The organism is bacterium SCSIO 12844, from assembly GCA_024397935.1.
In the GTDB taxonomy this organism is placed as follows: domain Bacteria; phylum Pseudomonadota; class Gammaproteobacteria; order Francisellales; family Francisellaceae; genus M0027.
In genome coordinates, this window is record CP073743.1 from 1,439,389 (window position 1) to 1,670,074 (window position 230,686).

206 protein-coding genes, 2 tRNA genes and 1 pseudogene (2 of these 209 running past the window's edge) are annotated in these 230,686 nt (G+C 31.0%); 138 read left to right on the top strand and 71 right to left on the bottom strand.

Going from position 1 to position 230,686, the window contains the following annotated elements:
* The 16 genes from KFE69_06820 to KFE69_06895 form a co-directional block, all read left to right on the top strand.
* A protein-coding gene (locus KFE69_06820) for a baseplate J/gp47 family protein (GenBank protein ID UTW43795.1) crosses the window boundary here: on the top strand, positions 1-26 show its 3' portion. Its footprint begins 823 nt before the window's first position; the window shows 26 of its 849 coding nt (coding positions 824-849); its start codon lies off the left edge, out of view; its stop codon occupies positions 24-26.
* Positions 19-549, top strand: coding sequence for a phage tail protein I (locus tag KFE69_06825; GenBank protein ID UTW43796.1), 531 nt, complete (start codon positions 19-21; stop codon positions 547-549). Before KFE69_06820 ends, KFE69_06825 begins: the two co-directional genes overlap by 8 nt.
* 5 nt (positions 550-554) lie before the next feature.
* Entirely contained in the window at positions 555-1,031 is a 477-nt protein-coding gene (locus tag KFE69_06830) for a phage tail protein (GenBank protein UTW43797.1), read from the top strand.
* Between the two features lie 34 nt (positions 1,032-1,065).
* Positions 1,066-1,206 (top strand): hypothetical protein, encoded by a 141-nt coding sequence (locus tag KFE69_06835; GenBank protein UTW43798.1) that lies wholly within the window; start codon positions 1,066-1,068, stop codon positions 1,204-1,206.
* A 99-nt stretch (positions 1,207-1,305) separates the two neighbouring features.
* On the top strand, positions 1,306-1,761 hold the full coding sequence (locus KFE69_06840; GenBank protein ID UTW43799.1) for a hypothetical protein: 456 nt from the start codon (positions 1,306-1,308) through the stop codon (positions 1,759-1,761).
* A gap of 21 nt (positions 1,762-1,782) precedes the next feature.
* The gene (locus KFE69_06845; protein UTW43800.1) at positions 1,783-2,169 is read left to right on the top strand and encodes a hypothetical protein; all 387 of its coding nucleotides are present in this window, start codon (positions 1,783-1,785) and stop codon (positions 2,167-2,169) included.
* Positions 2,170-2,173: 4 nt separating this feature from the next.
* Entirely contained in the window at positions 2,174-2,476 is a 303-nt protein-coding gene (locus KFE69_06850; GenBank protein ID UTW43801.1) for a hypothetical protein, read from the top strand.
* 243 nt (positions 2,477-2,719) lie between these two features.
* A complete protein-coding gene (locus tag KFE69_06855) occupies positions 2,720-3,865 on the top strand; it encodes a phage tail sheath subtilisin-like domain-containing protein (protein UTW43802.1) in 1,146 nt (381 codons plus the stop codon).
* A 12-nt stretch (positions 3,866-3,877) separates the two neighbouring features.
* Positions 3,878-4,378 carry a phage major tail tube protein gene (locus KFE69_06860; protein ID UTW43803.1) on the top strand — a complete coding sequence of 167 codons (501 nt, stop codon included), beginning with the start codon at positions 3,878-3,880 and terminating at the stop codon, positions 4,376-4,378.
* 15 nt (positions 4,379-4,393) lie between these two features.
* Positions 4,394-4,651, top strand: a complete 258-nt coding sequence (locus tag KFE69_06865) for a phage tail assembly protein (protein UTW43804.1) — start codon at positions 4,394-4,396, stop codon at positions 4,649-4,651.
* 130 nt (positions 4,652-4,781) lie between these two features.
* On the top strand, positions 4,782-6,065 hold the full coding sequence (locus KFE69_06870; protein ID UTW43805.1) for a hypothetical protein: 1,284 nt from the start codon (positions 4,782-4,784) through the stop codon (positions 6,063-6,065).
* 3 nt (positions 6,066-6,068) lie between these two features.
* Positions 6,069-6,437: a phage tail protein gene (locus tag KFE69_06875; protein ID UTW43806.1), complete on the top strand. Its 369-nt coding sequence runs from the start codon at positions 6,069-6,071 to the stop codon at positions 6,435-6,437.
* Positions 6,438-6,451: 14 nt separating this feature from the next.
* Positions 6,452-6,649, top strand: coding sequence for a tail protein X (locus tag KFE69_06880; protein ID UTW43807.1), 198 nt, complete (start codon positions 6,452-6,454; stop codon positions 6,647-6,649).
* A 2-nt stretch (positions 6,650-6,651) separates the two neighbouring features.
* Positions 6,652-7,626 (top strand): hypothetical protein, encoded by a 975-nt coding sequence (locus KFE69_06885; GenBank protein UTW43808.1) that lies wholly within the window; start codon positions 6,652-6,654, stop codon positions 7,624-7,626.
* 59 nt (positions 7,627-7,685) lie between these two features.
* Positions 7,686-10,286 carry a hypothetical protein gene (locus KFE69_06890; GenBank protein ID UTW43809.1) on the top strand — a complete coding sequence of 867 codons (2,601 nt, stop codon included), beginning with the start codon at positions 7,686-7,688 and terminating at the stop codon, positions 10,284-10,286.
* Positions 10,287-10,311: 25 nt separating this feature from the next.
* A complete protein-coding gene (locus KFE69_06895) occupies positions 10,312-10,878 on the top strand; it encodes a hypothetical protein (protein UTW43810.1) in 567 nt (188 codons plus the stop codon).
* Between the two features lie 35 nt (positions 10,879-10,913).
* Here KFE69_06895 and glpD read toward each other — a convergent pair whose 3' ends face one another.
* Together glpD and KFE69_06905 are read right to left on the bottom strand one after the other, a co-directional pair.
* Complete coding sequence (glpD, locus tag KFE69_06900; protein UTW43811.1) at positions 10,914-12,434, bottom strand: glycerol-3-phosphate dehydrogenase; 1,521 nt, start codon at positions 12,432-12,434, stop codon at positions 10,914-10,916.
* Positions 12,435-12,583: 149 nt separating this feature from the next.
* Positions 12,584-13,159, bottom strand: coding sequence for a hypothetical protein (locus KFE69_06905; protein UTW43812.1), 576 nt, complete (start codon positions 13,157-13,159; stop codon positions 12,584-12,586).
* 327 nt (positions 13,160-13,486) lie between these two features.
* Between KFE69_06905 and elbB the strand changes: the two genes are divergently transcribed.
* The 5 genes from elbB (at position 13,487) to KFE69_06930 (ending at position 20,158) form a co-directional block, all read left to right on the top strand.
* Positions 13,487-14,158 carry an isoprenoid biosynthesis glyoxalase ElbB gene (gene elbB / locus KFE69_06910; protein UTW43813.1) on the top strand — a complete coding sequence of 224 codons (672 nt, stop codon included), beginning with the start codon at positions 13,487-13,489 and terminating at the stop codon, positions 14,156-14,158.
* Between the two features lie 61 nt (positions 14,159-14,219).
* On the top strand, positions 14,220-15,608 hold the full coding sequence (rlmD, locus tag KFE69_06915; protein UTW43814.1) for a 23S rRNA (uracil(1939)-C(5))-methyltransferase RlmD: 1,389 nt from the start codon (positions 14,220-14,222) through the stop codon (positions 15,606-15,608).
* Positions 15,609-15,632: 24 nt separating this feature from the next.
* On the top strand, positions 15,633-16,646 hold the full coding sequence (locus KFE69_06920) for an alanine dehydrogenase (protein UTW43815.1): 1,014 nt from the start codon (positions 15,633-15,635) through the stop codon (positions 16,644-16,646).
* 143 nt (positions 16,647-16,789) lie between these two features.
* On the top strand, positions 16,790-18,049 hold the full coding sequence (locus KFE69_06925; GenBank protein UTW43816.1) for a sodium:proton antiporter: 1,260 nt from the start codon (positions 16,790-16,792) through the stop codon (positions 18,047-18,049).
* Between the two features lie 123 nt (positions 18,050-18,172).
* On the top strand, positions 18,173-20,158 hold the full coding sequence (locus KFE69_06930) for a DNA topoisomerase III (protein ID UTW43817.1): 1,986 nt from the start codon (positions 18,173-18,175) through the stop codon (positions 20,156-20,158).
* Here KFE69_06930 and KFE69_06935 read toward each other — a convergent pair.
* Entirely contained in the window at positions 20,153-20,539 is a 387-nt protein-coding gene (locus tag KFE69_06935; protein ID UTW44030.1) for a membrane lipoprotein, read from the bottom strand. The two genes, KFE69_06930 and KFE69_06935, sit on opposite strands and share 6 nt — an antisense overlap.
* 227 nt (positions 20,540-20,766) lie before the next feature.
* Between KFE69_06935 and KFE69_06940 the strand changes: the two genes are divergently transcribed.
* Entirely contained in the window at positions 20,767-21,390 is a 624-nt protein-coding gene (locus KFE69_06940) for a hypothetical protein (GenBank protein UTW43818.1), read from the top strand.
* Here the strand turns inward: KFE69_06940 and KFE69_06945 are convergent.
* Positions 21,385-22,185: a kinase/pyrophosphorylase gene (locus KFE69_06945; GenBank protein ID UTW43819.1), complete on the bottom strand. Its 801-nt coding sequence runs from the start codon at positions 22,183-22,185 to the stop codon at positions 21,385-21,387. The two genes, KFE69_06940 and KFE69_06945, sit on opposite strands and share 6 nt — an antisense overlap.
* 95 nt (positions 22,186-22,280) lie before the next feature.
* Here KFE69_06945 and ppsA point away from each other — a divergent pair, with 95 nt between their 5' ends.
* Together ppsA and KFE69_06955 are read left to right on the top strand one after the other, a co-directional pair.
* Complete coding sequence (ppsA, locus tag KFE69_06950; protein ID UTW43820.1) at positions 22,281-24,692, top strand: phosphoenolpyruvate synthase; 2,412 nt, start codon at positions 22,281-22,283, stop codon at positions 24,690-24,692.
* Between the two features lie 89 nt (positions 24,693-24,781).
* Entirely contained in the window at positions 24,782-25,384 is a 603-nt protein-coding gene (locus KFE69_06955; protein ID UTW43821.1) for a hypothetical protein, read from the top strand.
* On the opposite strand, the gene KFE69_06960 is transcribed toward KFE69_06955, so the two are convergent.
* The 4 genes from KFE69_06960 to KFE69_06975 all read right to left on the bottom strand — a co-directional run bounded on the left by KFE69_06960 (position 25,381) and on the right by KFE69_06975 (position 29,347).
* Positions 25,381-26,733, bottom strand: coding sequence for a hypothetical protein (locus tag KFE69_06960; protein ID UTW43822.1), 1,353 nt, complete (start codon positions 26,731-26,733; stop codon positions 25,381-25,383). The genes KFE69_06955 and KFE69_06960 overlap by 4 nt on opposite strands.
* A 120-nt stretch (positions 26,734-26,853) precedes the next feature.
* On the bottom strand, positions 26,854-27,489 hold the full coding sequence (locus KFE69_06965) for an RloB domain-containing protein (GenBank protein UTW43823.1): 636 nt from the start codon (positions 27,487-27,489) through the stop codon (positions 26,854-26,856).
* A gap of 3 nt (positions 27,490-27,492) precedes the next feature.
* On the bottom strand, positions 27,493-28,776 hold the full coding sequence (locus tag KFE69_06970; GenBank protein ID UTW43824.1) for an ATP-binding protein: 1,284 nt from the start codon (positions 28,774-28,776) through the stop codon (positions 27,493-27,495).
* A gap of 106 nt (positions 28,777-28,882) precedes the next feature.
* Positions 28,883-29,347 (bottom strand): Lrp/AsnC family transcriptional regulator, encoded by a 465-nt coding sequence (locus KFE69_06975; protein ID UTW43825.1) that lies wholly within the window; start codon positions 29,345-29,347, stop codon positions 28,883-28,885.
* Between the two features lie 170 nt (positions 29,348-29,517).
* Between KFE69_06975 and KFE69_06980 the strand changes: the two genes are divergently transcribed.
* The 4 genes from KFE69_06980 to leuB are packed head-to-tail and all read left to right on the top strand — an operon-like array spanning position 29,518 to position 34,268.
* Entirely contained in the window at positions 29,518-31,122 is a 1,605-nt protein-coding gene (locus KFE69_06980; protein ID UTW43826.1) for a 2-isopropylmalate synthase, read from the top strand.
* A 16-nt stretch (positions 31,123-31,138) separates the two neighbouring features.
* Positions 31,139-32,557 carry a 3-isopropylmalate dehydratase large subunit gene (leuC, locus tag KFE69_06985; GenBank protein UTW43827.1) on the top strand — a complete coding sequence of 473 codons (1,419 nt, stop codon included), beginning with the start codon at positions 31,139-31,141 and terminating at the stop codon, positions 32,555-32,557.
* Positions 32,554-33,129: a 3-isopropylmalate dehydratase small subunit gene (gene leuD, locus KFE69_06990; GenBank protein UTW43828.1), complete on the top strand. Its 576-nt coding sequence runs from the start codon at positions 32,554-32,556 to the stop codon at positions 33,127-33,129. Before leuC ends, leuD begins: the two co-directional genes overlap by 4 nt.
* On the top strand, positions 33,129-34,268 hold the full coding sequence (gene leuB / locus KFE69_06995) for a 3-isopropylmalate dehydrogenase (protein ID UTW43829.1): 1,140 nt from the start codon (positions 33,129-33,131) through the stop codon (positions 34,266-34,268). Before leuD ends, leuB begins: the two co-directional genes overlap by 1 nt.
* A 49-nt stretch (positions 34,269-34,317) precedes the next feature.
* On the opposite strand, the gene KFE69_07000 is transcribed toward leuB, so the two are convergent.
* The 5 genes from KFE69_07000 to KFE69_07020 form a co-directional block, all read right to left on the bottom strand.
* Entirely contained in the window at positions 34,318-34,860 is a 543-nt protein-coding gene (locus KFE69_07000; protein ID UTW43830.1) for a hypothetical protein, read from the bottom strand.
* A gap of 88 nt (positions 34,861-34,948) precedes the next feature.
* Positions 34,949-36,178 carry an MFS transporter gene (locus KFE69_07005; protein UTW43831.1) on the bottom strand — a complete coding sequence of 410 codons (1,230 nt, stop codon included), beginning with the start codon at positions 36,176-36,178 and terminating at the stop codon, positions 34,949-34,951.
* 118 nt (positions 36,179-36,296) lie between these two features.
* Positions 36,297-36,722: a hypothetical protein gene (locus KFE69_07010; protein ID UTW43832.1), complete on the bottom strand. Its 426-nt coding sequence runs from the start codon at positions 36,720-36,722 to the stop codon at positions 36,297-36,299.
* 115 nt (positions 36,723-36,837) lie between these two features.
* On the bottom strand, positions 36,838-37,653 hold the full coding sequence (locus tag KFE69_07015) for a tRNA threonylcarbamoyladenosine dehydratase (protein UTW43833.1): 816 nt from the start codon (positions 37,651-37,653) through the stop codon (positions 36,838-36,840).
* Entirely contained in the window at positions 37,592-38,341 is a 750-nt protein-coding gene (locus tag KFE69_07020; protein ID UTW43834.1) for a TatD family hydrolase, read from the bottom strand. The genes KFE69_07015 and KFE69_07020 overlap by 62 nt, the downstream gene beginning before the upstream one ends.
* 266 nt (positions 38,342-38,607) lie before the next feature.
* On the opposite strand from KFE69_07020, the gene KFE69_07025 reads away from it, so the two are divergent.
* A complete protein-coding gene (locus tag KFE69_07025; GenBank protein ID UTW43835.1) occupies positions 38,608-39,681 on the top strand; it encodes an ankyrin repeat domain-containing protein in 1,074 nt (357 codons plus the stop codon).
* A 247-nt stretch (positions 39,682-39,928) separates the two neighbouring features.
* Here the strand turns inward: KFE69_07025 and KFE69_07030 are convergent, their stop codons facing one another.
* The gene (locus tag KFE69_07030; GenBank protein UTW43836.1) at positions 39,929-41,143 is read right to left on the bottom strand and encodes a DNA polymerase IV; all 1,215 of its coding nucleotides are present in this window, start codon (positions 41,141-41,143) and stop codon (positions 39,929-39,931) included.
* A gap of 217 nt (positions 41,144-41,360) precedes the next feature.
* Here KFE69_07030 and KFE69_07035 point away from each other — a divergent pair, with 217 nt between their 5' ends.
* Entirely contained in the window at positions 41,361-41,780 is a 420-nt protein-coding gene (locus KFE69_07035) for a hypothetical protein (protein UTW43837.1), read from the top strand.
* A 25-nt stretch (positions 41,781-41,805) separates the two neighbouring features.
* On the opposite strand, the gene KFE69_07040 is transcribed toward KFE69_07035, so the two are convergent.
* Entirely contained in the window at positions 41,806-43,608 is a 1,803-nt protein-coding gene (locus KFE69_07040) for a hypothetical protein (protein UTW43838.1), read from the bottom strand.
* Between the two features lie 307 nt (positions 43,609-43,915).
* Here KFE69_07040 and KFE69_07045 point away from each other — a divergent pair, with 307 nt between their 5' ends.
* From KFE69_07045 to KFE69_07060, 4 genes are all read left to right on the top strand, one after another.
* Positions 43,916-44,911 (top strand): hypothetical protein, encoded by a 996-nt coding sequence (locus KFE69_07045; GenBank protein ID UTW43839.1) that lies wholly within the window; start codon positions 43,916-43,918, stop codon positions 44,909-44,911.
* A 295-nt stretch (positions 44,912-45,206) separates the two neighbouring features.
* Positions 45,207-45,806 carry a hypothetical protein gene (locus KFE69_07050; GenBank protein ID UTW43840.1) on the top strand — a complete coding sequence of 200 codons (600 nt, stop codon included), beginning with the start codon at positions 45,207-45,209 and terminating at the stop codon, positions 45,804-45,806.
* Positions 45,807-45,830: 24 nt separating this feature from the next.
* A complete protein-coding gene (locus KFE69_07055) occupies positions 45,831-46,409 on the top strand; it encodes a hypothetical protein (GenBank protein UTW43841.1) in 579 nt (192 codons plus the stop codon).
* 730 nt (positions 46,410-47,139) lie between these two features.
* Entirely contained in the window at positions 47,140-52,083 is a 4,944-nt protein-coding gene (locus tag KFE69_07060) for a hypothetical protein (protein UTW43842.1), read from the top strand.
* 227 nt (positions 52,084-52,310) lie between these two features.
* Here KFE69_07060 and KFE69_07065 read toward each other — a convergent pair whose 3' ends face one another.
* Both KFE69_07065 and KFE69_07070 read right to left on the bottom strand, forming a co-directional pair.
* Complete coding sequence (locus tag KFE69_07065) at positions 52,311-53,138, bottom strand: alpha/beta hydrolase (GenBank protein UTW43843.1); 828 nt, start codon at positions 53,136-53,138, stop codon at positions 52,311-52,313.
* A gap of 309 nt (positions 53,139-53,447) precedes the next feature.
* Positions 53,448-53,523: transfer RNA gene (locus tag KFE69_07070), tRNA-Thr, on the bottom strand.
* Between the two features lie 188 nt (positions 53,524-53,711).
* On the opposite strand from KFE69_07070, the gene KFE69_07075 reads away from it, so the two are divergent.
* Complete coding sequence (locus KFE69_07075; GenBank protein UTW43844.1) at positions 53,712-54,551, top strand: glycoside hydrolase family 18 protein; 840 nt, start codon at positions 53,712-53,714, stop codon at positions 54,549-54,551.
* Between the two features lie 18 nt (positions 54,552-54,569).
* Here KFE69_07075 and KFE69_07080 read toward each other — a convergent pair whose 3' ends face one another.
* Entirely contained in the window at positions 54,570-55,118 is a 549-nt protein-coding gene (locus KFE69_07080; GenBank protein UTW43845.1) for a PadR family transcriptional regulator, read from the bottom strand.
* A gap of 168 nt (positions 55,119-55,286) precedes the next feature.
* On the opposite strand from KFE69_07080, the gene KFE69_07085 reads away from it, so the two are divergent.
* Together KFE69_07085 and KFE69_07090 are read left to right on the top strand one after the other, a co-directional pair.
* Entirely contained in the window at positions 55,287-56,468 is a 1,182-nt protein-coding gene (locus tag KFE69_07085; GenBank protein ID UTW43846.1) for a multidrug effflux MFS transporter, read from the top strand.
* Between the two features lie 39 nt (positions 56,469-56,507).
* Positions 56,508-57,014 carry a hypothetical protein gene (locus KFE69_07090; protein UTW43847.1) on the top strand — a complete coding sequence of 169 codons (507 nt, stop codon included), beginning with the start codon at positions 56,508-56,510 and terminating at the stop codon, positions 57,012-57,014.
* On the opposite strand, the gene KFE69_07095 is transcribed toward KFE69_07090, so the two are convergent.
* Positions 57,015-57,548 (bottom strand): histidine phosphatase family protein, encoded by a 534-nt coding sequence (locus KFE69_07095; protein ID UTW43848.1) that lies wholly within the window; start codon positions 57,546-57,548, stop codon positions 57,015-57,017.
* Positions 57,549-57,677: 129 nt separating this feature from the next.
* Here KFE69_07095 and KFE69_07100 point away from each other — a divergent pair, with 129 nt between their 5' ends.
* Positions 57,678-58,820, top strand: coding sequence for a GGDEF domain-containing protein (locus tag KFE69_07100; protein ID UTW43849.1), 1,143 nt, complete (start codon positions 57,678-57,680; stop codon positions 58,818-58,820).
* Positions 58,821-58,832: 12 nt separating this feature from the next.
* Here the strand turns inward: KFE69_07100 and KFE69_07105 are convergent, their stop codons facing one another.
* The 4 genes from KFE69_07105 to KFE69_07120 form a co-directional block, all read right to left on the bottom strand.
* Complete coding sequence (locus KFE69_07105) at positions 58,833-59,891, bottom strand: EamA family transporter (protein UTW43850.1); 1,059 nt, start codon at positions 59,889-59,891, stop codon at positions 58,833-58,835.
* Positions 59,892-60,003: 112 nt separating this feature from the next.
* Positions 60,004-60,474, bottom strand: coding sequence for a hypothetical protein (locus KFE69_07110; GenBank protein UTW43851.1), 471 nt, complete (start codon positions 60,472-60,474; stop codon positions 60,004-60,006).
* 236 nt (positions 60,475-60,710) lie between these two features.
* A complete protein-coding gene (locus tag KFE69_07115; GenBank protein UTW43852.1) occupies positions 60,711-61,178 on the bottom strand; it encodes a hypothetical protein in 468 nt (155 codons plus the stop codon).
* Between the two features lie 216 nt (positions 61,179-61,394).
* A complete protein-coding gene (locus KFE69_07120) occupies positions 61,395-62,159 on the bottom strand; it encodes a hypothetical protein (GenBank protein ID UTW43853.1) in 765 nt (254 codons plus the stop codon).
* Positions 62,160-62,573: 414 nt separating this feature from the next.
* Here KFE69_07120 and KFE69_07125 point away from each other — a divergent pair, with 414 nt between their 5' ends.
* From KFE69_07125 to KFE69_07140, 4 genes are all read left to right on the top strand, one after another.
* On the top strand, positions 62,574-63,926 hold the full coding sequence (locus tag KFE69_07125; protein UTW43854.1) for a sodium:alanine symporter family protein: 1,353 nt from the start codon (positions 62,574-62,576) through the stop codon (positions 63,924-63,926).
* A gap of 144 nt (positions 63,927-64,070) precedes the next feature.
* The gene (locus tag KFE69_07130) at positions 64,071-64,274 is read left to right on the top strand and encodes a hypothetical protein (GenBank protein UTW43855.1); all 204 of its coding nucleotides are present in this window, start codon (positions 64,071-64,073) and stop codon (positions 64,272-64,274) included.
* Between the two features lie 70 nt (positions 64,275-64,344).
* Positions 64,345-65,649, top strand: a complete 1,305-nt coding sequence (locus KFE69_07135) for a transposase (protein ID UTW43856.1) — start codon at positions 64,345-64,347, stop codon at positions 65,647-65,649.
* 221 nt (positions 65,650-65,870) lie between these two features.
* Positions 65,871-67,064 (top strand): ankyrin repeat domain-containing protein, encoded by a 1,194-nt coding sequence (locus KFE69_07140; GenBank protein UTW43857.1) that lies wholly within the window; start codon positions 65,871-65,873, stop codon positions 67,062-67,064.
* Here KFE69_07140 and KFE69_07145 read toward each other — a convergent pair.
* From KFE69_07145 to KFE69_07155, 3 genes are all read right to left on the bottom strand, one after another.
* Positions 67,061-67,990 carry a lipoate--protein ligase gene (locus KFE69_07145; GenBank protein ID UTW43858.1) on the bottom strand — a complete coding sequence of 310 codons (930 nt, stop codon included), beginning with the start codon at positions 67,988-67,990 and terminating at the stop codon, positions 67,061-67,063. The genes KFE69_07140 and KFE69_07145 overlap by 4 nt on opposite strands.
* Positions 67,991-69,283, bottom strand: coding sequence for a D-alanyl-D-alanine carboxypeptidase (locus KFE69_07150; protein ID UTW43859.1), 1,293 nt, complete (start codon positions 69,281-69,283; stop codon positions 67,991-67,993).
* A 77-nt stretch (positions 69,284-69,360) separates the two neighbouring features.
* Positions 69,361-71,157 (bottom strand): penicillin-binding protein 2, encoded by a 1,797-nt coding sequence (locus KFE69_07155; GenBank protein ID UTW43860.1) that lies wholly within the window; start codon positions 71,155-71,157, stop codon positions 69,361-69,363.
* 256 nt (positions 71,158-71,413) lie between these two features.
* Between KFE69_07155 and rpsO the strand changes: the two genes are divergently transcribed.
* From rpsO to erpA, 3 genes are all read left to right on the top strand, one after another.
* Positions 71,414-71,680, top strand: a complete 267-nt coding sequence (gene rpsO / locus KFE69_07160) for a 30S ribosomal protein S15 (protein ID UTW43861.1) — start codon at positions 71,414-71,416, stop codon at positions 71,678-71,680.
* A gap of 125 nt (positions 71,681-71,805) precedes the next feature.
* Positions 71,806-73,890, top strand: a complete 2,085-nt coding sequence (gene pnp / locus KFE69_07165; protein UTW43862.1) for a polyribonucleotide nucleotidyltransferase — start codon at positions 71,806-71,808, stop codon at positions 73,888-73,890.
* 43 nt (positions 73,891-73,933) lie between these two features.
* The gene (gene erpA, locus KFE69_07170) at positions 73,934-74,284 is read left to right on the top strand and encodes an iron-sulfur cluster insertion protein ErpA (protein ID UTW43863.1); all 351 of its coding nucleotides are present in this window, start codon (positions 73,934-73,936) and stop codon (positions 74,282-74,284) included.
* A gap of 70 nt (positions 74,285-74,354) precedes the next feature.
* Here erpA and KFE69_07175 read toward each other — a convergent pair whose 3' ends face one another.
* Together KFE69_07175 and KFE69_07180 are read right to left on the bottom strand one after the other, a co-directional pair.
* Positions 74,355-75,260, bottom strand: coding sequence for a hypothetical protein (locus KFE69_07175; protein ID UTW43864.1), 906 nt, complete (start codon positions 75,258-75,260; stop codon positions 74,355-74,357).
* Positions 75,261-75,459: 199 nt separating this feature from the next.
* Entirely contained in the window at positions 75,460-76,356 is an 897-nt protein-coding gene (locus tag KFE69_07180) for a phospholipase A (protein UTW43865.1), read from the bottom strand.
* 226 nt (positions 76,357-76,582) lie between these two features.
* Between KFE69_07180 and KFE69_07185 the strand changes: the two genes are divergently transcribed.
* A complete protein-coding gene (locus tag KFE69_07185) occupies positions 76,583-77,101 on the top strand; it encodes a hypothetical protein (protein UTW43866.1) in 519 nt (172 codons plus the stop codon).
* A 57-nt stretch (positions 77,102-77,158) separates the two neighbouring features.
* Here the strand turns inward: KFE69_07185 and lpdA are convergent, their stop codons facing one another.
* From lpdA to aceE, 3 genes are read right to left on the bottom strand one after another with little or no spacing between them, the layout of a single operon-like run.
* Complete coding sequence (lpdA, locus tag KFE69_07190; protein ID UTW43867.1) at positions 77,159-78,574, bottom strand: dihydrolipoyl dehydrogenase; 1,416 nt, start codon at positions 78,572-78,574, stop codon at positions 77,159-77,161.
* A gap of 49 nt (positions 78,575-78,623) precedes the next feature.
* Positions 78,624-80,216 (bottom strand): dihydrolipoyllysine-residue acetyltransferase, encoded by a 1,593-nt coding sequence (aceF, locus tag KFE69_07195; protein UTW43868.1) that lies wholly within the window; start codon positions 80,214-80,216, stop codon positions 78,624-78,626.
* A 21-nt stretch (positions 80,217-80,237) separates the two neighbouring features.
* Positions 80,238-82,913, bottom strand: coding sequence for a pyruvate dehydrogenase (acetyl-transferring), homodimeric type (gene aceE / locus KFE69_07200; GenBank protein ID UTW43869.1), 2,676 nt, complete (start codon positions 82,911-82,913; stop codon positions 80,238-80,240).
* 740 nt (positions 82,914-83,653) lie between these two features.
* Here aceE and KFE69_07205 point away from each other — a divergent pair.
* Complete coding sequence (locus tag KFE69_07205) at positions 83,654-87,175, top strand: Rne/Rng family ribonuclease (GenBank protein UTW43870.1); 3,522 nt, start codon at positions 83,654-83,656, stop codon at positions 87,173-87,175.
* Between the two features lie 31 nt (positions 87,176-87,206).
* Here KFE69_07205 and hxpB read toward each other — a convergent pair whose 3' ends face one another.
* Positions 87,207-87,857 carry a hexitol phosphatase HxpB gene (gene hxpB / locus KFE69_07210; protein ID UTW43871.1) on the bottom strand — a complete coding sequence of 217 codons (651 nt, stop codon included), beginning with the start codon at positions 87,855-87,857 and terminating at the stop codon, positions 87,207-87,209.
* A 173-nt stretch (positions 87,858-88,030) separates the two neighbouring features.
* Here hxpB and KFE69_07215 point away from each other — a divergent pair, with 173 nt between their 5' ends.
* Positions 88,031-88,981, top strand: coding sequence for a hypothetical protein (locus tag KFE69_07215; GenBank protein ID UTW43872.1), 951 nt, complete (start codon positions 88,031-88,033; stop codon positions 88,979-88,981).
* Here KFE69_07215 and KFE69_07220 read toward each other — a convergent pair.
* Positions 88,943-90,421 (bottom strand): catalase, encoded by a 1,479-nt coding sequence (locus KFE69_07220; GenBank protein UTW43873.1) that lies wholly within the window; start codon positions 90,419-90,421, stop codon positions 88,943-88,945. The genes KFE69_07215 and KFE69_07220 overlap by 39 nt on opposite strands.
* A 159-nt stretch (positions 90,422-90,580) precedes the next feature.
* Between KFE69_07220 and KFE69_07225 the strand changes: the two genes are divergently transcribed.
* The 9 genes and pseudogenes from KFE69_07225 to KFE69_07265 all read left to right on the top strand — a co-directional run bounded on the left by KFE69_07225 (position 90,581) and on the right by KFE69_07265 (position 96,085).
* Positions 90,581-90,668 (top strand) — tRNA-Ser (locus KFE69_07225).
* Between the two features lie 68 nt (positions 90,669-90,736).
* The gene (locus KFE69_07230) at positions 90,737-90,889 is read left to right on the top strand and encodes a hypothetical protein (GenBank protein ID UTW43874.1); all 153 of its coding nucleotides are present in this window, start codon (positions 90,737-90,739) and stop codon (positions 90,887-90,889) included.
* A gap of 107 nt (positions 90,890-90,996) precedes the next feature.
* Positions 90,997-92,094, top strand: coding sequence for an IS4 family transposase (locus tag KFE69_07235; protein UTW43875.1), 1,098 nt, complete (start codon positions 90,997-90,999; stop codon positions 92,092-92,094).
* A 414-nt stretch (positions 92,095-92,508) separates the two neighbouring features.
* Positions 92,509-93,006 carry an ankyrin repeat domain-containing protein gene (locus KFE69_07240; protein UTW43876.1) on the top strand — a complete coding sequence of 166 codons (498 nt, stop codon included), beginning with the start codon at positions 92,509-92,511 and terminating at the stop codon, positions 93,004-93,006.
* Positions 93,007-93,151: 145 nt separating this feature from the next.
* A pseudogene (locus KFE69_07245) lies at positions 93,152-93,902 on the top strand (IS5 family transposase).
* Between the two features lie 46 nt (positions 93,903-93,948).
* Positions 93,949-94,710 (top strand): hypothetical protein, encoded by a 762-nt coding sequence (locus KFE69_07250; protein ID UTW43877.1) that lies wholly within the window; start codon positions 93,949-93,951, stop codon positions 94,708-94,710.
* A gap of 90 nt (positions 94,711-94,800) precedes the next feature.
* Complete coding sequence (locus tag KFE69_07255; protein ID UTW43878.1) at positions 94,801-95,010, top strand: hypothetical protein; 210 nt, start codon at positions 94,801-94,803, stop codon at positions 95,008-95,010.
* The gene (locus KFE69_07260; GenBank protein ID UTW43879.1) at positions 94,983-95,465 is read left to right on the top strand and encodes a hypothetical protein; all 483 of its coding nucleotides are present in this window, start codon (positions 94,983-94,985) and stop codon (positions 95,463-95,465) included. The genes KFE69_07255 and KFE69_07260 overlap by 28 nt, the downstream gene beginning before the upstream one ends.
* A gap of 89 nt (positions 95,466-95,554) precedes the next feature.
* Complete coding sequence (locus KFE69_07265; GenBank protein ID UTW43880.1) at positions 95,555-96,085, top strand: phage baseplate assembly protein V; 531 nt, start codon at positions 95,555-95,557, stop codon at positions 96,083-96,085.
* Positions 96,086-96,123: 38 nt separating this feature from the next.
* Here the strand turns inward: KFE69_07265 and KFE69_07270 are convergent, their stop codons facing one another.
* Positions 96,124-97,518 (bottom strand): hypothetical protein, encoded by a 1,395-nt coding sequence (locus KFE69_07270; protein UTW43881.1) that lies wholly within the window; start codon positions 97,516-97,518, stop codon positions 96,124-96,126.
* Between the two features lie 222 nt (positions 97,519-97,740).
* Between KFE69_07270 and KFE69_07275 the strand changes: the two genes are divergently transcribed.
* The 7 genes from KFE69_07275 to KFE69_07305 all read left to right on the top strand — a co-directional run bounded on the left by KFE69_07275 (position 97,741) and on the right by KFE69_07305 (position 101,278).
* On the top strand, positions 97,741-98,076 hold the full coding sequence (locus KFE69_07275; GenBank protein UTW43882.1) for a GPW/gp25 family protein: 336 nt from the start codon (positions 97,741-97,743) through the stop codon (positions 98,074-98,076).
* The gene (locus KFE69_07280) at positions 98,073-98,258 is read left to right on the top strand and encodes a hypothetical protein (GenBank protein ID UTW43883.1); all 186 of its coding nucleotides are present in this window, start codon (positions 98,073-98,075) and stop codon (positions 98,256-98,258) included. The genes KFE69_07275 and KFE69_07280 overlap by 4 nt, the downstream gene beginning before the upstream one ends.
* A 675-nt stretch (positions 98,259-98,933) precedes the next feature.
* On the top strand, positions 98,934-99,368 hold the full coding sequence (locus KFE69_07285) for a hypothetical protein (GenBank protein ID UTW43884.1): 435 nt from the start codon (positions 98,934-98,936) through the stop codon (positions 99,366-99,368).
* Positions 99,369-99,505: 137 nt separating this feature from the next.
* Positions 99,506-99,664 (top strand): hypothetical protein, encoded by a 159-nt coding sequence (locus tag KFE69_07290; GenBank protein ID UTW43885.1) that lies wholly within the window; start codon positions 99,506-99,508, stop codon positions 99,662-99,664.
* A 33-nt stretch (positions 99,665-99,697) separates the two neighbouring features.
* Positions 99,698-100,114 (top strand): hypothetical protein, encoded by a 417-nt coding sequence (locus KFE69_07295; GenBank protein ID UTW43886.1) that lies wholly within the window; start codon positions 99,698-99,700, stop codon positions 100,112-100,114.
* Complete coding sequence (locus KFE69_07300; protein ID UTW44031.1) at positions 100,069-100,371, top strand: phage tail sheath family protein; 303 nt, start codon at positions 100,069-100,071, stop codon at positions 100,369-100,371. Before KFE69_07295 ends, KFE69_07300 begins: the two co-directional genes overlap by 46 nt.
* Positions 100,372-100,507: 136 nt before the next feature.
* On the top strand, positions 100,508-101,278 hold the full coding sequence (locus KFE69_07305; protein ID UTW43887.1) for a hypothetical protein: 771 nt from the start codon (positions 100,508-100,510) through the stop codon (positions 101,276-101,278).
* A gap of 26 nt (positions 101,279-101,304) precedes the next feature.
* On the opposite strand, the gene KFE69_07310 is transcribed toward KFE69_07305, so the two are convergent.
* Positions 101,305-101,526: a hypothetical protein gene (locus KFE69_07310; protein ID UTW43888.1), complete on the bottom strand. Its 222-nt coding sequence runs from the start codon at positions 101,524-101,526 to the stop codon at positions 101,305-101,307.
* 356 nt (positions 101,527-101,882) lie between these two features.
* Here KFE69_07310 and KFE69_07315 point away from each other — a divergent pair, with 356 nt between their 5' ends.
* Together KFE69_07315 and KFE69_07320 are read left to right on the top strand one after the other, a co-directional pair.
* On the top strand, positions 101,883-102,647 hold the full coding sequence (locus KFE69_07315) for a hypothetical protein (protein ID UTW43889.1): 765 nt from the start codon (positions 101,883-101,885) through the stop codon (positions 102,645-102,647).
* A gap of 372 nt (positions 102,648-103,019) precedes the next feature.
* Complete coding sequence (locus KFE69_07320) at positions 103,020-104,393, top strand: phosphodiester glycosidase family protein (protein ID UTW43890.1); 1,374 nt, start codon at positions 103,020-103,022, stop codon at positions 104,391-104,393.
* A 14-nt stretch (positions 104,394-104,407) separates the two neighbouring features.
* Here the strand turns inward: KFE69_07320 and KFE69_07325 are convergent, their stop codons facing one another.
* Positions 104,408-105,052 carry a hypothetical protein gene (locus tag KFE69_07325; GenBank protein ID UTW43891.1) on the bottom strand — a complete coding sequence of 215 codons (645 nt, stop codon included), beginning with the start codon at positions 105,050-105,052 and terminating at the stop codon, positions 104,408-104,410.
* 519 nt (positions 105,053-105,571) lie between these two features.
* Here KFE69_07325 and KFE69_07330 point away from each other — a divergent pair.
* Complete coding sequence (locus KFE69_07330; protein ID UTW43892.1) at positions 105,572-106,576, top strand: hypothetical protein; 1,005 nt, start codon at positions 105,572-105,574, stop codon at positions 106,574-106,576.
* A 240-nt stretch (positions 106,577-106,816) separates the two neighbouring features.
* Positions 106,817-107,266 carry a hypothetical protein gene (locus KFE69_07335; GenBank protein ID UTW43893.1) on the top strand — a complete coding sequence of 150 codons (450 nt, stop codon included), beginning with the start codon at positions 106,817-106,819 and terminating at the stop codon, positions 107,264-107,266.
* Positions 107,267-107,835: 569 nt separating this feature from the next.
* Here the strand turns inward: KFE69_07335 and KFE69_07340 are convergent.
* A complete protein-coding gene (locus tag KFE69_07340) occupies positions 107,836-108,624 on the bottom strand; it encodes a hypothetical protein (protein ID UTW43894.1) in 789 nt (262 codons plus the stop codon).
* Positions 108,625-108,878: 254 nt separating this feature from the next.
* Here KFE69_07340 and zwf point away from each other — a divergent pair, with 254 nt between their 5' ends.
* The 4 genes from zwf to KFE69_07360 all read left to right on the top strand — a co-directional run bounded on the left by zwf (position 108,879) and on the right by KFE69_07360 (position 115,390).
* A complete protein-coding gene (gene zwf / locus KFE69_07345; protein ID UTW43895.1) occupies positions 108,879-110,405 on the top strand; it encodes a glucose-6-phosphate dehydrogenase in 1,527 nt (508 codons plus the stop codon).
* 27 nt (positions 110,406-110,432) lie between these two features.
* Positions 110,433-111,170, top strand: coding sequence for a 6-phosphogluconolactonase (pgl, locus tag KFE69_07350; GenBank protein ID UTW43896.1), 738 nt, complete (start codon positions 110,433-110,435; stop codon positions 111,168-111,170).
* A 122-nt stretch (positions 111,171-111,292) separates the two neighbouring features.
* On the top strand, positions 111,293-114,340 hold the full coding sequence (locus KFE69_07355) for an efflux RND transporter permease subunit (GenBank protein ID UTW43897.1): 3,048 nt from the start codon (positions 111,293-111,295) through the stop codon (positions 114,338-114,340).
* A 3-nt stretch (positions 114,341-114,343) separates the two neighbouring features.
* Positions 114,344-115,390: an efflux RND transporter periplasmic adaptor subunit gene (locus tag KFE69_07360; protein UTW43898.1), complete on the top strand. Its 1,047-nt coding sequence runs from the start codon at positions 114,344-114,346 to the stop codon at positions 115,388-115,390.
* A gap of 35 nt (positions 115,391-115,425) precedes the next feature.
* Here KFE69_07360 and KFE69_07365 read toward each other — a convergent pair whose 3' ends face one another.
* Complete coding sequence (locus KFE69_07365; GenBank protein UTW44032.1) at positions 115,426-116,034, bottom strand: hypothetical protein; 609 nt, start codon at positions 116,032-116,034, stop codon at positions 115,426-115,428.
* A 265-nt stretch (positions 116,035-116,299) separates the two neighbouring features.
* Between KFE69_07365 and KFE69_07370 the strand changes: the two genes are divergently transcribed.
* Positions 116,300-116,608 (top strand): helix-turn-helix transcriptional regulator, encoded by a 309-nt coding sequence (locus KFE69_07370; protein UTW43899.1) that lies wholly within the window; start codon positions 116,300-116,302, stop codon positions 116,606-116,608.
* Positions 116,608-117,345, top strand: a complete 738-nt coding sequence (arsH, locus tag KFE69_07375) for an arsenical resistance protein ArsH (GenBank protein ID UTW43900.1) — start codon at positions 116,608-116,610, stop codon at positions 117,343-117,345. Before KFE69_07370 ends, arsH begins: the two co-directional genes overlap by 1 nt.
* A 1-nt stretch (position 117,346) precedes the next feature.
* Here arsH and mutY read toward each other — a convergent pair whose 3' ends face one another.
* Positions 117,347-118,369, bottom strand: a complete 1,023-nt coding sequence (gene mutY, locus KFE69_07380) for an A/G-specific adenine glycosylase (GenBank protein UTW43901.1) — start codon at positions 118,367-118,369, stop codon at positions 117,347-117,349.
* 8 nt (positions 118,370-118,377) lie between these two features.
* Positions 118,378-119,241 (bottom strand): bifunctional methylenetetrahydrofolate dehydrogenase/methenyltetrahydrofolate cyclohydrolase FolD, encoded by an 864-nt coding sequence (folD, locus tag KFE69_07385; GenBank protein UTW43902.1) that lies wholly within the window; start codon positions 119,239-119,241, stop codon positions 118,378-118,380.
* A 150-nt stretch (positions 119,242-119,391) separates the two neighbouring features.
* Between folD and KFE69_07390 the strand changes: the two genes are divergently transcribed.
* The 4 genes from KFE69_07390 to tsaE all read left to right on the top strand — a co-directional run bounded on the left by KFE69_07390 (position 119,392) and on the right by tsaE (position 123,312).
* The gene (locus KFE69_07390) at positions 119,392-120,654 is read left to right on the top strand and encodes an MFS transporter (GenBank protein UTW43903.1); all 1,263 of its coding nucleotides are present in this window, start codon (positions 119,392-119,394) and stop codon (positions 120,652-120,654) included.
* Positions 120,655-120,795: 141 nt separating this feature from the next.
* Positions 120,796-121,686 carry an acetyl-CoA carboxylase carboxyltransferase subunit beta gene (locus KFE69_07395; GenBank protein ID UTW43904.1) on the top strand — a complete coding sequence of 297 codons (891 nt, stop codon included), beginning with the start codon at positions 120,796-120,798 and terminating at the stop codon, positions 121,684-121,686.
* A complete protein-coding gene (locus KFE69_07400; protein ID UTW43905.1) occupies positions 121,664-122,908 on the top strand; it encodes a hypothetical protein in 1,245 nt (414 codons plus the stop codon). The genes KFE69_07395 and KFE69_07400 overlap by 23 nt, the downstream gene beginning before the upstream one ends.
* Positions 122,905-123,312 (top strand): tRNA (adenosine(37)-N6)-threonylcarbamoyltransferase complex ATPase subunit type 1 TsaE, encoded by a 408-nt coding sequence (tsaE, locus tag KFE69_07405; GenBank protein ID UTW43906.1) that lies wholly within the window; start codon positions 122,905-122,907, stop codon positions 123,310-123,312. Before KFE69_07400 ends, tsaE begins: the two co-directional genes overlap by 4 nt.
* Positions 123,313-123,317: 5 nt before the next feature.
* On the opposite strand, the gene KFE69_07410 is transcribed toward tsaE, so the two are convergent.
* The 3 genes from KFE69_07410 to KFE69_07420 form a co-directional block, all read right to left on the bottom strand.
* Positions 123,318-124,181: a sigma-70 family RNA polymerase sigma factor gene (locus tag KFE69_07410; protein ID UTW43907.1), complete on the bottom strand. Its 864-nt coding sequence runs from the start codon at positions 124,179-124,181 to the stop codon at positions 123,318-123,320.
* Positions 124,182-124,257: 76 nt separating this feature from the next.
* Positions 124,258-126,300, bottom strand: a complete 2,043-nt coding sequence (locus tag KFE69_07415; protein UTW43908.1) for a UvrD-helicase domain-containing protein — start codon at positions 126,298-126,300, stop codon at positions 124,258-124,260.
* Positions 126,301-126,336: 36 nt separating this feature from the next.
* Complete coding sequence (locus KFE69_07420; protein UTW43909.1) at positions 126,337-127,185, bottom strand: folate-binding protein YgfZ; 849 nt, start codon at positions 127,183-127,185, stop codon at positions 126,337-126,339.
* A 191-nt stretch (positions 127,186-127,376) separates the two neighbouring features.
* Between KFE69_07420 and gyrA the strand changes: the two genes are divergently transcribed.
* The 9 genes from gyrA (at position 127,377) to KFE69_07465 (ending at position 141,154) form a co-directional block, all read left to right on the top strand.
* Entirely contained in the window at positions 127,377-130,025 is a 2,649-nt protein-coding gene (gene gyrA / locus KFE69_07425) for a DNA gyrase subunit A (protein ID UTW43910.1), read from the top strand.
* Positions 130,022-131,215 (top strand): 1-deoxy-D-xylulose-5-phosphate reductoisomerase, encoded by a 1,194-nt coding sequence (dxr, locus tag KFE69_07430; protein UTW43911.1) that lies wholly within the window; start codon positions 130,022-130,024, stop codon positions 131,213-131,215. Before gyrA ends, dxr begins: the two co-directional genes overlap by 4 nt.
* Positions 131,216-131,283: 68 nt before the next feature.
* A complete protein-coding gene (gene bamA / locus KFE69_07435; GenBank protein UTW43912.1) occupies positions 131,284-133,677 on the top strand; it encodes an outer membrane protein assembly factor BamA in 2,394 nt (797 codons plus the stop codon).
* Between the two features lie 33 nt (positions 133,678-133,710).
* The gene (locus KFE69_07440; protein ID UTW43913.1) at positions 133,711-134,229 is read left to right on the top strand and encodes a hypothetical protein; all 519 of its coding nucleotides are present in this window, start codon (positions 133,711-133,713) and stop codon (positions 134,227-134,229) included.
* A complete protein-coding gene (locus tag KFE69_07445) occupies positions 134,214-134,846 on the top strand; it encodes an AAA family ATPase (protein ID UTW43914.1) in 633 nt (210 codons plus the stop codon). The genes KFE69_07440 and KFE69_07445 overlap by 16 nt, the downstream gene beginning before the upstream one ends.
* A 92-nt stretch (positions 134,847-134,938) precedes the next feature.
* The gene (locus tag KFE69_07450; protein ID UTW43915.1) at positions 134,939-136,708 is read left to right on the top strand and encodes a TIGR03546 family protein; all 1,770 of its coding nucleotides are present in this window, start codon (positions 134,939-134,941) and stop codon (positions 136,706-136,708) included.
* A gap of 112 nt (positions 136,709-136,820) precedes the next feature.
* Positions 136,821-138,251, top strand: a complete 1,431-nt coding sequence (locus KFE69_07455; GenBank protein UTW43916.1) for an alanine dehydrogenase — start codon at positions 136,821-136,823, stop codon at positions 138,249-138,251.
* A 159-nt stretch (positions 138,252-138,410) separates the two neighbouring features.
* A complete protein-coding gene (locus tag KFE69_07460) occupies positions 138,411-140,543 on the top strand; it encodes a hypothetical protein (protein ID UTW43917.1) in 2,133 nt (710 codons plus the stop codon).
* 128 nt (positions 140,544-140,671) lie between these two features.
* Positions 140,672-141,154, top strand: a complete 483-nt coding sequence (locus KFE69_07465; GenBank protein ID UTW43918.1) for a ProQ/FinO family protein — start codon at positions 140,672-140,674, stop codon at positions 141,152-141,154.
* Positions 141,155-141,771: 617 nt separating this feature from the next.
* Here KFE69_07465 and KFE69_07470 read toward each other — a convergent pair.
* Complete coding sequence (locus tag KFE69_07470) at positions 141,772-143,838, bottom strand: hypothetical protein (protein UTW43919.1); 2,067 nt, start codon at positions 143,836-143,838, stop codon at positions 141,772-141,774.
* A gap of 145 nt (positions 143,839-143,983) precedes the next feature.
* On the opposite strand from KFE69_07470, the gene KFE69_07475 reads away from it, so the two are divergent.
* From KFE69_07475 to KFE69_07490, 4 genes are all read left to right on the top strand, one after another.
* Positions 143,984-144,667 (top strand): hypothetical protein, encoded by a 684-nt coding sequence (locus KFE69_07475; protein ID UTW43920.1) that lies wholly within the window; start codon positions 143,984-143,986, stop codon positions 144,665-144,667.
* Positions 144,668-144,773: 106 nt separating this feature from the next.
* Complete coding sequence (locus KFE69_07480) at positions 144,774-145,847, top strand: hypothetical protein (GenBank protein UTW43921.1); 1,074 nt, start codon at positions 144,774-144,776, stop codon at positions 145,845-145,847.
* A gap of 30 nt (positions 145,848-145,877) precedes the next feature.
* A complete protein-coding gene (locus KFE69_07485) occupies positions 145,878-146,618 on the top strand; it encodes a hypothetical protein (protein ID UTW43922.1) in 741 nt (246 codons plus the stop codon).
* Between the two features lie 104 nt (positions 146,619-146,722).
* Positions 146,723-148,066: a hypothetical protein gene (locus KFE69_07490; protein ID UTW43923.1), complete on the top strand. Its 1,344-nt coding sequence runs from the start codon at positions 146,723-146,725 to the stop codon at positions 148,064-148,066.
* Positions 148,067-148,139: 73 nt separating this feature from the next.
* On the opposite strand, the gene KFE69_07495 is transcribed toward KFE69_07490, so the two are convergent.
* Complete coding sequence (locus tag KFE69_07495; GenBank protein UTW43924.1) at positions 148,140-148,946, bottom strand: response regulator transcription factor; 807 nt, start codon at positions 148,944-148,946, stop codon at positions 148,140-148,142.
* 357 nt (positions 148,947-149,303) lie between these two features.
* Between KFE69_07495 and KFE69_07500 the strand changes: the two genes are divergently transcribed.
* The 10 genes from KFE69_07500 (at position 149,304) to KFE69_07545 (ending at position 156,863) form a co-directional block, all read left to right on the top strand.
* Complete coding sequence (locus KFE69_07500; protein ID UTW43925.1) at positions 149,304-149,588, top strand: hypothetical protein; 285 nt, start codon at positions 149,304-149,306, stop codon at positions 149,586-149,588.
* Between the two features lie 269 nt (positions 149,589-149,857).
* Complete coding sequence (locus tag KFE69_07505) at positions 149,858-150,412, top strand: hypothetical protein (GenBank protein UTW43926.1); 555 nt, start codon at positions 149,858-149,860, stop codon at positions 150,410-150,412.
* Positions 150,413-150,483: 71 nt separating this feature from the next.
* Positions 150,484-150,711 carry a hypothetical protein gene (locus KFE69_07510; protein ID UTW43927.1) on the top strand — a complete coding sequence of 76 codons (228 nt, stop codon included), beginning with the start codon at positions 150,484-150,486 and terminating at the stop codon, positions 150,709-150,711.
* Between the two features lie 178 nt (positions 150,712-150,889).
* The gene (locus KFE69_07515) at positions 150,890-151,201 is read left to right on the top strand and encodes a hypothetical protein (GenBank protein UTW43928.1); all 312 of its coding nucleotides are present in this window, start codon (positions 150,890-150,892) and stop codon (positions 151,199-151,201) included.
* 172 nt (positions 151,202-151,373) lie between these two features.
* Positions 151,374-153,023 carry a hypothetical protein gene (locus tag KFE69_07520; protein ID UTW43929.1) on the top strand — a complete coding sequence of 550 codons (1,650 nt, stop codon included), beginning with the start codon at positions 151,374-151,376 and terminating at the stop codon, positions 153,021-153,023.
* A gap of 582 nt (positions 153,024-153,605) precedes the next feature.
* Entirely contained in the window at positions 153,606-154,766 is a 1,161-nt protein-coding gene (locus tag KFE69_07525) for a hypothetical protein (GenBank protein UTW41365.1), read from the top strand.
* Positions 154,767-154,815: 49 nt separating this feature from the next.
* Positions 154,816-155,103 carry a hypothetical protein gene (locus KFE69_07530; protein ID UTW41366.1) on the top strand — a complete coding sequence of 96 codons (288 nt, stop codon included), beginning with the start codon at positions 154,816-154,818 and terminating at the stop codon, positions 155,101-155,103.
* A 23-nt stretch (positions 155,104-155,126) separates the two neighbouring features.
* Positions 155,127-155,762 (top strand): hypothetical protein, encoded by a 636-nt coding sequence (locus KFE69_07535; GenBank protein UTW41367.1) that lies wholly within the window; start codon positions 155,127-155,129, stop codon positions 155,760-155,762.
* A 155-nt stretch (positions 155,763-155,917) separates the two neighbouring features.
* Positions 155,918-156,397 (top strand): GNAT family N-acetyltransferase, encoded by a 480-nt coding sequence (locus tag KFE69_07540; protein ID UTW41368.1) that lies wholly within the window; start codon positions 155,918-155,920, stop codon positions 156,395-156,397.
* 214 nt (positions 156,398-156,611) lie between these two features.
* Positions 156,612-156,863 carry a hypothetical protein gene (locus KFE69_07545; GenBank protein UTW41369.1) on the top strand — a complete coding sequence of 84 codons (252 nt, stop codon included), beginning with the start codon at positions 156,612-156,614 and terminating at the stop codon, positions 156,861-156,863.
* A gap of 17 nt (positions 156,864-156,880) precedes the next feature.
* On the opposite strand, the gene KFE69_07550 is transcribed toward KFE69_07545, so the two are convergent.
* Both KFE69_07550 and xerC read right to left on the bottom strand, forming a co-directional pair.
* Positions 156,881-157,657, bottom strand: a complete 777-nt coding sequence (locus KFE69_07550; GenBank protein ID UTW41370.1) for a class I SAM-dependent methyltransferase — start codon at positions 157,655-157,657, stop codon at positions 156,881-156,883.
* Between the two features lie 13 nt (positions 157,658-157,670).
* On the bottom strand, positions 157,671-158,558 hold the full coding sequence (gene xerC / locus KFE69_07555; GenBank protein ID UTW41371.1) for a tyrosine recombinase XerC: 888 nt from the start codon (positions 158,556-158,558) through the stop codon (positions 157,671-157,673).
* A 153-nt stretch (positions 158,559-158,711) separates the two neighbouring features.
* Here xerC and KFE69_07560 point away from each other — a divergent pair, with 153 nt between their 5' ends.
* Genes KFE69_07560 through gcvPB form a run of 6 tightly spaced genes read left to right on the top strand, consistent with a single transcriptional unit; the run spans position 158,712 to position 165,492 of the window.
* A complete protein-coding gene (locus tag KFE69_07560; protein UTW41372.1) occupies positions 158,712-159,380 on the top strand; it encodes a thiamine diphosphokinase in 669 nt (222 codons plus the stop codon).
* Positions 159,381-161,024, top strand: a complete 1,644-nt coding sequence (gene pgi / locus KFE69_07565; protein ID UTW41373.1) for a glucose-6-phosphate isomerase — start codon at positions 159,381-159,383, stop codon at positions 161,022-161,024.
* A 53-nt stretch (positions 161,025-161,077) separates the two neighbouring features.
* Positions 161,078-162,178, top strand: a complete 1,101-nt coding sequence (gene gcvT / locus KFE69_07570) for a glycine cleavage system aminomethyltransferase GcvT (GenBank protein UTW44033.1) — start codon at positions 161,078-161,080, stop codon at positions 162,176-162,178.
* 48 nt (positions 162,179-162,226) lie between these two features.
* The gene (gene gcvH, locus KFE69_07575; protein UTW41374.1) at positions 162,227-162,613 is read left to right on the top strand and encodes a glycine cleavage system protein GcvH; all 387 of its coding nucleotides are present in this window, start codon (positions 162,227-162,229) and stop codon (positions 162,611-162,613) included.
* A gap of 39 nt (positions 162,614-162,652) precedes the next feature.
* Positions 162,653-164,047 (top strand): aminomethyl-transferring glycine dehydrogenase subunit GcvPA, encoded by a 1,395-nt coding sequence (gene gcvPA / locus KFE69_07580; GenBank protein UTW41375.1) that lies wholly within the window; start codon positions 162,653-162,655, stop codon positions 164,045-164,047.
* Positions 164,041-165,492 (top strand): aminomethyl-transferring glycine dehydrogenase subunit GcvPB, encoded by a 1,452-nt coding sequence (gene gcvPB, locus KFE69_07585; GenBank protein UTW41376.1) that lies wholly within the window; start codon positions 164,041-164,043, stop codon positions 165,490-165,492. The genes gcvPA and gcvPB overlap by 7 nt, the downstream gene beginning before the upstream one ends.
* Positions 165,493-165,673: 181 nt before the next feature.
* On the opposite strand, the gene KFE69_07590 is transcribed toward gcvPB, so the two are convergent.
* Positions 165,674-166,414: a hypothetical protein gene (locus KFE69_07590; GenBank protein UTW41377.1), complete on the bottom strand. Its 741-nt coding sequence runs from the start codon at positions 166,412-166,414 to the stop codon at positions 165,674-165,676.
* 294 nt (positions 166,415-166,708) lie between these two features.
* Between KFE69_07590 and KFE69_07595 the strand changes: the two genes are divergently transcribed.
* The gene (locus KFE69_07595) at positions 166,709-167,575 is read left to right on the top strand and encodes a hypothetical protein (protein ID UTW41378.1); all 867 of its coding nucleotides are present in this window, start codon (positions 166,709-166,711) and stop codon (positions 167,573-167,575) included.
* Positions 167,576-167,651: 76 nt separating this feature from the next.
* On the opposite strand, the gene KFE69_07600 is transcribed toward KFE69_07595, so the two are convergent.
* Both KFE69_07600 and KFE69_07605 read right to left on the bottom strand, forming a co-directional pair.
* Positions 167,652-167,930, bottom strand: coding sequence for an HU family DNA-binding protein (locus KFE69_07600; GenBank protein ID UTW41379.1), 279 nt, complete (start codon positions 167,928-167,930; stop codon positions 167,652-167,654).
* Positions 167,931-167,986: 56 nt separating this feature from the next.
* Positions 167,987-169,165, bottom strand: a complete 1,179-nt coding sequence (locus tag KFE69_07605; protein UTW41380.1) for an MFS transporter — start codon at positions 169,163-169,165, stop codon at positions 167,987-167,989.
* Positions 169,166-169,278: 113 nt separating this feature from the next.
* On the opposite strand from KFE69_07605, the gene KFE69_07610 reads away from it, so the two are divergent.
* The 6 genes from KFE69_07610 to ilvD all read left to right on the top strand — a co-directional run bounded on the left by KFE69_07610 (position 169,279) and on the right by ilvD (position 177,091).
* Positions 169,279-170,163, top strand: coding sequence for a LysR family transcriptional regulator (locus tag KFE69_07610; GenBank protein ID UTW41381.1), 885 nt, complete (start codon positions 169,279-169,281; stop codon positions 170,161-170,163).
* A gap of 311 nt (positions 170,164-170,474) precedes the next feature.
* The gene (gene ilvB / locus KFE69_07615) at positions 170,475-172,172 is read left to right on the top strand and encodes a biosynthetic-type acetolactate synthase large subunit (protein ID UTW41382.1); all 1,698 of its coding nucleotides are present in this window, start codon (positions 170,475-170,477) and stop codon (positions 172,170-172,172) included.
* A 1-nt stretch (position 172,173) separates the two neighbouring features.
* The gene (locus tag KFE69_07620; GenBank protein UTW41383.1) at positions 172,174-172,476 is read left to right on the top strand and encodes an acetolactate synthase small subunit; all 303 of its coding nucleotides are present in this window, start codon (positions 172,174-172,176) and stop codon (positions 172,474-172,476) included.
* 45 nt (positions 172,477-172,521) lie between these two features.
* Positions 172,522-173,568, top strand: a complete 1,047-nt coding sequence (gene ilvC, locus KFE69_07625; GenBank protein ID UTW41384.1) for a ketol-acid reductoisomerase — start codon at positions 172,522-172,524, stop codon at positions 173,566-173,568.
* A gap of 36 nt (positions 173,569-173,604) precedes the next feature.
* Positions 173,605-175,398 carry a threonine synthase gene (gene thrC, locus KFE69_07630; GenBank protein UTW41385.1) on the top strand — a complete coding sequence of 598 codons (1,794 nt, stop codon included), beginning with the start codon at positions 173,605-173,607 and terminating at the stop codon, positions 175,396-175,398.
* A gap of 16 nt (positions 175,399-175,414) precedes the next feature.
* Complete coding sequence (gene ilvD / locus KFE69_07635) at positions 175,415-177,091, top strand: dihydroxy-acid dehydratase (GenBank protein UTW41386.1); 1,677 nt, start codon at positions 175,415-175,417, stop codon at positions 177,089-177,091.
* Between the two features lie 21 nt (positions 177,092-177,112).
* On the opposite strand, the gene KFE69_07640 is transcribed toward ilvD, so the two are convergent.
* The 5 genes from KFE69_07640 to KFE69_07660 form a co-directional block, all read right to left on the bottom strand.
* A complete protein-coding gene (locus tag KFE69_07640) occupies positions 177,113-177,844 on the bottom strand; it encodes a hypothetical protein (GenBank protein ID UTW41387.1) in 732 nt (243 codons plus the stop codon).
* 133 nt (positions 177,845-177,977) lie between these two features.
* Positions 177,978-179,873 carry an acetate--CoA ligase gene (acs, locus tag KFE69_07645; GenBank protein UTW41388.1) on the bottom strand — a complete coding sequence of 632 codons (1,896 nt, stop codon included), beginning with the start codon at positions 179,871-179,873 and terminating at the stop codon, positions 177,978-177,980.
* 150 nt (positions 179,874-180,023) lie between these two features.
* Complete coding sequence (locus KFE69_07650; protein ID UTW41389.1) at positions 180,024-180,866, bottom strand: hypothetical protein; 843 nt, start codon at positions 180,864-180,866, stop codon at positions 180,024-180,026.
* 85 nt (positions 180,867-180,951) lie between these two features.
* Complete coding sequence (locus KFE69_07655) at positions 180,952-181,701, bottom strand: hypothetical protein (protein ID UTW41390.1); 750 nt, start codon at positions 181,699-181,701, stop codon at positions 180,952-180,954.
* A 145-nt stretch (positions 181,702-181,846) separates the two neighbouring features.
* On the bottom strand, positions 181,847-182,503 hold the full coding sequence (locus tag KFE69_07660) for a GNAT family N-acetyltransferase (protein UTW41391.1): 657 nt from the start codon (positions 182,501-182,503) through the stop codon (positions 181,847-181,849).
* Positions 182,504-182,746: 243 nt separating this feature from the next.
* Between KFE69_07660 and KFE69_07665 the strand changes: the two genes are divergently transcribed.
* The 4 genes from KFE69_07665 (at position 182,747) to KFE69_07680 (ending at position 189,029) form a co-directional block, all read left to right on the top strand.
* Positions 182,747-183,319, top strand: a complete 573-nt coding sequence (locus KFE69_07665; GenBank protein UTW44034.1) for an ATP-dependent Clp protease proteolytic subunit — start codon at positions 182,747-182,749, stop codon at positions 183,317-183,319.
* Between the two features lie 47 nt (positions 183,320-183,366).
* On the top strand, positions 183,367-186,084 hold the full coding sequence (gene polA / locus KFE69_07670) for a DNA polymerase I (GenBank protein ID UTW41392.1): 2,718 nt from the start codon (positions 183,367-183,369) through the stop codon (positions 186,082-186,084).
* A gap of 42 nt (positions 186,085-186,126) precedes the next feature.
* Positions 186,127-186,843: a DUF2147 domain-containing protein gene (locus KFE69_07675; GenBank protein ID UTW41393.1), complete on the top strand. Its 717-nt coding sequence runs from the start codon at positions 186,127-186,129 to the stop codon at positions 186,841-186,843.
* Between the two features lie 143 nt (positions 186,844-186,986).
* Positions 186,987-189,029, top strand: a complete 2,043-nt coding sequence (locus KFE69_07680) for an oligopeptide transporter, OPT family (protein UTW41394.1) — start codon at positions 186,987-186,989, stop codon at positions 189,027-189,029.
* Here KFE69_07680 and KFE69_07685 read toward each other — a convergent pair whose 3' ends face one another.
* Positions 189,030-190,361, bottom strand: a complete 1,332-nt coding sequence (locus KFE69_07685) for a hypothetical protein (GenBank protein UTW41395.1) — start codon at positions 190,359-190,361, stop codon at positions 189,030-189,032. It lies immediately after the preceding gene.
* A gap of 192 nt (positions 190,362-190,553) precedes the next feature.
* Here KFE69_07685 and KFE69_07690 point away from each other — a divergent pair, with 192 nt between their 5' ends.
* Together KFE69_07690 and KFE69_07695 are read left to right on the top strand one after the other, a co-directional pair.
* Entirely contained in the window at positions 190,554-191,552 is a 999-nt protein-coding gene (locus tag KFE69_07690; protein ID UTW41396.1) for a hypothetical protein, read from the top strand.
* A complete protein-coding gene (locus KFE69_07695) occupies positions 191,553-192,959 on the top strand; it encodes a deoxyribodipyrimidine photo-lyase (GenBank protein ID UTW41397.1) in 1,407 nt (468 codons plus the stop codon).
* On the opposite strand, the gene KFE69_07700 is transcribed toward KFE69_07695, so the two are convergent.
* From KFE69_07700 to KFE69_07730, 7 genes are all read right to left on the bottom strand, one after another.
* Entirely contained in the window at positions 192,951-194,204 is a 1,254-nt protein-coding gene (locus KFE69_07700; protein UTW41398.1) for an MFS transporter, read from the bottom strand. The genes KFE69_07695 and KFE69_07700 overlap by 9 nt on opposite strands.
* Before the next feature lie 110 nt (positions 194,205-194,314).
* Positions 194,315-195,496, bottom strand: a complete 1,182-nt coding sequence (locus KFE69_07705) for a hypothetical protein (GenBank protein UTW41399.1) — start codon at positions 195,494-195,496, stop codon at positions 194,315-194,317.
* Between the two features lie 310 nt (positions 195,497-195,806).
* Complete coding sequence (locus KFE69_07710) at positions 195,807-197,189, bottom strand: hypothetical protein (GenBank protein ID UTW41400.1); 1,383 nt, start codon at positions 197,187-197,189, stop codon at positions 195,807-195,809.
* A 249-nt stretch (positions 197,190-197,438) separates the two neighbouring features.
* Positions 197,439-198,743 (bottom strand): transposase, encoded by a 1,305-nt coding sequence (locus KFE69_07715; GenBank protein ID UTW41401.1) that lies wholly within the window; start codon positions 198,741-198,743, stop codon positions 197,439-197,441.
* Between the two features lie 157 nt (positions 198,744-198,900).
* Positions 198,901-199,572 (bottom strand): phospholipase D family protein, encoded by a 672-nt coding sequence (locus KFE69_07720; protein UTW41402.1) that lies wholly within the window; start codon positions 199,570-199,572, stop codon positions 198,901-198,903.
* Positions 199,573-199,638: 66 nt separating this feature from the next.
* Positions 199,639-200,034 carry a GtrA family protein gene (locus KFE69_07725; GenBank protein ID UTW41403.1) on the bottom strand — a complete coding sequence of 132 codons (396 nt, stop codon included), beginning with the start codon at positions 200,032-200,034 and terminating at the stop codon, positions 199,639-199,641.
* On the bottom strand, positions 200,027-201,016 hold the full coding sequence (locus tag KFE69_07730; GenBank protein UTW41404.1) for a glycosyltransferase family 2 protein: 990 nt from the start codon (positions 201,014-201,016) through the stop codon (positions 200,027-200,029). Before KFE69_07730 ends, KFE69_07725 begins: the two co-directional genes overlap by 8 nt.
* A gap of 125 nt (positions 201,017-201,141) precedes the next feature.
* Between KFE69_07730 and trmL the strand changes: the two genes are divergently transcribed.
* The 3 genes from trmL to KFE69_07745 all read left to right on the top strand — a co-directional run bounded on the left by trmL (position 201,142) and on the right by KFE69_07745 (position 203,233).
* Complete coding sequence (gene trmL / locus KFE69_07735; protein ID UTW41405.1) at positions 201,142-201,606, top strand: tRNA (uridine(34)/cytosine(34)/5-carboxymethylaminomethyluridine(34)-2'-O)-methyltransferase TrmL; 465 nt, start codon at positions 201,142-201,144, stop codon at positions 201,604-201,606.
* 40 nt (positions 201,607-201,646) lie between these two features.
* The gene (locus tag KFE69_07740) at positions 201,647-202,738 is read left to right on the top strand and encodes a GrpB family protein (protein ID UTW41406.1); all 1,092 of its coding nucleotides are present in this window, start codon (positions 201,647-201,649) and stop codon (positions 202,736-202,738) included.
* A 78-nt stretch (positions 202,739-202,816) separates the two neighbouring features.
* On the top strand, positions 202,817-203,233 hold the full coding sequence (locus KFE69_07745) for a YchJ family protein (protein UTW41407.1): 417 nt from the start codon (positions 202,817-202,819) through the stop codon (positions 203,231-203,233).
* Positions 203,234-203,250: 17 nt separating this feature from the next.
* Here the strand turns inward: KFE69_07745 and KFE69_07750 are convergent, their stop codons facing one another.
* The gene (locus KFE69_07750) at positions 203,251-204,483 is read right to left on the bottom strand and encodes an MATE family efflux transporter (GenBank protein UTW41408.1); all 1,233 of its coding nucleotides are present in this window, start codon (positions 204,481-204,483) and stop codon (positions 203,251-203,253) included.
* Between the two features lie 179 nt (positions 204,484-204,662).
* Positions 204,663-205,676: an AraC family transcriptional regulator ligand-binding domain-containing protein gene (locus tag KFE69_07755; GenBank protein UTW41409.1), complete on the bottom strand. Its 1,014-nt coding sequence runs from the start codon at positions 205,674-205,676 to the stop codon at positions 204,663-204,665.
* A gap of 138 nt (positions 205,677-205,814) precedes the next feature.
* Here KFE69_07755 and KFE69_07760 point away from each other — a divergent pair, with 138 nt between their 5' ends.
* From KFE69_07760 to KFE69_07780, 5 genes are all read left to right on the top strand, one after another.
* The gene (locus KFE69_07760; GenBank protein UTW41410.1) at positions 205,815-208,013 is read left to right on the top strand and encodes a fatty acid desaturase; all 2,199 of its coding nucleotides are present in this window, start codon (positions 205,815-205,817) and stop codon (positions 208,011-208,013) included.
* 247 nt (positions 208,014-208,260) lie between these two features.
* A complete protein-coding gene (locus KFE69_07765) occupies positions 208,261-209,763 on the top strand; it encodes a hypothetical protein (protein ID UTW41411.1) in 1,503 nt (500 codons plus the stop codon).
* 25 nt (positions 209,764-209,788) lie between these two features.
* Positions 209,789-210,370, top strand: coding sequence for a hypothetical protein (locus KFE69_07770; protein ID UTW41412.1), 582 nt, complete (start codon positions 209,789-209,791; stop codon positions 210,368-210,370).
* A 172-nt stretch (positions 210,371-210,542) separates the two neighbouring features.
* Entirely contained in the window at positions 210,543-212,321 is a 1,779-nt protein-coding gene (locus KFE69_07775) for a hypothetical protein (GenBank protein ID UTW41413.1), read from the top strand.
* 179 nt (positions 212,322-212,500) lie between these two features.
* Entirely contained in the window at positions 212,501-212,710 is a 210-nt protein-coding gene (locus KFE69_07780) for a hypothetical protein (protein UTW41414.1), read from the top strand.
* 90 nt (positions 212,711-212,800) lie between these two features.
* Here the strand turns inward: KFE69_07780 and KFE69_07785 are convergent, their stop codons facing one another.
* Positions 212,801-214,048 (bottom strand): extracellular solute-binding protein, encoded by a 1,248-nt coding sequence (locus tag KFE69_07785; GenBank protein UTW41415.1) that lies wholly within the window; start codon positions 214,046-214,048, stop codon positions 212,801-212,803.
* Between the two features lie 117 nt (positions 214,049-214,165).
* Here KFE69_07785 and rnhB point away from each other — a divergent pair, with 117 nt between their 5' ends.
* From rnhB to KFE69_07805, 4 genes are all read left to right on the top strand, one after another.
* A complete protein-coding gene (gene rnhB / locus KFE69_07790; protein ID UTW41416.1) occupies positions 214,166-214,750 on the top strand; it encodes a ribonuclease HII in 585 nt (194 codons plus the stop codon).
* A 61-nt stretch (positions 214,751-214,811) separates the two neighbouring features.
* Positions 214,812-216,311 carry an acyl--CoA ligase gene (locus KFE69_07795; GenBank protein ID UTW41417.1) on the top strand — a complete coding sequence of 500 codons (1,500 nt, stop codon included), beginning with the start codon at positions 214,812-214,814 and terminating at the stop codon, positions 216,309-216,311.
* Between the two features lie 7 nt (positions 216,312-216,318).
* The gene (gene pabB / locus KFE69_07800; protein UTW41418.1) at positions 216,319-218,133 is read left to right on the top strand and encodes an aminodeoxychorismate synthase component I; all 1,815 of its coding nucleotides are present in this window, start codon (positions 216,319-216,321) and stop codon (positions 218,131-218,133) included.
* A gap of 258 nt (positions 218,134-218,391) precedes the next feature.
* Positions 218,392-219,849: a hypothetical protein gene (locus tag KFE69_07805; protein ID UTW41419.1), complete on the top strand. Its 1,458-nt coding sequence runs from the start codon at positions 218,392-218,394 to the stop codon at positions 219,847-219,849.
* Positions 219,850-219,869: 20 nt separating this feature from the next.
* On the opposite strand, the gene KFE69_07810 is transcribed toward KFE69_07805, so the two are convergent.
* Positions 219,870-220,754 (bottom strand): LysR family transcriptional regulator, encoded by an 885-nt coding sequence (locus KFE69_07810; protein UTW41420.1) that lies wholly within the window; start codon positions 220,752-220,754, stop codon positions 219,870-219,872.
* A 105-nt stretch (positions 220,755-220,859) separates the two neighbouring features.
* On the opposite strand from KFE69_07810, the gene KFE69_07815 reads away from it, so the two are divergent.
* Positions 220,860-222,062 (top strand): multidrug effflux MFS transporter, encoded by a 1,203-nt coding sequence (locus KFE69_07815; protein UTW41421.1) that lies wholly within the window; start codon positions 220,860-220,862, stop codon positions 222,060-222,062.
* Between the two features lie 348 nt (positions 222,063-222,410).
* Here KFE69_07815 and KFE69_07820 read toward each other — a convergent pair whose 3' ends face one another.
* Complete coding sequence (locus tag KFE69_07820; protein UTW41422.1) at positions 222,411-222,743, bottom strand: hypothetical protein; 333 nt, start codon at positions 222,741-222,743, stop codon at positions 222,411-222,413.
* Between the two features lie 321 nt (positions 222,744-223,064).
* On the opposite strand from KFE69_07820, the gene KFE69_07825 reads away from it, so the two are divergent.
* The 5 genes from KFE69_07825 to KFE69_07845 all read left to right on the top strand — a co-directional run bounded on the left by KFE69_07825 (position 223,065) and on the right by KFE69_07845 (position 229,103).
* Entirely contained in the window at positions 223,065-224,099 is a 1,035-nt protein-coding gene (locus KFE69_07825; GenBank protein UTW41423.1) for a hypothetical protein, read from the top strand.
* An 86-nt stretch (positions 224,100-224,185) separates the two neighbouring features.
* Positions 224,186-224,551, top strand: a complete 366-nt coding sequence (locus KFE69_07830; protein ID UTW41424.1) for a dihydroneopterin aldolase — start codon at positions 224,186-224,188, stop codon at positions 224,549-224,551.
* Positions 224,552-224,554: 3 nt separating this feature from the next.
* Positions 224,555-225,898 carry a dihydropteroate synthase gene (gene folP, locus KFE69_07835; GenBank protein ID UTW41425.1) on the top strand — a complete coding sequence of 448 codons (1,344 nt, stop codon included), beginning with the start codon at positions 224,555-224,557 and terminating at the stop codon, positions 225,896-225,898.
* Between the two features lie 31 nt (positions 225,899-225,929).
* Positions 225,930-226,958, top strand: a complete 1,029-nt coding sequence (locus KFE69_07840) for an AI-2E family transporter (GenBank protein ID UTW41426.1) — start codon at positions 225,930-225,932, stop codon at positions 226,956-226,958.
* 915 nt (positions 226,959-227,873) lie between these two features.
* The gene (locus KFE69_07845) at positions 227,874-229,103 is read left to right on the top strand and encodes a site-specific integrase (protein UTW44035.1); all 1,230 of its coding nucleotides are present in this window, start codon (positions 227,874-227,876) and stop codon (positions 229,101-229,103) included.
* An 18-nt stretch (positions 229,104-229,121) separates the two neighbouring features.
* Here the strand turns inward: KFE69_07845 and KFE69_07850 are convergent, their stop codons facing one another.
* The 3 genes from KFE69_07850 to KFE69_07860 form a co-directional block, all read right to left on the bottom strand.
* Positions 229,122-229,268 carry a hypothetical protein gene (locus tag KFE69_07850; GenBank protein UTW41427.1) on the bottom strand — a complete coding sequence of 49 codons (147 nt, stop codon included), beginning with the start codon at positions 229,266-229,268 and terminating at the stop codon, positions 229,122-229,124.
* Positions 229,252-229,515, bottom strand: a complete 264-nt coding sequence (locus KFE69_07855) for a hypothetical protein (GenBank protein UTW41428.1) — start codon at positions 229,513-229,515, stop codon at positions 229,252-229,254. Before KFE69_07855 ends, KFE69_07850 begins: the two co-directional genes overlap by 17 nt.
* Before the next feature lie 159 nt (positions 229,516-229,674).
* Positions 229,675-230,686 carry the 3' portion of a hypothetical protein gene (locus tag KFE69_07860; protein ID UTW41429.1) on the bottom strand. The gene runs 944 nt beyond the window's last position, so 1,012 of the gene's 1,956 nt are visible here — the last part of the coding sequence; its start codon lies beyond the right edge, outside the window — the gene reads right to left on this strand; it ends in the stop codon at positions 229,675-229,677.

Here is a 230,686-nt window from a genome sequence, read left to right on the forward strand (position 1 = left end):
TTAAAATTGAGGTAAGTGATGAATAGTTTAATGATACTACCACCGAATGCAACTAAATTAGAACAATCAATAGTTGCAGCATTTTTAAATCAGTTAGCACAAAAAGAGATCTTTATCCGTAGTCTATTTAATCCGGATGAAGCTTTAGATGTATTTCTAGTTTATTTAGCACAATTATTATCAGTAGATTTTGAATTATATCATCAAGTTTTAGAGCCAAAGAAATGTCTGATGATTAAACAATCAATTGAAATACATCGCCAAAAAGGCACATTTGGTGCACTCAAAAATGCATTAGACACTTTAGGCTATCCAATAAGTATTAATGAGTGGTATGAATCTGATGATCTAAAAGCACATACTTTTAGCTTAACGATTGATTTAACTAATCATGATCATGTCAATTTAGAAGTGGTTAATCATATGGTGAAAAAACATAAAAATATACAAAGTAGTTATTGTTTAAAGCTAAATAATAATTTGAATTTAGCCATTTTTATTTTTGCATCTTTTAGTATTGAACATACTTTTTTACTTCAAGGAGATTAAAGATTATGTATGAAATTAAACTAACTGAATCAGGTAGAGAAAAATTAGCATTAAGTTCAATTGATAAAAATACACTACAGTTAGCTAATTTTACAGTGAGTAATCAAAGTGATGATTATGCTTTATCTTCTGTCATTTTTGAACAGCCTATTAATCAAGTTGATGTTCGTGGTGATGAAATTTTAGTTAGTTGTGTAATTCCTGAGACAGTTGAAGATGTTTGGCTTAAGTTTATTGCCATATTTGATGATAAGAATGAAGTTATAGCTTGTGGTAATTTACCGGAATTTTATAAGCCTAAGTTTGAAGTGTCACCTTCAATTTGTAACTATTTAGTTAAATTTAAGTATGCTAATGCAGATCAATTGACGATTGATTTTGATTCACAAGCTTATGTATCTAAAAAAGATTATTACCAATTATCAGCATCGGTTATTCAATTAATGAGTCATCATATAGCGCATATTTGGCCTAAAAAGTAGTGTTCTTTAAAGTTAAATTATAAGGAGGTATATCATGTCAACAGTCAATGATGTCATTATAGCGGCATCAACATTAACAGAAACTGTCGCAAGTCAATGTAAAGTAATTGATGATAAATTAGCTCAATTAGATCAATTTCAAGCAGAAATACTACAAAGAGAGAAAGCCGCTTGATCTCCTTATTGGCGATTATCTCGTAATCAAATTGGAACAATAACAGATGGTATTTTAGATTATTTTTCAATCATTCATGATTGTGATATTACATTTGAAGTGATTAAAACAATCAAAACAAATGTTATTTGGCAAGATCGAGATTCACAAGAGCAAGAAATTTTAAAGGCAATGAATAAAGAAAATATTCAACATACGCTACCTGAATTCAATATCATTAAAATGACTTGGAAAAAAATTTTTGTAGAGGATAAAGGGCGTTTATTTTTTCAAATGATTAAATATCATACCTGGGTAACAAATGCTTGCTATGCAAAACTAGTTAGTGGGCATTTAAGTGGTAGTTATTTTGAAAATATTAGTGATCAATGGGGGTTATGTGGCACAAGTAAATTATTAAATCATACGTCATATACCACACCACATCCATATGCACAAAGTGAAACAGGTGAGGTTCATTTTTGTTTATTAGGTACTGTTGCTGGACGTTTTCCATTAGATAGAAATAATCCTAAATGGGGGTATTTACCCTATATACAAGTGCTAGAAGATTAGTTAAAAAAGGAGTAAGTTAACATGAAGTTTACAGATGATGAGCTAATTAAATCTAAATTAACAAAAAGAGAAGAATTACGATATACAATACATCAATCAGTCGGTGATACAGAAAGCTTATTTAGTACTGACTCTGATTTACTACAGTTGGTTGTTTTATTAATTTTAGAGATGTATACACAACTAAAAGATCATGAAATAGTTAAGCAATTATTATTAAATATTGAGCCTACGACTTTTAATCTGCTAGTTATTTTATATGAAAAGCTTCAAAACCAACAAAATATTTTTCCGATTGAAATTAAGCAGAAATACAAATTAGATCAAAAAATTATAGATGATATTATTCAACGTTATGCTTCAACAGCATCACATCTTGAGTGTTATTATCAAAAAACACAAAGCTAAATCAATGTTTAAATCAATTATTGTAATGGTGGCATCTTTTGTTTTTCTATCTTTATTTATTATAGGTTTTGCCATTGTATGGTATCAACTTGATTTGGCAAATACACAGATTAAAGAGATGGAAAAAAGTTGGCGAGACTCAGTCAATAGTGCCATGTTGGCAATGAAGTATAGGCAAAGTTTAAATGAACAATTTATTGAAGATGAAAAAGAGATTAGTCAATCTATTGATCATTGTCTTAATCAGTCTGTACCTGATGATATTAAACGCTTGCTCGCTATTTACGAGCAAACCAACAATTATTAAAAAAGATTATATACCACCATCATTAATGGCAATGAATGAATTATATTGTGAAGTTGAAAATTATCGTGATTTGGTGCTTTGTTTAAGGAGACTAAAAGATAACTTAAGTCAATGTAATTTTGATAAAAAACTCATTGGTCAATTAGTGTTTTCAGCATAAATATTAAAATTTTTGTTTTTTTAGCCAAAAACAAAACTTTATATAAAGTATAGTCATATTAATTATTCAAAGGAGGTAGTTCTATGTCAGATAGTTTTTTTCATGGTGTTGAAATAATTGAAACAGACGATGGTATTCGACCTATTCAAACTGTGCGAAGTTCTGTTATTGGTCTTATTGGAGTAGCAGATGATGCAGATGAAACGGTATTTCCACTTAATGAGCCTGTATTAATTACAAATCGTAAAGATACAGCAAAACTAGGAAAATCTGGAAGTTTAGTTGATGCAGTTAATTTAATCTATGATCAAATCGGTGCAGTTGTTGTTATTGTACGGGTTGAAAAAAGTGATAATCAACAAGAGCAAATGGCAAATATGATTGGCGGTGTTGATGAGAATGAAAAAAGGACTGGCATTAACGTATTGATGGATTCTGAAAGTAAGCTAGGTGTTAAGCCAAAATTACTAATTGCACCTGGTTTTAGTTCCGAAGTTGCAGTAGTAGAAGCATTAAAGTCAATAGCACAGCGCTTAAAAGCAATTGTGATTGCTGAGAGTCCATCAACAACTGATAGTGATGCAATTGAATATATTCAAAACTTTGATCATTCAAGAATTTATGTTGTTGATCCAAGTATCTGTATTTTAAAAAATGGTATAAAAACAGTTGTACCTTGTAGTAGTTTAATTGCTGGATTAATTGCTAAAGTTGATCATCAATATGGCTGGCACCTTAGTCCTTCAAACCATGTATTAAATGGAGTTGTTGGCGCACAACGAGCAATTGAATATAGCTATTATGAACAATCAAAAGCCAATCTTTTAAATGAAAACCGTATTAATGTCATTATTCGTCAAAATGGTTGGCGTTTATGGGGAAATCGAACAACATCTTCTGATCCAAAATGGCAATTTTTATGTATTAGGCGTACAGCTGATATGATTAATGAGTCCTTATTATATGCTCACCAATGGGCAGTTGATCGTGGAATTACAAAAACTTTTATTGATGATGTGACAATGAGTGTTAATGACTATCTACGCACTTTAATAGCACAAGGAAGAATCATTGGCGGTAAATGTTGGGTGGATGAAACAGTTAATAGCAACAATGAGATATTAAATGGACATATTATATTTGATTTTGATTTTACACCGGTTTATCCAGCTGAACGTATTACATTTCGCTCGCGTCTAACAGATGATTATTTAGAAGAAATATTTTAATGGAGGTGATAGATGATAGGAGATCGTATTTTATTAAATTTTGGTGTTTATCTTGATGGTTATGGTTATTTAGGGGAGGCATCAGAAGTACAACTGCCCAAAATAACATTAAAAACAGCAGAACTTTCAGCAGCTGGAATTTCAGGCATCATTGAAGTTGATTTAGGTAAAGTTGAAAAAATGGAATCAAGTTTTAAATTAAAAGGAGTCCATATAAAACCAATTAATGCATTAGGTTTAGGTAATTCAATACCTTTAATCTTAAGAGCAGCAATTAAAAATGCTGATGGCACAATTAAGCAAATCATTATTGAAATGCGCGGTTTAATCAAAGAAATTGATCATGGTACTTTTAATAGTGAAGATATGGGGGAAACATCAGTTTTAATGAGTGTACATTACTATCGTTTAAGTGAAGATAATGAAGATATTATTGAAATTGATCCAATGAATAATATCCGTAAAATTAATGGTGAAAACTCATTAGCTGATAGTATTAAAGCAATTAATTAGAAAGGAGATAGACAGATGGAAATTATCTTAAATGAGGATGTAAATTTACTGAATGGTATAAAAACAAAACTAGTTGAATTAAGAGAGCCAACACCAAGAGATTTGTTAAATATCAGTAATATTAAACAAGTAGAGTTTAAAGAAATTACTTTGATTTCTAATTTAACGAGTATTGATATTGAAAGTATTAAAGATATGCCAATGAAAGACTATAAAAAATTACAAAATGCATTAGAGGTGATTTATAGTGATGATGCTACATCCCCAAAGTAATCACTGAAAAATTATTTGTCATTGCAACCCAAACATCATGGCCACTATCTGAGTTATATGATCTTTCAATCTCTGAAGTTAATTACTATTTCAATTTAGCAAAACAGTGGATTCATAAAGGAATACAATCATGTTAAAAGAAACCAAATGGTTAAACCATCTAGGCTCAAGTATAAACTTATTAGATCGTATTTCCGATAAATATCAAAATATCCTAGATACAACATTAATGCTTGGAAATTCATTTGATCAATTGGGGGTTAAAGTCAAGTCGATTAATTTGGACTTTATTCAATCACCACTTGAATCGATTAATAAAATAAAAAATTCTAATCAATTAAATGATATCATTAAGAAAACATTTTCCAAAACTGAGTCGTATTTTTCACAAGCAATCGCAAATATTAATTTAAATCAGTCACCATCAACTCAAATGATGCTGCATAATCCTTTAACTGAGTCATACAATTTATTATTAAATCAATTTAATCAAATAAAATCAGAAGCCCTTTTGTCGATTCTATCAAAAGTAATGCCTTATCTATCAAGTGTATTAGATGCAGTTAATACATGGGTTATTGATCATAGTGAAATAATAGGTAATTGGCTAGAGCAGTTGATTAGTCAATTACCTGAGGCTAAAGAGTTAATTAATACAATGGGTAATGCGATAACGACTTTAGCTAGTGTTATTAATCATGTCGTTGATTTAATTGGCGGTTGGAAAACGGTTATTGCTGGGTTTGTTGGCTTTAAAGTTGCTGCATTTATTGCAACGATAATTACTGCATTTCAAAGTTTAGGTAGTGTGATTCCGATTGTTAGTGCTGCAGTTAATGGATTAACCATTGCATTACAGGCAAACCCAATTGGTGTGGCAGTTACAGCAATTGCCTTTGGTGCAATGCTAATTATTCAGTATTGGCAGCCTATCTTAGGTTTTTTTCATCGATTATGGCAAGGTATTAAATTAACTTTTATAGATGCGATTAACTGGATGAAACCAATGATTTCGTGGGTGTCTGACGCTATTTCCTATGCATATAAAGGTATTGAGTCAATTGCAGCATTTTTAGGTTGGGACATGAACTCTGACCAAACGCTATCAGATAATCATGACAATAGTCAGTCTAAAATGTTTAACCAAAATACAAAGTTCACTACACTAAATAATGATAAGGTTCAAAATATAAATAAGATAATGCCAATCAATGAAATCATTGAAAATAATCATCAAAACGATGCCCAAAATAGCAGTTTTAAGAATCATCAGAATACGACAAAAGTCATTGATGTCAAAAATTATATTACGTTAGATGGACGAAGAAATGACAATACAGAATTAATTGAATCTGCAGCATTTTCAGGGACACAAAAAGCGATTGCTTTATTTGATGTTGATGGAGGATATTAAAAAATGAAAACATTAACATTTGGTGAAGTGGTTTTTGATATTAACCAAATTACATATAGTCAGCTAGATAAGTCATTGAAAATGCGTTGGGTAAAGCATACTAGGATTAATCAAGCACCCAGATTAGAACATACTGGGATTGAATCAGAAACATTAACAATTCGTGGTATTGTTTTTACCCATTATCAGAATGTATTTGATGCGCTTAAACAATTAAATGATATTGCACTTAGTGCTAAACCACAATTTTTAGTTGGATTAGATGGTATGGTTTATGGGCGTTGGGTATTAGAAAGTATTAATGAACAAATTACAGATGAAGTAAAAATGAGTTATTCATTATCATTGATTCGTTATGATTCAGATAAGTAAAAGGACAAATTATTATGGCAGTTTATATTACTAAAGATGGTGATATGTTAGATGAAATTTGCTATCAACATTATAAAAGCGAAAGGTATTTAGTAAAAGTATTAGAAGCAAATCGAAATTTAAGTGATGCTGATTTAAAGTTAAAAGCTAATCATGCTATTGAATTACCAGATATTACCTTAGATGAATTTATATCGTTGAGGTTATGGTAAAAATGTTTGAATATCAAATCAAAGCAAATGGCAAAAATATTACCAATCAAATTAAACCACACCTTATATCAATGCAGATTAATGACGTGATTGGTGATAAGGCAGATACAATTAAGTTAATATTAACAGATGAAAATGGTTTATTGGCATTACCTACAACAGGAGTTAGCTTAAATATTTCAATATTTGAACATAATCAACTAGTTTCATTTGGATCTTTTGTAGTTGATGAAGTTTGCTATCGTCAAGTACCTACAACAATAGAAATAAGTGCGACATCAATTTCATTTGATCAGTCTTCAGACTATCAGGCCATGCACAGTCAAAAAACACGTTCGTTTTCAAATATGCGTTTAAAAGATATTATTGTTCAAATTGCTAATGAGCATAAACTAGATTATTCAGTTAGTGATCAACTAGGCCATTATTATATTAAACATATTGAACAGATAAATGAAAGTAATTTGGCTTTTTTAAGACGATTATCAAGAGAACAAAAAAGCGATTTTAAGCTAACCTATCGGCGTATACTATTTTATGAAAAAGATGCAAAAACAATATCTAATAAATCAATTACATCAATGAGTTTAAATGTTAGTGAGTTAAATTCAATTTGTTATAAGGTTCAAAAGCGTAATCATTATAATAGTATAATTGTATCTTATTATCATTTAGATCAAGCAGAGGTAAAAGAGGTGATAATAGGTAGTGATGAACCTATTTATAGAGCAACTTATGTTTATGAGTCAAAAGAAAAAGCTTTAGCAATTGCTAAAAAAATATTATCAGAACAACAAAATAAGTCAGATAATTTAACATTCACTATGCCTGGAAATTTATTTTTAAGAGCAGGACAACCTATTGTAATTAAAGGATTAAAAGAAAGTACTCCAAATAAATGGTTGCTTACAGAGGTAAATCATCGATTTAATACAGATGGATATACTACTAGTATCATAGCAAAAATCAATATATAATAATCATACATATATAAAATCAACTTTAATGATTAAACCTATTAAGTAGGGGTGTTGCAATGTTAATATTTTCTGGATATGATCAGGCTGTAGTTGATGGAAAGTCTGTGTTTTCAGCTCATTACTCAAATGAGAGTATTCAAACTTTAGATGATTTCTTCAGTCATGAATTATTGAATCAATTTAGAGAAAATGATGGAAGCTTACCTGAAAATTTAACAATATTAGGTCATTCAGGGCTTAGGACATTTTCGGGTAGATCTCCAAAAGAATTTGCTGATTTATTTATCAATGCAATAATCAAAATATCTGAGTTTCAACCTCAAGTTAAGGATAAGTTAAAGTCCATTGATATCATAAGCTGTGGTGCTGGCATGATAGCAAGGGATATAAGTTATGATGATAATTTAAGATCTTTTACTTTAAGATTTGCTAGTATGATTGAAGAACGTTTAAATAAAGAGAGTGGATTTAATATAGAGGTTAGGTCTTTTAGTAATTTAGAGTTAACGGATACTCAAATAACTGAACAGCAAATGAAATTGCAATTAATGCATTCAGCTACACCACAGTCTCATCAATTTATTGAAAAAGAATGGAGTAATGTTTATCACCAAGATCAGATTTATGCAATTAAAGTACATCCAGACACTAGCTCTAATTCTTATGTAGTCAATGCATCATTGCACAAAAGTATAAGTAAATCGACTGACTTTATGACAGAGCAAGTAAGTCAATTAGATGAACAAAATGGACAGCTAACTGAAAAGTTATTAACTTTACGCTCACAGTTAAGTGGTGTTGAAATTAATATTAGCAGTCAAATAGAAGCAAAAAAATCATTTCAATCAGTTATAGATTTTTTACCTAAAATAGGTAACTTGAGTGAAGAAACACTTCAGTTAGAAAATGAATTAAACGAACTAAAACTTGAAAAAGCTATTTTTTTAAGAAAAGCATCTTATATACAATGGAGACTTGATGCTTTACCACAAAGTTCAAAAGCAATTGCTGAAATTCAACAAAATATTTTATTGCTAAAAAGTGAACAAGAAAAATTAGTTCAGTCATTTAAGTTCATGAAACATTCTGTTAGAGATCAAATTAAAGACATTGAGCAAAATCTTAAGCCTGGTGATGAGTTAACTGAAGATGATAACTACATAAGGTTAAAAGCATCATACAATAATGATAAGCAAACAATGCACGCTAAGTATGAAGATTTAGAGTTGAAAATTATACAATATGAAACATCTATATCTAAAATAGAGAAAGCTAGAGAAGCTTACAGTCTTCAGCATAATATATCTGATATTGACGCTACAGTTAGAGCATCATTAGAAAAACAACTGTTAGAAAGTAAGACAATTAAACCAGTTGAAGATATTGGGCTAATGATTCAATTATTGAATTCTGAAAATGATGAATTATTAGAAAAAATCAGCTCTTTAGATCACAAGTTAGAGCAAGTAGAGTTAGATCAAATAACGTATGACAGCTTAGTAGAACAAAAAAAACTTATAAAAAGTAAAGCACAGGCAATTGGTCAAGATAGCTTTGATCCAGAAAACAATAAAAGCCATCAGTTAATTCAGCAAACATATGATGAATTAGTTGAAAAAATAAACCATATTACATCAAAATACGTTGATACTTTGAAAGATGGAAAATTGGTTGGTAAACTATCAGAAGAAAAAACTTTACTGTTATCCAAGCTTGAACACAATAAATCAGAAATTGTAAAATTGAAAAACGAGCCGATGTATCAATTAGAAGGTAAGATAAAATTAAAAGAGCAGCAGTTGAATGAAAAACAATTAATGTTAGCTGAAACTAAAACTAAATTAGAACAAAAAACTGAACTAGTTAAGTTGTATTGCCAAGAGAACCAACATAAATTACCAAAATTAAAAGAACAGTTAATACAAAAGACAGAACAACTAGAACAAAAGCAGTCTGCATACAAGCAAGTAGCCAGCCAAATAAAAGAAATTAGAGTTAAAGGTGAAGCTAAATTAGAAAGAAAAGAAAATCTATTAGTTGAGCAAAAATTAATTGAAGACATACTAACTCAGAATGAAACTGATATAGTTGAAAAGATCAAACCAATTATTAAAAAAAGTGAATTATTTCCTAAAATTAAACAGAAGTGGGCTGAAACAAGTGGTCAGTATCAAGAAGATGATACTAAGTTTATTAAAAATGAATTAATAGCAATATATCAATCTAAAATTAGTCAACTTGAAAGTAATGTTTCTACATTAAAAAGTAGCTTTGACTCATTGGTAGGAGTTAGAGCAACTCTAAATAGCGACGTTGTTGCATTATTAAATGATGTTGAAGAATTAGAAAGTAGTATTAATAGCTTGAATGCTGGTGGTTTAATAGATGAATATCAGAAAACGCATAATGAGCAAGTTGGAATACATAGAAAACTTTTGCAAAGTAGTAGAAAATTAGACCATTTAGAATCAGCATTTGTTTATTCAACAAACCCCAGGGAAAGTTTGGCTAAAGAAACAAATAATTTTACGCAAATGATTAGACTAAGTCGCTATAGTGAAATTAAAACGGAATACTCACAGCAAGCAGCAGGGCTTTTGTTTAGCACTTATCCAATGCAAAGAAATCAAGACTTAAGTATAAGTTATAATGCTTAGTTAAATACATATTTGGAGTATAAATATGATTATTTCAATGAAAAATTCAAATATAAATAATAAAATTATTAAACATTTAATGCTTAGTGATGGTGATTTAAATGTACAACCATATCATAAAATTTCATTAGATATAATGCAGGGCCACCAAGTGTTTATTGTTGATTTAGAGCTTGATGGTAATTTTATAAAGTTTGCAAATGCTCAGGCCATGACGAATAAATTAATACAAGCGCAGTTACCTAAAGGTGTAGAGGTGATTTATCTTTTAATTAATGATATAGACCCTAAAAAATCACTTTATGTATTTGCTAATCAATTAGCACATAATTTAAATCAGCTTGGCTATTCTTTGAACGTCAATATAATTAGTAATATTAATTATGATTTTACTTATATTCAGTTTGATAACAACTATTTTCAATTATGTCATATTGCTGCAAAAGATCGAGTTAAGTTGCTTAAGCAATTAGAAGAAAGTAAGACAGTAGTAGATGTTTATAAGCATTTTGATTCGAAGGTTACTATAGAAATATCTGATGATTTTATTACTTGGCTTGAAAAAAATACAACACCATTAGATGGAAAATAGAGTTATACAGTTATCTGAAGAGGATCAGGCTCTGATTAAACTTTCTTCTTAAGATTTAACCATCTTTGAATATTTTTCTTTTCATCATCATTTAGCCATAAGCCTAATTTACTGCGTATCCAAATTAGACCATCAAGGTCAAATGCCCATTCATTATCAATCATATATTGTAATTCTTTTTCATAGACGTTATAGCCAAAATGCTCACCTAAATCATCAGTGCTATGGCAATTTTGAAGAAAACTAAATGCACACATTCCATAGCTTGTAGCATAGCGATAGGCTTGTTGTTTATCTAACCATGGAAAATGCGCATAGATTTTTGCAAAAATATCCATTTCTGATTTCGCATCGCCTCCTGGAGATTTAGTATTGGCAGTCCATGGGTGACTCATCTGAAGAAAATAAGGTTTTAATTTATCAAGGGCGGCTTCAGATAATGTTCTAAAAGTAGTGATTTTACCACCAAAGATGGATAAAAGGGGTAATTTATCATCACTATCTTCAACTTCAAAGTGATATTCTCTTGTTACTTTAGATAGGTTTTGAGAATGATCATCGTATAATGGTCTGACACCTGAATAATGCCAAATAGCATCTTCAGGTTTAATCGGTACTTTAAAGTATTCATTGATTAAGTTACATAAATATTGGATTTCATTTTTAGTTGCTTTTACTTCTCTAGGATCACCATGATAGTCGGTATCCGTTGTGCCAATTAATGTAAAGTCATTTTTACCAGGAGAGATAAATCCATAGGGTATGGCAAAAACGATACGATTATCTTCATTTTGGAGAATATAAGCATGAGAGCCATTATATAGTTTTGGTACAACAATATGACTGCCCTGGACTAATCTAACGCTACTTTTAGAGTGTGATTCAATTGTTTTACCCAATATCTCGGCAACCCAAGGGCCAGCCGCATTGACAATAGCTTTGCTTTTTACAAGCACATGACCATCTTTTGTATCTAAAACTGCTTCCCAGTAGTCATGGGTTCGCTTAGCGGATATACAAGGTGAATTGACATAAATTTCAGCACCTAATTCTTTGGCTTGCATGGCATTTAAAACAACCATTCTTGAATCATCAATTCGACAGTCTGAATAGCTAAAGGCATAGCTAAATTGGTCTTTTAAACTTTCACCTTCTTGAGTATTTTCTAAAGATAGTCCTTTTGATTTATTAAGCGATTTAAGTTTAGATAAATGATCATATAGAAATAAGCCTGCTCTAATCATCCATTTAGGACGTAAATGTTTAGCATAAGGTAAAATAAATGTTAATGGATGAATAATATGTGGTGCTTTATTAAGTAATACTTCACGTTCTTTTAAAGCTTCTCTAACTAGTTTAAACTCATATTGTTCTAAATAACGCAAACCACCATGGACTAGCTTACTGCTATAAGATGACGTTGCAGAAGCTAAATCTTTAGCTTCACATAATACAACTTTCAGTCCACGGCCTTGTGCATCACAAGCAATGCCTGTTCCATTTATACCGCCACCAATAACAAGTAAATCAGCTTCAATTGTTTTAACGATTTGCATAATAAAATGTATAGCCTTTTAATTAATTTTCTTTTAATAAGAATAGCATGAGATTATTTTAATGTATTTATTATCAATAGTCAGAGAAATTTATTGATTAATTTTTAGATTAAGAAGCTTTCACTTTATAATAGTAGCTAATGTTAGAATTAATATGGCATTGGCCCTAACTCTTCTTCATGAGGGATTGGTAAACCTTTATACCTTCCGGTTGGGTTAGTAACCCAACCCTTAGTTATTCTTGCATAGCTTAATAAGGTTTGCTGTAGCCAAGGTAGATACTCTGTATCAGAAGTATTTAATACATGCGCTCTTGCTTCTGTATCAGAAACATTAAATCCAAGATGTTCTAACACTTTAATTGCAGTAGTTACGCTATTTGCATCGGGTTTATAGTGTCCAGAAGCATTATCTACCCATGAAATACTATAGTCATCATCAACTTCAAAATAACCTGCTGCCAATATAGGTTGTCCTCCTGCAAGTTGAGAGTGAGAACGATATTGCTCACCAGTTTTTTCATCTACAGGTAGATAGCGAAATGAACTTGTTGGTTGTGAAGTCAAAACATACATATATTTGCCTGGTTCTATGGACTCTCTGTTCTTAGCTGTAATTTCCCAGTGCGAATAACTATTAAAATCATAATGACGCCAACCAATCCAATCACCAATATATGCATTCCAATTAACTTGAAATTCAGTATTTGCATTATTTTTTTTCATAACAACCCTTAGTTTAATTATTAAATATGAAATTATTTTAAAGCAGTTTTTCATTATTGTCTGATCTTTTAAATGACAATTGAAATATAAATAGTGTTGAAATATATCCCTATATATTTTTGTATAAATTAAACTTAATTTATTCGATTTTAGTATTTAATTAATTTATATAATTATTTTATTTTTATTTATAATGATGATGTGCGTTATTTTTATGCAAATTATTTAAAACAAATCGTTATTTTTTTGACATCAAATATTTGCTATGATCAAGCATAGACAAGTTTTTATTTTATTTATATATAAACCATAAATTAGGAGTAATCTATGACAGAGAAAACAAAAAAGGTTGCTGTTGTATTATCAGGTTGTGGTCATTTAGATGGTGCAGAAGTTCATGAGTCCGTTTTAACATTATTAGCATTATCAAGAGAAGGTGCACAATATGAAGGTCTAGCACCCAATAGAATGCAGCATCATGTGGTTAATCATAGAACACAAAAGGAAGTAGTAGGTGAATTTCGCAATATTTTAGATGAATCGGCAAGAATTATGCGTGGTAATATCAAAGCAATTGATGATGCAAACTTAAGTAACTATGATGCAGTTATTTTTCCAGGTGGCTTTGGTGCAGCAAAAAATCTATTTGATTTTGCTTTTAAAGGTGATGAAAGCTTTACGGTTAATGAAGATGTTTTAAACTTTGCCAAAAAAGCCTATCAGATGGGCAAACCAATGGGCTTTATTTGTATTTCACCAATGATGATGGCGGATATTTGTGGCGCAAATGTTAATATGACTATCGGTAAAGATTTAACTGCAGCAAAAGCCATTGAAGCAAAAGGTGCAAAGCATCACCTAACTGAGGTTGATGGTATTTGTATTGATAAAGATAGAAAAGTTGTTTCAACACCTGCGTATATGTTAGGAGAAAATCCATATCAAGTTTCCTTAGGTATTGATAAACTTGTTAAAGCAGTTCTTGAATTGAGTAATTGATTCTCGTTATTAAAATACTTACACTATGCCATGAATTAAAATAGGCAACCGTATATTAAAAATGAATGATCAACTTGAAGTTACAAAAAATAAGCATAAAAAACATAAAAATAGAAGACGTCGCACTAAACGCCCTCCAGAAGGTATTTTTGAAGCTGAAATAGCCTCTTTAAGTCATGAAGGTCGTGGTATTAGCCAAATTAATGGTAAAACAACATTTATTGATTTAGCATTAAAAGATGAAATTGTATCATTTCAGTATGAATCAACGCATAGTAAATATGATGAAGCTTTAGCAGTTGATATTAAAAAAGCATCGCCTGATCGTGTAGCGCCAAAATGTAAAGTATTTGGTTTATGTGGTGGCTGTGCTTTACAACACGTATCTGCTGATGGTCAAATTAAGCTAAAAATGGATACTTTAAAAAGTCACTTTGAACATTTTGGCAATTTAGCACCTTTAAATTGGCTTGAACCTTTAATTAATGAAAATCCTTGGAATTATCGTAATAAAGCACGTTTAGGTGTTCGCTATGTACATAAAAAAGAAAAAGTTTTAGTTGGTTTTAGAGAGCGAGGTGGTCAGTTCATTACTGATATGGAGCAATGTCCAGTTTTACACTCATCTGTTGATCAACTTATTGCAGATTTAAAAGCGTTAATTTTTTCACTAAGTTTATATAGAGAAATACCGCAAATTGAAGTTGCTGTTGACGATCATAAAACTGCGTTAATTATAAGACATTTACAAAAATTCAATGAGTCTGACTTGGAGCAATTAACTAACTTTGCTAAAAAGCATGCTATTTGGTTTTATTTACAATCAAAAGGCCCTGACACAATAAAATTATTTTATCCAGAAGTAGCAGAGTCAGAAAGTTATTTAAGCTATAACATAGATGACTTTGGTATTGAAATTCGATTCCAACCAAATGACTTTACTCAAGTAAATCCTCAGATGAATCAGAAAATGCTTAATCAAGCAATTAGCTTAATGGAATTAAAATCAACGGATTGTGTGCTTGATCTATTTTGTGGTTTGGGTAATTTTAGTTTGCCATTAGCAAAGCATGCAAAACTAGTAATAGGTGTTGAAGGTGATAGTCAAATGACTGAAAGAGCGTTAGAAAATGCTAAATTAAATGGCATTAATAATGTAGAGTTTCACCCTGCAAATTTATTTGAAACGATTGATAATGCAGATTGGGCAAATCAACAATATGATAAAATCTTACTAGACCCTCCTCGTGCTGGAGCGGTTGAAATTGTCAGTCAAATTGAGCGCTTTAATGCAAAAAGAATTGTTTATGTCTCTTGTAATCCCGCAACTCTAGCAAGGGATGCTGGTATACTGGTCAATGATAAAGGATATACAATGTTAAGTGCTGGTATTATGGATATGTTTCCACATACTGCACATGTTGAGTCTATTGCTGTATTTGAAAAATAATTTAAAGATAAAAGGATAGCTGTCATGGAAGAAAAAAGTATATTATTAGTTAAAGAGACAAAAGCAGATGAAAGACGAGTTGCTTTAATTCCAGGTGATGTCTCTGAATTGATAAGCTTAGGCTATCAAGTATTTGTTGAGCATGATGCAGGTAAAGGCGCTGGCTTTGAAGATAGTGATTATCAAAGAAATGGTGCGTTCATTCGTTATCTTGATAATATAAACATAAGTGCATATCAAAAACTCTTTGAAAATATTGATATAGTCATTCGAGCAAAACGACCTGATCGCAATCGTGAAGTTTTGGAAAACCGAGCTATAAAAGCTGGCAGTATTATGATTGGTGCGCTTGATCCACAAGAGAGAAATTCATCACATATTGATGAATACCATAAAAGAGGTATTTGTGCTTATAGTCTTGATCAACTGGAATTGCCAGCAGAGCATCCAATGAATATATTATCTGCTATGAGTAAAATAGCGGGTCGTTTAGCATTATTAGATGCAATACAAAAGCATCAACTAAAAGCTAATAATGTTGTTATTATTGGAGCAGGAACTGTAGGCTTTGCAGCATTAGAAGAGGCAATTAATCAAAATTTAAATACAACCGTACTAGTTACTAATTCAGATCAAGAAGCTAGAGCTAAGAAACTAGGTGCAAAAACAATTTATTTTGATAAAGAGGCAAGTTTAGCTGATCAACAAAAACTGATTAAAGAAATTGTAGCAGATGCTGATATTATCATCACTGGAGCAAGAAAAGCCAATCAAAAAGCCCCCATTTTAATACCTAGCACAACGTTAAGTGAAATGAAAAATGGTGCAGTAATCGTAGATATGGCTTTATCAGAGGGTGGCAATGTAGAAGGCAGTGCCCATGATGAAACCATTAAATTAGCCAACGGTGTTGTGATTACTAATGTTAGTGGTTATCCAAAAGCGATGCCACATGAGTCAAGTAAATTATGGAGTAAAGCAAGCGTTCTGTTCATAAATGCTCTAACTAATAATCGTTTATCAATATCTAAGTTATAATTACTTGATAACTTATTGCTGATATTACTTTAATGCCTAGTTTTAGAAAAATACTTTGGTAGAATATTTATAATTTTTTATTAAATTCTGATATAATCCACTAAAGTTTAAAAGTATGTGATTAATTTATAAATGAGTTGTGAATGAGCTATCATCTATTATTTGCAGTGTTAGTGGTAATAAGTGCTTTATCTAGTTACATAAATTATAAATTATTTAAGTTACCAAAATCGATTGGAATGACAATTACAACTTTGATTATTTCAATTATTGTAATGATGTTTCTAAAGTTGTTCCCTTCTATTTTTACGCCTATTAATAATTTACTAAGTGGTATTGATTTTAGGAAAACAGTGCTTGAGGTAATGCTTAGTTATTTATTATTTGCAGGCGCATTACATGTGAATACAATTGATTTAAAGAAAAATCTATTATCTATTGTCTACCTTGCAAGCTTTGGTGTAGTAGCTTCTACAATTGTTACTGGTTTATTAATTTGGTGGGTAAGTGGACTGATTTCTTATCAAATATCATTGCCTTACTGCTTATTATTTGGTGCATTAATTTCACCGACTGATCCTATTGCTGTATTAGGTGTGCTTAAAACAACAAAAGCAGTTCCTAAAAAAATTAAGATGCGTATTACTGGAGAAGCCTTGTTTAATGATGCTGCGGGTATTTTAATTTTTATTTCATTATTAAGCGTTTTCTTTTATGGTGATGAGTTTAGTATTACACATATTTCATTAGGTATATTGCATGAAGCTGTTGGTGGTATTGTCTTTGGTGCAGTGATAGGATTTTTAGCAGCAAGACTACTTAAGAATGTTGATGATAAACAAGTTGCTATTACAATTACATTAGCCGTTTCAAGTGCAGGTTATATATTAGCTCAAAATTTAGGTGTATCAGCGCCGATTTCAATGGTGATTGCAGGCTTAGTGATTGGCCATCATATGAAGAAAGAACGATTTAAAGCAAGTACCATTGTTACATTAGATAATTTTTGGGAATTAATTGATGAAATCTTAAACTGTTTTTTATTTGTATTAATTGGTTTGGAAATGTTAACAATTACATTTCATATTGAGAGTATTATTTTAGGTGTCTTAGGCTTTATTGTAATATTTATTTCACGTTATATTAGTGTTTCATTTCCTAATATGTTTAGAAATATACGATTAAGGCGATTTTATTGGCGTGAAAATGTGTTAATGACATGGGGAGGGATTCGAGGTGGTATTTCAATTGCATTGGCTTTGTCGATTCCAGATGATGAGGTGATTGTCTCGTTAACCTATGTGGTTGTGATTTTATCAATTGTCTTTCAAGGTGCTAGTTTTAAATGGATTATTAATAAAGTATTCCCTCAGCAAAAGCATGATAATAAGCTCAAAGTGTAATTTGTCATAATTGCTTAATGAAAATAATGCACGTTAAATTTATATTTCATTGCAAACTATTTTATAAAATTATATAACCTTGTAAATTATTACTCAGTTAAGATTAAAGAGAATTAAATAACAATGAAAGTTTATCTATCTGAAAAGCCATCACAAGGTAGGGATATTGCCTCTGTATTAGGTTGTAATCAACGTCATGATGGTTATTTGTCAAATACAGATACGATTGTTACTTGGGGTTTTGGTCACTTATTGCAACCAGCTGATCCAGTTGCCTATGATGAAAAATATAAACGTTGGGATATGAAAGATTTACCAATTATTCCACAGCGTTGGAAATTAGCAGCAAATCCTAAAAGTAAAGCTCAGCTTAAAATAGTCAATAATTGCATTAAACAGGCGACAGAAATTGTTATTGCGACAGATGCCGATAGAGAAGGTGAGTTAATTGCAAGGCTTATTATTGCTAAATCTGGCTATAAGGGTGTTATTAAAAGATTATGGTTATCAGCACTAGATGATGCATCTATTAAAAAAGCATTATCTAGTCTTAAAGATGGTAGTGTTACTGAACCATTATTCTGGGCAGGATTAGGTCGACAAAGAGCAGATTGGATTTGTGGTTTAAGTTATACACGTGCAGCAACCTTAATTTTAGGTAGTGGTGTTAATTTGTTCTCAATTGGTAGGGTGCAGACGCCTTCAGTTAGATTGGTTGTCGAAAGAGATTTAGAAATTGAGAATTTTAAAGCAAAAGCATTTTATACAGTTACTGCAACGGTTGTACAAGATCAGTTGTCGGCTGAATTTAATTGGCTTATTCCAGAGTATGCTAAGGGAGATGATGAAGGTAGGTGTTTAGATAAAAAATTTGCCAAAGCAGTGATTGATAAATGTAAAGAGCAAAATGGTGTTATTACATCCTTAGAGAAAAAGAAAAAATCTAAAAAAGCACCTTTGGCATTATCGTTATCGGAGTTACAAAAACTTGCAAATAGTAAATATGGTTTAAGCGCACAAGATATACTTAATTGCGCGCAGGCACTCTATGAAAGGCATAAAGCGACAACCTATCCTAGAACGGATTGTGGTTATTTGAATATGGAGCAGTTTGATGAGGCTATAACTATTTTTAATACGTTAAAATCATTAAATAATGAATATGATAATTTAATTAAATATTGTGATCATACGTTTAAATCACGTTGTTGGAATGATAAGAAAGTATCAGAATCAGCACACCATGCAATTATTCCGACCAGTAATTCAAAAATTAATATTAATGCAATGAGTCGTGAGGAAAGACAAGTTTATGATTTAATTGTTCGATACTACTTAGCTCAATTTATGGGAGATTTTATTTACGATGAAACTATTATACAGGTTGAATGTTGTGATGAAATTTTCACTACAAAAGGGATTTTAGTATTAGAAGAAGGATGGAAACAGGCATTTAGTAAAGAAGATGATGAAGATAAAGATGCTAAATCATTACCACCATTTAATAAGAATGATGCCGTCATTTTAAAAGATTTAGAGTTACATAATAAAAAAACAACACCACCCCAACATTATACTGAAGCAACACTTATTTCAGCGATGAAAAACTGCGGTAGGCGAGTTGAAGATGAGAAAGCAAAGTCTATTTTAGCTAGCGTTAAAGGAATTGGTACTGAGGCAACAAGAGCAAATATTATTGAAACAATAAAAAAACGTGAATATATTAAATCTAAAGGTAAAACAAAAAGCTTAGTTTCTACAGATAAAGCTAGAGAATTAATTAAGCTATTACCTGAAGAAATTACCAGTATAGAAATGACAGCTGACTGGGAGTTAGAGTTAGATAAAATTGCAAAGAGTCAGTCAGATTTTAAAGACTTTATGCAACGAATTGCTGTTTCAGCTTATCAAGGTGTTCAAGCAATAGCTGATCTTAAAGGTAAGGGTAATATACCGATTAAGAATCCATGTCCTAAGTGTGGTGCTGAGCTTAGACGAATGAAATCAACCAAAGGAAAAGGATTTTGGTGGGGCTGTACCCAGTTTAGAAATGGTTGCCGAGTTGTATTAGAAGATAAACGCGGTAAACCAGTGCTTAAGAGTCTATGATTTATCTTTTGTAATAGCCATCTGATAGATAAAAACAGTTAATAAAGCCCATAGGTAATTAAAAACTATGTTCATTAAAAAAGTTTTTAAGCCTGCATGAATGGCAAAAAAACCACTGCCTTCAAGCGGCATTTTTACAATAAAGTTGAAAAATACAACTAAACTACCAAGAATAATAAACTTTAAAAAATTCTTTTGGGTATATAAAGAAATAATTACTAGTACTATAGCCCATACACCCCCCCAAACCATAAGTCTGTATAATTGATATTTAAATGCATCGTCTAAATGAATGTGAAAATTTTGAATAAATGAAAAGATAAAAATCAAAATAAAAGCACTGATTGCACCACTTGCAAACGAGCTAAGAATTTGATTGATTCGGTTGGTTTTAAACAATATAGTTTACTCCTATGACGTATAGTATTGTACATAATTATATGCTACGAAAATATTTAGTGTCAGCTTGTTTATCTAAAAAATTTAACACTGTATGGTTCTTAGTTGCCTAAAAATATATAGATTTATCGTATTTTTTTCAGTTTAAGTAAATAGTTAAATATTTGATAATAAGCTATTGGGGTTGCAGTGAATAAGGAAACGATATAATGCCAGAATTATTAAGACAAAATGATCATAGAGTAGTAAATCTTTCAAAACTAGGTGATGAATATGTAGCTACAATTGAAGTATTAACATCGTGCTCAAGCTTTTCAATAATAGGGAAAAGTAAAGAAGGTCAATTGATTGCATTAATTGATCATGCACCCGGTGGGGATGTGCGAAGCAATAAGCTAGATGAATTTAAAGATGCTATTATAAAACATGGTATTACCCAATTAAGTATTTTAGAGATAACAAGAGAAGATAGACTTGAGGATAGAAAGTTTGATCGTAGCCAACTTGATAATGTAAAAAAATGGGCAAATAAATTACTAGAAGAAGAAATAATTGATGGATATCAGCTCAAAGCAATGTATGCAATGAGTCCAGATTCAATACGTTATGGAAAGTCAGGAATTTATGTTGTTCATGAGGTATTTTTGGCTAAGAAAATTGATGAGCTGGTAGATGTTGAAAAAGGAAAGCTAAATGAAGTTTATGGATTAAGTGATATTCAAATAATTGCAGACCAACAAAAGACAGCTACATCATCTACACCATTTTTAGATAAAGCTGAGGAAAGTAGTAATCAAGTGAAAGATAAAAGTAATTGCTGTGTGATTTTATGATTTTTTTGACATAATTTTCGTTGCTAACTCTTCAACAGAAAGTGCGGTTGAATTTAAAAATGGAATATTATATTGCCGGTAAAGTTTTTCAACCGCTTTAACTTCAGCTTGGCATTGTTTTAGTGATGAATAACGGCTATTGGGTTTTCGTTCATTACGAATTGTCACTAGACGCTCAACGCCAATGGTCAGCCCAAATAATTTACGTTTATGTTTAATTAAGGACTTTGGTAGTGTGAAATTTTCAATATCTTCTTCAGTTAGGGGGTAATTTGAAACAGCAATGCTATGATGTAATGCTAAATATAGACTTGTCGGTGTTTTACCACAGCGTGAGACACCAACTAAAATAATTTCAGACTGATCATATTGATTTGGGCAGGCGCCATCATCAGTATTTAAACTAAAATTTAATGCATCAATGCGCTTTTTATATTTTTCGTAATCATGCATGCCATAAGCTTTACCAATGGTATGGGAGGATTCAATACCAAGTGTTTTTTCTAAAGGACCAATAAAGGTTTGGATAAAATCTAATACAACACCATTGGTTTGACGTATACGTGATAACGTATCAGGGCAGACAATGGTTGTAATGACAATTGGTGGGTTGCCTGTTTGCGCATAAATGGATTCAATTTCAGTAATTATTTTATTTACTTTAATTTCATTATTAATAAACGGGTGATTGGTTACATTAAATTCTACTTGGTCAAACTGAGATAAAAGACTTTGTGCTAATGAGTTAGCAGTAATGCCAGTACCATCAGAAATCAATAATACATCACGTTGCATAAATTTTTCTCTTAATCTTTAATTAATCTGCTTTTTCAAGATAATCTTGCGTGTTAGTATAATGGCACCTGGAATTTTTTAAAGGTTAATCAACAATGGACTACATTTTATCTTTTGATCAAATTAATATGGGTGATATCGATCGCGTTGGTGGTAAAAATGCTTCTTTAGGGGAGATGATCAACCATTTATCTGATTTAGGCGTAAGAGTACCAAATGGCTTTGCAACGACTTCTGATGCTTTTCGAGTATTTTTAGCACAAAATGATTTAGATAAAAAGATTTATAATTTATTAGATCAAACAGATGTTGATGATATCAATGCATTAGCTGAATCTGGTAGTTGTATTCGTCAATGGATTATGGAAGTACCATTTTCTGATGAGTTTAAACAAGCGATTAAAAGCGCTTATAATCAGCTAGATGATAGTAATAAAGATGCGGTTGTAGCTGTACGTTCTTCTGCAACAGCAGAAGATTTACCTGATGCGTCATTTGCAGGTCAGCAAGAAACATTTTTAAATATTAGTGGTATTGATCAAGTATTAGATGCATTACGTAAAGTCTTTGCATCATTATTTACCGATCGTGCAATTTCCTATCGCGCACATCGAGGTTTTGATCATAAAGAAATTGCATTATCAGCAGGCATTCAAAAAATGGTTCGAAGTGACCAAGGTGCAAGCGGTGTAATGTTTAGTGTTGATACAGAAAGTGGTTTTAGAGATGTTGTTTTTATTACTTCATCCTATGGTTTAGGCGAAATGGTAGTCCAAGGTGCGGTTAACCCAGATGAGTTTTATGTACATAAGCCAACACTGATTAAAGGCTTTGATCCTATTATTAGAAAAACGCTTGGAGAAAAAGCTAAAGAGATGGTTTTCTCAAGTGATACAAGTGCGGGTAAATCTGTAAATGTAGTTGAAGTATCAAAAGAAAAACAGTCAAAATTTTCAATTACTAATGAGCAAATTTTAGAGCTTGCTCGTTTTGCTGTGACCATTGAAAATCATTATGGCCGTGCGATGGATATTGAGTGGGGATTAGATGGTGAAGACGGTCAGCTTTATATATTACAAGCAAGACCAGAAACAGTTGTTAGTCGTCAAGCATCTAAACGTGTTATTGAGCGTTATAGTATTAATCAAAAGACAAATATACTTGCTGAAGGTCGTTCTATTGGCAAAAAAATAGGTCATGGTACTGCTAAAGTTGTTCACTCAGTTGAAGAGATTCATCAAATTCAACCTGGTGATGTGATTGTGACTGATATGACAGATCCAGATTGGGAACCTGTTATGAAAATAGCGTCTGCAATTGTTACGAATCGTGGCGGTAGAACTTGCCATGCAGCAATTATAGCAAGAGAGATGGGTATTCCAGCTGTTGTTGGTTGTTCTAATGCGACAGAAAGTGTTGCATCTGATGAGGTTATTACCGTATCTTGTGCTGAAGGTGATACAGGTTATGTATATCAAGGTCAATTAGACTATCAAAAAGAAACAATTGATATTGATCAAATGCCTGAGATTCCATTTAAAATTATGATGAATATTGCCAATCCTGAGCGTGCATTTGATTTTCAATATTTGCCAAATAGTGGCGTTGGTTTAGCGCGTTTAGAGTTTATTATTAATAATGCCATTGGTATTCATCCAAATGCATTATTACAAAAAGATAAAATGCCAGAAGATATTCAAAAAGAAATTGAAGAAGTAACAAGTGCTTATGAATCACCACGAGAGTTTTATGTGCAAAGACTTGCTGAAGGTATTGCGACACTAGCTGCAGCATTCTACCCAAAACAGGTGATTGTACGTTTATCTGATTTTAAATCAAATGAATATGCGAATTTAATTGGTGGTTCTGTTTTTGAGCCTGAAGAAGAAAATCCAATGATTGGCTTTAGAGGTGCATCTCGTTATGTTGCTGATAATTTCAAAGCATGCTTTGAAATGGAGTGTGATGCAGTAAGACGTGTGCGTAACCAAATGGGCTTAAAAAATGTTCAGGTAATGATTCCTTTTGTGCGTACTCTAAATGAGGCAGAAAATGTTATAGAGGTACTTAGAGCAAATGGTCTTGAACGAGGAAAAGATGAGTTAAAAGTTATTATGATGTGTGAATTACCGTCAAATGCAGTTTTAGCTAACGAATTTCTTCAGTATTTTGATGGATTTTCAATTGGTTCTAATGATATGACTCAATTAACTTTAGGACTAGATCGAGATTCTGCTTTAGTGGCAGATCAATTTGATGAGCGTGACTTGGCAGTTAAGGCTATGTTATCAATGGCAATTAAAGCTTGTAATGATCAGTCCAAGTATGTTGGTATTTGTGGTCAAGGCCCATCTGATCATGCTGATTTTGCTCAATGGTTAATTGATGAAGGTATTCATAGCGTGTCTTTAAATCCAGATACAATCATTGAGACTTGGTTATATTTAGCTAAGATGCATAACAAAGATACTAAAACTACCGTGCAGAATATAAACATGCATGCTTAATGATAAGATCACATAACTTTTTTATGTAATATTTAGATCACTTTATGTTACAATCGGGGGTAGCTATATTTTGAATGGGAGTTGTATTAATGCCAGGTACGCAGAAAATTGATCTTACATCAGGTACATCTGAATTATTTGAGCGATTACAAAAAATCAAAAAAGAAGAAGAATTTGATCAATTTCTTAAAAGCCTTAATCAGTCTGATAAGGATTTTTTAGAAAAAAATAAGATGGATCCCCAATTTAATAATGGTAAAGTTGAAATTGTATCATCAGAAGATAAAGATAAGAAATTTACTTTTGAAGAAGATGGTAAAATATCAATTGATAAGAATAGTTTCGATTTTTTTGCTAAGTCTATGTATGAAATGAACCCTGAAGCAAAATTTATAATTGAAGGTGATTCAAAACAGTTAGGACTAGGACTTGCAAGAGAGCTTATGAAAGCTGGCTTTAAAGGTGATCAAATCAATTTTGAGGACCCAAAATTACAGAGTGACTTTGAGAAAATGAAAACAGTAATGGAAAAACCTGTTTCTCAAGATAATTTAACTGAGCAGTCAAAACAAAATTCTGGAGCAAGAGATGATTTTGATATAGGGATGAAGTCATCATCGCCATCATCTTTGATGTTTGATGAAAGCCAAAAGTCACAAGAGAAGCCACGAAGCTTAGAAGCACCTTTCTAAATATTTTTATACCGATAGTCATCAATAAACTTTTTAATGCCATAGCGATTAAAAATTTCTGTTTCTTTTATACTAAAATAATCTTTATTTAATAGTGGATCTAATAATTGATCATCTTCATTAAACTGTTGTAGACCTTCTTTAGCAATTGATACAATATGCTTTAATATTTTAACATGATCACAATTAAGTCCATTTTGGGCAATAGACTGTCTTAATTGATTACTTAAAGGCATAGACTCAGTATATTGGACTAAACCATCAATATTAAGTCTTAGACCATAAGTCAGTATATTTGGTAATAAAGAGTGCTCTGGAATTTGCTGTGCTGCAATTCTTGATTCAACTGTACCATAAATTGATTTAATGCGATTGTTATACCAGATAAATCGTTCATGTAAGTGCAAATCAACTAATTCAGGCTGAAGTGTTGTTAGTGTATTATCAGTTGTATCGATAACAGTTGTTTGTTGTGTTGTTAAAAATTCATCAATTGAAGCAGTTTGATTAAACTCATAATAAACTTGTTTTTGATTAACGTTACGATAAGTTGTAATAGGTTCAAACTGTATTAGCGTATCAAAATAGTGCTTTATATTATTAAAATTTTTAGGGATACCATGGCGATTTTTATCTTTTTCTAAATTAACAATATAATCCCAAAATAACTCTCGTGGTTCTCTATAAGTGTCACTTTTAGCATTCCATAAATTTGAGTTTGCAAAAGCACCGATTAAATAGGGGGAAATTTTATTCATAGCATTTAAATAATCAATTGCGATATCAGGTGTGATATCAACATGGGTATGTTCTGCTGCACTGATGGCATTTAGATATAAGTCTTTAGCACCATGATTCAGCTTATTGTTGGACTGGTAACGCTTATCAATGGCATTAGCACGATTTTTATTTGCTAAAAATGAGTGATCTGGCATGCTAAGAGGTTGAATGCCGTAGCCTAAAATACCAATTTGTAAAGCTTCTGTAACATCGACAATTTTATTCATAATCATTTGGTTAACACAGTACAAATCCGTAATTGAATTAACTGGTGGTAGGCCAATTTCTAAAGTACAGTAACCAAGATCTGTTCCAATAATTGCATCGCCATAAGGCGTTGCTGTTTTAAAATTAATAATATCACCGTTATCATTATATTTTGCATTGCCACCAAGGGATTTAAATAATTGTTTAAAAAGTTCAGTTGTATCAGTAACCGCTTGACCAAACCTTATTTTATCAAGATGTACTAGAGGGTATTCAGACTCTTTACCAATTTTAGGTTTTGAATGTTTTTTAAAATTTTTAAGATATAGATTAAACGCATTATCAGAATTAATCCGTGTCATTTTTATTTAAAATCCATTTATTCATAAAAGTATTAATTATAACGATAATGAAAAGTAAAAGACAATCTATGCCATTTGATAACTTAGCACTTTATGACTGTGAAAGCATATCATAAATGTTTATTGAGATTTTAAGTTTTGTAGATACTCTACTAAATAAAAAACTTCAGTAGATGGATTTTTTTCATCAGTCTTCTCAGCATCGTTATGTGCTTTTTTAGCATTTTTTATGCCGTCTTTTAGTCTTGGCAATAATTTTTGAAAAATATCATTCATTTTTTTTCTATATTCAGGAAACTCTTTTGTAAGTTCAGAATAGCAGTTATCAGCAGGTGATTTTCCACTACTGGTAACATAAGGCTTTCTTTGGTACTTAAAATGTAAAAGTAGCCAATACTCAAAGCAAGGCCATGACCGTGCTGAATTAAATTTATTATTTATAATCATATCATAAGCATTATCAAATTTATGATGTTCATCTTTATCAAAAACACAGTAGACTCTATCAAACTGTTCACCTTGTTTTTTCTCAGCTGACTGACGATTTTTAGCATACTTAACAACTGATATAGGGTCTGTACCATCTGCATTAGTTACATCTATATTTGCAGTGCTTAGTTTATAATAGTCTATAAGACCTTTAAAATATAAAGGTTCAGTTTTTTCACCTTCACAAATAATAAGTACACGATCATATGGTTCACGTTTAGGAGTTTTACGTTTTAGGTCATTTGATTTTTTAGGTTTTCTTGCCACTGTTTATCCTTTAAAGTTTTCATTAACTATGCGAAGGTATGGTAATGCTCCGTAGCGACCTGATAAATATGAGCGTTCAAGATTTTCAACTCCTTTACGAGGGCTAAATTCAGTTAATGAATATAGTTTTGTACTTTGTGACTCTGAACGTTCACAAAACCATATTTGATCTCGACGAAATATATCTTGGCTTAATATTGATGTTTCATGGGTTGAAAATATCAATTGGGCAAGATGCTTATTTGTTTTACTATTATGAAATAATTGTACAAGAAATTTAACTAATAAAGGGTGTAAATGAGCATGTAATTCATCAATAAACAGAACATGCCCTTCACTCAAAGAGTTTAACCAAAAACCAGCTAAATTAAACATTTTATTAGTTCCATCTGACTCTTCTGCTATATCTAACTTAACAATTTTTCCAGAATCAGAAGTATGGGACATTGATAGTTTAATTTCTTTTGCGTCTTTATTTTTTAAGTAAGCTTTAAGAGAGCTTGGTAATAATTCTGATTCAAATATATCTGGTGACAGATCTTCTTCACTTACATTGATATCTGAAATTGCAAAGTCAGCAGCTTGCAAAAACTCTAATATCTTACCTTTTCTTTCATCTTTACACCATTCTACTGATGTTCTTCCCTTATGAGGGTAGAGACCAGTTCCTATGATTTTAAGGCTAGATTTAAACCAGTCAAAAATTGGTTTGAGTTGTTCACTATTTAACTGTACTGCTGTTGATAAAAGTAACGCATTTTTACGTGTGACTTTTCTCCATACTTCTTTATTTCCAGATAACTTATCACCAAAATGAATATCATCTTCTGTATCTAAATTACTGGATCGTTCAAACCAAACTTGTGGCCTTCCTTTTGGGAAAGCAAATAACCATTCTTCATAAATTTTTTCAGACGTTGCTGAAAATCCATACTGATATCGAATACCATTGATTAATATAATAACTTCAAATACAGAAGGTTTATCAATAGTTGATTGACTTAATTTAAACGGAATAATAACTGAGTTTAAAATTTCCTGGTCTTGGCTTGAGTACAATACAATCTCTTGCATAGCTGCTAGCGCTTTAATAAAATTAGATTTGCCACCTGCGTTAGGCCCATAAAGTACAGCAGATCGTAGGATCGGAAGTTTTTTTACTCCCTTTGCTAATTTAGGCTCTGTAACATTTTCAGTGTAGAGCTCTTTTCCTTTGCCCGCAACAAGACTTAACTTGGCCTCTTGATGAATAGAGCGGTAATTTTCTGTTGTAAATTCTATAATCATAATAAATTCCAGATTAAAACTTAAAAAATAGCAATTTTTTGCAATAATAGCATTTTAATTCTTATGTGTCACTTATTAATATAATAATATATTTAAATTACGCTCATCATAAGTTATCCAATGGTAATCCTGGATGATCAACAATCTTTTTTAAAACAAAGCTTGAGTGAACATTTTTAACGCCATCAATTTGTGTTAATTTATGAATTAAAAAATCATGATATGCATTTAAGTTAGTGGCAATAACCTTAAGCATATAATCTTGCGCTTGACCTGCAATTAAATCACATTGAATAACTTCAGGAAATTGAGTAATTTTATTTTCAAAGTGAGCCATCATTTTACGATCATGACTAATTAAACCTACAGATATAATAATCGTTAATTGAAGTCCAAGTTTCTCTGGGTTTAATAAAGCAACATAGCGGTTGATAAATCCATCACTCTCTAACTGTTTAACACGCCTAAGACAGGGAGATGGTGATAAAGAAACACGTTCTGCTAAGTCTTGATTATTAATTTTACAGTTTTCCTGCAGTAGGTTTAATATATGTTTATCTGTTCTATCCATATTAGTATCCTTTTCAAATAATGATTAAATATTAAAATATTTAACTAAAATTTTACTATATATTGAAATAAAATTCCAAATTTTAAGTAAATTAAAGAATGTTAGCAATTTCATATCAATCCATTTCTGATAAAATAATAAAAAAACCAAGATAATCATAAGGTTAGAGAATGGAAAATAGTCAAAAAATACATATCTTTGATACGACATTAAGAGATGGTCAGCAATCGCCTGGTGCTGGAATGAGTTTTGAAGATAATATTCGTTATGCTGATTATGCCGATGCACTTAAGATTGATGTTTTAGAAGCAGGGTTTCCTGCAGCTAGTCAATTAGACTTTCAAATTGTTTACTCGATTGCACAAAGAATGTTCGAAAAAAAATCAAATATGATTGTTGCAGGTCTTTGTCAGATGCGCGAAGCTCAGTTAATCAAAACAATGGAAGCATTAGCGCCACTTAAAGCATCATCTAAAGCACGCGTGCATATTTATTTACCAGTTGATCCGAATCTAGCACAAGTAAGCCTTGGCAATAAACATGATGAAAAGAAGAATATTGATGAAGTTTACCGTTTAATTAAAATAGCCAGTGATGATGGTTTTGAAGTTGAATTTTCAGCAGAAGGTTATTCAAGGCTAGGTGATAAGTTTGACTATGTAGCAGAGTTATTTAAAGCGGCAGTATCAGCTGGTGCGACGATTATCAATTGTCCTGATACAATTGGTGGTGCATCTAAACATCAAGGAGAAGATTATTTTGTTAATCATATGAACCAGCATGCAGCAATTATTAAAAATGAATTCCCTGAAAAAGATATTATTTGGTCTGTTCATTGCCATAATGACTTTGGTTTAGCTTTAGAAAATTCGGTTAATGGTGTTTTTGACGGGCCTGCAAGACAGATAGAATGTTGTATTAATGGTGTCGGAGAGCGAGCTGGAAACGCAGCATTAGAACAGTGCGTGATGTATATTGATTCATTTGGAAAACAAAAGGATATTCAATATTATACAGGTATTAATATTAATGGCTTAAAAGAAGTATCTGATTATATTGCACAAAAAATGCTACCAAAACAACCACACTCACCAATTGTAGGTGTTAATGCAGCTAGGCATACTTCAGGTGGCCATACTAATGCCATATTAAAAAATCCATTAGCATATCAACCATTTGATCCAAAAAGTATTGGTAGTGAAATATCATTTGTCTTTGGGCCATTATCAGGTGGTAATCACGCAAAAAAAATTATTGAAAAATTTGGTTATGTTTGTGAAGAAAATGAAAAAGCACGAATTGCCCAAGAAATTAAAAATCATTATCATGAACGACGTAAAGGCATTACTGATTTGGAATTAATTTCCGCTTATAAGTTAATTCGTTCACCAATTCAGCCATCAAAAATATTTTATGGAAAATCTGAATCTGATATTGGTTATTTTGAAATTCAAGGTAGGTTTTTTGACCAAGAAGATATACGTGTTTGCATGCAAGGTGAAAATTCAGCTTTAGCAGCATTAGTAAACTCAGTATTATCTTATATTCCAGGTGTGGATATTATTGATTACTACTCTAAGTCTTTAACAGATACAGGAACTTATTCTACAGCTGAAACTACGGTAATTATCAGTGCTGAAAAACATAAAAACTATAAAGGTATCGCGAAGGATTCGGATATTGAAATATCAGCACTCAAAGCATTTATTGATGCAGCAAATCAATTGTATATAGATAAAAATTTTCTTAAATCAACACATATTTCTACAGTATAAAGAAGGTTAAGTAATTATGAATAAAAACATTATTGATAAAATTTGGGATCGTCATATCGTTAGTCAAAAGCATGGCTTTCCAGATGTACTTTATATTGATCGAATGTTGATGCATGAAGTAACCTCTGCGCAAGCATTCGATCAATTAAATGAAAAAAATATTCCAGTTAGAAACCCAAAATCAATTCTAGCAACGATCGATCATAGTATTTCAACATCACCAGTTAATCGCTCTAGTTTTAATGATAAGCAAGCTCAAATGCAAGTGAATCAATTAAGAGAGAATGTTAAACACCATGGAATCGATTTTTTTGACTTTGACAGTAACTATCAAGGTATTGTCCATGTCATGGGGCCTGATCTAGGTTTTATTTGGCCAGGCATGACGGTTGTTTGTGGTGACTCTCATACATCAACGCATGGTGCATTTGGTAGTTTAGCTTTTGGTGTTGGTACTTCAGAAGTAGGGCATGTATTAGCAACGAATTGTATCTTACAAAAACGTCCAAAAACGATGAAAGTAGAATTTAAGGGTATACCTTCAAAACATACATCAGCTAAAGATGTTATTATGAAATTAATCGCAACGATTGGTATTGGTGGTGCTAGCGGTTATGTCATTGAATATACCGGAGCTGTGATTGATTCTATGTCAATGGAAGGGCGTATGACATTATGTAATATGTCAATTGAATGTGGCGCGCGCGCTGGTCTTATAGCACCTGATGAAAAAACATTTGCTCATATCAAAGGCAGAAAATATGGACCAGAGACAGCTCAGTGGGATGAAATAGTTTCGCAATGGAAGCAATTAAAAAGTGATCCAGATGCAAGTTATGATAAAATCATTAGTATCGATATTAATGCTTTAGAACCGATGGTTACTTGGGGCATTAATCCACAGCATGCAACAAGTATTACAGATAAGATTCCTCAATTATCTACGATTAAGAAAAATCAGCAAAAATTAGCACAAGAAGCCTATAATTACACACAATTTGCAGAAAATGAAGTCATTTCAGAGAAATCGATACAATGGGCTTTTGTTGGTAGTTGTACGAATGGGCGTATTGAAGATTTACGACAAGTAGCAGGAATTCTTAAAGGTAGAAAAGTATCAAGTCATGTTACGATGTATATTGTCCCGGGTTCTGAACAGGTAAGAAATCAGGCAATTAGTGAAGGACTAGATAAAATATTTACTCAAGCAGGAGCACAATTCCGTATGCCAGGGTGTTCAATGTGTTTAGCGATGAATGAAGATAAAGTACCAAAGGGAGAGCGTTGCATTAGTACTTCTAATCGTAATTTTATTGGTCGTCAAGGTAGCGGTAGCATCACACATTTAGCATCGCCAGAGACAGTAGCATCAAGTGCAGTTATGGGAAAAATTTCAAGTTATCAAATGTTGGTTGAGTCAGAGGTGAATGTATGAAAGCATTTTCAAAAGTTACAAGTAGAGCAATTCCAATGTGGTTAAGTGATGTTGATACCGACATGATAATTCCAGCTCAATACTTAACGCAAATAACAAAAAGTGGTTATGGTGAGTATTTATTTGCCCGCTTAAAAGAGAAAGAAGGTTTTGTTTTTAATCAATCTTGTTATAAAGGTGCGAAAATTTTATTATCAGGCGCTAATTTTGGCTGTGGTTCATCAAGGGAGCATGCAGTATGGGCATTACAACAGGCAGGAATTAAAGTGATTATTGCTCCTTCATTTTCTGATATCTTTTTTAATAATGCAGCTAAAAATGGCTTATTATTAGTTGAACTTGATAGTAAATCTATTGAGTCATTTGTAATACAGGCAGAGAAGGATAACTTAGAAATAACAGTCAATTTAGAAAATTTAGAAGTGATTGTTGATGGTAAAGTTTATCCATTTCAATATGATCCATTTCGTCGTGAATGTTTATTAAAGGGTCAAGGTGATTTGGAATACTTACTAGCACAAGAATCATGTATATCAAATTATGAAAATAATAAACAAAAGGTAGTAATTTAATGGATAAAAAAATTGCGATATTAGCTGGTGACGGTATTGGACCAGAAGTAATGACATCTGCTATAGAAGTATTAAAAGCAATTGAAAAAAAATATAATCATCAATTTATTTATGAAGAAGGATTAATTGGTGGTAGTGCATATGATCAGTATCAAAACCACTGTCCAGAAGAGACTATAAATATTTGTAAAAATGCCGATGCGATCTTATTTGGTTCAGTTGGTGGGCCTGTAGATGCTCAGCATATTACAAAATGGAAAAACTGTGAAGCTAATAGTATTCTTGCATTGAGAAAGCATTTTAAGTTTGCTATTAATATTCGCCCCATCCAGATTTTTTCTGCACTTAAAGAAAATAGCCCATTAAGTGAAAACGCTATTGGTGATGATGTTAATATTGAAATTTTTAGAGAGCTATCAGCAGATATCTATTTTGGTGAGCACAAGCGGTTTGTTAATAATCAAGGTATCCGCTGTGCAACAGATGTTGCAGAGTATGATGAAAATACAATAAGAACTATTGTAAAAGCAGCATTTAGCCGCGCACAAGTAAGAAAGAAAAAATTAACCTCAGTTGATAAGGCTAATGTATTGGATACTTCTCGCCTTTGGCGTGAAATCGTTATAGAAGAAGCAGTAAATTATCCAGATATTACAGTTAATCATATGTATGTTGATAACTGTGCAATGCAAATGGTATTAAATCCACGCCAATTTGATGTGATGGTTACAAGTAATTTATTTGGTGATATTTTATCTGATTTAGGTTCGGTATTACCTGGTTCAATTGGTCTTGTGCCTTCAGTTAGTTTAAATGATGATGGTTTTGGTCTATATGAGCCATCCGGTGGCTCAGCCTATGATTTAATGGGCCAAAATATTGCCAACCCAACAGCACAGATTTTATCTGCAAGTTTAATGCTTGCTTATTCATTTGGCCTGTTTGATGAAGCGAATAATATTAATTTTGCAATTGAGCATGTATTTGAGCAGGGTTATAAAACAGCAGATGTTAATCGTAACTCTCAAAAGAAAGCAATATCAACAACTGAATTTACACAAAAAGTGGTTGCTGAGATCCTTAATGACTCTGATGAAATGATTAATAGTGATAATAAATCAGGCGCTATTAGTGTTTAGAGTTTATGATATATCCAAAGGTACAATAAATTGCGTCTTTACATAAAGATTATAATTCTTTTGTATTGACTTGTTGAACGTTGACAACGCAACCTACCAGTCTTTCAGCAAGTTTTTCAACTAAGCTGTCTGTCGATTCAATGGTTTTATGGGTATAGGCATCAAATGGATATTTTGATTCTTTACCGTCAATTGTGACATAAATATCACCTAATAATTCCCAGCGATTTAAAACAAAACTATGATTTAATGCATCAAATTTTACTGAGATAACTGGTAAATCTTTAGCTTGTTCAATACTTGTGACTTTAGTAACTTTAAGATTATCTTTTTTAAATGCAGCTTCCAATGATTGATAGAAGAGGTTACGATATTTTTTAGCTAATGGCTTCTTAGTATCTTGATCTTTCATGCTCATATTATCTGGAACAATTAATGCGTATTGACTATAAGTTAATTGTGGGCAGTGTTTAAACTCAACATCAGTTGGTCTTAATTGACCACCAACTTTACGAGCAGCAGTAACACATCCAGTAACAGATGCTATACATAATGAAATTGCTGCATACTTTATAATAGTCTTATAATTCATAAAATTTCCTTTGCTTATAAAGATAAATTGTTATGCTTCAATTTTTAATATAATCAAATGCTAAAGTCAATTGTACTACATGCTATGATTAATTAGGTTGATCTCGTAAATGATATTTTTTTAAGCCAAGCCAAATAGGTATGATCGTAATAAGAGAAAATAAAGCAATTAAATAAAACCATTGATCAGCTGGTAGTTTAAAAGTGGTATCTGACACAAATAAGGTGGCATAAATAAAAAATACCCCTAAGCCACTTAAACCATTAAAAAAGCCTTCTGCTTTACCTTGTAATTGAATATCTGTATTTTTTTGCGCTAATGTGACAACTAGTGCCCAGGATGAAAGCATAATACCTACTAGAAAATATAAACCAAAAGCTGCCCAAACAGAGCGATTAAGTGCCATTAAAGTAAATAATATAATACACATAATGAGTGCAAAAATAGCAATTTTTGCCTCACCATAACGACCAGCATAGGCAGGCAATACAAGATTGCCAACAATAAACCCAGCTGAAAAGCCAATTTCAATAATACCAAATTCTAGTGATGAAGCATGAAGAACATTTTTCACATACGGTGCAATAAATGTTGGTGTTGTCATAAAAATCGCAGTCATTAGTACTTGAGCACCAAAAAAGTACCATAGAAATTTTCTGGTGTTTAAATGCTTAACAACTGCAACCCAACTGGCAAAAAACCGTTCACGGTGTTGTGCTTGGGTATGCTTTAATGATTTTACAAGTATTAGAAATGTTATTGTAAAAAGCATTAATATAAGTACGAGCATCATAATCTGAGTGAAGTGTAACCATGCAATAATTAAGCCACCACTGCCCATGCCAATAATCATGCCAAATTCAAATACAGTATCTAAGGTGCTATTAGCATATAAAAGTTTGCTATCATCATTTAAAATCTCACGCATAAGAACAATATTAGAAGGCCAACTTAACCCGTAAAGAATACCCCACCCAAGTGTAAATAGATAAACAGAGGTTAAATTATTCATGCCGCCTGGAAGTAATAGAAATATAATTAATAATAAAATAACGGTACTATCACAGGCAATCAGTAATTTCTTTTTTGGAAATCGATCAGCTAAATAACCACCAATTGGGCCTAGTAGAGGTCCCGGTAACCACCAGGTTGCCATCAGTGTTACAATTGCTGTGATTGAGTTATGAATAGTCAGAATATGCCAACTTAAGGATACATAGATAATGCCAATGCTTAAAGCATTAAACAACGTCATTAAAATAATATAATTAAATGAAGGGTTTTTAAATAAATCTAATCGTTTTTTTAGGTAACTCATATTGTCTAATTAAGTGTTATTTGGTATTAGTTAATGTTTAGTTAAAAAATAATATAATAGTTAAATAATGATCATATCAGTTCAGATAATTAAAAGATAGCTTTACAGATATAGTTGCTTATTGATTGGTTGTTTGTTCATACCAATTATTGATATGCGTTTGAAATAATAAAAAGATAGCGGTGATATTTAATATCATCTGAATTAAAGGTAAGATCAAATGAAGGGGGTGATTTAAAAGGTGATCTAAACTAATTAAAAAAATAATAAACCAGATAAAAAATAAACTAACATAAAGAACACGTGCCCAGTGTTTGCCTATACTAATTGAATAGATAATATAAAAATAAATAAAATACATAATTACCATGGCAATCCAAAAGGATAATAAGATGCCGTGATGTTCTGCTTTGGGTATATTCTCTAGTAAGTACTCAGTTTCAGGTACAATTAACGTACTAATTACAGAAATAATTAATGTTAAATAAAGTAGTTTAGTAGCAACAATAACTTCAGTAGGCTTTTTAATTTTTTTAGCAACCATGTATAACACCCCATTTAATTTTCATCTAAGAAAATTCATAACAGTAAACTTTTTAAAAGTACTATATATAGCTTAGTAATTATTAGACTAATAATCAAATATTTAAGTTATGAAATTATCTTTTTTGTATATACATTTCAATAAGGTCTTTAACAACTTCACCAGCCATAGTTAAACCAAATAGTGCGGGCATATAGCTAATAGTTCCATTAACAGCACGAGCACGACCTTCACCAGCTACAGGCTCTGGAGGTAGAGGTGAAATTGGAACTTCATCAGAGAAGACTGCTTTTATGCCTTTTTTAACACCTTGACGTTTTAAGCGAATACGCATAAGCCGAGCTAATTTACAAACGGAAGTTTTATAAACATCTTTAATTTGAACACGAGTTGGGTCAATCTTACCACCAGCACCCATACTCGAGATAACACGATACCCCTTTTCATGTGCAGTACGAACATAAGCGACTTTGCAGGTTAAACTATCAATTGCATCTAATACATAATCAAACGGTTCACTAAAGATTTCATCCATATTATCTTTTCTAATAAAGTCTGCGACTACGTCTACTTGGCAGTTTGGGTTAATATCTTTAATTCTCTCTGCCATAACATTAACTTTTTTCTGATCAATGGTTGATTCTAAAGCGACTAATTGACGGTTTAAATTAGAAGCGGAAACGACATCTGCATCAATTAATTTAATATAACCAACACCTGCACGAGCGAGTGCTTCAGCAGCAAATGAGCCAACACCACCAACGCCAGCTAATAAAATACGACTTTTATTTAACTTTTCAATGCCATCATCGTTGATTAGTATTGATGTTCTTTCAAACAAGCCTTGATGTTTCACTAGATTACTCACTTTAATCAAAAAATAGGCAGCTATTATGCCATAAATTATATTTAATCTCCAACTTAGATTCATTTCTATTTTGACAAAGAAGATCGAAAATTATCAGTATTGAAAGTGGCGTATTTCGGTTGTTTTTATAATTATATGGTAGCATGTCGGGGCTATCTGTTTCTAAAACAAAACTTGATAAAGGTAGTGTGTTTATAATCTTTGTTAATTTGTTTTTAGGATACGTTAATATACTACCAATGCCTAATTTAAATCCTAAATCAATATATGTTTTTGCAATTTCAATAGAACCATTAAATGCATGGATGATTCCACCTAAAGTAAAATTTAGAGATTTAATTTGATGAATTACTTCTGAGTGGGCTTTAACTGAGTGAATAATGACAGGGAGGTTTAATTTTTTAGCAATACTTAATTGCTCACTAAAGTAGAATAGTTGTTCTTCAAATTGGTTAATACGTTTATCTAAGCCAATTTCACCTAAAAGCTTAATTTTATTTTTGCTTAGTTGAGTTTCTAATTCGTTTAAGTCACTTGGGTGATGTTCTTTAATAAAACAGGGGTGCATACCAAGCACTGGAATAATATTATTATATTCTTTAGATAATGCTAATACATTGTGCCAATTATTTTTTGATACACTGGGATTAATGAAGTGTGTAATATCATTTTCTTTTGCTTGATTAATAAGTTTATCACGGTCGTGATTAAATATATCAAAGTCTAAGTGGCAATGGGTGTCAATAAACATTAAATAAAACCTAACTTGTTATGTACTAAAAGAACTTATATTTATGCGTGTTTAAAGTCAAGATGATCAATTTGTCCATTAATTTCAGTTGGAGGGTAAATTAAATATATTTCAAATATTTAAAATATAATGAATTGAATATTCAATGGTTTAGTTATAATTTACTACTGTTTGTGTAACTTTTTTAATTAATTCTTGATTAAATTATTAGCTATACTTTGATAGTTTGAAGCAAAATTAACTGAAAAAATTTAAAAGATTTGCTTATGAATGAAGAGTTAATTGGTTTTATTAGAACTGGTGATTTAGATGAAGTTAAAGACTTGTTAAGTGGACAGTCAATTAATTTTAATATTAATGGCCAGACACCTCTACATTTAGCGGTTATGTTTAATCAATTAGAAATAATCAATTATTTATTAGATCATGATGCTGATATTAATGCTAGAGATCGTTATGACAATACAGCATTATTTTATGCAGTTTTAAATGGTCATTTAAGTATTGTTGAACAGCTGTTATGGCGTGGTGCTGAGGTTAATACAATTAATCAAGACGGTGATACACCATTACATGAAGCAAGTGAAGAAAGTGAATATATAATTATAGAGGCATTACTAAAGTATGGAGCTGATATAAGTATCAAAAATGCTGATGGTCATACAGCAGATCAGCTAACAGATTACTTTGATATTAGACAAGATGAAATTAATTCTGAATTATTAATTGCCGCTGAAAGTGGCCAAACTGATAAGGTCAAATATCTTATTGCCAATAAAGCAGATGTTGATGCCGAAGATAATTATGCTCAAACAGCTTTACACTGGGCATGTTATAACGGGCATTTAGAGGTTGTTAAGATTTTGCTTGCTTGTGGAGCAGATGTTAATTCTGTAGACATAAATAATAATACACCGCTACATTGCGCAGTTATTAATGATCATAAAGAAATAGTCAAGCTATTACTAGCTAATAATGCAATGATCAATATTGCTAATGATGATGAAAAAATACCACGTAGTATTGCAATAGAAGAAGGATTTGATGAGATAGCTGGATTAATTACAAATCGACAAGATGAATTAAATAGGGCTTTATCAGAAGCATCTAAAAATGGTGATTTTAACATGGTAAGTCGTCTTTTACGCTATGAAGGTGCTGATCCTTTTTTAAAGGTTGAAGGGTTGATAGCAAGAGAATATGCAGAGAAAAGTGGGCATGGTAAGGTTGTTGAATTGATTAATAACTATACTGATATTGGATTAAATAAGTTCATCTTTTTGGAGTATGAGCCTAATGCTAAAGAAGAGTTATCAATGAGCTTAAGTGGTAGTGACTAGGATCTATAGTAGACTTTAAACTTGATAAGTATGATATTTATAACTTTTATAAAATTACTTACTTAATTTTAAGCAGGAAAGCTTTAATACCCATGGGGTAGTTCTAAGAAATTAAGTGCATCTTGCTTAGTATCTCTTGCTGCACTATTTTACCTACATTGGTTCTATATTTATATATTCTATTAGGATGTATAGTAACGCTTTTATGTAATACATATTGTAAAATTAATATATAATTTCAGATGCTTTAAACACTCCGTTTTGCACCTTTAGGTCGCCATGCAGGTGAAATAACAGCAATCATATTTGCTTTTTTAGATTGTAATTCTGTTGCGGATATAACTGATCCTTTGCCAAAACGGTTATTGATTTGATCTTTGATTTCATCAATTTTAATTTGTTGTCTATTATCTTTTTTGTTATCACCTTCAGTTGCCGAAAATAATTCAAGCTGTCTCGATGGTTTTTCAAGTGTAAGTGCATTAATTGCAAGATAGTATAATGGCTGACCATGCCAATATTGATCTAAAAAGTTAGTCGCAATTGCTGTAAGTGTTTTTGAATCATTTAATGGTTTACTGACTTTAATTTTTTCTTTTATACGGCCTAAGTCTGATTTAAAGCTAATAGAGTATATTTGGCATAGTAAATGATGTTTTCTTAGCCTTGAAGCGAGTCGTTGAGCTAAATTAACTAAAACGCCATAAATTAGATATTTATCACACGTTGCAGGTGGTAAAATTTTACTATGTCCCATTGACTTTGGCTCATCATATTCATTTGACTGCACAGGAAATGGATCGTGACCTAAACAAGTCATATATAATCGACGACCAATATCACCAAACCTTGATGCTAGAATAGCTTGAGGAAATCTTTGCATATCTTGACAATGGATAACTCCTCTGTCATTTAAATACTTAGTAATATGCTTACCAATACCACAAATATCTTTTACAGGCGTTAATGCCATAGCTTGTTTAATATCTGATGGTTCAATGATCGTTGTATTGCCTTTATTTAATTTGGCGCAAAACTTAGCCGTTAGTTTGCCTTCTGAAATGCCAATACTACATCTTAAGCCTCCACTTGCTTTAAAAATTGTTTTTCTAATAAGTGTTGCTAGATGTTCAATAGAATTATGTAAATGTAATATGGGTTTTAAATCAAGAAAGGCTTCATCAATTGAAAATACTTCAACTATTGGCGTAATGCTATACAGTGATGACATGATATTTATAGAAATCTTTGCATATCTTTCTGGTCTTGAAGCTCTACGTATTAAATAAGGGCAAACAGTCAATGCATCCTTTAGTTTCCAACCAGTTTTAATGCCATATTTGCGTGCTTCATAGCTGCTGGTAATAATTGTGCTACCAACTTCACCATTTGTCACAACAATAGGCTGGCCATGTAGATAAGGAAAGTCTAACTGTTCAACAGAAGCAAAAAAACTTTGCATATCAATATGAGCCACACATGTTGGCCATTCTTCCAAAAATAATTTCATAATCTAGTTATAAATTTCACTTGAGTAAACTTTTTGTAAATCTTAATATTAACTATAATTGCAAAATTGTAAAAAATAAAATGAAAAACGTAGCACAAAATATAATAAATTTATTATGTAATATGCAAAGTAAAGAAAATCAATTAGTTATAAATATAGAAGTTAGTGTATGTGTGATGGTGTAATTTATCAGTTTAGAAATAAGCATATTAAAACTTATTTTTCAAAGCCTAAAAGTACACTACTAGTTTTATTAGATAATGGTGAAATAGAGCAACATACTTGGGGGCGTAGGAAAGGGCAATCAGGGTTTTTACCATTGGGTGGCTGGGCAAGAAAAACATCGTTAGATAAAGGTATTTGGAATCAGTGGTTTCCAAAATTTGTACCTTTATTAATCAATGAGTTTATGGAGAAAGATAAAAATTATAATAGTCACTGGTTTTCAGTCATTAAAGGAAAATATATCCAAGGTGTTCTTCTAAGATGTGAGTCTGAAACACGTGTTTATGTTGTAACCATTGAACCACCAGAAGAGGCTATACATAATCGATGGCCTTTAATTAAGAATTTTGAAACTGTATGTTAGAGAAGATAATGCGTAGTTTGAATAGTTAGTCTTTGGCATAAAAAATATTTTCTTGTGTTTTAGTTTTTTGTTGTTGATTTTGCTGCTCATAGAAAGTATTAGCTGGTTGAGTAATATTCGGATCTGGCAAATGCGAAACATTAGGTAAGTCATATACACTTGGAGTCTCTGCACTAGCAGTAGGTGTTGGAGGTGCATTTCTAGGAGGATGTTCAAATGCTTTAAATGGCTCTATACCTAAACCAGGTGGAATTGCAGTTAGAGGTCTTTGTAGAGACTTTGTAGTTTTAGTAGCTGGGCCTTCTTCAAATATTAAAAACTGATCACTTATGGAGTGGGAAAAATCACTAGAAAATTTAGTACAATGCGTTTCAAAAAAATAGAGTCTATTTTTTGATGGATAGTCATTTTCTTTAAAATCATTATAAGCTTCACTGTAAGTTTTAAACTCTGATTCCGAAGCAACATTTTTACTTTTTAGTGATTGATGTGTAAAGTTTGTATAGTCATTTTTCTCTATTAGAAAATCATTGGCTTTTTTGAAGTATTCATTAGGTGAAGTACCAAAAAATGAAAACTTAATTTCAGAGGCTATTATTCTTGATTGTATTAATAACTTTTCAAGCGTGCACTGATAGTAATCAACTATAATTGCATGATATTTTGGATCGCTATTTTGTAGCTGTTCTAAGAATTTTTCATCTAATTTTAACAATGATCGAGTTAAATCAAGCATGATAATACCATGCTCTTTACTTTTAGAATAATTTCTAGCAATTTCTAATCCAAACTTTATATTGCAAGATACACCTAATTTAAGGTAATGAACTCTATCAGCTAAGATAGGTCCTAAGAGTGTTTCAGTTGTTTGTTGTGGTTGATAATCATGTGAATAGTTAGAAGAACTACTTGAAGAACTATTACTTATACTAGAACTAAATGATATTGGAGTATTGGTTTGATCATAAGTATAAGAGCTTCCATGTGCTGTCATAGATGAACTTGAAATAGGGGAGCTAAAACTTGAGCTATGACTATGATATGTATAAGAAGGGTATGGAGATGGCGTAAAAATACTTGGAGATGGTGGTTCTGGATAATAATTTAAATTAGGAGTCATATATCCGTGGTGAGATGGTGTAGCATTAAAATGAGATGATTCTGATGTTAGTGTATAATATTGACTGTAAGCATAAGGGGCAAGTTGAGGGTTGTAGTTACCTGACTGGCTAATAAATATAGATTGATCCATTTGGACTGGCTTATCAGGGTAGAAATCAGCACAGTGTTTGTCAAAGAAAAAAGGATTATTTTTAGAAATTAAACCATCATTTAACTCGCTTTTTTCACTCTGTGATAATGCTGATATTTCTTGATAAACATCGTTGTAATGAAGAAAGCCTTCACGTAAAGCAATACGATTATCCGATAATAAATCACGCCAGTTTTTTTGTCTAAAAAGAGAGTCTTCAGATTGCATTTTTAAAGAGTGTATAACTACGTTATCAAGTTTATTTTTTATCAATTTGTAAGAAGGAGAAGTAAACTGTTGGAAAGAAGCTGGTGATTTGCCTGCAGTTGTGAGTATTAGTAAAGATTGTAGTGTTAACCTTTCAAGCATTACATGATAATCTTCAAATAATTTTTTATCTTGATCTTCATAATCTGTTAAATTCACATTAAATTTATAATTTAAAAGTTCTAATGAGTGGATCATGTCAGCAATCATTCTATCTTTATGCTTGTTTAATACTTTGCTTTGAGCCTTTTTTAATGCATCTATTAGACTTTCTGTGATTTTATTATATAACTGACGGCTATAAATCATTGCAACACCCACCTGATCATATTTTTTTAAATGTAGAAATTATTTTACTAATTTTTAAGAAGTAATTGAATATAAGATATATTTCAAAAATTTTATAAATTTTAATTATTTGTTTATTGGTCTATATATTTGTGATATAAAAAATAATTTGTTTAAAATTATATTAGTTATAGTTTTAAATTAACGAGGTGCAGTTTGTATTGTTACATTTATTTGTATTGAACGTGTATTTTTATGTGCAAAAAATTGATAATATTTATAAAACATAGCGTTATACTAATTTAGTATTCATAAGTGGGTTGTATATATGTCTATCAATAAAATAACATTTCGTAGTCATGAAGGTGATCGTGATATTATTGTTGTCAATGGGTATGCGTTTTATAGATCAACTGGCAGTAATTCACGTATGCCAGGCGTCTGGTTTCCATTTTATGGTATAAATACAAACTCTATTAAGTATGGTTGGCTCATAAAACCTGAAAATCCAAAACTTTTTTTAGGAAATGAATTAATGTCTGATCCTTATTTTTCAAAGATATGGAGTAATGATGTTATTAGTAGATTTGGTAATTTAGAAACAGCATATATATCTTATTGTTTAGGTGGTGATATATGGAATTTAGCAAAGCAAAGTTATTATAATTTAATAAATCCAATACATGATAGATATGGTTTTCATACAACCTTTATAAGATTTTTTGATGATCATAAAATTAACTTGAAACAAACTTATGAGGTTAATGATAAGTCTGATTTAGTTACTAAAAGTATTCATGATGTAAATGAGTGGTTAAAGAGCCAAAATACAATTTATTTTAATGATGATATTAGTAAGAGGGTAAATTTTCCAAGCGCAGTAAGCTTAAAAACTAGTAACTCTTCTCTAATATATCAATTGACAGATGAAGAGTATGCTAAAAGTAAATTATTAAGAATTATAGATAAAGTATTAAATGAAAATAATCAATCTACAGAGAAATTTAAAGCAATTACTGTTCTTAGAAACCATATAGAAAGTAATCATGATATGTCATTAGAAGATTTACAAATTGATTTATTACAATTTGAACGTTTAGTAAGCCATAAAAGAATAGGTTTCCGATCAGTAGGTTCTGAAGCAAATAGCTATAGTAATGTTAAGAATGACATTAGAAGTCTTAGGAAAACTATGGGTTTAGATGATGATCAGAATAATATTGACCAATTTATTAAGCAAAAACAAATAGCGCATGGTGGGGTGTTTACATTCTCTGATTATATTCAAGGCCATCAACATGAAATCTCAAATTTAGAAAGTTAACTTAGATTTATTTATATTTAAACTTCACTTGGCAACCAATGCCCATTTTCAACAAGGTCCGTTGACAATTGTCTAAAATTCATAAAAACAAATAGTTAATATTGAGACGCGATAAATCGACGTCTCTACAAATGGTATTGATTTGCATTAGGTTTTTTCTGTTAAATAATTAGTATTAATTCAAACAATAAGAATTAATTATCTATTATGTAATAATTTTATATATCTTTTACATTGTATTGCATGTAAATATCCTATATTTAATAAGTAACTAAGCACTAATTGGAAATAAATTATGAAATATACATTATCTTTATGTGTAGGTATTTCAAGCATATTAATAGCAGTAAGTGCTTTTGCAAGCAGCTTTAGAGAAATTGATATATCAGTTGGAACAGTTATCGCTAATAAAACAACTAGTGATCTAACTTACTCGAGTAGATCTATACAAGGGGTTGGAAGTGATTTTACATCAATAGGTTATGCTCCATTTGGAGGTGCGATATCAAAAGGTTATTTATCTAGTGGTAATTCAACAACTATCTATTATAGTGATGGTATTATTGAAGAGCAAAAACCTGATAGTTTAGGAAATTTTTATATATTTCAAGATCAAAGCGACATTCCAATTTGTCAATTAAGTTATGCAAGTCATACGGTTAATTCTACTTATGTTAAAGTTACTTTAACAATTCAAAACTTTGCTAAACATAAAGATGTAACTTGTTCATTCAATCAAGATGGTTCTAATAATGTAGTTGGTATATCACAAAAATTTGGACCAGATGATGCTTCACCAACATTAATAAAACAATCAGGACCAATTGAATATTCGATAAATCCTAGTCAGTGGAATGGTGGGCATATCTATATTGTTCAGACAGAAGAAGACTAATTTTTTAAGTAGGAGATATTTAAAATGAAATACAAACCTTTTAACATAATGCTTATTAGTATTTTTGCTTTAACAATGCATATGGCATATGCTGCCTCTAATAAAGGTTATGTTTCTCTTGCAATACCAATATTAAATGAAACTTCAAGTGCTGTAGCTATTACTGTCATTCCTCAAGTAGGGCCAGGTAAAAGTAATGGTTATATGTGTGTTGATACATCAGCTGAAACAGATGATAATTGCAATTATAATACGCAGCAGCTTCCACCTTATCTAGCTAAGCCTGGCGATCCAGATATATATTTACATTATATAAATTCTGTTTATACTACAGATCCATCAGCAGATGGTAGTAAAGCGATCATCCATGCAACAGAAAATACTAACAGTAACAGCTATTATTATTGCGAAGTTAATTTTAGTCATGCATTTATTCAACAAACTGCAGCAAAAGATAAAAATGATACCATTGTTGCATTAACAACATACCCTAATTCCGATAAGACATGCATTTTTGATAATGGTGCCAGTGTTATCTACTGTGACCATCAAGATCATGATTCTGAATGCAGAACAAGTACAATAGAAATAATAGATAATTAATTTTGTATTACAGAAAAGATAATAAATGACTAGATCAGCGTACATGATCAACTATTGAAAACTAATTATAATATCTTTTCATCAAAGCGTTATATTTTACAGTAAGGCTTAATGTAATTTTTACTTTTACTAGATTTGATTTCAAAAGTAGTTTATTTGCCTCTTTTTTAAAATTTTTTGTGTAATTTAAAGTAAACATGCTCTCCTTCTAATTTTGAGATTATCAATGCCATTTTTTCTAGATAGGAATGAGTTTGAATTATAATAAATATCTAATAAATTAGATTAAAAATAAAATTGTATCATTGTAGATTTATTGTATTTTAAATATTTTATAGTATTAAAATATAAAATAATTTTTTATATAAAGTTAATTTATTTATCTATAAACAGAATAACCATTAAAATATTAACATTATATAACATTCATATATGTAATTATAACAATAAAATTATATATAAACCATTTATTTTTTAAATAGCTAATAGTTAATAAAGTAACTATAAAACAATAAAATATATTTAAATTTTAAGTTTTTATAACATAAAAATAACTATAAAATAAAGAGTTATGCTGTTATACAGAAAAATATAATTATTTTTGCTATAAAATGTTTGTCACATGTTTGATATGTGTGATTATAATAAATTCTAAAAAGTGTTTAAGAAAACTAAAACTTTGAAATAAAAGTCACTGTTATTAGGTTGTATAAAATAGGGGTTTGTTATTATGCCAATATTAGACGAATTAAAATTTATAAAAGCTGTTGAGTATGCTGATGAACATTATTTTTCCAAGCCATATGCAATTACACCGGTTGCAGATAGATGGTTTAATCAATTAGCAGTTATACGCTTTAAAAGTGGTAAAGTTATTCAAGTAAGTTCTGCAGATTATGTTGATATATTTGTTGAAGATAAAAAAATACCACAAGATCAAATTAGACTAGCTCGTAATTATTATTCAGAAAGAAAAAAGCTTAACCAAGCACTAAGTGATTTAAAAATAGAGAAAAAAAACTTAGAAATAAAAAACCAGGATCAAACTAACATTGATGAAAAAATTGTGCAAAAAACATCTGAATTAGAGCAGTTTGATGAAAATAAAAAAGAAGCCAAAGAATTATATAATTTAATCGTTGAAAAAGGCCGAAGTGCAATTGCAAAAGATGCTCTTGAAGAAAAATTTGGCGAAATTAATGAGATTATGTATAGACCAAATCATGGTTTAACACACTCTGTTAGAGCTGCCTATTATGTTACGGCCTTGCACGCCTTTCGTCAGAGTACTAAGCATCAATATAATTTAGATCATATACAAGTGCAAAAGCTTCAGCTAATGATGTTATTTAGCGTTGTTGGTAGAAAGGATGAAACTGGATTTGCTGATACGGGAAATAATATTACAGGAAATGAAACTTATGCAGGCTTTCGTACCGAATCAGGTAGGGCGTATTTGAAATATTGCCAAACTCATGCTATTGATCTGTATAATAATGATCGGGTTAAAATGTACCGTGATTCGATCATTGTTGAATTAATGGGGTATAGCTCAATTGGTGATGCTGTTAGACGAGGGAAAATTCCTGAAGTGTTAGTTGATTTTTTCCTATCTGAAAACCAGGATAAAAATAGAGATCAGGCAATTGAAGCAATTAAAAATAAAACTAGTCCCTACCATCTAGAAAAATTATATCCTACAGGATCACAGGAATGTTTAGAAGCCGATAAGATGCTCGCTATGATGAGAGATGCACATCAATTGGATTTAACACGTTGTTATGGGCTGTACCCAAATAAACTAGGCGCTTCTAACTCCATTGGAATTATTAATAGTTATTTATTTGATTCAGGTTTTTTTGATACAAAGGCTGGTGAACAATTAAGTGAAGAAAGTATCAATTTATTTTTTAAATTGATGCGTTATAACTTTGATTCATTTAAAGCAACAGGGCAATCTGCTGCATTTGATTTAATATCGATGGAGCTATTTGAAAAACACAAAGTCTTATTTCTACAAGCGCTACAAAACATATCAGATAGATTTCATAATATTACTCAGGAACAAAAAGAGGAACTTTTAGATGAAGCTTACAAATTTTATAAGGATAATAAAAAGGGGCTTATTTTAAAAGAAAATGCTTCTGAGGAAGAAGTTTTAACGCAATACAGACATGATAAACTGCTATCAGCTATAACAACCCATATTACTGGGCGATATGACACACTTGAAATGACTGAAGCAGTTGAAAAGGGTCAAGTACTGCTTGAGCCAGGTGTTTTATATATTAAGCCTGGAGAAAATAGCTTTAAATATATGACACTAGGTATGAATGCTCCTGTAGAAGTTCAAAAAACTGACTATAAATTGCTTGCTACAAAAGATATCTCAACTTATGAGAACATAGCTTCAGAGGAAGTGAAACCTTTAATTTTTGACATTGCAGCAAAAAGGGTAGATATTCTTATTAGTGAAAGGTTAAATTATAACAAGCAAACTTTAACTTTTCAAAATACACAGGCTAATGGTAAAACAGATCATCGAAGAAATGCAACTGAGGTTGTTGCAGCTTTAAGGGATGTTGCATTGCCATTTGATAGTGTTTATAAAGCATCTTTACCATTGGTTTCAGCAGTCTCGCAATTAAAATTAGAGAATCAAACACAGTTATTTTTCAAAACTGAAAGTGAAGCTGGTAAGTTTAAACTTACTTACGCTCGTCTTTATCCTGGATCTAAGTTTGAAGAAGAAAGTTTTAATGCAAGGAGGAAATTAACGATTGATTCAGATCATTTTAAACAAATCAAAGAAGGTAAGTTAGTTACTTTTGAGCGCGTGAGTGTTCCTAAGAAAATAACAAGGGATGATGATTTGGTAGATGAAAATGGTCGTCTAGAGTGTTTAAACTTGATTCAAGATAGTCAAGCTTTAGTTAGGCTTACTTCGACAACAGCACTTAATGGAGAAGCATTTCCTGATTACAAATACTTATTTAATGCATTGGAAAGGCCGTGGCAAGAACGTTATGTTCCAGGGTTTTCTAAGCTTGATGGTATAGATCAAGTTAATCGGGAGGTATATCACCATCCAGTAACACGTAAAATATATGAGCGGAAGTTAACTTTAAATACAACAGATATTCAATATCAATTGCCATTAACTCAACCTGAAAATTTTGAGGAAAAAAAAGATAGCTGGGCAATCAGAGAAAAACGTGATGCTGAAAAAAATACAATATATACAAAAAAGTTAGCACATAGTTTGCTACCACCTAATGGTATGATTAGTCCTTTTGGCGGCTTTACAAGTAAAGCAGCAATTTATTTTCCAATTGGTATTTTATCTGATATTAGACAGGTTGATTTAAAAGGTGAGCGTTATGTTTGGCCACAAAATATGGAGACTGTTCAAAAACGTTGGCTTCGTGGCTCCAATGCACAAACAAAAACAATTGCTGCTTTATTAGGGATGCAAGCAACTGAAGAAAATCATCAAGTTATATTTGCTCAAGGTCATCAACAAAGGCCTCAAGTAACTATTTTAGAAAACGAAAAAGTTTTAATTAACCAAGGAAATTATAAAAAACTTTTTGAAGCAATATTAAAGAAAGCAAAATTAATTGTCGATATACTTGATAACAAACACTATCATGCAGACGATCAGTTGCTTAATGATTTTAGATCAGCAGTCGGGCAACAAGCAGAGTTAATGATTGATATGATAATTCTTGCTGAACTTAAACGAATTGATAATGTTGAACCAACAATTGAAGAAATACATGACTTTAAGAAACAAATAGTACAAGGTAAATTCCCTAGTACTCTAAAGTTAATAGTTGAGCTTGAGAAATTTTACGGTGAATTAAGTCAAAGGTTTGAAAAAGCTTCACACCAAATGGTTGACAAGCATGCAGTTTCACTTGAAAAACTAGTCGAGATTCAAAAAAAGCACATACAGAAAAAAGAAGAAGAACAGAGTGTACCGTTAGGTAAACATAATGAGATACTTGCAAGTAATACAAAAAGTGCATTAAGGGCATTGTATGCGCCTTCTGATACGTTACTTTCTCGCTTAAATCTTGCCTATCATGCATTATTAATTAAAAATGAATATCAATATGATGTACCACTTTTAGTACTTAGCAAAGTTCAACAACCATATCACTATACAGAGGCTAAAATTAAACAAGACTTAAAAGATACAATTCACCATATTAAAAATTCAGACTTTCCTTTTGAGCAGGGAAAAGATGCATCATTACAAAAAGCGCTCTTATTAGATATATTTAAATTGGCTAAACCTGAGATAACTGATTTAAGTCAATTAGCACAAATTGATGGTCAAGATATAGACAGTACTATTAATATTATTTTGGATAAAATGGATTGTATTGGTAGCTTAAAGCGTGAAAAGCTACGGATGGATAAAATCCTTTGTCAAGAGAGTAATAATGCTGAAGAAAAAAGAGAACTTTTCTTGCGCTTAGCTTCTCTAGGGCATGCTAGTCTGCTCAATCATATGCTTGAGCATAAAGATTTCTCTGTAGAAGAAAAAGATTTAGAAGAAGCGATTAAACGTGCTGAATTAAATAAAAATAATGATGCTTTTGAATTGTTAGGCAGTTATAAAAACAATTTTGTTATTTGTGAAAAGATCAAATCGTCTTGTATTACGGCGCAACAAAACTTGGAAAATATCACACAATTGTTTGAACACAGTTTAGAGCTGCAACAAAAGGCATTGGAGTTAGAAACTGAATTAACTGATATTAAACGTGAACATTTTCAGGAAGTAAATAAAATATTTCTACTCGCAGATAAAACCTTATCGCAAGAGGAATTACTACAGTATAAAGTATCTCTAGAAAAGCTCAGTGATAAACTTAATGAAAAGTCACAGCAACTTGAGCAAAGAATGGATGTAATTTTACATGCAATAACAAAGCTAAAAAATGATGCAACTAATATGATACAGTACCAAGAATTACTTTTAGAGAGTGTAGAGGAGTTACCTAAACTACATGAATCCAAATGGGTTGATTTAAAAATAGCAAAATTGCATGAAATAACTAGTGAAGTTTCAAATATATTAAAAGACTGTGATAATAATTCACTCAGTTTACTAAATCTCGCAAATGTATTGAAATTAAGAGCAGATGAAGTTGGCCAAGTAGGTAAAGAAATGAATTTCCTAACACGCTTTATTGAGGAAAAAAGTCATCGGTTACTGTTTGGTGATTTATTAGCTGAAATATCAAGTACGCCTGATGACCTTAAAAAAAGACAAATTCTAACACAGAGAGCACAGGAATATAAAAAGATTAATGGTAAGTATATAAAAAATGATATTACACAGGTACTTGATGTTGCTTGTCAACGCATGAAGAAAACATTTGGGATGGAACTGGGACATAGTATTTCAGACACTGGGAACACAATGGTAAAATTACTTAAAAAATCAGCTGTTTACAAAGGACTTAAATTTCCTGATGAAAAGTATGGTTTTACAGCAATCAAAAGCAAAGGAGATTTGTTAAATTATATCAACCCTAATCAAGAGAAGACATATAAATCAAAAGATAAAATGCAAACACTTGCCCCTTTTATGCAGTTAGATCAGGAAAAGGTACACAAAGATAAATCTAACCTGATTAAAAATACAGTTTTTAAATGACTATATCATTGTGCACCGACATTCTTCTGAAGATTTATCGCTTAAAGAATTTTCTAATAGAGGGGTTTTAGGGGTATTATGTTGGCTAGGTGGTCTAATAACAAATGGGGTGTTGATATGATTAATTTGGCCAGTATTTCCTTATTTTCATTGACACCTATGACACTGAAACTGGCACAACCCATTGAAACATTATATGTTGAAATAAATTAAATTAGTAACTGGTTTTAATTTTGTAGATTTCTAGTATATTTATGTGTAATATTTTTGATTTTTTGTGGGTTATCAATCCAAGGAAAGTGACCACTATTAGAAATGCTCTGAATTTCAATATTTGAGCGCTGAAATGCTGGATGTTTTTTAAATAAATCTAAAGGAGTAATAGGGTCATTTTCACCAGCAAGAATCAGTGTTGGGATTTTATCTGGAACCCATTGATAATGATATATATTATCAAAATTCTCAGCAGACCAAGTAAAACTTCTACAGTTAAATGGAAGTTCTTTAAAAATAGATAAAGTTTTTTTGATGCTATTTTTTGGTAAGTAGTATGGCATAGTAGCTAGGGTAATTTGTTTTAACAAGTCATCTGATGGGTTAGCTTCAAACTCACTTAATAGTTGATGTATCTCATCTGTAAATTTGATATTTTCCATAAACTTTGAATACACATCTTGCCAGTTATGATCAGGTGCTGAATCGATTAAAATTAAACCACGTAATATATTTGCTAGGCCTTTAGTTGCTAGTGAGTACATACCACCAGTTGAATGAGCGACCAAAACAGTATTTTCTAATTGGTGTGCTGCTTCTAACAATGCCTTAGACCAATTGGCAAAATATTTTATATCATCATCTGTATTATTAGAGCCATCACCTGGCAAATCCAAATGCCATATTGTTCCGGGTAGTTCTAATAGATTAGTTAACTCTGATAAACTATCAGAACCTAAACCAGGTCCACCAGCTAAAAATAGCCAGTTATAAATGCCTTTTTGTGATTTAACTTTTTTTAAACGAGCTTTTGAAGCTGTATATAGGGTTGTATTACTCATATATATTTACCTTATTTACATCTTAATTCTAATTCACTAGAAAATTTTTTGGATTAGTTTCAAGGTTTGGAAGAATTTCATCATTTAAATTTCCTATTTTTTGAGTTGTTATTATATTATTAATTATGGAGGATAATATAATAGTTAATAATGAAAATTACTACCGTAGTTATACTGTAATAGTAGTGATGTATATAGTGTTCGTAATTTAAAATATCAGATAAATATTTAATTAACATGTGCTACCCAATTGTGGATAATACAGAGATGATTTTGCTGAAATAAATATATAACTTATTGATTTATAATTGGTGCCGACAAGAGGAGTTGAACCTCCGACCTACTGATTACGAATCAGTTGCTCTACCAACTGAGCTATGTCGGCATCTATTGTTTAAGTATTTCAGAAAAATAAAAAATTTCAAATGCAATAATACACATCGTAATCAATATTTAAACTAAAACAACACTAAATAATCAACTATCAAAAAAATTATTTAAATAATTGAAATTTAAATTAAATTAAGTAAAATTCTTTTATGGATTTATGACTAAAAAATTATGGATGATTAAATGAATAAGATAATAAAACTCTGTGCCATTGCTGCAACTTCTTTAACTTTAAATACAACTTATGCTGCAGAATTTAGCTTACCTCAAGCAAGTAGTTTTTATCCGATCTATAACTCAGGTAAAAATCAATATATACCACCGACAACGGATATGCCTTTTGATCAAATCAGTACTTTATATATTGCGTTTGCCCATGCTTACCCTCAAGGAAATGCTGCCGTTTTAGATTTTGAACATGGTCAAGATCAAGAACAGGCAAGATTAAAAGATTTAATACAAATAGCAAGAAAAATGAATCCAAATATAAAATTTATCATCTCACTAGGTTGGGGGTATCAGTTTAATGATTGGGGACATATTAATGATGATTATGAAAGTGGCGCAAATCAATTTCCAAATAGCGTTGTGCAATTTATTAGAGAAAATGATTTAGATGGTTTTGATATTGATGATGAGAGTGTAACTGGAATTTCCCAAGCAAATTTTGATGCGGTTGTTAAAAATATAAGAATAGCACTTAATAACGCCTCAGTTACAGATAATAAGGCATATTATTTTACAATCACACCAGCTTTTGGGTTGGCGAATGTAAACCGTAATAATAAAGATAATTTTGATATGATTAATGTGCAAAACTATGGCGGTAGTAGTGCGGGTTATTTTATTAATATTGGTGTAGATCCAAGTAAAATTTCAGTGGGTATTGACTCTGAAGGTTGTCATGCATATTTCCCAGATAACACAGGCTTAGCAGGTATATTTAACTGGACATTATCCGCAGATAGTAATTGTGGTGATTATAAATATACCCATCAAATTGCACACAAAGTAGGGTATTAAAATTTAAACCAACATGCGCTACATTGATTTAAAACGCTCAATAATTTCTTTGCACCATTTAATTTGCGCCTCTAAAATGAGATCACCATAGCGATAAGTAGCTTGAAGAAAAGGTTGATCAGCTCGGCCTTTATGTGTTTCATCAATATGCTCAAGTACACCATCTAATTTGTTTTTACGTTGGGTTAGTTTATCAAGATAGCTTTCAATATGATGAATCATTATTTTTAGATCAAGATGCTGACCAAGGCTTAATTTTAAAAGCCATTCATTACGCTGAAGGGGTAAATCAGTTGGCGGTGTGCTTAACCATTTAATTAACTCTTCTTTGCCTTTTGGCGTAATTTTATAAAGATAACGTTTTCTTGGACCCTCATTGTCTTCTTTCATATCAAGCATTTTATCGTTGTATAATTTTTTAAGTAATGGATATATTTGTGCATTACTTTCAGCCCAGTAAGATGCGGACATTTTTTCCATAATATGCTTTATATCGTACCCACTCATCCACTGGCGTTTACTTAAGCAGCCTAAAATTGCATATAACGATTTGTTTTCTCTTGCCATAGTTATCCTAAATAATTCAATATTTTTGAACTAGTCTTATTTTAAAGGCTATTTTAACAAACCTTTTCTCTTAATAAAAATAGATTGACATAATAGAGTTATTGGGATATTGTATGCATATGTATAAAATACATATAATAATTAAAATAATAAAGAGAAATTAATATTATGAAAAAAATTAGCTTATATATAATATTATCGGTGTGTATTCTAACACCTATGGCCAATGATATCTTTGTTGCATCAATGCCTGATATGGCAAAAATATTTCAAACAGATCATATTCAGTGGATTTTAAGTATATTTTTAGCTGGTCTTGCAATTCCTCAGTTAATTTGTGGTGCTTTATCTGATCAATATGGTAGAAAGCCAGTATTATTAGGTGGTTTAATCATTTTTACAGTTGCAAGTTTTGTTATTCCATTAACTAGCGAGTTTTCAGTTCTACTGACAGCACGTTTTTTTCAGGCAATTGGCGCTTGTTGTTTTATACCAAGTGTTTTTGCTATCTCTCGAGATACATATAATAAAGATCAGTTGGTTAAAGTCATTGGGATGGTGATGCTAGCAATTGGTATTTTTCCATTACTGAGTCCTGTCATTGGGGCTTGGTTAAACTATTTCTTTGGCTGGGAATCAAGTTTTTATTGGTTATTTACTTTCGGGGTTGTTTATTTATTTCTATCAATCATTTTATTTAAAGAAACACATACACAACGTAGCCCATTTAATTTGAAAAAATTAGTGAATAATTATATGAGTGTTTGCTCAATTAGGGAGTTTATAGGTTATTCATTAGTCAGTGCTTGTTCATATGCTATTTTATTTGCATTTATGGCTTCTGCTACATTAATTTATTTCCATGAGTATAATGTTAGTTCTGTTGTTGGTGGTAATTTAATTGCAGTTAATGGAATCAGTATCATACTTATGGGTATTGTCTCACCTAAAATAGCCATTAAAGTTGGTTTAAATCGTTGGTTATTCGTTGGTACATTATTTCTAACAATTGGTGGTTTATGTTTCTTATTGGGTAGTTTATGGTTTAATGAATCATTTTTAGTTGTAACTGTTTCTATGCTTATAACAACCATTGGTGTTGGTATTATTAGACCAATAGCTTCTGCCGGTGCAATGCAAGTAGTTGAAGCAAAAGTTTCTGGCTCAGCATCAGCATTATTTAACCTAGTCTCATTTTTAGGTGGTGCAGTATCAACGTGGGTTATGGGATTAATTCCAGATGTGACAACTTTTGATTTTTCAATAGTTAATATTATTCTAGGTGTGGTTGCTTGTATTTTTGTTTATAGCTTATTAGGTATTCATTCAAAAGTGAATATGACTAAATAATTTATTTTTTAAAATTTAATAATAAGAGGGGTGTTTTATATGAAAAAATCTAATCTAATAATAGATAGAAATTATCAAAAACTTGAAAGCCTTGGTATTTCTCTAGGAAAAGCAATTAATAAAAATCATAATATCAAAGGAATCATCGACCAGATTATATGCCTTAAATCTGATATTGAAGAGACTGTTTCAAATGCAGTTAGGTTAATCCAATTAGATGATAGGAATATAGTGGTTAATGATAGAGCTAAAATAAATTTATTAAATAATATTATGATTGACTGTTTTGTCAGAAGAGAGAATCAAAAAGCATTTGGTGAGTTTATTAGTGCAATTAATTCATGTGATAATAGATCTTTGAAAGAAGATATTTATAATAAAATAAATTCAAATCAACAGCTAAAAAAGATGTTGGATACTACTATATTTGGGAGAAATGTTGTGAAACAAGCTCCATCAATAGCTTACAATCAAACCCAGAATTTAAATTCTTATGGATATGATTCTGATTTGGATTCTGATGGTGATATATGTATAATTAATTAATTATCCCCACACACAGCTTGAAGATGGTTTAATATTTTCACGACTATATTTAATATCGCCAGTTTTAGGGTTAATAATCCAAATACTATCAAAGTTTTTACCTTTCCATTTTGGCGGGTTCTTTACACCAAATGCTTTAGCTAAGTTTTGAATTGCACTATGATCCCATACGATCAGTACGATACCAGTTTGTTGATTAACACTTTTAACAACATCATCATAAGCTGTACCAGAGTAACTGCTGTCAATATCAACACCATGGGCAATTGCATAAGGTGTTGCTGTTTGAAACATTCTCGCATGCTCAGTAACCCCATTGATTGGTTCTAATTTTGGCACATAAATTCTACTTGCTTTGCCAATGATTTCATACATAACTTGACTTAATTTTAATGCCCGATGAAATCCTTTACAGGTTAACTGATTACCTGTTTTGGGTTTTTCACCATGGCGAATAATATAAACAGAGGTAGGTTGTGCATAGAGGATGTTTGATAAAACGAGTAAAATGATTAATGTCGTTAATTTTTTCAATTGCTTGCTCTCCATTATAACGGTTTAATTATCTTAGGAAAAATTAAAGTAAAAGTGAACCAGGCTTATCGATGAAGTTTAGATATACTAAAATAAATATTAGTCATTTTGATAAACAAGGAGATTATTTTGAAGGCTTTTCAATGGAATAAAAATTTTGCAACACATATTACTACTGTTGACCAGCAACATAAAAAACTTTTTTTATTAGTAAATAAATTTAGTAATTTAATATCTGAAAATAATTTAGATATTAAAAATGTTCAAAAAGTTTATCAAGAATTGATTGATTATACGAAATATCACTTTCAAGAAGAAGAAAGGTTGATGAAAGAAACTGGAATTGATAAACGACATTTAGAACATCATATAAAAGAGCATCAAATCTTTACAGATTATATAGGAAATTTATCTATTAAACATGATAGCACCCATATAAGTAGTTTAAAAAATCTATTTAACTTTTTAGTAAATTGGCTAAGTTATCATGTATTAGGTATTGATCAAAGTATGGCTTATCAGGTACAAATGATTCAAACTGGCACTGATGCTAAAGAAGCATATGATAAGCAAAAGCACTCTAAAGATCCTGTTACTGAATTATTAATTAGTGCTTTAGAAAGTTTATTTAATGAAATATTTAAGCAAAATAGAGAGCTTCAAAAATTAAATACAAGTCTAGATGAAAAAGTAAAATTAAGAACCACTCAGTTAGAACAAGCAAATAAACATTTAGAGGAACTATCTTATACTGATACATTAACTCAGCTTGCGAATAGAAGGTATGCAATGCACGTATTAGCTGACTTTTGGGCTAAATCTAATGATATTAACTTTAAGTTAACTTGTTTGATGATTGATGTTGACTATTTTAAACAAATTAATGACACCTATGGTCATGATATTGGAGATATATACTTAAAAGAATTATCCATACGTCTAAAGTCAGTGCTTAGAAAAGATGATATTTTGTGTCGTTTTGGTGGTGATGAATTTTTTGTTATTTCACCTAATATTTCACTTGAAGATGGTATAAAGTTTGCAGAACGCTTAAGAAAAGTCATTAATGACTCAGAAATTAGATTAACTAACGATAAAATGTGGAAGACAAGTTTAAGTATTGGTATTGCAGAAAAAGAATCTGATATGCCACACTATGATGCACTAATTAAAATGGCAGATGAATCATTATATTTTGCAAAAAAATCAGGCAGAAATATGGTTAAATCAATACAGTATGAAGATACTATTCCTAATAAGAAGTGTGGTTAAAGTTAGTTTTTTTTATTCTTTATGTTTGTGTCTATGATGAATATCAGGATAGTGGGGGTGGCTGTGTGTTAGGCGCTCATGCTGATGTGGGTGGCTGTGCGGTTCTTTACCATCCCATGGAAAATCATGTTTATGTTGATGATGTTCATCATGGTAATGCTTATGATCATGAAATAATGGTTCATGGGTATGGGTGTGTTCGTGTTTTTCATTTAAGTGTAGCCAAACACCAAAACCCATAAAAATCGCAGCAATCCAAAAAAGAGCTGAAGTTGTTTCATGGAAGAAGACGATTGCAATTAAAGCACCAATAAAGGGGGCAGTTGAAAAGTAAGCGCCTGTTCTAGCTGTACCTAAACCTCGAAGTGCAACAACAAATAAGACAAGTGAAATACCATAACCTAAGAAGCCAATGATCATAATATAGCTAATATGAGTAGTTGATGGCAGAGTATATTGAAAAGACAGTGCAATTGAAATATTAACGATGCCTGCAACTAACCCTTTGATACCAGCAATAAATAGTGCATCGCCATTGGAAATATTACGCGTTAAATTATTATCAATTCCCCAACATAAGCAAGCACAGGCAATAGCAATTGAGCCAAATATACCGTCAAAAGAAAGTGACGTTGGCCAAGCAAGTACTAAACCGCCAATAACTATTAAAATCATGCCGAGAATAATCTTTTTATCAGTATGTTCTTTGAATATAATCCAAGCAAGTAATGCAGTTAATACAGCTTCAAGATTAAGTAGTAAAGAGGCCATTGCAGCAGATGTGTATAATAAGCCGATCATTAAAAGGGCAGGGCCTAGAATTCCGCCAAATATGATTGAGCCTATTAGCCATAACCAATCTTTTTTGATTAATCCAGTTGATTGCCATTTTAAATCTTTAATAATCCTAACAAGTAATAAGCCAATACCACTGCCAAAATAGAGCAATCCAGCTAATAAAATAGGATTAACTTGATTACTAAATAATTTTGCAAAAGGGGTACTAGCACCAAATAAAATAGCTGCAAATAATGCAGCAAAAACAGAAGGGGTAAGGTATTTTAATTTCATAAGCGGTCATATTTGAGTGTGAAAATATTTGCTTAAGACTGTAGCATGAAAAATTGCTAAATAGTAGGTGGTATTTTTGTTTTAAGTTCATAGCTCAAATATGGCGTTATTACTAATCTTTTTCTACTTCATTAATAGTTTGTTCAAAAGTAATATTTAAATTATTGGCTACATTAGAATATTGTTTATGTATTGCATAAATAAATTGCCTACAGATTGTATCAGGCTCTTTAGGTTCATAATTTCTGCCAACAATTCGCCTAGATTGAATATCTGTATTTAATGCCTTATTTAACGCTTTTGTAATTTCATGCATAAAACAACCATCTTGTTTTAGATCGTTCTTTAATACTCTAAGTAGTTTCTCAAGGCATTCTTCATGTGTAGCATCAGGGTGTTTTTGGGCATATTTCATTAGATTTCTAGCAATAGATTGATTGCTATGTAGTAAACTTGATTTATTACCAAATTCAGTTAAATAAGCACAACCTAAGTTATATAGATCTTGAGGTTTTAATTTATTTTTATTTATTTGAAGGTGAGTGTTATAAAAATTAATTTCATTATGTTGTGTGATTGGCATTGATTTATTCCTTATTATTTAAACTGTGCCAGATTTTATCAATAAAATAGTTTAAATAAACATTGATTATATTTTATTTATTGTAAAAATATCAACTGTATTGAGAGAAAAATAAATTAAAAATCAAATAAATAGAAAATATAGTATGGGATAAATTAATAGTCAAATAAAAATAGGTTACATAACTGTATATAAATTATTCAGAAATAAGATTAAATACTACTACAAGTTTTAGATCATAATAAATGATCAAATGTTGTATCAAGAAATGTTGCGTTTTCAGGGTATGATCTTTGATTAAACATAATAGGATCTACTTTTGTTTGCTTATTTAGCTCGCCTTTAAATTCTATTGCTATGTTATTAGGTAATTTATTTACTACAGTTTTACCAGCAATGTAGCAAGTTTGAATATTTGTATTCAAAACTTTATTTAAAAGTTCAGTTATCTTATTAAGCATCCAACCAGTATTAACATGACAAAGTGATTCAATTAATTTATTTGCACATTCAACATTTGAAGCATCTTGGTTTTTAGTTGCAAAATCAATTAAACTTTTAGCAACTGGTTGGTATTTATGCAGCATACCTGGATTTTCGCCAAACTTTTCAAGATATCTTTGACCAATTGCCTTTAAAATATCAGAATTTAATGATTTTAAATCACCTTGATTAACTTGTTTTTTTATATCACCAAACTTCATGCTTATAATCTTCCTTATATAAAATTTCTTATGGAGTATGTTATATAAATATCTGATTATTTAAAGTGTTTAAATATTTCATTGTTGATCTAGGTTTATATTTTTTAATAACATTAAGATTTACAATTATTTTATATGTGGTTAATTTTAAATAATCCTTTAAAAAAAGGAAATTTCATTACTTAGTGGTATGAATATTGAACATAGTTTTATATTCTAATCAATTAAAAGTGGTTTCGTTTGAATAATTTGATTTAGTTTTTGATAGTATTGATTAATAATTTCAGCTTTATTATTCGCTATAGTTAGCTTTTTATCTACTTTCATTATTTGATTGAGTATGTAAATAATACACTCATTTAACCAGCTATGATTAGGTTGCGTATTTCTATCTAGTGTTTTAATTAGTTGCTCAATACATTGTTTTTCACAAGCATATGTATTTTCATTGGCAAAACGTAAAAGTTGATTTGCAAGGTCATTATTTAAGTGAAAATAGGGGCGCTTAGCTGCTCTTTCTAAGTATTTTGTGCTGAAATATCTAATAAGATCGACATTTATTGAGGCGATCATATTAGGCTGTATTTGTTTAGTCATATTAGTTTTTATCACATTAAGCAATACATGATAAAACTCATCAGCTAACTCTAAATTTGATTTGTAACGGTGGTTATACATAATACGAATATTGGTATTTAGCGTACGGTTAAGCAATATAATAATATGATTGGCCAATATACCATTAAAATTATTAAAACAAGCGATACTGTGGATTAACTGATCAACACAGTTTTCAGATGATGTATATGGATTTTCATTGGCAAAAGTAATTAATGCTTTAGCAATAGATTTATAACCATAATTTTTTGATTGATCTTTTATTATATTGAGATATTGATCACCCAACTGTTTTAATAAGTAAGGTGTTAAAGTGTCAATATCACCTGTATTGATTGAATTTATAATTGTTTCAAATGTCATAATTTTTGCCCCCCAAAGTCTAAATCACTATTTATTAAAGGACTTAGATTTGGTTATTTTATCATCAAAATTTGCTGACTTAAAGTTAAAATGATAATTATTCCTATTTAAAAATAATTGTCATTAAATTCTTTAAAGCTTTTAGTGTAATTGTTTTTAAATCATTTTGAGTAATTGATGATAAAATTGTCTCAATGTCCATATTTACCCCGCCCAAATTGTATGTATTATCTTATTTAAAGATGGGCATTGTAAGGTAAAAATTTTACTATTAAAAGAAAACAGTTGTTACAAAAATAATCATAGTTATCATTGTTTTAACATAAAAAATTAGATGCTAATTGTTATTAAAAATTTAATTTTATTAATATAGTATTAACTAATATCAAGTATTGAAAAGGATCATCAAGCACAATGACTGAAATATATCAATGGATTGAAACAATAAATAGTTATGTCTGGGGGCCTTATATGATTGTTTTAATCTTAGGCACGGGAGTATTTTTAACTGTAGGCTTATGTTTTTTACCATTTAGAAAGTTATTTTTTGCCTTTAAGTTACTATTTACTAAAACATCTAATACTCATGGAGATATACAGCCATTTCAAGCATTAATGACTGCCTTATCTGCCACAGTAGGTACAGGTAATATTGCTGGTGTTGCAACTGCAATTGCAATTGGCGGACCAGGCGCTATATTTTGGATGTGGATGGCAGCGTTAGTTGGTATGGCTACTAAATACTCAGAGGCAGTATTAGCAGTAAAATATCGCGAAGTCGATGAGTTAGGTCGCTATGTCGGCGGACCAATGTATTATATTAAAAATGGCTTATCCAAGAAATTTAGCTGGTTGGCTTTTTTATTTGCATTTTTTGGTGCGATTGCAGGCTTTGGTATTGGTAATATGGTGCAGTCAAATTCAATGGCAGATGTATTAGAAAGTAATTTACTCATTCCACCTTTAGTTTCAGGCATTATAATTGCTATTTTAGCTGGTTTAGTCATATTAGGTGGTATTAAACGGATTGCAACAATTGCTAGTGCTATCGTACCATCGATGGTAGTACTTTATTTGGTTGCAAGTTTAGTTGCTATTATCTTAAACATTCATTTATTACCTCATGCATTTGGTTTAATTTTTGGTTATGCGTTTACTCCGATTGCTGCAACCGGTGGTTTTATTGGAAGTAGTATTGTATTAGCGGTGCAAATGGGTGTTTCAAGAGGTATTTTTTCTAATGAAGCAGGCCTTGGTTCAGCGGCAATTGCTCATGCGGCAGCTAAAACAGATGATCCAGTGCGTCAAGGATTGATTGCAATGCTTGGTACCTTTATTGACTCTATTATGGTTTGTACCATGACAGCTCTAGTAATTATTTTATCAGGGTTATGGAAAACGGGTGAAAATGGTGCAGTATTAACTTCAGAATCAATGCACAATTTATTACCTTATGTCGGGCATTTTATCGTTACGATTAGTTTACTTTTTTTTGCTTTTACGACAATTATCGGTTGGAGTTATTATAGTGAACGCTGTGTTGAGTTTTTGCTAGGGGTAAAAGCAATAATACCATTTCGTATTGTTTGGGTCGTTGCAATTTGTTTTGGAGCATTTTTAAAATTAGAGTTTATTTGGTTATTAGCAGATACATTAAATGGCTTAATGGCCGTACCTAATCTAATTGGCATTTTATTACTAAGCCCAGTGATTTTTAGGCTATCTAAACAGTATAATAAAGATAACTGTTTATTGTCAATTAGTTAAACCTTTATTTCAATAGCATTTTACTTAAAAGTAAGCACAAAAATATTACATTTATATAAAATTGTTGAATAAATTATAAAAATTACATAGAATTGATATTTGTGTTATCAAACATAAATTTATAAGACAAAGTGGGTTGCATCAATGTATAAGTTAAAAGAAACTAAAACTAATAGTACTTCAATTGAGTCATTTAAGAAAAAATTATCAATAGATGAGTCTTATCATATTGAAGAACAGCATTTTACAAACCAAACGGATGAAAATACTAAACAAGTTTATAAAGTGAGTAAAGATGGCTCCAATGTTGGTATATTAGCAACAAAGGACAGCAATTCCCGCTATTAATGACACGGGTTGCAAATAAAGACTTTTAGACCGATCATATATTTATTTTTCGTAACCTAGTTATTTTACAATGAACAATCAATTTAAAAAACATCTATCTATACCAGGTTTATTACACACATTAAGAAATAGCTTTGCAAAAGCTACTGATAGGAAGTCATCCAGCATTTACTCACTTGTTGATTGTTTGATGTGTGGCATGGCAGTATTTGGAATGAAGTATCCTTCATTACTTAAATTTGATAAAGATATGCGATCAGAGGGCAGTTTGGTTAAAAATAATATTAGCTCATTATATAAAGTTGAAAAAGTGCCATGTGATACATATTTACGTGAACGTTTAGATGAAATTGATTATCTTCAATTACGTCAGTCATTTAATGCATTACTAAGCAATCTACAAAGAGGTAAAGTTCTAGAGCAATATTGTTTTTATAATGATTATTATTTGATTTCCAGTGACGGCACAGGGATGTTTTCATCACATGAAGTGCATTGTGATAATTGCTGTGTAAAACATCACCGTAATGGAACAAAAACTTATTATCATCAAATGTTGTGTGCTTCGATTGTACATCCTGATATAAAGCAAGTGATTCCATTAGCGCCTGAGCCAATTATTAAAAGTGATGGAACAAAGAAAAATGATTGTGAGCGAAATGCAGCGAAACGTTTAATTAAACGTCTTCGCCAAGAACACCCGCACTTAGCAATGATTTTTGTTGAAGATGCCTTATATGCCAATGGCCCTCATATTGATGACCTAAACAAACATAATATTCATTATATTCTAGGAGTAAAACCAAGTGATCATACCTGGCTTTTTGACTGGGTTAAAGCAAGTAAATCCGAGTTTTTGTCGATGTCACTAGAGGGTGTTAAACATGAATTTGAGTGGATTAATCAAGCTGAATTAAATGAAACTAGAAGTGATATTAAGGTTAACTTTTTGTCTTATAAACAGACAAATAAAAAAGGTAAAGTACAGCATTTTACTTGGGTGACAGACCTTGATCTTAATTCAAACAATGTATTTAAAATAATGACAGGAGCACGTGCACGCTGGAAAATTGAAAATGAGACATTTAATACATTAAAAAATCAAGGGTATAATTTTGAACACAATTTTGGTCATGGAGCAAACAACTTATGTACAGTATTTGGCTTTTTGATGCTATTGGCATTTTTGGTAGATCAAATTCAAGAACTATGCTGTCCATTATTTAAGTCGGCATTAAAAAAATTAGAGACAAGAAGTCGTTTATGGGACAGAATAAGAAGTGCTTTTTTTATAGCACAGATTAATAGTTGGGAAGCGCTATATTTACACCTATCAGGAAAAGTTAAAGCCCAATTGATCATCGACACTGGTTAATTAGATTTTGCCATGAACATCGTGTTTTTAACTATACCCGGTTATTTATTAATGAGACATAAAAATCTAATATACGGTGCATATGCTGTAGCGGTAAGTATTGTCAATGAGAATGCTAATGGAATTAATAATTAAATGAAAAATTAAGCGGGAATAGCTGAACAAAGGACTATTATTTTGTATTTGATTATGATAAATGTTGTGATGGCCAAAATTTGGATATGAATAAAGTTAATGGCTGGGTTGCAAATATTCATGGTATTCGTAATCCAATTACAGATCATCCATTTTCTCCAGAAGGTAATAATTGGAATGTAAATTTTTTAGGACCTATGGGAAGTGTTTTAGAGGATGGATACTTTTATGCGCAAGATAGGCTTTCTAATTTAAAAAGCTATGGTAAATGGAGTAAAGATGAAAATGGTAATGTTAATCAAATGCTATATCAAAAAGATGATGAGGGAAAAAATAATCAAATTGGTGTGAAACATGGTGATAAATATAAACAAGAAACAAAACAAGTTGGTGGTTCACTAGCTCACCAAGATAAATTAATGAATATTAGTATTTATCCAACTACAAAAAAGCAGGGTATGAATATTGATAGTATCTTTAGCCAAATTACTAATTCGTCAATGGGCGCAGGTTTTATATATGCTCGTCATAGCAGAACAGACTTAAAAAGTATGTTATCAGATGTTAACCATTTAGATGTTAGTAAAAATTTAACACTAAGCATATGTCGGGGTGGGTTTCTATTGCCTCCTTTTCAAACACAGTGGGATAGTGATAATAATAAAGGGCCATATATTGTAGATGAGCTTCAAACTTTAAGATTACATGATATTGCAAAACAAGCACGACAGTGTCATAGACCTGAGTTAATTGAAAAAGCACAGGAAATTATACGGGAAAACCCTGAAGAAATTAATAAAATAGATAAAGATGGTCGTACAGCGCTTTTTTATGCTCTATCAAGTGAAAATTATGAATTAGCTAATTTATTAATAGATCATGGTGTAGTTTATGGTGACAATAATATGTTAAATCTTATTATTTATAATCAACCATCAGATGACCTATATATGATTATGTCAGACCATTATAATATTGAAATTAATAGTGGTAGATTAAATAACGATCTACAGCAAACAATGAAATTTGCAATTGGTTTAAACAAAGTTAATGAAATTAAATCAATTATGAAATTGAATATACCATTTGATTTATCAAAAGAGAGTTTTGATGAGCTGATTAATGAAGCAGGTAAAAATGATAGGGTAATAAATATTTTAAATGAAAATAAAGCTAAATTATGCCCCTCTCTTGAGTTACAAAATCCAATTATGCCATTTAGTAGTTTTGATAGTTTAAATGAAAGAGGTAGTGTTAATGATGTTGAACCACTTCATTAAACAATAGATTTAATTTGCTCTAAGTTATTTAAAAAAGCAATTTTATCATTAATCTTAATTAGATTTTTATCTTTATCTTTAACTGTCTCAATCAAGCCATGCTTAACAGAAACAATATAATGATCCTTATTAATTTCAAATTGTTTTTCAAACGGTAATGTTTTACCAAAACGCCAATCCCAACTTTGGAGCCTTTGCATCTCATCATCGATTTCATTATTGGTATCACATAGTTGATCAGATGTATTAAGTTGTATTATCTCTGTATTAGAATAAGTATTGATAAATGACTGGCAAATGGCATTAACAACAGAATCAATCATTAATTTAGGCTTTATATGGCGTAAAGTTAAAACTTCAGATCGAACAGACTTAACTCCTTTGGCATCAATACTATTTTCTTTACTATGAATGCATTGATTAAGTAAATCAACATCACCGCCAATTAATAAAGTACCATGATGTAATGACTGTTTTCGAGATTCTCGATAGGCACTACCTGAGATTTTATAATTTTTATTATTAACGGGTAATAAAATATCATTTCTAGGTGAGATAGTAGCTTTAATGTCTAAAGTTTTTAAAGCATTAATAATTATGTTTAAATGCATTTCTTTATTGTAATAATTAGGCGGAGATAGGAATGAAAAATTTAGATTATTTAAATCATGAAAAACTGTGCCACCTCCGCTATGACGACGAATCATTGGAATATTATTTTGCTTCATAAAATCAAGGTTGCATTCAATCCAAGGGTTTTGTGCGCGACCAATGACAACACATGGATCATTACGCCATAAATAAAGTATGGGATCATTATATGCAATATGATTATATAAATATTTTTCAACAGCTAAATTATAAAAAGGATTGGTTTGATGCTGAATATAAAGCTTTGCATTAATATGATGGTGTTTATTATTCATTTATGAGAGCCAAAGAGACACCGTACCTTTCATTTTTTGCCAAATATTACCTTCAGGATCAGACTCCAATGAAACAACAGGCGTAATAGCCAAAGTCCGATCTTTATAAGTAACGGTTAATTGACCAATAGTTTGACCTTTTGCAATGGGCGCAATTAATGGCTGTTTGATATCAACATTCGTTTTAAGGTCGCTTGGTTTAACATTATATGGGTAGGTAATCGCAACAGTACCATCAGTACCATAATGAATTTCATTGACTTCACCTTTATAGACAGCAAGCTTACCAATTGGATCGTTAGACATATGAACATAGTCAGTTGTAAAAAAGCGATTAGCATATTTTAATAATGTATAAGCAGCTGTTGCACTGGATTTTTGATTATTAGCGCCAATAACAACTGCAACTAAGCGAGTTTTATCAGGTTGTTGTTCTGATGCAACTAAAGAAAATCCTGCTTCAGAAGTTGAACCTGTTTTTAAGCCGTCCGCATACTGATCAATAAAAAGAAGTTTATTGTAATTAGTTTGTGTAATGCCATTATAAGAAAATTCTTTTTGTTTAAACATGTAATAATACTGTGGGAAATCCAATATAATATCACGACCAATCTTAGCCATATCATAAGCTGATGAATAAAGATTAGGTGCTGGTAATCCCATAATTGTAGTAAAATGTGTATTTGTCAGTCCAAGTTTTTTAGCATATTGATTCATCATATCAACAAAAGCTTCTTGTGTGCCGGCAACATAGGTTGCTAAAGTCACAGCAGCATCATTACCAGAGGCAACAATAACACCTTCTAATAAATCTTTAACGCTAACTTTACTACCAGGTTTTAAAAACATACGTGAGCCACCAGTTGCCCAGGCAACAGTAGGTACTTGAATTTGTGTATCTAAGCTCATTGTACCAGCTTTTAACTGCTCAAAAACAACATATAAAAGCATTAATTTAGTTAGACTTGCAGGAGCAATACGTTTATTTGCATCACTTTGTGCAATGATATTGCCACTTTTAGCATCCATTACAATATAACTTGCAACATCTAAAGTTGGTTGTGGTGGAACCTGTTTAGACCAAATAGCTGCAGCGGTTGTAATTTGAGGTAATTTAAAATCAGCTGGTTGGGCTGGGACCTGAACATTTAAAGGGATATGTGCATTGGCATCAACTGCACCATATTTATTTAAAGGGACTTGATATTTATCTAAAGTGTCCGTTTGAGCATGAACGGTTGAAATACCAAGTGCGATAAGTGTTAATGAAGTGAGTAATTTTTTATTCAGCATAATTCTTAAAAATCCTATTTTTTGTTGCCTTTATCAATATATATCTTACAATTTATGTCTAATTCTAAGACAAATGATTAGTTATTTGCAATGACTTTAAGCAACCATTGTTTATTTCCACTAATCTTATTGTATGGTTCTAAATCAGTCGTATAAGAAACTCCTAAATATTTGAGTGAATTTTCAGCAATTTGAGCAAAAATTGGTGCTGCAGATACGCCACCAAAACGATAAAGTCTGCCCTTTAATGGTTTATCAATCCAGATGACAATAACTAACCTTGGATTGTGGAGCGGGGCAATGCCAGCAAAGACAGCATTATAATATTTATGTGAGAATTGACCATTGACAACTTGGTTAGTTGTGCCAGTTTTTCCACCAACGTCATATCCAGCAATAGAAGCTAATACACCGGTGCCATGAGTATTGGTGACACTTTTTAACATAGCTAATATATCATTTGTTACTTCAGGTTTAACAATTTGCTTACATTCTAAGTTGGATAAGTTAGTTTTAGTAAGTGATAGTGGGCATAACTTTCCATTATTTGCAAAAACTGTATAGGCATGTGCTAACTGTAATACAGAAGAAGTCATCGCATAACCAAATGAGATGTTAGCATAGCTTAATTCACCTAGTTTTGGAATATAGGGTAAATAGCCCATATTAATACCAGGGAATAAGAATGATGAGCCACCAAAACCTAAATTTTGAAGATAATGATAAACATCAATTTTAGGGATTAACTGTTCAATTTTTAAGATACCAATATTAGACGATTTTTGAATAATTTGAGTAACGGTAATTGCACCAAAATTGGCATCATCATGAATGATGTGTTTTTGAATGCGGTAAGTTCCAGGAGATGTATCAAATACAGTATCTGGTGTAATTTTATTCATATTAAGTGCTAATGCTGCAATAAATGGCTTTATGGTAGAGCCAGGTTCAAATGTATCAACAATCGCTCTATTTTTAACACCAGCACCACTTCGTTGTGAAAAAGCATTTGGATTGAATCCAGGATAGCTAGCAATGGCTAAAACTTCTCCTGTTTTTGGGTTAATCACAGCGACAGAACCACTAGAAGCTTCGGCTTTAATTACACCTTTTTTTAGTGCTTGATATGCAAAATATTGGATCATGCTATCAATACTTAGCTGAATATCTTGGCCATCATGAGGTAATGTTGCAATATTGATATTGCGTATTAGATTACCGTAAGCATCTGTTTCAATCGTTTTTTGACCGCTTTTACCGAGTAAGTTAGAGTTATATTGTAGCTCAATTCCAGATTGGCCTTGATTTTTTGAATTAGTAAAGCCAACTACCTGTGAGGCGATATCTGCTAATGGGTAGTAGGTTCGCATTTGTTTTTGTAGATGTACGCCTGGTATATGTAGTGATTTTATTTCTCGAGCTTGATTCGGTGGAATATATTTTGCTGCAATATAGTATCGTTTATTTGGATACTCGCCAATTAATTGATTTATTGAATTTATATCAAACCCAGCAACAGGAATTTGTGATAATAACTGATATTTTTTAGGATTATCCTTCATTATTTTAATATCAAAAATCACTTCATACAGCATTGTACTAACAGCTAAGGGTCTACCATCTCTATCAAGTAGTAAGCCTCTTGCTGCATGTATATTATATGAATGAATGGCTTCATTATTTCCCTTTTGATTTAGGAACTGACTTTCTGCTGTATCAAGATAAACAATGCGACTAATAAGAATGCCAACAAGTATTAGCATAATAATTACAGCAATAATAATGGTAATGGCAATTTTAGGTTTATTTTGTTGATTTGATTTTTTTTTCTTCAACGAGTCTGTTAAGTCTGGGGCTTTAGAATAATCTTGCATGATAGTTAGGTATAAACTTATTGAGTCCTGATTTTTAATCAAATTCTAATAAAAAGGATGGTATTTGACTACCATATTTCAAATAAATTATAAATTAAGTTATCAAATGTTGTTAAGTCATATGATTTAAGTTATTTGTTTTGATCAATGGGCTTGTTGTTTTATTCAAAAAAGACTACAATATCGCGTTGCTCTTATGTCAGTGGGCAATATTAATGTTATTGAAAATACTAAATGTAAATACTAGGAGATTGACATGATTACAGCCGAAAAGAAACAAGAAATTGTTGCAAAGTATGGTAAAGATGAAACTGATACAGGTTCAACAGAAGTGCAAGTTGCTCTTTTAACTGCGCGTATTATTGATTTAACAGAGCATTTCAAAATACATAAGCATGACTTCCACTCAAGAAGAGGCTTATTACGATTAGTTAGTCAACGTCGTCAACTACTTGATTATTTAAAATCAAAGAATATTGATCGTTATCGTACATTGATCGATCAGCTTGGTTTACGTCGTTAATACTTTAGGCTTAATTTAACAAAAATATATAAGAAAAAGAATCGTTAAGTTAAGTATTGCGGTTTCTTTATAACCCGATATGATATAGCTTAACTTAAACATTTTAAGATTAAAGGTAAACATTTGTGAAAGTATATAAACAGGTATTTCAGTTAGGCGATAAGCAAGTTGAAATAGAAACGGGTCATATTGCTCGTCAAGCAACTGCAGCAGTGACTGTAAGAATGGGGGATACCCTTGTTCTAGTGACAGCTGTTGCAAGAAAAGAGGCAAAAGAAGGGATAGATTTTTTCCCATTGACAGTTAATTATCAAGAACGTGCTTACGCTGCTGGGAAGATTCCTGGAGGTTTTAATAAACGTGAAGGTCGTTCAAGTGAGCATGAAACTTTAACTGCACGATTAATTGATCGACCTTTAAGACCATTATTTCCAAAGGGCTTTCATAATGAGATACAAATTGTTGCAAGTGTTTTATCTTTTGATCTGGAAGTTCCAGCTGATATTCCTGCATTGATTGGTGCTTCAGCATCACTTGCATTATCTGGTGTGCCATTTGATGGACCAGTTGCTGGTTGCCGTGTTGGTTTTATTGATGGCAAGTATGTTTTAAACCCGTCATTTGAAGCCTTAGAAAGCTCAGACCTTGACTTAGTAGTTGCCGGTACAAAAGATGCGGTACTAATGGTTGAGTCAGAAGCAAGGGGTTTACCTGAAGAAGTAATGCTTGGTGCAGTACTTTATGGGCATAAGGAAATGCGAGGTGCTATTACTGCGATTAATGAACTAGTTGAATATGCAGGAAAAGAAAAATGGGATTGGCAGCCTAAAAAAGATAGTAAAGAATTAACGGTAGCAGTTAAAAAGGCATTTAAAGACAAAATTAAAGATGCTTTTATAATTAAAGAAAAACAAGTGCGTAATGAACAATTATCTTTACTTAAAAGTCAGGCAATTGAAATGTTTGTTGCAGAAGCAGATGATTCATTGGTCGAGAAAGAAGTAGTAGAAGTGATTGGAAAACTAGAACGTGAGCATGTTAGAAATACTATTTTAGATGGTGAACCAAGAATTGATGGACGTGATACTCGCACTGTGCGTCCGATTGAAGTTAAAACTGGCGTTTTACCTCGTGCACATGGTTCTGCATTATTTACTCGTGGTGAGACACAAGCCATTGTTGTTGCAACCTTAGGAAATGATAGAGATGCTCAGCTGATTGAGCGATTCCAAGGTGATATACGTAATCGTTATATGTTACATTATAACTTTCCACCTTATTGTGTAGGTGAAACTGGAATGATGGGTGCTCCTAAGCGCCGTGAAGTTGGCCATGGCAATCTTGCGCGTCGTGCAATATCTGCTGTTTTTCCTGATGAAGAAACATATCCCTATGTTGTGCGTGTAGTATCAGAAATTACAGAATCTAATGGCTCTAGTTCAATGGCAACTGTGTGTGGTTCATCATTAGCAATGATGGATGCAGGTGTGCCGCTAGCAGCTCCAGTTGCTGGTATTGCAATGGGCTTGATTAAAGAAGGTGATCGTTTTGCTGTATTATCTGATATCTTAGGTGATGAAGATCATTTAGGTGATATGGACTTTAAAGTTGCAGGTACGGCTCATGGTGTTACTGCATTACAGATGGATATTAAAGTTGCTGGCATTACTCGTGAGATAATGGCTAGTGCTTTAGATCAAGCAAAAGAGGGTCGTTTACATATTTTAAATATCATGAATGAGCAGCTTAATGAGACACGTAAAGAGTTATCTGATTATGCGCCACGTATTCATTTATTAAAAACTGGCTCTGAGAAAATTAAAGATATTAAAGGCAAAGGCGGCTCAAATATCCGTAAAATTACTGAAGAAACAGGTGCTAACATTGATTTAGATGATTCAGGTGAAGTGAAAATTTTCACAACAAATAAACCAATGCTAGATAAAGTTTTATCAATGATGGCTTCGACAGCTGCTGAAGTTGAATCAGGTCAAATTTATCAAGGTACTGTTTTAAAGGTAATGGATTTTGGTGCATTTGTAAGTCTTTTACCAGGTAAAGATGGCTTGTTACATATTTCTAAAATGAGCTCAGATCATGTAGAGAATGTATCTGACTTTTTAGAAGAAGGCCAATCAGTTAATGTCAAAGTAGTTGATGTTGACCGCTTTGGTAAGGTAAAATTATCTATGATCGATGTTGATCAATAAAAATAATTAATTATTAATCATATAAAATAAATAGGTTCTAAATATGAGTGAGGCTGTTCAAACAGCATCACCGGTTAATTTTACCGATGCTGCTGCACTAAAGGTGAAAGAGTTAATTGAAGAAGAAGGTAATTTTGAATTAAAATTGCGAGTTTATATTACAGGTGGTGGTTGTTCTGGCTTTCAGTATGGCTTTACCTTTGATGAAACTCAAAATGGTGATGATATAGCTATTGAAAATCAAGGTGTGATTTTATTGATTGATGCGATGAGTTTTCAATATCTTATTGGCGCGGATGTAGACTATAAAGAAGACGTTGAAGGTGCGCATTTTATTATTAGAAATCCAAATGCAAAAACAACCTGTGGTTGTGGTTCTTCATTTTCTGTTTAATTATTCAATAAGTAAAAGAATTGGATCTGTTGCTTTACGATTGCTAAATATAAATTTGTAGGCAATGAATCTAAATATTACAATCTATAGAAGGCTGGTCTTGTTTTTCTACCATAAATAAATAATCTGGTATTATTGGATCAATTGCTTCAGTGGGTGGGTTTAGTAAAATGCCATCAGATGAATAAATATAATCAAATTCCTTGTAAGATGCAGGGTGTGTTTTATTTTTTGAATTTTCGTAGCTTGTAGATAGGTCATTACTTTTTGGTCGCCATGGTGAGCGGCAAGTGCACATTAAAATATGTTGATAAATAGGTAACTGGCTAAGAATGTCAGCTAAAGGAACTTTTCGGTCATTATATTGTTGCATGCGACAGTTAAATTCACCATTTGATGCATAGATACCAGGTTTCATTATCGGTCTTTGACCATGTTTTGTTGTAATAAATTTTGGCTTACCATTGGAATCAGTTTTTTGGATTTTATTTTCATTAAATTCAGAAATTAAAATTTGTTTAAAAATTAACTCAGTTGGAATAAAAATATCATGTCCATTATTTAAAGCATCTTGCATTGGCTTTACTGATGTTGTTAATTCATTAGGCATATGTGTGCCAATATATAAATTTGGTATTAACTGGCTGCTATCACTAGATTGTAATAGTTGACTTTTTCGAGATTTATGTTTAATCCAAGTACTCTCTCTATTAATGCTTTGTTGATCATTTAATTTATTTTCTGGTCTAAATAGCTGACTTCCTAGTGGTGTTGCAAAAGCGATCTTACTAGGAGTTAGTGTTTCAGATAAAGGTATAACTTGATCTTGACGACCATGAGCTAGAATCACGAGTGAGTTAACACTATCAGTTGTTGTATTTTTAAGTAAAATGCCTTGTAGTTTATAATCTTCTGTTTCAAAAACTTTTGTTTCAGGTGCAATGTTTAAAAGTTCACATAATTCATGCCAGTTCATATAATAAGACTCTTTGTTTAATAATTTTTACACATAAAATAATCAAACTGATAAAAATGTAAACTGATTTTTGTAATACATTTATAGTATTAAAAAATATAAGATAAAATTAACATTTTGTTTGATCAAGGTTTATTGATAAATTGCTTAAGGTGAAATTGAAATAAATTATTTAATTGATCAATGTTAAAATATTTTACTAAATCCAATTATTAATCGTAATACCAATACCTATTGCATTGGTATGGTGATTATATTCTATTAAGCTTTGACCATAGCCTGAGAAAAACTGTAAATAGCCTTTAATAACACCATAGACAGGAAAGCTGAAGCCAATTTCAGTTGTTGGGTATTTAATACTTCTTAGCATTACGCTAAGTTCAAAGTCACTATAAAATTTCCAGGCACCTATTATTTCACCATAGCCCATAAAATTTCCAATATCAGGGTTATGAAGATCACTAGATTCTGATCTAAAAATAATATCCCATAATTTTAATCTAAGCATATATTGGTCATTATTATATGTACTTTGAATGTAGGCGCGATTCCAACTACGTTCTAAATCACCACCTTTACCATTTGATTGATGCTCAATACCTACACTACCTGTAACATGATTCATTAAGTCAGTGGACATGTAAAGCTCAGGTTCATAATCTGTTTCACGAAAATATTGTGATTGTGGTGCATAAAATTGCCAATAAGACAGTTGAGAATAAGCAAAATTAAAGCGGAAGTGATCATTGTATATATAAACTAATGGTACATTTAAACTAAATTGAAACTTCCATTCTGCATTTTTAAGTTCTTGATTATCAGGTGTTTGGCCTTGATAAACAGATTGATATGGAGAGAATGTGTAGTAATAAGGTAGGATATAGTTTGGTTTATATAGGTTAATCGTTAATGGCGCACTAACCCACTTTGTTTTTGATTTTTCAGGTGGTGTAACTTTATTGATTGCTTGTGTAACTGATTTGGTTTGCTGTTGTGGTGTTTTTCTAATTTCTGGTTGCTTAGGTATTTTTGATTCATTCGCAATTGAGTTTACGATCTGATAAATTAGTGGTGTTTGTTTTGTATTTGCCTGCAAGTTTACATTAAGTCCTAGGCTAAAACATATGCATCCACTTATATATAAACCATTTTTATGAAGAGTTAATCGCATCCTTTGCCCATTGAGTTTATTTAGTTAGTTTAATATTGTTGTATTGAATAGATAACTAAATCAAGAAAATTTATATGAAAATTTTATTATAACCGATATTTAACGGTATTAAAAATTAAGTCAAACTATAAAGTATAGCCTTGGTTAAATTATGATAAAAGGAATTGCATTAGTGCAAGGTAGATTAGCAAAATTGTTAAGTGAATTAAATGATTTTGAAAAGCGTATTTTTTTAGAGCAGTTAGATGCTGAGTGGCCTGATATGATCCAGTCAGGAATAGAGCTAGCTTATGTGTTAGGTCAGTTAAATGAAGAACAATCAACTTTAGTCCTAAATATTTTAAAAGACAGATTGATTTTTTTAATTAAAACTGCCAGAGATTTATGGTGTATTCTTGAAGAGGTTAGTTATCAACAAAATCAGATTATATTATTAGCTATTGGCTTTAGACTGCCTAAATTGATTAGGACAGTTAATGGGCTAAAAAACATACTAAAGGAATTGAATGAAGAACAGTGTGTTTTTGTATTAACAAAGCTAGCTGATAGACTCCCAACCTTGATTAAGTCTAAAAAGTTACTTATTAATATGGCAAGTTATTTAAATGAAAATCAGTTAAATGTAGTGTTAACATTTTTGAATAATGATAAAACTTCAAAAAGCATATAAGTGGTAATGCTTAAGACTATATATGCTTTTCTAGAGTGAGTTAAAGTTTTTATATGATTATTTTTTCTTTGGTTTATTAGGAAGGTCAGTTACTGTGCCTTCAAAAACTTCAGTTGCTAGTGCTAAAGTTTCAGATAAGGTTGGGTGAGGGTGAATAGTAAGTGCGATATCTTCAGCATCAGCACCCATTTCAATTGCAAGAGAAGCTTCAGCGATTAATTCACCAGCATTTGGCCCAACAATACCAGCACCAATAATGACATTATTTTCATCAAAGATAACTTTAGTCATACCTTCATCACGGCCAAGACTTAATGAGCGACCACTTGCAGCCCAAGGGAAGACACCTTTATCATATTTAATGCCTTTTTCTTTGGCTTCTTTTTCAGTAAGGCCAGTCCAAGCAACTTCAGGATCGGTATAAGCAACAGAAGCGATACATTTAGGATCAAAGAAGTGTTTTTTGCCAGCAATCACTTCAGCAGCTAATCGACCTTCAGGAACTGCCTTATGTGCAAGCATTGGTTGGCCAACAATATCGCCAATTGCAAAAATATTAGAAACATTAGTTTTTTGTTGTTTATCAACTGGAATAAATCCACGCTCATCAACATGAATACCTGCTGCTTCAGCACCAATTAGCTTACCATTAGGTGTGCGACCAACAGCGACTAATACACGATCAAATTTCTCAGGTGTGTCATTACCTTTTTTGCCTTCCATTGAAACATAAATACCATCTTCTTTAGCTTCAACTTTAGTGACTTTGGTCTCAAGACGAATATCATAATGTTTTGAAACCATTTTTTCATAAGGTTTAACAACATCTTTATCTGCCGCACCCATTAACTGATCCATAAACTCAACAACTGTAATCTTACTGCTTAGTGTGTGGTAAACCTGTGCCATTTCAAGGCCAATAATACCACCACCAATAATTAGCATATTTTTAGGAATCTCAGCCATTTCTAATGCGCCAGTAGAATCAATTATGCGTGGATCTTCTGGGATAAAAGGTAAATTGATTGGTTGACTGCCTGCAGCAATAATGGCATTTTCAAAATTAACGGTAGTTGTTTTACCATCTTTTTCAACTTCAATTGACTTATCAGAAGTAAACTTACCATAGCCATGTACAACATCAACATTACGCATTTTTGCCATACCTTTAAGGCCAGTCGTTAATTTGCTAACAACATTATTTTTCCATTTAAGGATTTTTTCACGGTTGAATTTAACTTCACCAAATTCAATTACACCTTTGCCTTTTAAATCATTGGCTTCATCAACAACCTTAGCAATATGTAATAAAGCTTTTGATGGGATACAGCCAACATTTAAACATACACCACCTAATGAATCATAACGTTCAATTAACGTTACTTTTTTACCTAAATCAGCAGCTCTAAATGCTGCACTATATCCACCTGGGCCGCTGCCTAAAACAACAACTTCAGTCTGTTTTGTGGTCATTTTGATCTTTCCTTATTTCTTAAATTTTATTTAATTAATAATGAGTTGTTTATAAAATAATTTCACGTAGATCACGAAGTATCTCGCATAGATAGGTTAAAAACTGGGCTGCTAATGCGCCATCAATCACACGATGGTCAACAGATAATGATAGTGGTAACATTAATCTTGGATTAAAGCTACCTTTACCATCATAAACAGGCTTCATTTGAGATTTAGAGACACCTAGAATTGCAACTTCTGGCATATTAATAATCGGAGTAAAGCCTGTAGTGCCTAGTATGCCAAGGCTTGATATGCTAAAAGTAGCACCTTTCATATCATCAGGTTTTAATTTACCTTCACGACCGCGCTTAATAATATCCATTAGATCTTCAGCAATTTCAAAAATACCTTTTTTATCAGCATCTTTTACAATGGGTACTAATAAGCCATTTGGTGTATCAACTGCAACACCGATATGAAAGTATTTTTTAAGAATTATATTTTCACCGTCGGCTGATAATGAGCTATTCATGCGAGGGAATGCTTGTAGTGCTTTTGAGGCAGCTTTAACTAAGAAAGCAACAGGTGTAATTTTAACGTCTGCTTTTTCAGCACTTGTTTTCTTAGCTTTTCTAAAGTTTTCAAGTTCAGTTATATCTGCGTCATCCCAAAAAGTAACATGAGGAATTTTAACCCAATTACGATGTAGATTTTTAGCGGTAAGCTTGTTAATACGAGTTAAAGATTGCGTTTCAATTTCGCCATATTTAGCAAAATCAACTACAGGGTCTGCCAATAAGTCTAAACCACTGCCAGATGACCCTTGAACTTGGCCTGATTGAACTTGATTTAATGAATTTTTAACATAATTATAGCAATCTTCTTTAGTAATGCGGCCTTTATTGCCAGTAGCTGGCACTCTTGATAGATCAACACCTAGAATACGGGCTAGACGACGCACAGCAGGGCCTGCATAAATATTAGTATTTACGACAGGTGGTAATCCAGTTGATTGTGCAGCGCTAGGCTGAGAAGCTGGTGCATCATTAACTGGTTTTGATTCAGGTTGTTCTGCTTGAGTTGTTTTAGGTGTTTCATCTGCTGGCACTTGATCATTAGTTTCAAGTGTTAAAATAACATCACCTTCAGAGGCTTTATCTGCAACTTTAATAAGCACATCTTTTACTTTGCCAGCAAAAGGCGCTGGTACTTCCATGCTAGCTTTATCAGTCTCAAGGGTAACTAGTGAATCTTCTTCTTTAATTTCATCACCTGGTTTGACAGTTACTTCAATAACATCAACACCTTGATAATCACCAATATCAGGTACTTTAACTTCAACTACTTTTTTAGAAGCTTTAGAAGATGATTTGCTATCAGTAGCTAACTTTTTAGGCTCATCTTTAACTTCTTCAGTGCTGGAAGATTCAAGTTTGACAATTAATGAGCCTTCAGAGACTTTATCGCCAACTTTAACCAGTACTTCTTTGACTGTACCACCGAAAGGTGAAGGTACTTCCATACTGGCTTTATCAGTTTCTAGTGTAACCAGTGAGTCTTCTTCATTAATAACATCACCAACTGAAATATTTACTTCGATTACATCAACATTTTGATAGTCACCAATATCTGGGACATGAATTTCTTTAATCGCCATTACAGTATGACTCCTTGTAAATTAGACGTACATAGGTTCAGGTTTTTTTGGGTCAATTTTATATAGCTTCATTGCTTCTTTAACTTTAGATTTTGCTATTGTACCATCATCAGCTAATGCTTTAATAGCAGCATAAGCGACATAGTAACGATCAACTTCAAAGAAGCTACGTAAATTTTCTCTGCTATCACTCCGGCCAAAGCCATCAGTACCTAATGTTACATAACGACTAGGGACAAATTCACGTAATTGTTCAGTATAAAGTTTGATATAATCAGTTGAGGCAATTACTGGGCCTTTTCTATCTTGTAATGACTGCTCTATATGAGATAATTTTGGTTTTTCATCTGGGTTTAGCATATTATGGCGTTTAATGCTCATTGCATCACGATACAGCTCATTGGCGCTTGTCATACTCCAAATATCAGCTGTAATGTCAAAATCTTTTTCTAATAATTCTGCTGCAGCTTCAACTTCTCGTAAAATAGTTCCTGAGCCAGTTAGTTGAACATGTGCTTTATTTGGTTTTTTATGCTCTTTAAGCATATATAAGCCTTTAATAATGCCTTCTTCAGAGCCTTCAGGCATTGCATAATGTGCGTAGTTTTCATTCATAACGGTAATATAATAAAAAACATGTTCATTATTATGATACATACGGCGTAAGCCATCCCATAGGATAATAGCTAATTCATAAGCATAAGTTGGATCATAAGTGACACAGTTTGGGATAACAGACGCTTGAATATGTGTATGTCCATCCTGATGCTGTAAACCTTCACCGTTTAATGTTGTGCGGCCTGCTGTACCACCTAATAAAAAGCCTTTTGCCATTGAATCGCCTGCAGCCCAAGCAAAATCACCAATGCGCTGAAAGCCAAACATTGAATAATAAATATAAAATGGAATGGTTGGTACACGGTGAACACTATAAGAAGTTGCAGCTGCTAACCAAGAACAAAAAGCGCCTGCTTCATTAAGGCCTTCTTGTAGAATCTGGCCGTCAGTACTTTCTTTATAGTACATGACCTGTTTTTTATCTTCAGGAACATACTGTTGCCCTTTGGCATTATAAATACCTAATTGACGGAATAATCCTTCCATACCAAAGGTACGAGACTCATCAGGTACAATTGGTACAACATATTTGCCTAGTTCTTTATTTTTAGTAAATGCAACAAGCATACGAACAAAAGCAGTTGTTGTAGATAGTTCACGATCGCCACTTGAATCCATAAATAATTTTGCAAAGTCACTATAATGCGGAATGTCAAATTGATGGTCAACTTCGAAGCGTGCAGGGGTATAGCCGCCAAGATTTTTACGTTGTTTATTTAAATACTCCATAGCTTGGTCAGATTTTTTAAGCTTAAGAAACTCATAATTTTCGACTTGTTCTTCAGTTAGTGGAATATCAAAACGATCACGGATGTACTTTAATCCATCAACACTAAGTTTTTTAATGTTATGAGCAATATTCTTTGATTCACCATACTCACCCAAACCATAACCTTTGACAGTATGTGCTAAGATAACTGTTGGTCGATCAGTAGATTCAACGGCATTTTTATAGGCAGCAAATACTTTTTTAGGATCATGCCCACCGCGTAATAAACTCTCAAGATCTTCATCGGAGTAGTCAGCTACCATTTGCTGTAGCTCCTCATCACCACCAAAAATCATTTCTCTAATTGCGCTGCCACCGTGTGCTGTACAATTTTGTAGTTGTCCATCATTTAGCTCAGCTAGGCGCTTTTGTAATTTACCACTAATATCTTTATCAAATAATGGTTGCCAGTTGCTGCCCCAAAGGACTTTAATGACATTCCAATTAGCGCCTTGGAATACACCAGCTAATTCTTCAATAATTTTACCATTACCATTAACTAAGCCATCTAAGCGCTGTAAATTACAGCTAATAACAAAAGTAAGATTGTTTAGGTCTTCTCTTGATGCGCGTGTGATTGCACCAAGTGATTCTGGCTCATCCATTTCGCCATCACCTAAAAATGCCCAAACATGTCTACCTTTAGTATCAGAAAGGCCGCGATGCTCTAAATATTTTAAGAAACGAGCTTGATAAATTGCTTGAACAGGACCAAGACCCATTGAAACAGTAGGGAACTGCCAGTAATTTGGATGTAAATAAGGGTGAGGGTAAGAAGCTAAGCCATCTTGACCACATGTTTGTTGTCTAAAAAGTGTTACTTGGTCTTCACTAAAGCGCCCTTCAATAAATGATCGGGCATAAATAATTGGTGAGCTATGACCTTGAAAAAATACCAAATCACCACCTTCAGTTTTATTTGGCGCTTTAAAAAAGTGGTTAAAACCAACTTCATAAAGTGTTAAAGCACCAGCCCCTGATGAGATATGCCCACCTAAAGAGCTATCTTTTTTGTTAGCTTTAGCAACCATAACAGCGGCATTCCAGCGAATGGTTGTTTCGATTTGTTGTTCAAGTGTAATATCACCTGGGTAGTCAGGTTCATCTTCAACAGCAATGGTATTTGCATAAGTATAATTAGCACCTTGATATTGTGTTTTTATACCTAAGGTATGCGCTTTTTGGTTTAATTCATTTAAAATTTGAAAACCGGCTTCAATACCACCACGTTCGATTACAGACTCAAGTGCTTCCAGCCATTCATTTGATTCAGCAGGATCAACTACTTGAGTTGAAATTAAGTCAGCCATAATTAACTCCACTAGTCTTGATTATCAGACATTTAAATTCGGTTTAGAATGTTTTAACAACCGATTAGATTTCAACATGCTGTGATTATAGCGAAAACATTAGCAGAAATACATGCTTAAATATTTAATTACTTTTGATAAATAAAAATTATTTAAATTTATGGTTATAATTAAGTTATACATACTATGGTTTTAATTGCACTTTAATAAAAACCTGATATAGTACGCACAAGAAGTGTAAAAAGGCGCTTTAGCACTGTCTTAAGTATACAGATAAGACTAAAGAGTAGCTTGTTAGTTTTGACTAACCTTAAAATTACAAAAGAACACTTTTTGAAAACTAGACTCAAAATAAAAATTTTGGAGTATAAATTAAAGCGAAAAAGCAAAAGATAAAAGATTGTTGAATAAATGAAGTTAAGATTGCTTTTTGCTTATAGATGACAAACAGATTTTAGTATGGATTTTTTAGCCTTTTAATTGATAATATAGAGGCCAATTAATTGACAGATTGTATAAATGTACGGTTTAAACCTTTGAAAAAAATGATAAAAATTAAGGTTAACTTGTTAATTTTATAATCGGAGTAATAAAAATTTTCAAGTAGAATTATACTACTACTAATGTGCTTGTCAGTAAGCAATCAAATATCATTTATCTAATAAATGTCAATATTTTATCTCTTATATGTATTTTCGCTATATGCAATTATAATATAATTAAAGAGGTTTATATTAATTATGAAAAAAATGTTAATTAATGCGCGTCAACCAGAAGAAGTAAGAATCGCGACGACTGAAAATGGAAAATTATTAAATATTGATATAGAAAGTATTGATTATGAACAAAAAAAGGCCAATATATATAAAGGTATTGTTACACGCGTTGAGCCAAGTTTAAATGCTGCATTTATTAGTTATGGTGAGAAACGTAATGGCTTTTTACCATTTAAAGAAATTGCGCCGGAATACTTTAAAAAACAAGTTAAAGAAGGTCAAGATATACCTTTAACTGAGTTATTAGATGTTGGTCAAGAAATTATTGTTCAGATTAACAAAGAAGAACGTGGAACAAAAGGTGCAGCGTTAAGTACCTATATTACGTTAGCTGGTTGTTACCTAGTTTTAATGCCAAATAATCCTGAAGCTGGTGGAATCTCTCGCCGTATTGAAGGTAATGAACGTCAAAAATTAAAAGAGCTATTTGATTCATTAGATATTCCAAAAGGCATGGGCGTTATTATCAGAACTGCAGGTGTTGATCGTCAAGTTGAAGAAATGCAGTGGGATTTAAGTGTTTTATTAAAACTTTGGAGTGCAATCAATCAAGCTTATAAGAGTGCGCCTGGACCATTTTTAATTCATAGTGAAAGTGATATTACTGTTCGTGCAATTAGAGATCACTTAAAAGATGATATTGAAGAAATTATTGTTGATAGTGAAGAGGCAGGTGAGACACTTAAGCGTCAATTATCATTATTACGTCCTGATTTTGTAGAGCGTGTTAAAATATATAATGATACAATTCCGCTTTTTTCAAAAGAGCAAATTGAAAGCCGTATTGAAGAAGCCTATAAAAGAGAAGTCATTTTACCTTCAGGTGGTTCGATTGTAATTGATGCAGCTGAAGCATTAACAGCAATTGATATTAACTCTGCTAAAGCAACTCGTGGCGATAATATTGAAGAAACAGCATATTTTACTAATTTAGAAGCTGCTGAAGAAATTGCTCGTCAATTACGTCTACGTGATATAGGTGGTTTAATTGTTGTAGATTTTATTGATATGCAAGAAAATGAGCATCAACGCAACGTTGAGCATGCATTGATTGATCAATTAGCAAAAGATCGTGCTAAAGTGCAAATGACACGTATTTCAAGATTTGGCTTAGTTGAGATTTCACGACAAAGACTTCAATCTTCATTGGGAGAGTCAGCAACAATTTCTTGTCCACGTTGTGAGGGACAAGGCATTATTCGTTCAGTGCCTTCATTAGCATTATCAATATTACGCTTAATAAAAGAAGAAGCGCATAAAGAAAAAACTAATGAAATTCGCGTTCAATTACCAATTTCAGTTGCAACTTACTTATTAAACGAAAAACGCGATGCTGTTAAAGATATAGAATCTGAATTAGACTTTAAATTGGTATTAATTCCAAACCCTAATCTTGAAACACCTCATTACTATATTCAAAGAATTTGGGGTGATAATTATGTGGCAAATAAATCAAGCTATAATTTAATCGAAGAAAGAAAAGAAGATTCAGAAAATTATATTAAACCTAAAAAGACTAAAGCTCAGCAGCCTCTAGTTAAGTCAATGACTGTAGAAGCGGCACCAAAAGCTCAGGCTAAGCAAAAATCTGGTTTATTTAAAAAAATATGGAATAGTATTTTTACAACAAGTGAAGAAGTAGCTGAAAAGCCAAAAGCGAGTAAAGCTCATTCTTCTAAAAAACCTGCTCAAAAACAGCAAGGCCAGCAGAAAAAGCGTACACAGCATCAACAACGTCATCATGGTCAGCAAAAGCAAGATCGAGATCATTCAAAAGATCGTAGAAAATCTCAACAATATGGTGGTTCAAAAGGTAGAGGCCAAAAGTCAAATCAAACAGATGGAGATCGCCGTTCTCATTCTGCGCGTAGTAACCAACGCAATAATACTCGTCCAAATTTATATAAAAGTGAAGATGTTGTAGATGTACAAATTGCTTCAACTTCTCAACCTGAACAGAAAGTATCTAACAAAGATCAAAGTAAAGATGTAGCAACTAAAGCAAAATCTAAGTCTAAGTCTAAGCAAACTGTAATTACATCTGCTGATGCATTAGTTGATTCTTTAAATGTTGCGCCACTTAAATTTGAGACAACAAGTAAGTTAATTAAAGATCCTAAAAGTCGTATTAGCAGCAATGTTGAGCAAATTTTAAAAAGCTCAGATTCACAAAGCTCAATGCAACAGATAGAAACACAATCAACGTCAAATAAGGTGAAGTATCTGAAATTTGAATATGTTGATTTGGCGCAGTTAAAACGTGAGCAACTGGAAAAAGAAGAGAAGGCAAAAATTGCTAAACGTGAAGCTCAAGAAGCAAAGCGTGAGGCTGTGAAAGCTAAAAAAGCATACGATGAGGCTCAAAAACTTAAAGCTGAAGAAGAGCAAGCACAAAAATATCAAAAAACAGATGTAAAAGCTACAGAAGCAGTTGCTATTGAAGATAAGGCTAAACAGCAAGATCAAGCTACACAACAAACAGCTGCAATTCAGTCAGAAGAACAAAAGCAAATGGCTGTGACAAGTGAAAGTTTTGCTAAAGCAGATGAAAATAGTGAGGCTGTAATTAGTATTGATGTTTCTGAAAATGTATCAGAGTTTGATTCAGAAGTTGAAATTGTTATTGATTATCCAGAAGACAAGTTAGAGCAATCTCAAGTTGAAGAACAAGAATTAGTTGTTCAAGCAAGTAGTGAGTCTTTAGAAGAAGAAAGAGTGGAAGCTTCTGATATCGATGATCATGCTGAGGTTGAGATTGTTGAAACGGATTCAACTGATATTGCTGATGATGAAAAAACAGAAATACAAAGTGCTGTTGAAGAGTCTATAGAAGTAACAGAAGAAGAGCATCTTGAAGAAGATGATGAAGAACCTGTAGTGCCTGCACCACAAATTCAGGCAGAGATTATAGAGCAAGTAACAATTGAAACTAAGCCTCAAATTGTAATTGGGCATGAAGTCAATGATCAAAGAGATGGTGAAACAACTGTTTCAATTGAAGTGTCTAAAACTGATGTAGAAGAAGATACTCAAGAAGCTGTTGAAGAAACATCCAATGAGGCTTCATCAGTCATTGAAGAAAAAGATCTTGAGCAAGAAGAACCGCAAAAATTAGAGACTGAGCATGTCATGGTAGAAGAAGTAAAAAAAGAAGATAAAGAACATCATGATGCAAAATCTAAAAAAGATGAAGCTAGCGCTAGTAAAAAGCGTAAACCGCAGCAACAACGTCGTGGTGGTGGTCAGAAAAAACACCATCGTGGTGGTACTCAACAAGCTAAAGGTCATTCGAATCAGCAAAATAAAAAGCATTCAGATGATGATGCATCTTCTAAAAAATCTTCACATCATAAAAAAGACAGTAATAAAGAGCATCAACAAAAGAAGGCGAAACCCCATCATAAAAAACAACATGATGAAAATAAGCATTCTTCAACAAAAGATAACCAATCAAATACTAAAAAAGAAGAGAAAGAAGAATCCTAGTTATAATACCTAGACGCGATGAATCGCGTCTCTACATAGATTTTAATTGATTAATACTAATATCTTCTAATGAATTAATTACTAAATCACAAAAATCAAATCTTTCATCATTTTCTATAGGCTCAGGGACAACAATAACTTTCATAGATGCAGCTTTTGCTGCAATTGCTCCAGTTGTTGAGTCTTCAAATACAATACAATCTTGAGGTTTGAATTCAAGCAACTTAGCTGTAGTTAGATAGCATTGTGGATGTGGTTTGGCATAAGTTTCACTTTCACCAGAATGATAAACTGTAAGAAACTGTTTAATATCAAATTGATTGATGACTGTTTCAATTAATTTAAGCGGAGAAGAACTGCATAAACCCATGACAATATTATGAGATTTTAATTGTTGCATTAAAGTGATCAACCCTGGCATTGGGTTAGCTGAATTATAAATGAGTTGACTAACCCTTTGTATTAAAGATGCTGCGATTTCCGATTTGGATATAGATGGCGTAGCTGCTTTTTGATACCAGTAATTAACCATAAGATCCATACGTAGACCTTTAGTCTCTCTGCATTGATCATCAGTTAAATTTAAACCAATCTGTTTGAAAATCTCAATTTCAGCTTTGCGCCATAATGGTTCAGAATCAATAATAACGCCATCCATATCAAAAATTACGGCAAAAGGCATGGTATTCCCTTAAAGAATAATTATTTATTTGATTATCTGTTTGATCATTTGGACTGTCAAGTATTGAAAAGTTTATAGTATTTGCTATTACCTTAAATTTTGAGGTAATTATGCTTTAAGTTTTAGTATTTAATGTGGGTTTTAATCTAAATAATAAGTAGTAGGTTATTATTATGAAATTTAATTATATTAAAATTGCTAAACGAGAAATTATATTAACGCAATTACCTAACAGTCATTTTCAGCTATTTTATCGTAGTACTGGCATAAATTCAAAAGCTAATGATACATTCTTTCCTTTAGAAGGAATAGCTTTAAAACAGTTTTTAAAGCCACATGGATTTAATCATCCTGCAAACGTAGAAAAAGAGCTTAAAAAAATGGTAAGAGAAACTGGTCGATTTGGCTCTGTTATAAATATCCCAATATCAATGGCGTTTAATTCTGGTATCTGGGAGAATTCTAGTAATTATCAAATTATGCAAGATGCATTGCTACAATATAATATTTCAACTATTGATGATATATATGAGTTAGAAGATGAAATAGAGTTGGAAATAGATAATAATACTAGAAAGCTTCAACAATTTATCTTTATTGTACTTAAAAAAAATGGATATGAATATGATGAGTTTACTAAAGACTTAATTATAAACAATACTTTTATAAACCCAGTTGATATAGTTAATTTAATGTTAGAGTTTCAAAAAAATAATATATTACTAAATGAAGAAAGTAGAGAGATTGTATTAAATAATTTAGATAATATAGTTGATGCTTATAATGAAGTTAGAAAATGTGGGCAAGACTTTAGTAAAGAGATATTACAACAAGTTATAGATGATCCAGAAACTATTGTTGAGAAATATAAGAATATAAGATTTAGGCTGAATCAAAGCGTTGATAATGATAGCGACTCTAGCTCTGAAAGTGAAAGTATGGCGTTTGATCAGTTTGAAGAGCCTTTTTTCTTTGATCAGTCAGAGCCTTTGGTTTTACATGACTACTCGGATGATGAAGAACAAACGGTTAAATCGAGTAAAATGCACACCCCATTTTATGAAAATGACTCTTCTAGAGCAGTCTCAAGTGATTGTGACTGTGCTCCGTGTAAGATCCTTTAAAGCCTCTCTAACACCTTGGCCATACTCAGGATGGATTTTATCAAATAGCTGGCATTGACGTTCAATAATATGTTTATCTGCACCAGCCATTGCATCAGCTATATTAGAAAAAAGACGAGATTTCTCATCATCATTAAATAAATTAAATAGTGCTCTTGGTTGTGTAAAATCATCCGTATCTTGACCTTTACCATCTCTTTGACAATAGCGGTCTAATTGACCATTTAAATTTAATGCAGGCTCTTTAAATTGTTCATCTTCAATTGGGCCATTCATTGAATTCGGTTCGTAATAGGCATCAGTAACGCCTGAGCTTTGGCCAAAGAAATTCATTTTGCCATCTTTGTGGTAGTGATGGACTGGGCATTTGGGGCGATTAACTGGTAATGCTTCATAATGTGTACCTAAGCGATAACGATGCGCATCTGCATACGAAAAAACTCTAGCTTGTAGCATTTTATCTGGTGAAAATGAGATACCTGGCACAATATTAGATGGGCTAAATGCAGCTTGTTCAATTTCAGCAAAATAGTTCTCTGGGTTTTGATTTAACTCTAGTACGCCAATATTTATTGGTGGAAAATCACTATGTGGCCAAACTTTAGTTAAATCAAAAGGATTATAAGGAATTTCAAGAGCTTCAGCTTCACTCATAACTTGAATTTGCACTTCCCATTTTGGGTAGTCTTGATTTTCTATTGTATTAACTAATGCTTCTTGGTAACTTTCTCTTGTTTGGCCAATGACATCAGCAGATTGGCTATTAGTTAGGTATTTGTGTCCTTGCATGGTTTTAAAATGAAATTTAACCCAGAATCTTTGGCCTGATTGGTTAATTAATGAATAAGTATGTGAACCGTAGCCATTCATATGCATTGGTGTAACAGGAATACCACGATCAGACATTAAAATAGTAATTTGATGTAATGACTCAGGAGATAATGACCAAAAATCCCACATTGCAGTGGCTGAGCGTAGATTTGTTTTAGGATGACGCTTTTGTGTGTGAATAAAATCAGGGAACTTATAAGGGTCACGTACAAAAAATACAGGTGTATTGTTACCGACTAAATCCCAATTACCTTCTTCAGTGTAAAATTTTAATGCAAACCCTCTAACATCACGTTCAGCATCAGCAGCACCTAGTTCACCGGCAACAGTGGAAAATCTTGCAAGCATCGGTGTTTGTGCACCCATTTGAAGTACTTTTGCTTTGGTATATTGTGAAATATCAGCTGTTATTTTTAATGTACCATAAGCACCCCAGCCTTTAGCATGAACAACACGCTCTGGAATTCTTTCTCTATTTTGATGAGCGAGTTTTTCTATTAGTTGATAATCTTGAATTGAGATAGGACCTCTTTCACCAGAGGTTAGAGAATTTTGATTATCAGCAATTGGATTGCCAGCGGTAGTTGTTAATTTAAGCTTATCAGTCATGATAATAATCCTTATTTTGGGCCTTTAAACGAATTCCTATTTAACTAAGAGTATAAAGCTTACAATAATTGAAAATCTAGCAAAATATTTTGCTAGCTAATTGCTTTTGATTGCTTGAGTTCGAAATAAGACTTTGATAAGATGAGCTCTCAATTGTTTGGAGAGGTGGCCGAGTGGTCGAAGGCGCACGCCTGGAAAGTGTGTATACGGCAACGTATCATGGGTTCGAATCCCATCCCCTCCGCCATTTACTAAATGTCAAATGCATCTTTATGACGTAGAGCCGAAACTTCTTTAGTTGGTGATGAAAATGTTATGCCAAGTCTATCAGATAGTGAGCTAAATCGACCTCTGCCTCAACATGATAACTTAGAATCATCAATTGTAAGTACAGATTCTGTGTTCATATTTCAAAGACCTAATGATTTTACTGCTGGAAATCATAATGATGACTTTGAGCTGCATTAGATAAGAATATATTTTGCTTCACACTACACGACAGTAACGGTGTAACCCATTGATTTTTCATTGTTATCGTTCATTCTTATAATCGCCAAAAAACAAAAAAGAGCGATATGATGAAACACATCAATGAATTACAACAGTCACTGAAGCACTATTTTAACTTATCTTTTTGGAATACTGAATGCCTAACTTACTTTATTATTGCCCTACAGATAATAAATGATGTTAATCTTTCACAAATTGCTAAATGTTTTCCATCAAAAGCATCAACTACGTCATGTTATAGGCGTCTTCAACGTTTTATCACAAGGTTTGAAATATCTTTTCTTAGCCTCTGGAAACTAGTCGACACCATTTTCAATTTATCTGATCAAGTCATATTATGCATGGATAGAACTAACTGGAAGTTTGGCAAGGTACATATTAATTTTCTAATGATTGCTATTGCTTATAAAGGTGTTGCAATTCCTGTGATTTGGTCACTGCTTCCTCAGCGAAAGAGAGGTAACTCAAAAGCCATTGATAGGCAGAGACTATTTGATCAACTACTTGAATTTATTCCTGCAACTAGAATTAAAACACTTTTATGTGATCGTGAATTTATTGATGGAAATTGGATAGCTTATTTGTCTAGCAAACAAGTTAAATTTGTTATTCGAGCCAAAGGTAATTATCTAGCTTCTAATAAAAAGATTTCAAAATTATTTCTAACTCTTAAAGCTTCACAAGCAAGAACACTTCATAATACAAAGTGTATAGTAGGCTGCGATTTATATGTTTCAGGACTGCGACTGCCTACAGGTGAATTAGTTATTGTTGTAACTAGAGAGTTTAACCTAAATGCACTCGATCAATATAAAATAAGATGGGAGATTGAGTCATTTTTTTCAGCTATTAAAAAACGTGGTTTTAATTTTGAGAATACCCACTTAACTGATATGCAAAAACTTTCAAGGCTTATGTTTGTTGTATCCATTGCATTAATATGGTCTTATCGTACAGGTGAAATATTAGAAAGCATTAAACCTATTAAAATTAAAAAGCATGGATTTAAAGCTAAGTCTTTGATTAAAATTGGTACTGAAACTATTGCTAAATCGCTAGCCAGAGCCATTAATTCTTCAGAGTATATCTGTAATATTATCAAAGCTACATTTAAACCTAAAATATCAATTAGTCAAAGAATGGCTCTGGTAGGTGTCATGTAGTGTGATTTTGCTTAACACTTTTCCAAATAAGTTGAAATTCGTTCAGTAATTTCAAGTGCCCCTCTTTATGATGTAGAGCCAAAATTTATGTTACTTCCAATAAAAGATTTTTATTTTTAACAAAAATATACTTAAATAATAAATACGGCAAATTATATTTCAATAATTTTAAAATTTAAAAAATTTAATTTATATTTCTTAGATTAGGTTCCGTGAACAAATTTTAAATTAGAATTGAAAAAGGCAACGCCAATTGTGAAAATAAAGTTGAAGGTCAATAAACACAAATAATGAATTTATAAGTTAATTAAATGACAATTGAACTGTTTTAGGTGATAAAGTGAAAGCAAATTAGAGCTCTCTCCTAAATTTGCAGAATAGGTTAATATACAAAATATTTTAAGGATGAATATTATGGCTGTTATTACAGAGGTTGAAAAAAGAAGATTATTCAAAGCTGTTCAGAGTAATGAGGGATTTGATCTTGTAGAAAAGACTATTTTAGAACAGGCTGATATTGATGAGACAACCATGTCAAAGCTTTTGACATGCACCATTCAGCGTGGTCATCTTGATAAGATTGAAACTTTAGTTAAACATGGTGCTGGCGTTAACTCTCGATGTCCATTTTCTGGTAGGACCCCACTTGTTATCGCAATTAAGTCCCACCAGAATAACGCTGTAGAAAAACTATTAGATTTAGGTGCAAAACCTTTTAAAAGAGTTAATGATAACTTTCCAACTGCAATTGCCCGAAAGTGTGGCAATGATAAAGCTGCTGAGATATTAGAAAAATTAGAGTTAAAGAATAAGCAGCAGGATACCGTAAAAAGTTTTTCACCTTCTCCTTTATTCTATCTAGGGCTAGCAGCTACTGCTGCTACTATTTATGCTTTAACTAACGCCATTTAGTTTATTCAAATATCTAAGAGACGAGCCAATAAAAAAATATACAAAAATTAGGTTCCGCAAATAAATTTTAAATTAGAATTGAAAAAGGCAACGCCAATTGTGAAAATAAAGTTAAAAATCAATAAACACAAATGGAACTGCCTTGATGGATTATCATATTACTCCTGCTTGTTGGTCAAGTATCTATATCTTTTTAAAATTACAAAAAGGTTTACATACTAAACATGAAAAGAAACTGAGGCGCTTTATTGAAGGTCGCTGGTATATTTTAAAAACTGGTTGTCAGTGGCGTTTGTTACCTACCTACTATGGAAATTTTAGAGCAGTTCATAGAAGATTTAAACGTTGGGCTAATTATGGCATTTGGTCACGCTTAATGAGCTATGTCAGTGATATTGACTCTCAACAAATTATGATTGATTCAACTATTGTCAGAGCACATGCCTGTGCTGCTGGACAAAAGCTTAATGGCAATAAACAACATGCTCTAGGTTAGAAGTGTTGGTGGATTTACCACTCGCATTCATGCGGTTGTTGAGGCATTAGGAGACCCTATTACATTTAGGCTTACGAAAGGTAAAAGTCATGACATATCAATTGCTTATCAGATGTTAAAACATATAAAACACACAACCATCCTTGCTGATAAAGCTTATTATTCTGATGAAATGAAGAATATGCTGGAAAGTAATTATTGCAAAGTTGTTATTCCATCTAGAAAAAATGCATTACAACCACACCAGTTTGATAAGCATTTATATAAAGAAAGGCATCTAGTTGAATGCTTCTTCTCTAAAATTAAACAATTTCGTAGGGTGTTTTCTAGGTTTGATAAAACAATTGAAGCATTTACTGGGTTTTTATGCTTTGCAGGAGCATTGATATGGCTCAGATAATTTTTTGTTCACGAGGCCTAATAAATAATTATTTAATTTTAATAATATGACATACAATAAACTAATATTAGCCTTTATAAATGTATTTAATGAGATCAAATCGTTAAAGCAATTTAATCAAAAAAAACATTATGAACAGTACAGTGAGTCAGTTGACAATGATTTTTTAGATTATGAGCGAGACAAGCTAAATCAACTTTCACCAAGGTCATTATCTTATAATATAGAAGAGCTTGGTGGTGGTTTTTGTAGAGAACATGCTGATATTTTAGCATATAAGCTACGTTGCCAATTGAGTGGCAAAGTTGAATATAAAATTAGGATGATGAAAGCTGATGTTGATCATATCTATTTATATCTTCATGCTAAAGTTGATTCAGGACAACATGTATACTTTCGACTTGATAACTGGGATAAAGATTTTAAGGAATTATCTCAAGATGAATATTATTCATCTGAAGATATAGAGTGGGGAAAACATACAGTAATAAATAAGTGGTCAAGTCAAGATGAACTTACTTTAAGTCAAAATAAAGCTGAAATTATTACACAAAAAATTCATAAAAATGATCATGAGTATGAAGATGAATTGCCTGATGATATTTATACTAATGAACCTGATCATATGGATATTATTAAAAAGTTGGAAAATAGTTTAAGTGGAACAAGAAAAAGAAAAGAGAATCCAGTTGAAGAGTCTAATTCAAGGCGTTACCTACCTAGAGGACGATATATAGATCCAGCACTAATATTTTGTGGACACCCTCAAACTTCAGAAAATAAAGTTACTACTACACCTGATCACTAATAGGTCCTATCTATTCTATTACCTTATCCATCTAATTAATTTTAATAATCATAAACTGATTTTAATGCAGATAAGGTACAAAAATCTGATGTGATTGTAAGAGGTATACGCATTGAAAATGCTTTTATTAATTCATCAGGCAAGATTAAACAACGTGCAGATATGAATAGCCCAACAATGGAAATTAACAAAAAGTCACAGACAATTATTGAAAAACAGCTGCCTTATTACTTTAGGGAAACATTTTTTAAAAAATTAGAGGAAGTTTTAAAGTGGAAATTAAAAACACAAGGTCGCTAACGGAATTAATCTTTACTAAACTAAAAGAACGGTATGATCAGTTAAGCTGGTCACTGTATCCGCCGATACAGAACTTGGAAGCATTGTCGCCTCGGGTCTCTAACTTAAATCTTTCAAGTTTTGAGATCACACGGAAATATTCGGATGGTCGATTATCGGCGGAAATACATTTTACTTTAAATCTATTGTTTAAAGATGTTGATTTAGCCGAATTTAATATTAGAGATGCAGCATTTTCTATTAGTGCATTTTTACATCGGAATAACTTTAATCATGATCAAATTGGTGAGACTGAAATTATCAGTAATGAACCTGACTATTTACAACCCGATATTGATGGTTATTTATCTTGGAAAATAGAATTTCTTATACCATTTGCTTGTGGTGAGAGTGTTTATGAAGCAAATGGTGAATCCCCAGATATAGAAATAGATTCGAGTATTAATTATGACTGAGCTAGAACGTATTGGTGAATTAGAAAGAAGGTTATCAAATTTAATTCGAGTGGGTTACAGTCTCACAAATAGATCCAATCAAAGCACGTGTGCGTATTAAAGCAGGTAATATTTTAACGACATGGCTTAAGTGGATGACGCAACGCTCAAGTGATTGTCAAACTTGGTGGTCGTCATCACTTGGTGAACAAGTATTGGTTTTATCACCAAGTGGTGAATTGAATAATGGCATTGTATTGCCATCAATTTATACAAGCAATCAGCCAAGTAATGATTTAGCGTTAGATAAAAAAGTTTACTCAGACGGCACAACGATTAGTTATAACTATCAAAGTAAAAAGCTTACCATCAATTATGTTGGATCAATTGATATTTTTGCTGCAACTTCAATTAATGTAACAACCAATCAAACGATACTAAAATCAGAGAGTATTTATGCTGATTGTCTCATAACGACAATTACAGGTGATGTATTGGTTCAAGGTAGTTTAACGTATCAAAGTGGCCTATATGGTTCAAATTCTAAAGGCGGTTCAACCGCATCAATTGAAGGTTCAATTTATGTTATTAGTGGAGATGTTGCAGCAGATAATATTTCTCTTAAAAATCATGCCCATTGAGGTGATAGTGGCGGTACTACATCAAAGCCTATTTAAGCTCAAAAATTACAATCTTCATTAATACTTTTCTGTATGGAATTATACAGTCTACTTCCACTTTTAAAGAAGACCAAAGAACTTGATCCTACTGTCCAAGAAGCAAAAGAAGCTCTGGATAGGGCGTTTTTCAGTTGTGATGGATTTTCAGCACGATAAATATTTTTAGCTATAAGCAAGAGTTTAGACTCATGCTTTGATTGAGAATCATAGATTTTTGTTATAATTTTAGACTTAGCATCAATAAATGAATTATTACTACCATTTTTTTGTGATTCCAGTGACTCTAAAAGATAATTTTTTGAATTTACCATATCTGATTTAGAAAACTTATGAGCTAAAATATGTGAGTCAAAACCCTGAGAAAAAATACGATCCCATTTGCTAATTGTTGTACGATCAACTTGCTGTTGACAAAAATTATATGCTTCATCTGTCAATATGGTTTCAAAATGTGCCCGATCAAAAGGCATCCAGCTGCCTGTTTTAGTTTGTTTAACTGCAAATGTAGTAGTTTTGACTGCAATTGATGTGTCATTATTTTCTTCTAGATCTAAATTAAAATATTCTGGTAGAATGCACTGAAGGCTATTTTGATCCATATATCTAGTTTTTGTTGCTTTTGCATGTATGTTGAAGGTGGAGCCAGAACTTTTCTCGCAAAATAATGAGTATTCAGCATTTTCTATGGCTTTGATTGCTAGTTTATCTAATTCATTAATTTCATCTTGGTCTAACATTTGTCTAGTATCTTGAAGCTTTGTGAGTAAAGATTCAAGCTTGCTTGGAGTGGAACCTTCTGGGTCTCCTTGACGATATGCACGAGTAATATTATTAATACGAGTGACATAACAGTTTCGTTGAATACATCCTAAATGATATGAAATCTCATCTCTAATTTTTTGATTATCGTATGCGCCATTAGTTTTTAAATCATCTTCATTTCTTCTAAGCTCAGGGAATTGCATTTGTCTTGTTTGGAAAACTCGGTTAAATAGATCAAGCAACTCAATAGTGGAAGGATCATCTTCAAGTTTATTTGATATATCACTATTTAATTCATTATATTGCCTTAAGTCTTGAGTAAACTTATCATATATAGCATTTTTATGAGAATTTCTTATAATTTGTCTTAGTCCTAAAGAAGCAGCATTTAAAATTTCTTTATCTTGACTGGTAAGATCAAAGTGTAGTAGCTTGTTTTTAAATGATTCTTTATTAATTGGCGCCTTTTGGTTGTATAAATCTTTATAAACTTGCTGATACTGTTTATAGAGTTTTTCCCAGTTAGCATTTTCGGTTTCTTCTAATATTTCTCTTTTAAAGGATGGAAGCATACCCATAAAAAATGAATAGTCTCCGCAATATCCACCACCTGAGTTAGCAATTTTAGGCATATTTATAACCTTTATCCATTAATTTCAGTGTATTACTCAAGATTAAAATAATTATTCCAAAATTCAAAATTAGATTAATTTATCTATTTTCTGTTGTGAGATTTATACTTATGTGGTAGAGAAATTATGGTTCATTAATTTATTTGAAGTAATTACCTTATCCAGAACATTTTTTTGATCATTTTATACTGATTGTAATAGTAACAATTAGTTAGATTATCAATGCAAGGTATATCAAGAGTAATAGGTCAAAAGATAACAGATATTGAGCATGTTAAACAAAGCATTGCTGATATTTTAACAACGCCTGTTGGCTCAAGAGTTATGTTGCGTGAATATGGCTCTACTCTTTTTTTATATGTTGATCAACCAGCTAATCAAATGACTTTGGCAAAGTTTTTAAATTCAATCGCTGAAGCAATAGATAAGTGGGAGATGCGTGTAGATTTAACACAAATTGATATCAATCTTAATTCAGATGGTCAGGTAAGCATTGATGTTGAGTTTACATATAAGCCTGATGGTGAAGATAAACGGTTAAATGGTGTCACGGTATGAGTAAGTTTGATTTATCTAAATTGCCACCACCAGATTCAATTCAGTCAGTTGATTATGATCAAAACTATGCTTTGCTCTTAGCTGATTTTAAAACACGACTACCTGAATATGATGCAACGGTTGAATCTGACCCTGTGATTAAAATATTAGAGGCCTGTGCTTATGGATTAACACTTTATTAGCAACGCCACCTGATGGCTTAAAACCTCAAGGTGACGCATGAACAAATTTTATTGGTTTTTAAGTAGCATTGTGGTGTTATCAATTAATGGTTGTGGCATGTTTTTACCACGACCAATCACAGTGGGTCGTATTCCCCCATCTTTGACACAACCAAGAGTTGTCTATGGTTGTTCTTCTATAGAAACTGAACTAAAGCTTGCTACTTAAAAACGAGTGAAGCTTTGTATTTGGCTAATCAAGATAAACAGAGTCTAATTATTTTAGAAAATAAATGGCATGATTAAATAGTGACTTACTCTAACAATTCTTGATAAATTAGCTATGGGCTATTCATGTAGAGATTAACCAACAAAAAAATAAGATATCATTTAATGGCTAAATCTGAATGTTCTTGTAGATAGGGATTGTTAAATAAGTTAATTAATCATTAGAAAATTGAGATTAAAACTAAAATTTAAACTTGCGTAGAGGTAATACTCAAGTTGAGTTAATTTGTCAAATTTGGATCGGAACTCTATAATTAAAGTGTGTTAATTTTTTGAATTAATTATGAAGTGTTATTAGATCCAATTAATAAAAATAGCGATGAGTTTAAATCTGTTTACGCATACTTTAACTCAGTCTGATGGTTCTGTTAAATATGCGATTTTCTGAATAAGATATAGGGAAAAATTATGAAAAAGTTATTAGTGTTATTAGTAATTGGCTATATAACAACATCGGTTGTTTGGGCAGACTCTTTAAAATCATCTAAAGAATCATGTGTTCGGAATCTAATACAGAGGGAAGGTGTATGTCTTTTTGTTAGTGCGGGAGAACTTATGGGGGTTGCAACAGAATACTCATTTAGTGACGTTCCTCGTGGATCAAAGTCGTGTCATTTAGGGACAACAACACTTGAAAGCATTCGAAACGTAAGCCTTCAAGTTTTTCTCTGTGATGGGGGTAGTCCAAGATTACATAAATTTATTGACCCTACATGTTACAAACCAATTAAGCCTGGGTACACTTTACTTGTTACAGGAATACTAAAACAAAGCGCTCGACATCATTTGGTAGACGAAAAATGTTATATTGTTAAGAGCACTGAAAGTGACGTTATTAAATAAATCAAATTATGATCAATATTCTCTCAGTTATGTGATATTTGGTTTACTCTGTATAATTAACGTCGATTAGTTTACCCATCCAAACATCTTAAATTAGCTGATAATAATAGTTAGCAACAAGAAAAAAGGTGTTAGGTATGAGTGGATTTTTTCATGGTGTTGAAGTTATAGAGCTAGATTCTGGCTCGCGTCCAATTCAAACAGTTAGAAGTTCAGTAATAGGTTTAGTTGGCACAGCTGATGAAGCAGACAGCGATCAATTTCCTATCAATGAGCTTGTGATGGTCGTTAATTGAACTGAAGCAGCTAAGTTAGGTACTAAAGGTACATTGCTAGATGCCATTGATTTAATCTTTGATCAAATAGGTGCAATTATCGTTGTAATTAGAGTTGAGGCATCAGATGATGCTGCGACACAATTAGCAAATATCCAAGGAGGTGTTGATACTGAAATAAAACAAAGAACAGGTGTACACGCTTTATTAGATGCTGAAAGTAAATTAGGTGTAAAACCGAGATTATTAACTGTACCATCATTTACCACAGAAACAGGTATTGTTGCAGAGTTATTAGGTATTGCTGAAACATTAACAGCAGTTATTATTGCTGAAGCACCATCAACAACCGATGCAGCAGCTCAAACCTATGCAGGTAATTTTGGTAGTCCTAGAGTTTATGTAATCGACCCACAAGTTGAAGTATTAAAAAATGGTGTAAAACATACTTACCATCTAGCCCAGCTATAGCGGGATTAATTGCAAAAATAGATAATGATTATGGCTGGCATTATAGTCCATCTAACCATGAGTTAAATGGCATTACAGGTACAGCTAGAGCGATTGAATACAGTTTACAAGATAATAGCAGAGCCAATCTATTAAACGAGCAAAACATTAATGTATTGATTAGACAAAATGGCTGGAGACTATGGGGTAATAGAGCCACATCGAGTGATCCAAAATGGCAATTTCTTTGTATTAATTTCAAGTGTCCTTCTTTATGACGTAGAGCCGGTAATTCAAGCCATAGATAAATAATTTTACTATACTTAACAACTGATATTTTTAGAATATATCTTAGTTTAAGATTAACGCATATAAATGTATTGTTGTATATTTAAAAACACATATGGTTGCATTATGGAAGAAATAAAATCTGAAATTGAGTTAAAAGCAGTACTTAATAAATCAAGTGGTGTAATTATTGCTGGTGAATTACATCATCAACTAAAAGGTATGCTTGGGAAAAAACTTATTTATGATATGGTCAAAAATAATGATGTTTCACCTGATCAAATAACTATTTTTTTAGAAGGTATTCCTCATAATCCAGAAGAATTAATTAAAGTCAGGCCAAGATTAGAAGATGGCCCAGATGCTCAAACCTTAATTTGGCATGATAGATTAAAACAGTATGGTTTTAATATTCTAGGCTTAGAAACTAATAGAACTAGAGCAGATTTATACTTATCTAAAAATGAAATGCTTAAAGAAATTATTAATAAGAATCCAGGCTACTCTGAGGTCTTAGATACAGATTCTAGTTTAGGTGATATTATGGAGATCTATAGAAGAGAAATTATACAACCATCTAGGGTAAAAGATTTAGATTCTACTGCATCAAAAATAATTTCTGAGCAACATTCAGAATCAAAATGTAGTTTAGTGGTTGTTGGATACGATCATACTCCAGGAATGAAAACCCTGATTGAAAAAACTGGTATTGAAATAAAAACTCTTGGTTTTGAACAATCGTCAAAGTCTTCAGACAAGTTTGATATAAAATATGCAGGAACAGTTTTAGACAATACCAGTGATTGGTCTAGTACAAGCAATATTTTCCCCTTTTGGGAAAAAACAAAAACGGACTTCAAATCAATGGCTCAAGAAAGTCACTGTGTAATTTTATAATATATAACGTGATGTTCGACTAATTTTCATGCAATCCCTAATTTTTCAAACTGTAATGGTGAATTACCCTTTAGCTTGTTAATAGCAATGGCTAATGTATGAGCTAATACCTTTCTAGCTACTCTATTAGTTAAATGCCATAAATCTCGAGCTTTTACTTTAGCAATATGCATAATTAAGGGGTTTGCGCAAACTGATTTTAGGACTTTAAAACCAGGCAAAAATAATCTATTATCAAATTTAGGCACTTGATACTTCTATCCGCTATGTTTTTCATATTTTTTAGCTTAGGTTAAGTAATTTCAAGTGTCCCTCTTTATGACGTAGAGCCAAATTTTGATGGAACTAAGGTGAATAGCGTATTGTCGATAATAAAGAAATTAAAAAGAAAAAAGAGTATAAAAAGTTTGCTTTATAAATTTTTTATTTAAGTTATCCAAAAAATTTATGTTACTTCCAATAAAAGATTTTTATTTTTAACAATAAGATACTTAAATAATAAATACAGCTAATTATATTTCAATAATTTTAAAATATTTTTATAAAATTCAAAAATTTAATTTATATTTCTTATATTGATGAATAATTATTTAATTTTAATAATATGACACATAATGAACTAATATTAACATTTATAGATGTTTTTAATGAAATTAAGTCATTAAAGCAATTTAATCAAGAAAAACATTATAGGCAGTACAGTGAGTCAGTTAACAATGTTTTTTTAGATTATGAGCGAGACAAGCTACTTCAACTTTCACCAAGGTCATTATCTTATAATATAGAATTATTTGGTGGCGGTTTTTGTGAGGAACATGTTAAAGTTCTAGCATATAAATTACGATGCAAATTGAATGGTAAAGTTGAATATAAAATTAGACTTATGGTAGCTGATGTTGATCATGCCTATTTATATATTCATGCTAAGGTTGATTCAAATAAACATGTATACTTTCGACTTGATAATTGGGATAAAGATTTTAAAGAACTATCTACAGATGAATATTATTCATCTGTAGATACAGAGTGGGGAAAACATAAAGTAAGAGGTACATGGACGAATCATCATAAACTTACTTTAAGTCAAGATGAAGCTAAAATTATTACCCAAAAAATTCATAAAAATGATTGTCAGTATGAAGGTGATTTACCTGATGACGTTTATACTCGTGAGCCACATCATATCGATGTTATTAAAAAGTTGGAAAATAGTCTAAGTGAAACAAGAAAAAGAAAAGAAAGTTCAGTTGAAAATTTAGATTTAGGCCATCCCCAAACTAGAAGAAGACAATATATCGATCCGGCACCAATATTTTGTGAACACCCTCAAACTTCAGAAAATGAAGTTACTACTACACCTGATCACTAATATATCCTATCTATTCTATTACCTTATCAATCTAGTTAATTTTAAAAACCATAAGCTGATTGTAATTCAGATTATGAGATTAATTAATGGATTACACAAAAGAGCTAGTTTTATGCTTACCATTAAATTGATAATCATAGCGCCATAATAAAAAAATCAATAACTAGCTATTATTACAAGCTAGATAACATTTTTCACCTAATAAATATATCATAAATAATTTTATAAATATTTCTATGAAAAACACTACCATCTATCTAGTAAAAAATGAATATCTATGGTTGAATCAATGAGGGTTTTTAAATAAATGTTATTGAATCATTATCTCAGCCGAGTAAAATTTAAATCTTTATTAAGAAAAAGGAATTTATGATGTTTCAATTACAAAAAAAATTAATTTATGGATGTTGTTTATTTTTAATGCTTACAAATGTGGTTATAGCAGCAGTTAATGAAGTTAAACCACAACTAGATCAAACAATAGCATTAAATTCATTTATCCATTCAATTGATCAAAAACAATTACAAGCATTGCCTAAAAATAAAAATAGCTTAGTGTATCGTCAAAAGTTAAATCACTTAATTAATAAGCAACTAAATCAATTTGCAGGTTATAACTATCAATGGATTTGTAAATTAGCACCTAATGGCAAAGAGTTACTAGATAATAAAAATGTGACTCAATATCAGGTCATTTGTAATGGGCAGTGGCCAAATAAAGCAAACTTAAATAAACTGCTACAGTTAATGTTTAAAGAAAAACCAAACATTAATAATATTAAACTTCATTTTGTTATTGCTAATGTAAATGATGTTACGGTAAAACCAGTCATTGCAAAATATGGTAATTATAATTTTAAAGATAAGTCTTTTGATTGTTCAAAGTATCCTTATTGTCAACAATCATTACTTCAAATGACGAACGTATATAACCAACAAAATCCAAAGCATAAAGCCTATGCTGTAATTAATGGTAGCTACTTTTATCGTTACAGTCCAACTGGAGTTTTTTATGATATGAATTGTATTTGGAAAAGTTTTGATCAAATAATCTTAAGTAGCCGTGGTAGTAATATAAAGCTTAATACTAAGATGATTGGTGATGGCTTAACAATTATAGATTCGAAAGTTTATGCAAGTAATTGTGCAACTTATGCATTAAACGAAGTTAATGGCTTTGGCATTTCCACGCTACAAATTTCAAGTCCACAAAGGGCAACATTTGTTATTTCCAGAGATATAAATAATCATAAGATTATTGAAATTAAAAACATGTCAGTTGGTGAAGAAAAAACATCCCCTAATATTATTCAAGCATTAGGTGCAGGGCCAATGTTAATGCAACAGGGTGCTTATCAATTACAATGGCAGGATATTCCAGGTACTTTCCAATATTCGGCCAATCCAGGTTTAGCTATTGTATCTAATAAACATAATCATAATGATCGAAAAATTGTTTTCTTTTCTGTTGATGGCAATAATTGGCAAAATGGGATGTTTAGCTTTGAACTTGCTAACTTGATAAATGAATTACTTTCTGGAAAAGTTAATGTTAGTGGTTTAGAAAAAAAGCAATTAGAATTAGATTATAATGTCATTTCTATGATGGCATTAGATAGAGGTGGTTCAACTGCAATGATTACTTGTAAAAATGGTAGTGATTGTAAAAAAATAACCAATGCAGGTGAAGGATTAGATCAAAAGGGACGAAGAATTTTTAATGGCTTGGCAATTACTATGAAATAATTTTTAATATCCATCTACAATAATTGACAACAACTACCTGTATTACTTTTAGTTTGTTGTTGATTTTCTTTAAAATTAGGTAGTAATGGTGATTTAGTCGATGTATCCGGTGATTCTGCAAATTGGCTGTCATATTCATTAATTGGTGTTGCACTGACTAATAAATCCCCATTTTTATTATGCGTCATCACAGCCATGTTAGAACTACCAACAACTAATATATTTTCTTGATAATTACCTTTTGATGGACTCCATAAAGTTTGTAAAAATGCATTCGTAGCAGCTCTTTGTCCTTTTAATGATAATTTAAGCTCATCATCACCCAGAAACATGGAATCTTGATTAGCATAACCACCATCAACAAAACGAATTTTAGTTGGGTTTACTTCTTTAAACATTTGTTGCATTTGAAGCATAGTCTCAGTAGGAATTTGTTGAATTAACCATGCTTGTGCTTCACTTCTAGTAGTTCTTGGCATTGATTTTAAATTAACAGGAAAGCTAGGAACATGAAAAAGGCCACCAATGCCATTTTTTTCATTATAAAGACATAATACATAGCAAGAGGATAACTCATCAGTTTCAAGCTGGGCTTTATCTAATTGAGCCATTTTGAATTCCCCCATTTCTACATAAATTTTTTTCTTTTGAGTTGGCATAGTAGTTTTCCTTACTAATAGTTAGTAATTTAATCTCATTTAACAAAAAAAGAGCTTTGAACGTTACTGAAAAAAACTAGCATTATTTAAGTTATATAGTAATTTGGTTAAGAGTTATTTGATTTGCTTTATTATAGCTAGAAAAGTTGAAACATAAAAATTTTATGAATAGCCTTCAACAGTTTTAAAAAGTATCTATACAACTGAGAAAGAAAGTAATTTAGAAATGAAAATAGATTGTTGAGTTATTTTCTATTGTTATTGAATCTTTAATTGTTACTAAAAAAATTAGTTCAGTTTAGGTTGTATGACAAATATTTTGACTTAAAATAATCTAATTAAATCAATTTTTTATATATGGATAAATTATACTAATAAAGCAGTATGTTATTTATAAGATTGGTTATTATAGTCTAATTATGTTTCATTGCTTTTGATTATTTTGTTTTAATATAAAATAATTAGATATAGTCTGGTTATATTCATTTATTAATTTTTAATTTGATAAAGGGGTTGCATATGCCAGTTAGTAAAATTACACATAGAAGTAAAGAAGGCGATAGAGATATAATTGTTATAAATGGCTATGCATTCTATAGATCAACTGGAAATAACTCTAATATGCCTGGTACATGGTTTCCATTTAAAGGTATTGCTCCAGAGTTATTTGGTGGCTGGTTTATTAAACCTTCTGATCCTAACCTATTATTAAGTAAAGCATTAATGACTCAAGAGTATTTTTCTCAAAGGGATAGTAAGGGGACAATTGCTAGATTTGGTAATATTGAAACTGCTTATCTGTCTTATTGCCTAGGTGGAAGTTGTTGGCAAAAGGCGAAAAAAAGCTTTGATTTAGAGCATGACCCATTGAAGATTAAAAATTGGTTCCATTATACATTCATAAAATATTTTGCTAGTCAAAATATAGATCTTGGTCAAACAATCGAAGTTAATGAAGAGGCTGACTTTATTACAGAGGATAATCAGTTAGTTAATAAATGGTTAGTAGAACAAGGCGCTAAGCATATACTTTTAAATTTTGATCAAATGGACACATTTCCTCTAGCAGATGAATGTAACTTGTTAGATATTGACTTAAATGAGATAGACTGTTCAGTCACAGAAAATAGCCATGATCTAAAATTAATTAATATTCAATTAGAGTTAATTAAATTAATTGATAAGACACTAGTTAATAATGATCAAACTAAAGAAAAATTTAAAGCAATTGCACATTTAAAAAATAGTTGTGAAGATCCAAACTTATCAAGAGAAGATTTACAAAAATGCTTGTTACAGTTTGAGCGTTTAGTTAGTCATAAACGTATTGGTTTTCGTTCGCTAGGTTTTCTTGCAAATAGTTATAGCGATATAAAAGACAGTATTATAGATTTAAGAAATCAGTTAGATTTAAGAATAGATGAAACTACTATACAACAGGCAGTCAGAGGTAGCAGTTTACCAAAAGGTATATTTAGTTATTCTGATTATGTGGCCAACAATAATAAAGAATTTACTTTATAATTTAATTATTACATCTTCAGAAATGAATATAGTAAGATCCATATTATTTTTTTATCTAACACTTATTAAGTTTTAACATCTTTATACTTGGATTATAAATCAATAAATAATCAGGCAAAATTGTTTATATTACTAATATATTTTTATTTATTTCATCGAGCTTAATTTATTAATTTAACAAAAATTAAAGTGTGATTATATTGTTCTTGTTTATATTAATTTAAAAATAGGAGTAATAGAATGAACTTTCATTATAAAGAATTAGAAAATAATGCAAATCAAGCTGTGGCTGCTTGTTTAATAGATTATGAGTCATTTGACTCATTAGATAATATTTGCTTTGTAACAAATGATCAAAAAAATTACTTTATGTTTGATAAAGAAGCAATGAAATCATTCAGTAAAAAGCGTGCTAATGTCAACCCTGGTAATAATGTACAATCAAGCAATCTAGAAATTTTAAGCTTTAATGATTTAAAACCAGAGGTCAAAAAAGCATTATTTAAACACTTTTGTAAAGGTGGGGTTGATGATCAGTTTCTACAAGAATCATCTGAGTATAGGAAATATAAACTTCAATACATCAAGAAACCCAAAGAGAAAAGAATAATCAGAAATGCAGAAAAAATATTTCTTCAAGAGCAAAGTAATAACAACTATAGTGCTTGCTGTAGTTTGCCATGGTGTTAATTAGTTAATTGATATCCTGTCAAGTATATTATGAAATAATAAATTGAATGACATTAAGTATATTATTATTTATAATTAAGCTTTATTTATACAAAAATATGGATTAATTAAACTTAATTACTTGTAGGATATAGCAAATATGACAATTGTTCAGAAAAATTTTTTGATCTGTTTTGCCATAATTATGGCAGTTTTTAATACTTATGCACTCTATAGTAATATCCTATATTATATAGCTAATCCACATGATCTAGTTGAAACAGGCATGCTATTATTTAATGTTGTAGAGCAAACGTATTGCATTTATATTTTTTTCTTGTTTCGAGCATTAAGAATAAACCTTTTTGATAAACTAGTGATTTATAGTGTTGGTATTATTTCAATTGTACTTAATTTTTATTATTTATTGTTGGATTATCAATGGGATTATAATTTTAGTTCCGTAGTATTTTGGATGATATATAATACATTAATGATTCTATTTTCTTTGACCTTGTTTCATTTTATTTACAAAAATAAGAATTTAGCCTAACTAAATTTATTCAATATAAATATTTTAAAATAATCAGTTAAAACTTACTTATGATTTTTCCAGATCTTAATGTATGAATATTTTCTTTGTTTTCTTGGTCATGAAATATACTTGAAGGTTCTATTAAATTTTGTTTGGGTGGTTTATAAGGAGATATAGGCTCTTTTTTAATTCGTTTTAGAAGTTTGTTTGATTCAGGAGTAAATAATTCAACAGGTATACTATTAAAAGGCTTTCCATTATTATCAATACTAGATGTTTTTAAGAATTGTTCATCACTAGTTAATGGTAGTCTATCTTTAGATGGTGTTGCATGCGCCATAACCCTTTTACTATCTGGCGTAAAAGAATAAGTAGTATTGTTGGAATCTAGTATCTTTGATTTTTTATTACTTATTGGAGAGGATTTATTATCATCATGACGCTTTCGTTTATTTTCAGTAACATGATAGTCATCTTTTTGTTTAATAGACATATTTGGTTTTGCAGCCCCTGGTCGCAAATTTTGATCTGATGAATTTAACTCTTTAACAAGGTTATTAATTGCTCTTGGCTTTTCATTTAATACATTATTAATCAAATTAATAATCTGATTTATTTTCTTCGACGAAATACCTCTTGGATATAACTGCTTTTGAATAAATTCATTTAATAAATAATTTTCATCTATTTTACCATCAACAAATTCAAAAATTTTATCGCGAATACGAGCATAAGAGATACGATGGCAATTATGTGTAAGACCTTGGCCATTATAATCTTCTAGCTTTGTTTTAAATAACCTTTTTTGTTCAGCTGTAAAATTGGGTCTTTTTATTCTAGGCATAATAATCAATAAATTTTTATAAGTTTATAATAAAATATTATATAATTAAATGCGCAATAATCAATTATTAAGTTGTTATTTTTTATTTCAAAAGTATAGATAAATTTAACATAATATATTATGTGTGGTTAATTAACTGAAAAATTAAAATAGTTAAAAATAATTAGCAATAAATATGCTTCAATAAAGCTTGAATAGGATTATTTTCTAGTAGAGAATAGCTAGCATCAGTATTAAAAGGATTCAAATAGCCAATGAAACAAGTCAAAGGCCATATAATCACTATTTTTGGTGCATCTGGAGATTTAACTTCTCATAAATTAATGCCTGCAATTTTTAGTCTTTATTCCCAAGGATTTTTACCAGATGATCAATGTATATTAGGTGTTTCAAGAACAAAGTATGATGATCAAACATACCAGGAATTTGCCTATCAATGGTTAATAAAATCATATCCAGATCAAGAAAATAAGATTAAAAAATTTATAGAAAGAATTCATTATCAATCTCTTGATACGGGCAATCCAGAGAATTATATTATATTAAAAGAACGTCTTAAAACTTTAAATGAACAATACCATTTAAAAGAAAATAACATATTATTTTACTTAGCCACACCACCAAAATTATATTCACTTATCCCAAAAACTTTAGCTGACCTTGATTTAAATAATCAAAATGATGGATTTAAGCGCTTAATTGTTGAAAAACCTTTTGGTCATGATGAAAAATCAGCTGCTGAGTTAAATCATTATTTACTTGAATTTTATGATGAAACTCAGATTTATCGCATTGATCATTATTTGGGCAAAGAAACAGTACAAAACTTATTGGTTTTTCGTTTTGCTAATTCAATTTTTGAACCATTATGGCGTTCAGAATATATTGATAATATTCAAATATATGCTGCAGAGAAAAATGGTATTGATGACCGTGGTGGTTATTATGATCAAAGTGGCGCTATGCGAGATATGATTCAAAATCATTTATTACAATTACTAGGCTTAGTTGCAATGGAGCCGCCTGCTAAAATGGATGCTGTCGGTATTCGTAACGAAATACTTAAAGTATTCCAATCAGTAAGAGAATATCAAAGTGTTGATGATATTACAAAAAATGTTGTCGTTGGTCAGTATACGAATGGTTATAAAGATGGTAAAAAAGTACACAGCTATCTAGATGAAGAGGGTGTTGCAGCAGACTCAAATACTGAAACATTTGCAGCAATTCGTTTTTATATTGATAATTGGCGTTGGAATTCAATTCCATTTTATGTCATGACTGGTAAAGCAATGACTCGACGTGTCTCTGAAGTTGTTGTTAATTTTAAATCAACGTCCCATCCATTTTTTTCTAAAATTCAAAAAGAAGATAGTTATAAAAATCGACTGGTCATTCGTATACAACCCAATGAAGGTATTAAACTTACATTTGCGGCAAAAGAACCAGGTGTAGGTTTTCACACACATGAAGTTGATATGAACTTTTTATATCGCGATTTTTCAAAAAGTAGTATACCACCGGCTTATGAACGTTTAGTTTTGGACTGTTTATATGGAGATAGTACACTATTTGCACGAAATGATGCAGTTGAAGCATGTTGGAAAATTATGGATCCAATTATCGAATATTTCCATGGACAGTCACAAACCAAACCTTATTTATATGAAGCTGGAAAATGGGGACCAAAAGAAGCTGAGGCAATGCTAAAAGAACTTGGTCATAAATGGCGTAGAGCATGCACAAACCTTGATGATAGTAATGTATGTGATATTGAATAATTCTATTTAAAATAAAGGAAAACTAAAATGGAAAAATCACTTAAAATCTTTGAGACAACGCATAGATTAATTCAACAAACAGTTGATGACTTAGTTAAATTAACTTTAGATGATACTAAAGCAGTTATTCATTGGGCGCTATCAGGTGGAAGTACACCAAAGGAAATTTTTAAAGCTTTAGCAGAACCCGCTAACCTAGAAAAAATTAATTGGGAAAAAATTCATTTTTGGTGGGTAGATGAGCGTTGTGTCCCTGAGGATAATTCTGAAAGTAATTATGGCCAAGCAAAAAAACTATTATTATCACATCTTGATATAGCAGAAGATCAAATTCATAGGGTGAAGGGTGAATTACCACCACCACAGGCTGCAATCGAATATATTCATGAAATAAAATCACATATTAACCATTATGATCACAATATTCCTGTATTTGATTTAATTTGGTTAGGCATGGGTGATGATGGACATACTGCATCACTATTTCCTGAATATTTTATATCTTCTGATCAAAATTGGGTTACAGTAGCCAATCATCCACAAACAGGTCAGCTCCGTGTTACTTTGACGTTGCCAGTACTTAATTATGCTAAACAGATTACTTTCATTGTCACAGGAGCATCTAAAGCAGAGATGCTAAAGACAATTTTCTCAGGTAGTGAAACGTCACTTATTTATCCAGCTGCAAATGTTAAACCAATTAATGGTCATTTAGTATGGTATGTCGATGCAAAAGCAGCTTTAGAGTTAAGTGTTCATTCTTAATAGTGATAAGTATCATCATAAAATTCTGATTTTTGATAAATAAATATACACTATAGCTTCATAGCATTGCTCATGGTAAATTACTTTTTGGTAAAAGTATTTTATTTGAATGAATAAGGACTATGACAGAATTTTTTATTAAACGACCAATTTTTACCTGTTCTATTTTTATTTTACTATTATTAGCAGGCATTTTTGCATATGAAAAGATAGAGCTAAGACAGTATCCAAATATTAGTGGTAGTACGATTATGATTCGTACCACATATCCAGGTGCAAATGCTGATACAATGGAAGCGATGGTAACAACACCAATTGAAACGGCATTACAAGGTATTGATGGGGTAGATTATATGACTTCTTCAAGCTCTTCTGGTGTTAGTGCCATAGTTATTACACTCAATGTTAATGCAGATGAAAATACAGCAGTTACACAAATTGAAACATCACTTTCAAGTGTTAAATCACAACTGCCAAGTGGTGTAAATGATCCAATTATTAAAGAAGCAGATGCCAGTAGTATTCCAGATTTAATGCTAAGTTATAGTAGTCAAAAATTATCAGCTGGTGCGATTACAGACTATTTAATGAGGGATTTAGAGCCTGTATTATCTAATATTAATGGTGTTGGCGAAATTCAGATTATGGGTAATCGAACCTATGCGATGCGCGTCTGGTTAAATGTCTATAAAATGCGTGCTTATGGTATTACTGCAGTTGATGTAGCTAACGCATTAAGTACTGAAAATGTTCAGGCAACCCCTGGTGATATTGATAGAAACTCGCAAGTATTAATTATTGATGCAAAAACAGATAGTCATTCAGCTGAAGACTTTCAAAATCTAGTTATTAAAAAGGTAGGTAACACTGTTATTCGATTACAAGATATTAGTGATGTAAAACTAGGTGCTTCTGATACAACTACTTCGATGTATACCAATGGCATTTCATCGGTTGGCTTAGCTATTACTTATAAAAGTGATGCCAATCCAATTACTTCTGCTGCATTAGTGAAAGAAGCATTGGCAAAAATTCAACTTCCAAGTGATCTAAAAGTTCAAGTAATAAGAGATAGTTCAACTTATATTAATGCGTCATTAAAAGAGATTGCCGAAACATTAGTCATTACTATTATTGTTGTTATGCTGATTATTGTTATGTTCTTGGGTTCATTTAGATTGTCAATTATCCCATTAACAACCATTCCACTATCATTAGCCGGTGCAATACTTATTATGTATTTCTTAGGCTTTAGTATTAATTTACTAACATTATTAGCTTTTGTTTTAGCAATTGGTTTGGTTGTAGATGATGCCATTGTTGTAATGGAAAATATTCATCGACATGTATTAATGGGTAAAGAAATTACTTTTGCTTCTGTAATTGGTGTCAAAGAGTTAGTTATTGCAGTTATTGGTATTACAATTACTTTATTAGCCGTATTTGCTCCAATTGGTTTAAATACAGGTATTACAGGTGCATTATTCAAAGAATTTGCATTTACTTTGGCAGGTGCTGTATTAATTTCAGGTTTTGTTGCTTTATTTTTTACACCAATGTTATGCTCTAAAATTATTACAAAAAAAGAGAATAAATTAACTCAAAAAATTGAACATTTTTTTGATCTTATCAGTATTAAATATAAAGCATTATTAAAAGAGATAATTGATTTTAGAAAAACAATATTATTTTTAATTCTCTTGATTCTAACATTAGGGATTTTAGCAATAAGCTTTTTGTCTGGTAAAAGTGAGCTTGCGCCAAGTGAAGATCAAGGAGCAATTATTGGTATGGCACAAGGTCCAAGTTCGGCATCTTTAAAATATACCCAAAAGTATACTGATCGATTAGCGCCAATATTTAAAGATTATACTCAAATTGATAATAGCAGTATCATCAATGGCTTTCCAATGGGGCAGTATTCATCTTTAATTATAATTAAACTATTAGATTGGTCAGAACGCGATTTATCTGCTAATCAGTTAATTCAAAGTCTAAATCCTAAAATCAGCGGCATTCCAGGTGTTAATGTTATGTTGAACTCACCAGCAGCATTACCAATTTCAAAGGGGACATTTAACTTCCAGTTTGTCGTTAAAACAATGGGTAGTTATAATCAATTAAGTGAGACCGTCAGTAAAATGATGCAACAAGCTAGAGATAACCCTGGTATTATGAATACTCAGGTTGATTTGCATATTGATCAGCCAATGACTGTCGTTACAATTAATAAGTTAAAGGCTAATTATCTTGGCATATCAATGAATGATATAGCGCAAACATTAAGTGTTGCATTTGGTGAACCACAAAGTGATGAGTTTGTATTAGATGGTTATGCTTATTATATTATTCCACAAGTGAATGATAATCAGAGAGCTAATCAGAATATTATTAATTTATTAACGGTGAAAACATCTTCTGGTGAAATCATTCCATTATCAACAGTTGTCACACTTGAAAATAAAATTACTTCGTCATCTTGGGGGCACTTTCAAGGTCAGCGTTCAGCAACAATTTCGGCACAATTAGCTTCAGGCTATAGTACTGAGCAAGCATTAACTTATTTTGAGGGCTTATTTAATCAGTATAAACAAGATAATATGGAATATGATATTGCAGGAGAGACCCGCTCATTTGTTGAAACACAAGGCAGTATTGCTTTATTATTTGTTTCAGCACTTTTGGTTATCTTTTTAGTACTAGCTGCACAATATGAAAGTTTGAAAGATCCTTTAATTATTATGTTTACCGTGCCATTAGCGATTACAAGTGCATTATTAGCACTCTATTTTAGTGGTTATTCATTAAATATTTATACGGAAATTGGTTTAATTACGTTGATTGGTTTGATTACTAAACATGGAATATTATTAGTTGATTTTGCTAAGCAATATCAAAGAACGAATCAATCAAGCGTTAATGAAGCAATTATTGAAGCTGCAAGTATTCGCTTAAAGCCAGTATTAATGACAACTTTAGCAATGGTTTTTGGTAGTGTGCCATTATTATTAGCATCAGGTGCTGGTGCTAATTCAAGAAATCAGCTGGGTATGGTAATTGCTGCAGGTATGTTATTTGGTACGTTTTTTACCTTAATCATTTTGCCAACGGTTTATAGTATTGTTAAAAATCTATCATTTACAAAATTAAAAAAAGATAAGGAATTATAAGTAATGAGTAAGAAGTTACTATCTATACTAGTCATAGCAATTATCTTATTTATTGTGATTGTCGCTTTGATGTTATATAAAGAAAATCAAACAGCCCCTAAACAGATGAGAGTTCCAACAGTTTCAGTAATGACAGTTAAGTCATCTGACTATACAAATAAAATTAGTGCTTTAGGTCATGTTGAGTCGATCAATGGTGTAATTTTAAAAGCAACAGCTTCTGGTAGAATTACTAAAGTTAATGTTACTTCAGGTCACTATGTTAAAAAGGGCGATGTTTTAATTGAAATTGATCCTGATTCTACAATTGCAAGTTTAGAGTCAAATGCGGCACAAACAAAGCTTGATAAAGCAAATTTACAACGAAACCAGACACTATATGATAAAAAAGCTGTTTCACAAGAAGAGTTAGATACAGCTCAAGCTACTTATGATAAAGACTTAGCACAGAAAAAAGTCTATTTAGCAGAGTTAAATGATAAAATTATTCGTGCACCATTTGATGGTAAGCTTGGTGTTGTCCATCCAAAATTAGGCCAATATATTAATACATCGGATGAATTATTTTCATTGCAAAATTTAAAGCCTATTTATGTTAATTTTGCACTGCCAAGTAAATTACAAAGCCAGGTTAAATTAGATCAGACTGTTGAAGTTACGTTAGATGCTTATCAAAATACAATATTTAAAGGTAAGGTAACGGCAATTGATAATATTATTCAAAAAGAATCTAATAGTTTATTAATTCGAGGCCAGTTAGCAAATTCAAAAGAAGAATTATTACCCGGTGATTTAGTTAATGTAGAATTAATTACTTCAACTGAAAACAATGTGATTATTGTTCCAGCAGAAGCTGTTGTTTATCAAGATGGAAAGCCCTATGTATTTACGCTAAAAGATAATAAAGTTAGTAAAACCAGTGTTAAGCTTGGTAGGCAAGTAGGTGAAAATAATATTATCATTCAAACAGGGGTAAAAGCAGGTGAACAAATCGTCTCAGCTGGTGGCAGTAAATTAGCTAGTGGAATGCAGGTTAAAATAGCTGATTAGTTTGAATGTTTGCTTTAATATTAATATATTAATTTTTACATATTCTCACTCATAGCCAAGATTTTATAATTATAAATATTTGGCATGACACCATTATCCCAACCGCCGTGAATAAGGTCATCAGCTTTTTCTTTTAATGCTGCAGCAACTTGACCATTAAAGTGCTCTTCTCTACCTAAGTTATCAGCAAAAATATCATAAATGGCATAAATCTGATCATTTAATTTTAAAGCACTCCAAAATAATGTGTTTGGTTCTGTTTGATCAACTAGTTCAGCAGCATTAGTTAGAAGGTCAGTTAGTTCTTGCTCATGGCCTGGGTTAGCAATTAATATAATGCAAGTTGCTTCAGTAGCAGTAGTTAGTGTTTCGGATAGGCAGCTAGAAAGCACCTCAAAATGATTAACATTTTTTAAAACACCATTATCCCAACCATCAATAATTAGTTTTTCTGCATTTTCATGTAACGCTTTAGCAACATCACCATCAAAGTGTGATTGACGTGCTTTTTCATCAGGAAAAAGATCTAAAATTGCAAATAATTCATCATCTTTTTTAAGTGCAAACCAAAGTTTTGTTTCTGGTTCACTTACTTTAATAAGGTTAGCGCCGCTAGTTAAAAATTGAGTTAATTCTTCTGACATGTCTGCATTAGGCTTTAATTCAATTAGTGTTGCAGTATTTATTTTACCATTGACTAACATAGTATTTACCAAGCTCCCATTTGATATTCACCTAATATTATTTATAGATCATTATATTAAAATTTGTAAGAGTAATTGCTTATAAATTTCTGTTTTAGTGCTAATAATTATTTCAATATTTCATGAAATATTGAAATAATTATCATATTGTGGTTTAATTATATTAATATCGATTGATCATTAACTGTTTTTTAAGAGGTTAAGTATGAGTATAAATACAATTTGTTTACAGTTAGGCGCACTATCACAAGAAGCTAGGCTTGAAGCATTTCAATTTTTAATCCAAGCAGGAGATGAAGGAATTACTGCTGGAAAATTAAGTGAACTTTTAAATATTTTACATAGTAGTCTTACATTTCATATGGAAAAATTACACAAAGCTAATCTTGTAAGCTCAGAAAAAAAAGGTCGTTATATTATTTATAGAGCAAACTTTAACGCAATGAAAAATCTTATTAATTATCTTAGCCATAACTGTTGTGTTGGTATTAAACATATAAAGGAGTACAAATAATGGCATCTAATCATCTACCTAATCATAATGTTGAATATGTACTGACTGAAATTAGAAATAACATTAAAAAAAGAAGTAACCATCCGCCAAGAATATTAATTTTATATGGGTCATTACGTAAAAAGTCCTACAGTCGTTTTGCAGCAGAAGAAGCAGCACGTGTTTTAAAGTTTTTTGGTGCTGAAGTTAAGTTTTTTCATCCGCATGATTTGCCAATGGCTGACATATCAATTGTACAGTCAAAGGAACATCAAGATCAATTACCAGAAAAAGTTAAACAGCTGCGCCAGTTAGTTAATTGGTCTGAAGCAATGGTTTGGTCTTCTCCTGAAGTACATGGTGCAATGAGTTCAGTATTCAAAAATCAGATTGACTGGTTACCATTAATTATTGACTCAATTAGACCAACGCAAGGAAAAATCTTAGCATTAATGCAAGTCTCAGGTGGTTCGCAATCTTTTAATGCAGTTAATCAAATGAGAGTTCTAGGGCGCTGGATGCGTATGTTTACCATACCCAATCAATCCTCAATAGCTCAAGCTTATAAGCAATTTGATAATAATGGATTAATGTTACCATCAAATTATCGTCAACGAATTATTGATGTTATGGAAGAGTTATTTAAATTTACTTTATTATTAAGAGACAATATTGAATATTTAACTCAGCGTCATAGTGAAAATGTTTCAAATGAGTTGAAAACTATGAGTAATATAAAAAATGTCGTATCATTTTAAGTTATTTAAGACTGTGCGCATATTCTTTTTCAATAAATGTCATAATTGGTTTTGGAAATGCATACTTACCTAAATCATTTATGTTAATAAATTGATCAGAAACATTATCTTTAATATTACAAGCTTTATAGTATTTGAAATTATAAACTAGTTTGAAATGAGTGAATTGATGTGTGAAATCTTCACTAATTTTATATGGTTCTATATCACTTAAATTTGGATAGTCGTTATTATCAGGTAATGACCATAATCCTCCCCAAATGCCTTGTGAAGGACGTTTTTTTAAAACAATGCTGTTATCAGTTTCTATAACTAAAAAATTAAGTGTTTTTATTGGTTTGGGTTTTTTGATTGCTTTTTTTGGGTAGTCTAATTGGCTATTATTTTTAAATGATTGACAGAATTGATTAATAGGGCATATCAGACAACTAGGATTATTTTTAGTACATACCAGAGCACCAAGATCCATTAACCCTTGATTGTATATGCTAGCATGGTTTTGAGGCATTAACTCTTCAGCATACTGCCAGAGCTGCTTTAATGACTTAGTTTGATTAATTGGTGTTTTTAGTTCATATACTCTTGCAAATACTCGTTTTACATTACCATCTAATATTGGGTAATTTTTATTAAAACCAAGTGATAGAATAGCGCCTGCAGTAGAGCGACCAATACCTGGCAATTGAATAATATTCTCAAATTGGTCAGGAAACTGCGCATTATATTGATTGGAAATTATTTTGGCAGTTTTATGTAAGTTTCTAGCTCTTGAGTAATAGCCTAAACCAGCCCATAGTTTCATTACTATTTCATCAGAAGCGTATGCTAAGTCAGTAATATTTGGAAATTGTTCAATAAAACTATTAAAGTAGGGAGTTACTGTTTTAACTTGTGTTTGTTGTAACATGGTTTCAGAAAGCCAAACACGATAAGGCGTAATATTTTTCTGCCATGGTAAATCATGGCGTCCTTCTTGTTTCTGCCAATGAATAATAGCGTCACTAAAAGTTTTATTAGCTGACATAATAAAGTTTAATTGGTTTTAGTATGTAGTTTTGATGCGGCATAAAGTGTATTATCAAGTAAAGATGCAATAGTCATAGGACCTACACCACCTGGAACAGGTGTTATCCAAGAAGCACGATCTTTTGCAGTATCAAAATCAACATCACCAACTAAATGACCATCAGCAACTCGATTAATACCAACATCAATAACAATTGCGCCTTTTTTAATCCAATCACCTTGAATAAATTTTGGCTTTCCAACAGCTGTGACAAGAATGTCAGCTTGAAGAGTATGAAAAGGTAAATTTTCAGTAAAGCGGTGGCAATCAGTGACAGTACAGCCTGCTTGTAATAATTCCATTACCATTGGTCGCCCAACAATATTAGAGGCACCAACAACAACAGCATGCAATCCTCTAATATCATGAACAGTTCTATCGAGTAATGTCATAATACCTTTCGGTGTGCAAGGCCTTAATAATGGGTTTCTAGTCATCAATCTGCCAATATTATAAGGATGGAATCCATCAACATCTTTATCTGGGCGTATTGCTTCGATAATCTTTGTATTATCAATATGCTCTGGCAGTGGTAGTTGCACTAGTATACCATCAACGCTAGCATCATTATTTAATTGCTCAATAAGTTCAAGTAATTCAGTTTCAGAAACTGACTCATTTAAATCATGATTAATAGATTTAAAGCCAACATCTTTGCATGCTTTACGCTTATTTTTAACATAGATTTCACTAGCAGGGTTACGGCCAACAATAATAACAGCAAGACCAGGCGGGCGTTTATCATGTTCAATACGTAAATCTACAGCATTTTTAATTTCATTTCTAAGTTGTGTTGCAACTAATCTGCCATCAATAATTTTAGCACTCATAATATTCAATATATTTTTAAATTTTTCGATTTGTTTTGAATTTTAACGATAAGCAGACGATTTGGAAAGTTATTTTGTAACAAAACATAATCATGATTATTACTGCTATACTTAATTCAAGGTATTTATAAAGTGAATTTGAGTTGGTAAATGAGTAATATACGATTGGTTAGTCCATTTATAGTTGCAATACTATTTAGTGGGTTTTCTATATTTTTACAAGTATCGCCAATTTCAACATCTAGCTATTATTCAGATATAATTGGAGAACCATTAGAAAGTATCGTTCGTTATACAAGTTTGTATTTTGTTGCTTATGCAATTTTACAAATACCTGTAGGCGTCAGTTTAGATAAGATTGGGGTCTATATTTTATTGCCATTAGGGTTATTTATTACCTTTATCAGTTGTATATTACACTGGATTTCCCAAGATGTAGTTATGTTATCTATTTCAAGATTATTAACTGGTACAGGGTGTGCTGTTGCATATATTTCAGCTGTGTTTATTGCAGCGAGTACTTTTCAGAAAAAATACCTTGCACTTTGTATTGCAATTATTGAAATAGCGTCAACAATTGGTGCATTAATTGCAGGGGGGGTATTAGATCATGCAATTAACTATATAGGTTGGGATGCATCAAACATTATTATTATCGTCTTTTCATTAATTTTATTTTTAGTTTCAGTTAAATTTGTTTACAAGCAAAAATCTTATTTAAATAATAATAAAACAACAACATCAGAAAAATTAATGCAATCAATTATTAATTGTTTTGTATTATTAAAATATAAAAAAATACTCGCCATTGTTATTTATTGTTTTTTAACTTGGATGATTATTATGTCATTTGCCGGGTTTTGGATTAAAAATTATTTTATTACAACCCATGAATTTCCATCTTACAAAGCATTATGGCTTTCTCAAATTTATTGGGGAAGTTTTTTATTAGCTAGTTTAATTGTTGGAAATTTTGCTAAAAATATGAAAAGCTCTACGTTAATTGTTGTACTGTTAGCATTGTTAAATACCTTATCACTTAGTTATTTTGTAGTGCCTTGGTTATTAAACTTTTATACACTATGTATTATATTTATATGTGCTGGTATTGCAGCTTCTGGTATTATTATTGCACTTTCAATGTTGGTATTTATTGTGCCTGAAGAATCTAAAGGTTCAGCGATTGCCTTAACAAATACTTTTATTGTATTAGGTGGTTTTATAGGGCAAATATTGTTTGGGTACTTAACAGAGGTTAATTATTTTAATAGCTTTTTAGCGAAGTTAAACCCTGATTCACTTATATATTATGCAGCTATTTTTATGTTACCTACGATGGCTTTAATTTCTTTAGTTATATTTCTTTTGGCATTTTATAAATCATTAGTTAAAAAACAGCAAGTAATTTTATGATTATAAGATTGATTGATAAATTAAATATAAAAAGGATAATCTATTTTTGCTATTTAGTTGATTTTTTAATAGAATTACAAAATTGTCTAAGTTAAAAGTACTTAAACAGAATTAATTAAATAAATATTAAGAGTTGGCTGTATGAGTTGGTTTGAAAAAATTATTCCACAAAAAATATTAACAGATACAAAGAAAAAAGAATTACCTGAAGGCGTTTGGGATAAATGCCCGTCATGTGATAATGTACTTTATACCCCAGAGTTATTGAGTAATTTATTTGTATGTCCACAATGTGGATATCATATGCGTATTTCAGCAAGAGATCGTTTAGGGTTTTTTCTAGATAAAGATTTAATGATTGAAATTGGAGCAGATATTCAACCTAAAGATATGTTAAAATTCAAAGATACTAAATCCTATAAAGATCGTATCACTCAAGCACAGAAAAAAACTGGCGAAAAAGATGCATTAATTGTGATGGAAGGTAAATTAGAAAATAGAACCATTATCGCAAGTGCTTTTGATTTTTCATTTTTAGGTGGTTCGATGGGTTCAGTTATTGGCGAACGTTTTCGTTTGGGTGTTGAGCGAGCAATTGAATTAGATTGCCCATTTATTTGCTTTACCGCAAGTGGTGGTGCAAGAATGCAAGAATCATTATTTTCATTAATGCAAATGACTAAAGTTTCTGCTGTTTTAGCCAAGCTAACTGAAAAATCACTACCTTATGTTGTTGTATTAACAGATCCTACAACTGGCGGTGTATCAGCTTCTCTTGCAATGCTTGGAGATATTCAAATTGCTGAACCAAAAGCTTTAATTGGTTTTGCTGGTCCAAGGGTGATTGAGCAAACGGTTAGGGAAAAATTACCAGAAGGTTTCCAGCGTAGTGAATTTTTAGTAGAAAAGGGAATGGTTGATTTAATTGTTGATCGCAGAAAAATGCGTCAAAAAGTTTCACATATATTAAATCAATTAATGTTTAAAAAGGATCAAAAAGCAAAGTTAGATGCTAAAACAACAAAAGCATGATCAATTATCAATATGGCTTGAAAAATTAGAACAAATTGGTTTTGTAGAGCGTTTGGAAATTGCTCAAGTAAAAAAAGTATTATCTTATCTTGGTGTGACAAAAAAGTTTTTTCTTATTACTGTCACTGGAACTAATGGTAAAGGTTCAACTTGTCATTTATTGGAAAAAATATTACTCAAATCTGGTTATAAGGTAGGTTTATTTACGTCGCCTCATTTATTTATTTATAATGAAAGAATTCGTATTAATGGTGATATTTGTACTGATCAGCAAATTGTAGATGCCTTAAATCAAGTAGATTTAGTAGCACAAAAATTAAATTTAACATTAGGCTATTTTAGTTATACTTTTATAGCAGCCTGTTTAATTTATTCATATACAGAGCTTGATTTTTTAATCTTAGAAGTCGGCTGTGGCGGGCGGTTAGATCCGTCTAATGCATTTGATGCGGATATGCTTGCAATTACATCTATTGGCCTTGATCATAAGGATTTATTAGGTGATACAAGAGAGAAAATTGCACTTGAAAAATCAGCATTAGCTAGAGAAGCTAAACCAGTTATCATAGGTGAAAGAGATTTTCCAGTTATTGCATTGGATTATTTAGATGATATAAAAGCACAAATTTATACTTATGATGTATTAATATTAGAGAATAAATATCAATCATCCGCGCCTATTTTTTTACATGATAATAATTTAAAAGTAGTACTTAAAATCGTAGAAACTTTAAAAGCATTTAACTTTAAAATTAGTAATGACAGTGTATTTTTATCATTACTAACATTCTCTTTGCCAGGTCGTTGTCAAGTATTAAAAATTAAAGGTAAGACTGTAATTTTTGATGTTGGTCATAATGAGCAATGTTTTAGTTATTTAACTGATTGGTTAAAAAATCAATATCCTAAATCTAATGTAACTATTTTATATAGTGCTTTTGCGAATAAGTCGGTTGATGATATATTGAAAGCTTCTAATGATTATTTTGTTAAATGGATGTTAACGTCATTATTATCAGTTGATAATAGAGCAATGCCACTAGAAAAATTAACAAACTATTTTAAAGGTAAACCATATATTACTTATGAACAGCCAGAAATTGCATTTGAGGCTATATTAGCTGAAAAAAATGATTGTAATATGGTTTATGTAGTATCGGGTTCATTTGTATTGGTATCTTATTTATTAAAATATTGTATTGAGCAGGGCTATAGTGAATGATTCAGTGTCTTGATGAGCAAGAAATGATTGCTTTTGGTATGCAGTTTGCTAAAAGCTTAAAAAAAGGTGATAAAGTTTATCTAAATGGTGATTTAGGTGCGGGTAAAACAACCTTAGTCAAAGGAATATTAAGAGGTTTAGGTTATAAAGGAACGGTAAAAAGCCCAACCTATGCATTAGTAGAGTCATACGAATTTGAAGCATTTAAATTATATCATTTTGATTTATATCGTTTGGCTGAGCCTGAGGAATTAGAGTGGTTAGGAATCCGTGATTACTTTAATGATGAATCAGTTTGTTTAATTGAGTGGCCTGAGAAAGGAGAAGGCTATTTATCTAATCCTAACTATAGGATAGATATACAGTATTTAAAGGAAGGTGGAAGGGAAGTTGCTATTTTATAATTTTTCTATTTAATCAACATCTTAATCTTTTCAGCTTCAAGTTTATCTTTAAGTAATTTAAGTGCTTCAAGTTGAATTTGGCGAATACGTTCACGAGTTAAACCAACTTGATAAGCAACTTCTTCTAGTGTATGGCGAGAGTATCCCATAAGCCCATAACGCATGGTTAATACTTGTTTTTGCTGAGGGGTTAAATCATCTAGTATGCGATAGACAAAACGTTGAATATCCGTTTCTTGCATTTTATGCTCAGGTTCATCATTACGTTCTGCTTTTAATCGATGTGCTTGTTGAATGTAATAATGTTCCATTAATTCATCTAAAGAATCAATTGGGTTAATTAAAGCTTGATGCTTTTCTAATTCCTCAGGCTTCATGTTCATTAATTCAGCTAATTCTTCAGTGGTTGGGGAACGTAAGTGTTTTTTACTAAATTTTCTTTGGTGTCTTTTGATGTGATATAAGTGATTTAAAACATTACTTGGAATGCGAATTAAACGACCTTTATTACTAATAGCGCGTTCAATTGTTTGGCGTATCCACCAAGTCGCATAGGTTGAAAAACGATAACCAAGTTTAGGTTCAAATTTTTCAACAGCACGCATTAGGCCAATATTGCCTTCAGAGATCAAATCAAGCAATGTTAAACCACGATTTAAATAACGAAGTGAGGCTTTGACAACAAGCCTTAAATTAGATTCTATCATTTTTCTTTTTGCTTTTTCAGAGCCTTTTTTAGCAGCAATAGCGTATTTTTTTTCTTCTTTAGCTGTTAAAATTTTATATTCGCTTACATCATTAAAGTAAGCTCTAACGATAGAATATTCTTCGTAATTGTTATGAGGTATTGAAATTTTTTTATTAGCCATTATATATCAAACACCTGCAATATTTATATTTGACGTATTTTTAAGTATAGTTTCTGTGTTTGAATTAAGCAAATTATTATTTATTACTAATTAAATCTCTTAAGGCTTGAATATTCTTGCGTCCAGAGGCTTTACGCTCTGATTCTGTTTGCTCTATTTTACCTTGCCACATCAAATCATCTTGAGGTAGTTCATCTAAAAAACGGCTTGGTTTACTTGGTGTTAGCTCGCCAAATCGTTTTCTATTTTTAGTTAAAATAAATGTTAAAGTTTCCCTTGCACGAGTAATGCCAACATAGGCTAAGCGACGTTCTTCCTCAATGTTATCGCCATCAATATTTTGTTGATGAGGCAAAATGCCATCTTCCATACCAGTTAAGTAAACATGGGGATACTCTAAACCTTTAGCAGCATGTAATGTAAGTAGTTGTACTTGATTATTATTATCTGCTTGTTGTTGATTATCAATCATATCAAGAATTAGCAATTGATTAATGACATCAGAAAGACTTCGTGGTTTTTCACTATTAGCTTCACCATCATTAGAAGATTTATCCATTGATTTATTAATCCATTGAATTAGCTCCATAATATTATCATAACGTTTATCTGCTTGGTTGGATGTAGAGGTACTGTCAATTAACCATTGTTTATAATTAATTGCTTCAACAAAATTAGTTAGTGAGTCAGTGATTTGATTGACTGAGGATTGTGTTAGTAGTTCACTGTATTTTTTAATAAAAGTTGAAAATTGAATCAATTTTTCAGCCATAGTTGGTTTTAATTGACTTTGTAAACCGATTTCTTCAATTGCATAAAAGTAGGGTATTTGACGGTCTGTGGCATAAGTGCCTAAAATTTCGAGTGTTTTTGGGCCTATTTCACGCTTTGGTGTATTAATAATTCTTAAAAAGGATCTGTCATCTTCAAAATTAGTCAAAAGCCTTAAATAGGCGGTTATATCTTTTATTTCGGTTTTTGAAAAAAATGACATACCACCATTGATAAAATAGGGGATATTGTATTCTCGTAAATATTTTTCTAATAAGAACGACTGATGATTGCTTCTATAAAGAATGGCATAATCAGAATACTGAGTATTATTTTTAAATTTATGAGATAAAATTTCTGTAATGGTGCGATGTGCTTCATCAACTTCATTTTTAGTGACAATGGCTCTGATAGGATCACCAAAGTGATGCTGGCTCCATAGTTTTTTCTCAAACAAATGAGGATTATATTTAATTAGTTCATTGGCAGCTTTTAGTATTCGTCCAGTTGAACGATAGTTTTGTTCGAGCTTTACGACTTCTAAATTAGGAAAATCATCTTTTAAGGTTTTTAAATTTTCTGGTTGTGCACCTCGCCATGCATAGATTGATTGATCGTCATCACCAACGACAGTAAATTGGCATCTTGGTTTTATCAATTGTAGAATTAATTGATACTGACTGAGATTGGTATCTTGATATTCATCAACGAGTAAATAATGAATTTTATTACGCCAGCGTTCTAAAACTTGAGCATTTTGTTGAAATAATAATGTTGGTAATAGTATTAAATCATCAAAATCTACAGCATTATAAGACTTTAGATAATGTTGATATTGTTTATAAATATCAAACGCTAATTGATCTTGGTTGGTTTTAAGCTCAATATTTGTATTATCAGGTAGTATCATTGCATTTTTCCATAAGGAAATTTGATGTGCAATTTGTTGTGTTATTTCTTTTGTTACTTGGTATTGTTCATAAGCAATTTCATGAATTAAAATTTGACTATCGCGATCATCCAATAAAGAAAAATTCGACTTATAGTTTAGTTGCGTAATTTCTCTTTTTAGAATGTTTAAGCCGAGTGTATGAAAGGTTGAGATATTAATACCGCGTGTTAATGTTTTATCAAGCCTTTTATTGACACGTTCTTTCATTTCTTTAGCTGCTTTATTGGTAAATGTCACGGCTAAAATTTGATTGGCCTTATAAGCACCTGATTGGATAAGATAGGCTATTTTTTCTGTAATGACACTGGTTTTTCCACTACCAGCACCAGCTAATACTAGTAATGGGCCATTGATATAATTAACTGCATATTGTTGTTGTGGGTTTAGCGTTTTCATTGACTTATATATAAACCATAAATAATAGTTGCGACTCTAAACGATTAGTGTAATTGGATTATCATTTAAGATAAACGTTTTATCCGAAGCACTCTTAATAGCAACTTGATTCATTAGAACTAATAGGTTAGTTTGTTGCTTTTCCTCATTAAAAGAAAAATTCACAACTTCGCCAATTGCTTTATGATCTTGATTTAAAATTTTATCTTTTAATTGAATATTATTTAGCTTTGTATCAACTATGCCCTTATATAAAGCTTTTTTTGTTTGGCCTAGATAATGCATACGTGCAATCACTTCTTGGCCAACATAACATCCTTTAGATAAAGAAATAACACCTAATGAATTTAAGTTAAGTTCAGCGGGTAGAAAATGTTCGCTATTAGTAGGTAGTATTGTTGGGTATTTAGACTGTATTAAAAAGTCTTGCCATTGACTTTTTGATTGAACATTAAAGTCATTGATATTTATTGATGGTTTAGTAAAAATCTTATAGCTAGGAATTGATGTTTTCAATTGTATAGTAATTGTATCAGAAGGTAATTTTTTAATTAAATTTTCTGATTCTTCACCCCAGATAGCATAAGTGTAATATTGATCAGTAATAGATAATGTTACCTTTGAAAATAATGCATATTTTTGGATAATATTAAGCATAACTTCAGCAGTTGCTTTTGGCATTGATAAGTAGATTGTTTCATCAGATTTAAAGATTTCAAACAAACTGATAATGCGACCTTTAGCATTGCAATAGGCGCTGAATAATGGCGTATCTTCATTCAATAGCTCAATATTTTGAGTGATTTGGCCTTGTAAAAATTTTTCCTTTTCAATACCTTCAATTTTAATTAGAGAATCAGATGTTAAATGAGATAGGTTAGTCATATTTTTCATCTCGTTTTATATTTGGTGGTTTATTGGTTTTAATAAAACTAATGATAATGATTTTATTTTAATGAGTCTATATTACTGGCTCGATTATTCTCTGACATTTATCAGTTACTATGCTATGATATTGCAAGTTTATTTAGCTTTATTAAGTTTGTAGTTACATACGGTTAATTAAAGGACATACAATGACGGACTTTGCAAATGAAGTATTACCCGTTCAAATTGAGCAGGAATTAAAACAATCTTATCTTGACTATGCTATGAGTGTAATTGTTGGTCGAGCTTTACCTGATGTTAGAGATGGCCTAAAACCAGTCCATCGTCGCGTATTATTTGCCATGAAAGAATTAGGCAATGATTGGAATAAACCATATAAAAAATCAGCACGTGTTGTTGGTGATGTAATTGGTAAATATCACCCACATGGTGATACAGCAGTATATGATACGATTGTTAGAATGGCACAACCATTCTCAATGCGTTATATGCTAGTTGATGGACAAGGTAACTTTGGTTCAATTGATGGTGATTCGCCAGCTGCTATGCGTTATACCGAAGTGAGAATGTCAAAATTTGCACATACTTTGTTAGCTGATATTGAAAAAGAAACAGTTGATTATTCACCTAACTATGATGAATCTGAATTTATTCCAAATGTCTTACCTACACGTGTGCCAAACTTATTAGTCAATGGATCTTCCGGTATTGCAGTGGGTATGGCAACTAATATTCCGCCACATAATTTAAATGAAGTGATAGATGCTGTAGTTGCATTAATACATAACCCAGAAATGAGTATTATGGAACTAATGGATTATATCCCAGGACCTGACTTCCCAACAGGTGCTTATATTATGGGTAAAGCTGGGATTATAGATGCCTACAAAACAGGGCGTGGTCGCGTTGTAATGCGTGCTAATGCTAATATTGAATCAGATGAAAAAGAAACGCGTGAACGTATTATTGTTTCTGAACTACCTTATCAGGTTAACAAAGCAAGATTGATTGAAAAAATTGCTGATTTAGTTAAAGAACGAAAATTAGAAGGCATTTCAGAGTTAAGAGATGAGTCTGACAAAGATGGTATGCGTATCGTTATAGAACTAAAGCGTGGTGAGAATGCAGAAGTTATTTTAAATAACTTATACTCTCAGACTCAAATGCAGCTAAGTTTTGGCGTTAATATGGTTGCGTTAGTTAATGGTGAGCCAAAATTATTAAATTTAAAAGAAGTTATTGATGCTTTTATTCGTCATCGTAAAGAAGTTGTAACGCGCAGAACGATTTTTGAATTAAGAAAAGCAAGAGCAAGAGCGCATTTATTAGAGGGGCTAGCAATTGCTTTAGTTAATATCGATGAAATTATTGCAACGATTAAATCATCTAAAACGCCTCAAGAAGCAAAAGAAGCGTTATTATCACGTTCTTGGACTGCTGGTATGGTTGAAGGTTTACTTGAGAAGTTAGATCCAAAATTATATCGCCCAGAAGATTTAGTTTCGCATTATGGACTACATGGTAAGGAATATAACTTATCACAAGCACAAGTTGATGCTATTTTAGAGTTGCGCCTACATCGCTTAACAGGTTTAGAGCAAGATAAAATTATTAATGAGTTTAAAGAGTTAATTGTCACAATTGAAGAGCTAATCCATATTCTAAGAGATGTGAAGCGCTTATTAGAAGTCATTTGTGAAGAATTAGAAGAAGTTAAAAATCAGTTTGGTGATGCTCGTCGTTCTCAGATTATGGCAGCAACAGATGATATTGATTATGAAGATTTGATTGCTGAAGAGACAATGGTTGTGACCTTATCTTATGATGGTTATGTTAAATCTCAACCATTAAGTGAATATCAATCACAACGTCGTGGTGGTAAAGGTAAGTCAGCAACTTCAATGAAATCTGAAGATTTTATCGATAAATTAGCAATTGCCTCCACGCATGATACGATGCTTTGTTTCTCAACTGCTGGTAAAATTTACTGGTCTAAAGTTTATAAATTCCCAGTTGGTAGTCGCCAATCAAAAGGGCGACCAATTAATAATTTCTTCCCATTAGAGAAGAATGAGCGTATTACAACATTATTGCCAGTTTCAGAATATCGAGATGATCAATATGTCTTTATGGCAACAAAAAAAGCAACGGTGAAAAAAGTTGAATTAAGTGCATTTTCAAGACCACGTCAAATGGGTATTTATGCATTAACTTTAGAAGAAGGTGATCAGTTGATGGATGTTGTATTAACTGATGGTACAAAAGAGATTATGATGTTCTCTAATGCTGGAAAAGCAGTAAGATACAATGAAAATGATGTGCGTTCTATGGGACGTACAGCACGTGGTGTCAGAGGTATGAAAATAGCTGATGACAGTGAAATTGTTGGTCTTTTAGCAACTGCACCTGATGAAGGTATGGTTTTAACAGCAACAGAGCATGGCTATGGTAAGCGTACACCGGTTAGTGATTATCGTAAAACAGCCAGAGGTTCACAAGGTGTTATTGCAATTGCAACGACCGATCGTAATGGTCAAGTTATTGGTGCGGTTTTGGTTAATGATGATGATGATATCATGTTGATGACAGATCAAGGTACTTTAGTTAGAACAAAGGTTGATCAAGTCAGAGAAACAGGTCGCTCTGCACAAGGAGTTAAGTTGATTAACCTTAAAAGCTCAGAGCGTTTAGTTGCATTACAGTTAGTTGAAGCGAATATACAAGATGATGAAACTGAGATAGAAAATGGCATTGTTAATGAGGATGGCGATCAATTAGATAATCCTTCAGATGAAGGTGATGTTGCACAAAATGACTCAGAAAAGGGTGATCAGTGAGACAAACGATAACAATTCTAGGCTCGACTGGTTCAATTGGTAAAAATACATTAAATGTTATTAGGCAACATAGAGATCAATTTGATATTTTTGCGATTACAGCTTACCGTCAAGTAGATATTCTATTACAGCAAATTCAAGAATTTGAGCCAAAATATGCTGTTTTAGTTGATGCAAGTGCTGCCAAAATATTAGAAAATCAATTAAAGCAATTAAATCTTTCTACAAAAGTTTTATCCGGTGAACAATCATTAATTGATGTGGTTGTAAATGATTCGGTTGATTCAGTAATGGCGGCTATTGTTGGGGTGGCAGGTTTAAGGCCTACCTATCAAGCAGCTAAAAAAGGTAAACGAATCTTATTGGCTAATAAAGAAACATTAGTAGCTTCAGGTGCTTTATTTATGGATGTAGTGAAAGCTTCTGGCGCGCAGCTTATTCCTGTTGATAGTGAGCATAATGCTATTTTTCAATGTTTACCTGAAGATAATAAATGCTTTTCTTCTGATACAATGCACTCAGTTATATTAACAGCTTCTGGTGGCCCATTTCGTAGTAAAAATGTTGATGATTTAACTTACATTACACCAGCTCAAGCGATTAAACATCCGAATTGGTCTATGGGTGCAAAAATATCGATTGATTCAGCAACAATGGTGAATAAAGCTTTAGAAATGACAGAGGCGCATTGGTTATTTGATATACCAGCCTCGCACTTAAAAGTAGTGATACACCCTCAAAGTATTGTGCATTCAATGGTCCACTATAAAGATGGTAGTTATCTTGCTCAAATTGGTTCTCAAGATATGAAAACGCCTATTGCCTATAGTTTATTTTATCCTAAACGTTATGCTGCTGAGGTAGCAGAGCTAAATCTATTTGATCAAGCTTTAACTTTCGAACCAGTAAATTACCAACGTTTTCCATCGGTAAAATTAATGTACCAAATTATGTCATCAACTGATTTTCCATTTTATTCGATTATTTATAATGCAGTTAATGAGCAGTTAGTTGCAGACTTTCTAGAAGGAAAAATTGCTTTTACTGATATTGTTTTAGGTATTGAAAAAGCACTAGATGAAATAAAGCCATGTAGGATAGCTAATATTGATGATGTGTTGCATATTGACACAAAAGCTCGCCAATGGGCTCAAAATGAAATTTTTACCTTGATTCAATCCAAAGAATAGTGATTAAATGGTTGACTAAATTGAATCAGGAATAATTCAAAGACTTTTATGTTAGAAAAGGGTTCGATGTGAAAATAAATTTACTACCTAAAGCATGTTTAATGGCATTGATGTTGCCATTATCATCTTATGCCGCTAGTGCAAATGATTTTGTTGTTAAAAATATAGATTTAGAAGGGTTAAATAGAATATCTGAAGGAACACTATATAGTGATTTGCCGATTCATGTTGGTCAAAATCTTAATCCAGAAATTAGTAATGAGGCAATCAAATCACTGTTTAAAACAGGTTACTTTGAAGATGTGCAGCTATTAAGATCAGGAAATACTTTAATTGTTAAAGTTAAAGAACGTCCTGCGATTAGTGCAATTAATATCTCTGGTAATTCAGCGATTAAAACAGAAGATTTAAAGAAAGGCTTAACAGCTGCTGGACTTGAAGTGGGCAATATTTATGATCCAACTTTAATTAAACAAATTAAGCAGTCATTAGAGGCAGAATATTTTAACTTAGGTAAATACTCTGTTGAAATAAACATAAAGGCAGCAGAAGAAAGTCGAAATCGTGTTGCAGTTAATATTCATATTGCTGAAGGTAAAACAGCTAAGATTAGAAGAATTGATATTGTTGGTAATACCAAATTCTCGCAAGGTACCTTACTAGATAATATAACATTAACAACGCCATCTCTTTGGAATTTTTGGGGATTATTTACATCAAATGATGAATATTCGAAAGAGCGTTTAAATGCCTCTGAAGAAGGATTAAGATCCTATTATATGAATCGTGGTTATTTAAACTTTCAAGTTGACTCAGCACAAGCATCTTTAACACCAAATAAAGAAAATACCTATGTGACGTTTAATGTCTCAGAAGGGAGTATTTATCATGTTGATAAAGTTGTTGTTGAAGGAAAAACAGAATTACCAAGAGATGAAATTAAAAAACTCTTACAAGTAAAGCCAAATGAAGTTTTTTCACGTCAGAAAGTCATGGATACAGCAAAAGCTATCACTGAAGCTTTGGGTAATAAAGGTTATGCTTTTGCACAGGTAAATCCAGTCCCAACAGTAGAAGAAAAAGAAAAGAAAGTTACCATTACCTTTTATATCAACCCAGGTAAAAAAGTTTATGTCAATAAAATTAACTTTTTAGGTAATAATGTTACCAATGATGTTGTCTTTAGGCGTGAGATGTTATTTTCAGAAGATAGCATTTATAACCAAACTAATTTAGATGATTCAAAAATACGTCTACAACGCCTACCTTATGTTAAAGAAGTTAATGTTAAGAAAGTACCCGTTCCAAATGCTGATGACTTAATTGATCTGGATTATGATATTACAGAGCGTAGTGCCAATTCAGTTTCAGCCTCTTTAGGTTATTCACAGCTTTATGGATTTATTATCGGTGGTAATTTTAACATGCCAAATATTTTTGGTACGGGTAATAAATTTTCCATTGGTGCTCAAGTATCAAAGCCATACAAATCATTATCATTTTCATATACAAACCCATATTTTACACAGTCAGGTATTTCACAAACAATCAGTGCTTATGGTACGCAGTTTGATACAGATACAACGGATGTTGTTAACTATACGACTAATTCTTATGGCTTTAGTATTATGTATGGTATTCCAATGTCTAACTATGACACATTTAAAATTGGTGGTGGCTATGATTTCACTAAGTTAATTCAACCATCAGATAGTCAGTCTTTGACGGTGACTAATTTTACTGATGAGTATGGTAATAATTTTAACTCATACCTACTAAACCTTGGCTGGGTTAGAAATACAACCAATCGGGCATTTTTCCCTGATGAAGGGGCAATTTATAACATAGGTGCCTCAATTGCAGTGCCTGGTAGTTCGTTAGATTATTATACGGTTAATGGTACAGCCCAGTTTTTCCAACCAATATTTACGAAAAAGGTAGTTGCTTCATTAAGAAGTGGTGTTGGTTATGGTGATGGTTATGGTAATACCGATCATTTACCATTCTTTAAAAACTTTTATGGTGGTGGTTGGGGATCAGTCCGTGGTTATGGTGGTGGTACCTTAGGACCTGTTGATACAAACTGTGATACGATTTCTGGTAATCAATGTGCTAGTGGAGCGACAGAAGGTGCAAACCTAGGTGGTAACTTAAATATATTTACTAACCTAGATATTTTATTCCCTGTACCAGGTCTTAAAGATAGTAGTAATATGCGCTTAGGTGTGTTTGCAGATGCTGGTAATGTTTATGATACTTATACACTAGATTCAGCTTATACAGGAGATGGTCAAACACAACCAACAAGCCCTAATTTCAGTAATTTACGTTACTCTGTGGGTGTTGAATTTAGATGGTTGTCACCGATTGGTATGATTGCATTTTCATTCCAAAAACCATTAAATAGCCAACCAGGAGATGATACTAGAGTATTTGACTTTAGTATTGGCCAAGTGTTCTAATACATAATTAAAATTATAAAAGGTGAATGTATTATGACACTTGAAAGTAAGATGGCATTAGAAAAAATATTGCTTATTGGTGTACCCACTATCGCTTTAATGCTTAATATTCTATTTACATTAAGTGTTTATCGTTTACTCAAATTAATTAAAGTTCATAATCGTATTTTCCCTTTATGGACCTTAGTTCCAACGACACTTCCTTTTGTTGCTTATTTTTTGTTGATGCTGCTTACAGTCATAGGCGTTAAAGCTAACTATTATCTTTTAGTATCAGCTTCAGTAATTGGTTTTATAGGTTATGTATTTATGTGGATTGTCTATCCTTTTGCTGTTAGTAGAGCGCTTAAAAAGCATATTGATACCCAAGTGCAATTTAGAGGTAATTTACTATTTAAATTAGGAATTTTAATGGTCTTTTTACCATTAGGTTGTAGTATTCCATCTGTTGATATTGCATTTTTTATTGCAGTTATGATTGTTTGGATTAGTTATTGGATCGTTGTATCAAGAACAAAAAAATTAATTAGATTAAAATGGAAAAATTATTAAATAAAGGTCATTTTATATTATTAAATGGTGGCTCAAGTGCGGGTAAAACAACGCTAGTTGAGCAATTTCAAAATTATACTTTTGAACATCATAAAATTTTGTATTTAACTTTAGGTATTGATAGTGCCTTTCATGTGTTTCCTAAAAATATTTTTTCACCTTATTTGCGCGATATTCGTAAAGAAATGATGTTTGATTTGGTTAATCAGGGTAGTGATGAAAAACCATATCCTGTATTTGAGCATACAGAGAAAGCGCATAGCTATGTTAATGCGCGCTATCAAGCAATTAGACAATTTTTAAATGCGGGCTTTTCAGTCATTTCAGATGAGCAGTTTTGGCATAAACCTTGGGTTGAGTCATTAAAAGATGTTTTTCACAATCAGCGTGTTTATTTAGTTAAAGTATATGCTAATGAAGAAACTTTATTACAAAGAGAAGCTAATCGAGCTGATCGAGCTGAAAATCTTTATTTATCTTCAGCAGATATTTGTCATCAATATATGCAGTATGATTTAGAAATTGATACAAGCAATAATGATGCGCAAAAAAATATTATAACACTATGGGATTTCGTTCAGAATACTCCATCTCCGAATGCGATTAAATTGTTGTAACTAAAAATTTTTAACTAATCTGCATTTATTCAAATGGCTTTTTATACTAAATTATAACAGTATAATTATTAGTTAATTACAGGGAATTGTTTATGAAGTCATTTAAAAAAATGCTCAAAATTATATTTGGTCAAGCAACGCCATTTCAGTTGTTTTTAGGTTGTTTATTTGGGTTTATATTAGGATTTATTCCAGGGTTCTCTTATGCACCATTTCTAATGGTTTTATTTATATTTTTGATCTTAATTTTCAATGTTAATATTGGTTTTGTCATAATTACCTATATTATCAGTAAAATATTATCATTTATCATTGAAGGTATATCATTTCATCTAGGGGTATGGTTATTAGATGGGGCGCCTCAGCCATTATTTAAATGGATGGTTAATACGCCTGTATTAGCCTATGCAGGTTTTGATTATTATTTAGTCGCTGGTGGGTTTTTAGTAGCGATTATATTAGGTATCATTGTTGGTTTAATTGTTGTTAAGCTATTTACAACGGTTAGAAATAAAATGGCATCCGTTCAAACTAATTCTGAAATGTATCAAAAAATAGTCAATAAATTTTCAGTTAAATTAATTACTTGGATACTAATGGGTAAAGCTGCTCATAAGGTTGACTGGGTTAAATTAAAGGAGAAGCGCTTAAAGCATCCATTTAGAATAACAGGTATTATTTTAGTGATTATCTTGATTATTTTGTTCTTTGTATTTCAGTCATTTTTACAAAGTCAGATGGTCAGTAATATTATTAAAAATCAATTAACCAAAGTTAATGGCGCAACGGTTGACTTTAAGTCATTAGATATAAACTTAACAGATGCCAAATTATCAATAACAGGTTTAGGTTTTGCAAACCCTGATGATCTTGATAAAGATCGCTTTTATGCAGAAGATCTAACTGCTAAATTAAATATCAGCCACTTATTAACAAAACGTTTATCATTAGAACAAGTCGTTGTTAATAATATATCCCTTGATCATAAGCGTACAACAAAAGGGAGTTTATATATTAAATCAGCTGGTGCAACTGAAGAAGCAAAACCTCAAAAAACTCAACAAAAATCTGCTCAATCTGCAGATGTGGAAATAAAGTCATACCCAATTGATCAATATATTAAAAATGCTAAAGCTTATAAGGGCTATTTAGATGATGTTAATCGTTTGTTAAATATGATTAGCGGCGATCAATCTAAAGATGACAATAAGGCAACTGATGAGTCTATTAACGAACAAGTTAAAGTCTATGGTTATGCAAATGTTAAAGCGACTAATTTAGTTCTTAAAGTACCAACTTTCACTATTGAATCACTAACAGCAAATCAAATTAAAAGTGGTTTTGAGAATAAAGTATTTGATTTAAAGGCTAAGAATTTAGCAACAGAGCCTTATTTATTAAATCAACCAACAACAATTGACATTGCATCAACGGATAAATCAATTAAAGCAAACTTATTTAATGCTAACAAATCAGGTAAAATAAATATAATCAATTTAAATTTAAATAAATTACCAGCAAAAAGCATTTTAGAGAATATTAAATTTAATAATAATTTTGCACTTAGTGCAGATCAACTTTCATTAAATACAAATGGCCAATGGCATATAGAAGATCATACAGTATATTTAAATTTACCGGTGAACTTGGATTTATATCAGGCAAATATTAAAATTAATAATACCAATAAAAAAATGCAAACATTAGCACTTAAATTTAAGGTAACTGGTAGTCTAAATAATCCTTCTTTAGAAATTAATCAGGATCAAATAAAAAATATTTTACTTCAAGCTGGTACATCTGAAGTTAAAGATAGAATCAATAATCAATTAAAAGATAAAATGCCATCATTTGGTTTTTAATTCAAATTTTTAGTTGTAGAGAAATTATAGAATTAATTATATGATAATAGTGAGTATGTAGCTCATTTTTCTGTTTTAAAATAATAATTTATGATAAAAAGGATCGTTTATTATGTCTGTGTATTATAAAGATGTTGCCTTAGTAAAGGAAATTGAATCGCCTGAAAATCCTCAAGCATTAGAAAAACGTGTTGCATTAATACCTGAAGATGTTGGTAGGTTAATTAATTATGGTGTTAACGTTTTTGTTGAATCTGGTGCAGGAGATAGGATTGGTTTTTCTGATAGTGATTATGAAAACTATGGTGCCAAGATTCAATTACATCATGAAATTTATCAAAATAAAGATATGATTATCAAATTTAAAGGTCCTTCATTAGATAGTATTAACCATATGAAAAATGGTAGTACACTATTTTGTATGGCACATTTTCATTCATATCCACAAAGAGCCCAATTGTTGAAACAAAATAATATTAATGTTATTGCAATGGAAGAGATTTTACAGTCACCAAAAAAAGAACCAGACTGTGATGTATTAAGCCGCATGGCAATGAATACTTTTCTATTACCCTATGTAGAGACTGATTGTATGCATGAGATTGATTTATATATTTTTCAATACTCTAAGCGTATGAAAGGAGCAGTTCGTCGAGCGAGTAATCGTAATCCTAGATCCTTAACTATTTTACAAGATGATTTTAATTTAGATGAAATATCTTCTATTGATGGTAATTGTTTGTTTTTCTATGACTCTGAAACATTTAATCAGCCACAGCAATTATCATTAATTGAGTATTTAAAACAGACAAAAGCTAACATTTTTGATTTATCTGAATTTGAAAAAACTCAAGGAGAAGATAAAGTTAATCAATATCGTCAGTCACATGAACCTTTTTTATTAGGTAGAAGACGAATCGAGTGCTTGCATCAAACAGGTCAAGCTGGTGCACGGTTTGGTTTAAAACTATTAAATGAGCAATCACAAAAGCAAAGTCATTTAGTTAATGCTATTGTTTTAGGCTATGGCAATGTAGCACAAGGTGCGATTGATGAGTTGTATCAAAAAGGTGTAAAAAACATTCAAGTATTAGGCAAAACACATACACAAAAAGGACAAATAGAAAAATGGCTTTCAAGGGCTGATTTGATTATTAATGGTGCAGAGCAAACTTATGAACTTCGAGGCAAAAATTATTTAATTACCAATGACCATGTTAAAAGCACTATAAAAAACGGTTCTGTGATTATCGATTTAATTGGTGGTAGTATTGATAATCGTTCTCCAGTTGAACCTGTAAAAAGCTGTACCTTTTTAACTGATCCTTATTTTATTCAAGATGATGTAGTAATTTCATCAGTATGGGGGTGGCCAATGATGGGCTTAGAAAAAGAATCAGCTATTCAATATTCAAGTCAAATAATTGATGTTTTATTAGGAAAGGAAAAATTAATATCAGGACTAAATAAAACTGAAAAAGGGCTTCAGCGCGCACTAGTTTGTGGGCCATTTAGTATTGTTGAAGAAAGTGAACTTAATTAAGTCTATTTTAACATTCTGATTTATAAAAATAAAAAACAATGTTTAACCTTTAGTTAATAATAATTATTAACATTTTTATTATTTTGTTATAGCACATGTTTGTGGTACCTTATGTCTGATTATTTAAAGTAACCTATTAAATAAACAGGGGAACAACATATGATACTAAATAAATTTGCTGCAAAGTCAATTATTTTAGCAATGACATCTGCTATAGCTACAACAGCATTTGCAGTAAGTGATTCTATTGAAGTTACATTTAAAAATGATTCAGGTAAAACATTATATGCGGATATTGTTAATGAAACAGCCCCATTTAAAGTATATAATTTTACCAAAGGAGGTTTAGATACTAATTTTAATGTGCAGCAAAATGTACTTGAAATAAAACCAGGCTCTCATACTGTTGATATTCCAGCATATGCATTTTCTGGGGCTGCTAATGCTAGAATTTATATATCAACAGATCGTTTTAGCAGTGACCTATCCAATGTGCCTGGAACTCCCAACCTTGCAACATATCCTTATGTTTATGATAAAATAGAAGCCAGTGCTGATGGTATCTGGGATACAACATCAGTTGACTTTTTTGGCATGCCAATGCAGGTTAGTTATACAAAAAATTATGATAAGACTGTTGGTTTTTGTACTCGTGTTTATTTAAATAAAGATGGTATTGTAACTAAATGTGCTGAAGGTATGCAAGGTTCACTTGTTACTCGTCAATTAGTAATAGAAAATCTTGAAAAAAATCTTAAACAACAAAGTTTATTATATGGCTCAAGATTTTTCTACGGTCAAGATGAAAACGGTGATCCGGTTAGAATATTCTCACCCTTGCATTTTTATGCTAGTAGCTTTAATAGTTCAGTTTGGAGCTCATATATAAATGAATCTTTAAAAAAATTAGGTCAATTAGGTCAGAAATTTAATTTTAATTATGGTGGTTATAAGTTTCATGACATTAGCTATAGCCCAAGTGACAATAATTCATTAACAGTATATTCAGATAGTGATAATAAATATATTACTATAAGTAATATTACTTTAGGAAATGCTGTTGGTGGTACTATTACAAATGACGGCTCAGCTGCAGAGAAAAAATTTGCTGGGATGATTGCCACTGCCATTAACCGTGGTGTACTAGATAATCCAGCTCATTGGGGAGAAAGCGGTGGTAATAATGTGGGGTATCCTCAATATTACTACCCTAACTATCCAAATAAAATAGCACATAATCCGACTTATAACCTATATGCAGCAACTTTAATCCCATATGGTGTTGATGGTAAATTATATGCAAACTCTTATGATGATTTCTGGCATATGGATAGTAGTTTACAAGTTGATCCATCTAACTATCAAAATGGTGTTACAATTACGATATTACCGTTTACTAGTGATACACCGAGTAAACCAACAATTAGTTGGCCAAGCGCTAACGCACCAACTGCAGAAGTGCCTTATGGAAATAAAGCAGTAAATGTAACAATGCGTAGTGCATCAATTAATAATACTGATACATTAAAATATACATGCTCTGTTAGTGGAGAAGCAAATAAATGTAAAGTAGATTCAATAGATCAAGATCATTTAAGTGTAAAATTATCTAATTTGGATCAAGCTTTAGACACTCAATATCAAGTGACAGCTACTGATGTTAATCAACCAACTGTATCAGCATCAATCACTGGTCAAATTAAATGGGATCAAGCACCAAGTACAATCGACTGGGATAAGAAAATTACAGTATCAAAAGTTACGCAAACTAGCGCTCAAATTACTTGGGATAAAGCAGTAAAACCAATTGATGGTGTTAATTATACTTATGATATTACAGGCCCAAGTCTTAATGATCATCAAGGTCCTTTCTCATCACCTCAAATGATTAATCAAGAAAACTTACAAGCAGGTGCTACTTATAATGTGCAAGTAACTGCATCTAGTAGCACAGATTCTGAAACAGCTAGCAAAAGCTTTAGTACACAATCAGATAGTCAGTCAGTAACCTATTATGGTGAAACTGGTACAGCGCCTGCAACTATTCAAGATGAAGATGGTAATGTTTTAATTAAGTTTTCTAGTACTGAATCAAAACAATTTACTTTACCAAAAGGTAAGCCTGTTATTGCGGTATATCAAGGTGGTAAATGTCAAATTACAGCACACACAAGTACAGATGCTGAGAGTTTATTAATCAACAATGGTGTCCCAGTTCACTTCCCGCCATGTCCGATTAATTTTAATACAACTGCACATGCTAGCTTTATCACAATGCAGTTTCCAAGTTAAAATCTTAACTTGGAATACTATTTTTTCTTCTAAATAAGCGATTTATTAAAAATTTACTATAATAATTTCTAATTAATGCGATATAATTGATTCTTTGAATATGTGAAATGGAAATAAGTGAATTTAATATGACTAAAGATCGTCCTACTTTAACGATTAATCGAAAGCCAAAAAGGAAATTAGACTTAGAGTCAGATAAATCATCAGAGAAAACAACAACAAGACCTAGATTTAATAAGCCACATAAACCTAAATTTAATAAACCGAAATCTAGGCCGCAACCTAATCCTGAAACGATGGAACTTAAAAAAAGTATTAATACTTTATGTAGAATGTTTCCAAGGTTGTTTAATTATCAAAGTCCTAAGCCTTTAAAAGTTGGTATTTTAGAAGATATATTTATTGTTGTTGGTAATCGCTTGCCGCAACCTAAATCACACTATAAGCGTGTACTATCTTATTATACTGGCACAAAACGCTATTTAAATTGTGTGCTTGATTCAAGGCACCGTTATGATTTAATGGGTAAACCCGTTGCTGAAATTTCTCAAGAGCATAAACAAGCTGCAAGAGAGCGTCTTGAGAGATTACAGGCGAAGAAGAAAAAGTAGATTTTGTCTTTAGATTTTAAAGAGGTGTCATTTATACAGGTTTAGTGTTAGGACCAAAGTTGTACTGGATTAATGCCTTTTAGCTTATGTTTGGCTAACCAAGGGCAACTATTATCGTTTTTTTCCATTTGTTTGCATGAGAAAAGATGAGAGCCATTGGTTAGTTCAACAAACTGTATATTATTAGGACATATAACTAGTCCCTTAGCATTGATAGTACAAGCTTTGTTGCTTGACTTATTAAACGTAATGGAAGTAGATAATCTGAGGATTGTATATTTTCTAGTTGTATAAAGTATGAATAATTTTCATTTTGTATTTTATACTTTTATCAGAGCTATTATGATTTGCTATGTAATATTTTTGATTTGTAATGTTACTTATGGTGGAATAACAGCAAACTCCAAATTAGTATTAGTTTGATTTTCAATATGGAGGTTAATTCCAGTATTGCCCAATAAGTATATAGGGAATGAGTATAAGAGTATAGCTAGTATAATTGTAGTTATATATATTTAAAAGCTTTTGCATAGATTATTTATATATTTTATCAGTATATTTAAATTATATTTCATTATTTAATTCATTTATATTTAATAATTATTCAGTATTAAGTCCTAAAGATTAAAAATTTTATTTGAAACTTCTTGATTCATTAGATTTTTAGATTTAGTGTTGCGGTAGAAAGGAAATATTTTTTGGTTAGTGTTTTTAAAATGGTTATTTTTATTTACGCAATAGCTTACTATAGGGCCAACTATTGTTAAAATATAGGCAGTATTTGTTATACCCAACATAAAATATCGAGCTATTTTTGAAGTTGTAGATTTATCTTTAGAAAGTTGAGTATCAATTATAAATTTTTTACTCTGCTGTATAATTTGACTATCTCTTTCTGTTTTTGAAATATCTTTATTTAATATAATGGGAATAACATTATTTATATAATTATCTCTATTTTCATCTGTTATATTCTTTGCTTTTATGGGATTAGATATTTTACTTTTTAATTTATTAATTAAATCAGTTAAATTACTATCTATTTTGATTATATATTGAATATGATTAACTAATTCTTTAAGCTTATCATCTTTTGTATAATTTTTAATGCATTGTTCAATACACTCTTTTAGGTAATTAAATTTTTCATCTTTTATACTATTAATATATTTAATAAATATTTCACTATCTCTATAGTTAGAATATGTAATTAGTGATTGTTTTGCATTTATATTTTGAATATTTTTAAGTATTCCTTTTTGATCTAATGCTTTTAATTTATTATATTGATCAATTTGCTCTATGCTATATAAATTAATATTTTTAAGGAAAGTTATATCTTCTTCATTATTAACTATACTAGCTATTTTAGAAAAGTGGTTAACTAATAAATTATTAAATGATTGATTTTTATAGAGATTAATTAAATTTTTAGTTAGTTCACTATTTTGTAGTAAATTTTTGATTGTATTAAAATAATCACTTCTGTTGCAATGTTGAGGAAAATAATGGTCTTCAAGGGATATGATGCTTTCATAGAGATAATAATTTTTATAAATAAGCTGTTTAATCTCTTCGTTTTGACAAACTAATTCCAATTTTTCAAATTGAACTATATTACTCAAAATATAATGGCATGATAAAGGGTTAGACTTTTCATTAATATTAGATTTTAATTGAATAAATCGTTTAAGCGATGATTGGATATTTGCGTTGTTTAAGTTGTCCCAGTCGGCGCTATCCAAGCTAATATTATTTTTTACAACTTCAATTTTAAGTTCATTAATAGTATCAATATTATTCATAATAAAATTAATGAAACCTTGACAAGAACTTATAAAATTATTCTTGTTATAAATGATAGATTGATCAACTAGAAAAGCTATGCATTCAGCTAATCTATGATTATTAACTATTAATTCAAACTGTTGAAAATTAATTTTTCCGTAATTTGATAATAAATTAATGCCTTTAATGACATCATCATGCCTCAATCTATCTAAGTGACTAGAATCAAATTTATTTTTTAAATGATTTATATTTATAATTGCTTGTTGAAAATCTATATCATTTATTAATTCTTGAAAATAATGATAATTTTGCCCATTATCTTCTAATAACTTTTTTACAAAACTTATCCAGTTTTTTGAATTATGATAGTTTTTCATCCAACATTGAATTACATCAACTATATCATTTTCAGTATTAGGCGTCTCAAGAAGCCAATCAAGTAATTCTATATAACCAGATAATTGCTTATCATCATTTATAATTGAAGTATCTAGGTCGGGTAGTAGAGTAAATAAAATTGCAGTTAATTCTGTTAATTTACTATCACCATGTAAACTACACAATTTTTTAAATAGTTTTTCATCATTAAAAATCTTTAATAGTAAATCTTGTTCATTAATAATAGTATCAGGCAATAGATATAGTATATGTCTAAATGTATCATCATTTAAAAATCTAATAGAAATTTTATGGTCATAATTATTAAGTAGTTTATTAAATAATGGATGTTTAAAATATAATAAGGTTATATATGGATGCTTATTTTCATCAAAGGCTTTTAAAAATATAGTTAATTTAGTTGGATTAATGTTTATAGCATTAACTTTTTGCTTATTTTTAGCTATTTTATAGTACAACTCAGTTTCTGTCTGAACTTCTTGATCGTATTCCATAATAAGAAACCTTTATTTACTGATGGGATGTTCCTTATACAATGAATGATAAATAGTCGCAGTTATTTAGTACAAAGTACTCATTATAGTTCAATAATAATATGTTTTAATTATTTTATGTTTTAAATGACTAGGTAATTTAATTATGCGTGAAGTTTATTCATTTAATAATGATGTTCAAGTATCAAATCAATTAAATATTAAAGGTCGATGTTATGGTGCATCTATAGCTTATATTAAAAATATTTTTGACAATAAAGAGAAAATTCCAGTTAGATCTGATATAGCTAATTTAATTCAAAATCAGCATATTATGAAAATGGGCAAACCATTAGAAGAAATTGATAAGGAGATGTTTCCTATTTATAATCTTAGAAAAGTAGGGATAAATGAATTCAAATTTTTAGAAGATACACTTAAGGAAATATATACAAAGTATCAACAGAATGAATTTGGTGTATATCAGGTAAAGTTACTGAAAGAAGATAAACCTGGACATGTATTAACATTTCATATTGCTGAAGCCAAAAATATAATGTATTTTGATGCAAATAAAGGATTATTTGAATTAGATAATCTAAAGTCAGACTTATCTGAAATATACGGACAGTATGCGCTTCCAAAATTTTCTCAATTAGTTTCAGAAAGCATTCTTAGTAAGAAAAATGATATAGACTGGCAAAATAAATATGATAAAGAAAATAAAAATTTTGAGAGAGTTGAAATTCATCATATAAAATCAAATAAGTTATATTTTCCAACACTGGTATATGAACAAATTATAACGAAAGAAGAAGATTATCAGTTTCAAGATAAAACTAATAGATAGTAACTCAGAACTATTGTAGTAATTAGTATTTAGTTCCAATTTTTTTTAAAAATAACATTTTATAATCATACCTAAATAAAAATAATAAATTAACTAAGGTATGTAAATGAATTTATGTATAGATAGTAATATTCCATCGCCACTATTTGACACTAAAGAATATCTTTTTGAAAAGAATAGTATGGCATATGATAATTTAATCAAGATCAAGAATCATGATGATTATTATTATTCAAAACTGTTTTTAAAACAGCATTCAGATAAAGTTGGTACATTTAATTCATATCGTAGAGAAGTTGAGCGTCTATTGCATTGGAGTTGGTTAATAGCAAATAAATCACTTTCTATGTTAAATATTAATGATCTTAGGGAATACCTTAAATTTTGTGAATCACCTTCTAAATTGTGGATAGGAAGTCATAAAGTTAGAAGGTTTATAGTAAAAGAAGATTATAGAATACCAAACCCTCAATGGAGGCCATATATAAATTCGGATAAAGAAATTAAATCCTCCAATCATAAATATGCTGGTAATTCTCATCTAGAAAATAGCTCCATTAATGAAATCTTGATGATATTAAGTTCATTTTTTAATTATTTATTAAATAATAAATTTATTGATAATAATCCAATGCAAGCTTTACGGCAGGTGATTAAACCTTATAAAAAAATGAATATTAACAGCAAGGTTAATAAGTTTAATAAATCGCAAATTAATCTTTTATTAAAAAATGCTGAAGAAATGGCTGAAGATAAGCCTGATATTTATGAGCGTACATTTTTTGTAGTTAGTTTACTTTGTTATACACAGTTGTTGCCATCTGAATTGATTACAAAAAATAGTTTTATGCCCCAAATAAAACATATTTACCAAGATAATTTAAATAGATGGCAAATAAAAACTAATAAAGATAGAAATATTTCTTTAAATGATAAAGCGATGAATGCACTCATTCGTTGGAGCATGTTTTTAGGATTTAAAAAGCTCTCTGATATGCCAGGAGATTTTCCATTAATTCCAAAATATAAAGGTTATGGAAATATTACTACGACAACACATCTTCGAAGAATTATTGATGATTTATTTAATTATATAATTGATAAGTTAAATAGTAATGAACGATATGATGAGGCAAATATTTTAAAAAATAAAGTAAATCTGTCTTGGTTTAATTTCTAATTATTTCATATAACAAAGTGGTGATATATTATGCTTATAAATTTAATAAAATTAAAAATGATACTATCTATATTTATTATTAGCAGTATACCTATTTATGCTGCAACAAAAATGTATGGCACTATAGTAAATAATACTAAATTTTCAATTGCAGTTGATGATGCAGGTAGTTCATGTTGGTATGATGATGATCTTCAAGGTCACCATGAAATAGATCCTGGCAAAAGTTGGTCATTTACAACTGAAGATAAGGACAGTGGTTGGAATTGTTATGATGATGGTGGAGCTATTCATGAAGATCATCATATCAATTTAAAAGTGAGTGATCCTTATATGGATAGAACAATAACACTAAGCTCAAATATGACTTGGGGTTGGTCTGATCATTGTACGAGCACTTCTACAAATGGTATTTTAATTGATGGTGGTTGTAACTATCATATAGTAGTTAATGAATATGAACCAAAATATCAGTTTACAATTAAGTCATTTGGTTTAGGAGAAATTTATAAAGAAAAAGAAGATCCTTATGGCTTAGACCAGAAAGTTTATTTTTCTTCAGTTAATACAGTATGTGAAGTAAAAAGTGACAAAGATGGAAGGTATAAATCAGCTAATTGTAATCATGAAAATGTTACTTATAAACAGTACGGTAGGAATATTCTATTTATTTGCCAGGAAGGTCTAAAAGATGATAGTCGTTGCCCTTGGATTACATCAAATAATAAATCTGGAACTTATAGAAATGAGATAGGTAATATATACAGTTAGTTTTGCTTATTTTATACATAATCAGTACTTTGTTCTAATTTTTGTTTTTTTGGAAAAATATATAATGAGTTATTTCTTTTTAGAATAATAAAAGGTGAGCTAAAATGAAGTTAATAGATATGATAAAGCTACTTATAAGGAAAGAAGTTAGTAATAAAGAAAGAAAAGGTGCTAAAGAAGTTTTTAAAGATGATAGTAATCTTTTGATTGGATATAGATATCCTAAATTTGATTTAATTCTTACAAACCCTGAATTAACCAATGGAGTAAACAGTCAATTATTTATATCCGCGCATGGAGCTGCAAAATCTAATGAAATTGATATAGCCAATAAAAAAATAGTTATATATAGCCCTCATAAAACAACATTAGGTGGTATAGAAATAGCTAATTATATGGATAAAGAGAAGGTACAGCCATATGCAACAGTGTATCAAGGTAAATTAACTCCAAATACAGAAAGTGCCATTCAATACGAAGGATCAATTAAAAATGAAATAAAAAAAATCACTGGTACAAATAGTCTGTCAAGATTTAGAGATCATTCACTTAGTCAATTTGATATAGATAGAGACCATGTAGGAGCTATTGAAATGGCTTTAATGTATGGAATAGGAAAAAATTCAAAGGATTTTCCGCCTAATGCATTTTTATCTATTACTAGCCCTACTAGTCTTTTAGAAGTGCTTACTGTATTAGATGAAAATGGATTTGAGTTTGATAGCTTACATTTGTCATTTTGTAGAGTAACACTACAGCAGATGATGCGTGAAAAATTTACATCATATAACATTCCTAGCCGCAGTCCAGAGGCTAATGTTGGTGATTCAGTTAAATTTGGTTTACATGGTGATGTAGCTAATGAAGACTTATTAAGTATTGTAGATAGTGAAACACAACAAAAATTACAACATGGTGAGGATCATTTATTTCGACATAGACAGTTACATGCTAAAAAAACAATTACAGATGAAATAATCTTTGAAATAGAGAGGCATCAATCTAGATATTTAGAGAGATTATCAAGTGAACAATCACCTGTAACTATAAAGCAGACTAAAACAAGGCTAGGATTTAACTTTACAGCAGAAGAAAAATTTAGAGCATTAGAGCATGCTAAACAATATTTAAAAATGGATCCTGAAACTAGGGCTAATAATGCATTAAGAATAGATGATATTAAAATACTATCTAATGGTAGATTAGGTCAAGATTTGAATATACTTGTTAAAAAATATGACTTTGAATCAATAGAGAATATGCTAGCTACTTCTCCAAAGTGTCAAGAACAACTTAATATTAGTGAACATGATTATTTTGATATTAACGAAGAAGAAGTATTTGCTCAGGTATTACCTAAGTCAGAACCTCCAAGTTATTTTATAGATCCAATGGATGAACAAAAATTTTATGAAGCAGTAGAGAAAGGAGGGCAGCCTCATATCTAGTTAATAACTAAAAAAACAAAGGAAGAATATTATGAATAAAAATAATTCAAAGGTGGTTTTAAAATACAAAATTTCACAAATTTATCAAATTATTTTTATAAGTAATTTGTAATGATATTAAACGAGAGATTTTCTCTAATTGAGATTTAGATTGAATGTTAAATTTTTTGCATAAAACCAAGATTTGATGTTGTACGCTTTTGTATGATTTTTCCATTCGTTGTGCAATTTCCTTTGCGGTACAACCTGTTGCTAAATATAGTATATAAATAAAGTTGGTTTTTGAGATCTTGAATTTTTTTAAAATTTCTTCAAGGTTTTCAGGAAGATCTAAGATATCATAAAATTCTGTTTGAAAATTTTTATCTAATGATATGAATAAATTATGAAATTTTATATAACTATATAAAATATTAACAGCTGAATCTAATTTTTTGTACAAAAACAGCTTTTCATTATGATTTAAATTATTATATATGGTTCTTGGTATATCAAACATGAAACGGTCTTTTCTATCTAAAAAAAATCGATCCATTGTAATTGTAACAAGATGATTGATATGTGGGCTGTAATATTTAGTATTTTTATCACCATAGTCGATCGTATAAAATTGATGGTGCTGTGTTAGATCAATTGAAAAGTCGTTTTGCCAAGCATTAGAATTTAAATACTTTAAAAAATAGCTCCTTGATATTGTTGCAGCATACATAAACTCAGAGTGTTTATTAATTGTTAGTATGCTTATATCTAAGATATCATCCATAGATAGTATCTTCATGATAGGCTTAAAATTATCTGTATTCAATTTTGAATCTTGTAATATTAAATCAACTTCTTTAGATTTTGGATGTGAAAGTGATAATATTTGATGTTTTTTCAAAGGAGTAACCTTAATAATCTTTATACTATCTTAATTACTGATAATTATATGTTTAAAGTTGGTATTTTCCAAATTTATAGTAGATTAAATTTAGTATTTAGCATTGATATTCTCTAATAATGTTTACATTATAATTTTATTCAATACTAAAGTTATACGGGAAGATTAATAGTGAAATCTTATTTTGTTATTAATCAATATATTATTAGGACTTAGTTTTTAGCAAGAGTTATAGGGAAATAAATTAAAGGAAATTTTATGAAATTTTTAAGCGTTATAAAAATAGATCATATCCATAGATATACGAGTGATAAGTGGGCAGCAGCACAGTGGTATAAATGATTTGGATTTGAGATTATGCCAATTATAGAAAAAAATGCTCGCCTATATGAGAAAGCACCACTAGATATTATTAATGAGTCAAAAAATATAATAATAGCTTTATTTAGTACACAAGATACAAACTCTATGAACTCAACTTCAACAATTGCAATGAGGGTAAATTCAGAAGATTTTATATCTATGATTAATTTAGCAAAAGATTATAATTTTCTTAAGTGTAATGGTGAGATAATCAATGTTAATGATATTATTTATCATGACCCTACAAATAACGTATCTGTTTATTTTGTTGATCCATGAGGAAACTCAATAGAAATAATTACTAGTTATAATGGTGAAGTAAAGAATCATTTTTCAAAACTAAATAGATTGTATAAAGCATAGTTTAAAAATTATTTTTATATAAATTAAACATGTTTATAGTCATGCTATAATTTTAGTAATTTATATACTGTATAATAAAAACATTAATATTTTAATGATCAAATTTTTGGTACTTAGTATTAAGTAATCCTCAATATATTTATATTACTATTCTACTTTTGTTGACTAAATATTAGGATTGTCTAATGAGAGAGAAAAATAGAATTCAAAAGTGGATAGAACTATTTGAGAATTATTCAGAAAAAGTTAAACAAGAACAGAAACTAAAATCATTTGGTCAAAATATAAAAATTGAAGAAATTGAGCAGCATATTTTAGCAGATATACAAAAAATAATACAAGAAAATAATATTTCTTTAAAAGTTCGATGCTATGATGATACGGAAGTTGATAAACTTATTAATTTAGCTAGTTTTGGGGTGGTATTAAAACCTGATAATTGGTTAATAAGAGCTACAATTTTACCTGAGGGCACTAACCCAAATAGGGATTTAATAAATCTGAATGATACAATTGAAGCTTTAAAAGATCAATATATAGATGGCATTATAGCTCATAGAAGGATGGAAATAGCAATTGCTTCAGCAAAAGATAACTATCCATCAAGTTTATTTCTTAAAAATCAAAAAGGTAATCTCAAACATTTAAGTGAGAAAACAAATCAAACTAATGGTCTATTCGGCATTATATCTGAATACTTAATTGGGGAGCCTGATTCTAAACCAGACCATAGTTTTTAACTTAAAGTGATTTATGAAACAAATAAAAATTAAGTTTTAATAAATGGTGATTAAAAGTGAAATATATAATAATGAAAACTAAAGAAGGTGATCGAAAATTATTTGTAGTTAATGGAAAACCATTTTATATTTCAACAGGCAAAAATTCAGGTATGATTGATACTGCTTTTCCTGTTTTAGGTATTTCTGAAACATCTAATCCACAAATTCAAGAGCCAATAGGATATATTATAAACCTATGGGAATTAGCAAAGATTATTCAGATACAGTGCGTGGGGCATTTGCTGATAATCAACTAGTTAAACTTTCTGAAACAGATTAACGTTTCCAAAATATGAAATACCTTGCAATTAGTGCATATATTAGTGGTGGTATTTGGGAGGATGAAACATTGATAAAAATGACTGAACAGATTAAAAGTTTCAAGAATTATATCAAAGCTTGTTATTTGACTGTGTACTTGGTCATGAGGCTATTATGGAGATAGATTGTACAGAAAGTACTATTGAAAACTTTTCTAAAATAAATGATTGGCTATTAGAAAATGGTGCAAAAATTGTAAATCGTGGATTTCAGAAGGATAGATTATTGTTAAGAGAATGTGAAGGAGGAGAACCAAGAGCCGAAAGTCTTTCTGATACAGATAGTTTTTTTCAAGTTATTTTAGAACCTCGTAGTGATACTCAAAGTAGAAAAACACTTGAGCAAGATGCTAAAGAATATAGAAGCTCTAAGCGTGAAGGGTGTCCACCAGAACTTATTAACAGGTCATACATCAGAAAAGTCTAGTAAACCTAGAGGGAAATATTGCTAGAATTTAATATTTAACCATATCAATAATAAACCTTAATTTGGTATTTTATTCTAAATTTTTATATTTAATTTTGTTTTAAAATTCATATAAAGGTGGTTGCATCATTTATACAAAGCATTAAAAAATAAATCATGAGTTATAATAAGAATGACAAATTTTACTTTTAAAGATAAAAACAGAGATTTTTTTATTAGTGTTTTATCAGAAGTGCCTGTTTTTCCTTTTCCTAATTTTAATGAAAGTTTAGCAAAAGAAGCATCTTATAGATTGTTAGATTATTACTTAAAAATGGGGCATTTAGAATCTGCTCTTTCATTAATGTATAAAATTAGCACATGGGATAGTGATGTTAACATTGATGAAAGTGGATATTTTAAGGATAGTAAATCATTAATTGAATGTATAAATGGAAAAGATAATTTATACCAATATTTCTTAAAAAATATAGAACAATGTAATTTAGAGATAAGCGATCAAAAAAAAGAAAGATTAAGGAAATGTATAAAGCGTTTAGTTAATAAAGAGTTAGACCCACATTATGGTAAAGATTTTGAGCTATCCCAATCAGGGTATGAATCAACTTATATTAATCTGTATTTGTCTAATTTAGCATTGTCGCTTGTCTTGCCTCAATCAGTTAGTATGGGGGGTGATTATACAACTGCCTCCTATGGTGGATTGCTGTATGCATTTGGGGTATTTAGGCATTTGACTATGCTATGTCATCATGCAAAGCATAATGGTAGAGCTTCTGTTGAAGAGTATTTTAAAGATCACTGGGAAGATATGTTGCATCAAAGTCTATGGCTTACGTCAATTATATCATCTTATGCAAGCAAATCTCCTTTGTTAGGTGCTTACTTAACTTTGTTAGCCATGGGATGTGATTTAATATCAGAGGGTATTAAAACATTAATTAATTATAAAAGTACTACTAAAAACTTAAAACAAACTGAAGATATAATTAAATCTTTAGAAAATAAGATAGAGGAAGGTAAAATTACTCAAGATGAACATAATAATATTAGCAAGCAGCTTGTTGAATTAAAGCAATTAAAGTTAAAGCAGCAAATTCAAAAAGATCATGTTCTTAATCATGGTATAACAAAAATGATTGATACAGCAGTTGTGATGTCAGCATGTATAACACTATCATTATTACCAATGACATGGCCTGCTGTTCTAACAACAATTGGTGTAACTGTTGCTTTAAAAGTAATTGTTCCAAAAATTGGTCAGTATTTTCAAAATAAGTCAGAAAAAAAAGCTTATCTTACTTTTACAGACGGTGATAAAGAGAAAGCTAGTTTAATACTAGGCTGGGATCGATTAAAATCTAAATTAGCAACAGAATTAATTAATCTAAAAAAAATAATTGATCCAGGCTCAATGAGTAGAATCAGTAAAATTAAACATCCAATTAATTTTTTATCAAATCAAATTAGGAAAAAAGTCAATAAACATAAACAAAATGAGTTTTGTATAAAATTAAAAAAATTAGAAACAGCAATGTATAAACTGCAAGATTTAGATTTTAACTCAATTAAAAATAAAGATTTACAAGAAATTTATAATGAATTACAAAATGAAAAATGGTTTAAAAAATTTAAGAAAAATAGCCCTATTTTTAGTAAAATAATGCAGGGACAGGGCCTAAACAAAATTGGTAATTTAGAAATAGAAGAAAATATAATTAAAAATAATCTTGATAAAAAGCATGTGCCAAAACCATTTTTTGATTGTGATAAAGAAATTAATTACTATAATCCGTTGCAAATGGGTAGTGCATTTTACTAAGTAGTTTTATAAAAAAGTACCCTTAAAGAACTTGAAGTAAGTTGTTGTAAGCCATGTGTTATATTTTAAACATAATAGATCCTTATAGTTTGTAATTTGGAGTTTTATACCAATTTTTAAATAAAATAATATAATAATTTATTTTTTTTTAAAATTTAATCATGAAATGACTTATTATTATGCATTTATGTAAACTCCTATAGTTCATTGTAGTGTATAAACTAACTATGAAAATTTACTTACAAGCAAGTAGTGTTAGCTAGTCAGGGCTTTCGTTCAGAAGTAAGCCCTATTGATTTATCTTATGATAGCATTAGTAGATGGTTGAAAGACAGAAACTTTAGACCTAATGAAATTTGGTCTAGCACTTCAGAAATGATAAATAAGAACCATGTATATTAATTTATGGGAACCATTTCACTCTTAGTGGTTCAGTTAGTATTGTCCCAAAAAATCAGAAATATGTCATATGTTAATTAAAGAACTTATTTGGTATAAATAAGTATTTTGTTCTAATTTTTTAATGCTTGTATATTGTTATTATTTGCATCGAACTTAAACAAAAAATAAGGGGTTGCAAATATGTTAAGTGCAAAACAGTTTACTAATACAGTAAGAAAAGAAGTACAGTCAAGGGGTATACATACAGTTCCTAGATTACTACAAGTATTAAGAAATGAAAATATTGAGAATAAGAATGCATTTATGGATAGGCTACATATGGTACTTAAATTACATAATTCGCTAAATGAAGCTCATGTTTCTTACATAGAAAAGCATAATAATAGTAAAGATGAAAGTGATAAAGATTATATTAAATTATCTGTGGCACAATTGGCTTCAATGACAACTGCATCTGAACATATGCAAGAACATGACTTCGAGAAGGCAATACTTGAAGCTGAATTATCTGAAAATGATAAAGAGATTTATAATCAGCATATAACTGATCAATATATTAGATTATGTTCAAGGCAACTTTATATTCTACCTCAAAATAAGAAAAAATCCCAACATTATGCAGTATCTAGTGCTTGTGAAAGAGTAAAAGAATTGCTATCGCCGCCATCTGATAAAAATGATGGTTGGAGCAAACTTGCTGAATACTTGGTGAGAGAGTTATCAGGTGGAAAAGAAGCTTTCAAAAGAGCTGTGCAAACTTATACTAATGAAATGACAGATGATCATCATAAACCATATACGGATATTACTCCTGAAACCTCAGCAGGGAAATTTATATCGCACTGGGGGGTAGATACAAAATTGATTATTGAGCATGTTCAAAACTATAGTGAACTTACTGATCAAGCTAAGAAAGAATTCAAGGTATGTTATCCTGATCAACAAGAACTCTTAGATATGCTTTTTAAAATGGGCTTAATTAATGAGGAAGAATATAAATCTCTTGGTGATTATGTTGATAATATGAGAGAGGTGATTATGTATGAAGAATCAGCAGAGAAAACACTATCTATAAACAAAGTTATTAAGGAATTAAATACAACTATAGAGTATTATGAAAATAAAACAGAAGGTGATAAAAGCAAAGGAATTATGACTTCTTCTGATAGTGATATACTTGTCGGATTAAAGGATTGTTATGAGCTTGTTACCAACATATTATTACGTTCATCTAAAAGCAATAGTATCCTAAGGCAGGAAGCTACTGAAGTCGACCATTTATTGAAAGAACAAATCCAACGCATTCATGAATTTAAACATGACAATGTTGAGTACAAATAACCAACTAAATAATAAATATCGCATATCCTATTAAGTTTTTGTGGGATAAATGATAGAAAGTGCTCACCGTAATGCAATGTATGTAAGAGGTGGAACAAATTATCATAAAACTAATAATACAGATTATAATGCTAAAAATAATATAATGACGGGTTTTTACACTAATTTAAAAACAACCAGTGATGGCTTATTGTCTATAAATGATATTTTGAAGAACTTAAATAAAAAAATTTATAAAATAAGGCAAGCTGATATACAAAATATAAGTAGTAACATTGATAAAGAAATGGATATTATTATTAATTCATACCTTAAAACCAATCAAGAAAGAAAGTAGATTATTTTGAATATAGACGTAAATTGTTTAATCCAGATTTTGAAAAGTTAATTTCTGAAATTATTGAAGATTATGAAAAAGAAATAAACTTTTCTAAGGATGATGTATATAAAAAAGAAGAAGCAATATATAGATTTTGCCGAACTTTAGAAATATTACATCCCTATCAAGATGGGAATTGTAGAGTTTTTAGTATGCTATTACATAATGCTTTAAGAAGCCATAATGGCTTAGAGCCAATAGTGCAACTTAATCCGAATCTTATGGATAACCTAACATTTGTAGAGTTTCAAGATGCATATATGAAGCTTAATAAATTTATGGAATTACAATCAAATAAAGATGAATTTATAAAATGGCAAAATAAAATTGCTAAATATTATATTTCTAATGATGAAGATTATAATAAGAATATTATATTTGATGCAGGGGGTGATTATAAACACTTTGAGGAGCCCGTTATCTGTGAATCAGTATATGAATCAGAAGATGAGACACTAAACGAAGACCTTATTAATAGTAATATTGATGATTTTGAACCGAAAACTAAATTAAAGTATTCTAGAAGCCAAAGTTATTCATATCCTAAGTTACCTTATAAAGATTTAGCTATTGAATTGAATGATCAACAGTCGTTATCATTTAATAATAGTAAATAATTGAAACCATCATCATGATTAAATTTTTAAAAAAACTAGGGTTTAGAAATTCCTAATTGGCATAATGTTGATATTTAAGTTTTTGGTAATTGCAAGAAAACAGTATCTGAATATAGACGGTAATTCATAAATATACATAATTTTGGAGATATATAATGAATGAAATAGTCAATGAAATAGTCAATATGGCCTACTATCAAAAGCAACCATTTAAACTAGATAAGGTGGTTAACAATACACAGTATTTATTTAAACAGATATGTGAGCAAGACTTATTACAATTAGCATTATTACATTCAAAAGGTTTTAATGTTCCATTTATTTTTTCTATTGATGAAATAGAAGCTATTCTAGATAGTGATGATATGATAAATGTATATAAATTTATTGATAAAAAAGAAAATATAATTGGTATGTTAGTATGCGAAATTAAAAATAATATATGTGAAATCACGAATTTTGTTATTGATAAAAACTATCAATGTAATGGACTCGGAAAATTATTTATGAAAAAGTGTTTAAATACATTTTTTGTAAAATATAGCATATCAAATTTTGTATTAAGCGTAGTGAAATCCAATCGGAAAGCTTATCATTTGTATACGTCTTTGGGATTCAATCAAAAAATGAAATAAGCATTATATTACATTATACCACAACTTTAAAAATGAATCTTAAACGGAACTATATATGAGCAAACAAAAAATAATGAGTGATATAATATTTATGGCTTTATTTAAAGTATATCCTGAACTTAAAAAGGATGATTTAACTATTGCTAAAAACTATTCAGTAGATGAAGATAAAGCTTTATTATTTTGATCTAGCCTTGGTGTCAAAATTAAATCAATGTCTGGAGGTTGTTGGTTTAATTCTACTCTGTATGATATTGAAGGTTTAGAGTTTAACTCTCATATACACAAATATTATGAGTTTGGGCAAAATTTATTAAAATTACTCGGCTCTGAATGTAAAGAATATATTGAAAAAGACTTTCTTGAAAAACCAATGAAAGCTAAATGGTCTAAACAACAACTATTTGTTGATCCAAAAGATAAAGTTGCTAGTTACCATACATATCAACCAGAGGGTTTTAAGTAACCTTTAAGACCAATACATCACCTAGCATAAATATCAAACCGATTCGATTTACCAGTCAGGCTTGAAGAAGGTTTTTTCTCATTCAAATAAGGTCCTGATGCAGGGCGTTTAACAACGACTTTATTAGCACTTTGAGTGGCAATATTAAATAATTGTTCATTATTCCATTGATTATCATGATTATCATGATGTAGTGTTTGTAGTATCTGCATTTCTTTTTGTACTTTGGCTGACTTTTTACTTTGCGGAAACATAGGATCCAAATAAATAATATCACTATGTTCACTGTAGCGCGAAATAAGATCAACTGCATCACCATAAAGTAGCGTAATATGCTGGGTAATTGGATGAGTTTGAGGGTTGTCTTCAGCTCTAAATAATGCATCTCGTAATAAAAGATAGACAATTAAATTTCGCTCTATTGCTATGATGTCATGTCCGCGTGATGCTAACTGAAATAGATCGCTGCCAAAACCTGCTGTAGCATCAATAATATTTAACTTTTCTTTTGAGCGACCTTCAATTGCTTTGACAAGCATGGTTTTTGTTGGATCAAAAAAAATGCGGTGAAATACTTTACCACGATTAAAATTAACAGCATAAGATTGTTCAGTAGGTTGATGATGCAGTGTTAAATTTTCATCAATAAACTCTAAAATAAATGGTGCTTGTGTTTTAACCTGTCCAATAAAAATTTGCTCAGTTAATAATTTTTGATCTAAACCATCGGTAACATCATCAAAAAAATCCATGTCATCTTTTTCATGAGGAATAAACTGTATTTTACTATCCATTTGTTATCCTTATTTATTTCTTCTTAGCGCGTGGATGAGCGCTGTCATAGACACTGGCAAGATGCTGAAAGTCTAAGTGCGTGTATATTTGTGTTGTTGATATATCAGCATGGCCAAGTAATTCTTGTACGGCTCGAAGATTCGAGCTTGATTCGAGAATATGGCTTGCAAAAGCGTGTCGAAGCATATGCGGGTGAATATGTTTTGTACCAAATCGCTTTGCCCATAATGCAAAACGTTTTTGGATATTTCGCTGTGAGATTGGTTGTCCTTTTTCAGATATAAATAAAGCATTTGATGTTGATTTATTCCATTGATCTCGTATTTTTAACCAGCGATTTAAAGCATTAATCGCCTCATTACCAATTGGAATTATACGCTCTTTATCCCCTTTGCCAAGTACGCGTATTAATTTTTGAGAGAAGTCAATTTTTTCAAGTGTTAGATTTGTTAACTCGCTTAAACGAAGACCACAGGCATAAGTTAATTCAAGCATTGCTAGATCACGAATATCTAATGGATCATTAATAGCTTGATTTAATAAAGCTTGTGTTTGATCAACTTCAACTGATTTAGGTAATCGTTGTGCAGCTTTAGGTGCTCTAATTGCTTTAGCTGGGTTATGACTGATAAGTTTGATATTAATTAAATAATTAAAAAAGGCTCTCATAGCACTTAACAGCCGTTGTATTGATTTTGGTTTGATGCCGGATTTATGTTCTTTTGAAATGATATCTTGAATCATATGCCGATCAATTATTTCAACTGAAGCAATGTTTGTTTTAGAACAGTAATCAATTAGTTTATTTAAATCGCGTTTATATGCGTTGAGTGTGTGTTCACTATATCGTTTTTGCGAAGCACAAATTAATAAGAATTCATCGATCAATTTTTTAATCATTATTTAGCCATTTGCCTGATAATTGGTTGAAATTTTACTTATTTATATTGTAGTTTGCATTTGTTGATTTGTTAATCCTTGCAAGTGATGAAAATTCACGATATAAGGCTACATGAGTAATTTACTTTTGATGTAAGTGGGGCAAATAAAAGATTGAATGCAGAGAAAGTAACAGAAGCGATTGTCATACTAGATGGCGAAATTGACAGAGCATTTATTGATAGTCAATTAAGCGGTTATGATAAACCATTAATCATCTGTACTGATGGTGCTTATCTGCACGTTAAAGCCCTGCCTCATATTCTAAAAAAATTAAATGTGGTTATTGGTGATTTTGATTCAATTAATAAAAATGAAATTATCGATCAACACATAGATGTGATTCATAATCCTGATCAAGACTCTACAGACTTTGATAAAGCATTAGCTTATTTATATGATCAAGGTATCAAAAAAATAATTGTTTATGGTGCTAGTGGCTTAAGTTCTGATCACTTTCTTGGTAACTTATCAACGGCATTGTTCTGGAAAGACAAGCTTGAACTAGAATTTAGAGATCGCTATGGTGTATTTTTCTTTATTCACTCAGGTATCGAATTAAAAGGTATTAAAGACCAAAAAGTATCGGTTATTCCTTTTTTTGAAGTAAATAATATTTACTATGAAGGATTACAATATCCACTAAATGGCGAGTCATTAGTATTTGGTAAGCGTATTGGTACTCGAAATTTAGCAGTATCCGATAGCGTGATAATTCGTTATGATAGTGGCAATGTATTAGTTTATGTTGAAAATAAACACTATGCTAAGGAGCGTTTATAAATGATTAATTCTAAGAATATAAAAACAATCAATCATTTAAAGTCACTAAAAGAGACGCTTTTAAATAAACGTTTAGCTGAATTGGTTGAAGAGCCATCTCGTTTTGATCGTTATCACTTATCAACATGTGATATTTTATTAGATTACTCTAAAAATCATATCAACAGTGAAGTGATGGATCTGTTAATTCAAGTAGCAGAAGATGCACAATTGCAACAACGTCGAGATCAGATGTTTGATGGTGCAAAGATTAATTTTACAGAAAATCGAGCTGTTTTACATACCGCATTGAGAAGACCAAAATCAGATAAATTAGTGCTTGATGGCGTTGATGTGATTGATTTAGTTCATCAATCATTAGATAAAATGAAGTTATTGGTTGAGTCTGTTTATTCAGGAGGATGGACAGGCTATGATGGTGATACGATTAGCGATATTGTTAATATTGGGATTGGTGGTTCTGATTTAGGTCCTAAAATGGTAACAGAAGCCTTAACGCCGTATCATACAGGGCGTTTGAACTGTCACTTTATTTCAAATGTAGATGGGTTTACAATCTCACAGACATTAAAAAAATTAAATCCAAAAACAACGCTTTTTATTGTTGCATCAAAATCGTTCTCAACAGAAGAGACATTAATGAATGCAAATACTGCACGAGAATGGTTAGTAACGCATGCTAATACAGAAGACGTAGTTAAATCTCATTTTGTTGCCATCTCCAGCCAACCAGATAAAGTTAAGGCTTTTGGTATTGATAATCAAAACCGTTTTGATATGTGGGATTGGGTTGGTGGTCGTTATTCTTTATGGTCTGTTATTGGATTATCGATTGCATTTATGGTGGGTATGGATAATTTTTATGCCTTACTAGAAGGTGCTTATGAAATGGATCAGCACTTTTTAAATGCACCATTAGAAGAAAATATGCCAGTGATTCTAGCCTTAATTGAAATATGGTATAGCAATTTCTCTCAAACAAGAAGTAAAGCAATTTTACCATATGATGACCGTTTATGTTTTTTAGCAGATTACTTACAACAGGCAGATATGGAAAGTAATGGTAAATCATGCGATATCCATAACCAAAAAGTAGATCATACAACAGGTGTTGTATTATGGGGTGGTGTTGGTACGAATGGTCAGCATGCTTTTCATCAATTATTACATCAAGGTACAGTATTAATTCCAATCGATTTTATTATTGCTAAAAAACCACATCATAAATTAATTGCTCACCATCAAGCATTAATTGCAAATGCATTAGCGCAAGCACAAGCATTAATGGTTGGTAAAAGTGAAGATCAAGCGTATCAAGAATTAATTGACTCTGGGCTTTCTCATGAAAAAGCAGAAAAATTAGCACCACATAAAGCGATACCTGGTTCAAGACCATCAAATATGATTGTTTTAGCAGAATTAACTCCTAAAACATTAGGCAGTTTAATTGCAATGTATGAGCATAAAATTTTTACTCAAGGTATCATTTGGCAGATTAATAGTTTTGATCAGTGGGGTGTTGAGTTGGGTAAAGCATTAGGAAAACCAATTCTAAAGTCTTTACAATCAAATGAATCATTAGATCGCTATGATGCTTCAACTAAAGAATTGATTAAATATTTTAAAGATTTTTATCAAGGATAAATATAGGCAGAACTTAAGGAGTACTAATTATGGGACAAGATACAAATAATTCAATGAAAACGCCTTTATATGATTGGCATGCCAATCATGGTGCGAAAATGGTGCCATTTGCAGGTTGGCAGATGCCAATTGATTATGGTTCACAGATTGATGAGCACCATGCAGTGAGAAAGGATAAAGGTATATTTGATGTCTCACATATGTTAGCTGTTGATTTATCCGGTGAGCGTATAACTGACTTTTTAAGTTATTTAATTGCCAATGATGTAAGAAAAATTGTTGTTGGTAAAGCTTTATATACTTGTATGTTAAATGAACAAGGTGGTGTGATTGATGATCTAATTGTTTATTATATTAGTGAGGGTCATTATCGCTTAGTTGTAAATGCTGGAAATAGAGAAAAAGATGTTAATTGGATTAAAGAGCAAGCAATTGCTTTTGATGTTTCTGTAATTACAAGAGAAGATTTAAGCATTATTGCTGTCCAAGGCCCAAATGCAAGAGAAGCAGTTATTAGTGCGCTTGATGATAAGTTAGTATTTAATGTTGCTGAATTAAAGCCATTTAGATTATTTAAATCAGATGAGATGTTAATTGCAAGAACAGGCTATACAGGTGAAGATGGTTTTGAGATTATGATGCCGCAAAATGAAGTTGTTGCATTTTGGCAAAAATTAATCGATCAAGGTGTTAAAGCTTGTGGCTTAGGTGCAAGAGATACATTGAGATTAGAAGCAGGCCTTAATCTTTATGGTAATGATATGACTGATGAAGTTACACCATTTGAGTGTGGTCTAGATTGGACAGTTTCATTAACGGATGATCGTAATTTTATTGGTAAATCTGCATTAATTAAACAAAAAATTGATGGTGTTAATACAAAATTTGTTGGTTTGATTTTATTGGATCGTGGTGTATTAAGAGCAGGTCAAAAGGTAGTTTCAGAAGAGGGTGAGGGGACTACAACAAGTGGTAGTTTCTCACCAACATTGAATCAATCCATTGCACTTGCACGAGTGCCTTTAGATGCGACTGAATGCCAAGTTGAAATTAGAAATAGAAAACTTGCAGTTAAAATGGTTTCTTATCCATTTGTGCGTAAGGGAAAAGTGGTTTTTAAGTCACTCAGTCATGAATTAGAAGTGACTGAGTAACGTATTTTTTAAACATTGTTAAATTAACCTTAAAGGAGTATATTAGTTATGAGTAAAGTAGTTAGTGGTCTTAAGTATTCTGATACACATGAGTGGGTTCGTATTGAAGAAGGCAATCTAGCAACAATTGGAATTACGGATCATGCGCAAGCACTATTAGGTGAGCTTGTTTATGTTGAACTACCTCAAGTTGGCGATGAAGTTAACTCAGGTAGTGAGGTGGGTGTTGTTGAGTCTGTAAAAGCTGCTTCTGATTTTTATACACCTGTTTCAGGGCGTGTAGTTGAAGTAAATGAAGCCTTAGTAGATAGTCCAAATGAAGTTAATGATAATCCATATGAAAATGGTTGGTTATTCAAAATAGAATTATCTGATGTATCTGAGGTTGATAGGTTATTAGATGCAGAGAATTATGAAACTGCATTAGAAGATTAATATAAGTTATAGATATAGAATCATAATAAGGATAACTTTATGCCATTTATTCCACATTTAGATTCAGATATTACAAAGATGCTTGAAACAATTGGTGTCTCTGATGTTGAATCATTATTTGATGAAATACCTGATGCATTACGCATTGACGGTTTTAATCATATACCTGAAGGTTTAAACGAGATGGATATGACTCGTTTAATGAATGAAAGAGCTGCTTCTGATCAACAGCAATTAAACTTTGTTGGCGCTGGCGCTTATCAGCATCATATACCTGCTGCTGTATGGGATCTTGTGTCAAGAGGCGAGTATATGACAGCATATACACCATACCAAGCTGAAGCGTCACAAGGTAATTTACAGTTGATTTATGAATTTCAAAGTATGATTGCTTCATTAACACAAATGGATGTAGCCAATGCTTCAATGTATGATGGTGCATCTGCTTTAGCTGAAGCAGTATTAATGGCTGTACGTGCTAATCGTAAATCAAAATCTGGAAAAATCTTAATTGCTGATCGTATTCATCCGCATTATATGCAAGTTTTAGAGTCAATTACGAGTTATCAGAATATTACTTTTGAGCAAGTAGCTTTGAATCTTGATGATGGGATAACAACACTTGATAGATTAAGTGTATATGAAGGTAATGATTATGCAGCAGTTATTATTCCTCAGCCTAATTTTCTTGGACAACTAACAAAAGCAGATGAGATAACTAATTGGGCACATAATGAAAATGCACTTGTTATCGCAACGGTTAATCCAACAGCATTAGCATTAATTAATGCGCCAGGCAGTTGGGGTGAAACTGGTGCTGATATTGTTTGTGGTGAAGGTCAACCATTGGGTATTCCATTAGCTTCTGGTGGACCTTATGTTGGTTTTATGAGTTGTAAAAATGCCATAGTGCGTCAAATGCCTGGTAGAATTGTTGGTCGTACAACCGATGTTGATGGTAAAGAAGGCTTTTGTTTGACATTACAAGCTCGTGAGCAACATATTCGTCGTTCAAAAGCAACGTCTAATATCTGTACCAATCAGGGTCTTTTGATGACAGCCGCGACAATTTATTTATCACTACTTGGTGTTGAAGGTTTAAAACAAGTTGCTAAAGCATCGCATCATAATGCTTTAACATTAAAAGAAAAATTATCTGAAATTTCTCAGGTTAAGGCTAAATTTAGCAATAATTTCTTCCATGAAATTGTAGTTGAGTTACCAACAAAAGCATCTAGTGTTTTAAATGAATTAGCCAAACATAATATTCAAGGTGGTTATGATTTAGGACAGTTAGATCCAAAGCTTGATCATATGTTATTAATTTGTTCGACAGAAATTCATACCAAAGAGGACCATGACTATTTTTTGTCCATTTTAAAAACGGTTGTCAATAATGAAGAAAAAGAAGTTCAAGGAGTTGCAACATGTTAATTTTTGAAAAATCAAAACCAGGGCGTTATGCAACTGCTCAAGCACCTTATGGTGAATTTAAATCTTCAATTGATGAACGTTTTTTACGTAAAGATCGTCCATTATTACCTGAAGTGTCTGAGTTAGATGCCATTCGTCACTTTACACGTCTTTCTAAGAAAAATTTTTCAATTGATACACATTTTTATCCGTTAGGTTCTTGTACGATGAAATATAATCCAAGAGCTGCACATAAATTAGCATCAATTCCTAATTTTCTAAATCAGCATCCATTAGCATCCGATGAGTCTAAGCAAGGTTTTTATGCTTGTCTTTATGATTTGCAAGAATATATCAAAGAAATTACAGGCATGAAGGGTGTTTCTCTTGCACCAATGGCAGGCGCACAAGGTGAGTTTGCTGGCGTTGCAATGATTAAACGTTATCATGAAGATCGTGGTGATTATGATCGTAATGAAATCATTGTGCCAGATGCAGCCCATGGGACTAATCCAGCAACAGCGATTATGTGTGGCTATAAGGTAAGAGAAGTTAAAACGCTAAAAGAATCTGGTGATGTCGATGTTGATGCATTAGAAGCAGCACTTGGGCCTAATACAGCAGGTATTATGCTAACAAATCCATCAACTTTAGGTGTTTTTGAGCGTCGTATTAAAGAAATAGCTAAAATGGTGCACGAAGCGGGTGGCTTATTATATTATGATGGTGCTAATTTAAATGCCATTATGGGTAAAACACGTCCGGGTGATATGGGATTTGATGTGATGCACTTAAATCTTCATAAGACATTTGCAACACCACATGGCGGTGGTGGTCCAGGTGCAGGGCCTGTTGCTTGTGCTGAGCGCTTAAAACCTTATTTGCCAGTACCTTGTGTTGTTAAAAATAGTGATGATACCTACAAGCTAGAGTTAGCAGATGATAAACCGCAAACAATTGGTCGTTTATCTGCTTTTCATGGTAATGCAGGAATTTTATTGCGTGCTTATATTTATATTCGAATGCTAGGACATAATGGCTTAAAACGTGTTTCTGAGATGGCAACATTAAATGCAAATTATATGTTAAAGCGTTTACAAGAAGCAGGTTTCAATGCAGCATTTTCTGATCGTCGTGCAACGCATGAGTTTATTATTACGCTTGAAAAAGAGAAAAAAGACTATGACGTTACTGCAACAGATTTTGCAAAATGTTTAATTGATAAAGGTATTCATGCACCAACAATGTATTTTCCATTATTAGTACCTGAATGCTTATTGATTGAACCAACAGAGACTGAAACTAAAGAAGAGATGGATAGTTTTATTGATGCTTTAATTGAGATTAGAGCGTTATGTAAAACGGATCCTGAAAAGGTAAAAAATGCACCTTATAATTTACCTGTTCGTCGTTTGGATGATGTTAAAGCAGCGCGTCAACTAGATGTGGTTTATAAAAAGAGCTAAGTTAAAAAGCTCTTTTTATAAATGAGCTGTTGAAGAATGTATATTTGAAGTTTGTATTATCTGAAAATACAAATATAGGCTGATTAAAATCATTTGTAGTCGAAATTTTTTGATCTGTTGATATATTACTAGAATCATTAAGTTTTGTTTGTAAGTCTTTTGTATTAGAACTAGATAATTCTTATATATTATTTATAACTTGAATCTTGTTTGCAGGGACTCTATGTTCAGTCATACAGCAACGATAATCTGATAAGTCTTCTTTCATGTCTATAATGTCATCTTGGTGTATTTTTAAGACAACTAAATTAGATAAGTCACCACCTAGATGTTTGGTATATTCATTAAAACATGATTTAAAGTGTAGCTCAGAAAAAAAGTATATGTGAGATGAAGTTATTGCCTCTTCAATATTGTATTTAGCGCTTACCAGTTCATTTGCTAGTTTATGTATTGGATGATTGGTATCATTTTTTATAGCTTTAATTTCAGCTTTATAGTCATTTTTAAATGTTTTTAAATTATGATTTTTCTTAAATTCTGACATACTAAATTTAAGCGTTTTAGTTTCACTAGGGTTATAGTTTTGTTTGTAGTATTCATCAATAGATAGAGCTTCTTTTTTTGTTAATTGAGTATTATTTTGTTCATGATCTAATGAAATATCAATTTGTAATGGTGTTATATCATTTGTTTTATTAAAAATTTGTTTCATATGTTCTTTATTAAGTTTTAATGCTAGTATTTTTAATATAGCTTTGATTTTATTAGTAAATTGTTGTTCAAACTGTGCTTGTTTGTTTTTATAAAATGATCCTTCAGTTGAAGCTTTTCTTTCACCTGTCCGGTGATACTGTGATGACATACCATCTTTTTTAATGTGATCGAAAATATTCTTAGTTGTAACATGATAATAGTACATTTTTGCAACACCCTATAATTAATATAATTTATAATTATTAATCAGAAGTGTAATATATTTTTTAATAAAAGCAACAATAATATAATGAATAAAATAAATATTAAGCTTATTAAAATTGTAGTGGATATCTTGAAGTACAAATAGCTAATGAAAGCCCTATAGATTAAAATAATTTGATTAGCATATTTTAGGATGTCAATTAATTATAAAATAGCTATAAATTTATATAATATGATAATGCTATTTATTTAAACTTCAAATAGAATGTTTGTTTTATTGGTTTAGCAGATAGAAATGCTACATAGTAAAGGCATAACTATGACAGAAATAGAGTTATTAGATATTTTTGATGACTTTTTCAAAAAATATTCATATTTAAAATCGATCAATCAAGCTGAAACTTATCAGGACTATAGCGAATGTATTGAAAGCTGTTTTGCGCCTAAAAAGTCAGAAATTTTATTATTATCTCCAAGGTCTATTGCTCAAAATATTATTTACTATCAAGGCGGAACTTGTGATGAAATTTCAGTTACCTTAGGTGAGAAAATGTCTGAATCAATTATTGAAACTGATTTATTTTGTCAATTTGAATTATGGAAAGTTATCACTGAAATACCAGGTCATGCTTATAATTATCTTAAAATAAAATTAGATGATGAAATTAAATATTATCGATTGGATTTATGGGAAGATGAAGTTAAAGAGATTAGTTCTCAGCAATATGATAGTTGTAATGATGATAGGTGGGGTGTAAGTAAGAAAGTTTATAAATGGGATCAAGATACGTTAGCTAATTCTCAAAAAGAGCCAACTTTGTTATTACCAGGGCCAATGGTCAAAAATACAACTAAAAAAACTTCATATCCGTTGTATATCTATGGTAATAGCAAATCATCTACTAATGTTGTTGAGCAAATTGAGCAATTGAGAAAAAAAACAAAATCAAATACCCGTAAAAATTATATAAGAACAAATATAGATAATAGATCAGCTGAATCTTGTAGATATACCCCTTATTTATCTACTGAAAATATAACTACACTTACAGATTTTAATATTGAAAATCTTGAGTATCCTTCAGAAACAAATTCACCACCATTATATTTTTTAAACTCTGATGATGAATGGTTATTTGGTGATAGTTTTAGTTTTGATTAATTATAATTAGCTATAGAAGTTCTTTGTTAAAATTAATTAAAAGGCTACAAGATATGTAACCTTTTTTATAGAGGATTTATTTATTAACCGCATCTTTTAGTTTTTTACCAACGTTAAAGCGAACAACTTTAGATGCTTTAATTTTCATAGGTTCGCCAGTCTTAGGGTTTCTACCAGTGCGAGCAGGGCGTTTGCTGATTTTAAATGAACCAAAACCGGTTAAACTTATTTCTTTATTTTTTTTCAATGCACATTCAACTGCACACTGGAATGACTTAATGACACGATCAGCTTCAGCTTTCGTCTCAACACATTTATTTTTAACCATAAATTCAATTAATTCAGTCTTATTCATATGCTCTCTCCAAGTTATTAGATGCAATGTAAAAGATAGATGGGAATTTTAAATTGTCAAATTTTATGATGTTTATAATTAATGAGTAACATAAACTTTAATATTGCAACCAATATAAAAGTAATCCATAGAGCAAGTAAGATAAAGCTAAAATATGAAATACTTAAATGTGCTTGGATAAAGCTCCAAATAGCCATTATTACTGAAGTTGTAAAAGTCAATGTAGCTGCGGCTGCACCATGGCCTTTAAAGATTGCTGCCATTGCAGATCCAGTTGATAATGGTACAATAAATCCCATAACAAGACATAAAAATAATAAAGCAATTGCAACATTTAACTGATTATGACTTGTAATTGAAATATAAAAAATAGCAATAAGACATAATAAGAGGCTTAAGAGACGGTAACGTTTTTTAGTGGCAATATGTGCAAATTTTCTATAAGTAAAAATCCCTATTAAATAACAGATTGAAGTTAAAAAGAATATGATATTAAATGTATTTAAATTCATTTTTAATTCGTGAACAAATAAAGGATGTAAATTTTCCATCATTACGCCTAAATAAACAGAAAAAATAAGTGCAACTAAGAGTACGTTTAAGTTAAATGAACCTTTAGAAAAAATATGTTTAAATCCTGAAAATACTTCTTTTTTAGCTAATTTAGTTGCATGAAGTGCATCAAATTTTAATATAGGCAGCATGTATACAAAAAGTAAAACTTCGATTAATGCTGTAATATAAAATACATCTCGCCAAGAGATAATAGCAATTATTTGTGCTAAAAATGATGCGATAATTGGTGCTAAGATTACACATGCAGAAAGCACTGCAAATGAGCGCTTCATATGATTTTCATCATAAGCATATCGAGATAAGATTGCTCGAGAAATAGACGAGTAACAACCTGTGCCTAAACCTACTAATATAAACCCAATTAACAGAGAAATATAATTAAATGATAAGCCAAGAATGATTAAACCAACAATAGAAATTAATTGTGCATATTTAAGTACATTTTTTGTTCCGAGTATATCTGAAGCACTGGCTAAAGATATAGCAGAGATACTAAAGCTAAGAAATAATAAACTAATACCAAGTTGAATTTGACTGATTGATAAGCTTAATGATGCTGCTATATCAGAAATTAATGGCATAGTAATGGTTAGTGTCATATAACCAACTAACGTTAGCGCATAAGATCTAGGATTTATTTTTAATTTTGTATCAGTCATTGCAAACCCCCTAGATAAGCAAAAATATTATATGATGTGATTATATTAATAATTTCTTAAAAAGAAATAAATGAGCTAAAATGAAAATATACTTTTCTTATTAGGAAAATATTATGAATTTATATCAATGCTTAGTTAATTTTAAAGTATTAGTTGAACAAAAAAGTTTTAGTAAAGCGTCATTGGTGATTAACATTAATGTTTCAGCACTAAGTAAACAAATTAAATGGCTTGAACAGTATTTTGAGGAAAGCTTATTAAATAGAACAACAAGAGAGCAAAAATTAACTTCGGCAGGTGAGGCGGTTTATCAGTTAGCTAAATGTTGGTCTGATGATTTAACTTTGTTAAAAGATGAACTGATTACATCAAAAGCTGAACCAAAAGGACATTTAAAAATGTCGATACCATCAAGTTTAGGAAGGCCGTTTTTCTTGGACTGTATCAATGCTTTTTTAAAAACCTATCCCAAAATAGATATTTATATTGAGTCAGAAAACTCGCCTTATTTATTATTTGATAATAGAGCTGATATTGCTATTTCATCTTTAAATATAAAACATGGGAAATTGATTCAACATCATATTTTAAATTTAACAAAAGGTGTTTATGCATCAAAAGATTATATAAAAAATAATGCTAAACCAAAAACACCGAATGATTTAGTGAATTATCAATGTTTAGTAAACTCAAGAGTAAATGAAGATTTAGAGTGGAAATTTAAAGGTTATGATAAAAAAATACAAAGCTTTAGATTAAATCCTAGGATGGTTTCTACAACTGGTGTAGATATCATTGAAGCAGCAGTTTTTGGTATGGGCTTATGCTGTGTAACTGATATTATCGCTAAGCCTTATGTTGAGGGTGAACAATTAGTTAAAATTGACTTAGGTATGGAGGTAGAATCAGCTGATATTTACTTATATCATATGCCAAGTTACCCGAACTCAATAGTTAGGTTATTTTCAGAATTTATTGTTAAATATTTCCAGTCTTAAAAGATCAAATCTTAAATAAAGTCGAAGTTTATTATTGACAATTATTAAAGATGCTTGTTAGTTTATAAATTAAGTTATTAAAAAATTTGTTAAAATATAAAACTTAGGAAGCGATTTAGTAATGAACCTTCGCACTAACATGATCAACATTATTATTGTGATTATTCTGCTCGTGATTAGACGAACGGAAGGTGCGCGGCTGTGAATTAGAAAGAAAGGCCTTAAGAGAAACCCGCATCTTCCAAGTTGAAGATGCGGGTTTTTTTTTGCCTAAAGAAAATGCAATTAAAGGTAGTCTTTAGGAGATTAAAATGAAAATGCGTGGAGCTCAAGCAATTGTCAACTCACTATTAGATGAAGAAGTTGAGACGATATTTGGTTATCCTGGTGGTGCAATTATGCCAACTTATGATGCATTGTTTGATCATCAATCAAAGCTTAAGCATGTACTGGTTCGTCATGAACAAGCAGCCATACACGGTGCAGTTGGGTATGCTAGAGCAACGGGTAAAACAGGGGTTGTAATTGCAACTTCAGGCCCTGGCGCTACTAATCTTATTACAGGAATTACAGATGCTTTAATTGATTCAATTCCAGTTGTTTGTATTACAGGACAAATCTTTAGTGATCTTTTAGGTACAGATGCATTTCAAGAAGCTGATATTATTGGCATGACGGTTGCTGCTACAAAATGGAACTATCAGATAACTGACCCAGATGAAATACCTGATATTTTCAAAAAAGCATTTGAAATTGCTAAAAATGGCAGGCCAGGGCCAGTCTTAATTGATATAACCAAAGACGCACAAGTACGTTTAACTGAATATAAAAAAGCAATGACTAATGTGCATGCTAAATGGTTAAAAAAACCTTTGATGAATATGAATGATATTTATAAGGCATCAGAATTATTAAATAATGCTCAAAGGCCTTTAATTCTAGCAGGTCACGGTGTGATGCTTGCAAAAGCAGAAAAAGAGTTACTTCAATTAGCTGAAAAAGGTGATATACCAATTGCTTGTACATTATTAGGTTTATCCTCTATTAGTTGTGATCATAGACTTTATAAAGGTATGTTAGGCATGCATGGTAATTTTGCAGCGAATGTTCTATCTAATAAGGCAGATGTAGTTCTTGCAGTTGGCATGCGATTTGATGATCGTGTTACAGGTAAGCTTGATCAATATTTACCTGATGCAAAGATTATACATATTGAAATTGATTTAGCAGAGATTGATAAAAATGTTAAATCAACAGTAGGTATTCATGCTGATGCAAAAGATGCTTTAAGTGCTTTAACACCTTATATAAAGAAAAATACGCATTCTAATTGGCATGATGAATTTTCTAACTGTTATCAAAAAGAGTTTGAAGTTGTTATTGAAAATGAGACTAGACCTAATTATGGCCCAATTAAAATGGCAGAAGTGGTAGATTTAGTTTCTAAAAAAACTAAGGGTAATGCATTAATTGTAAGTGATGTGGGTCAGCATCAAATGATTGCAGCACGTTATTATCAGTTTAGAGAATCTAATTTGCATATAACTTCAGGAGGGCTCGGAACAATGGGTTTTGCACTACCTGCAGCCATTGGTGCAAAAATAGGTTTAGGCGATACGAAAGAAGTAATTGCCATAGCTGGTGATGGTGGATTTCAAATGAATATTCAAGAGCTAGCAGTTCTCAATCAAGAAAATATTAATTTAAAGATGATCATTTTAAATAATAGTTATTTAGGCATGGTAAGACAGTGGCAAGAGCTATTTTTTGAAAAGCGTTATTCATTTACAGAAATATCATCACCTGATTTTGCTAAAGTTGCAGAAGCTTATGGTGTTAAAGGAAAAATAGTTAAAGATAGAGAGAATCTTTCTGAAGTATTAGATGAATTTTTAAATTATTCAGGTTCGTATTTATTAGAGGTTGTTGTAGAACAACAAGAAAATGTTTTTCCAATGGTACCAGCAGGTGCATCAATCAGTAATACTCAATTAAGTGTAGGAGACTAACATGGTAAATGATCAAATCTACTTTATCTCGATGACAACTGAAAATGCGCTTTGCGTATTACAAAGAATTGCCTCTGTATTTTCACGCCACCGCATTAACATAGAACAATTAAATGTCTGTGAAACAGTGAATCATGGTATTTCTCACTTTAATTTAGTCTTACATGCTTATGATGAAAAAATTCATAAAGTGATTAAACAACTAGCAAAGGTTATTGAGGTAATTGATATTCATATTGCTAATCAGATGCCAATTGTTAGTCAGGTGCAAAAAGTACAAAAAACAACATTAAAAGTTGCTTAAAATTTAGTTTATTAATCAATCAAAAATAACTTAAGGAGTTATCAAATGGGTAAGATGATGTTTGGTCAAGTACAAGAGACGGTTGTAACACAAAAAGAGTTTTCACTCGCTAAAGCAAAAGAAGTATTAAAAAATGATACGATTGCAATTATTGGCTATGGTGTTCAAGGGCCAGCACAAGCATTAAATTTAAGAGATAATGGATTTAACGTCATTGTTGGGCAACGAAAAAATTCACACTCTTGGCAAAAAGCATTAGCTGATGGTTGGGTTGAAGGAGAGTCTCTATTTGAAGTTGATGAAGCAACTAAAAAAGGTACGGTTGTTTGCAACCTACTTTCAGATGCAGGTCAAATTACTCAGTGGGATGCAATGAAACAACATTTAACAAAAGGTAAGCTTTTAATGTTTTCTCACGGATTTGCAGTTACTTATAAAGATAAAACTAAGATTGTACCACCTAGTGATGTCGATGTTGCTTTGGTAGCCCCTAAAGGTTCTGGTCGTAGTGTTCGGTCATTATTTCTTAAAAATAAAGGTATTAATTCTAGTTATGCTATATTTCAAGATGCAACATCAAATGCAGTTGAAAAGACCTTAGCTTATGGAATTGGTGTTGGTTCTGGCTATCTATTTGAAACGACATTTGAAAAAGAAGTCTATAGTGATTTAGCAGGTGAGCGTGGTGTATTAATGGGCGCTTTAGCAGGCCTTATTGAAGCACAATATGAAGTTTTACGTGCCAATGGTCATTCGCCAAGTGAAGCGTTTAATGAGACGGTTGAAGAATTAACACAATCTCTTGTACCTCTAGTTGGTGAAAATGGAATGGACTGGATGTATGCCAATTGTTCAACTACGGCTCAGCGAGGTGCATTAGACTGGGCGCCTAAATTTAAAGATGCAACTTATGATGTATTTAATGAACTTTATTGTGAGGTGAAAAATGGTAATGAAGCACAAAGAACAATTGAGAAAAACTCTCAAGAAAACTATCGTTCTGAATTACAGAAAGAGTTGGATGAAATGCACAATAAAGAAATCTGGCAAGCAGGGAGAACAGTTAGAAGCCTACGTCCAGAAAATGAATAAATAATAATAAAATAATAAAAATAAGGTAAGTTTGCTATGTATCATTTAATCGATTTTAATACCAAAGAAAAAGTAACGACAGATGATTTTGTTTTTGCAGGTGAAGATTCACCCTGGCAAGTTGAAATGGATCTTCAAGCGATTAAGCAACAAATTAACTTAGATTACTTTATCAATGCACAACCTTGTTTATCTAAGTATTTACCTTTAATGCCGATTAAGCATCATGCTAATTTTGTCTCATTAAGAGAAACAGCAACACCATTACTTAAAAGTAAGGTTATTGGTAAACAATTGGGTATTGATTTATATTTTAAAGTCGAAGGTAAAAATCCAACAGGATCATTTAAAGACAGAGGTTCAGCTGTTGATATTACGTTAGCAAAAGAGATGGGTGCAAAAGGGATTGTTTTAGCATCAACTGGTAATATGGCAGCATCTTGTTCATGTTATGCAGCAGCAGCAAATATGCCTTGTTTTATCGTTGTACCTGAAGGGGTATCAATGTCAAAGCTTGCACAAGTAATCTCTTTCGGTGGTAAAATTATTCAAATTAAAGGTACCTATAATGATGCAGCAGACTTAGCTTATAACATTGCAAAGTCAAGAAAGTTTTATTTAGCCGGTGATTATGCATTTAGGGTTGAAGGGCAAAAAACAGCCGCATTTGAAATCATTGACCAATTATTATTTCAGGTGCCAGATGAAGTGGTGGTGCCTGTTGGCTGTGGTACTAATATTACAGCCTATAAAAAAGGTTTTGATGAATATAATGCACTTGGACTAATCAATCACTTCCCAAAACTGACAGGTGTGCAGGCAACAGGTGCTAACTCACTTGTGAAGGCGTTTAAAGATAATAAAAGATCAATTACTGCGCTGGATTATGTTGATACGATTGCAACGGCTATTTCTGTACCTTATCCAATTGATGGGGATAAGGCATTAGATGCAATTTATCAAACGAAAGGTAATGCAGTAGAAGTAACAGATATAGATATGCTTAAGGCTCAATATGAGCTATCAACTTTAGAAGGTTTATTTGTTGAAAGTGCATCAGCTGCGACGGTTGCTTATCTATATAAACAATTTGAAAATAGTACTTTAGAGCCAGGTAAAAAGATTATATGTGTCTTATCTGGTGATGGTTTAAAAGATCCAAATGTTGTTTTAAAATCTGCAATTCAACCACCGGTTATTTATCCAAATGAGTCGGATTTTGATCAATTATATGATAGCCAATTTTTTGATAATAAGAGTATGCTATTTGTTGAAAAAGATTTAGTTGTTTTTGAGCAAGTACCGAATCTTTTAGAAATAAAAACAAAATTATCAGAATTATTAGATGCTAATTATAGTGAACAGTTTTTAGAGAAAATTTTAAAACATGTCAAACAATTTTTGACTAAAGGTAAAGCAATTACTATCTCTGATTTACAAGATATTGTTCAAGATGCAAGAGAGATGACTAAAGATAACAGTAATGAAAGTCAGTTAACAATCGAGTCATTTAATGTAACAACCGCACAAGATAAAATATCTAAAGCAGAAGTCACTGTAAAAGTTGGACAACAGTTATATTATGCTTCTCACGAGGGTGTTGGGCCTGTTGATGCAACTATTTGTGCATTAGCAAGGGCTTGTCCGAGTGAAGTTTCTTATAAATTAACGGATTATAAAGTACAAATTAGAGGCGAAGGTAGTGATGCTGTCGTTTATGTTGAATTAAAAATGTTAAAAGATGGTTATCACGTTATGGGTAAAGCAATTTCACCTGATATTATTCAAGCATCAGTTGAAGCGTTTGTTGAAGCTTATAATAGCCATTAAATAGAGAGTTATAAAAATGAGTCAATTAAATAAATACAGCCAAACATTAACACAAGATAAAACACAGGGTGCTTCACAAGCAATGTTATATGGCACAGGCCTGTCAGAATCAGATATGCAAAAGCCTCAAATTGGTATTGCTAGTGTTTGGTATGAAGGTAATACTTGTAATATGCATTTAAATCATTTAGCACAATATACAAAAGAAGGTGTTGAAAAAAATGATTTAGTTGGTATGCGATTTAATACCATTGGTGTTAGTGATGGTATTTCTATGGGTACAGATGGTATGAGCTATTCATTACAGTCAAGAGATTTAATTGCCGATTCAATCGAAACGGTTATGGCAGCACATTGGTATGATGGTCTAGTTGCCATTCCTGGCTGTGATAAAAATATGCCAGGCTGTATGATTGCTTTAGGACGATTAAATCGACCTGGATTTGTGATTTATGGTGGTACGATTCAGGCTGGAGCTGTTAGAGGAAAGCCTGTCGATATTGTCAATGCATTTCAAAGTTATGGTGCTTGTTTAGCTGGTATGATTTCAGAAGATGAACGTAAAGAAACCATCAAAAAAGCTTGTCCTGGTGCTGGTGCTTGTGGTGGTATGTATACGGCAAATACGATGGCTTGTGCGATTGAAGCAATGGGTATGAGCTTACCGTTTAGTTCTTCAACACCAGCAGTTGACCCAAAAAAGCTAGAAGAATGTCAAAATGCAGGTAGTGTGATTGAAAATCTTTTAGAGCTCGATTTAAAACCAAGTGATATCATGACTAAAAAAGCATTTGAAAATGCAATTGTTGTTATTATGGCGATGGGTGGTTCAACAAATGCGGTATTACATTTAATTGCTATTGCGCATTCAGTTGGTGTGAAATTAACATTAGCTGATTTTCAAAAAGTAAGCGATAAAGTACCTTTATTAGCGGATTTTAAACCTAGTGGTCAATATGTTATGGCCGATTTACATGCCATTGGTGGAACACCGGCGGTAATGAAATATTTATTAAAAGAAGGTTTATTACATGGAGATTGTTTAACCGTAACGGGTAAAACGTTAGCTGAAAATTTAGAGTCAGTTGCTGACTTACCTAAAGATAATCCAATTATTCGCCCATTAAATAATCCATTAAAACGAACGGGGCATTTACAGGTTTTAACTGGTAATGTTGCTGAGAAAGGCTCTGTCGCTAAAATCACAGGTAAAGAAGGAGAAGTTTTTACAGGTAAAGCGAAAACATTTAACTGTGAAGAAGCCATGGTTGAAGCGGTAATGCAAGGAAAAATTACCAAAGGTGATGTTATTGTTATCCGTTATGAAGGCCCAAAAGGCGGCCCTGGTATGCCGGAGATGTTAAAACCAACATCATTAATAATGGGGGCGGGCTTAGGTAAAGATGTTGCTTTAATTACCGATGGTCGTTTTTCTGGTGGTTCTCATGGGTTTATTGTTGGTCACATTGCGCCTGAAGCACAAGTAGGGGGTGTTATTGCTTTAATTGAAGATGGTGATCAAATTACTATCGATGCGATTAGTAATCGTATTGATGTTGATCTAACTGAAGCGGAGTTAAATACTCGTAGAGAAAATTGGCAGCCACCAGAATTAAAAGCAGAAAAAGGAACGTTAAAAAAATATATTAACCTTGTCTCATCTGCTTCAGAAGGTTGTGTGACGGATGGGTAATTTATATGTATAAATATTTTATTAAATTTCTATATTATAAGATATTTTTTCTTCATCTTCATAATAATCGCCATTCATCAATTGAGGAGGCTCAGAAGAGTCTGTTGCATTTTTTATTAGAGGGCCTTCAAGCATTCTTGCCTCATGATAGTCAAATTTACATTGGTTAAGAAAATCTATTTTTGTTTGATCGCCTGTAGCTAAAACTATATCTTCTGGAGTTACTCCATTATTATTTTTAGTATCAGTACTAACACCAGCCATAATAAGTGTCTGTATCATTTCATTGTGCCAGTTATTGACTGCAACATGGAGAAGATTATTATTATATGTATCTTTACAATCATTATAAAATATTTGATTGTCTATTAAAAGTTGAATAAATGGAGTATTATTATACTTTGCATAATTAATCATCGTTTCTTCTGATATAGTAAAACCATGTTGGAAAAGTATTTTTGCTGATTCATTAAAACCACTTATAACAGCATAATGTAACATGCTGTTTTTCCTAAAGTTATTATCTTTGTTAAGTAGTAATAGTTCTTGTGAAACTGTAGGAAGGTTATTTATTACTGCACTTTCAGTTAGAAGAAAAGCATTATTAGCATCAGTTTGATTAATAGATAGAATAAAACTTCTTTGATTCTTAATTAATATTTCATCAATGATAGCAATTTTATCATCACGCTCAAGAGAATTAAATTCCTCAATATTTTCATTCGCTATAATTTTTAAAAGATGTTCTTTCATTTATACAACCCTAACTGATGATTTAAGTAGCCAATTATTATATACAGATTATGATTATATATTTATTCTTTTTAATATTTTTAAAATAAAATTATTATAAACAGAGTGTTAATTTTATCTAAAATTAGATCACTTATGCTCGATAATCAATCCGCTGACTAATAAGTGTTTTAATACATTGATTATCTGCAAGTGTTGTTGTATCGCCTAGTTGATCTTCTTCAAAGTGAGCAATTTTTCGTAAAATACGTCGCATAATTTTACCAGAACGAGTCTTAGGTAGGTTATCTGTAAATTGGATATGTGAGATAATTGCAATTGGTCCATAAGTTTGACGTACCCATTGTCTTATTTCGCTTTCAAGGTTCTCACTTATATTAGTATCTTCAGTCAAGGTAATAAATGCATAGATTGTTTGACCTTTAATAGAGTCAGGAATACCAATAATAGCAGCTTCAGCAACATTTTTGTGTGCAACTAAAGCGCTTTCAATTTCAGCAGTCCCAAGTCGATGGCCAGCAATACTAATAACATCATCTAAGCGGCCAGTAATCCAAATGTTATTATCTTCATCACGCCAGGCACCATCAGCTGGAAAATAAAATCCTTGGTAAGGTTTAAGGTAAGTTTCCATAAAACGTTGGTGATCACCGTATATGGTTCGCATCATGCCAGGCCATGGTTGTTTAATGGCTAATGCACCATAATCATGTGCTTGCATAGCACCTTTAATTTCAAAGCCTGTATTTTTATCTAAAATTACAGCATCAATACCTAAAAATGCTTGCATAGCAGAACCAGGTACTTGCGGATAATCAGAACATGGCGTTATCATAATACCACCAGTTTCGGTTTGCCACCAAGTATCAACAACTGGGCATTTTTCATTGCCAATATGTTTAAAATACCATTGCCAAGCTTCTGGGTTAATCGGTTCTCCAACAGTGCCTAAAATACGTAATGAATTTCGGTGTGTATTGCCTAATACATTTTCAGCTCCCTGTGCCATAAAGCTGCGAATTGCTGTTGGTGCGGTATAGAAGATATTAACATTGTATTGATCAATAATATCAAACCAGCGACTGCAAGTAGGGTAGGCGGGCGTCCCTTCAAACATTAATGTTGTTGCGCCATTAGCTAGTGGTCCATAAATAACATAGGAATGACCGGTAATCCAACCAATATCTGCGGTACACCAGTAAATGTCATTATCTTTTAGATCAAAAATTTCTCTATGAGTTAATGATGCGTATAAAAGATAGCCCGCTGTTGTATGTAAAACACCTTTAGGCTTACCAGTTGAGCCTGATGTATACAGTATAAATAATGGGTCTTCAGCATTCATAATTTCAGGTTCAAAGGTTAATTTATCACTAGATTGCTTTAGCTGATGATAGTCATAATCATGATTTTCAACCCAATGAATATCATTCTGTGCATGACGAACAACAAGTACTTTTTCTATCTTAGTTTCATGATCAATTGCTTGATCAATATTTTCTTTTAAGTTAAGTAATTTTCCACCACGGAATGTGCCATCTGCTGTAATAATTAAATGACAGTCACAATCAATTAAACGTTGTTTAATTGATTCAGGCGAGAACCCAGCGAAAATAACTGAGTGAACTGCACCAATACGGCTACAGGCAAGCATGGCAAAAGTAGCTTCTGGTATCATTGGTAAATAGATACAAACACGATCACCTTTTTTAACACCAAGTTCTCTTAATACATGACTAAATTGACAAACTTCTTCATACAATTGACGATAGGTAAATGTGCGTTTATGTTTTGGGTTATCTCCCTCCCAGATGATTGCTATTTTTTCAGGATGAGTTTCAAGATGTCGGTCAATACAGTTATAACTAACATTTAAGCTACCTTCTTCAAACCATTTAATATTACCCTGTTCAAAGCTACCAGAAGTAACCGTATTAAAAGGACTAAACCAATCTAACTTTTCAGCTTCATTACGCCAAAAAATCTCGTTATCTGTAATTGAATTTTGATAATTTTTTAACCAATCCATTTAGTATATCTCCTAAGGATTTATCCATCTAATTATGGTTATAGCATATTTTTTAGGTGGATTATATTGTAAGTTAATATGAAATCTATAGTTATTTTTAATTAAGTATCTTATTCGTATGAATATTCATTTAGTCAGAGTTTGATAATATTAGAGTATAGGGCAACAATTTGTTGGATTAAATTTTGGGTCTGAGTCGATATTGTGTTGCCTTAAAAAATGCATAGGAACTTCATCCTGTGGTTGGGGTTCTTGCATTGGTTCGAAAAATTCACTTACAGGTGTTATGGTGTATTGGAACTTGCCTTCCATATAAGCATCTTTTGTTGTTTGCTCAGGGTATGATTGCATAACTTGAAAATCAATTTCTTGAGGAGTTAATTCTTTACTTTGGAATTGAGGATCTTGTAGTTGTTCACGTAACAAATCTCTATCGTTTTCTAGTTGCTGTTGATAACTTTCTGCACCATATATCTCCAAATCTTTTTTACAAATTTCTTCACCTATTGCATAAAGAACTTCCTTATCATGGGCAATATCATCAATTGAATTAAATTCTTTGTCAAAATCAATTACCCACTGTCCATCTGACCATGCATCAGAAGCTATAATTTGGCCTGGGTGGTCACCTAATGATACGACTAAATGGTGAGAACCCGCTAGATTAAATACACGTGATTCAATACCTGCTCTATCCAGATTATTACATAAAAAAATAGCTTGGCTTGTACAATTAGCATATTTACTTGGTAATGCTTTATTGTAGTATTCACTGGCAGATACGCTTGTGTTTTTAAATGCAATCTGTTGATTTTCTAAATTTGTATATTCGTGTAACTCTCTTATATTATCAGATTCAGCATAAGTGGCAAACCTGTCATGGTTGGTAACTTGTTTCATGTGCTTATCGGCAATTTCTGAACCTGTGCTACTGATAGTAAATTGATTTACAATTTCTTCTCTTTTTTGCTCTATTATGTGGTATCTTTTCATTGTTTTTATGCAACCCGAGTTTATATTTCGAGTTAGCAAGAATATAATGAATTTTTGAGAAAGTTAATAGTTTAAGTATGAGCTTTTATGAGCCAATCAAATAAATAAGTTTGATGCCTAAAGTATTTAATTTATAGTCAATCTCATCAGTTTGATTTGGAATATAGGTATAAGCTGTCCATGGAATAAAAAGAAATTCACCATAATCACTACGATATGCAAATATCATACTTAGTGAAAAATAATAACCTCTATGATTAGTTAATGTATTTGTGAAGTTTCCTAAACTATAGTCAGCATGACTTTGTAATCGATTAAAATAGATATAACCAAATAAAGTGCGTAATGAAATAGAAATATTTTTATCATAATGCCATCTATTGATAAAGGATAAACCAGCATAACTTTGGGTAATCTTTTGCTTAATTTGATTGATATCAATAGGGCCTAATTTAATCGGTTCTTTAGTTTCACTAATTGAATAGACAAAAGTGTTGAAAATACCGGGTATAAAGCTGAAATTATTATATTTAAATTGATAACCTGTACTTGTCATAAAAGTCGTCATATAGTGATTAAGACTAGTATACTGATTGATGCCAAATTGCGTATCTTTAATATTTGATTGCCCCTTGCCAAATGTTGCATCAATATGGCTTTGGAAAAATAAATTATTATAGTTTACTAAACCACCTAAAATACCACCAAAATAGTGTTCATGAATAGTTGAATCAGACTGAGTATCTAAAAGTGGGCTTTTTTGATCATATAGTTTCACTCCAACATCAGGTCCGACAAACCAATGAAATTGCCAAGTGTTTGCTTTTTTATCCATATTTGCAATTGAATCAATATAAAAGATAGATAATATAATTAATAGAAATATGTTCTTGGTTAGCGTCATGTTTTCTAAAAGTATAAATATTGATTATTTAATTTTTATTATATATTTTGATGTTCATCTGGCAACTGTTTCAAACTTAAAAACTTCTTTCAAAATGAAGAGCATTTTGTACGCCTTCAAGATTATGGCGCTTTTCTATGTTTTGATGGAGTTGGTTGAAAATAGTAATTGGCCTTAAACTTTTTGAATTAACATGAATTAAAATTTTTGTGCTTTTTTCTTTAAAACTTCCTTGTTTATGATAAAAGTTTGATTTTAATTTACTATCTAAACTATCTTTTTGATCTTCAGTTAGACTATGTTCATAAACAAATGGCATATAATGTTCACTGGCATCGCGAAGTGAAATATTGTCACATTGATTAAGTAATGCAATTTTAAATAATTCTTTCATCATTTGGCTACCTACTCCCTGAAAGCGATTACTGCCTTTTATATAAAGCCAATTTAACTCTAATTCTTTTTCAATTTTATTAATTTTAATGCATGCAAAGCCAATTAATGTATTTGCTTTATCTTTAGCAAATAGAATTGAATAATTTTGATCAGGTATTTTAAAATAGTAATCAAGATTGTTAATATTAATAAAATAGTAGTTGAATTCTTTTAATAAAGCGCGGTATTGACGATTAAAATCAGGATTATTTAAGTCATCAATATTAGCTTTAAATATGGTAATTGCAGCTTTTTTAACACCTTTAGTTATATAAAAATCATCATATACTTTTTTCATGTTTATTTCCCATCCATAGGTTGTTGTTGAAATAGTTATTAGTCTAGTTAAAATAGTTTGAAGTTAGCAAAATAAGTATTGTTACATTAATAATCACATACTTAATCAATTAGCCTGTTTCATCATGATTGATTTCTTCAATGACAGTAGATATAGTATGAGCTAAGTTTTTCTAATAGTTTAAATGACGATATTTTAAGGGAGTTTATTGTGAGCAATAATATCATTAGAAATGATGAAGAAGTGGCAACAAAAGAAAATACAACTGAAGCAGATAAGTTTAATATAAAAGAGAAATTATTTGATAGTAGACAGTTATTAATCTGTGGTGAAATCAATCAAAAATTAGCTGAAAAAGTCACACAAGAATTATTAGCGCTAGAAGCTGCTGATAGTAAAAAAGATATTACTCTTTTTATTAATTCACAAGGTGGGCATGTTGAAGCAGGTGACACGATTCATGACATGATTCAGTTTATTAAACCAAAAGTTAAAGTGATTGGGACTGGTTGGGTAGCTAGTGCTGGAACACATATTTATTTAGCAGCGGATAAAGAAAATCGCTATTCTCTACCTAATACGCGCTTTCTAATTCATCAACCTTTAGGTGGTACACGTGGTAGTGCATCTGATATTCATATTCAAGCTGAACAAATTGTTAAGATGCGTGAGAGACTAGCTAAAGTCATTTCAAAAAGCACGGGTCAAGAAATTAAAAAAGTTCGCCTAGATATTGATCGTGATTATTGGATGAATACTGATGAAGCGATTGAATATGGAATTGTACATAAGGTCATTAAAAAGCGTCAATTTTAATTAATCTTGAAAGCATTACATTATTATATTTAAGGTTAATTTCTACTATGAATATTCCTGTTGATTCAAAATCGACTAAACGTTTGGTTTTAGTTGATGGTTCATCTTATTTATTTAGAGCATTTCATGCTATGCCTTATTTAATGACTTCAAAAGGGCAGCATACTGGTGCTATTTATGGTGTCATTAATATGTTGAAAAAGTTACCAGAACAAATGGGAACTGAACATATTGGTATTATTTTTGATGCTAAAGGTAAAAATTTCAGGCATGAACTTTATCCAGAGTATAAAGCCAATCGCAAAAAGATGGCAGATGAATTAAGTGAGCAGATTGCTCCATTACATCTACTAATTAAAGCGTTAGGTTTTCCTTTACTAAGTATCGAAGGTGTTGAGGCTGATGATGTGATTGGTACTTTAGCAAAAGAAGCATCTGATGATGGTTGGGATGTGTTAATTTCAACCAGTGATAAAGATATGGCGCAACTTGTTAATGATCATATTACGCTAGTTGATACGATGAAAAATGAAATTACGAAGCGTGATAGAGTCATTGAAAAGTTTGGTGTAAAACCTGAACAAATTATTGATTTTTTAGCTTTAGTAGGTGATAGTTCTGATAATATACCGGGGGTGCCAAAAGTTGGACCTAAGAGTGCTTCAAAATGGCTAAATGAGTATGGTAGTTTAGAGAATATTATAAAACATGCCGATCAAATTAATGGCAAGATTGGTGAAAACTTGCGTAATAGTTTAGAAATTCTACCGTTATCTTATAAGCTTGCTACAATCGTTACCGATGTACCTTTAGAAATTAAGTTTGATCAATTAAAATGTCAAAAGCCAGATACAACGCAATTAAAAACTTTTTACAAAGAATTAGAATTTCACAAATTTTTAAAAGAGGTTGAGATAGCAACTGGTGAAAATAGCCAACAGGAAGATCTTTCAGATCAACCACAATATGAATGTATTTTGACAGAAAAAGCATTGAATGATTGGGTTGAGAAAGTTAAAAATGCAAAGTTAGTTGCTATTGATACTGAAACAACCGCTTTAGATCCAATGCGTGCAAATCTAGTTGGTATTTCGTTAGCAGTTAAAGAAGCTCAGGCGTGTTATATTCCGTTGGCACATGATTATTTAGGCGCGCCAATGCAGCTACCATATGAAAAAACCTTAGATGCTTTAAAAGTTGTATTAGAAGATAAAGATATAAAAAAAATTGGCCATCATATTAAATATGATTTAAAAATATTAGCGAGAGCAGGTGTTAATCTTCAAGGTGTTGCCTATGATACAATGCTTGAGTCTTATGTTTTTAATAGTAGTGCATCACGTCATGATATGGATTCATTAGCACAATATTACTTAGATGTTAAAACGACTTCTTTTGAAGAAGTTGCAGGCAAAGGTAAAAATCAACTAACCTTTAATCAAGTTGATTTGGAAAAAGCAACACCCTATGCTGCACAAGATGCTGATATTACATTAAGATTACATCATTACTTTTGGTCAAAATTAGAGAAAGAAGCTAAATTAAAAACATTATTTATTGATGAAGAAATGCCAGTGATGTTTGTCTTAAATAAAATAGAGAAAACTGGTGTTCAATTAGATGTTAAGCAACTACAAATACAGTCTAATGAATTAGCAATTAAAATTAATAATCTTGAAGCACAAGCATATAAACTTGCAGATAAAACATTTAATCTTGCATCAACCAAACAGTTAAGAGAAATATTATTTGATGATTTAAAAATACCGGTTGTTAAAAAAACACCAGGTGGGCAACCGTCAACTTCAGAAGAGGTTATGCAGGAATTATCGCAAGCTTATGAGTTGCCAGCTATTATATTAGAGTATCGACATTTAAGTAAGTTAAAGTCAACATATACAGATAAATTACCACTGCAAATAAATCCACAAACTGATCGTGTACATACTTCTTATCATCAAGCAGTTGCAATTACAGGTAGATTATCGTCTTCAGATCCAAATTTACAAAATATCCCAATTCGTACTGAAACAGGACGTAAAATACGTCAAGCTTTTATTGCTAAAGCAAACCATGTTTTAATTGCTGCAGATTATTCTCAAATTGAATTAAGAATTATGGCACACTTATCTAATGATGAAGGTTTGGTTAAAGCATTTAATGAAGGTGCTGATATTCATAGAGCAACCGCAGCAGAAGTTTTGAATATTCAACTAGATGAAGTATCACAAGAAGACCGCCGTAAAGCAAAAGCAGTTAATTTTGGTCTAATTTATGGTATGAGCGCATTTGGTTTGGCTAAACAGTTACATATTAGCCAAGCAGAAGCTCGCGACTATGTTGATCTTTATTTTTCACGTTACCCAGGTGTTAAAGAATATATGCAGCAGACGCGTGAAAAAGCACTAGAGCAAGGCTATGTTGAAACTTTATTTGGTAGACGTTTATATTTGCCAGATATTAAATCACGTAATGTACAACGTAGAAAACAAGCTGAGCGTGCAGCAATCAATGCACCTATGCAAGGAACAGCGGCTGATATTATCAAACGTGCTATGATTGATCTAGATCAATGGTTAGATGATCATTACCCACAAGCTAAAATGATTATGCAAGTTCATGACGAACTTGTATTAGAAGTATTACACAATGATGCTGAAAAAGTTAAACAAGGTGTGATTAAAGTGATGGAATCTGCTGCATGTTTGACTGTTCCACTTGCAGTTGATGCTGCAATTGGGCAGAATTGGGATCAAGCACATTAGCTTGATCAATCAAGGATGGACAAATAAAACAAGGAGAATTATATGCGGATATCCAAGTTAGTAACATTATCAGTAACTTTAGGGATTTGTGCAGCATTTAATAATGTATTAGCTTCAGTAGATCAGTTTAACTCAGCGCAAACAAAAGATGTAAAAGAGTCCAAAAAATCACATATACTATCTCCAATTGGTTATTGGCTTCAATATAGTGATAAAACAGGTAAAGCGCAGTCAGTTTTTCAAGTTTATGAAGATACTAAAACAGGTAAAGTTGAAGGTAAAATTTTGGTGCCATTTTTTAAACTTGTTAATAGTGAAGTAACACCACCAGATATCAATTGTGGAAAATGTGGTAAAGGTTCAGATAATGGCTATACCTATGATTATACTAAAATGCCTGATAGTCGAGTACAAGGTATGAAATTATTATGGGGCTTTACTAAAACAGATGATAAGCCATCTCAAGGTGATGGTATTGAATGGGATGATGGCTCTTTACTTGATCCAGAAAGTGGTCATGTTTATAGTGGTTATTTATATACTCAAAACTGGGGACGAGAGTTATATCTAAGAGGTTATTGGGGAATTAGCCTTATTGGACGTACACAAGTATGGAAACGTATTACTAAATTTGATGCTGATCGACTAGTTAAACAATGTGGTTTAGTCAGTGATGGTACGCATTATACTTATACCAATACTGGTGGTAAAATTGCAAATGAAAAACTTTGGAAAAGTTGTTCAAATATAAAATTATAATGCTTAAATATAATAGATAAGCCGATTTTTTCTTTTTCTTATAACATATCAATAGAACTGATAAATAAAAATATAATTGCCATTTATGGTAATTGTTTCTAATATACTAGTTTGATATTAATGAATGATATGGATGTTGATTAATGAAAAGTTATATATCTCCATCGGCAACATTACCTGAAATTACGATAAGGGCATGTATTTTAGCTGCAATAATAACCATTATTTTAATGGCGGCTAATATGTATTTAGCACTAAGAGTTGGTATGACGTTTGCTACAACCTTGCCTGCAGCAGTGATATCGATGGCAGTGTTAAGTAAATTTAAGGGTTCAAATATACTAGAAAATACAGTGGTTCAAACATTTGCATCAACTGGTGGGACATTATCTGCTATTGTTTTTGCACTACCTGCTTTAATTATTGTTGGAACTTGGAGTGAATTACCTTATTGGCAAACAACTTTAATTGCCGTATTAGGTGGTTTATTAGGTGTCTTATTTACGATTCCATTAAGACGCGCATTAATTGTAGAAAGTCAAAGTCACTTGCCATTTCCAGAGGGACAAGCAGCAGCTGAAGTCTTAAAAGTTGGTGAAAGAATTAAGCAAAAAGATAAAACAAGTAAAGAAAAAATTGAAACTGGGATTCGTTTTATTGTTATAGGTGCAATAGTTTCTGCAATTTTATCTTTATTAATTAGTGGATTTAAACTAGTTGCTGGTTCAGTGAGCTATGCTGGTAAAGTTGGAAATATAGTTGTTGGTGCTAGTTTTGGTTATGGTTTAGCATTAGTTGGTGCAGGTTATTTAATTGGTGTTAGGTTGGGTATTTGTGTGCTAGCAGGTTCTGTATTTGCCTATTTCATATTAACACCTTATTTTTCAATGAGTCCAATTTATCAAGGGTTATCACCTGATGTTGTGCTAGATCAAATTTATAGTACGAATATTCGTTATATTGGTGTTGGCTGTATTGCGGTTGCAGCGATTTGGTCGGTGATTAATTTGATTAAACCATTAATTTTAGGTGTAAAAGCTTCACTTGAAGATCACGCAAAATTTCAAAGAACCGGTGAAGGTACAATCATCAGAACTGAGAAAGATTTACCAATTAAATATTTATCTAGTATGACTTTATTATTAGCATTACCTTTAATTGCTGTGTTTGCTTATTATATTGGTACGCAACCAGTTGATTTGTCAGTTGGTATGTTATTATCATTGATCTTAATTTGTATTTTCTTAGTCTTATTAATTGGTTTTCTTTTAGCTGCTGTTGCAGGTTACATGGCAGGTATTATAGGTTCTTCTAATAGCCCGATTTCAGGCTTAGTTTATTTAGCAGCGATTATCATTGCATTTATTTTAGCTTATATATCAACTTCATTTTTTGGCCATGATATTAAAAATATCGTCACTCAAAAGTTCTTAGTTGGGCTAGTTTTATTTATTACTTCGACTATTCTTGCTATTGTTTGTATTGCAAATGATAACCTTCAAGATTTAAAAACAGGACAAGTGGTAGGTGCAACGCCTTGGAAGCAACAAGTTGCTTTAATGATGGGGGTCATTGCTGCAGCTATTATTATTGCACCTGTATTTAATCTTTTATATAACGCTTATGGTTTAGTTGGTGCGCCATTTCCTAATCCGGGAATGGATATCTCTGATGCATTAACATCACCACAAGCTAATCTAGCTGCGGCATTGGTTCAAGGGATTGTCACGCATAAAATGAGTTGGTCAATGCTATTATTTGGTGCTTTAGTTGGTATTGTTTTAATTATTGTTGATCAGATGGTATTTAAACCAATGAAGTGGCCAAGAATTAGTTTATTTTCATTCGCAATTGCTATTTATTTACCTATGTCAATGATTTTACCAATTGTAGTGGGTGGTTTTATCTCGTTATTTGTCCATCGTAACCTTAAAAAACGTTATCAAGATGAGAAAGCATTGGATAATGCAAAAACTTCTGGTGTGTTAGTTGCCTCAGGTATGATTGTTGGAGAAGCATTAATGAGTATCTTTATTGCCGGAGTTATTGGTTATACTGGTAGTCAAAATGCTTTAGCACTAGTTGGACCTTCTTTTGAAAAGGCCGCTAATGTGTTAGGAATCATCTGTTTTGTTGTAAGTTTATTAGTACTTTATCGCTATAAAATAGTGAAAATTAATCAATAGTTAATTAAATTGATTGCTTGCTATTAAATCAGATAAACCTCTTATACCAACATTAAAAGGGGCATTATTACCTTCTTGAGCAACTGTATATTGAGGGTATATGACAGTCAATAACTCATTAAAATTAAATTGTGAATGATTACTATTTCCTAGTGCTTCGAGAGCAGTTAATGTTGTACTTAGATATTCACTATTAGTCCATTGACCAGAAGCATGTGGTGATGTATTGATGTTATCAACTTCAGTAGGTATATTAGCATATTGCTGTCCGCTTAACCAAATAGTTGTTGAATATTGACTTAATGCATTAATTAGATTTGTTAAGTTGTCTTGAGCTAAATGTAAATTATCTATATCATCCTGTGTGGTTATCTTATCGTTATTAATTGCTATAATCAATCCACCTAAGTTCATTGCATTTCGTGCTGAGTCAGAACCATATTGATAACTATAATTTCCAAAATAAGGAAGTAAGTTATGATAGTTTGGTAACTGTATTTTAATGAAGTTTAAGGTTTGCTGTATAACCAGTTGCCATTTTTGCTTTTCACTGGTAGAACTAGTTGTATTTTTGAAAAGGTACATTAATGGAAAAATAGCTTTTGAAGGTTGAGTATTTTGCAAACTTCCATTATTAGCACCATCTCCTATTTGTACTGTATTTGGATAGTCTCCTGAAGAAGATACATCATGAGCTAAAATAGCTGATGCAGCATTATTGCCTTCATTTTTTAAACTAGTATTTCCAGTTACTTCACCAGCAATAATTAATCCAGCAGCAATATACATATCACCATCAGATGCTGAGGTATCTGAATAAGGTGATGAACTAATTTTACCATTATCATAAGCCCAAGCATAAAGCCCATCATTTAAATGATCTGGATAAGAGCTTCTATCTTTATTAGCATTTTTTAAATATTGATAATTATTAGTAAAAACTTGTTGAGCAAATTGGTATAAGGGGGTTGATTCTTTATTTTCAGTTTTTAAAATTTTCATAACGCCAGCTGATATAATTATTCCAAAGCCGATTCCTTCAGAAGTAGCTTGATGGCCAGCAGATTGGCCCCCATTAGAACCGATGACTAAATAATTCTGATCTTGAGTATTTGTAGATATCGCACTTTTACAAACCCATTGAGTATACATACTTCTGTTTTCAATATTAGTATTGTTACATGGATTAGTTAAATCAGACTCTTGTAAAGGTTTATTTGCATATATAAGATCGTTAATAAAATTTTCTTCATTTGAATTTGTATTTGCAAACGATATACTTGAAGATAATATAAAGCATAATAACAACTTTACTAGATTTGAATAGCGCATATTGATTCCTTTTTTGTTTTCTATCGATAAATTTAAATTATTTTATTGAAAAATTTGCCATAAAACCATGTTAAAATAATCAAACAAAAACTATATAAATCACAATATAATAATATTAATTTACTATCATGATTGACTAAAGACTTAGATAAGGCTAATGTAAAATTTTCTGTAATATGGAGTGGGATAGAAATGGAGTTTAGAAAATTATTGTCATTAGGCTTGGTGATCTCGGTCATCTCTTGTTCAAGTGTTATTGCACATCAGGATATGCTAAAAGTTAAAAAGCCATTACCATCAAATAGTCAGTTAACCTATATTGGTTACTGGAATAATCTGAATACCAATAATGCAGGGACAAAAGCTAATCCAACCTTACTGGCAACTGCACAAGCAGGTTATACTATTATTCCAGTTGCATTTGGTGTAATACAGAGTACAGATGTATCATTATACAATAATCAATATAATAATAATGGTTATGGCGTGGATGTTAATTTTGATGGCTTTGTTAAAGATGTTCAAGCTGCACAAGCACAGGGCGCTAAAGTTTTGTTAACATTTGGTGGTGGTTCAAATTCTAAATTTAGTTGGAATCCTGATCCAGATAACCCTCAAGGTGCAGCTGATAGCGTGATTGAATTTTTAGCAAAAAATAAACTTGATGGTATTGACTTTGATCTTGAAGCTGGTATGAATACAGATCAAGATTATTTAATTAGTTTTATTACTGAACTAAGAAAGCAGGCACAGGTTAGAGCTTCTGACTTTCCAAATGGCTTTACGATTACTGGTGCACCACAATTAGTTTCAAGTAATGAGTTTATGTGGAATGGCAATACGAGCTTAAATGAATTATTACCACATGATGCTTGCGGTGGTGTTAAATGTTTTGATTATTTATCAATACAAGATTATAACAATAATCCGCAGCCTTCATTATCTGATGCATATGATGCAGTTTATGCACAAATGGAAAGTAATAATAATGATGGAGCAACTAAAATTATTTTAGGTGTTCCTGCAACTAGTAGTGATGGACAAGGTTATATGACACCAGATACAGTTAAAGATCAAATTAATGATATAGAAAATAAGTCTACAGCATCACAATTTGCTGGTATTATGGTTTGGACAGCTAGTAGTGATTATACTGAAGATAATTGGAGCTTTATAAGTCAGATTAAATAAATGGTTATATTATGGTTTCGACAAGATTTAAGATTATCAGATAATCCTGCATTAGCAAATGCGGTTAACAATCATGATATTTTACCAATTTATATTGATGATACAGTTAATTCAAAAGAGTATGCTTTAGGCGAGGCTTCTAAAGTTTGGCTTTATTATTCTTTAAAAAAACTAAACCAAATGCTAGATAATAAAATTTCATTTTATCAAGGCGATCCTTTAACAATTCTTAAGCAATTAACTGAAGTTTATTCAATTAAAAAAATTTATTGGAATCGTTGCTATGAACCTTGGCAAATTCAACGTGATAGAGAAATAAAAGACGTCTTTACTAAAATAGGTATTGAAATCCATAGTTATAATGGATTTTTGTTATGGGAGCCATGGACTGTCTTAAAAAAGGATAAAACGCCTTATCGAGTCTATACACCTTTTTATCAGAAAGGTTGTTTAAATGCACAGCCACCACGAGATTTAATAAAAAGGTCAGATTTAAATTCATTATCATTTATAAAAGATAAAAAATATTCATTAGTATTGGAGCAATTAGATTTATTACCCAAAATTAATTGGTATAGTGATGTAATTGAATATTGGCAAATTGGTGAAGATGATGCTTTAACTCAATTAGAGGATTTTTTGTCTAACCGATTAAAAGATTATAAAAAAAGCCGTGATTTTCCAGCAATGGATGCAACTTCAAAACTTTCACCAGCACTTCACTTTGGTTTAATATCTCCACATACACTATGGCATAAAGCGTCTAATTATGAAGATTCAGATGGCAAGGCTCATTTTTTAAAAGAAATAGCATGGCGTGAGTTTTCCTATCATTTATTATTTTATTTTAATCAATTACCTAAAAAAAACTGGCAAAGTAAATTTAATCAATTTCCATGGTCTAAGGATAAAGAGCGTTTAATTGCTTGGCAGAAAGGGCAAACAGGCATACCAATTGTTGATGCTGGTATGAGAGAGCTTTGGCAAACAGGTTATATGCATAATCGAGTACGTATGATTTGTGCTTCATTTTTAATTAAAAATTGTATGATTGATTGGCGTGAAGGTGAAAAATGGTTTTGGCAGTGTTTATTTGATGCGGATTTAGCAAATAATAGTGCTAGTTGGCAGTGGGTTGCAGGTTGTGGTTTTGATGCAGCACCTTATTTTAGAATATTTAATCCAGTATTACAGGCGGAAAAATTTGATCCAGATGGTGAATATATTAAAGCTTATATACCTGAGTTGGCATTATTACCAGTAAAATATCTTTATGCACCTTGGCAAACACCAAAAGAGATATTAGAGCAAGCTAAAATTGAATTAGGCAAAACTTATCCTTATCCAATCGTAGATTTAAAACTTTCCAGAGAAATGGCACTTGAGGCTTATAAAAGTCTAGTTTGATGGTGCTTTTTGATGCTCTTCTTCATCAGCTCTTGGATCTAATTCATTCATTAAAGGCGTATTTGTTGTTGCTGCAGTAAAGTCTTGTTTTTCTGCATCGGTTGGTGCTTCAACTTGTGTTTTACGCCATATAAGAAAGCCTGACATTGGTAGTGAGCAAATGATAAAAAAGATTAATAATCCAACCATTCCAAATGTACTGATAAAGAAAGGAGCAATAACAGGTCCAAGCATGGCTCCACCACCATATGCTAGTAATAAACCTTGAGTTGCGCCAATAATATCTTTTGGTTCTAAACGATCACAAGCATGACTAATGCCAACTGGGTAAAGTGTAAAAGTTACTCCACCGAGGATAAATAATGTAAAGCAGAAAAAATAAAAATAATACTCTGCAGTAAAGATAATGATTAAAGAGAATATTGCTGTGATTAAGCCTAATGCACTAATCACAGTACGGCGACTAACTTTATCTGAAATTTTACCAATAGGATATTGCAGTGCCATACCACCTAAAATAGTTATACCCATAAGCCAGGCTAATTGATTAACATTATAATTGATATCTGAAATATAGATTGGTAGTAAACCATAAACATTACCTAAAATAAGACCACTAATAAAACAAGTAATCACGCCACTTGGACTGGTTTTAAAAAGTGATTTGATATTTAGTGTTGATGGCTCTTCAAATTTAGGAGATTCTGTTTTAGTCATTGCTAAAGGAATAACTGATAGAGAGGCTAGAATCGTTGCAATCGCATAAGGAATAAAGCTTTCAAGATGGCCGATGTTTAATAAAAATTGCCCACCAGCTTGAGCTAAATAAAGTGCAACCATATAAACAGCTAAAATTTGACCTCTGTTTTCTTTATTACTAGTAGTTAGAATCCAGCTTTCAATAACAACATATAAACCACCAATAGCAAAACCATCAAATAATCTTAAAATAATCCAGAAGATATCATTAATATAAATACCATGTAACATAGTAGTCACAGCTAGTAATGAGGCAAATGCAGCATAGGCTCTGATATGACCAACACGAAAAATAAATTTTTCAGTTTTAAAAGCAGCTAACGTCATACCTGCATAGTAGAAAGTAGTCAGTGCACCAATAGATAAGCTACTACTGCCTAAGTCATGTAATCTTAAAGATAAGTAGGTTGTAATTAAACCATTGCCTAAAGTTAGAATCACTAGGCAGAGTAGGGGTGTAATTAATAATCTGAGTGTTGAAAACATACAACTTACCCTCAATCTTAACTTTTATGATATTTTTATATTTTCTTGCTCTGTAATTGTATGATAAGAATTAGAAGAAGGGTAGGGATAAAGTGAGAAATGTGACAATTTTATTTTGGAAAGTTTCCATATGATGGCTGACTAACTGAACTCATAAAATTATCTCGCATTTCTTCTAATTCAGCTTGCTGATGTTGTATGCCTGTTTGATGAAAAACTGCAGTAGCATCTCTAGTTAATCCAAGCTGATCTACAACATCTAAAGCAGCTCTAGAGTCAACTTTAATAACTCTAGGCTGTTTAGATTCATTAAACCTTTTAAGTATAGAATCAAGATCAAGGTTACCATTATCGTCAAATAATCTAGCTCTTGACTCAACTGGAGAAAGTACTGGTTGATTACCATTGAGTTTAAAGGTAATTGATTGTTTAGAAGCTTCAGATTCAATTCTTTCACATCGATCAATGATATTATGATACTTACTTAAAATATCAACTACAACAGGTGATGTATTCTGACCTGATAAAACAAAATCTTGTTTAATTAATTCTTCTGGAATTTCGTCTTGTCTTGCTTGCTCTACCGTTTTATTTTGTGCGAGTAAAATTTCTTCAGCAATAGTTTTATTTGCTTGGATATTTAATTTACCTTTATCTGAATCAACGTCAGTTGAAACTGTACCTAGATCTAATGATGCTGATGTATCTTGAGTTGGTGCAGTGTAAGTAGCTGTGACACCACTATTTGCATTGGTAATAACAGCAGATGTGATATTACCATTAGGGGATTTTGTAGTAGCGACTGTCGTACCTTGACCAAGTTTATTTTGGATATTAGTAAGGGCAGTACTAATATTAGTTGACAGTGAACTTAAGTATTTATCTGATAATTCACTATTACCATCATTTTTAGGTTGCTCTACTTTAAGTTTAGTATCATTTGTGCCCATTTCAGTCTCAGGATTAACAATAGTTGCTTCTTTGGCTTTAGCAAGTTTACCCAAGTCATCATACATTTCATTGATTTTATTTAATAAGTTGTTATGTTGTTCAATATCTTTTTCTTGTTTATTTTCAGCAGCATTTAACTTATCTAGATTTTCTTGTACTACTTTTGTGTGTTCAGCTAATTGTTCAGCAATTTCCTTTAAGTCAGATGCATCTAACTTTTTAAAGTTTTCCTCATTAAGAGTAACAATAATTGCAATAAATTTTTTTATTTCTTCAGTTTTTTGCTGACGGTCATTTAATTGGTCTCTAATTAGTCTTAGTTCTGCAGGTGTTAATGCCATCTTTTCACTCCTATAAATTAAACTTTAAATAAGTAAAATCGTTCAATAAATTCTATGAAGCTAAGAATATCAAATAATCAAATATCATGAAACACTTGTTTTGTTACAGGGGTGGTTAAAAAATAACCAGCATGTTTTAATAATCATACATTATTAATTAAAATAAAAAACAATAACATATATAGTATATTACTTTATGAATAATCAAATAACTGGTAACTTAATAAATATAATATTATCAAATGTTACGATTTTAATAGAATAATTGATATATTTTTGATTATTTTAAGATGTAATTTTATAGGATAGATTATGCTGCAGGAGCTGCCGTACCTTGATCAAGCTGTTGTTGTCTTTCCACTTCAATATGCTGTTGATCAGATTGCATCATTGGATTTGGAGGCCATGTGGATTTTTGCTGTTGTTGACCCATTTCTTGTTCTTGCATTTTTTGCTGCATAACTTCCTGTGCTTGTTTATGTAAGGGTAAAGCTTCGTCTTCTTTACCTGAAGAAAGATCAGAATCTTCTTCTAGTACTTTTGACTTTGTAGTCTGAGGGTCAGGTGTTGGTGTAGAATCAAGTTCTTGTTGTTGTTTCTGTGCTAACTCATCAGTCTTAGCTGGTTCTTTTTTTAGTAAAGAGTCTATTTTTTCAAGACCATCGACAACCTGAGCAGTAGCAGCGACAAGTTCTTTTTGATTAACAGGGTCAAGTTTAGCTCTAGCAAGCGCTTGACTTAAACTATTGTATACATGAGGCATACTATGTTCTAATGATTTAATTTTATCTTCAAGTACCTGAGTAAGTGTACTGAAGCTGTCTTGTGATTCTGGTGTACATTTTAAAGTACACTCTAAATTATGTTCTGGTCCAACAAGTCTGCTAGCTTGCAATTCAATGATATTATCAGCAACATTATGTATTGATTTTTCATCATCATTTAACCTTTCAATCATAAATTCATGATTATTACGATTATGCGTCATTTGACTACAAACTTCGCCGTTATCATCTTTGCCTGTTATACGAGTTTTACCTTTAACACCATCAGCATCTCTTTCAACTTCAAAGCCTTTCTTTTCGATATTATCTAAAGCATTGTCATACTGAAGATCATTATACTCACTTTCTAATGGTTCTATTTCACTATAAAATTCTTCAAGGAAGTCTTCTGTAAGATTATCCTTTTCAGAAAGACTTTCATAAAATTTACTACTACTTTCAGCTAAAGCTTCATATCTTTCTTTAATTGCTAGAAGTTTTTCATCATCTAATTCATCTTGAAATTCATCATTTTCTTGTTTTTGATGATATTTAACCATAGCAGCAGCTGCTGCTCTACGAAAAGCAATTTCATATTCAATTAATTGTAATTGTAATTGTCGTTGTTGAATTTCAATTTCACGTTCACGTTGATTTTCGATAGCAATTGCGGCGGCACGCTTTTCTTTTTGATCAATCTTTTCTTGGCTAAGGATACCATTGCGTTCTTCATATCGTTCTTCAATGCGGCGGTTGTATTTAATTAGATAGGCGTCAAGTTCTTGGATGTTAACACGTTGGCCCATCTCAAATTGGATGCCTTGAACTTGGTTGCCAGAAAATACAACACTATCATTGACTTCAGTACTTAAAGGGTTCTGAGAATCTAAAGGATCATTAAATTGTTTTCTTCTATTCTCTTCGAACATACTTACACCACGCTTATTTAAATTTCACAACACCGCTGGTCATATAATAACAAATTTCTTGAAAATAATCAATCAATTAGCTAACTTTTCAGCTATTCCCGCTTAATTTTTCATTTAATTATTAATTCCATTAGCATTCTCATTGACAATACTTACCGCTACAGCATATGCACCGTATATTAGATTTTTATGTCTCATTAATAAATAACCGGGTATAGTTAAAAACACGATGTTCATGGCAAAATATAATTAACCAGTGTCGATGATCAATTGGGCTTTAACTTTTCCTGATAGGTGTAAATATAGCGCTTCCCAACTATTAATCTGTGCTATAAAAAAAGCACTTCTTATTCTGTCCCATAAACGACTTCTTGTCTCTAATTTTTTTAATGCCGACTTAAATAATGGACAGCATAGTTCTTGAATTTGATCTACCAAAAATGCCAATAGCATCAAAAAGCCAAATACTGTACATAAGTTGTTTGCTCCATGACCAAAATTGTGTTCAAAATTATACCCTTGATTTTTTAATGTATTAAATGTCTCATTTTCAATTTTCCAGCGTGCACGTGCTCCTGTCATTATTTTAAATACATTGTTTGAATTAAGATCAAGGTCTGTCACCCAAGTAAAATGCTGTACTTTACCTTTTTTATTTGTCTGTTTATAAGACAAAAAGTTAACCTTAATATCACTTCTAGTTTCATTTAATTCAGCTTGATTAACCCACTCAAATTCATGTTTAACACCCTCTAGTGACATCGACAAAAACTCGGATTTACTTGCTTTAACCCAGTCAAAAAGCCAGGTATGATCACTTGGTTTTACTCCTAGAATATAATGAATATTATGTTTGTTTAGGTCATCAATATGAGGGCCATTGGCATATAAGGCATCTTCAACAAAAATCATTGCTAAGTGCGGGTGTTCTTGGCGAAGACGTTTAATTAAACGTTTGGCTGCATTTCGCTCACAATCATTTTTCTTTGTTCCATCACTTTTAATAATTGGCTCAGGCGCTAATGGAATCACTTGCTTTATATCAGGATGTACAATCGAAGCACACAACATTTGATGATAATAAGTTTTTGTTCCATTACGGTGATGTTTTACACAGCAATTATCACAATGCACTTCATGTGATGAAAACATCCCTGTGCCGTCACTGGAAATCAAATAATAATCATTATAAAAACAATATTGCTCTAGAACTTTACCTCTTTGTAGATTGCTTAGTAATGCATTAAATGACTGACGTAATTGAAGATAATCAATTTCATCTAAACGTTCACGTAAATATGTATCACATGGCACTTTTTCAACTTTATATAATGAGCTAATATTATTTTTAACCAAACTGCCCTCTGATCGCATATCTTTATCAAATTTAAGTAATGAAGGATACTTCATTCCAAATACTGCCATGCCACACATCAAACAATCAACAAGTGAGTAAATGCTGGATGACTTCCTATCAGTAGCTTTTGCAAAGCTATTTCTTAATGTGTGTAATAAACCTGGTATAGATAGATGTTTTTTAAATTGATTGTTCATTGTAAAATAACTAGGTTACGAAAAATAAATATATGATCGGTCTAAAAGTCTTTATTTGCAACCCGTGTCATTAATAGCGGGAATTGCTGCTAACTTTTGGGTATATGAAACAATGCTTTTGATTTAAAATGCTATAATTTACTGATTAATAAAGAAATTAATTAAATAAATCTTTTACTTTTTCAGAGCCATCTTGTGCGGCTTGTGAGAGGTTTGAATAGATGCTATTACTGGTTGATTTAACTTGATCCCACCACGAAGTGCATTTACCAGAAAGTTCGCAGTATTTAGGTAGAATAACAGCGGCCTCTTTACGTTTTTTAAAGTTTTGATTGTATTGATTTGCAAGTGTTACATTATGAATAATCAATACATTCTCAGCATTTCTATAGTCAGCACTTTTTGTCCAATTAAACGAGCCAGTAATAACAGTTTTATCATCAATAATCATTACTTTATTATGTGCAATTTTAGGCTGATAATCGATCCAGACAGGGATATTTGCATTGGTTAATGCATGTGAGACATTATATTTATTACCAGCATCAATTTTATCTAGCACTGGTGTGACAGTTACGCCTCGTTTTGATGCATCAATTAATGCAACAACAATGGGTTGTGATGTAAATGAATAGGCCTGAATGTTAATCGACTTTTTAGCGTTATTGATTTCATTAACGATCAATTTAGTACATTGACCATTTGAAGGTGTAAAACAAAGTTGATAGGAGGTATCATTTAATGTGCCTTCAACTTCGTTAGCAAATACACTATGTGATAAGGTAATTACAGTTGCAATAGCAATGATGCTTGATTGTATATAGTTCATAAATTTACTTTAAAGTTGGTTTATATTTTAACTTATTACAATATAAGATTCTGCTGGAAGCAATATCTATTTAAAAGCCCATAGTTTGCTAAGTATAAAAGTAATTGGTGGTACAGTTGCTAGTGTTAAAAATAGTGCAAATTGATAATGGGGTATAAATAGTAGATAAATACCATACAAACCTTCATTTAAAATAAAGCTTAAAGTGGCAACAATAAAAAATTTAATATTTGACGTATGACTTATTTTTTTTCCGTGCTCATGGAAAGTCCAATTTTTATGGCCAAAGTAGCTAACATTATAAGCAATAAGAAATGCAACGATATTGGCTAAAAGTGGATACCAGTGAAAAAAATGAACTAGAATACTTACAATGATAAAGTGCACAATTGCAGCAATAACACCAACAATTCCAAATTTAAATGTTTGTTTAAAAAGAATAATATGATGTGGTTTAATCACTGCTTGACTCATTTGTTTTAGTAGAAGCTAAATTACGACTTTTCTTTTTATTAATAATATAGATAGGGCGTTGTTTTACTTCATTAAAAATTCTAGCAACATATTCACCGACAACACCAATTGATATCAATTGAATACCACCTAAGAAAGTAATGCCTGCAACAACGGTAGCCCAACCTGGTGTTCTTACGCCAGAGATAAATGTATCAATAATAACGTATATGCCATAACAAAATGCTAATAAGGAAATAATAACGCCTATTAATGACCATATTCTTAATGGCCAATCTGAAAACGAAGTAATACCAGTAAGCGCTAATTCAAATAGTTTACGATAATTCCATTTACTTTTACCATCGCCAGCTCTAGGAGCGACTTGATAGGGTACAGGGCATCCTTTAAAACCAACCCAAGCATATAACCCTTTCATAAAACGGTTTGTTTCAGGTAATGCATTTAATGCGATTAAGACTTGACGGTCGATTAATCTAAAATCACCTGCATCTGCAGGTAGCTCGATATTCATAATTAATTTATTGATTTTATAAAACCAACTTGAAAATAAACGTTTAAAAAATGGTTGGTCATCACGGGATCTTACACCATAAATATTATCATAACCTTCATACCATTTTTCAATAAACTGATCAATTATATCTAATGGATGTTGAAAATCTGAATCCATAATAATAACAAATTCGGCATCAGTTGACGCTTCTTTTAAACCAGCTGTAATGGCAGGTTCTTTACCGAAGTTACGTGAAAAACTAATTAATGTAATTGGAAATTTACCTGTAATTGACTGAATAATTTCAGCGGAGTTATCTGAACTACCGTCATCAACTAAGATAATACGATAATTTGTTGTATAAGATTGTAATTTATGATCTAGTTTTTCAATAAATGCGCCAATTAAATCTGCTTCATTAAAAACTGGAATAATAAGTTCAATATATGGATTATGCTTTTGTTCTCTTAACATTTTTAGTGTTGCCAACTAATTTTATTATCTAATTTAATTTTGAATTATAGATTGTTAGGGGGATTTTTGCTATCTTTCACTTCATCGTAGTTTTTTATTTTTCAAATAAAGGTATTAATAAGTATATGATTGAAATTGCATTACATGAACCAGAAATTCCACCGAATACAGGTAATATAATTCGACTGTGTGCGAACTCTGGCGCACCTCTACATTTAATCGAACCATTAGGCTTTGCTTGGGATGATAAAAAGTTAAGGCGAGCAGGTCTTGATTATCATGAGTTTGCTGATATTAATCATCATAAAAATTTTGATGATTTTAAAAGAGAGACACAAAAAACTCGTGTATTTGCAATATCAACACATGGTACTACTTATTATCATGATGTGGACTATCAAGCAGGTGATATTTTATTATTTGGGCCTGAAACACGTGGACTTCCAAAAGACTATCTTGCATCTTTACCGAAACAACAAGTGATTAGAATACCAATGCTACCTGAGTCACGAAGTTTAAATTTATCAAATTCAGTTGCTGTAATTTTATATGAAGCTTGGCGGCAGTTAGGATTTAATCAAGGAATATAAATAAGTTATATATAAACCATAAATATAAGGCCTGAAAATAATGAGTATGAGTAACACTGGGAATGAAAAAATAAGGGATGTCGTTTTAGTTGCGCATAATGATCAATGGCAAGAAGCTTTTCAAGCTGAAGCAGGTCGTATAAAAAAAATATTAGGTAATCATTGTGTTGATATTCATCATATAGGTAGTACAGCAATTCAAAAGATTAGTGCTAAACCAATTATTGATATGATGCCTGTAGTAGATAATTTATCAAAAATTGATCAATTAAATAATCAATTTGAACAGTTGGGTTATCAAGTGATGGGAGAATTTGGCATACCTAACAGGAGGTATTATTGGAAATCAAAAGAAAAAAGAACCCATCATATTCATTTATTTGAAAAAGATAATCCTCATATTAGTCGTCATTTGGAATTTAGAGATTTTCTCAGTCAAAATTTAGATTATGCTAAAGCCTATGAGTTAATTAAAACTAATTTAGCCAATGCATTTTCACAAGATATAGATAATTATGTAAAAGGTAAAAGTGCTTTTATTGAATATATAGATTATAAAACAGGCAATGCAGATCAAATACAGAAAGAAGCTACTGATGATATTGAAATTGTAAGCTACGACCCTGCATGGCCAAAGCTTGCCAATCTTGAAATTAATATTATCAAAGCAATTGTAGAGCCGTTAAAATTAAATTATATAAAAATTGAGCATATAGGTAGTACAGCAATAGCTAATTTATCGAGTAAACCCATTATAGATATTTTTATTGTGATTGAAGATATTCAACAAGGCGTATTATGGGTGCCTATACTTGAAAAATTAGGTTATATATTTTGGCAAGAAAATCCAGATAAAAAACATTTGCGCTTTTTTAAAGGGATGCCACCATATGGTAAAAAAAGAACACACCATGTTCATATCGTTGCCAAAGATAACCCAAGATGGATTCATAGTGTTTTATTTAGGGATATATTGAAAAAAAATAAAGAACTAAAATTAGAATATGAGCAACTTAAATTAGAGTTAGCTGAGCAATTTAAAAATGACCGTGAAGCTTATACAGATAAGAAACATGATTTTATTAAAATGGTTTTAAGAGCATCAGGCTTTGATGAAGAAATTAAAAGATAAATATAAAATTCTAAATTTATAAAAACTGTATTACACTGAGTGTATAATTAAACAAGTTATATATAAACCATAAATATAATGATTACCAAAAACAACTCAAAAGAGTTAATATGTCCATGCAAAAGTAAGTTAAATTACGATCAATGCTGTAAAATTGCTCATGATAATCATCAGAGTGTACAAACTGCAGAACAATTAATGCGTTCACGATATAGTGCTTATGTTTTAAAATTGGTTGATTATATTGTAGAGACAACACACCCACAAAAACGTTCAAAGAATCTATATCTTGAAATAGCTCAATGGGCAGAAAAACCAAAGTGGTTAAATCTTGAAATAATGAGTAAGCGTTTTGGTCAAGCAAACGATAAAGTAGGGTTTGTTGAATTTAAAGCATTGTATTTACTAGATGGAAAAGAGCAATTTATGCATGAGAATTCAAAATTTAAAAAATTCTCAAATAAATGGTATTATTTTGATGGGAAATTAAAGTAAATAGCTCAAAAAATTGATCACATAAACCGATGCTTTAAATAAAAATTTCTAATAAAATATCCAAGTATTAAAGCCCTTAATATAAAAAAGCTGTAAAATGCTAACCAAAGGCCTAAATTACCATACGGCTTTAATACATACCATATCCCAAAAAATAGTATCACAGTTAAAATCATTCCATTACGCATTTCTTTAAATAAATTTGCGCCAATTGCTATGCCATCTAATAAAAAACTTACAAAACTAACAAGTGGAAACAAAATCATAAATGGCATATAGTCAGAAGCCATATCTTTAACTAATTGAATATTAGTCATCCAATTTATAAAAGTATGTCCAAACAAAAGATAAATAATACTGAATAATAGACTACATGCTAGAGCCCAATAGCCAACTATGAAGATATTTTTTTTAAATTTTATAATATTTTTTTCACCAATTGCTTGACCTGAAAAAGCCTCTGCAACATTGTCAAATCCGCCCAGTGCATTAGACATTATTTGAAAAAAATTCATTAATAGAGTATTTACAGCAAGCACTAAAACGCTAATATAGCCACTCCATATAGTAAAAAAAGTAAAGACAATTATTAAACACAATGATCTAATGAAAATATCTCTATTAGCACTTAATAGTGGTTTAAATTTGTGAAGCTTTATTTTTGTTTTTATAAATATATTTTTGAAATTAAGATAATGACTTATCAAATAAATTCCAACAAGTAAGCCAATATATTGAGATAGAACATCTGACCAAGCAATCCCTATTAATTTAAGTTGTAATATAACACCTAAAAAAATTGATAAAAGAATAGCTAGAAAATTAGTTATAATTAATAAAACAAGCGGGCCACGAGTTTTTTGTATTCCTATTAGAATACCAACAACGATGAAGTTTATTAATACTGCAGGAGCACCCCAAATACGTATATTATAATATTGGCGCATTAAGTTATTGATTTCTTGATTTGGATGTATCCATAATGAAAAAAATCGAAATAATGGATATTGTAAAATAATTAAACTCAGACCAATAACAATTGCTAAATAAATACTATGTAATAGGATATCATTGATCTTAGATTTATTTCTTTCACCATAAGCATGGGAAATTAAAGCTGTTGTTGTCATTCGAAAAAAACCTAATCCCCAATAAATAAAATTAAAGATCATAGTTCCAAGGCCGATAGCTGCAAGATAGGACTGGTTTTGGAAATGCCCTACAATTATGGTATTAATAAAACCTAACATAGGAACTGTTAAATTTGATAAAATTAATGGAAAAGCTAGTTTAGGAATATCAAAGTGGAAATTAAAGTTTTTGAACACAAATTTTAGTTCCTATTGAAAATATGTGACCGATATTAGCATGTGCTTTATATACTGTAAAACTTAATAATAAAATATATGAACATGCTGTTACAAAAGGCCTAAATTACAATTTTTTCCAAATATTTTGAAGGTGGAACACCTTCCCAACGTTTAAAAGCACGACGAAAATTTGCTACATCATGATAACCTAAATTAAATGCAATTTCTTGAATTGCCATTTGTTTATTACGCAAATATGAAATAGCTAGTGTGTGTTTAACTGTCTCTAATATTTCTCGATAAGTTGTTCCTTCTTTTAATAAACGCCGATGCATGGTTCTGGGTGATAAATGAAACTTTTGTGCTATTGATTCTAAAGGTTGAGCATAATGTTTACTTTCTAAAAGTAATTGATAAATTTGTTGACTAATTAAAGGTTTTTTATTGATTGTTTCTAGTTCTTTTTGACAGATATTCACTGCATAAATGTAGGTTTCAGTATCTGCCATTGGTAGTGGCTTATCTAATATTGACAAAGGTAATGCAATACCATTAAAGGGTTGATTATAAATTATATCACATTGAAATAAATCAGAGGCCAATTGAGCTTGTGAGTTTTCTGCAAATGAAAATGCAACATAGATTGAATTATTTGATGTCATGGTAATATAGTCAATTAACCTTTTAAGCGCTAAAGCAACAGCTTCAATAATAATTTCTTTTACATCATCAAGTGGGTGATTTTCATTTATTTGAATTAACAAATAACCGCCTTGAGATTGCTGTTTAATAGAAATAAGGTTAGTTCTTAAAGGTAGAAAGTTTTCAAGTAGGTTGATTGACTGACGAAGTGAGGCACTATTCATCATCGCAAAGCCTAAAATACCATGTGTATTTGTTAGTAGGCGATCACCAACCATAAGTCCAATTGAGGGGTTATTCAATAGCTTTTTTGCTTGTTTAAGTAATTGATAAAAGTCAGACCAAGCTAAAGAAATAACGGGATCATTTAGATGCTTTTCATTCATAAATTTTTTATTTATCCAAGTATTTAGGTGCTTATGATGTTCACTAATAATCGTTATAATTTGCCTAATACAATAAGATGGAAGTGAGATATTTGATTGAAACACAATGTAATTTCCATATTTACATAAATAATCAATACAAATAATTGTCAAAAAATAACCCCTTAATGTCAATAGAGAACCTATTAACTTATCTTATTGTTTTTTAGAATAAAATAGTTAAACAACAATAAGACTAAGACGATGTTTTCATTTTTTAGTAAAAAACCTATGAACTATCAAGTTGTTATTAATAATAAGTTAATTGATATTGACCATAGAGAAACTATTTTACAAGGCGCACTTAACGCAGGGTTAGACTTTCCATATAGTTGTCGTGTTGGTGGCTGTGCAACGTGTAAATGTAAGTTAATTAAAGGTAGAGTTAAGGAATTAACTGAAACAGGATATATCCTGTCAAGCGATGAACTTGCTAAGGGATATATTTTAGCCTGTCAGAGTAGAGCTATAACGGATATTGAAATTGATGTTGATTTAGAGTCATTTAGTGACATTAAATTTGTAAAAGGCAAAGTTATTTCCCAAGAAAAACTAACGCATGATATTATTGAACTTAGAGTAAAATTAGAGAAAGCACTTGATTATAAAGCAGGGCAATATGCGAGTTTAACGTTTGATGATATGCCTGAAGTTTCAAGAAATTATTCCTTTGCAACACCAGTTAATAATAATTTTGAAGTAAGTTTTTATATCAAACATATACCAGAAGGTATGCTTTCAACGATAGTTGCAGAAGAAAATCTGCAAGGTAAAACTATAACACTTGAAGGGCCTAAAGGTAATTTTTTTCTTAAAGATAAAAAGTTAGAGTTATTATTTATTGCTGGTGGAAGTGGGCTAGCTCCAATTCTTGCAATTTTACAAGAGACACTAGATAAAGGTAATTGTTATCCTGTTACTTTTCTTTTTGGGGCAAGAACAAAAGACGATTTATACCAATTAGAGAAAGTTGAACAAATTAAAAAAAATTGGACAGAACAATTTGAATTTACTGTTGTTTTATCTGATGCTGATGATGATGAAAATTGGCAAGGTAAAAAAGGATTGGTTGCTGATCATATTCAACTAATTAACCCTGAAAATACTGAAACTTATTTATGCGGGCCAAAGGGTATGATTGATCATGCTGAAGAAAAATTAATTTCAATGGGAATTAATAAACAATCAATTTATGCGGATCGTTTTTTAACTCAAGCTGACTTAAAGCTGGTTAATAAACAAAAAGATAACAATTTAAAATCAAGTACAATGATTTTTCATTATTTGAAATATACGATATTTCATTTAGTTGGCCTGTATGCATTAGCTAGTATTTTAGCAGGTGGTATGTATACAGTATTTGCACTCATTTTCATTATTATTTTTTATACTGTTGGTGATGAATATTCAGGAAATGATACCTCAACACCACAATTTAAATACCCAAGTATTTTAACTTATCAATTATGGCTTGCATTACCTTTGTTAATCTTAATTATTTTTGCATTAATTTGGCGTTTTAGTGAATATGATTTTCTTTATTTTGGAAGTTTTTTAAGTCATTTATTGGGTTATGATTTATTAAAAATAAGAGCGAGTAATTCAATTGGAAGTGATATCTCAGCAATCATTTTAACAGGGCTAATGATTGGGTTAATTGGTACAATTACCGCACATGAATTAACGCATAGAACTTGGGATAAAACATCAATGCTAATTGGCCGCTGGTTACTCGGCTTTAGTTTTGATGCTGCATTTTCTATTGAACATGTCTATGGGCATCATCGATATGTTGCAACAGCTGAAGATCCTGCAACAGCACCAAGAGGTAGAAGTGTATATTTTCATATATTAGCTTCAACAATAAAAGGCAATATCAGTGCTTGGAATATTGAAAAAAATCGCTTAAATAAAAAAAACTCATCATTTTTCTCTTTTAAAAATGTATTATTTCGTGGTTATTTGATGAGTATTTTATTAATCATTGCTGCATATCTTATTGGGGGAATAATAAGTATGTTTGCTTTTATTATTTGCGCACTAATAGCTAAATCATTACTTGAAATTGTTAACTATATGGAACATTACGGTATGGTACGTATTTCATCATTACCAGTTCAACCTCGCCACTCATGGAATGCCAATAAGCGATTAAGCTCATGGAGTATGTTTAATTTAACACGACATTCCCATCACCATGCTGAAGGTGAAGTAGCTTATCAAAATCTAAAGCCATTTCCTGAAGCACCTATGATGATCAGTGGTTATCTGACAATGATCATTATTGCAATGATCCCACCATTATGGTTTAAATTAATGAAGCCAAAAGTAGATCAGTGGGATCAAGAATTTGCATCTGATGAAGAAAAACGATTGATTGATAAAATTTATAAAGCTACCTAAAGCCATCTCAAATATTCATAATCTATTAACATTCACGAAAATAATATTTCTTTAACTAGCTTCATATTACAATTAAACTAATTATTTGAATTATCGTATATTATTTTTTATTATTGGATTTATTATAATCAAATATAATCTTTATTTGTCTCAGGATTTAATTCTTATTGCTTAATATGAATGATTTTTTTGTGTTAGTTTTCTATTGAGAAAAGGATTTTCAAATTAGATAAATGGAGTTATTCACATGAATCAGTTGGATATTACATTATTAATCATTGACCAATATATAAAACAGCAAGAAGCTAAAAAAAGTATTTCTAAATATTTTACAAATGAAATAGAACAAGCAAAGCTACTATCTGAAATATTGCAAGGTATGATTAAATCAAAATCAATCATATCAGAGTTTGATTTTGAACTCATCGAAGACCCAAATGAATTTGAAATTATTGAAATGCCTGAAGTTATCGATGATTTTGAACAAATTCAATTAAATACAAGCCAACATATAGATAACCTTAATCATATTAATGATTTTATAAATGGGTTTATTCAACGCAATACAAAATTAATGAAACAAGCATTAAAAAATTGTCGAATTGAAAAATCAATAGATTTTGAAGAGTTTATAATAAATAGTGAAAGTTTAAGAGTGGTAATTGAGTATACATTAACAGTTAAACAGTCTACAGCACCTGATAAGTATAATCATCAATCTAGTGCTTTTAATGAACAATTAGTTAAAAGAAAACTTCCTGACTTTGAAGACTCAGTTATCTTAGAGCCAACTAATAAAGGTGGCAAACAAAAATATTTTCAAGATGGATTTGTTTATGCCAGAAGTGAGGATATTGTTGAAGAATTTGAAAAAGAAGTGGCTTTAAAAGAGTATGTTACAGCAATTTTAGATCCAACTCATCAAGCATTTCTATTAGATAGAATGTCTTTCCAGGAACAAGATCCTAAATATCCGCTAAGAGCTAGAGTTTCAATATATGGCTTTGATAATGAGAACTATTTTGGTTTTGAAACCTTAGATCAATTTATGCAAAATACAGATAGGGGATATTCACCTCAACAAATTTTAGAAATTATACAACAAATCTTTGATATTATGTTTCACTTTTGGGTTTATGGTATTTCTCATCAAGATTTACATGCAGGTAATATTAAAATAATTCCTGATAATGCCTATGATGATGATCAAACTCATTTTAAAGTTAAAATATTTGATTTTGGTAATGCCGAGTTTAGCCCACAATTACCAAAACAAAAATTATTAATTGATTGGTTATACCTTTTAAAATCATCCTCTTTAACTTATTCAGATGAATTAGGTAGGACGGTAATGAGCTACCTACCATTTGAAAATGATGTTAGTAATAAACATTATCCAATTTTCAAATTACTACAGATTATAGATTATCAAGATACTTTAAAAACAATTTTTGAAAAACATAGTGACTTTTTTATTAATTCTCTTATATATGCTGACATATCTAATCCAGAAGCATTTAAATATTTATATGATAATTTTAAATATAGTTTATTTTACGAACTAGAAGAAAGCATTAAGCAACGTTATATTTCTATAGATGATGTTGAAGAAGATATTTTACTGATAAACCCTGCAATCGAAGTCATAGAAGATGATGAATATTCTCAAGTTACAAAACCAAAAAGCTTATTTTTCAAATCATTTAGTCAAAATCAGTCTAGCAAATTAATTGATTCAATTTATGAGTAGTTAGAAGATAAAAGGAGTTTCCAAAGTGTATAAAATTTTTGTTGAACATATAATTAATTATTTTGATCAAAATAATTTTGATACTTGTAAAGCAACAATAAATAGGGCGATAGAAAAAGCTGGTAATGAGCATTATGGATATGGTGTTATAAACTACTTTAATGGTAAAGCAAAGCAACAATACCAAAATGCGATTTTAATTTTATCTGAACTTGATGATGAAGAACAATATTACCAAGTACTTCTTAAAATATGTAATGATAATTATCAGAATGACCCAAGTAGCATTATTAGTAATTGGAATATCTCATCAGGTGCTTGGAATAGTTATAGTTCATTTAATACTAAAGTAATGAGATGTTTATTATTAGAAATGGGTATATTAGATATTTTATATGAGAGTGGTAGCCTATCATACGAAGATTCAGAAGCAGCTATAAATGAAAAAATAGAGGTATTTAGTAAAAAAACATTTCTTACGCTTATAAATCATTTTGGTCTACTAGCAGCTAATGAAGATGAAATTATTCTAGTTGAAAAAAAACCACCTTCGATGTTTGCTGAACACAACCATTCGCCAGAAATTATCTCTCGTGATTATGAATAAAAAGCTAAATTATTTCAAATTTCTTAATGATATCTAACTAAATTATATAAATATTTTTCAATTTATCTGATTATTATATTTCTGTCTATTTATTGATTGAGTTAATTATTAGTCTGATTATTGGTATTATTCAATTGTATTAAAATATCTTAATCTATAGAGGGTTGCATACATGAAAAATGTCATTATTGTTGGTTCTGGTCCAATCGGTCTTTATAATGCATTAAAACTTTCCCAAATTAAAAGAAAATATAATTTGGATATTAATATCGCTGTTGTTGATGCGCGTGCTGGTGAATATGAACGATCAAGAATAGTTGCAAAAAGTGTTGCAATTGAGATTGAACAAGGACTTGGTCTTAATCTTAAAGGTTTAAGAAGTGCAGATGACATTGGTAATGCAATCTATATTCAAGATATTGAAAAAGCACTTTATACGCTAGCTTTAAAAGAAGGTGTTAATTTTGAAAAGGCCAACTTTAAAACTTTTGATTCAGGTAATATAACTGTTGAAACGAAAAGTCCAAAAATACAAAAAACATTAGCAAGTGATTTAGTTTTAGACTGTACTGGCTCTAGTCGGGCAGTTGTTCAAGAAGTTAATAAATTAACAAATAATCAGTCTTTTAGTGTCAGTCCTATTGGTAATAATCCAATTAAAAACCACTTTTCAGCCTATGTAATAATGACTGAAGATCAAGTTGAGCTAATGTATATACCAAAAGAAAAAGATCCAGTTAAGCATGCGTTAGCCATGGCAACTTTACGTAAAAAATATGGTTGGGAATATTTCTCAGAACCATTTTTTGAAATGAGAACATTAGATATTGGTGAAGGTAAAAAGCGTGTATATTTATACTATGAAATTCCTGAAAATTTAGCAAATAAGTCATTAGAAGTTAAAAAAGAGTATTTAAAAGATTTACTTAATTTAAAAATGCAACAACCTGATATTCAATTTGAACTGGAAGATAGTAAATATAGCTTTGGTGAATTTCCCGTTGATCCTCATAAAGTAGATGAATTAGGATTTAGTGGTAATAGTGAAATTCCAGCAGTTTATCCATGCGGTGATGCTCAAGTTGAACCAGATTATCGATTAGGAGTTGGTATTAGGAGCGGGGCAATGAGAGCAAATGCATTGTGGAACTCTATTCAATTAACACATGATCGTGGTATTAAAATTAATGATGGGCAATATGCCTATAACATAGGACAAGCTTTGAGTTGGCATGTGTCAAATTTAGAAAGTGACTATAGACATAGACAATCAACTTTAATCTCAGATCTTTCAATTGCTTTAGATGAACAGCTAGTTGCTTTAAAAATGCTAAGTGAAGGTGAACAAAACCCTTTAACAGAACAATATAAGTCAACCATTAAACAATCCATCTCAGAGTTAGCTAATGAATTAAAATTGCTAGGAGATAAAGCATTTAAAGGTATTTCACCCTATACAAATAAAAATGTTGCACAGTACTTTAATCATTATAATGATGCGTTAAAAGCTTATGAAGCATTAGATGATTTTGATAATCAAATAAAATTAAACTCAAATATGGCAATTTATAGTAAAGTTGAAAAAAATTATACTCAAACATTAAAATATACGCAAGAAGCTTTAGAGTTAAATCAATTGAAAACAACACCTGAAAATGTTCAAATAATGAATAAAGTTTTATATAGCCAAGCCTTTGCTTTATCTAAAATAGTATTTAGTCAAATTAAATCTGATCACAAAGATGTACATGATAATTTTGCTTTATTAGTAGATACAGCAACTAAATTAGAAGAAAGGTTAGGAACACAAAATAAATTTGTCAAACAAATAAATGCATATAAATCAAAATTAACAGAACAAATGCCTAAAAAGAATGAACCTATTTTACTATTTTCTAGTACTGATAGAGAACCAGTAATACAACCTCAAACTAAAGTTGTAAATTTGTAGATTTAACAAATACCGTAATCTAACGGATGACCAAATACTATATTTGGTTATAATATATTTCATTTGGTTTTATGGTGAATAATCAATAAATGAAAACTTTAACAATAATTTTTATATATGTATTATCTTTATTTAAGAGCCTTATATTCTTAGGTATTATGCTTTTAGGTTTATTGTCAATGATCTACTTTAACTATTATCCAGATGAGTTTACACCATCAATAGGATTAATATGGCTTTTACGTATTATGAGCATTATTGTTGTTGCTATTATAATTTATAATATTATCAATGGATATTCATTTTCATCTTATTCATCAATAAGAAAGGTAGCTGTTGTATGTGGTATATCTCTCATTGTTTATCAAGTTTTAATGTCTGTGTTTTAGCTGTTTTTGGTTATAGCAAAATGGAAAAACCACTAAAATGTAGAGCAACTAAGAATGAAGTTATTATTAAATTATAGTTTTTAAATAGCTTTATTTGTTATCTTCCAATTCAACACCATATTTAACAGCAAACCAATCTCGTGAGATTTCATCTTTTAATTTTCCTGAAGGTAATGGAACAATATAAAGCTTTTTAATCATTTCATCTGTTGGTGAGATATCAGAAGAAGCTAACTCTTTTCGCATATAAGGTTCAGAACCATTAACACCATTGGGCTGAAATAAAAAATTACTATTAGTAGCATTAACCCTAGGGTTTAACATATAGTTTAAAAATACATAAGCATTTTCTAGATTAGGTGCGCCTTTAGGAATAGCTAGTGTATCAAACCAAATAGGGGCGCCACTTTTTGGCAATACATAACGAACATCTAAATTAGGGTTAGCACTTTGACCGATATGATTAGCGCGTAAGATATCACCAGAATAACCCATAGATAAACATAAATTACCACTGGCTAAATCATTTTCATATAAGTTCGTATCAATATAAGTTAAATATGGGCGTACATTTTTAACGAGATAATCAGTAGCTTCTCGATAGTCTTGTGGATTTTTAGAGTGTGGGTTTTTACCTAAGTACTCTAATGTTGCAGCAAATACATATTCAGGTGAATCAATTAGTGCAACACCACAGCGATGTAACTTTTTTAAATATTTAGGATTAAAGAGGATATTCCAATCATCTATTTTAACATGATCACCTAAGTATTTTTTAACAAGTTTAGCATTATAACCAATACCAATTGTGCCGTAACTATAAGCTAAAACATATTGATTACCTGGGTCTAATTCAGCCATTTTTTTATAAACAGCTTTATTAATATATTGATAATTAGGTAATTTTGATTTATCGAGTTTTTCTAATGCACCTGCTTTAATTTCGTTTTGAACATAATTTAACTCAGGCACGATAACATCATAACCTGAACTGCCACCAGAAGTTATCTTAGTCATTAACATATCATTATCAGTAAAGTAGCTATTAACAATATGAATACCAGTTAACTTACTAAAGCAATTAAAAATTGCAGGTGATCCATTTTCAGTCCAATTAGAAAAAGTAATTTTGCCGTGGCTTTGGCCATTGGCATGTAAAGTTAAGCCTTTTTTATAAATATCACAATTATGTGTATTGGTTAAATATTCTGTATGTGAAATACTATCATCACTATTATCAGAATCAGTTTTATCTGAGCACCCCCCAAGCGTCATTGATACTAAACTAATCACTGTTAATAACTTTATTGATCTTTTATATGTTTTAAGTGAAATCATTCTAAATACCATCGAATAAATTCTTATCCACTTTGTGCTTGTGAATATTAGTCTTAGTCGAATATTATATCAAGATGAAAATGATACAAAGTTTAATTAAAGGAATAAGGTAAATCAATGTCAGATTTGATCAATCATACAACCAATAGATTAATCGCAGGAGTAGATGAAGCAGGTAGGGGACCTTTAGTTGGTTCTGTTGTTGCAGCAGCAGTAATTTTAGATCCTAATAATCCAATTGAAGGATTAGCTGATTCTAAAAAATTAACTGAAAAAAAACGCCAAAAACTAGCCATTGAAATTAAAGAAAAAAGCTTAAGTTATGCGATTGCAGAAGCAACAGAAGCTGAAATTGATGAAATTAATATTTTAAATGCTGCACTTTTGGCAATGAAACGAGCAACAGAACGGTTAAATAAACAACCTGATTTTGTTTTTGTTGATGGTAATAAATTACCCAACTGGCAGTATGCTTCTGAAGCAGTAATAAAAGGAGATAGTAAAATTCAAGCAATTAGTGCTGCATCTATTCTTGCAAAAGTACACCGTGATAATATGATGATTCAACTAGATGAACTTTATCCTCAATATGGGTTTAAACAGCATAAAGGTTATCCAACCAAAGCACATATAGAAGCAATTACAACCTATGGTATTTTAAAAGAACATCGAAAGAGTTTTAAACCGATTAGAGATTTTTAAAGCATCTTTTGATAAAATGCTCAAATCCTGAAATTTCTAATTGCTATAAATGGATAGAAAAATGCACAAAAATTTATTTAATGCCATTAAAAATTATGGCAATGCAATTGCAATTTATGATCAAGGAATTGGTTATTCATTTAATTATTTATTAAGTCTAAGTGGCGCATTAGCAGACTATTTAAAACAAAATAATATAAACCAAGGCGATAAAGTATTTATTCATTTGGAAAATCGAATTGAAACGATAGTTAGTTATTTAGCATGCTGGATTAATGGTAGTATTGCATGCCCATTAAATTATCGACTTAAGCCATTTGAAATTAAATCAATTTTTAAAACTGCATCACCAGATATAGTGATTACAGATAATCATAAACAAAAGGTGATTAATTCAGAAATAAGTGATATTAATATTCAGACAGCTGAATCTATTTTTCCAGAAATTGAATGTATAGCAACTTCAATTGATATAGATGATCAAGTAAATTATGACTATAGAGTAGAAGATGTTGCATGTATTCATTTTACTTCTGGTACAACCGGGTTTCATAAAGCAGTAGCACATAGCTTTCAACAAATTAATGATTATGCTTTTGAGCGCATTGATGATATGGGCTATGATCAAAATGACCGTTTATTAGTCTGCTTATCTTTAATGCATGCATTTTCGTTTTCTTATCAGTTAATTCCTGCACTAGTAATGGGCATTCCTTGTATTTTAGTGCCTAGATTTGATGAAAAGAACATCATTGATATCGCCAATCAATATCAGGCTACTTCAATTAGTTTATTACCAGCCCAATGTTATTATTTAAGTCGTTATGCAAATGAACATAACCAATCAATTACAAGTTTAACTGACTGTATTTCAGCTGGTGATGCATTACCGTTAGCAATTGCAGAAGCATTCGCAGAAACGTTTAATCAAATTATACCGAGACAAGGGCTTGGTATGACAGAATGCTTTGGTTATACCATTAATTCTAAAGAAGATAATCGAAGTCATACATCTGGCCAAAGTTTAGTTGGCGTTAAGTTATTCATTAAAAAATTAGACCAATCAGATAATTCTGGAGAAATCTATATCCACTCAACAGGTAATATGTTGGGTTATTATTCAGATGAAAAAGGCGTATTTGATAAACCTAAGTCATTTGGTATTAAAAGTGGTGATTTAGCATTAGTTGATGATGATGGCTTTGTACATTTTAAAGGTCGTCTACGTCATATGATTGTGCGAGATGGTTCCAATATCATGCCATTAGAAATTGAAAATGTCATTTATCAGCATCCAAGTATTTTAGAAGCAGCTGTCACAGGTGTCGATCATCCAATTCATGGTCAAGTTATACATCTATCAATTACTAGTCATAATGCTAGTTTGACAGAAGCTGCAGTCAAAGCATTTATTAGAGAGTATTTAGCAGATTATAAGGTACCTGAAGTGATTGATTTTTATCCTGAATTACCTAAAAATGCTACTGGTAAAATTGATAGAGATGCATTGAAGCAAGATATTAAACAAATATTATCATCAGAAGTTTGCGAAGTGGAATAGTTAATTAATGGATACAAGTTCATTTGCTTTATTATATGATGCAAAATTAAAAGAAAATAATATTTTATATTTTGATCAACTGGTTACAGAAGTTATCTGTTACCAAGAAAGTGACTTACTACAAGCTATTGATAAAGTAGAAACTTATCAGAAACAAGGCTTTTATACAGTTGGTTGTATCAATTTTGAAACAGGTTATTTATTAGATGATGCATTCAAATCACATTATCGTAAAAGCCAATTCCCATTATTAGCATTTAAAATATTTAAAAAACTTACCTATTTATCAAAACTTGATTTAGTTACATTTTTAAGCAAATTTGATTTTAATGAATCTGCTTTTATTTATGATTTTAATTTAATTGATGACTATAAAAACTATCAAAAACAATTTAAAAAAGTTCAAAATGCTTTACAAATAGGTGAAACTTATCAGATTAATTTAACTTCAAAATATAAATTTAAATTTCAAGGCTGTGCTTTAGATTTTTATTTTAAACTAATTCAGCAACAATCAGCTTCATATTGTACCTATATTGAATTTGATCACTGGCAAGTCTTATCAATTTCACCTGAGCTATTTTTTAAGAAAGAAAATGATACATTAACTTGTAAGCCAATGAAAGGAACAGTTAAACGTCATAGTGATCCTGAAACTGACAATCAAAATAAGCTATTTTTGGCCAATGATTTAAAGAATAAAACTGAGAATGTTATTATTGTTGATTTATTACGTAATGACTTAGCCACAATTTCTGAAGTAGGTAGTGTAAGAGTCCCTAAATTATTTGAAATCGAAACTTTTGAAACAGTTTATCAAATGACATCAACTGTTCAGTCAACAATAAAACAATCTTCAAGTCTAAAGCAATTATTTAGTAGACTTTTTCCTTGTGGTTCAATTACAGGTGCACCAAAAGTTAGTACCATGAAGCATATTGCTGAGATAGAGACTGAAGCTAGAAACCTTTATACCGGTAGTATTGGCTATATTAAGCCTAATGGCGATATGTGTTTTAATGTTTCTATCCGTACTTTATTAATAGATAAAAAAACAAGACAAGGTGAATTAGGTGCTGGTGGTGGAATCACTATATCATCAGAGGTAAAAGATGAGTGGGATGAATTACAATTAAAAGCTAATTTTGTTAGACAAGTTAAAAAACCATTCGATTTGATTGAATGTCTACTCTACAAAGATGGATCCTATCAATATATAGAAAAACATTTAAATCGCATTGAAAAATCAGCTCAATGTTTTAACTTCTTTTTTGATCGTTATCAGTTGTTAGACCAACTAATGGATTTAACTGCAAACTTACAAGTCAGTAAAGCTTATAAAGTTAAAGCTGTCCTTTCAGGATGCGGCAAAACCTCGCTTACTTTTAGTGAAGCACTGCCAATCAAACAACCTATAAAATTGGTTATTGCCAAAGAGCATATTGATTCAACAAATATCCTATTTCAACATAAAACAACGGATCAGTCTGTACGTGGATTTTATAATGATATCGTAGCAAAATATCGACAGAGTACGAACTGCTTTGATGTGATTTTTATTAATGATAAAGGCTTTGTTACTGAAACAAGCACTTTTAATTTGATTGTTAAGATCAATGAGCAGTTATATACGCCTAAAGTAGACAGTGGTTTATTACCAGGAATTGGCAGAGAAGTTTTACTTGAAAGCGGTAAAGTAATTGAAAAAAATATTTCAGAAATTGAGCTACTAAATTCAGATATGATTTATGTTGTAAATTCAATTCGTAGTTTAATGGAGGTTGAATTAATAAAAACAACTGAACATGAAGATTATTCTTAGAAAAATAAAATATTACAAAACATAACTATCAATAATCAGATATATAAAGGTAAATTATTAGACCACTATGTCACAAATAATAAATTACAACTCAATAATATAATTAACTTTTAAATAATAGTGAAATTTCAATTAATAAATGAATATAAATATATTTATATATTTCAAAATATATAATTACTTTAACATTAGATATTTGCATGACAGCTAGCTATGTGTGATTATAAAACATAATCGAACATTATAGAGGGTTGCACAATGAATATTATTCCAGCGATGAAAGCATTAGGATACCATCCAGATGATGATGGTGTTTGTTATGGTATTTCACATATGGGAACACAGGCATTATTACGGGGTGATTTTGCTACATTTCAAAAACGCATGAAACTAATACACTCATTAACAAAAACTGAGTTATTAAATAAAATTGTAAAAGCTGAAACTAAAAGGTTTTTAAAACAGCCATTAAGTAAAAAAGATAATTTATTACTCTCTATTAAACCATTTTTTGATGGTATTAGTGTATATCAAAATGATTTTAATGATACAGATATAGCCGTTAAGAAAAATATACATCCTATGTTTGACAAACAAGATTACCATGTAGGTAATCAATTATATAATGGCGATTCTAGTGAGGGTGTTTATACAGCAGCTAAAGCACTTAAAGTATTTAATAAACAAAGCCTTGCTAAATTTTTTACATTAAATGAAACTGATATGCTAGAAGCACATATGGAACCTGAGCCAAGTGTTGATGGCTATGAAAGAATTGGTGGTGAGAAAAAAGATGTATTGGTTTATAACATTGGTAATAAAGACCATATTGTCACAGTTGCATTTGATCAAAAGCAATGGCATTTAATTGATCACGATACAGTTTGGTCAGGAACAGATAAAAATATCTTAGCAAAAAAAGTTATAGAGTCACTTCAAGAAGGTAGGTCTAGGGATATTGTCGTTTATATGGAAGAGAATACTTCAAAATCAACAGATCATAAAAAATTAGCAGTTGAACACCCTGAGATTTCAACAACTAAATCTGCTCGAGAAGCTGGCAAATTATTAAGTATGGCAGCAAATGAAAAAATGTATGATATAGCTAGTAAATATCTTACAGATATAATAGCCAAATATAAGTCTGATAGAAATTTTCATCATGCTATAGGTTCTAATTCGAAAGTAGTAGATCACTTTTTTTATAAAATGTTAACTACTGGAGATCATAAAACATTACAAGCTTATGTAAGTAAAGTAAATGCTTCCTTTAGTTTTGATTATGATGATAAGCAAGCTATATTTAATCCAAAATCTACAGCTATAAGAACTAAAGCAATTTATAATGCATTAAATAATAATTATGATCAGGCGCTTAAAGCCTATTTGGATGGTATTAATCAATCTTGTTTATCACTGAAGCAGAGACAAACACAAATATTAGCTTCATTTTCAAGTAGTGATATTGTTGAATTATTTAATACTTCAAAAGTAAATAGCAAAACAATGGCCGTATCTGTCGATGCATTATCTAAATTACAATTAACAATGGAGCAACGAGAGCAATTACCACAACAATTAAAAGAGGCATTACCTCCAATACCAGTAAGCAATAAAAATCCTGGTTATGGTACATTTACAACTCAGCCACCCAAAATATTTGCTTCCGCACCAAAGTCAGAAGAAGTTGTAGATCGTAGTGTATACTACTTATAAAACTGATCTCTATCAGCTTATTAATCTTTATATTTAGTTAAAACTTTCTTAAAAAAATCTATAAATACTGACACTTTAGGCGATTGAATTAATTTTCCTTGATAAACTGCGTACATTGGTATGTCATCAGGCATATAATTATCTAAAACAGGTATTAATTGATCATGTTGAATTTCAGATGCAATAACAAACTCAGGTAGATATACTAAACCTAATCCAGATAATGCAAGATTTTTTAAATCAAGGCTTGTACTTGCTTGTAGATTACCATTAATAGGTATAAATTCACTTTTTTCATTTATTACAAATCGCCAAGTTTTATTATAGTTATAACAGTGATCAATACAATTATGCTCAGATAAGTCAGTTGGATGTTTTGGTATTGAATAAGCATCAAAATAAGATTTTGTTGCACATAAGACTTTTCTCCAGTTGGTAATAAATGTATAATTCAATCTGCTGTCAGGCAGAGGCGAACAATGAATTACGACGTCAAACTGTTCTCCTATCATATTAGATAAGTGATTACCACTATATAATTGAATGGTTAATTCTGGATAAGCTTGAGTAAACTCTTGAATATGCTGTGTTATATGCTGATACGCAATTGAATTAGGAATACCAACTTTAAGATTACCACAAATTATTTTATTTTGATTACTAACATCTTGTATTACTGACTGCCAATGCTTTAATAACCCTGGAGCATTATCTAATAATTGATGGCCTGATTGTGTTAATACCAACGATCGAGTATTACGTTTGAATAAAATGACATCAAGTTCACTTTCTAAACGTTCAATTCGACGTGATATCATTGACACCGACAAGCCCAAAGTTTGAGCTGCTTTGGTAAAACTGCCTTTATGGACAACTGTAAGGAAAGTTTGTAATAAAGTAATCATTATTGCATTATATGCAAAAGTAATTTGAATGTAAACGCTATTATACATATACATTCAAAGTGCTATTATTTTAATTAAATGAAAAAATAATTAATAAGGTCAATTATGTCTACACGAAAACCATTATCTTCTCGTTCTGTTGTTATGGTTATTTTAATCATTGCACCACAGATTTTTAGCTTTGCATTTGCTTTGGATATTTATGTACCAAGCATTCCAATTATTAAAGAATATTTTAATGCAAGTCAAATCTCAGTTCAGCTAACTGTTAGTTTATTTCTACTAATGACTGGTTTAGGGCAGTTGTTTATGGGACCTTTAAGTGACCAGATTGGTCGGCGTAAAATTGTTTTAACAAGTATTATTATATTTATAATAGGTTCAATTATTTGTACTGTCGCAAATAATATTGAAGTTTTAATTATAGGACGTATAGTTCAAGCATTTGGTGCTTGTGGCATGATGGTTTCAGCTTTTGCTATGGTTAGAGACTTATTTGATGGTGATGATTGTGCAAAAATATATAGTTTTTTAAATTCAACTATTGCATTATCGCCTTTAGTTGCACCTGTTATCGGTGGATATCTTGAAGTTTGGATTAATTGGCGTGCATCATTTGCTGTGTTAGCTATTTTAAGTTGTTTAATTTTAGCTTCAGCATTACTTAATATTAATGAAACTCTGCCTTCTGAACGCCGTAATAAAATAAGTCGAGGCCTATTAAAACAATATGTAACTGTTTTAAAAAGTAGAACTTTTTTAATCTATACATTCTGTGCTGCAGCTGGATTTGCAGGATTTTTAACATTTTTCTCATCTTCATCGTATATTATTATCTCTTTATTAAAAATCCCAGTTGATCATTTTGGCTTTTATTTTGCAGCAATTGGTATTGTATTTTTTATCGGTAGTTTTATCAGTGGTTATTGTGCAAAACGTTTTAGAACTTACACTACTGTTGCAATTGGCGCAGTGTTAATGGCAATAAGTGGCCTTGTAATGTTATACTGGTATTATAGTTTTGGTCTAACTATTTGGGGCTTTATGGGTCCAATGATGATTATGGGCATCGGCGGTGCAATGCTAATGGGTGGTGGAGCAGGTGGGGCGATTGAACCTTTTGGTGAAATGGCTGGTACTGCATCAGCTGTTTTTGGTAGTTTTGAATTTGTATTTGCTTTTATTGTTTCAACAGTAGTTTTAGAGTGGAAAGTTGAAAGTACAATCCCATTAGCTATAACTTTATTAGTTTTTGGCTTAATTGCAGTTATATTGTGTCTTTTTAATCAAAAAGTTATGAGAAGATAATAGAGAGTTTACATTTTAACTGTTATGCATCAAAAAAAACTCTGACAAATATATGATATAAATTGCATGGCTATTATCTCACATATTTATACGAATTATCCTATATACCAAATTTTAAGGTTATGTGACAATAACATTGCAACCCCCTAGGAAAGAGCGAGGAATTCTTAAAGGATAAGGATACAATCAGCAAGGATGTTGATCGCTCTTACCATATTGCATTCGATTATAATTCATTTTTTAAATTAATCACTAATGTTATAGCAAGTATTTTAGATTATTATCTTTAATATTTATAGACTACGTATTAACTTACTTTTTGGCCTAGTGTATGCGTAAAATCTGATATTATGCTACATCAACAAAGAAAAATGCCATTGTAGCTATACTGGCTATTGTTAGAACTGTTCCAAGTATGTATTTACCTTTGTTTTTAGGTTTATAGACAGTATCATTTGCAATCTTATTATCAGGGAAAAGCGGTTTTTCATTCATTAATCCAGCGTCATAACCATCAAGCCAGTATTGATATTGCTTTGTATTTTCAGGGTATGGATTGTGAAGTTCAGCATCAATGATGGAGTGCTTACTTTTTTCATATCCTTCCATCCATGATGTTTCAAGATCAACATTTGCTTGAGTAGCCAAAATTAGTTTTGAGCTATGATATATATTACCCATAATCTTGTCCTCCATTCTAAAATATAGCACTTAATTATATAAATGTTAGATTACAAAGAAATGAGATGCTCATTTTTTTTGCATCCTTTAAGAAGTTAAGCAAAAAGTACTATATAAAAGAAAAAGCAAATTTTAAAATTGCTGAGGTTATTGGTAAACATCCTAAAGTAGTTTTTGAATAAAACCATATAGACTAATTAATTTTCTGTGCTTTTTAAAGCCATCTTATTTTTTTTGTTACAAATTTATATCACATAAATTTGCAAAATAAGTAACTTAGCTCTAATCTTCATTTGGTTGTGTATTGTAGGAGATTTAGCTATGGGAAGAAAGGTTGCTTACTTCATTTTGCGTGGAACAGGCATGGGCGAATATGAAGATTCTCTCTATAAAATTTATCTAAGTGCGTTAAGTGAAGCAGGGGAGAAGCATTGCTTTATTTATAAGGGCCCTGGGACTTATCAAAATCAATCAGGTTGGTTAGGGTGGGTCTTACCAGTAGAATGGTATCACTATAGTATGTCTTATCTAGGTACAATAACTGGCTCACATGGTCCTAATAATTGGCATGATAATATAAAAGATGCCATTGATAAAATTAAACAAATGGATCCATTACCGGATGAATTATATTTTGCAGGTCATAGCCGGGGTGCTATTACAGCTTTTATGTTAGCAAATGAGTTAGCCAAAGATAAAGGTCTAAAACATATTAAAATAACTATTGCTGGTTTTGACCCTGTAGCAGGTATCAGCGGTCGTTATAGTCAAGACCAAATCACATTAACTGATAATGTTAAATCATGTCATATTTTTTTGGCTTCTCAATGCAGCTTAGTTGGTTTTACTTCAATTGTTCCTTCAGTATTAAAAGATACTGAATTAAAAGTTTATAAAGTACCAACACATCATAATGGCGTTATCGGATTAGATATTGGATGGAATGTATTGAGTCATGCCTCATTAGATTCTGATAGTGCACAATTATGCTTGGATTACACATTAAAACAGTTTAATTTGAATCATCAACCTAAACCTTTATATAGACAACCATCAGAGCAAGATTTATCAGAGTTATCAAAAGGGCCAAATAAGTTACCATATTATAAAAGAGTTTATATGCACAAAGATTCTCAGACAGTTATATTAAAAAACTCTGAAATTGAATTTTTATCTAAAGAGCACCTTAAGCATGAAAAGAGAGTTATGCAAATACATAGTGAAATTGAACAACATAACTCTAATCACTCACAAAAAACTAAAGTAGTAGATATAGAAGATTTAGATTTTTTATTTTATGAGTCTGAAACATTAACTTCTTCTACTTCAGATTTACAAGTTGAATATGAAAACTAACATTATAACTATGGTGTTGCTTAATTATTTGTTACTATCAGCCTAATTGGCTTTTAAAAAGAAAATACTTTAAGCAAAGGATTATAATGAAAATTTCAACATCATTACATATCGATGGTTGTGAGCTATATGCTTACTTAGGCGCAACTGGTACTGAACGAGATTTACAACAACGTGTGTTAGTTAATATTGAGTTATCATTTCCAAGTCTAATTAAAGCTTGCCAAAGTGATGAATTAGAAGATACGATTTGTTATAAAACACTAAGAGATTTATTACAAAATGCTTTAAATGAGCGTGCATTTAATCTTATTGAACATTTAGGCTGGTTTTTAACAGACACTGTGTTAACTCATTATCCAGAAGTAACCATTCATCGATTAGAATTAGTTAAATATCCACCAACATCTCATATTAATGAAGCAAAATTTATCATGACTGCTGAGGCATAAATGATGGCAAACTATGTATTAGGACTTGGTAGTAATTTAAATAATCCATTAGTTCAGTTAAGAAAAGCTATTACTTATATAAAAGACAGTGATATTGATATTCTAGGCTATTCATCAATTTATGCTTCTGAAGCATTAATGCCTGAAAATGCGCCACTAAGTTGGAATTTAGCTTATCTAAATGCTGCTATTTTAATTCAAACTTCACTATCACCCAATAAGTTATTAATCAAAATCAAGCAGATTGAAACACGAATGGGTAGGGCAGAAGCACATGAATTTTGGTCCCCGCGTGTGATTGATATTGATATTTTATGCTCAGACTATTTAAGCTTATCAACTGATGAATTAACCATTCCACATAAAGAACTTTTAAATCGTTCTTTTGCTCTACAACCACTTTTAGATGTTTTACCTAATTGGCATCATCCAAAATTTCTTGAAATTGATTTATATGAACATATAAAGTCTCTTAAACCATTTCAAAAAATTCAACAATTATTATTTGGCCCTGAGATTATGGGAATTTTAAATGTTACGCCTGATTCATTCTCTGATGGTGGTTTATATGATAATTCAATTAACCATGCCATAGAACATTTCAATCATTTAATAGATAGTGGTGCACATATTATTGATATTGGTGCTGAATCCACTTCATTAAAAGCAGCTAAAAAGCCGATGAATCATTTAACTGAATGGCAACGTTTAGAGCCACTACTTGATGCATTAAAAAATCATCTAAATAATCAAGTGATCAAACCTATTATTAGTATTGATAGCCATCGAATAGAAACAATTGAAAAACTTGTTTGTTATGACTATATCACAATCATTAATGATGTCATGGGAACTCAATTAGATGAAAAGATTGATATTCTAAAATCCAATCCACACTTAAAATATATTATTATGGATAATTGGAGAGGGCCTTTAGCAAAAATTGGAATTAGTGAAAATAACGATTATGATAGGGTGATGGCATTTGCTCAATATCAAATTGAATATTTACTTTCAAAAGGAGTTAATCAATCACAACTGATATTTGATCCTGGCTTTGGTTTTGCAAAATCATCACAAACTGTAAAATATCTAACCAATCGCATTCACTCAATGAAAGCATCACTAAATGTGCCAATTTTAATCGGACATTCGCGCAAACAATCTATTGTTAATCCAATTAAAATGTTATCTGCTAAATTCAATAAATTACATAACTATGATCCAACAGACTTAGAAACCAGTATTTTATCATTTCACTTTATTCAAATGGGAGCAGACATATTAAGAGTGCACGAGGTTGAATTTTCCCAAAGAGCGTCCATAATCAGTAGTTTCTATCAGTAATAAATTTTAGATAAAGGGAATTTTAAAACGAATGAATAAGCAATATTTAACAATGATAACAGCTTTCGTTATTATTATTGCAGGATTATGGGTTATATGGCCATTTTGGCATGCATTTGTTTGGGCTGGTATTATTGCAATTGGTGTATGGCCATTATATAAACGTTGGTACAAACTCTTAGGTCAGCGTGCTATTTTAGCTTCATTATCGTTCACTATATTAGTGGCAATAATAATTATTTTACCCATTTTATGGGTAGGATCATTAGCTGGAAGTGAAATCGCGGCTTTAATGAGCTTTTTAAAGTCAGCTCATACCAATCAAACTCCAGCACCTGACTGGTTGGTTTCAATACCATTTGTTGGTAAATATATGAGTTCTTTTTGGCAGCAATATATTTTGACTGGTCATTCTATAACAAATCTTATTGCAAATTTAGATTTACCAATCTCACAAGCAGGCGTTATTTTAGGAAGTGCAGTTAGATATTCTGTTATTTTCTTTTTTACTTTGTTATGTTTGTTTTTTGGCTTAAAAGATGCACCTGAAATTATTCAGAAAATAGAAATTTTAGGTGAAAATCGTGTTTCTTTATGGCAAGGATACCTTGAAAGGACACCAAAAGTGATTCGAGGGGTAATTGATAGCTTTGTAATCATTGGTCTAATTACAGGTATTATCATGGGCATATTATATTATGCACTAGATATTCCCATTCCTGTGATTTTAGCGGTACTTACTGCATTAGTCACAGTAATTCCATTTGCACTAATTATATTATTAGTTGGTATTGCTATTGTTGTTGCAGCTCAAGGAATGGTTATAGCAGGTATTACTGTTTTTATTGTCGGCATTGTTATTAATCTTGTTACGGATCATTGGGTTAGACCATATATCGTTGGTAGAGCTGTTAGAATGCACTTTTTAGCAACGTTATTTGGTGCACTTGGTGGTTTAGAGGTATTAGGGTTTATTGGTCTATTTTTAGGTCCAGTAATTGTCTCTTTAGCGCTATTGGTATGGGATGAAATATTAATTGGGCATTTAGATTCAAAATAGTTTATACAGTAACTATATGATATATATGAATTAAATTTGAAATGATTTATAGTTATTGTTTATTTGATTATTTTCATATTGCATTTCAACCTAACTATGCCTATAATGATTAAATATATGAAGCATATATTCATATAATTAGACTTTAAAGTGATTATATTTAACTAAATATATATTATTTTAATAAAAAATGAATAAAAGTAATAAATTTTGGTTTAAAAAAATTTGATTATATGTATAATAGCTTTAATAGTTTTATGGCATAACAAATTTGAATGTAGTTATTTAATTATAATTAGATTCTATATGGTTGAACTGTTCAGTTTTAAAAACTAAGTGTTTTTAAAACAATAAATTGAATATAACCTTCTGATTTTAAATAAATTATAAGGTTAAAAATTTGGGGATTTTTTGCGTAAAAAATAATCAAGTTTCAATTTTTTAGAACAGTTATATGAAAAATTTGTAATGTTTTACGTAGTTATTACGGTATGAAAACGTGATAGGCTACATTAAAATTTAACACGATCTATGATAATTAGGCATCTTATTGTTATAGATAAATGGTTAAACACTAAAGTTCGCATAATATATATTATGTTAAATTTTAGATTAACCATAAGCTAAAAGACTCCTACTTCTTGTAGTTTTTGATTAGCTTTAAGATGTTAATAAGTGCCGTTATGAATAATTTCGGGGTTTGAAACTTAAAAGCTTGACTTGATCTTTAAATTTTTAAAGCTCAGGTTAAAAATATAAGAAAAATGCAGTATGTATCAATTTTCTTTAGTTTAGCTTAAAGTGTCCGGTTATATATATAACCGATCATTTTGCTTAGAAAATTTTGGCTAATGCATTGATTTTGTTTAACTTCCTAGATTTATGGTGGGGAAAATGAAACAGGATAACGTAACAATGTCTAAAAAAATACCATTGGCTTTATTTGACACGATGGAAAATATTGAACAAGTTAGAAATGACTTAAAACCTAGCTTATATAATGGGTTTAATCAAGCTGACTTCGAACACGCTTATAGTTTTTTAAAGAATTATACAGGTAGCCGTGGCACTTATAATTCATACCGTCGTGAAATTGAACGTCTTTTACACTGGTGCTGGTTAATTGCTGATAAATCATTACCTGAATTACAACAAGAAGATATTGAAGCGTTTATCGAGTTTTGTAAGGCACCACCTGAAAACTGGATTAGCATTAAAAAAGCACCTCGTTTTACTAATGTAGATGGTGAAAGAATGCCAAATACACACTGGCGCCCTTTTGTTGTCACTGTTAGTAAATCAGCATATCGTCGTGGTCAACGCCCTAATGTTGATAAATTTGAGTTATCTCAAGGCGCTGTTAAAGAATTATTTGCTATCTTAAGTAGCTTTTATAATTATTTACTACAAAAACATTATGTATTTTCAAATCCAATTACTTTAATTCGTCAGAAAAGTAAATTTTTAGTTAATACACAAGCTACTACGAAGGTAAGAAAATTATCTGATCTTCAATGGCAGTATGTTATTAAAACAGCAAATGACATTGCTTTTGAAAATCCAACAATTCATGAGCGTTCATATTTTGTTATGTCTGCACTTTACTCAATGTATTTGCGTATTTCTGAATTAGTTGCTACAAGCCGTTGGACACCGACTATGAATGATTTCCAACGTGATGATGATGGTAATTGGTGGTTTATTACTTTAGGTAAAGGTAATAAAACGCGTCAAATCGCCGTTAGTGATGCAATGTTAGAAGCATTAAAGCGCTGGAGACGTTATTTAGGTTTGCCTGGCTTACCAACTGCTAATGACACTACCCCATTAATTCCAAAATTAAGAGGTCGTGGTCCGGTAACTACAACGACACATATTCGTCGTATTGTACAACATTGCTTTGATAAAGCATCAGTTGCACTAGCTAATGATGGCTTTAATGATGAATCTGAGAGTTTATTAGAAGCAACCGTTCATTGGTTACGTCATACAGGTATTTCTAATGATATTAAACATCGTCCACGTGATCATGTTCGTGATGATGCAGGTCATAGTACGAGTGCATTAACTGATCGTTATATCAATATTGAATTACGTGAACGTCATAGCTCTGCTAAAAGTAAATTAATACTAGAAGAAGTATAAATTTACTTTACTTTTTACTTATAATTCGTTCATTTCAATATTAAGATGACCCTCTTTATCAACAAATTTTTTCATTTCATACATAGGGAACTCTTCTATTTTTTCAGCTCGCTTAGTAGCTCTTCGTTGAGAAGCACTTCTAGCTTTATCATATGGATCTAGCATATGCTCTAATCCCCTTCTCTACGTTATAAAATTTTAATTTTGAGATTTCATATTCTTCTTGAAAAAAGGACTCTACCTTATCAAGAACTTCTTCAACATCATAATTACCTGAATATTGTATTGCAGAGCGATTAGGATCAAAAATTACAAGAGATGAGTCATCATGATAAAACAAAACTGCATGGCCTGGTTTTTTATCAGGTGCACATAAGCCAACAATATATACCCCCTTCTCTTGTGAATCCATATAATGCTTTAAGCCATTTTTCAAGTCGCCAAGTTCATAATTTTTTATCACACCTGTTATTTAAAGATATGGAATTTCTTTAATTTATGGTTTATATATAACTAGTTTTTAAATTAATAAGAACATCTGTTTGTCCTATGACATGTTGATATTCTATAGCTAAATAGCTACAAGCCCATATCTCTGATCATAAGCTCTTTGATCATGTGGTGAATTATGTCTATTTGCAACTAAAGCTTGTTCTTGCATATGTAAAAATAATGAGTCAGGTTGAGCTAATAGTTTTGGCAATTGCATTTCTTGCTCATGAGTATGAACATGTTGTTTTTCTACTGCAATTGCAGTTGTTATGTAGTTTGATAATAACTGTGATCCTATTGCATTTAATTGTTGATTCATACCAACTGTCGATGCTAACTCATTTACTGCTAAAAATAAAAATAAACTGGTAGATAAAAAAGTTTGTGATGTATCACACCTTTGTATTGCCTCACCTAAATCTTCTATTAACTGTTTAATTGACCTTAAAGCATCAACTTTAGAAATTGTTTCTATTTCAGGTAACTGAACCTCGTGTAATTGATTTATTTGAACATAATCAATAAAATCAGTTAAATCACTTATCATCTTCTCTATTTGACTAGATGATAGTAAATCATCAACACTTGGTTGAGATAACCTATCACTCCATAATTCAACCGTTTCATTTAATCTTTCTACTTTCATTTCTCGAATTCTATTTCTAGCCCATTTTCTAATTTCTTCATGCGCATCTTCATATAAAATTAGATCTAATGGCCCATGCTTATCGATCATCATCATCTTTTTCAATTGTTGTTGAAATTCTATTTTATCTAAGTCATCACCTAAATTTAAATAACCCTGTTGACGTTTTACATCTTCGACTGTTGGTGCTTTTGTTACCGCATACTTCCAATCTTCTAATTCTTGATAATCTAATTGGCGATTTGATTGTTCTATAATTTCACACGATACTTCATCAGATTGAAGGTCATCAACTTTTTGAGCGATTATTGTAGCATTACTTTTTAATGATGTTAAAAATATTTCTTCAGAATGTGTATTGCCAAATAAATGCCTATTTAATGTATCTGTTTGATCAAAAACATCTAAATATTGTGCATCAACAAATTGCCCAGGATTATCATAT

Coding starts and splice junctions, on each gene's coding strand:
- KFE69_07235 (UTW43875.1), top strand. CDS start 90,997: ATGATGAAACACATCAATGAATTACAACAGTCACTGAAGCACTATTTT.
- thrC (UTW41385.1), top strand. CDS start 173,605: ATGTATCATTTAATCGATTTTAATACCAAAGAAAAAGTAACGACAGAT.
- KFE69_07230 (UTW43874.1), top strand. CDS start 90,737: ATGCCAAGTCTATCAGATAGTGAGCTAAATCGACCTCTGCCTCAACAT.
- KFE69_07340 (UTW43894.1), bottom strand. CDS start 108,624: ATGCCTAGAATAAAAAGACCCAATTTTACAGCTGAACAAAAAAGGTTA.
- KFE69_07270 (UTW43881.1), bottom strand. CDS start 97,518: ATGCCTAAAATTGCTAACTCAGGTGGTGGATATTGCGGAGACTATTCA.
- aceE (UTW43869.1), bottom strand. CDS start 82,913: ATGGCTGACTTAATTTCAACTCAAGTAGTTGATCCTGCTGAATCAAAT.
- KFE69_07285 (UTW43884.1), top strand. CDS start 98,934: ATGAAAAAGTTATTAGTGTTATTAGTAATTGGCTATATAACAACATCG.
- KFE69_06905 (UTW43812.1), bottom strand. CDS start 13,159: ATGAAAAAAAATAATGCAAATACTGAATTTCAAGTTAATTGGAATGCA.
- KFE69_07825 (UTW41423.1), top strand. CDS start 223,065: ATGGGAAGAAAGGTTGCTTACTTCATTTTGCGTGGAACAGGCATGGGC.
- KFE69_07365 (UTW44032.1), bottom strand. CDS start 116,034: ATGTCAGAAGAATTAACTCAATTTTTAACTAGCGGCGCTAACCTTATT.
- KFE69_07805 (UTW41419.1), top strand. CDS start 218,392: ATGAATATTATTCCAGCGATGAAAGCATTAGGATACCATCCAGATGAT.
- KFE69_07470 (UTW43919.1), bottom strand. CDS start 143,838: ATGGAATACGATCAAGAAGTTCAGACAGAAACTGAGTTGTACTATAAA.
- KFE69_07695 (UTW41397.1), top strand. CDS start 191,553: ATGGTTATATTATGGTTTCGACAAGATTTAAGATTATCAGATAATCCT.
- KFE69_07605 (UTW41380.1), bottom strand. CDS start 169,165: ATGACTGATACAAAATTAAAAATAAATCCTAGATCTTATGCGCTAACG.
- KFE69_07485 (UTW43922.1), top strand. CDS start 145,878: ATGCTTATAAATTTAATAAAATTAAAAATGATACTATCTATATTTATT.
- KFE69_06835 (UTW43798.1), top strand. CDS start 1,066: ATGTCAACAGTCAATGATGTCATTATAGCGGCATCAACATTAACAGAA.
- KFE69_07705 (UTW41399.1), bottom strand. CDS start 195,496: ATGGCATTAACACCTGCAGAACTAAGACTAATTAGAGACCAATTAAAT.
- leuC (UTW43827.1), top strand. CDS start 31,139: ATGAATAAAAACATTATTGATAAAATTTGGGATCGTCATATCGTTAGT.
- KFE69_07480 (UTW43921.1), top strand. CDS start 144,774: ATGAATTTATGTATAGATAGTAATATTCCATCGCCACTATTTGACACT.
- mutY (UTW43901.1), bottom strand. CDS start 118,369: ATGTCAGCTAATAAAACTTTTAGTGACGCTATTATTCATTGGCAGAAA.
- arsH (UTW43900.1), top strand. CDS start 116,608: ATGGCATCTAATCATCTACCTAATCATAATGTTGAATATGTACTGACT.
- KFE69_07540 (UTW41368.1), top strand. CDS start 155,918: ATGAATGAAATAGTCAATGAAATAGTCAATATGGCCTACTATCAAAAG.
- KFE69_07450 (UTW43915.1), top strand. CDS start 134,939: ATGAAGTCATTTAAAAAAATGCTCAAAATTATATTTGGTCAAGCAACG.
- KFE69_07490 (UTW43923.1), top strand. CDS start 146,723: ATGAAGTTAATAGATATGATAAAGCTACTTATAAGGAAAGAAGTTAGT.
- KFE69_06880 (UTW43807.1), top strand. CDS start 6,452: ATGGCAGTTTATATTACTAAAGATGGTGATATGTTAGATGAAATTTGC.
- pgi (UTW41373.1), top strand. CDS start 159,381: ATGATTAATTCTAAGAATATAAAAACAATCAATCATTTAAAGTCACTA.
- KFE69_07305 (UTW43887.1), top strand. CDS start 100,508: ATGGAAGAAATAAAATCTGAAATTGAGTTAAAAGCAGTACTTAATAAA.
- KFE69_07175 (UTW43864.1), bottom strand. CDS start 75,260: ATGAACTGGCATGAATTATGTGAACTTTTAAACATTGCACCTGAAACA.
- KFE69_07830 (UTW41424.1), top strand. CDS start 224,186: ATGAAAATTTCAACATCATTACATATCGATGGTTGTGAGCTATATGCT.
- KFE69_07460 (UTW43917.1), top strand. CDS start 138,411: ATGATACTAAATAAATTTGCTGCAAAGTCAATTATTTTAGCAATGACA.
- KFE69_06875 (UTW43806.1), top strand. CDS start 6,069: ATGAAAACATTAACATTTGGTGAAGTGGTTTTTGATATTAACCAAATT.
- KFE69_07655 (UTW41390.1), bottom strand. CDS start 181,701: ATGGATAAAAAAGCAAACACTTGGCAATTTCATTGGTTTGTCGGACCT.
- KFE69_07810 (UTW41420.1), bottom strand. CDS start 220,754: ATGATTACTTTATTACAAACTTTCCTTACAGTTGTCCATAAAGGCAGT.
- erpA (UTW43863.1), top strand. CDS start 73,934: ATGAGTGAGGCTGTTCAAACAGCATCACCGGTTAATTTTACCGATGCT.
- ppsA (UTW43820.1), top strand. CDS start 22,281: ATGGACTACATTTTATCTTTTGATCAAATTAATATGGGTGATATCGAT.
- KFE69_07685 (UTW41395.1), bottom strand. CDS start 190,361: ATGCGCTATTCAAATCTAGTAAAGTTGTTATTATGCTTTATATTATCT.
- KFE69_06885 (UTW43808.1), top strand. CDS start 6,652: ATGTTTGAATATCAAATCAAAGCAAATGGCAAAAATATTACCAATCAA.
- KFE69_07205 (UTW43870.1), top strand. CDS start 83,654: ATGAAAAAAATGTTAATTAATGCGCGTCAACCAGAAGAAGTAAGAATC.
- KFE69_07250 (UTW43877.1), top strand. CDS start 93,949: ATGACATACAATAAACTAATATTAGCCTTTATAAATGTATTTAATGAG.
- KFE69_07600 (UTW41379.1), bottom strand. CDS start 167,930: ATGAATAAGACTGAATTAATTGAATTTATGGTTAAAAATAAATGTGTT.
- KFE69_06920 (UTW43815.1), top strand. CDS start 15,633: ATGGAAGAAAAAAGTATATTATTAGTTAAAGAGACAAAAGCAGATGAA.
- KFE69_07850 (UTW41427.1), bottom strand. CDS start 229,268: ATGCTAGATCCATATGATAAAGCTAGAAGTGCTTCTCAACGAAGAGCT.
- KFE69_07355 (UTW43897.1), top strand. CDS start 111,293: ATGACAGAATTTTTTATTAAACGACCAATTTTTACCTGTTCTATTTTT.
- KFE69_07240 (UTW43876.1), top strand. CDS start 92,509: ATGGCTGTTATTACAGAGGTTGAAAAAAGAAGATTATTCAAAGCTGTT.
- KFE69_07650 (UTW41389.1), bottom strand. CDS start 180,866: ATGAAAAGATACCACATAATAGAGCAAAAAAGAGAAGAAATTGTAAAT.
- KFE69_06865 (UTW43804.1), top strand. CDS start 4,394: ATGGAAATTATCTTAAATGAGGATGTAAATTTACTGAATGGTATAAAA.
- tsaE (UTW43906.1), top strand. CDS start 122,905: ATGATTCAGTGTCTTGATGAGCAAGAAATGATTGCTTTTGGTATGCAG.
- KFE69_07035 (UTW43837.1), top strand. CDS start 41,361: ATGTGTGATGGTGTAATTTATCAGTTTAGAAATAAGCATATTAAAACT.
- gcvH (UTW41374.1), top strand. CDS start 162,227: ATGAGTAAAGTAGTTAGTGGTCTTAAGTATTCTGATACACATGAGTGG.
- KFE69_07505 (UTW43926.1), top strand. CDS start 149,858: ATGAGAGAGAAAAATAGAATTCAAAAGTGGATAGAACTATTTGAGAAT.
- KFE69_07730 (UTW41404.1), bottom strand. CDS start 201,016: ATGTTAAGAGAACAAAAGCATAATCCATATATTGAACTTATTATTCCA.
- KFE69_07275 (UTW43882.1), top strand. CDS start 97,741: ATGCAAGGTATATCAAGAGTAATAGGTCAAAAGATAACAGATATTGAG.
- KFE69_07360 (UTW43898.1), top strand. CDS start 114,344: ATGAGTAAGAAGTTACTATCTATACTAGTCATAGCAATTATCTTATTT.
- KFE69_07855 (UTW41428.1), bottom strand. CDS start 229,515: ATGGATTCACAAGAGAAGGGGGTATATATTGTTGGCTTATGTGCACCT.
- KFE69_07620 (UTW41383.1), top strand. CDS start 172,174: ATGGTAAATGATCAAATCTACTTTATCTCGATGACAACTGAAAATGCG.
- KFE69_07675 (UTW41393.1), top strand. CDS start 186,127: ATGCGGATATCCAAGTTAGTAACATTATCAGTAACTTTAGGGATTTGT.
- lpdA (UTW43867.1), bottom strand. CDS start 78,574: ATGACCACAAAACAGACTGAAGTTGTTGTTTTAGGCAGCGGCCCAGGT.
- KFE69_07185 (UTW43866.1), top strand. CDS start 76,583: ATGATAAAAGGAATTGCATTAGTGCAAGGTAGATTAGCAAAATTGTTA.
- KFE69_07325 (UTW43891.1), bottom strand. CDS start 105,052: ATGCCAACTCAAAAGAAAAAAATTTATGTAGAAATGGGGGAATTCAAA.
- KFE69_07660 (UTW41391.1), bottom strand. CDS start 182,503: ATGAAAAAAGTATATGATGATTTTTATATAACTAAAGGTGTTAAAAAA.
- KFE69_07335 (UTW43893.1), top strand. CDS start 106,817: ATGAACTTTCATTATAAAGAATTAGAAAATAATGCAAATCAAGCTGTG.
- KFE69_07030 (UTW43836.1), bottom strand. CDS start 41,143: ATGCAAAGTTTTTTTGCTTCTGTTGAACAGTTAGACTTTCCTTATCTA.
- KFE69_07125 (UTW43854.1), top strand. CDS start 62,574: ATGACTGAAATATATCAATGGATTGAAACAATAAATAGTTATGTCTGG.
- KFE69_07760 (UTW41410.1), top strand. CDS start 205,815: ATGTTTTCATTTTTTAGTAAAAAACCTATGAACTATCAAGTTGTTATT.
- KFE69_07500 (UTW43925.1), top strand. CDS start 149,304: ATGCCAATTATAGAAAAAAATGCTCGCCTATATGAGAAAGCACCACTA.
- glpD (UTW43811.1), bottom strand. CDS start 12,434: ATGCAAATCGTTAAAACAATTGAAGCTGATTTACTTGTTATTGGTGGC.
- KFE69_06895 (UTW43810.1), top strand. CDS start 10,312: ATGATTATTTCAATGAAAAATTCAAATATAAATAATAAAATTATTAAA.
- aceF (UTW43868.1), bottom strand. CDS start 80,216: ATGGCGATTAAAGAAATTCATGTCCCAGATATTGGTGACTATCAAAAT.
- KFE69_07795 (UTW41417.1), top strand. CDS start 214,812: ATGCACAAAAATTTATTTAATGCCATTAAAAATTATGGCAATGCAATT.
- KFE69_07280 (UTW43883.1), top strand. CDS start 98,073: ATGAGTAAGTTTGATTTATCTAAATTGCCACCACCAGATTCAATTCAG.
- KFE69_07000 (UTW43830.1), bottom strand. CDS start 34,860: ATGAATTATAAGACTATTATAAAGTATGCAGCAATTTCATTATGTATA.
- KFE69_07440 (UTW43913.1), top strand. CDS start 133,711: ATGACACTTGAAAGTAAGATGGCATTAGAAAAAATATTGCTTATTGGT.
- folP (UTW41425.1), top strand. CDS start 224,555: ATGGCAAACTATGTATTAGGACTTGGTAGTAATTTAAATAATCCATTA.
- KFE69_07390 (UTW43903.1), top strand. CDS start 119,392: ATGAGTAATATACGATTGGTTAGTCCATTTATAGTTGCAATACTATTT.
- KFE69_07415 (UTW43908.1), bottom strand. CDS start 126,300: ATGAAAACGCTAAACCCACAACAACAATATGCAGTTAATTATATCAAT.
- KFE69_07525 (UTW41365.1), top strand. CDS start 153,606: ATGTTAAGTGCAAAACAGTTTACTAATACAGTAAGAAAAGAAGTACAG.
- KFE69_07005 (UTW43831.1), bottom strand. CDS start 36,178: ATGAGTTACCTAAAAAAACGATTAGATTTATTTAAAAACCCTTCATTT.
- pabB (UTW41418.1), top strand. CDS start 216,319: ATGGATACAAGTTCATTTGCTTTATTATATGATGCAAAATTAAAAGAA.
- KFE69_06980 (UTW43826.1), top strand. CDS start 29,518: ATGGAAAATAGTCAAAAAATACATATCTTTGATACGACATTAAGAGAT.
- KFE69_06845 (UTW43800.1), top strand. CDS start 1,783: ATGAAGTTTACAGATGATGAGCTAATTAAATCTAAATTAACAAAAAGA.
- KFE69_07065 (UTW43843.1), bottom strand. CDS start 53,138: ATGAGTAATACAACCCTATATACAGCTTCAAAAGCTCGTTTAAAAAAA.
- ilvB (UTW41382.1), top strand. CDS start 170,475: ATGAAAATGCGTGGAGCTCAAGCAATTGTCAACTCACTATTAGATGAA.
- KFE69_06850 (UTW43801.1), top strand. CDS start 2,174: ATGTTTAAATCAATTATTGTAATGGTGGCATCTTTTGTTTTTCTATCT.
- KFE69_07085 (UTW43846.1), top strand. CDS start 55,287: ATGAAAAAAATTAGCTTATATATAATATTATCGGTGTGTATTCTAACA.
- pgl (UTW43896.1), top strand. CDS start 110,433: ATGGAAAAATCACTTAAAATCTTTGAGACAACGCATAGATTAATTCAA.
- KFE69_07395 (UTW43904.1), top strand. CDS start 120,796: ATGAGTTGGTTTGAAAAAATTATTCCACAAAAAATATTAACAGATACA.
- KFE69_06825 (UTW43796.1), top strand. CDS start 19: ATGAATAGTTTAATGATACTACCACCGAATGCAACTAAATTAGAACAA.
- KFE69_07510 (UTW43927.1), top strand. CDS start 150,484: ATGAAAACTAAAGAAGGTGATCGAAAATTATTTGTAGTTAATGGAAAA.
- gcvPB (UTW41376.1), top strand. CDS start 164,041: ATGTTAATTTTTGAAAAATCAAAACCAGGGCGTTATGCAACTGCTCAA.
- elbB (UTW43813.1), top strand. CDS start 13,487: ATGACAGAGAAAACAAAAAAGGTTGCTGTTGTATTATCAGGTTGTGGT.
- gcvT (UTW44033.1), top strand. CDS start 161,078: ATGAAAACGCCTTTATATGATTGGCATGCCAATCATGGTGCGAAAATG.
- KFE69_07595 (UTW41378.1), top strand. CDS start 166,709: ATGCTACATAGTAAAGGCATAACTATGACAGAAATAGAGTTATTAGAT.
- ilvD (UTW41386.1), top strand. CDS start 175,415: ATGAGTCAATTAAATAAATACAGCCAAACATTAACACAAGATAAAACA.
- KFE69_07130 (UTW43855.1), top strand. CDS start 64,071: ATGTATAAGTTAAAAGAAACTAAAACTAATAGTACTTCAATTGAGTCA.
- KFE69_06930 (UTW43817.1), top strand. CDS start 18,173: ATGAAAGTTTATCTATCTGAAAAGCCATCACAAGGTAGGGATATTGCC.
- KFE69_07740 (UTW41406.1), top strand. CDS start 201,647: ATGAGTATGAGTAACACTGGGAATGAAAAAATAAGGGATGTCGTTTTA.
- KFE69_07680 (UTW41394.1), top strand. CDS start 186,987: ATGAAAAGTTATATATCTCCATCGGCAACATTACCTGAAATTACGATA.
- hxpB (UTW43871.1), bottom strand. CDS start 87,857: ATGCCTTTTGCCGTAATTTTTGATATGGATGGCGTTATTATTGATTCT.
- KFE69_07550 (UTW41370.1), bottom strand. CDS start 157,657: ATGGATAGTAAAATACAGTTTATTCCTCATGAAAAAGATGACATGGAT.
- KFE69_06940 (UTW43818.1), top strand. CDS start 20,767: ATGCCAGAATTATTAAGACAAAATGATCATAGAGTAGTAAATCTTTCA.
- KFE69_07155 (UTW43860.1), bottom strand. CDS start 71,157: ATGCAAGATTATTCTAAAGCCCCAGACTTAACAGACTCGTTGAAGAAA.
- folD (UTW43902.1), bottom strand. CDS start 119,241: ATGAGTGCTAAAATTATTGATGGCAGATTAGTTGCAACACAACTTAGA.
- KFE69_06860 (UTW43803.1), top strand. CDS start 3,878: ATGATAGGAGATCGTATTTTATTAAATTTTGGTGTTTATCTTGATGGT.
- KFE69_07060 (UTW43842.1), top strand. CDS start 47,140: ATGCCAATATTAGACGAATTAAAATTTATAAAAGCTGTTGAGTATGCT.
- KFE69_07765 (UTW41411.1), top strand. CDS start 208,261: ATGAATCAGTTGGATATTACATTATTAATCATTGACCAATATATAAAA.
- KFE69_07150 (UTW43859.1), bottom strand. CDS start 69,283: ATGCTGAATAAAAAATTACTCACTTCATTAACACTTATCGCACTTGGT.
- rlmD (UTW43814.1), top strand. CDS start 14,220: ATGAATGATCAACTTGAAGTTACAAAAAATAAGCATAAAAAACATAAA.
- KFE69_07515 (UTW43928.1), top strand. CDS start 150,890: ATGGAGATAGATTGTACAGAAAGTACTATTGAAAACTTTTCTAAAATA.
- KFE69_07820 (UTW41422.1), bottom strand. CDS start 222,743: ATGGGTAATATATATCATAGCTCAAAACTAATTTTGGCTACTCAAGCA.
- KFE69_07010 (UTW43832.1), bottom strand. CDS start 36,722: ATGGTTGCTAAAAAAATTAAAAAGCCTACTGAAGTTATTGTTGCTACT.
- KFE69_07315 (UTW43889.1), top strand. CDS start 101,883: ATGACACATAATGAACTAATATTAACATTTATAGATGTTTTTAATGAA.
- KFE69_06975 (UTW43825.1), bottom strand. CDS start 29,347: ATGGATAGAACAGATAAACATATATTAAACCTACTGCAGGAAAACTGT.
- KFE69_07530 (UTW41366.1), top strand. CDS start 154,816: ATGATAGAAAGTGCTCACCGTAATGCAATGTATGTAAGAGGTGGAACA.
- KFE69_07640 (UTW41387.1), bottom strand. CDS start 177,844: ATGAAAGAACATCTTTTAAAAATTATAGCGAATGAAAATATTGAGGAA.
- KFE69_07215 (UTW43872.1), top strand. CDS start 88,031: ATGAAATTTAATTATATTAAAATTGCTAAACGAGAAATTATATTAACG.
- KFE69_07145 (UTW43858.1), bottom strand. CDS start 67,990: ATGAATAATAAACACCATCATATTAATGCAAAGCTTTATATTCAGCAT.
- KFE69_07610 (UTW41381.1), top strand. CDS start 169,279: ATGAATTTATATCAATGCTTAGTTAATTTTAAAGTATTAGTTGAACAA.
- KFE69_07115 (UTW43852.1), bottom strand. CDS start 61,178: ATGAAGTTTGGTGATATAAAAAAACAAGTTAATCAAGGTGATTTAAAA.
- KFE69_07785 (UTW41415.1), bottom strand. CDS start 214,048: ATGATTTCACTTAAAACATATAAAAGATCAATAAAGTTATTAACAGTG.
- leuB (UTW43829.1), top strand. CDS start 33,129: ATGGATAAAAAAATTGCGATATTAGCTGGTGACGGTATTGGACCAGAA.
- KFE69_07700 (UTW41398.1), bottom strand. CDS start 194,204: ATGTTTTCAACACTCAGATTATTAATTACACCCCTACTCTGCCTAGTG.
- KFE69_07420 (UTW43909.1), bottom strand. CDS start 127,185: ATGACTAACCTATCTCATTTAACATCTGATTCTCTAATTAAAATTGAA.
- KFE69_07105 (UTW43850.1), bottom strand. CDS start 59,891: ATGAAATTAAAATACCTTACCCCTTCTGTTTTTGCTGCATTATTTGCA.
- KFE69_07015 (UTW43833.1), bottom strand. CDS start 37,653: ATGAATCTAAGTTGGAGATTAAATATAATTTATGGCATAATAGCTGCC.
- KFE69_07845 (UTW44035.1), top strand. CDS start 227,874: ATGTCTAAAAAAATACCATTGGCTTTATTTGACACGATGGAAAATATT.
- KFE69_07720 (UTW41402.1), bottom strand. CDS start 199,572: ATGAACTATATACAATCAAGCATCATTGCTATTGCAACTGTAATTACC.
- KFE69_07320 (UTW43890.1), top strand. CDS start 103,020: ATGTTTCAATTACAAAAAAAATTAATTTATGGATGTTGTTTATTTTTA.
- KFE69_07410 (UTW43907.1), bottom strand. CDS start 124,181: ATGGCTAATAAAAAAATTTCAATACCTCATAACAATTACGAAGAATAT.
- KFE69_07815 (UTW41421.1), top strand. CDS start 220,860: ATGTCTACACGAAAACCATTATCTTCTCGTTCTGTTGTTATGGTTATT.
- KFE69_07040 (UTW43838.1), bottom strand. CDS start 43,608: ATGATTTATAGCCGTCAGTTATATAATAAAATCACAGAAAGTCTAATA.
- KFE69_07590 (UTW41377.1), bottom strand. CDS start 166,414: ATGTACTATTATCATGTTACAACTAAGAATATTTTCGATCACATTAAA.
- KFE69_07220 (UTW43873.1), bottom strand. CDS start 90,421: ATGACTGATAAGCTTAAATTAACAACTACCGCTGGCAATCCAATTGCT.
- KFE69_07080 (UTW43845.1), bottom strand. CDS start 55,118: ATGGCAAGAGAAAACAAATCGTTATATGCAATTTTAGGCTGCTTAAGT.
- KFE69_06945 (UTW43819.1), bottom strand. CDS start 22,185: ATGCAACGTGATGTATTATTGATTTCTGATGGTACTGGCATTACTGCT.
- KFE69_07520 (UTW43929.1), top strand. CDS start 151,374: ATGACAAATTTTACTTTTAAAGATAAAAACAGAGATTTTTTTATTAGT.
- KFE69_07330 (UTW43892.1), top strand. CDS start 105,572: ATGCCAGTTAGTAAAATTACACATAGAAGTAAAGAAGGCGATAGAGAT.
- KFE69_07110 (UTW43851.1), bottom strand. CDS start 60,474: ATGCCAATCACACAACATAATGAAATTAATTTTTATAACACTCACCTT.
- KFE69_07370 (UTW43899.1), top strand. CDS start 116,300: ATGAGTATAAATACAATTTGTTTACAGTTAGGCGCACTATCACAAGAA.
- KFE69_07840 (UTW41426.1), top strand. CDS start 225,930: ATGAATAAGCAATATTTAACAATGATAACAGCTTTCGTTATTATTATT.
- xerC (UTW41371.1), bottom strand. CDS start 158,558: ATGATTAAAAAATTGATCGATGAATTCTTATTAATTTGTGCTTCGCAA.
- KFE69_07710 (UTW41400.1), bottom strand. CDS start 197,189: ATGTTCGAAGAGAATAGAAGAAAACAATTTAATGATCCTTTAGATTCT.
- KFE69_06870 (UTW43805.1), top strand. CDS start 4,782: ATGTTAAAAGAAACCAAATGGTTAAACCATCTAGGCTCAAGTATAAAC.
- KFE69_07400 (UTW43905.1), top strand. CDS start 121,664: ATGCTAAAACAACAAAAGCATGATCAATTATCAATATGGCTTGAAAAA.
- trmL (UTW41405.1), top strand. CDS start 201,142: ATGATTGAAATTGCATTACATGAACCAGAAATTCCACCGAATACAGGT.
- ilvC (UTW41384.1), top strand. CDS start 172,522: ATGGGTAAGATGATGTTTGGTCAAGTACAAGAGACGGTTGTAACACAA.
- KFE69_07545 (UTW41369.1), top strand. CDS start 156,612: ATGTCTGGAGGTTGTTGGTTTAATTCTACTCTGTATGATATTGAAGGT.
- KFE69_07050 (UTW43840.1), top strand. CDS start 45,207: ATGAAATATACATTATCTTTATGTGTAGGTATTTCAAGCATATTAATA.
- KFE69_07775 (UTW41413.1), top strand. CDS start 210,543: ATGAAAAATGTCATTATTGTTGGTTCTGGTCCAATCGGTCTTTATAAT.
- KFE69_07025 (UTW43835.1), top strand. CDS start 38,608: ATGAATGAAGAGTTAATTGGTTTTATTAGAACTGGTGATTTAGATGAA.
- gcvPA (UTW41375.1), top strand. CDS start 162,653: ATGCCATTTATTCCACATTTAGATTCAGATATTACAAAGATGCTTGAA.
- KFE69_07780 (UTW41414.1), top strand. CDS start 212,501: ATGATCTACTTTAACTATTATCCAGATGAGTTTACACCATCAATAGGA.
- leuD (UTW43828.1), top strand. CDS start 32,554: ATGAAAGCATTTTCAAAAGTTACAAGTAGAGCAATTCCAATGTGGTTA.
- polA (UTW41392.1), top strand. CDS start 183,367: ATGAATATTCCTGTTGATTCAAAATCGACTAAACGTTTGGTTTTAGTT.
- KFE69_07045 (UTW43839.1), top strand. CDS start 43,916: ATGTCTATCAATAAAATAACATTTCGTAGTCATGAAGGTGATCGTGAT.
- KFE69_07750 (UTW41408.1), bottom strand. CDS start 204,483: ATGTTAGGTTTTATTAATACCATAATTGTAGGGCATTTCCAAAACCAG.
- KFE69_07140 (UTW43857.1), top strand. CDS start 65,871: ATGAATAAAGTTAATGGCTGGGTTGCAAATATTCATGGTATTCGTAAT.
- KFE69_06890 (UTW43809.1), top strand. CDS start 7,686: ATGTTAATATTTTCTGGATATGATCAGGCTGTAGTTGATGGAAAGTCT.
- KFE69_06830 (UTW43797.1), top strand. CDS start 555: ATGTATGAAATTAAACTAACTGAATCAGGTAGAGAAAAATTAGCATTA.
- KFE69_06955 (UTW43821.1), top strand. CDS start 24,782: ATGCCAGGTACGCAGAAAATTGATCTTACATCAGGTACATCTGAATTA.
- KFE69_06855 (UTW43802.1), top strand. CDS start 2,720: ATGTCAGATAGTTTTTTTCATGGTGTTGAAATAATTGAAACAGACGAT.
- rnhB (UTW41416.1), top strand. CDS start 214,166: ATGTCAGATTTGATCAATCATACAACCAATAGATTAATCGCAGGAGTA.
- KFE69_07135 (UTW43856.1), top strand. CDS start 64,345: ATGAACAATCAATTTAAAAAACATCTATCTATACCAGGTTTATTACAC.
- KFE69_07455 (UTW43916.1), top strand. CDS start 136,821: ATGTCTGTGTATTATAAAGATGTTGCCTTAGTAAAGGAAATTGAATCG.
- KFE69_07715 (UTW41401.1), bottom strand. CDS start 198,743: ATGAACAATCAATTTAAAAAACATCTATCTATACCAGGTTTATTACAC.
- KFE69_07290 (UTW43885.1), top strand. CDS start 99,506: ATGAGTGGATTTTTTCATGGTGTTGAAGTTATAGAGCTAGATTCTGGC.
- rpsO (UTW43861.1), top strand. CDS start 71,414: ATGATTACAGCCGAAAAGAAACAAGAAATTGTTGCAAAGTATGGTAAA.
- KFE69_07445 (UTW43914.1), top strand. CDS start 134,214: ATGGAAAAATTATTAAATAAAGGTCATTTTATATTATTAAATGGTGGC.
- KFE69_06970 (UTW43824.1), bottom strand. CDS start 28,776: ATGATTATAGAATTTACAACAGAAAATTACCGCTCTATTCATCAAGAG.
- KFE69_06925 (UTW43816.1), top strand. CDS start 16,790: ATGAGCTATCATCTATTATTTGCAGTGTTAGTGGTAATAAGTGCTTTA.
- zwf (UTW43895.1), top strand. CDS start 108,879: ATGAAACAAGTCAAAGGCCATATAATCACTATTTTTGGTGCATCTGGA.
- KFE69_07465 (UTW43918.1), top strand. CDS start 140,672: ATGACTAAAGATCGTCCTACTTTAACGATTAATCGAAAGCCAAAAAGG.
- KFE69_07075 (UTW43844.1), top strand. CDS start 53,712: ATGAATAAGATAATAAAACTCTGTGCCATTGCTGCAACTTCTTTAACT.
- KFE69_07745 (UTW41407.1), top strand. CDS start 202,817: ATGATTACCAAAAACAACTCAAAAGAGTTAATATGTCCATGCAAAAGT.
- KFE69_06960 (UTW43822.1), bottom strand. CDS start 26,733: ATGACACGGATTAATTCTGATAATGCGTTTAATCTATATCTTAAAAAT.
- KFE69_07055 (UTW43841.1), top strand. CDS start 45,831: ATGAAATACAAACCTTTTAACATAATGCTTATTAGTATTTTTGCTTTA.
- KFE69_07475 (UTW43920.1), top strand. CDS start 143,984: ATGCGTGAAGTTTATTCATTTAATAATGATGTTCAAGTATCAAATCAA.
- KFE69_07690 (UTW41396.1), top strand. CDS start 190,554: ATGGAGTTTAGAAAATTATTGTCATTAGGCTTGGTGATCTCGGTCATC.
- gyrA (UTW43910.1), top strand. CDS start 127,377: ATGACGGACTTTGCAAATGAAGTATTACCCGTTCAAATTGAGCAGGAA.
- KFE69_07020 (UTW43834.1), bottom strand. CDS start 38,341: ATGTTTATTGACACCCATTGCCACTTAGACTTTGATATATTTAATCAC.
- KFE69_07120 (UTW43853.1), bottom strand. CDS start 62,159: ATGACATTTGAAACAATTATAAATTCAATCAATACAGGTGATATTGAC.
- KFE69_07090 (UTW43847.1), top strand. CDS start 56,508: ATGAAAAAATCTAATCTAATAATAGATAGAAATTATCAAAAACTTGAA.
- acs (UTW41388.1), bottom strand. CDS start 179,873: ATGGATTGGTTAAAAAATTATCAAAATTCAATTACAGATAACGAGATT.